We start from the raw sequence: 230686 nt of genomic DNA on the forward strand, positions 1-230686 counted from the left end.
TGGATGAGTAAGTATGATCTAGTAGCGTGGGGGACGTATCCTGAGTCAGTACATGAGATGCTAGACGGGACGGATTGGACGCTTGAAGTAACAACGAATAACCAAACCGTCTGTATCAGCAAGTCAAATGTCTATCCACCTGGATGGAGAAACATCCGTGACGCGTTGTATCATTTTTTCATATCACAAGCGAGTCAGGAGGGGCAGCGATGAAACGAACATGGTTGTATGTGATTCCCTTTGCTTGGTTTGGACCCTATTTTGATTGGAAAGAAGGTTCACTTCTAGGCTATGCCTTATTTTTGTTTGGACTCGGTGCTCTATCGTATTCACTTGCGCGGAGTGGGAAACCGAAATATATCGTCATCGGCAATCTAGTTTCGTTTGCGATTTCATACGGGATCGCGCTCAGCGCAGGGAAAGGATATGGTGAAGGGTACTTCAATCCATTGACGGTCAGTCAACTGGTGATCGGAGTAAGTATCTTGAATCTGGTTGTACAAATACCGATCGTGATGCATGCGATTCGAAACAAAGTGATGAAAAAGGAGTTAGAAGGACATGACGGATGAGAGCCAACAATTACTTGATGTAATTCAACGAATCCTAGAACGGCAATCGCCACTCGACTTAGTTGATATCTACCAGCGCGTCAGACAAACAGAACATTTGGATCTATCACGGTTTACATCAGAAGCAGGACTCGAGGCACGCGTTCGGAAATTGATCTACCTACATGCGAGTGAGTGTAAATTGTACCGGGGAGAGCAGGACCTCTTTTACAGCGAGACGGGAAAAGGAACAGGCCGCTGGGGATTGCGATAAAAAACGCTACGCAACGAGTGCGTAGCGATCAGATCACACGAGTCCTAAGATCTCGACTTCAACTAATGCACCTTTTGGTAGTTCCTTCACCGCGATACAAGACCGAGCTGGGAAGTGATTGTGCGGTGCGAAGTAATCGGAGTAAATCGTATTAAAAGCAGCGAAGTGTTCCATGTTCGTTAAGTAGCATGTCGTCTTGACGACGCGGTCAGGTGTCAGTCCTGCCTCTTTCAGGATGGCATCGACGTTTCGCATGACTTGTTCTGTCTGCTCTGTGATTCCGCCTGGTACGAGTTCACCTGTTGCCGGATCAATCGGGATTTGACCGGAAGCATAGAGTGTGCCGTTCGCGATAAAGCCTTGCGAATAAGGACCGATCGCAGCGGGAGCGTTAGAAGTTTCGATTTTCAAAAATGACATGTCGTTATTTCTCTCCATTCTTATAATAATTTTTACTCTAAAGTAAATTAAAAGATATAACTTAAAATCACTTTTATTATAATTATTAACAATACAATATGAATAAAAAACCATAAATGATATAATTTATTAGGGAAGTTGTTACAAATAATTATGTGATTAAGGAGAAATTATAATGCAAAATCAGGTCAATCCTTTTGTTTCATTTATGCATCAATATGATTTAACTACAGCAGACTACTCTAAAATCTTTGATGAACACACTAAGAAAATTGAATACAGCATCGATACAAATGTTAATAAGAAAATTATTGAGGAGCTTTCAACATCTCCTCGCTCTATCATCATAACAGGTAATGCTGGAGATGGAAAAACCAGAATTTGTAGAAACGTATATGATCAATTAGTTGAAGAAGAATTTAAGGGGTGGCCAGAATCTGGTATAGCAGAAATTTCATATAAAAATTATAAAATTCGAATAATAAAAGACTTATCGGAATTAAAAAATGAAGTTATCGTTGAAGAATTAAAAAAATTACAAGATTCACTAGAAAATGATGAGTCAAAAGTATATTTCCTCATTGCAGCTAATGAAGGGAAATTAACGCACACCCTTGTGAAATATCCTGAGTTAAATAAATTAAAAAATGCTGTCATTCCTCAATTTATATCAAGTAATAAAGAACTAGAAATGACGAAAGAAGTCAAAGTTTATAATTTGTTATACGCATCATCGTCGATTTATGCCGAAAAGATCGTAGAAGGATGGAATGAAGAACAAAACTGGAGCATTTGTACTGATTGTACTAGTAAAAATAAATGCATCATAAATAGTAATCATCTAGCTTTAAGTGATAGAACGACAAAAAATCGAATGATGCGTATGTATAAATCTTTAGATATGAATGGAAAGCATATGACAATGCGCGAGCTACTCATTCACTTAGCGTACACGCAAACAGGTGGGATGGCTTGCAAAGATATACATGAAGCTTCTAATAGTGAATCAATTCAAGCTCTAGCAAAAAAATCGTATTATGAGAACTTTTTTGGTAATAACCTTAGACCAGAAGTATTCGAGGAAATTGGTGGTATTCAAGAATTTAAATCACTAGATCCTGGATCTATTTCAGATTCTTTAATTGATGACTTTTTGCTTAATGGTGACTTAAGTAGTAATGAACAAATTAAAGACTCTCATCACACTTTGTTTGGTAAAGATATTGATGTTGAGAATGGTGCTTATTATGAAGATGTAAAAATGTATCGTTCAAATATACACGGTGATAATGTAAACGGTGTTGAATTAATGAATAAATGGTTTCCAAGATTACGAAGAAAATATTACTTTGAATCCGAAGATAATAAAAAGGTTGAAAAATTAATTCCCTATAGACATCGATATGATTTTATAAGCATTCTTCATAGAGGAAGAATTGAACATAGTATAAAAGTTAAGCTTGTAGATGGATTAAATACATTCTTCGCAAAGAGAATGGTATATTCCCCCTCTCATCAGCTATACGTATCTTCAGATAGTTTATTAGTTCATCAAATTATTGGATTGGATCAGGTAGATTTCCATATCCAAGGTAAAAACGAAACAATAGATCAAACAGGTACTACATTAACCCTGAGTGTGCAAGGTGTAGAATTAGCTATAAATTTAGTAACTTTTGAATATCTAATGCGTTTGAGCAATGGAGGCATGTTAAACGTTCTGAGAGAACATGTAGAGATATTACTTAATAGTTTTCGAAATAGATTGATTTCGTTAAAAAAACAGGATGAAAATATTTTACAAATTTTAAAGTTCGATCGTACTCAAGGAGCATTTGTATTAGAGACCATTGAAATTAATGAAAGTGAAGGTCCTGGTGTAGACACTGAACCTGAAGATGATGATTTTTAAATATAAGTAAAAGTGATTGAGAGGGTGTTAGAGATGCAAGATGAAAGTACAAAGTTTTCTAGCAAGATTGGTGCTGAAATATGGGGCCATCGTTTTAAAGATGGACAGCGAGGACCAGAGTATACTTTAGAATTTTTAAATGTATTTGCTGGAACAGGTTTCAGTTTAGAGAAGAAGTATTACGACCGAAGAAAAATGATTGAATTTCGCCAGTTTGTCTATGAAGGAGAAAAGGAGGGGGCAAAAGGTCATACCGCAATTTTCGAAGAAAATAAAAAAAATATAATTCGGGAGAAACTTGGAGTAAGTGAAAAACAATTAGAAGATTTACAAGTGTTCTTCAAAAATTTAACTATACCTCTAATGACACCGATGGGAAAACCGGTTGATCGCTCTTGGTACGCTCAAATGATGTATCCGCTCCATGAATCGTTGCTTTTTTCTGAAGTTCGTGTAAATAGAGATAAAAATAATACGAAAAATCTAACCATTAATTATGAACGTAATTTTTTTGCGCGTGGTGGAGAACTGTACTTTTTAATGTTGCATTATGGAACACTAAATAATTCTGAACTAAGGATTAATATTGAAAAAAACATGAAAACTCTACTATCTAGCTCTAGTGGAGTAATCGCTGTCATTAATCAAATAAACGAAGCATTTAGTGAGTATAGTACGGGGGATCAACCAGCACCACTAATCAAAGACGAAGAGTTATCAAACGTCATTACTAGCTGGGAAAGCAGTGAATACCCAACTTTACCAAATACAGATTTAGATTTATATAAAGAATTTGCAGAGGAACTTAATGCACTACTTATGCTAAATATTGATATTTATGAAATGTTTGATATTTTAACCTCTCTCATAACATTCCAACTTCATCGTTATATGATTTTTCAATCAGAACAAATAATTGGTGAAACGAGTAGTTATTTTATTGATTGCTTAGAAGGTCAAAATAAATCAATTAAATTTTTAGCACAAGATTCTTACCGAATTCACGAAACTATAGTAAGAGAAGCGTATAAAACTTTTGTAGAAGATCGAGTAGAAGAAGTGTTTTCTGAATCTAAAGCAGAAGAAAAAATTTATTTTTGGAGAAATAATTTTGATAGCTCTGAAAAAGATAAACTAAAAGGCTATTCTGGATTTTTTAATGAATTAAATTTTAACAGCCTTCAGGCAACAAAAAAGAAAAAACTCATAGAGGCATTAGAGACTAAAGATATCAATAATGCTAAAAAGTTACTTAGACTACGTATCGTAGAACTTTACATGGAGGATTTATCTAAAACACAAGTCCCCATTATGAAAACTTTAGCTCGTGATGGTCAGTTCATTGTTTCAGGAAAAGGATCTAAAGCTCGATACGTACTACATGATAATGTTTTAAGTGCTTTAGTATACGCAACTCTTAATGGTCAGAATAATTTACCCTATGATGATTTCTTAAATGAATTATTCCAAAAATATCGCATTATTATTGGAGAAGATGCTGCCAAAATTTCTGGTTTATATTCAAAAGAGGGAATTAATCTAACTCATTTTAGAAGTAATGAGAAAAAAATGAGACAAAAGTTAAAACAAAATGGACTACTTCAAGAATACTCAGATGCAACAGCATTAGTTACAAATCCTTATTATAATTGATGCAAAGTACTGGGAAGGAGCATTAAGCAATGATTGCAAAAATTACTCATAAAGAAAAGATAATAGGTAGTTGGATTGCACAACACCTACTTAATTATCTTAAAGATCATAAAAATAAAAATGCCGAAAAAGTACTAGTAAAGATAGAGGGAATAAACGAAGAATATTTTCCAGCTATTTTAAACGCTCTATTGGAAAATCAAACTCAACTCAAAAGTTTTTATGAACCATTAATACGGACTATAAAAAAAATTGAAGGTTACGATTCCTTTGTTCTAAATGAAAACGAAAATGGAGTATGGTTACGAAACAATGTAAAAACAAACGAAGCATTAATTTTATTAATGAATGAACGAACACCAGAAGCTCAAAGCTTAAAAGATATTGTTTCTATTGATGAAACTCAGTTGCTATCATCTGATGGATTTTTCAGTTTAGATCAATCTCTACGAGAAAAAGGGTATTTAGAACCACATCAGATAAAAGATTTACTCAAACTAATTGGAGCATATCAGCACAGAGGAGAACTTGATTTACAACTTTCAATGCTTATTGCCTATATTGAGAGTGTGTTACAGGAGAAAGAAATATCTAATGATACGTTTAAAGTGATTTTAGGAAAATCTCTACCTCATTTTCGGCTATTTAAAGACGAGCATTTAAAGTTTGAGTCGCTAGATGGTCTTCGTAGTCAGCTTAGAAAAAACTTTTTATTAAGTCACTTAAGAAAAACTTTAGTAAATTATTTAGATCCAGAGAAGTTGATGAAAAATGTAGATAATTTTATTGTCAATGAAGAAAAAAATAATTTTTCAAGTGAAGTTTGGAAAAGCTTTAATAACGATAAAGTATTGTTTTTAGAAAAAACAATGGAGTTTATTGAAAGACGAAACAACGATCTTTTAAATCTAATTTCATACAATGATGCAGAGCGCCTTTTCGGATTTAAAGTTTCTAATTCTTTAAAGGATAAATTGAATAACACAAGAGATATAATTCTAGATAATTTTGCAGAGAAGATTAGAGAAGCAAAAAGTATTGAAGAAGAGAGCCAGTTAAAGCAAGAAAAAATGGAAGCTGAAAGTCATTTTGACCGTGGTGTTGAAGCTGTAAATGCTAAAAATGATATTGAGGCGATTCGAGAATTTCGAGAAGAATATGAACAAGAACTTGAAAAAGAAAATATATTGAAAAAAATTATTAATATCGAAAATAAGCTTGAAAACCCATCTGAATATATTGATATTTTCGAAGCGATTTTATCTGAAAGTTTAGTGATGTTAGAGGAAATAGATCACGAAGAATTTAATGGTAATCTTACCTTTGAAATTTCAATAGATCAAAATATAGAAGTTTCTGAAGAACAAGCTAGATTCTTTAATTTTCATCTAAAATCTTTATCAATGTTGTCTTCGAACATAATTGTTCTTTCAGAATTGAGGAACACCAATGAATCATCTAAAGAAATTGAAATAATCCCTGTTAGATTACGACTTTTAAAAAATGAAAATTCTATAGCGAAATCTATTGTCAAAATCGATGCTAGTAGATCATTAATTGAAACGAGTTTTTCAAAATTTATCAATCAAATTCAAGATGGATTTTTACAATCTATTATTACGAAAAAGGGTACGCCAATTGAAGAAGATCTTAAGGAGTATTTGAACGAACAACAAAATTACACTCTGATGTCTGATAAAAGATTGTTAGAACCCATCGAACAATTTAAAAACTATAATGCTGAATACACTAGTATTCTTAAATCTATTATCGACGAAAATAGAGGAATTACTATTGAAGATTTAAACAGAGTAGCTGATCTTAGCGAATCATTTTTAAAGTGCTCGGATCATGATGTAGATAGTGTTAGAAAAATATACTCACTTTTAAATGAAATTGGAACAATAAAGGTTTTTGAGACTAAAAATGTTAAACAAACAGAAGTTGAACGAAAAATAGTATCTGTATTTAATCCTATTAGATTTATTGCTTATGGATTTAAACTCATTCATTTTGGAAACTTACTCTCTAATATTTCTGATACGTCTGAACAACGCAATAAAATCCAAGATGTAGAAGATTTAAAACAGTACAAAGAGTATCTAAGAGGATCATTTACTAACCTAGCACCATCTTATTACGTATCTAGAGATGGGAATCACCTATTTGCACAAGATGAGTTATATGGTCAGGGAACGTATATAGAAGGTGGAGAAATTGAGAGTGTGTCCTCCCAAGCAACTTCTTTTGCTAAAGAAATTGAAAAAGTGGCAAACGATTATGTTCGAGTTTATCCGTATGCTGCGGACTGTTTAGATGTCTTATTCTTATATGTTACAAACTTGGAGTTTGTAAAAAAGAGTGTAGAACAAATCTTGAAAAATGATAGTTTAAAAAAGCTAAATATAACTATTCATAGTCCTGCGAGAGCTGCAATGCTTTATGATGAGATCAATCAATGGATTCAATCGCAAGAAGAATATATTAATGCTGTAGATTCGTTTAGTGAATTTCCTAGACTAGAAATCAACGTATTACCATTTAGCGATCCTAAAACACTTGAGGAAAAGTTAGATACGTCTATGTTGGACTTTGATTTAGCCGTGTTTATTGATTACTTTGGTCAAAGCGAAAACTTAAAAATTCCACATCAATTTTACTCGGAAAGCTATAAAGAATGTGAGCTTACGGATAAAAGTTGGGTCTTTTACGAAAATCGTGAATTTAAAGCGGTTAAAGAAGGTACTCGATTAATAAACTATGTTTCACCTAACCAGCCGAAATTGATGCAACAATTTTATAATATGCAAGCAATATTAAAAGATGGATTAGTGATCGAATCTAACAAGATTGGTTTATTAAAAGGTAGACTATCTGTAACTCGTACAGAAACAAATACGTTATATAAACTTGCACATGAAAAGTTTAATTGGGTTGTCACTTATGATAGATTTATGGATCCTTTATTAATGAAACAAGTAGCCGAAGGTTCGAATATTATTCGTTATCATGTAAATCGATTAGGAAAAGAAGAAATTAAAGTTCTGGTTTCCTCTTCAGACTCGATTAGAAGATCGTCAAAAGCGGATATGGAAGTCAATTATTATCGTGATCGTCTCCACAGTAGATTAAAGGATCAGTTGAAAGTAAGTAGTATAGACGTACAGCAGGTCGATAACGCTCTTAAAGTTGTAAAAGAATTATCCGGTGGTTTAGTGCTAAGAGCATTAGGACCTGGAAAGTTTGTTAACGAGTTTTTGTCAGTATATTTAACTGTTCTACAAGACCAAAAGTCTGATGATACTGTAGTTTTATGGGACATGTGTGATGAATTAGAGTGGTTTAGAACTCGGCAAAAACGTCCGGATTTATTAAAAACAACTATTCAATATTCTCCTGAATCAACAGTGTATAATGTTAAATTTGATTTAATTGAATTAAAGCTTATACAAGAAGAAAGCTATGTTAGCGAAGTAACTGATGCAAAAGTTCAGTTAATATCAGGTGAAAAGACATTGAAAAAGTACTTTAGAAGGTTTGATTCAACACTTGAAAGAAATTTGTATTTAAATTCATTTTTGCTTCATTTAGAAGATAAACGTGCTTATGAAGAATTTGAATTAGCGATACTTCATGAACTAAGAAATAACGAAAATATTCAAATTAATTTTGAATTTACAAAGTCAATTTATGCATACATTCATAATAAAAATATTGAATTTGAAGGTCGTTTAGAACTTTCACCTGGACATTATTATGAAAGACAAGACGAAAATGAAATAGCAGTAAATACTTTTACTAGATCATACATTTTATCGGAAATGAATGTTCCTGATCATGAAGTAAATAATGAAATACAGGCTGAAGAAGAATCTATATTAAAACAGGTCGCTATAACTAATGATGGTGATTACTTTGATCACTATATCCATATAGATAATAGCGAACTTATTTCGGGTACAATTCCAAGTAATAAAGTTATTGATAAAGGTGACGCGTCGAATCAAGATAACCTGCGTATAAAAAATGAAGTAAAAGATATCGAATCAATTAAAGCTATCGATGAATCTCAATACCCAGAAGATCATGCATTAAAGAACGTTCAAGCTCCACAAACAGAATCATTTGATGAGGTATTGAAAAAATTAGGTGATAGTTATGCGGACACACTGCAAACTAAACTCCGAATAAATAATGTTCAGTTTACGGTGGAGCGAACTATCGTAGGTGCTAGCGTTATTCGAATTATTGGTAGAATTCCATCGGATCAAAGTATTACAGCAGTTGAAAAGAAAGCTAAAGATATGCCATTATGGCTGCATATTGATTCGCCGCCAACTATTTTTAGTGATCGAAATGGTATCAATATAGATATTAATCGTAATGATCCTGATACAATTTTCTTTTCACAATTTATGAAGTACGTTCGAAGAGATATCACACAAACAGACTTGAAGAATGGTTTTCTTGTGCCTATTGGACTTAACCCTTTAAATGAAGTAATGTCAGTTGATTTTAATGGAACAGAACCTCATATGTTAGTCGCTGGATCAACTGGAAGTGGAAAAAGTGTTAGTTTGAATTCGATTGTCATGTCTATGATGTGTCTATACACACCCGAAGAATTAAAGTTCGTATTTATAGATCCAAAACAAGTTGAATTCTCTATGTTTGAAGATGTTCAACATACTGATAAAGTATTATTGGATTTAATGGATTCTGCTGATTATTTAGATGTTATGATTATGGAAATGGAAAATCGTTATAGTAAATTTAAAGATGCTTATGCAAAAAATCTGAAAGAATACAATGAAGCTTTGATTGAAGAAAATAAATCATCAGAAGTTTTACCTCGTATTGTTATTGTTTTTGATGAATTTGCTGACTTCATGATGCAAGATAAAGAATTTGCACAACGTATCGAAACTGCTATTAAGAGAATCGGGCAAAAAGGACGAGCAGCAGGGATTCATATGATAGTTTGTACACAATCACCTAAAGCGGAGATTATTAATACTACTATTAAAAATAATTTGCTAGCACGTTTAGGATTAAAAGTAACAGACGCTGTTGCATCTAACGTTGTATTAGATACAAGCGGTGCCGAGAATTTAGCGGGTAAAGGTGACTATCTCTTAAAGAAAGATAGAGAACCAGTTAGAGGTAAGAGTCCTTATTTAGAACCACAGTCTTTACGAGCATTAATGAGGTTCTTTAAAAATAACTAAACTTACAAAGTAGCCAAGAGTAATCTGGCTACTTTGCTTTGTTAAAATTAAGGTGGGTTACAAATGGGTTTTGGACAACATCAAAGTTTTTACTTACGTCCGCAATGGTTATATAAAGGGTTAACTGAAATTAAAAGCGATGCTCGCTTTTTTTATAATGATACTCATTTTGAACAACTAGGCTTAGGGAAAAACATGGCGAAATCAGCGAAGTATTGGTTATTCTCAACTGGTCTAATGGAAGAGAAGCGGCAATCGGGAAAAACAGAACATCACCTTACTTCTTTAGGGGAATTAGTTGATAAATACGATAAATATATTCAACATCCTGTTACGAAAAGTATTTTACATTATATCCTAGCCTCTGATCCAAAAATTGCAACAAGTTGGTATTGGTTTTTTAATGTATTCAAAGAATCAATTTTTGATAAAGCGATATTGATAGACACGTTAGAAATCTGGATCGGTCACACATTAGAAAAATCAGTCTCTTCTAATTCACTAAAAAGAGACATTGATTGTCTCATTCAAATGTATGGTCCAAATAATCTTTCATCTACTCCTGAAGATGTTATTAAAAGTCCGTTTGAAGAATTAGGGTTGGTAAGTAATACAGTTAAGGGTACTTACAAAAAAACACCGCTAGATACGGTGTTTAAGTTTGAAGTACTTTTCATCACTTTTTTGATTTATATAGAAAGAAATGAACTCACTGAAGTGAGTCTTGATGAATTAATCGATGGTGAAAATCTATGGGGAAGAATTTTTAACCTGTCAAGATCTGAAATTGTTAACTGCCTAGAAGAGATGCAAAAAAGATATCCAATAATTTTTACTAGAACGAACCGTCTTGATGTAGTTAGAATTACTGATACAACTAATTATTTAGATTATATGGAACGATTTTTTGAAAATGAGGTAGTGCTATGAAAAAGTTTCAACCTAGTATTAATGTAGTTTATGACACAGGAAAGTCCGAACTGTTTGATATGTTTGTTCCAAACAATGATCAGTTGGAAATTATGGAAAATATAATTTCAAGTCTATCTAAAAAAAGCTTAGTCAATTCTCATCTTATGATTGGTCCATATGGAGCAGGAAAATCAATGGTTGGGGCAATTACGGCTTCTTTAATAACAGCAAGAAAAAATAGCAAGGATGTAAAGTCGTTTTTATACAACGTTAGTGGTTTAAATAATAGTTTATCAGATAAAATTAAAGACAATTTATATGAGAATAATATCAAGTGGATTCCTATTACTATAACTGGTAAAAATGGACGAATTGACGAAATTATTTTAGAAGCTATTCAGTTAAAATTAAAGTCAGAAGGAATCGTTTTATCTCTAAAAGGAGATAGTGAGCAAATTCTTCACACCATTGAATTGTGGAAGAACGACTATAAGGATACGTATTTTAAACTGATAAATTTGTGTACTTCTTTTGGGTGCACTATAGAAGAATTGATTGAAGGAATTACTATAAATGATGAAAGATTCATAGTGGAATTTAAAAAAATGTATGGAACTTTGACTTCTGGAGCTACATATATTTCAGAATCAAAAGCATCATTTGTTGAAAAAATTCAACACTTAACGAATCAATTATCTATAAAAAAAATGGGACTTTTTATTATTTATGATGAGTTCGGAAGATTTCTTCAAGGTGTAAACCAATCGTTGATTTTTCAAACTATGCAAGATTTACAAGATATCGCTGAATTTGCAAACAGGTCCTCTAACTTAGGCTTACTCTTCATTACTCATACAGGTCTTAGACAGTATTCAACAGAGAGTAATAATTTATCTAAAGAAGAATTAGAAAGAGTTGAAAAAAGATTTGAATCGCATCGTTTAGATAGTGATCCTTCTTTATTTTATAGAACAGCATTTAAAATACTTGAGATTGTTAAAGAAGATAATGCTCCAAACTTATTTTTGTTGAACGATATTGAAAAAATTAAAAGCGATTTAAAAAAGTATAGTCTTTTTCCAGATATGGAAGTGTCTGAAGTTGAGAATTTCATTTTAGAAAAATGCCAACCTATACACCCACTAACAATTAGATTATTACCTATTCTTTCAAATATGTTAGGACAAAATGATCGAACGTTATATACGTTTTTATCTCAATTTGATGAGAATGGTTTAGAGACTGATTGGTATTATGCAGATCAGTTGTTTAATTATTTCTATCCAGATGAATCTTCATTTTATTTAATTGATGATTTAAAGTATTATCGACTATCAATGAGTTACCAAATAACGAACGAAGCAAAAAGACTTGTAAAATTAATGACTTTATTGAATATATCTAATAGACCTTTTAAAATTTCTATAGATTTTTTATCCTTTGCACTAGGTATCAATGAGATAAAAATACGAGAAAGTATAGAAGAACTAAAAAAAATAAAGATAATAAGATATAATCCATTAGCTTCATCATATGAATTATATAGTGGATCTATACTTTCTTTAGAATCCTTAATAGAAGATTATCGCTCTAAAACAGTTATTAATGATGAATCTAGAATAAAATTTTTAAATAATTTTTTACCCAATAAATATTTTCTACCTCATGAGTATAATAATGTTAAAAGCATGACACGCTTTGTTGAATCTCAATTTACCTGGGGAAACATTTTGAACTTAGATCTTTCGGTTGGTGATGGAACACTACTGTATATGATCTATAGAAATGATCAAGAATTAAAAAATATCCGGGAGTTCGTAATAAATTCTAAAAGAAAAGATATTATAGTTTGCGTTACGAAGTTAAATACTAAAGATTTAACTATTAAATTAGATGAATTTATGATTTTAGATCTTCTACTCAATACTTCAGAACTACTTCAACAAGATGAGAATTTGGAAGCGGAAATTATAATTCATTTAGAAAATATTAGATTCGAAATTGAAAAGCTCTTACGACCAATTAGACATTTTGAGACAGATAATTTAACTTGGTATATCAAAAATGACGTCGTTAAAATCGATTCAAAGAATTCACTTGAAAAGAAACTTTCGAAATGGATGTTCGACAGATTTCCTGCTACACCGGAAATTAGAAATGAAGGATTTAACAAAAAAAACGTTACTTCTATCCAAAAGAAAGCTGCTAAAAGTATTTTGTCTCAGCTACTTGCGCCTACATTTTCAGGTGATTTTGACATCCAAGGATTTGGTCCGGATTATTTAATTTATGCAACTATGTTTAAAAATACAGGAATTGATACAAATAATTTAAGTCAAATAGCTGATGATAATCTGTTGGAGTTAAGGCACGATCTGCTTTCGCATTTCAAACAAAATAAAAGAGGGAAAATTGTCGATTTATATGATTTATTAAGACATGAACCCTATGGCATTAGAGAACCACTAATACCACTATTATTAATAGGTCTTTTAAAAGACGTTTGGCATCAGATGGCGTTTTACTCAAATGATTTTTATATTCATGAATTAAATGCAGACATGCTATATGATATTTTAGAATTAAGAGCAGATTTTTATGAATACGAATTATATGAATTATCTTCAGAAAACTTAATTTTACTCAAAGATGTAAATGCTACATTCTTTAATGGAACTTTATCAGAACAACCCGTTATAATTTTTACAGAGATGATGCGATGGTTACGGAGCTTGCCAAGATATACTCAAGTAACCGACCAACTGACTGTTACTGAAAATCATTTCAAAGAGATTATTCGCCACAGTGAAACAGACCCACTTGCTTCAATCAATAACCTTGCAAAAATCGTTAAAAGTGATTCTGATTTAAAAAAATTAAAAACTGGACTCGAAAACCATTTGAGTCTTATGATAAAACGAATTAAAGAAGAAGTTCTTCTTAAAATGGAAGTTGAATCAAACAAAGATATTCATGGGTGGGCTGATAGAAATAAAGAACTTGTGTTAAGCAGTCCAATATTAGCTGGGTTTGTTTCAGAGTACGCTCAAAATAAAGATTGGTTAGCATATTTAATTGAAAAAATTGTTGGAGTGTCATTAAAAGACTGGTCAGATGTCACATACGATTCGTTTTGGATGAATTTCAAGCAGTTATTATTGACGAATCACAATCAAAATGGATTAATCAAAATAGTAACTGATAATCAAACAGTTATGGAAATCAAAGAAGTTGAGCTTTCTGTTAAAGGGAAGACTATCTATAACAATGTAAGTAGGATAGTAAATGCTGGCAGTAGAACAATGTCAGATGATGAAATCCGCTTTGTTGTGTATAAGATTTTAAGTGAACTAGAATCTAAATAAAAATTACAGTTATTTAATGCTTAATGATTGTTTGTCGAATCCATCTATACAAAAAGGTAGCGGAATCTTATCCACTACCTTTTTGTATAGATTTTATTTATGAGAAAGAGCATACACAAGGAATTGTATCGTCTTTTTCACTTAAATATTTTTCGATTCCGTCTCTATCCATTAATTCTCGATATTCACGCAATGTAAATGGTCCACCGTTTCTCTTTAGAATAGAAACATCTTTCTCAAACTTACTACGGAAGCGTTCTTCCATAGCTTCTTGCTCGGCATATTGTTCGGGCCAGACATTATATAAAAGAGCGTAATGACCTAAGCCTCCTCGAACACATCGACCAGCGCAATTTGCATGAGAAAAGCCTAAACCATACATTCTCGGCAACGCAATTTTCCATTCGTCACGAATAATTTCTTTCGTATCAAGATCGCCTTTAAAAGTTTCAATCATAGGAAAGCGTGTTTCTATCGGTTCGATTGGATTGTGTTCGTAGAAATTTTGAAGGTTGATAGCTCGATGCTGCTCATGTGGACCAATACCGAAATAAAGGATTGGTTCAAGATTATGCTCATCACGAAGTTCTTCTAGATAAATCATTGTTTGACGAACCTTTAATTCCTCAGAACATTTAGCCATACGTGAATTACCCAAGAATTTAACATCGTGGAAAACTTCGTCAGGCGTTCTTCCATCTATTCGAGTAGTAATCTCCATACCAATATACTCTGCTACTTCATCCATGAATCGATAGTTATCGATATCTTCCCAAAGCGTGTCAGTGAAGAAAAGAACGCAATTTTCTTTGCCGTATTTCTGAACGATATGATAAGCAACATAGGCAGAAGATGCACCGCCACTAAACATTGCCACATGCACTGGTTTTCTACCAGATAATGAAGGAGTAGTACCTGCTTTTAATACACCTAGTGCTGATCGATCAGAGGTTTTTTGGGTCTTTACTTTATTCATATCCATCTTAAAACCACCTCTCTCTCGAAAACAAAATATCCATTTATTTTCTAATTATAAGTATAAGGTTCATTTCTAATTAAATACAATAATATGTTTATACATTGTGTACTTAATAGATTCTTATACGTATTCAATTAAGGCTGGTTTTATCTCCATCTCTTCAAGCGTCGTCCATAACGATTCCATCGCTCGATCAGCATCTTGATAAAAATGACGACCACGGACACGCCAGAATTGCCAACCTGCGCGTTCCAACACCTTTTGTCGGAACATATCTGCTTCATAAGCGTCTGGACCGTGCCAGCGTTCTCCATCACATTCGACAGCAAGGCGATTGTGTTCACCTTCAACGACGAGATCGATCCGGTAGCCATTCACTTGTACTTGTGGTGTGACGAGGTAACCACGAGCAACAAGGCGACGATAGACGGCCTCTTCGAATGGAGAATCAAAGCGATGTTTCACACTATCGAAGGATGCTTGGTCACCGAGGGGATTTTGACAATACCCAAGTAATTTATAGCGCATACAGTTGTTGTTTCCGATATCGTTTAACGTCACGGAATGGAACAAAATCATTTGATCACGGGCTCGACTAGCCGCGACGTTGAAGCGTTGACTATCCGTCTCTTTTGTCATCGACATGAAGCGTTTATTTGGTGCGACGACCATTGAGAGAAGCATGACATCTCGTTCGTCTCCTTGGAACGTATACGCATCTCCGAAGCGTACTTGATGCTGCATCAAGACATCGATTCCGATTTCCGATGTTGCGATCCGCTCGATTTGCGTCGCTTGCGCATTTCCAAGTAAGGAGACGACACCAAACGTCCGATTGTGATAGAGCGGATCCTGAATCATTCGTTTTAATTCAGCAACAATGGCACGAGCTTCTGGAACGTTAACCTTATCTGTCGTCGTCTCATCGACATATCCATCACTGACGAAATGATTCTTTACTGCAGGATTCAGTCGTTCAGCTCGCTGTGGTAAGCGGAGTGGAACAATCGTACCTTCGTAGACATGAGCATTACTGAAGCCGATGATTTCCGGAACGCAGCGGAAGTGTTCCCGTAATCCAACTTTTGTACTGAACTTAACAGAAGCGAGTGAATAGAGACTACTCGTTCCATCGAACAACGCCATCGTGGAATCATCTCCAAAATAGGTCTTTCGCTTTTCTTCGACGTTATCTCGATTATCAAAGCTCGTCGGACTAATTTGACGATCATCTCCGACGATGATGGCTTTACGTGCCCGTGACAAGAGGGAAATCGCGTCCATCGTGCTTTGAGAACTCTCATCAAAGATGATGACGTCAAAGAGATCACTTGCTGCCTTGAAGGATTCGAGTACACGGTTGACAGGCATGATCCAGACCGGAATCGCGTCTTGTGCTTGCATCATTTGTTTAGCCGCTTCTTTTCGATACCGTGGGGCATGTTTCCCTGTCCCTTTTCCGACTTTACGAATCAAGGTTGCCCAACTGTTCAGTTGCTCTTGCTTCGAAGGCGTCATCCGTTTGAGTTGTTCTTTCCATGCCAGTGTGGCACATAGTCGTGCGACAGTTTGACCTTCTTCTTGCTCAAGACGGTGCAAGTGCTCACGCTCGTCCGCGTCACTTAATGCTTCTAGTCGAGTTTTAACATAGGCAAGATGCCAAGCATCTCGAAGTTCGAGCGCTTGGAACGTCGGTGCACTATTCGTTCGTAACGCCGTGATCCAGTTTGGTGCTGCTTGCTCGAGTGTGTCACTAAGTGTTTGTAAGCGGCTCGCTCGGTGTTCGTTTGTTTCTAGAACGCGTAACTCTTCATAAATAACTGCATACTGATCCGGATTCCAGTCACGAATTGCCTGTTGTAAAGGTAAGGTGATGGGATGCGTCAACTCTGCTACGTCGAGTAGTGATAACCAGGTCTGTTGCTGGGCTGTTAATTCATCTAAACGATTCAACTCGAATAACGTTTCGAGTGCATGTGTTTGCGTTGTTAGCCAGTCCGCTTCATACATGAAATCATGTTGTTCATAACTTGCCTGCAATGGACGAACGACTTGTGTGAAATGCTGCATGATGTCGTCTAGAGAGCGGAAGACATCAAGTGCTTTTCTGTACGTCGTGATTTCAGGTATCGTCAACTCAATCGAGTGGTGCTCGAAGCGATGTTTAAAGGTACGTTCCAATTTTCGAAGTGAGTCAATATATGTTAAGTGCTGTAAAAGTAGTGTGACGTCAGCAGCACTCGTTAATCGTTTCTGATCAATCATCACTTCATCTAGTAGGAATGCGTATTTTTTTCGTTTTGTCCACTTGAAGAACACACCATCGACCTTATTACCTTCAAATAGCGGTAAGAGTTCTGCTGCGAGTGCAGATACATCTTGATCGGTTGTTGGAATCGCGAAGTCGTGAAGAGAGACGATTCGTTCAAGTTGCTCGATCTCATGCAACGCCTGCTCGAACGATAAGCGATCTTGTTCGAGTTCATCGAAATCAGATGAGTGTGCCAACCAATGACAATACAGATTCACTGCCCATTGCTCAAGAAGTGGATATTTTCGAGACGACTGACGCAACCAGTCTAAGAGTTGATTTTTCGTATCATCAGAGGCAGATTTCATCCAGGCGACTGATGAAGCGATTGGTTCAAGTTCGCGTAGTGTTTGTACTTCATTGACGATTTCTTTAAAAAGTAATGGTTTGGCAAAAGACGTTCGCATAGGACGACGCCCTAAGATTTTAAGTTCAGCCAATGCCTCTTGGTCTTGCATCAATTCATATAATTCTTGAATATCGATCGCACTCATAGGTGCCTCTTCTGTTAAGAGTGGCGTCGGGATGTGTGTTGAAAGTGTTGATTGACTGATCCACTTGGCCCATTCGAGTGGTGTTTTTGTTTCTTGTCCAATCGTTAAACCACCATGTTCGACGATGGCTTGATCGAGCATCGTCCGACGAGTCGATGCAATCTCTTGACGAATCGACTCTAACCGCTGGCGAATCGTCGTAGCACTGACTTCTAGTTCTTCAGCAGACGTCTTGTTCAAATAGCTTGAGATCCCATGTAAGGATGTTTCTGTCTGTTTGATCGTCTTTGAATCTGCCCCAAGAACGGAAACGGCAAGTTCACGAATTTCAGCAGGTAACTTGTCACGAAGAACAGTCAGCGCGTGCTCTTTTTCACTTGTGACAAGGACCCGCTTACCATGTGCCAACAGATGCGAAATCAAATTCGAAATCGTATGGCTTTTTCCGGTACCGGGAGGACCTTGAACGACGACACCGGCATTGTTACTGAGTTGCTGTAGGATGCGTTTTTGTTCTTCGTTATACGGAAGTGGAAATAGAATCTCTTCTCCGACTGCTTGCCACTCTGTTCGATCTTGTTGATCGAGTGCGGCGATGGCAGCATCATCAGAAGTAAAGAATTGCTCGAGTGCTGGTGAGAGCGGTAAGTCTTGTTCAATGGCTTCTGCGAGATGTTCATGTTCTTCGACCCAGCTATGGTTCGACTTAGGACGACGATAGAGACAGATGTTTGGTAAGACGTAGACATCTGCTTCCTCACCATAGGCGTGATCCGCATGCAATAAACGTAAGACTTGTTCACTCCGCTCTTGGAGTTGTTCATTGTCCCATGGATTAAAGTCAAAAGCATGATCTTCTTTAAAGGCAAGCTCATACTCAGAAAGCTCGGCTTTCATCCAAACACTATCCCAGTTCAACATGTCCAACTCGAGCTTTGGCAAGGTCGGTGTCGTTTCGATACGGAAGACGCTCTTTTCCGTATCAAAATCAATGACAGCCGGTCGAACGAACAAAGGACGTTTGATGGATTGGGTTGGCCAATGAAGGTGACCAAACGACCAGACGATTTCGTGTGTATCATTATCTGTCGTTTGGAATTGATACATGCGGTACATCAAATCATAGAGGGCTTGGGCTTTTTCATGTTGTCTTTTTTTCTCTTTCCAGTCTCGAACGGCTAATTCATAAGTCGTCCAAACGGAAGTCAATTCAGTAGGGAGAGAAGCCTTTGGTGTGACCTCATCACCATTAATGACCGTCCATTCAGTAAGTTTATTTGGAAGTACAGGACGATCCGTTGTGAAAGCAGGTTGGAACTTTACTTCGACTACGGTTTGTCGGCCTTCATCAGACGTCGAGTTGACGTTTGGGAAAGTAAGTGTCGTCTCGTCTAAAATCGCGGTATAGGTCTTCGTATCGCGTTGCGTTTTTAATCCTAGTTTTTTAACGGAAGCCATGAATTGAAACAGATTGATTGCTTTTGTTCGAGTAGTGCTCATTACTAGATTGCTCCTTGTATGTAAATTTAAAAGTTAGGAAATTAGAGGTGGTTTATTGAAAAATAAATCGATTAATTCCTATTTTTTAGGACAGTATTAGTATACAAGGAAAGGGGATAGAGAGAATAGTGCAAAGCAAAAAAGACCTTCCGAATTATTTATCGGAAGGTCTTTTACGATTATGGAAGTTCAATCGTTATGCTGTTATCAGAAGAAGAATCAATCGGATCTCCTGTAGCAGGATCTGTTGGTAATCCAATCAAGAAATCAAGAGAAGTCAGCGTGTCAGCTGATTCTTCCATAAAAACATAGAAGCTCCCCTTATCAGTCATACCGGCTTTTAGGAGAGGCAAATCTGCGTCTGGATTATAGCTTTTGTCCAGTGTGAACTTTCCAACAGGACTATACTCATTTATACCGTTATTGATAAAGGTGCCAGCAAACGAGTAGTAACAGTCTATTGATGTATTGTTTTGAACGGTTGCATCTACTTTTAATACGGAAGTAGGCTCTACATCAAACATGAATTTTTTGACGAATGGCTTATAGTCAGTGACCTCTCCAATTTCGATTTGATCGATTTCGTAAAAGAAATTAGGGGCTAGTTCAATTTTTTTATTAATTTTTTGTAGTTTCAAAGAACTGTATGACCCATAGTACTTTTCTGTTTGATCATAAATTTTTTTATCAGGCACATCTGCTGTATCGACAGAAGTATCTTGTTCTGTCTCAGAGTCACTAGTTATAGGTTCTTCAGCAGTCGTTTCTTCATCAACGGAGTCATCTGTAGTCGTGCTATCAGTATTGGTAGAAGTACTAGCAGTAGGTTCTGAATTAATCTCAGTGGGGGCTGAAGTAATCACTTCGTACGAGGTTACTAAGAATAGGACGCCAAAAGATAAGACAAACTTCCATATTCGAGGAAGCTCTTTAAAAGACTGATGCTTTAACAAAAAAAGCACACTCATAAAAATACCTACTATACCAATGCAAAGTATGATGTAAAAAATATTTTCAAAATGAAGTGCAGTGGCAAATATAGTGAGTATAAATAATGTGAATAGCAAAATAGTTGGAATAAAAATTTGTGGAGAGGGCCGACTTTTTGGGTTTTTGTAGCTGTAATAAAGCATCCAACAAAGTGAACTAAATATGATGACATATAAAATCGGTAGCATTATGATTTCATACTGACCATCTTGGTTATACAAAACGTACACATTGAGTAGAGTTAAGGTGAATAGTAGGCTACTTAACTGAAGTAGAAGGGTAGTGTTTTTTACTTTTTCTGAAGACTGACCCTTTTTTATAACTTGGGAACGATAAATAATTGTTAAGATTAAAATCGTTAACGAAAAATAATTCATGATTATTAATATAGTTTGCATATTAGACCTCCTTCTTTAAAAACTAGAACAGTGTAATATTAATAAAATTCCCTTACATCATTAAAAACAATCAATTTATTAACAAAAAAATTAAAATATTCATATGAATATATATTAAATACAACTTTTGAGAGGATATTTAGATTTTTATTTCTTCAATACTTATTTTGTTTATGATCTATCTTTGACTACTTTGTGTACTATAGAAATGAAGTATCAAACAGTGACACGAAAATAATCTGAGGAGTGTACAGTATGAGCACTAAAATTTATCTAATAGAAGGGCTCCCAGGCTCGGGCAAAACAACAACAGCTGAAGCATTAACTCGTCTATTGCAAGAGCAACAAATCAATACACGCATTCATATCGAAGGAGATCTCAACCATCCTGCAGATTATGAGAGTGTCGCTTACTTAACGATGAATGAATGGATAGACTTTCAAAGTAAATACGCTTCACTCGATGTCTTACGATTTGCTGAGGTGTTCAACGCCTACGTGCTGGTATCATATCGCCAGTGGCAGTCAGAAATGGATATTCCTGAAGCAGCACTTGCGTTTCTGCAAGCAAGAGATATCTATGAACTACCGTTCGAGTTACACCAGTCATTGATCTTTAAAAAGTGGGAAGAATTCGTCGCTCAAGCGTTAACGACGGATACAACATATGTTTTTGAGTGCTGTTTCTTACAAAATCCATTGACGATGGGACTCATCAAATACGATCTACCGGAAGCGACGTTGCGAGCGTATATTGAACGCATAGCGACGATTATCGCACCGTTACAACCCGTTCTCGTTTATGTTGATCAAAAGGACGTAGAAAAAAGCTTTCGTAAAGCATTAAACGAGCGTCCGACAGAATGGGCGGACGGATTCGTATCCTATTACACTGAGCAAGCATATGGTGTAAATCGCTCTTTATCAGGAGTGGAAGGGACGATTACGATTTTACAGGCACGACAAGTATTAGAGCGTCAGTCGTTAGAAATGCTTCCGTTCAGAGTAGAGGTATTCGGAAATGAAGATTTTTCAGTAGAAGCAAGACAAGTCTGGTTAAAGCAGTTGATTCAGTCAACTGTGCGTTCGACTTCTTTAAGCGAGAGCTAACTAAAAGGCGATTCCAAGTCACGGAATCGCCTTTTATCATTGCGACAAGCTCTCTATTTTTTCGAGTAAATCATCCTCGTATTTTTTATCAGAAATGATCTCGACGAGCTGATGAAAAGATAAAGCTGCTTGTTTAAAAGCTTGAATGAAGTCTGATGTATCATAGACTGCTTCTTCTTGATCAATGGTTAATGAGAAGCGATTTTCACTTATTTTTTTAAAGCATACTTCGATAGGTGTGTTCGGGAAATAGAATGTAGCAGATCCATCCTCTAGACAGTTTTTCAAAGCGTCTGCATAGTACTGCCACAGTGGTGCAAGTTCATCTGAGTGATCGGCTCCTTGCATGATTCCATTCTGGGTAAAAGAAATCGTACCGTCTAGATTTAAAAAGCCATCTTCTAACCAATCCTCTTTTTGCTGAATATACACTTGAATGCGATCTTGCTCTGTGATGTTCACGTGTTTCTGTTCATTTTCTAAAAAGATAAAAGTTTGGATATGCATAAATCCCACTCCTTATTTCATTAATGGATAAAGTTGACGTATATGTCCTTTTTCAACGCCCATGACATATTTTACGCCATCAACTGTTCCTGTAAATTGCTTTGAACCTGTAGAAGAAACTTTTGAAAGACCACTTCTATTTTGTTTGGCTACATTTATAGCAATAGATTCTACATCTTTAATCGATAGTTTTGAATCAAAGAAAGTTTGTTTTTTCACATTTTTTTTACTATCGGTCCAGTATCTTGGGTGATGTCTTTCAAGCATATGCTTCATATCTGTTTTAGTAATGACATATTTTTTGGAACCAGTTGAATAGGTAGTTCCTTTATAATTTTTAAGTGCATTGACGACTTTGCTTTTAGGAACCTTTTTGTATGTTTTTGATCCTATCTTTGCTAATCGTGTAGCGCTTTTTATGATTAATTTTCCGACTAATACCGCCCAAGCATCAGCAGTATGATAACCAATGCTCAAAGAGTTGATTTGTGTTGTGTATTCATTTTTACGTTCTTGATCGTATCTAGGATTTATAGTTTTATTGTTTACAAAAATGGATGGTGACAAAGTAGAAATTAGTAAACTCATGACTAAAATGAACGCAACTTTTTTCAAAATAAGCCCTCCTTTGTGGTTGATATAACAATAGCAAATTTTTACTAATATTCTTTAACAGCTAAAGAACAATTAGATTAAATCTCTGACTAAACAGTAAAAAAATTGTATTATTTAACAATTAGACATTTAGATAATGAATCATATTATTAAGTTAAAAAGGTCACTTTGAATTAATTGCATTGAAAAGGCGACTTTTGTAATAAAAGTCGCCTGAAAATATTAAGTGGTAGGCACTTCACTCACTACATGATTGACTTGCCACTGGACACCAAACGTGTCTTCGACGATTCCATACGCTTCACTCCAAAATGTCTTTTGGATCGGCATGATGATGTTGCCGTCTTTTGCGAGTTGATCGAATGTCTTCTGTAACACGTCCACGTCCGATAAGTGGAGCGCCAAGGTAACGTTCTGACCGATCGTGACCGGATCATGCGGCATTGCGTCTGAGAACATTAAGCGGGTACCATGAACGATCAGTTCAGCATGTAGAACAAGTGACTGCATCTCTTCAGGGTAGGGTTGACCGTCAGGACCGGGACCTGGTCCGAACTCCATGATGTCCGGTATTTCTTGACCAAAGACCTGTGCATAAAACGTCAGTGCCTCACGCGTGTTGCCGTTAAAGACGAGATACGGATTGATTGGCATGGGAAAGCTCCTCTCTAAAAAAGCGAAGTGTGTTTTTTTAAGTATACCAAACATTTGTTCGCATTAAAAGGGAAATCGAGTTCTTTTCGAAGTGAATCGAGTATGAATGATAACGTTTTCATATTTTCTGATATTTATAAAAAAATAGGTTGCAACTTCCAGAGAGACTTCGTATACTAAATTTATCGAAAGCGCTTTCGGTGAAATGGAGTGAGTAGCATGGGAACAATTTATGATTTAGCGAAGATGACCGGTTTTTCGATTACAACGGTCTCAAAAGCCTTAAATAATTATTCGGATGTCAGCGAAAAGACGAAAGCAAAAATCGTCCAGGCAGCAGCCGAGATGGGATACTTACCGAACGCGCACGCCCAGTCGCTCTCGACGAAACGTTCGTGGACGATCGGTGTCATGTTCTCGGAAGCACATGGCGTCGGAATGATGCATCCGTTCTTCAACGCGATCATTGAAAGTTTCCGAAAAGCAACAGAGCAACAAGGGTATGATCTCATCTTCGCATCGCGGAATTTACGCAATCGCGACATGAGCTACCTCGAGCATTTCCGACACCGAGCAGTCGACGGCATCGTCGTCATCTGTTCCGATCAGATGGATCAACACGTCCAAGAATTGATTCAAAGTACGATTCCAATCGTCGTCGTCGATATGGACAGTGCTGATTGTAGTGTCGTCTACTCGGATAACATTACCGGGGGCACACTTGCCATCAATCATTTGCACGAACTCGGTCATCGTCTGATCGCCCACATTGCAGGGGATACAACGACAGATGCCGGAAGAGCGCGGATTGAAGGCTATCAGCAAGCAATGGAACAACTTGATTTGCCGATTCCAGACGGCTATCTCGTCAATGGCGGATTCTTTTCCGGAGAAGAAGGCAAGCGGGCAATGAACGAGTTGCTAGCACTACCTGATCGACCGACAGCCGTCTTTGTTGCTGGGGATGAAATGGCAATCGGTGCGATTGAGGCGATTCATGAAGCCGGTTTACGGATTCCAGAAGACATCTCAGTCGTTGGGTACGATGATATTTACATGGCGCAGTACATCACACCGAAGTTGACGACGGTCCGACAAGATACGGAAACGATCGGTCAGCACGCAGCATCAGTCTTGATTGAACAGATCGTCAACAAAAAACGGGTTACGACACGTGATGTCATTCCGGTTAACTTGATGGTTCGTCAATCGACAGGTCCAGTACCTGAATAACACAATGGTTGTTTCGGAATCGCTCTCGCTCGTTGTCAGTGAGGAAAAGCGAGAGCGATTTCGAAATCATTTTTTATCACTTTTTCCGAAAGGGCTTTCGGGAATTTTCTTTAAAGCCTTTTCGAAAGCGCTTTCGATATTTTTGAATAACAAATTGAAACCGCTTACCTATGAGCGGAATACTTAACAAAAGGATGAGATGAGATGAAGAAACAGTTAGTTAGCGTGTTAACAGTCGGTGCGTTAACAGCAAGTGTCCTTGCTGGATGTTCAGGTAGCAGCGAAGAAAAAACGAGCGGCGGGAAAGAAGTCTTGAAAATCTGGTCGTTCACGGATGAGTTAAAAGAACCAATCAAAAAGTTCGAAGAGAAAAACGGAGTCAAAGTCGAATTGACAATCGTACCAATCGCCGACTACCCGACGAAATTGAAACCAGCTCTTGAAAGTGGCGTCGGCGCACCGGATATCTTCACAGGTGAGATTGCGTTCCTCAAGCAGTGGGTCGATGCTGGATACTGGGCGAACCTCTCTGAAAAACCATTCAACGCAGGCGAAGTCAAAGATGACTACATCCCGTACGTCTATGACATGGGGAAAGATAAGGACGGCAACGTGCGTGCGCTGTCATGGCAAACGACACCAGGTGGCGTCTACTACAAACGAAGCATCGCGAAAAAAGTTCTCGGTACAGACGATCCAAAAGAAATCGGTGGCATGATGGACTCGATGGACGGCGTCTTCGAAGTCGCTGAAAAAATGAAGAGTAAAGGCTACAAGATGTTCCCGGATGAAGGGTCAATCCGTTGGTTCGCACAAGGGAACGACCCACAACCTTGGGTCAACGATAAGCAAGAGCTCGTCTTGACACAAGACAAGAAGGATTACATGGATTACGCAAAAGAGCTTCGGACGAAACAATATACAGCCCTTGCGCCAGAATGGTCACCATCATGGTTCGCAGGCATGGATAAACCGGTCAAAGTCAAAGAAAACGGTAAAGAGACAGAAACAGAAGTCTTCTCTTACGTCCTCCCGACATGGGGTCTTCACAGTGTCCTCAAAGAAAACGCGAAAAAATCAGCGGGTGACTGGGCGGTCACAAGCGGACCGAGCCCATACTTCTGGGGTGGTACGTGGTTAGGTGTCTACAAAGATTCGAAGAAACAAAAGCTTGCGTATGATTTCGTCAAGATGATGACACAAGACGAAGCGTTCCTAACAGATTGGGCAAAAGAAACAGGTGACGTGTTAGCGTACAAACCAGTTACTGAAAAAATCAAGACCGACTTCAAAGATGAGTTCCTCGGCGGACAGAACAACTATGAGTTCTTCCTTGATCAAGCAGACAAGATCACACCAGGAATCGTCACGAAGTATGACCAGCAGCTCGATACATTGTATGGTGCATCGGTCATGGAATACGTCCAAGGTAAAAAATCAAAAGACGAAGCACTTGCTGAATTCTACAAAAAAGTCAAAAACGCGTATCCGGACGTAAAAGTACCGGAATAAGGAGAGTAGGTGGGGCGATCCTCGCCTCACCTCTTCTTGTTTAAGAAAGGGGTTTGACCTGTGAAAAAACTCGATCGCCATGGGTATCTGTTCATCGCACCGTTTTGGATCGTATTCTTGATCTTCAGCATCTATCCGGTTGCCTTGACTTTCTATTACAGCTTCACGAACTACACGGGCGCTGAAGGCGAACAACTCGTCGGACTCGCGAACTATACGCGGTTACTCGGGGATACGTACTTCATCGAAGCGTTCTTTAACACTCTGAAGATTTGGGGTCTTAACTTCATCCTTCAGATCGGCGGCGCCTTATTGCTCGCCTTATTGTTCTCGGATCTCCAGTTGAAATTAAAAGGACTTGCCTTCTTCCGGGCGACGTTCTACTTACCGAACTTGATCACGATCAGCTCGGTCGCCTTATTGTTCGGCATCTTGCTCGACTGGCAGCATGGTTCACTGAACATGATGTTGATGAAAATCGGAATCATCTCGGAGCCGATCAACTGGTTGACGCAACCGGTGACGGCACAAATTTCCGTCTCGCTCATCCTGACATGGATGTGGCTCGGGCACTCGTTCATCGTTGTCATGGCAGGCGTATCTGGGATCTCGAAGGATTACTTCGAAGCAGCCTTGATTGACGGAGCGACACGTTGGCAAATCTTCTCACGCATTACATTGCCACTCTTAAAACCGATTTTGCTCTACATCATGATCACGTCCTTGATCGGTGGTCTGCAATTGTTCGACCTGCCGATGTTGATCACGGATGGTGTCGGTGCGCCAGATGGTGCCTTGAACACGATGGTGCTCTATCTCTATAACCAAGCTTTCAAATACAACAACTATGGCTACGCCGCTGCTGTCGCATACGGACTGTTTGCCATCACGCTCGTCTTTTCAATCATCGTCTTCAAAGGGATGTTCCGAAAAGAACGTTCACCGAAAGGAGCCTGACCGATGGAACGAAATGCAGAAGCACGTCGGATCGTGCCACAAACGGAGGAACAACCGGAGCGTGTCGAACGCCCGCTCAAGTTGACGCCACCACCGAAACAAAAGAAAGCCTGGTTCGGCAAAAGTGTCATCTATATTGGTCTCGTCGTCTTGACGATCGCCTGTATCATCCCGTTTTTGATGATGATCATCAACGCGACGCGCTCGAACGAAGAAGTCTTGTCCGGATTCTCGTTGATTCCGGGGAACTCGCTCGCTGAGAACTACGCGGCACTCAGCGCTTACGTCAACATCTGGTCCGGTTTCAAGAACAGTTTGATCATCGCTGTTCTTGTCACTGTCTTATCGGGGTATTTCTCAGCGTTGACAGCGTTCGGATTCGCTTTTTATCAGTTCAAAGGGAAGAATGCGATGTTCGTCTTCATGCTCGTCATGATGATGGTTCCGGGTCAGCTCGGATTGATCGGTTTCTACGAATTAAGTAAAAATCTCGGGTTGCTCGATAGTTATATCCCCTTGATCGTTCCGGCGATTGCAAGTCCGTTCACGGTCTTCTTCGTCCGACAGTATGTCCAGACGGTCTTGCATCCGAGTCTGATCGAGGCAGCACGGATGGACGGAGCGAGTGAGTTCCGGATCTTCCATACGATCGCTTTGCCGATGATGATGCCGGCGATCGCGACGATGTCGATCTTTACATTCATTGGTTCATGGAACAACTACATCATGCCGCTCGTCTTACTCTTCTCTCCAGAGAAGTATACGTTACCGGTCTTGATGGGCTTCTTGAAAGGGTCACAAGTCGCAGAGAACTTAGGCTCGCTCTATCTCGGGATCGCGATTTCTGTCGTACCGATCATGATCGCCTTCTTGTTCCTCTCGAAATATATCGTCAGCAGTATCTCGGCAGGTGCCGTTAAAGAATAAGTAGCTTAAAGGAGATTACACATATGAAATTTGCACCGAACTTCGTATTCGGAACGGCGACGTCGTCGTATCAGATCGAAGGCGCCCACAACGAAGGCGGACGTACGCCTTCGATCTGGGATGCCTTCTGTGATGAGGATGGAAAAGTCTTCGAACAACATAACGGTGATATCGCTTGTGACCATTACCACCGTTATGAAGAGGATATCCAGCACATCAAACGTCTCGGCGTCGACACGTACCGCTTCTCGATTGCCTGGCCACGGATCTTCCCACAAAAAGGGGTCTACAATCCGGAAGGCATGGCGTTCTATAAGAAACTCGCGACACGTCTGCGGGCAGAAGGCATCAAGCCAGCCGTGACGCTGTACCACTGGGACTTACCACTTTGGGCACATGAAGAAGGCGGCTGGGTCAACCGAGCATCGGTCGACTGGTTCCTCGACTTCGCCCGTGCTTGTTTCACGGAACTCGACGGGATCGTCGACTCGTGGATCACACACAATGAACCATGGTGTGCCGGGTTCCTCAGCTACCATCTCGGACAACATGCACCAGGTCATACGGACATGAACGAAGCCGTTCGTGCCGTGCACCACTTGTTGTTATCGCACGGAAAAGCAGTCGAACTGTTGAAGGGTGAATTCAAATCGGTCACACCGATCGGTATCACGTTGAACTTGGCACCGAAGTATGCGAAGACGGATTCCGTCAACGATCAGCTGGCGATGAACAATGCAGACGGATACGCGAATCGGTGGTTCCTCGACCCAGTCTTCAAAGGTCAGTATCCGGTCGACATGATGAACCTGTTCTCGAAATACGTCCATTCGTACGCCTTCATCCAGGAAGGCGATATGGAGACGATCTCCGTCCCATGTGACTTCTTCGGAATCAACTTCTACAGCCGTAACCTCGTCGAGTTCAGTGCTGCGAACGATTTCCTGCAGAAGGATGCGTACTCGGATTATGACAAGACAGGTATGGGCTGGGATATCGCCCCGAGCGAATTCAAGGACTTGATTCGTCGCTTGCGTGCCGAGTATACGGATTTACCGATCTACATCACGGAAAACGGTGCGGCATTCGACGATGAATTGGTCGATGGTCGCGTCGCTGACCAGAACCGGATCGATTACGTCGCACAACACCTCCAAGCCGTGTCTGATTTAAACGAAGAAGGGATGAACATCCAAGGCTATTATCTTTGGTCACTGCTCGACAACTTCGAGTGGAGCTTCGGCTATGATAAGCGCTTCGGAATTCTCTACGTCGATTTCGAGACACAGGAACGGATTTGGAAAGACAGCGCCCACTGGTATGCGGGCGTCATCGAGCAACATAAGGCAACGATTCCGCAAGAAGCGTAACAAAGGAGGCAAGGTCGAACATTCGTCCTTGCCTCTTTTTGACTAAGAGGAGGAAACAGACATGAAGACATGGGTAGCACTGGCGGTCGGGACCGGTTTATTGCTGAGCGGTCAAGCGGTCGACGCGAAGGCAGACAAAAAAGAGACGAAGTGGAAGCTTGTCTGGGCGGATGAGTTTCAGGCAAAACAACTCGACCGGACGAAATGGACGTATGATACGGGGAACTGGATCAAAGATGCGAACGGACAACCCGTCTCACCGGGTTGGGGCAACAATGAAAAACAATACTACACGACGAAGCAAGATAACTCGTTTATTCGCAACGGGAAACTCGTCATCAAGGCGAAGCAGGAAAAGACGACGGATGATCTCGGTACATACGATTACACGTCAGCGAAGCTGAAGACGAAAGGATTATTCAGTAAGACGTACGGTCGTTATGAGATCAAAGCGAAGCTGCCGACCGGAAAAGGGCTTTGGCCTGCGTTCTGGATGTTACCGGAGCAAGATAAATACGGGGCCTGGGCAGCGTCCGGTGAGATTGACGTCATGGAAGCTTGGGGCAGTCAGCCGGACAAGGTCGCTGGAACGATTCACTACGGGGAGAACTGGCCGAACAATAAGTATACGGGGAAAGACTATCACTTCCCAGACGGACAACGCATCGATCAATGGCATACGTACGCGGTCGAGTGGGAGCCGGGCGAGCTCCGCTGGTACGTCGACGGCAATCTCTATCAAACACAAAACGATTGGTACAGTAAAGGCTTGAACGCAGCAACGAACTATAGTTATCCGGCACCGTTCGACCAAAACTTCTATCTCGTCATGAACCTCGCGGTCGGCGGTTGGTTTGATGGTGAAGTCGATGCGACGACGAAGTTCCCAGCCGAGATGGAAGTCGACTACGTCCGGGTCTATGATTTAAAAAACCGAGCGTACCGTGAACCGGTCGAACCGACCTACGAAAACGTGACGTTACCGGACGGAGCCAAGCAACCGATCGATGGTAACCTCGTCTACGACACAGCGTTTGAACAACCGGTCACGATGATCACCGGTAATCAATCGTTTGATCCACTGTACTGGAACTATGTCACGCTCCCGGACTTCGGTGGCAAAGGAAGTCTTGCGATCATTGAAAAAGAGGGGCAACGGATGGCGGACGTCACGATTGATCAGCCTGGTTCACAGACGTACTCCCATCAGTTGATTCAAAACGTATCCCTCGCGCAAGGTGGACGTTACCAAGTCAGCTTTGACGCGAGCAGCACAGCAGACCGGAAGATGATGGTCAAAGTCGGCGGTGGAGCAGAGCGTGGGTACACGAAATATTCGAATGAACAGTCGATTGCTCTGACACCGAGCGTCAAACGGCATACGTTCACATTCGATATGGCGGCAGAGACGGATCTCGCAGCACGTCTTGAGTTCAACCTCGGACTTGAAAAAGCGGGTGTTCAGATCGGGAACGTCCGTGTCGAACAGATTCCGCGCGGCGTCATCGATGAAGATGCAACAAAACCGGCACTACCGGACGGGAATCTCGTCTACAACGGGACGTTCGATCAAGGGGCGATGGACCGTTTGACGTACTGGCATTTCAACGGTAACAAGCGGACGACAGGGGCTGTTAATCCTGAGTCACGTGATTTCCGTTATGAAGGACATGGACAAAAAACGACGGCACGTTTAACGCAAAAGGGACTTCAACTAGAAGCTGGGCATGCGTATCAGCTTCGATTCACAGCAGGTGCGAAAAAAGCGAAATCACTTCAGGTGAAAATCACTGGGGCACAAGAGCAATTGAAGCAGACGACTGTACCGTTGACGAAACAAGCAACGACCGTCGACATTCCGTTTACGGCTTCACAAACGGCAGATGACAATCAGCTTGTGTTTGACTTCAGTGGACAAGCCGGGAAAATCTCGCTCGATGATGTGGAGTTGATTGATGTGACACCGGTGCCGGTTGATCCGTCACCACTGAAAAACGGTTCGTTTGCAAACGGATTGACGTCATGGTCGTCATACGTCCACTATGATGCGCAAGCCGCTATCGAAGCTGTCAATGAAGCAGCACGCATAAAGATTGGAGCGGAAGGACAAGAACCATGGAGTGTCTTGCTCGAGCAAGGAAACTTGTCACTCGCGAAAGGCAAAACATATGAATTGAGCTTCACGGCATCGTCGACTGTATCGCGTCCGATCGAAGTGACGATTGAAAATGCTTCGTACACGCGTTACTTCAGTCAAGTCGAGCCAATCACGACAACACCGAAGACGTATAGCTATACCTTTACGATGGGACAGGCGGAAACGGGGGCGTTGAAGTTCCTGATGGGACGCGCAGAAGGTTCGCCGTTCGCTGCCCATGATGTGATGATTGATGATGTGAATCTTAAAGTGAAGGAATGACTAAGGCAAGGCAATGGACACGTCCATTGCCTTGTTGTGGTTTAAACGACAGAGACGAATAATTTATTGAAATGGAAGAGGAACGAAACCCATCATATGGAATATTAAGTAAGAGAAAAGATAGGTACTCATGTTTTTGGGGAGGAAACATATCATGCGTCAAAGGAACATACCATATCGACTGCTCTTTCTGTTAATTTTAATGAGTATGATTGGAATCAATGGCTGGTCCGCGATACTTCATCCCGACGGAACGATAAATGGATGGCAAAGCATTGCTTCAGTCATCTGGTTCGGCTATTTAGTCGGCTCGCTGTTTTACATAAAGGAAGAGAAGATGTATCGATTAATCGCGAGGTATCTTTGGTTCGGTCTGATTTCGACACTGTATATTTATGGTGTCTGGTTGCTCGAAGGAATGTTTTCAGAGACACTTTGGTTTGATCTATTAGCGAGTCTTGAGTTTTTACTGTATTTTATTTTTGTCATTCCATTGTTTGGATTAAATGCTTGGACGAATGTCCTGTTTGGTGAATTTTCGTTATACATGAGTGTCTTATACGGTATCGCGCTCATTTTACTTCAGGTGAAAATGTGGAGTGATACATCACGACATTTGCATTATTAAGTAAAAAGGTGAGTTGTATGTTGAGTCCCGTAAATGAACGTGAAGAACGGACGGGGAAACGTGAATGCCGAAAACAGCGAAAGGTTGATATTGGATGTATCACAATCGTCGGCATTCCATTACTTTTCATCGTTCCGTTTCTGTTGATTATCCTTATCTTAATGAAGTCTGCTCCATGAAAAGGTGACTTGGTGTCACCTTTTTTTGTTGTGTCGTCAACTTTTTTCTCGACTCGCCCGTCTTAATGATGTATACACAGAACGATATCGAAAAAAGGAGCCGCGGCCTATGACCTCTCGTCAAATGAGAAAACGGGAAAAAGCATTCGTCCGTTTTTTAAAACAATACAAACCGAATCTCTACTGGTTGACCTACAGTTATATGAAAAATGAACAGGATAGTCTGGATGTGATTCAGGACAGCATCCAAAAAGCGTTGCAATCACTCGATCGACTCGAAGATGAGGAACGGATGAAAGCCTGGTTCTATCAGATTTTGACACGAACAGCGATTGATGCGATCCGGAAGCGTCAGCATAGTATCAGTTACGATACGGATCGACTGATCGAACTCGTCGCAACAAAAGAAGATACGTATCCCGATTCCGATTTGCGACAGGCGCTTGAGGAGCTCCCAGTCATGTACCGGGAAGTCGTCATCTTACACTATTTCGAGGACTTGATCTTAAAAGACGTCGCAACGATTTTGGAGCTGAATTTAAGCACGACCAAGTCCCGGCTGTATAAAGGATTGACCTTATTAAAAATGAAATTGAATGGAGATGATCTAGATGTCGAACAAACTTGACGATCTGAAACAAGCTTACCAACAACCACCGGTTCCAAAAGAACTCGATGAGATGATTGCACAAGTCGAGCGCCGGACGCGTCCCTCGCGGACAAAACGCTCCGTGTTGATCACAGCCGCCGCGATCACGTTATTCGTTGGTGGATTAAATAGTAATGCGTCGTTTGCGGACGCGATGGCGAAGGTACCGGTCTTTGGTCAACTGACTGAGATCGTGACGATTGACTGGAAAGAGACGAAGACACAGCAGTCGGCTGATATTAAAGCTCCTCAAGTGACGTTACCGGACAAGGCACTCGAGCAACAATTGAACGAAAAGTATATTGCGGAAGGACAAGCGCTCTACGAAAAGTTTGAGCAGGAGACGAACGGACAGGAAGGGGCATTTGCCGTCGATAGCCGCTATGACGTCAAGACGGATACGGAAGACTTGTTGTCGATCGGTCGAACCGTCACTGAAACACGGGCGAGTGCATCAGAAAGCGTCCAGTACGATACGATCGATAAGAAACAACAGCTCATCCTGACATTACCATCTTTGTTCAAGGATGATGGATATATCACGACGATCAGTGATTACCTAAAAGAAGAGATGCGTCGGCAAATGAAGACGGATGAAGGGAAAGTCTACTTCGTCGAAGGAACACCGGATGTACCGGAGGACGAGCAGTTCAAGCAGATTTCCGCAAAACAAAACTTTTATATTACGGCAGATCACAAATTAGTCCTGTCGTTTGACGAGTACAGTATCGCTCCAGGATATATGGGCATCGTCGAATTTAAGATTCCGACGTCAATTTTAAAAGGTGAACTCGTTAGTCCGCATTATATTCGCTGAATTCCAAAAAATGTAACCATTGATATAAATTATAAAAAAATAGCCATTTTTTTATAATAACCTCTTATAATCAAAAGACGAATCGTTGTTTTTTGAAAAAAGGAGGAATCCCTATGAAAAAATGGAGTTGGCTTGTACTCGCGGGTGTCGTCAGTCTCGCCTTGATCCATGTTCCAGCAGCTAGTGAAGCGGCAACGAAAGCAAAAGCCTTTAAAAACTGTACGGAAATGCAGCAGACGTACAAAGGCGGCGTTGCGAAAAAAGCGGGGCTAAAAAATCGGACAGGGTATGACAAGAATGGAAAACCGATCTACAAAGCAACAAAGTACAAAGCTTACGTGAGCCTTGCGACGTATAACGTAAACACGAAGAGCGACCGGGATAAAGACGGCATCGCGTGTGAACGTTAAATAAGCAAAAGTAGTCTTTCTCGAGCGGGAGAAAGACTACTTTTTTGTAGATGTTGGTTGTTCCTTTCAATTATGTAATCCTTAGAAAGCATTATGCATGGTAGTGTTGTAGCGACGAAAGACGACAAATACGTATTGAGTAGGAGGACTATGATGCGAAAACGAGATTATCTAATTTTCTTCATTCTATTTTTTATTTTGAACCTTATTAATTTCTTAGGATCACTAGGTATGCAGGATATTTTAGCGATTGTAGTCGTAGCCCTGATCGAAGCAGCTATAGCTGGAACGATTACGAATCTGTTCACCCGTATCTTTTTTAAGAAAAGTTGAGACGGATTGAAGTAGCACTCCAAATCAGATCGATACATAAAAAATAACCTGACGCCGCAGCGTCAGGTTATTTTTGCTTAGTTGAAGTTTTGCTTTAAGAATGCTGTAACTTCTTCTGGTGTTTTAGCATTTGCACTGTGCAAATGCGCTAGTTTTTCATTGTTTTTGAAGACGAGCAAGCTTGGGATTCCCATGACATCGTGGTTCGATGCGATTTCAGGGAACTCATCCTTGTCGATCGTATGGATTGGTAAGTGGTCGAATTGTGACTCGACGTCCGGCATGAAGTAATCCATCCGTTTGCAGTCCGGGCACCAGTCTGCTTCGAACTTGATGATGACCGGTGCATCACTTGAAATCAATTCCTTGAATGTTTCTTCACTCTTAATGAATTCTGCCATTGTGAGAACTCCTCCTCTTGGTGTTGTACCTTTAGTCTACCGATTCCCTTCAGAACTTGCACGAATTATGTTCGTCAAAGAGTCTGACAAGTCAAAAAAGTTGGTTGCTCTTTAAGATAATGCTACCGATTTTCTTGAAAAGAGCCACATGAACCAATCAAATTCAGTTTGGTATAGAGCAACATTATTGCGTATTTGTTAATTATCTAGTTTGAAACAAAATGATTTCTCTAGACCCACTCGATTTCCGACTGGTACGATGAGGTTTGCTAATCGCAGAGAAAGTGGGGGCGACGAGAATGGAACAACAAAAATACGATAATCTAAAACGCGGCGAACGCGGTGCGATGATCAGTATCGCAGCCTATATCTTGTTATCATCTTTAAAATTAATCATCGGGTATACAGCAGATTCTGCCGCACTCCGGGCGGACGGTTTGAACAACGCGACCGACATTATTGCGTCGATCGCCGTCTTGATCGGCTTACGGATTTCGCAACGTCCGGCAGATGACGATCACAAATACGGACACTGGAAAAGTGAGACGATCGCTTCGCTCGTAGCTTCCTTCATCATGATGGCAGTCGGTCTTCAAGTCTTGATCGATACAATCTCGACATTGTTCGAAGGCAAACAGGAGTCACCTGATATCCTCGCTGCATACGTCGGAATCGGTTCAGCCCTCGTGATGTACTTCGTCTACCGCTACAATAAGAAGTTATCCGAGGAGATTGAAAGCAAAGCCGTCATGGCAGCGGCGAAAGATAATTTATCGGATGCTTGGGTCAGTGTCGGGACGACGATCGGGATCGTCGGATCACAGTTCGGCATGCCATGGCTCGATGTCGTGACCGCGATCATCGTCGGCTTCTTGATCTGTAAGACAGCGTGGGACATCTTTACGGAAGCGTCACACGAACTGACGGATGGCTTCGATGAGAAGAAGCTGAAGATGTATGAAGATGTCATTTTCGATCTCGAAGGTGTCAAAGGGATCAAGTCAATTAAAGGACGCAACTATGGAAACAATGAAGTCGTCGATGTCGTCATCCTCGTCAACTCCACATTGAATATCCATCAGGCGCACGATATTGCGACACGTGTTGAAGATACACTGACGGAAGAATATGGTGTCTATGATATCCATGTACACGTCGAACCCGAATGAATTCAAAAACGTCTTTTCTACGCTGACTGTAGAAAAGACGTTTTTTTATGGTTCTAATGCGATCGTCAGAGCCAGTGCCCCGTACTGTTGCTCGGCTTCTGTTGAATAGATCGAGTAAGTCGACGACACGAGTTCGTCGAGCGACCAACCGACACAGTCGATAGCTTCGTTTGGGATGTGTTCATAAAGCGCTCGGAAATCAGGAAAGACTTGTCGTTTTGTTACACGAACAAGTAGTGTCTCGCTCGTTTCCGTATGGGTGAACTGAATCTGATCACCGACGTGTACCTGTTGTCGTTTTGGATCATTCAATCGAATCTCGACGATCTTGCGTTCCTGCTCGATCGAACGAAACGGTTCTTCGAATAAGCCCATTTCATGTCTCATCTATGCTCACTCCTTGTCTTCCTTGAGCATAACAAAACTATGTGATTTTTCACATTGCCTTTTCGTTGACAATCAAAAATAATCGGCGTAATTTAATTCATATAAGTAATTGTTCCTTTTGGAACGATTTGAAATGGAACAAGGAGGCGAAACAAGATGGATCAAACGGAAACGACCCGTTCGACTGCGATGATGCAGTCGTTTTGGAATGTGCAACGACACCTCGTCCGAGCAGCGCATCAGACGGCGCAGGAAAACGGACTCAGTTTACCGCAATTTCATAGTCTGATGACGATTGCACCGCGTGGACCGATCTCGCAAAAAGAGCTCGCCGCACATACGCACTTACCGAAAAGTACGCTCAGTCAGTCGATTGAAGGACTCGTCCAATCGGGTTGGGTCATTCGCGAGACAAACCCTGACAATCGACGGGAAGTCGTCTTAAAGCTTAGTGATCAAGGGCAGCAATTCGTCACTGACATCAAGGAACAAGAGAAGGGAATGCAACGTCAACTGGAGCAAGTGCTTGCGACGATTGACTCGGACGTATTTGAACAAATGCTTGAAACACACGCAGTGATTGCTGAGGGAATCGGTCAGATTTTACGTCCAGATCTGAAAGGAGGATGTTCGGATGATTAAGTTACTCAAACGGTTGACGGTCTATAAATGGGCGGTCCTTGCTGTGCTCGTCTTGGTTTTCGCGCAGTCGATGTCCGATTTGTATTTACCGACACTAATGGCGGACATCATTGATAAAGGCGTCGTTACCGGCGATACCGCGTATATTTGGAAAATTGGTGCCGTCATGCTGGGGATAACCGGTGTCGGGGCGTTAGCTGCCGTTGCCGCCAGTTATTATTCATCGAAGGCGTCGATGGGACTCGGACGGGATATTCGTCGCCAAGTCTTTAACCATGTAGAACGGTTCTCCCTGCAAGAGTTCGACCAAGTCGGAACGGCGTCATTGATTACGCGGACGACGAACGATATCACGCAAGTCCAACAAGTCGTCATCATGATGTTACGGATGGTCGTAAGTGCGCCGATCATGTTTATCGGTGGATTGATCATGGCCGTCTCAAAAGATGCCAAACTATCACTCGTCATCGTCGCGGCAATGCCGGTCCTTGTGATTTCAATCCTGTTGATTCTGTGGAAAGGGGTTCCGTTGTTTGGGAAGGTTCAAAAACGACTCGACCGTCTGAACCTCGTCTTGCGGGAGAACTTGACCGGGATCCGTGTCATCCGTGCCTTTAACCGGGAACGTGATGAGCAGGTTCGGTTAACGAAAGCGAACGCGGATTTAACAGAAGTCTCGATTAAGGTCAATAAAATCATGGCGTTCTTGATGCCGGTCATGATGCTCGTCATGAACTTAACCGTTGTTGGTGTCATTTGGTTCGGGGGAATTCGGATCGATAATGGCGGCATGCAGATCGGGGACTTGATGGCGTTCATCCAGTATGTCATGCAAATTATGTTCGCGCTCGTCATGGCATCAGTCATGTTCGTCATGATTCCGCGAGCAGCCGTCTCGGCGAAACGGATCAATGAAGTCCTCGAGATGACTCCGACGATGACAGATGAGGGAACACAAACCGCTGACCGTGAAAAAGGAACGCTCGTCTTTGATCGTGTCACGTTCCGTTACCCAGGAGCTGAGACACCCGTCTTATCCGAAATCAGCTTTGCGGCAAGACCAGGTGAAGTGACGGCTGTGATCGGCGGAACGGGTTCCGGTAAATCAACGCTCGTCAATTTGATTCCTCGTTTTTATGATGTGACGGAAGGGAGCATCCGCGTCAACGGTGTCGATAGCCAGGATGTACCGCAAGAGGAACTGCGGTCGAAAATCGGCTTCGTTCCCCAAAAGGCGTTACTGTTTACGGGTACGATCGCTGAAAACATTCGCTTCGGGAAAGAGGACGCGACAGACGAAGAAGTCGCGCATGCAGCGCAAATCGCACAAGCGACCGATTTCATCGAACGGATGCCGGACGGTTACGAAGCACGGATCGAACAAGGTGGGTCGAACGTCTCCGGTGGACAGAAACAACGGTTGTCGATTGCGCGAGCCCTCGTTCGTCGACCAGATTTATATGTTTTTGATGACAGTTTTTCAGCGCTCGACTTTAAAACTGATGCGGCACTTCGGAAAGCCTTACGGGAAGAAACACGCGAGGCAACCGTCTTGATCGTCGCTCAGCGTGTCAGCACCGTCATCGATGCCGATCAAATCATCGTCCTGGATGAAGGGAAAGTCGCTGGAATCGGAACGCACGATGAATTGTTTGCTGACAATGCCGTCTATCAAGAAATCGTTAAATCACAACTATCAGAGGAGGAAATCGCATGAGTGAGAAAAAACGACCTGCCGGCGGTCCTCCGCCTGGTGGTCCCGGTGGCGGAAATATGATGATGCTCGGAGAAAAACCAAAGGATTTCAAAGCAACGTTCCGTCGTCTGCTTCGGTATCTGCGTCCGCGTCGGACGGCACTCGTTGGTGTTTTCCTTGCAGCCATCCTCAGTACGGTCTTCATGATTGCCGGTCCGAAAATCATGGGAACGGCAATCACGGAATTGTTTGAAGGGGCATATGCGAAGTTCCAAGGTGTACCGGGAGCAGCGATCGATTTCACGAAAATCGGACAAATCCTGCTCTGGCTGGCTGGACTGTATATCATCAGTAGTCTGTTCAATTACTTGCAACAGTATTTGATGTCAGGTATCGCTCAAAAAACAGTCTACGATTTACGCGAAGACGTCAATCATAAACTCGAACGCCTGCCATTGAAATATTACGATGGTCGTCCGAACGGGGAGACACTCAGCCGCGTGACGAATGATATTGATACGATCGGGAGTACGTTACAACAAAGTGTGACATCGTTCATCACCTCAATTGTGACAATCGTCGGAATTCTGATCATGATGTTGACGATTAGTCCGATTCTGACATTGATTTCACTTGTCTCATTACCGGTCTCGATTTTTGCGATCCGTCCGATTTTGAAACGGTCCCAAAAATACTTTGCCGATCAACAACGGACGCTTGGACAATTGAACGGACACGTCGAAGAGATGTATACCGGACACTCGGTCGTCAAGGCGTTCGGACATGAACGCAAAGCGGTCGAGCAGTTTGATGCCGTCAACGAAGAGTTGTATGAAGCAGGACGTAAAGCACAGTTCATCTCCGGGATCATCATGCCAATGATGATGTTCATCGGGAATATCAGTTACGTCTTGATCAGTATCGTCGGCGGGATTCTCGTCACGCAACGGGCGATCTCGATCGGGGATATTCAAGCGTTTATCACCTATACACGCCAGTTCACGCAACCGATCACACAGACGGCGAACATCGCGAACATTGTCCAATCGACGGTCGCAGCAGCGGAACGTGTCTTCGAATTACTGGACGAAGAAGAAGAAATCAAGGAAGTGACGACACACCGTCTTACGCAGGCTGAAGGGGCGGTCGCGTTTGAACACGTTGATTTTGGTTACGGAACCGATCTCTTGATCGAGGACATGAACATCGATGTCTCACCGGGACAAACCGTCGCAATCGTTGGACCGACGGGTGCCGGTAAGACGACAATGATCAATCTATTGATGCGCTTTTATGAGTTGAACGGGGGGACGATTCGGATTGACGGCATCGATACCCGCGAGATGTCACGCGAAGACTTACGGACGACGTTCGGGATGGTCTTACAAGATACGTGGCTCTTCAACGGTACGATCCGGGATAATCTTGCTTACGGTAAGAGTGGAGCGACCGAGGAGGAAATCATCGCCGCAGCCAAAACGGCGCACGCTGATCACTTCATCCGGACGTTGCCGGACGGGTACGATACGGTCTTGAATGAGGAAGCCTCGAACATCTCGCAAGGTCAGAAACAGTTGTTGACGATCGCTCGGGCCGTTCTTGCCGATCCTCCGATCATGATTCTCGATGAAGCGACCTCTAGTGTGGATACACGGACGGAAGTCTTCATCCAGCAAGCGATGCGTCGCTTGATGGAAGGACGGACAAGCTTCGTCATTGCCCATCGTCTCTCAACGATCAAGGATGCCGATTTGATTCTCGTCATGAATCAAGGAAGTGTCATCGAACAGGGCACACATGAAGAATTGCTCGAGGCAGATGGTTTTTATGCGGATCTGTACAACAGTCAATTCTCTGAAAAAGAAGTCGTTTGATATAAGGCAGTGTCGTCATTTAGACGATACTGCTTTTTTACGAAATGATTGTTGTAGCAGTGTATCCTCACATATAGTAAACATCCAGTTTTTTGTAGGAGAAACAAGAAACGCCACATTCTGGTACGGACAAGGGTTTAATAAATCCTTTAGCTGGGGAAATTAAAGAAGTGTCAGAAATATATAATTTTATTTAGGTGAAGGAGTGTGGCAGGATGAATAACATTTGGAACGGAACGTCGTTGAACTTGAACGGCATTCTCGGATCACTCGGCAACTTGCTTGGAGCGATCATCATTTTCTTGATTGGATGGCTCATTGCCAAGCTGATCGCGAACGGAGTTCAAAAAGCGTTAGAGAAGTCTGGGGTCGTCAACAAGTTGTCACCTCAAAAAGAGGGTACGCCACCAAAGAAGAAAAAGTGGACACCTGAAAAAATCATCGGGACCGTCGTCTTCTGGGTTCTCATGGTCTTCGTTCTTATCTTGGTCTTCAACATCCTTGATCTGAACATCATTGCTGGACCACTTGCGGATACGATGAGTACATTACTCGCGGCAATCCCGAATATCTTGAAAGCAGCTCTCATCCTTCTCTTGGCATACGTCATCGCGGTCGTTCTCCGCATGATCATCGTCAAAGCAGGAACGAAGCTGATGGCGAACGACAAAGTACGTTCGAACAAGATGCTTCAAGGTCAGACGGATCTTTCAGCTTATCCAAAAGTAGCAGGGGAGATCGTCTTCTACCTCGTCTTGCTTCTGTTCCTACCGGGTGTACTCGGTGCCTTGAACATTGAGAGTGTCTCACAACCGTTCAGCCAATTGTTATCGTCATTCCTTGGATTCATTCCACGCTTGATTGCTGCGGCAGCCATCTTCTTCGTCGGCTTCCTCGTAGCGAAAATCGTCCGCGATATCGTGACGAATTTCCTTCATGCTGTTGGAACAGATAAATTCGCAGCTCGCTTCAACCTCGGGTCAACGGATCAAAAAGATGCGAAATCACTTTCGTCGATTCTCGGAACAGTCGTCTTCATCTTGATTCTGATTCCAATCACGATTTCAGCACTTGATCAATTGAACATTAAAGGAATCACAGGACCAGCGATTAACATGTTGAACGATGTCCTCGGTATGATTCCAAACATCATCGTTGGTGTCGTACTGATTCTTGTCGGTCTTTACGTCGGACGTTTCGTTAAGAAATTCGTGACGGATCTCTTATCACGTCTTGGTTTCAACAACCTGACACGTCACTTGAAAATCGGTACGTGGGATGCAAACCAAGCTTCTACATCACCAGCTTCGATCGTTGGTGCACTCGTTGAGATCGTCATCGTCGTTCTCTTCGTCGTCGAAGCCTTCAACTTGATTGGTCTTGACTTCATGGTCGACCTCGGTCGCGCCGTCCTTGCGTTCTTACCGAGCGTCCTGACAGCGATCATCATTCTCGCAATCGGGATCATCGTCAGCAACCTCGTCAAACGTACGATGGACAGCCTGTTCGGTAACTCTGAACTAAAAGTCCTCTCAAGCGTTGCGAAGTATGCGATCCTTGCACTTGCTGTCTTCATGGCACTTGATCAATTGGGTGTTGCTGATACGATCGTCAACTCAGCCTTCATCTTGATCTTGGGAGCACTTGCGCTTGCGTTCGGTCTTGCCTTTGGTCTCGGTGGACGTGATAATGCATCGCGTTACCTCGATCGTCTGCAAAAGAAAGCAGAGAACACGGAAGTTGACACATCGAACCTTCCAAGTAAGTCAGCATCGACTTCTTCATCACCGAGCTTGAAAGATGCAGCAAAAGGTGCAGCTTCACAAGCAGCAGATGATGTCACACCAGATCGTGCACCACGTTCAGCGCGCTCTTCTTCAACAGATGAGACGACACATGGTACACCAAAAGGTGCATTGCCAGAAAACGATTTAGCACAGCAAGATGATTACCCGATCGATCCAGATGATCATAAAGGTCCTAACCTCGATCATCCAAACGATCGTCCGTAATACGAGTACATCCTTTCCTCTCATTTTGAGGAAAGGGTGTTTTTGCGTTGACGCATCAAAGCGTTGTCGCATTTTCACAAAAGTGGTTTGACCACTTTGTGAAAAAATACAGAAAAAAAGACTTATCGAACCTGACATCGTTTGTTATGATAAGAAAGTCAATTACCTCAATGATTTGAATATTCAGAAAAAAGAGAAAAGTTCGGAGGATGAAACATGAGTTTGCTTCGCAAGAAAGATGTCAGTGTGATGATGGACATGAAACAACATTCCAAACTGGCACGTCACTTATCAGGGTTTGACCTTATTTTACTTGGAATCGGTGCCATCATCGGTACCGGGATTTTCGTTCTGACAGGAACGGGCGCTCTTTATGCAGGACCTGCTTTACCGATCTCATTTATTATTTCCGCTATCGTCTGTGCGCTCGCAGCCCTTTGTTATGCTGAATTCTCGTCGATGATTCCCGTCTCAGGTAGTGTATATACGTATACATACGCAACGATTGGGGAAGTCGTAGCTTGGATCATCGGCTGGTGTCTCATTTTAGAATACGGACTCGCTTCGAGTGCCGTTGCGACCGGCTGGTCAGGGTACTTCCAGTCACTGTTAGCAGGCTTTGGTCTCCATTTACCGACAGCTTTAACAGCTGCTCCAGGTGCTGTACCAGGAAGCGAAACGTTCTTTAACTTACCAGCGTTCTTGATTCTGATGGTCATCACGCTCTTGCTTTCGCTTGGGATTAAAGAAACAAAACGCGTCAACAACATCATGGTACTCGTCAAAGTTGCCGTCGTCGTCTTGTTCATCGTCGTCGGGATCTGGTATATCGAACCAGGCAACTACAAGCCGTTTGCGCCGTTCGGTATGAGCGGTGTCTTGCAAGCATCAGCGATTGCCTTCTTCGCTTATCTTGGATTTGATGCCGTCACATCGGCAGCAGAAGAAGTCAAAAACCCGGGACGTAACTTACCGATTGGGATTCTAGGATCGCTTGCGATCGTTACCGTTTTGTACGTCGTCGTCTCTGCTATCATGGTCGGAATCGTTCCATTCAAACAGTTTGAAGGTGTTGATAGCCCAGTATCCCTTGCCTTAAAAGTGGCTGGGCAAGACTGGGTCGCTGGATTCGTTGACTTAGGAGCCATCGTTGGTATGACGACGGTCATCCTCGTCATGACATTTGGTCTCGTCCGTCTCTTGTTCGCGATGAGCCGTGACGGATTATTACCGAAAGTCTTCTCAGACGTCAATGAAAAGTCACACACACCAGTTAAAGCGACTTGGATTCTCGGAACGACTGCTGGTTTAATCGCTGGATTCGTGCCGCTTGGTACACTTGCTGAATTGATCAACATCGGAACACTGGCAGCCTTCTCGCTCATCTCGATCGCGGTCATCGTCCTACGCCGGACGCGTCCCGATTTGAAGCGCGCCTTTAAGGTTCCGTTCGTCCCAGTCTTACCGATTTTGTCAGTCCTTGCTTGTATCATGCTTATGTTCAACTTACAACCATTCACGTGGATTGCCTTCTTTGTCTGGACAGCCATTGGATTACTGTTGTACTTCGGATATGGACGCAAGCGTTCGAAACTCCATCAATGAATCGACTAACACCCTTGGCGACAAGGGTGTTTTTGTATGCAGGAAATGAGGCGAACGAAAGCGAAACAGCTCAGTGGAAAAGGAGGTTTTTCGATGATTCATATTCAACGCGCACCTGGCGTAAAAACGGCGTACAAAGCGATGCAGGATGGATTCCAAGATTATTTGATTCCACTGCACTTATCGGAAGCAGAATTCCAAGAGCGCATCATCGAACGAGACGGGAACCAATTGGAGCATTCATTCGTTGCCTATCATGGAGAAATACCGGTCGGTCTCTGGCTGAACGGTTGGAAGGAGATCGAGGGTCAACGCATCATGCGGTGTGGGGGACTGGGGATTTCACCACAATATCGTCGTCTTGGGATCGCGAAAGCCTTGTATCAAGCACAACTGAGCCATGCTAAAGAAATCGGAATGGATGGTCTGATGCTTGAAGTCATTCAAGGGAACGATCCGGCAATTCGCTTGTATGAATCGCTTCACTACACGATTGTTGGAGAAATCGGTTATTTTCATTTAACGGATGAACGTCAAGAGGTCGCTCTGCCGACGATCGAAGAAGTGGAGTTTTTAAAACAATACCATGGACAAGGAGAATACATCTGGCAGCAAGATCCTCATGTCATGCAGCAATTACAAACGGATTATTACCAATTAGAAGCAAGTGTAGTGGCAGTAGCCGGATCATCTCTCTTGTCAGTCGTAGGTCCAGCAGAACAAAAAGCACGACATGCCACAGAAGTCGTCCGTCGTTTACCGGGAACGACCTACCATTATCAATCAACAGATGTGCAGGTTTGGGAGGCATTACGTTCTGAAGGGTGGACTCAGCGGGATTTGAAACAATACATCATGCGTCAGTCGCTATAAACAAAAACCGCTGCTATTCATTTAGCGGCGGTTTTTGTAGTCTTCAATCATTCGAGCGTGAGAACCGACTAAGTGATCAGGTAAGTCATCAAGCGGGACAAACTGGAGCTTGATACTCTCATCACTTTGTTTTAACATTCCGATCGGATGTTCACCGATATAGGCGAGGGTGACGCTTTGAAAGACGTCTCCGTTCGTTAACGTCGTCACGTATTGCGGACCGGAGTAGACATTGAGTAACGTTAATCGTTCCACCTCTAAGCCAGTCTCTTCTTTAAGCTCTCGACGCGCGGTCTCTTCCGGTGATTCGGCCCATTCCATCAATCCGCCTGGTAAACCAAAGCGAGCTTGTGCTTCGTTCCGTTGTTCGAGCAAAATGTGTTCATTTTGTACGACGAGGACGACGGAGCCGACTAGAATGACTGGGTCATGACCGATTTTTTGACGTAACTGTTCGACATAATTCATTTCAATGCTCCTTGGTGAAACGGACAGCCGGTCACAGGTGCCGTCTGTGTTGATTTTGGAAAGAAGTTCGGTCGTTTGATTTCTGGGTCGTAATCCTTATGGAACATATGCGTCGTTGCCCCACTCATCGGTGGCACGAGCCAGGACCATTCCCCGGTGACATCACGACCACACGCGGCTTCGTTTTTTTCAAAACGAGCGAATTGTTTCGCAGCCGTATGGTGATCGACAATCGTCACACCGGCACGTTCGAACGATTCGAGTACGGCAACGTTCAGTTCGACGAGCGCTCGGTCTTTCCAAAGCGAACGTTCACGCGAGGTATTCAGACCGAGTTGTGTCGCGACGAGCGGTAACAGATCGTAACGATCCGTATCAGCGAGGTTACGGGCACCGATCTCTGTTCCCATGTACCATCCGTTGAACGGAGCACACGGATAGACGATGCCACCGATCTCAAGCTGCATGTCGGCAATCATCGGCACAGCATACCAGCGGACTTCGCGACCACCGAACAGATCATAGTCAGGATGTGTGATGCTGACTTCGAGCACGAGCTCATCTGGAATCGGATGCAGACTGACTTGTCCATCGAGTTCAATCAGCAGAGGCAGGATATCAAAGGGGGTACGTGCTCCGGACCAGCCAAGTGCTTCACATTGGCGCGTCAGTTGGATAGAAGCCGGATCGCCGATGATTCCTGTTGCGGTCTCATAACCAGCATAGCGGATCAGTTGGTGATTATGCAGCCGGACACGTGTCGGATGGAAAATCGTGATCGTCGAGCGAATTCGTCCCTCGTTCGTCGCGAACCGGATATGCTCAAATAACGCGTCGCGAACCGCTTCAACGGTCAACGCATCCCGCGCGTCAAAGACATGGAGTTGTTCCCAAAAGAGACGTCCGACACAGCGGTTACTGTTTCGCCAAGCGAGCTTGGCGCCGAACGCGAGCTCGGAAGCCGTCTGTTCGTACGTTCCTGTTGTTTCAATCGAACGGATGACTTCTTGCTGACGTCCGGCCATTTCGGGGTATTGCTCTATATAAGAAGTAAAGAAGCGTTCTGCTTCGGTTTGAATGAGTGAGTACACGAATCGAAATCCTTTCTAAAAAACAAGCACGATACAATCTCTGTTCCTAGTGTACCCCGCGCAGAACCGAAGCGCCAAACTTGAATGATGTATAAGGTTGTTATAAGTTCAAAAGACTTCCAAAAGTTTAAAGGAGGTATGAAATGGGGGATAGTGTAGAGAATTAGTTGAAAGTGAGGAAATTTGTATGTCTTTAATCAAACCTGTATTTGCCCGTTTTTTTGGTGAAGCCTTTTTTGATAAATCGGCTCAGCTCGCCTATTATTTGATGTTGTCCTTATTCCCGTTCTTATTATTCGTAGTTGGGATCGTCTCGTTCTTACCGTTTACGTCCGATAACGTGCTGGATTTAATTCGACCGTTTGCTCCGGCAGAAACGTACGATTTGATTCAGCGGAACGTCGTTGGAATCTTTGATCAAGGCGGCTTTAAACTTGCCTCGATCAGTTTCCTTGCCGCCTTTTGGCTTGCTTCGATGTCGGTCCAGTCACTCGTCCGCTCGCTGAACGATGCGCTCGAAGTGACACGAAAAGCGCCATTTTGGCGCGGACTGTTGCAAGACTTCGCTTTTACGATCGGGATGATGATCATCTTACCGATTTCATTGATTGTTCCGATTTCAGAAAAGTTAACACGGCGTTTCATCAACCACTTTGCAATCGTCGCTGATTTCGTGACGAATTATTCGTGGATCTGGTTCTTATTCCGCTGGGGACTCGGGACGTTGTTCTTACTTGTCTTTTTCATCTTATTGTATCGGATCTTACCGAGTGTCCGACTAACGGTTCGTCAGGTACTCCCTGGAGCCATTTTTGCGACGATTGCCTGGCAAGTCGTCTCGGAATTCTTCTCTTACTACGCTGAGTTCGGTAGTTACGATCGTCTTTACGGTCAGCTTGCCGGAATCATCGTCTTGATGACATGGTTCTATTTGTCCGCTGTCGTCCTGATGTTAGGAGGATTGATGAATGCGGAACGCATGCGTCAGAAAAAAGAGGCAAAAATCATGAAACCGCAAAAAATCAAAGAAGAAAGCGTGCGTTAATCATTGAGCACGCACAAAAGCAGCTGACACATCGTCAGCTGCTTTTTCATTTAGGCTGTTTTGAGAATCCGGTAACCGAAGACGCTCAAAAGGCTGAGTATGAACAGAGCGAGTAAGACGAGTGACAGATAGGGAAGTCCGAACACTTTGACGATGACGCTTAAGGCGACAACACCATAAAAGATTCCTAACGTCTTTTGGACGAACGGTTCATTGAAGCGATGCAAGAGTGACGCGCCGAGTGGTGAGCCGATGAACGCACCGACGATTAAAGCAATCCCGAGTGATAACGGGGCACTGGTTCCGGAAGCAACATAACTCGTCACGCCTCCAAGAACGATCAATGTCGCAGAGGCAATGCTCGTTCCGATTGCTTGTTTGAGCGGGAAACGAACCCAGGCGAGCAAGAGCGGAGTCAACAAGAATCCACCGCTGACACCCATCAATGAAGAGAGAATTCCGGCAGCAAGTCCGATGACAGCGAGCTTCACGACGGAAGCATCATGGATCGGAAAAGACGGACGTTCCTTTGAACGGGGACGAAGGAATTGAATCGAAAAACCAATCAGTAAGACAATGTAGAGACTTGATAAGACGACATCAGCACCAGCATGACGCTCGAGCCAAAAGACAATTGGTGTGATCAACGCAGAACCGATGATGCCAGACAGACCAATGATCCCGGCATCACGAAAACGGAATGTTTTTAATCGAAGATGCGAGAGCGTGCCGGTCACAGTCGATCCGAGTGTCAGCAACAGACTGAGGACAATCGCGGTGCTGGCTTCATAGCCGAGAATCAATAAAAGTGGGGTCAGGATGATGCCGCCACCGATTCCGAAAAAGCCGGAGAGTATGCCGATGGTTGCTCCTAATAACATAAATGAGATATACATCATGAAACAGTCCTTCTTTCTAATACGTGATACCTTGAGTATGAAAGAGGAATACAAGATTATAAAAATGAATTAATTACATACAAATGATTATGAAATGTAATGAGGAGGGGTATTGTTGAAATTAACTGAACTCAGAACGTTCGTCACACTTGTTGAAACACGTCATTTTACGAAAACAGCGGAACAGTTATTTCTATCGCAACCGACGGTCAGTATTCACGTCAAACGACTAGAAGAAGAGATCGGACATTCATTGTTAATACGTGATTCATTCGCAATAGGGGTCGAGGTATCGGAAATGGGCTGGATTGTCTATCGCCACGCGAAAGAAATTCTTTTCCAGCTCGAACAGATGCAGTCCCAGCTGGATGAATCGGAAGGTGTCTTCCGCGGAACCTTACGGATCGGAGCAACGCATACGATTCACGAAATGTTGCTCGATAACATGATTCATCTGTTTTCAAGCGCTCATCCTAAGGTATCACTAGATATCCAATTAATGAATCACGATCAAGTGGCAGCAGCCTTAAGACATCGTGAGATCGATCTCGGGATGATCGAGGGAGAACTGACACTTGATGGGATCAAACAAATCGTCTTTGCAAAAGATCAACTGCACATCATTGGTGCGTCCCACCTTCCGTTAAACGATGCAACGTGGATCGTTCGCGAAGAAGGATCTGCCTCCCGCTATGCGCTCGATCGTTGGCTAGATGCTTCGTCGATCGTTCCCGCACGAACGATTACAGTCGATGCCAACTTTTTAGTACGCCAACTTGTTTTTAATGGGAGTGGCATTGCAGCGTTGTCAGAACGACTCGTCACGTCTTTCCCGTCCGAGTCCTTTACGCTTCATGCGAAAGGGATTTCTAAACGAACGTTTCGTTATCTGTTACCAGAGAAGATGCCGACTCGCCTTGCAGAACATTGGATCACTTTTTTACAGGCGAATTGGAAAGGTTAAATGCAAAAAGATTTCCGGACGTTCTACAATGGCGACAAAATCGGAAATCTTTTTCGTTGACTTATACCCCTGTAGGTATTATTGTATGAAATGTACCAACGAGATATGACGTATGTCACATTTAAAAAAGGAGATGAACTTCATATGGAAAACGGTTATGAAGATCGCATCATTCATCGGATGAATCGGATTGAAGGACAAATCCACGGTATCGTTCGAATGATGAAAGAAGAGGCGTCCTGTAAGGATGTCGTCACACAACTGAGTGCGACACGTAGTGCAATCGATCGTGTCATTGGTCTTGTCGTCAGTGAGAACTTGATCGACTGTGTCCGTCAGGATGATGCGACGGAAAATCATGAACAAGCCGTTGCAGAGGCTGTTCAACTCTTAATGAAAAGCAGATAAAAAATTTTTACGAATTAATATACCCATTAGGGTAAATGTTTGGAGGAATTACGTTCATGTCAGATACGAAAAAAACAACCATCGTTTTATTTAGTGGAGAGTACGACAAAGTCATGGCAGCTTATATCATTGCCAACGGTGCAGCCGCATACGATCACGAAGTCACGATTTTTCATACCTTCTGGGGTTTGAATGCGATGCGTAAGGATGAACCGATCCAGCCGGATAAAACATTCCTTGAGAAGATGTTCGGTAAGTTCATGCCACGCGGTGCTGATAAGATGCCACTCTCGAAAATGAACTTCGGTGGTGCAGGTCAAAAAATGATTAAAAACGTCATGAAGAAGCACAATGCGATGCCGCTTCCGGACTTAATCGAATTAGCGAAAGAACAGGATGTCAAACTCGTCGCCTGTACGATGACGATGGATTTACTCGGTTTGAAACAGGAAGAATTACACGACGGGATTGAGTATGCAGGTGTTGCCGCCTACCTCGCCGATGCGGAGAACGGAAACGTCAATCTATTCATCTAATGATCTGAAGGAGGAGTGACGCATGGATGTACGATCGATTATCTTGTTGCTCGTCGTCGGCTATCTCGCTTATAAGATATTCGCCCCAACAAAAGGCGTCAAACAAGTGTCGACCACGGAACTGAAGCCGTTACTAAACGACCGCAAACGATTTTATCTCGATGTTCGGACACCGGCAGAATTCAAAGGCAATCACATCAAAGGATTTAAGAACATTCCATTACAAACGCTAAACAGTCAACTGAATCAAATCCCGAAAGACAAAGAAGTGATCGTCATCTGTCAAAGCGGGATGCGAAGCAAACAAGCCGTCAAAGTACTAAAAAAAGCCGGTTATCCAAATGTCACGGAAGTCCGTGGCGGAATGAATGCCTGGCGCTAAATCGAATCAAGAGGAGGAATTGAACATGAAACGCATGACAGCAACAGAAGTACAGGAAAAAATTGAACGTGGTGAACAACTGAACGTCATTGATGTCCGGGAAGTCGATGAAGTCAAAGAAGGAATGATTCCGGGAGCGATCCATATTCCACTCGGATTGATTGAATTCAAGATGAACGAACTCGACAAGAAAAAAGAGTATGTCATGGTATGCCGTTCTGGTGCGCGCAGTGGTCGCGCAACGACATATCTCGAAGGACAAGGATATGACGTGACGAACATGGATGGCGGCATGATGTCGTACGAAGGCGAAACGAAATAATACCCCACACCGTAAATGAGCGAATTGTATGACTAGGATTAAATCAGATATCGTATTGGACGCCAAAGGTCTCGCTTGTCCGATGCCGATCGTTCGGACGAAAAAAACGATCAAGACGTTAGAACCGGGACAAGTCATCGAAGTCCAGGCGACGGATAAAGGATCGACTGCAGATCTCCGTGCCTGGGCAAATAGCACCGGCAATCATTATTTAGGCACGATCGAAGAAGGAGAAATACTCCGTCATTACGTTCGGAAATCAACAGGTGATGTCACGGAACCAGCAGCATTCGCTCAAACCGTCGACAACGCAACAGTCGAAGCAGCACGCCAAGACGACTCGATCACGGTGCTTGATGTTCGTGAACAAGCAGAATATGCCTTCGCCCATGTACCGGGAGCCATCAATATTCCGTTAGGCGAACTGGAGACACGCCATGCAGAACTGGATTCAAATCAGACGATTTATGTCATCTGCCGGACAGGTAGCCGAAGTGACATGGCATGCCGACAGCTCAGTGACAAGGGGTATACGATCCACAATGTCGTACCGGGTATGCAGGAATGGGCGTCTGAGACGACGACACTCGTTTCAGCGAAATAATACAACAGCGTAAAGTAGAGGAGGAACGAGTAGATATGGCACAAGCAATGACAGCCGCACAAGTTACAAAAAAAATCATTGGACGTGAGTCTCTGTTCATCTTAGATGTCCGGAATGAGGATGCGTTTCAAGATTGGAAAATCGAAGGAGAGAACTTCAAGTACCTCAACATTCCGTATTTTGAATTGTTGGATGGTGTCGAGGAGATTCTCGATCAGCTTCCGAAGGATCAGGATGTTCTCGTCGTTTGCGCAAAAGAAGGGTCATCGATTTTCGTCGCCGATATGCTAGAAGAAGCAGGACGAGACGTATCGTATCTGTCAGGCGGCATGAAAGCATGGAGTGAACATCTAGAACCGATTTCAATCGGAACGCTGAACGAAACAGGAACTGATCAAGGCGAAGTCGTTCAGTTCGTCCGAATCGGTAAAGGGTGTCTCTCGTATATGGTCATCTCAGAAGGAGAGGCCGTACTCATCGACGCGACACGAATGACGGATGTGTATTTGGATTATGCCGCATCACGCAACGTCACGATTAAGCATGTATTTGATACACATCTTCATGCGGATCATATTTCTGGAGGACGCGACATCGCCGAAAAAACAGGCGCGACATACTGGTTGCCGCCAAAAGATGCGTCGGATGTCACATTCGATTATGCACCACTTGAAGACGGTAGTACGGTTCAAGTGGGGGATACAGCGATTGAAGTACGCGCTCTTTATTCCCCGGGACATACGATTGGATCGACTTCATTCATCGTCGATCAGCGTTATTTATTGACAGGTGATATCTTGTTCATCGACTCGATTGGTCGTCCGGATTTAGCCGGTCTCGCGGAAGACTGGGTCGGTGACTTACGCGATTCGCTCTACAACACGTATCGTGATCTTTCACCAGAACTCATCGTCTTACCGGCACATTTCATGATCATTGAAGAATTGAACACGGATGGTAGTGTAGCGGAAAAATTAAGCATCTTGCTTGCGAACAATCATGGTCTTAACATCGACGATGAAGCAACATTCCGGAAAATGGTCACAGAGAACCTGCCGCCACAACCGAACGCGTATCAAGATATCCGTGAAACAAACATGGGGAAACAGACACCCGATCTTGAAACACAACGGGAAATGGAAGTCGGACCGAACCGCTGTGCGGTACGCTAAGCCGATGCATAACGAACATCAAATCATTCAGGAGGAATACAACATGAAATCAGAACTCGTACTCGACGCAAAAGGACTTGCTTGTCCGATGCCAATCGTAAAAACAAAAAAAGCCATCGCTGGACTCGAATCAGGTCAAATCCTTGAAGTCCATGCAACGGATAAAGGGGCAAAAAACGATCTTCAGGCGTGGGCGACATCAGGTGGTCATGCACTCGTCAAACATGAAGAAGAAGCAAGCGTCCTAAAATTCTGGATTCAAAAAGGTTAATTTTCGAAAAGAGTCGATATGAGGCTCTTTTTTTTTGTGGAGAAACACACAAGAACTCTACATAGTATTGAATGTGCTTCTTTTGAGCACATGCTACGACAAGACGGTATTAGCGCGGTACAGTTAAATAAAAGAACATCCAATCGACGTCATGCGACGTAAGCTAAATAAAGGAGGCGAAGGGAGATGAAAAAACGAATGTGGACGATTTTATCAGTCATCGGTCTCATCGTCATCATGGTCGGGGGATACTTCGTGTTCCAGCAACAGCAAGCAAAATCAAGTGGCAGTAAGGAATTGAGTTATCAACCGGAAGAGACAGCGATTTTAGCTGGAGGATGCTTCTGGTGTATGGAGCCCCCGTTCGAAGAATTAAAAGGAGTCAAGTCCGTCATTTCTGGTTATACGGGCGGTGATGTTGAAAATCCGACGTATAATCAAGTGTCAGCGGAGACGACAGGTCATCGGGAAGCGGTATTGATCACGTTTGATCCGAACGTCATCTCGTACAAGCAATTATTAGATGTCTACTGGCGCCAGATTGATCCGACGGATGCAGATGGTCAATTCGTCGATCGTGGTGAGTCTTATACAACGGCGATTTTCTATACGAATGAGAAACAAAAAGAAATCGCAGCACAATCGAAACAGGATTTAGAGAAACAACAGATCTTCGATGATAAAATCGTCACACCGTTGATTGCGGCAGGTCCTTTTTATGAAGCGGAAGCATACCATCAGGATTACTATTTGAAGAGTGAGAAGAAATATAAGTTTTACCGGGCAGCTTCTGGACGCGACGACTTCATCGATCGCTACTGGAATGATCAACCCAAACTCGATCTTCCAACCTATCCAAAATTATCAGACGCAGAAATCAAAAAGAAATTAACCGCCATCCAGTATAAAGTGACACAAGAGGATGGAACGGAGCCAGCGTTTGATAATCCGTATCACGATTTGAAAGCAGACGGGATCTATGTCGATCTGATTTCTGGAGAACCACTGTTTTCATCAAATGATAAATATGATTCGAAGACAGGATGGCCGAGTTTTACGAAACCACTTGAGCCAGGTAATATCATTGAGAAAAGTGATTTTTCAATCGGCATGAAACGGATGGAAGTCCGAAGTCGACATGGAAATGCCCATCTTGGACACGTCTTCTCGGATGGTCCAGAGCCAACAGGGCTTCGGTATTGTATGAACTCAGCCGCCTTACGTTTTATTCCGAAAGAGGACTTGAAACAAGAAGGATACGGCGAATATGTAGCAGATTTTAAATGAATGGAGTCAGACGCATCGTGTTCTTTAGAACATGATGCGTCTTTCTTTCAAAATTGTAAGATTTCACTATAAATTAATTATCCATTTTATCCATATACTGTTTATAATCAAATTAAAGTATATCCATTTTGAAGGAGGAGCATGTGTGAAGAAACTGATGATTTGGGTCATGCTGAGCTGTTTAGTTTTAACGCTCGGCGTAGGACCAACTACTGCAAAAGCGGAGACCGCTCTTGCAAGCGCAACACTTTTACAAGCAGGACAAGAAACGACACTTAAGACCGGAATGGAAGAAAAAAATACATATTGGTACCGTGTCAATCATGAAGCAGGTGTAGAAAAAACAGCGTCACACTTTGAGTTATCAATCGATACGGATCAACCTGTTCAAGTGACAGCTTACCCGAGCGAAGCGATGGCAGCTGAAGATGATACATTTGATCGTTACCGGACAGAAGCAGAACCGAATGAAAAAGCAACGACAAAATTAGCCGTTCCATATGCATGGGATGGACCGTATTATGTCAAAGTCGAATATTACCCGAACATCGAAGAGGGGAAAACGACAAAAGCAGCAAACGTTAAGCTGACATACAATAACGTCAAATTAGCTGTCGAATATGAGCCAATCAGTGATATTAGCTGTATGGCAGAAGAAGCATTAAAACAAACAAAAGAAGAAAAACCAATGCTTGCTCTTATGCACTCGATCCAAAAACAGGTATTGAGTCAATCGGACGCAGGTCGTGCCTTGACGTCGCTTTATTACAAAACATCGCCTTACGTTGTCAAAACGCTTCTTTTCAATAAAGATAAGCGTCAACAAGCGTACGAAGATTTAAAAACATTGAAACCTGCAATGGAGGCACTCGTACGTGGAACATCGTACACGCTGACAAAGACAGATCAACAAGCCGTTGACCGTCTTTATACATTATCACGCGATGCATCGCCTGCTGTGATTGCAGAAGAAATCGATGGATATGCCAAAAAAATGAAGATATCTGAGATGAGCGGCAGTACGTTAGACGATACGTTCGGAACATTAGGGATGAACATTCAGTCAAAAGAAACTACGCGATTCATCGTTAAGTTAAAGCCAGGGAAAACAGTCAGTTCGATGAAAATTGCTGGAATTCAATCAGCAGATGTTGAGCGTTTACCGCTTGGTAAAGCTGGTGATTTCATTGTAGTGACAGAAGATCCAACGGTGAAGGGACAATCAGCGTCAGCATTAAAGCAATCGATTGGTCGCTCATCAGCAGTCGAATATGTGGAAAAGATTCAAACTTACAAAGCAACAAGTGATATCAATTTTGATTACCAATGGGCCATCAATAAGAAAACAGTCTTCGAACAGTTCCCGAATGTTGGAATTGGTTTTGAGGAGTTCCAAAAACGATTTAGTGGGAAAAAATTAGCACCTGTCAAAATTGCGGTCATCGATACAGGTGTTGATTATCGCTTAAAGGATTTACAAGGGAAAGTTGATATTGCGAATGAGAAGAACTATGTTTCCGTAAACGGAGATGGCGACGCGATTGATGATAATGGTCACGGAACACACGTGGCAGGTGTCATCGCAGCGACAATCAACAATGATTACGGGATCCAAGGGATTCATCAGTCGGCACAAATCTTACCGGTTAAAGTATTGAATGCAAATGGCGAAGGAGAAACGGATGCCATTGCACTTGGAATTAAATATGCTGTTGATCATGGAGCGAAAGTCATCAATATGAGTCTTGGTGGCGGTGAAAGCCGCACGATGGCTTATATGATGAAATATGCAGCAGATCATGGTGTTACGGTCGTTGCGGCTTCAGGAAACGACTACGATATGATGGTAGGGTTCCCAGCAAACTCAGAATATGCGATTTCTGTTGGAGCGACGAATACGCTCGGTATGGTTTCAGATTACTCGAATTATGGAGTCGGCCTTGATGTCGTTGCACCGGGTTCAAAAGTAGCGAGTTTGATTCCAGACGGAAATACGGTGTATATGGATGGAACAAGTATGGCTTCACCACACGTCGCAGCTGTTGCGGGAATCTTGAAGTCACTTAATCCTAAACTAACACCTAAACAAATCGAACAAATTCTACAAAAAAGTGCAGAACCACTAGCTTTCGAAAATCCGAATGATTGGTTTGAGGAAGAAGAGGGAGAAGAGCTTGAATTCAAGTTTCCTGCCTATGTCAGTCCGGTTTCAGGATACGGTAAAGTTAGTATTCCTCGGGCAATTTCGCAATTGAATCTGAACGGAACTGTCAACAACGTATATGATAATAAACTGACTGTCACAGGAACGGTTAAAACCGGAACAAAAGTGGAAGTATGGTCCACTAAGAAGTTGGGTTCTTCTACAGCTAAATCCGGAAAATATAGTGTGACGATTCCACGTCAAAACAAAGGTACGGTCCTAACAATTCGTTACACAAATGGACTGGATATCACGTCAGAACGTACAGAAGTCCTTCCTGGAAAAGCGCCAGCAGCTCCAAAAGTTAAACCAGTACTTGCCGGTGCAACAAAAATGACAGGTACAGCTCTTGCGGGCGGTACGGTTACTGTCAAAGATGCAAAACAAAAGAAAATCGCCACAGCGAAAGTCGACGCAAAAGGTCACTTCAGTGCGAAATTACCAAAACAAGTCGGTGGTTCAAGCTTGATCGTCACAGTGACGGATATTGCTAAACGCACAAGTAAACCGACGATCGTAAAAGTCCTACCAGCCCCAGCAGCACCGAAAGTGAAATCCGTCTATGCCGGACAAACGAAAGTAACCGGGACAGCTGAAAAGAAATTAAGTGTTTATGTAAAAGATGCGAAGAAAAAAGTCATCGGAAAAGGAACGGTTTCTGCAAAAGGCAACTATTCCGTCAAAATTCCGAAGCAAAAAGCAAAAGCGAAGCTTTCCGTCTACGTTAAGAATACGCGTGGTCAAGTGAGCCCTGTGACTTCTGTGACAGTGAAGAAAGCAAAAAAATAAGCGGATAAAAAGACCTTTTTTCGGGTACATTCCGAGAAAAGGTCTTTTTTTGTATATCCTAGCTGTTGCTTCGAAAGCGTTTCTATTATATTTAAAGAAACAAATGAAAAAGCATCATTCGATGAATGATGAGGAGGATACATTCATGGTGAATTGGATTCGGCGACGAATCGGTCGGCAGTTGCTGACTGTTTTTTATGCGGTACTGATCGTAGTATCGATTACTTCGTTCTTTGTCTATGACTATATGGAAGGACGAATCGAAACATCAAAACAGAATCTCGAGACGATCAGTGAACAAAATCGCCGGGCCAATGATTTGTGGGACAATTGGCAAACCGTCCAGTTTGGATTGCGAGGATTCGTCATTTTTGGTAACCAAGAACGGTTTGATGAGATTCAGGCGCTCCGAACAGATATCAAAAGTGAGACGGATTGGTTCATGCGAAACGCAAAAACGGATGAAGAAGAAGAATTCGCAGCGCAAATGACGAATTTATATGAGTTATACTATGATGCCTTGTTCCCGTTGACCCAGTCTTACGTCAATGAGAAAAAGGCGAATCGGATCAATGAGGACTTCTTACAGGGGGATAGTCTGTTTTCTTTACCGATTGCGGAGCGTCTTGTCGATCAAGGGCGATTAAAGCCAACTGCCGATGGTTCGATTGATATTACACCAGACATTGAAAAAGCCTCTGCAGCACTTGATGAATACCGGACGAATCTCAGCCAACAACAAGAAACGGCTGTCGGGGAACTGCGGAGTGAAGTCGCAAAGTCACAATGGATTTGGATATCAAGTATCGTTGTGCTCATTGCCTTCATCCTTCTCTTCGTGCACCCGTTCCTTCGCCGGATGACACGGCAATTGTTACGTTTGATTGATGATAATCAAAAACTTGCTCGAAAAGAACCGATTAAGATTGATAAAGCTGCCGAGCAGCGACCAGACGAAATCGGATTATTGCGCGCAGCCTTTAATCGGATGGTCGTGACGACGAATGCCCATACGGATGCGATGCAAGGAAAAAATGAAGAGTTGCAGGCGCAAAGTGAAGAGTTGCTCGCGCAACAAGAAGAATTGCAGGCGCAACAAGAAGAACTCGAAGAAGCGTATCAAACGACGAAAAAGAATGAGGAAAAGCTCCGATTACGTAGCGAACTGACAGAGGCGCTTGCTGTTCGCGAAACCGTCGAATCGTATCCGGCAATCGTTCAAAAGATGATCGATATCACCTCTTCTGAGTACGGTGCACTATTGCTCTATGAAGAAGGAGCGTTCATGGGTGCGACAACGAATGGGATGACGATGGATTATTTAAAAGTTCTCCTGAAAGATGAGATGTCCGTCATCAATCGATCGGTTCGGCAGATGGAATTTATCCAATCGGAAAAACGAGTCACGCGTCAAAAAGACTATCCGTATTCATTTAGCACGTATGAAGTGACGATTCCGATCGAAGATCCGGAAACGCATGAACTAATTGCAGCGATTTATCTGGTTCGTTATAAATCTGCCTATAAAGGGCAACAGTTGACGGATATTCGCGAGTTTGCGCAACAGATGACGTTATCGCTCCTGCGTACGCGTTCGTATGAAGGAATGCGTCAAGAAAAAGAAAAGACTGAGCAAGTGTTAGACTCCATCCGAGAAGCGATCATTTATCTTGAAGATGGAAATGGAGAGTTATACGTCAACCGTCCATTGTTTGAATTGATTCCAGAACTTCAATCGGAATTCACAGTAGATCGGACGTTACCGTCGAGTGAGTATGTCATCGATGTGATGCGCCAGTTGGTGGATGATGTCGAGGCTTTTAATACGTATCTAGATTTGATTCGTTCCGGTGAGATTTCACCGGAAAAGGCCCGATTTGATATTCGAAATAACACAGCTCATCTGGAAGTCTACGCGGAACGTATTGATGTCGTTGGTGGATGGAAGGGAATCATTCTTGTTTTACGAGATATTACCCGGGAAACAGAAGCCGATCGTCTCAAAACAGAACTCGTCTCAACCGTGTCGCATGAGTTGCGGACACCGCTCTCTTCGATTTACGGCTTTACAGAATTGATGTTGAATCGAGAAATCGATGACTCGAAACAGAAGAAATATCTAGCGACGATTCATAACGAGACGGAACGGTTATCAAACCTTGTCACGGACTTTTTAGATGTTCAGCGCATGCAGTCAGGTGGGCAGTTATACCAAATGGCACATCTCGATTTATTTAGCCTGACTGAACAGGTGATGTCCTTATACGACGCTTCAAGTGAACGACACGATCTTCATTTGCAATTGCTTAGTCCGGATCGTCCGTTCATTTTAGGAGATGAGGACCGAATCAAACAATTGATGAATAACTTGATCAACAATGCGATCAAGTACTCTCCGGATGGTGGGCGTGTTGACGTCTGGATTGATACGAAAGACGATCAAGCCATCATTGAAGTGAAAGATGAAGGAATTGGAATTCCGCATCATGCCTTTGCCCACTTGTTTGATAAATTTTATCGCGTCGATAATTCCGATACACGTCGAATCGGTGGAACGGGACTCGGGTTATCAATTTGTAAGGAAATTGTCAAAGAGCATGAGGGTGTTATTCATGTGGAATCTGAAGTAGGAAAAGGCAGTCGTTTCATCATCGTATTACCCCTCAGTCTGACCGAATCGATCGAGTCGACAGAAGAAAATCGACGTTCTATTTAAAGAACTAGAATACATTCCAACTAAACCGTGTTCAATCCGCTAGGTGCGATCACGGTTTTTTCTTATGTTTAAAACGAGTAATCTTGTCAAAAAAAGATTCCAATAAAATAAAAAAAGGTGAATAAAATGCAATGATGAACCGATATACCTATAGGACAAACGGACTATGATTAAAAAAGGAGGGGGATCGTCGTGTATCAGAATTGGTTAGGAGTCGTTGTTTTTTGGCTTCTTTTACACATCGGTTGGGTGACATACGTTGGGACGGATACAGTAATCGGACAAGTCGTCAATAGTCTGTTCACGATTGGTGGTGTCTCGGTCTCTCTCTATTTAATTTGGCAGGCACGACGTCGCCAAATGCGACGTCCTTTTACCTCTCGTTTATTTCTTCTTTTATTGTTTGCCAATACGATGCTCGGTCTAGGTGAATGTGGACAACTCCTTTATTTCCTTCAAGGACGTACACGAACGGAACCGTTTGATTGGATCGACTTGATCTTTAGTCTTCAAATCTTGATCTATATCATTGCTTTCGGTTATTTCCTGCGTAATCGACGACAAGAAGTTAATTTGCGGGTCTTTTTGTTTGATGAGTTCATCATTTTAGTCGTTGCAGGATCTCTTTCGTGGCACTATTTAGTGACACCTTATTTAGAAGGAAATGCCTTGCTGACGATCGAAACGCTTTTATGGCTTCGTTATCCGATTGGTGATTTATTGTTGCTCGGTGGAATGATTGTCTTATTCTTTGGTTTGATGAAACGTGGCAATGGAAGCTCGCTATTATTGATTCTACTCGCATTTCATTTTCAATTACTTGCCGACCTCCTATACGTCGTCCTAGAACGATTTGATTATCCATTTCCTTCGAGTTGGCTCGATCCGTTATGGTTAGCGACTGTCCTGATTGTCGGGCTTGCCGCATATCGCTTTGACGCTGAAGAATCTCTCGTTCCTCTTGACGTTACACGGAGATGGATTGATGTCTTACGTTTAATTACACCTTACTTATTCTTATTGATTCTATTCGTGACGATGGCACGGCAAACGATTAGTTGGAACGGTTTGACGATTGGTTTGATGATTGCGATCCCGTTATTGATTTCCCGTCAAATCCGGATTGTCGTTGACAATCAACGGTTGCGCGAAAATCTCGAAGCGAAGGTGGAAGAGCGAACGGAAGCATTAGCAACTGCCATGGAGGAGATGCGGCACATGGCATACCACGATGCCTTAACAGGGTTACCGAATCGGTATCTGTTTGCGCGACTGTTCCAAGATGCCTTGTACCGGGCGGAAGCGAGTGAAGGACAAGTCGGATTATTCTTTATCGATATCGATCACTTCAAAGAGATTAACGATACGTACGGTCATCGCGTCGGAGATCAACTCATCGTCGATGTCACGACGCGCTTACAAAAGAAATTGCCGCCCAATACAGTCATTTCAAGACAAGGCGGAGATGAGTTCGTCGTCTTATTGTTTGACGTTGAACAAGAAGCAGAAGTGGTGCAGTGTGGAGAACATCTCGTTTCCTTGTTCCAAAAGTCGTTTCGCCATGGCATCATTCCACTTCCCGTAACGGCAAGCATTGGTGGAGCGATCTATCCGGCGCATGCAGCCTCTCGATCAGATTTGATCGAGCAAGCAGACCTAGCGATGTATGAGGCAAAACGTCGCGGGAAGAATCAATTTTGCTTACATGATCCAGCGATAACGAACACCTGAACGCCGTCACATGCAAAAACACGCTCGTATACTGAACCTCATCGGATCAGTCATACGAACGTGTTTTTTTGATGCCGATCATTTCTTTTGCGTGCGTGCTAAGAACGTTTCAATGACTTCTGGATTCGTCACAGCTTGATTACATGCATCGCTGTCGATACATATATGATGACCAATCGTCTGATGCTGTTCAGCTGAACGACGTGTCGTTGCGGTTACGAGCGTGATGTCACTATACGTATGGCAAATCGCACAGATCCCTTTTTGGATCGATGGCAGATAGGTTCCCTCGACGCCGATCCATTGACCGTCCAAAGGATAGACGAAGTATTTTTTTCGATTTCCGGTATCGTTCCAGCTTAAAAACGTCGTGTGAGCCCATTCAAAGGAGTGAAGTGGCGGAACATGTAACTTTTTCGTTTTTTTGAAGAGCTGACGGATCCGTGATTCAGAAATGCTCGGAAACGGTTGGACGAACGGTTCGACTTGTGCTAAATACGCGAGGAGATCTTGTTCGGATTCAGCGTCACGAATGTTCGTCAACAGCGCTTCCTGTTCCGGTGTAAGTACGGGCAATAGATCGAATATTTTTTCAGCAGCACTATACCGGACAGCATCACGAACATCGGGATCATGAACGGCAGCGAATTGATGTTGCAGTAGGTCGACTTGATTCCGAATGAAGTTGTATTGATAAGGCAATAAAAATGCGTCCATTCGCGTTCCTCCTTTTCTTTTTATCGTACCGGAATTTGGCAGCAGAACAAAGCGACATTTTTGTTTTTCTGCCTCTTGCAACGGGAATTGAATAACAGAATGAACGAGGAGGTGAAGAGGGGCGTGCAGTATTTAACATTTTTACGCTTCATGAATATAGGAGCATTCCTCTTTGCATTGCTAGCGCGCGTCGTTTGGTCAAATCCGGTTACCATTCCTGCGTTACCTCTTGTTCCAGCACCTTTTTTTGATGCGATTACAGGTGTCGTGTTCACAACGTTGTTAATTTGGTGTATTCGACCGATTCGTGCCTTTCCTGCAGATCGAGAACTGATTGAAGATATCGGAGGATGGCTCGCGTTATCACTTGTGACGCTTGGCGTCAGTAGTATGACCGGACCACCGTGGGAACTTGTCTGGACAACGATTTCATTCATTAGTCTGTGCTTAGTTTATATGAAAATTCAACACCATCCGCGACGATCGCCTTGGATGCGCTCTCCGATTTCAGTCCTTCTCGCTTGGATGAGTACGATGTTGTTGATTTTACCATTTCGGATCTTATCCGATTTTCAGTTCACTTCGCTATTTGGTCTTTCCGAACAGCAATGGAGTACGATTGCACTCATCGTAGCGATTATCGGAGGACTATTGTTTGTCGTCATTCATTCCGATTGGGTGTTTGGTCTCGCGCTCGTCTGGTATTTGATTGGATTGTACTTTAACGATCGCCTCTTTCTTCTGCAACAAATCGTAACAGGGGTCGGAATCGTATGTGTTTTACTCTTGTGCTATTACGTCTTCTATAAACGGCAACGTCTTTTTCGACAGCAATCGCCGAAGTCTTCTTCATCCTAGTCATGTTTTAGATGAATTTGGGGTATATCTCATATAGTTGTTATAAAAGGGGGAGACGTGTGACATGGGAAAAAAACAATGGATCGGTGTCTATCAAAATGAAACGGATTTGATTCGAAAAATTGAGGATCTACATTTTGCGGGTTATCTAGAAGAAGATTTATATGTCGTGTTACAAGATAAAACCGATATGGCGATGTTACGCGGACAATCAGCGGCGCAACTCGTCTCTGGAAAACGGACGCTGTTTGAGCGATTTACAGGCAAACAGGCTTCGGCTGAGGAAATTCAAACTGCCTTTACGGAACTCGGATTACCGGAGTCGGATATTCGTCAGCATGTCTTACGTGTTCAACAAGGTGAGTATGTCCTGTTAGCAGACGAAGCAGGGGCAACACGTCCTGCGCCGAAACCAAAAAGTATTTTGGAGACAGAGCCAGAAGGAATCGAGGCAGAACGGAAACTCGATCATGAAAACCGCGCCCTCGAAAATGAAAATGACCGGATGCTGTAAGAGAGTCGTGCAGAAAGGATGATTCTTGATGGAGAGCCAGTATCATACGATTTTAGTGGCAGTCGATGGATCAAAGACGGCAGATCTTGCCTTTGAAAAGGCAGTGAAATTCGCCAAACTCGATCATGCCAAACTCGTCATCGCCCATGTCATCGATATTCAGACATTTGCTAATGTACGTGCCAATAAGCGTTTCATTGATCAAAACGTCACGGAATATGCACAAGGACTGCTCGATCGTTACGAGAAGCGGGCACGAGAAGCAGGCGTCGAGACAGTTGAACTGGTCATCGAAAATGGCTCTCCAAAAACATTGATTCCGAAGGTCATCGCACCACGTGTCGGTGCTGGGTTGATTGTCTGTGGGGCGGTCGGGATGAATGCGATGGAACGCATCATGATCGGGAGTGTCTCTGAAAACATCTCCCGTTATGCAAAATGCGATATCTATATCGTCCGTCCGAAAACCTTGAAGTGATATAAAACAGCACACATCGGTTGATGTGTGCTGTTTTATATCATGTTAAAAAATAATAGAAGATGCCTAATAAAATCAAAATGATCGGAAGAAAAATGAAATACATCCAAGACATGTTTTTGGCCGAAGTTTTGTGGTCATACTTTTCTTCTGCTGGTTGCTTGGCAATACGTAACGTAAAGACAAGACCTACGAGACAGATGACTAACGCAATCCAAAACAAAGTCAACATAAGCATGCTCCTCTCTTCCTTTATCATACAGAAATTGGTCATGTTCTGCATCGGTAAGTTGTGACAGTTTAGAGTTGACAGACTTCTAGTTGAGGGGCTAAACTAACTTCATAAGTTTAGGGGGTAAACTAAAAATGAAAGACAATTTACGTGAAGCAGTCCTCCTGTTTGAAGAAGTCATGATCCACGGAACAGAACGCGTGTTGAAGTCGGTCGAAGCACCCGTTTGGCAAATGTATTCACCGGAACAACTTCATGTGTTGAAGCTCGTCGGAAAATATGGACCGATTTCGTCTGGGCGTCTCGCGGCAGTGCAGGGTGTTCACAAAAGTGCCATCTCGAATCGGCTGAAAAAGTTGACGGAAAAAGGTCTCGTCATCGTCGAACGTCGAGAAGATGACCACCGAACGAAGTACATCTCGTTGACGGAAGCAGGTCGGTTAGTGGCAACTGAAGCAGAGCAAGAAATCTATACGTATCTGGAGAATTTGATTGAAGGAAAGGTCGAGGAAGAAGAAATCATCCAGTTCATCGAAACCTTTAAGAAGATCAAAGAGATTTTGCAGTTGAACGACTAAAGACAGAATCGAAGGAAGAGGAGAATCGGATATGCGACAAATCGTCAAATGGCGTTGGGCAATTCTTGCATTATTGCTTATCGTCACAGTAGGTTTACTATTTACGGCACCAAACTTGGCTAAACAAGCAGAAGAAGCAGGTGCGATTCAGCTTGCAAATGATGCCGATTCACAACGGGCAGCTGACATTTTAGAAAAAGCGGGGGCAAGTGAAGAAACCATTTCTCTCGTCATTCCGCTCAAAGACAAAGTCAGCGATGCCGATCGAACATCAATCGGGCAAATCGTTCAGGATTTAGAAGCACTTGATCGTCCGGTCACGGATGTGCTCGATCCGTTTGAAAACAAAGAGACAGAAGGACAGCTCGTCTCAAAAGACAAAAAGACAGTTCTCGTGCCAATCACGGTCGACGGTTCGCAAGAAGAGATCGTCAAACTGGCAAAACAAATCCGGACGGACCTCTTACCAAAGGATCAAACGATTTATCTAACGGGTGAAGCGTTAATCAATGATGACGTCAATACGAGCTCGCAAGAGGGACTGAAGCGGACGGAACTGATTACGGTCGGATTGATTTTCGGACTGCTTCTGCTCGTCTTCCGTTCAGTCGTCACACCGTTCGTCCCACTCGTTGCAGTTGGGTTTACGTACCTGATCAGCCAATCACTTGTCGCCTTTTTCGTCGATTGGTTCGGCTTCCCAGTATCGAACTATACGCAAATCTTCCTCGTTGCCATCCTGTTCGGGATTGGGACGGACTATTGTATTTTGCTCCTGAGCCGGTATAAGGAAGAGTTGACGGCAGGACACGACGTTGAGACAGCAATCGTCAACACGTATAAGACAGCAGGGCGTACGTTACTAATCAGTGGTCTCGCTGTTCTCGTCGGCTTCTCGGCGATTGGATTTGCGGACTTCCCGATCTTTAAATCGTCGGTCGCAGTTGCAGTCGGGATTGCCGTACTCTTGCTTGTCTTGTTTACACTTGTTCCATTCTTCATGGCGACATTAAAAGAAAAGCTATTCTGGCCATCGAAGAAGGCGGCGAGTCACCAAGACAGTAAACTGTGGGCACAGTATGGTGGATTATCGATTCGTCGCCCGTTGCTTGCGATGATCATCGTTGCGATCATCACGGTCCCGACACTCTTTACGTATGATGATGACCTTTCGTTTAATACCGTCGATGAGATTGGTGCGAAGTATGAGACGGTCAAAGGACTGAATGCGATCTCGGATGGATTTGGTGCAGGTGAGTCGCTCCCGGTCAACGTCATCCTGAAGAGTGACGATGATTTGATTACTGAAAAAACAGTTCCTTATGCGGAACAACTCAGTCGCGAACTGGTGAAGATTGATGGGGTCAAATCGGTTCGTTCGATTTCTCGTCCGACAGGCGAAGTCATCAATGATTTCTACGTCGATCGTCAATTAAAACAAGTTGCTGATGGTATGAAGAAAGCTACCGCCGGCCTCACGGATGTTCAGTCTGGTCTGACGACAGTGGAAGATAATTTGAATGGGATTACAGGACAGCTACCAGCAGGAGACGCGGCTTCAGCAGGTGCGAATCAGTTGCAACAAGCAGCAGACGGACTTGGGCAAATTAACCAACAGTTGACGCTCGTCGGTCAAGGTCTACAATCGACCCAAAACATTCCGCAAACCGTCGGAACGTTGAATGCCTTGTCTGGTCAATTGAGCCAAGTTCAAGCCGGCATCAGTCAAGCAGCAAGTGGGATTGCGTCTCAAGGTGCGCAAGCGGGTCAACTTGGAAGTGGGTTGACGCAACTCGCAGCCGGTGTCGGTCAAGCGAACGCAGGATTGACGAAAATCGAAAGTGGTCTTGAAGACATTTCTGATCTTCTGACCGAGATGGGACAAGCGACATCGATTCGGGGGACAGGTGTGTTCGTTCCAAAAGATACGCTGTCGGATAAAGCCTTTAAACCAGCAATTGATCGTTACGCGATCGATCAACAGACGGGATTGAAGTTCGAAGTCATCCTCGAAGATGATCCGTATTCTCCGGAAGCGATTCAAACCGTCGCTGCAATAAAAGAGACGACAGCGAAGACAATCAAAGGTACACCGTTTGAAGATAGCACCGTTGCATATGGTGGGATTTCAAGCGTCAACAGTGATTTAAACGATACGTCGAAAGCCGATTTCAAACGAACAGTGACGGTCATGCTGATCAGTCTCTTCGTGATTCTAGCAATCATGTTCCGTTCGTTGATCATGCCGTTGTTCATGATCGGTTCGTTATTGCTGACGTATTATACGTCGATGTCGATCGCAGAGCTGATCTTCGTCAACGGACTCGGATATGACGGTATCAGTTGGGCCGTTCCGTTCTTCGGATTCGTTATGTTGATTGCCCTTGGTATCGACTACTCGATTTTCCTACTCGACCGTTTCCGGGAAGAGACCATCAAGGGACTCGATACGAAGGAAGCGATGTTCCTGTCGATGAAAAAGATGGGGTCTGTCATCATCACGGCAGCGATCATCCTCGCAGGAACCTTCGGAGCGATGATGCCGTCTGGTGTCTTGAGTCTCGTTCAAATCGCGACGATCGTCATCACAGGTCTACTCTTGTATGGTTTGATCGTCTTACCACTCTTGATTCCAGCGATCACGGTATCGTTTGGCAAAGGGGTCTGGTGGCCGTTTCGACCAAACGCTAAAAAATAATAACTAACCAGACCGGGTTCGTCTTCTAGATGAACCCGGTTTTGTCATGACGTATACTAAAAGCAGATGATAAGGAGGTAGAGCATGCAACACTTCAAACAACTAACTTCACGGATTTGGTATCAGACACCGGTCAGCGAGACGGACCGCCCGATTCTCGCCGTCGTACGTGGGGAAAATCATCAATTGATGATCGATGCGGGAAACTCGTCAGCTCATGCAGCACTATTCTTAGAAGAAATGAAGAAACACAATCTTGGATCACCTGATTTATTGGCATTGACCCACTGGCACTGGGATCATATTTTTGGGATGAAACATCTCGGTCTGCCGTCAATCGCGACCAAGCAAACGATCGAACGAATGAAGGAGATGCAACCATACGCTTGGACAGATGGAGCGTTACAAGAACGAATGGATCAAGGCATCGAGATTCCGTTTTGTGCGGACGCGATCAAGCTCGAGTTCGGTTCGACACGTGATATTGAAGTCGTTTTACCGACGATCGGCTTTGAAGGACAACTGGATCTTGATTTGGGCGGGGTACACTGTCAGTTGATTGAAGTCGAAAACGATCATTCCCCGGGAAGTCTACTCGTCTACATTCCGGAAGAACGTGTCGTGTTCTTAGGCGACGCGATGTATGCCGATATCTTTTCACCGAAGTGGAATTATACGGTCGAACGGACGACGCGTTTACTAACGACACTCGATCGTTTAGATGCCGACTATTATATCTGGTCGCATGGAGAAGCGATGCCGAAGTCGGAATTTGAAGAAGAGATCAACATGTTGCGTCGAGCCATTCGCGTAACAGAAGCGACCGGAGGACGACTGAAGGACATGCGGACCTTATATGCAGAAGAGACAGGACGACCGTTGACAGAAGATGAGACCGAAACATTGATTTATTTCGCAAATGGAACGAAATGACAGATCATAACAAGGGATTGGATACGAGACGTCGAAAAAGAGAAGTACTACGAGCTTGTTAAAGGGAGCGGTACTACATGACGAAGCAAAGATTCGAACGAGATGAAACCGTCGATCGCGTCTTTTTTGGGAAAACGGGCATCTTCTCATTTGTAATCATCGTCGGAGGCATTCTATATCTACTATATGATTTGTATTTACAATGACCGGGACGCATGCGTTCCGGTTTTTTGAATTCAGGGGAGTGCACGAAAACCAGATATTGGGTAATAACTTGCGTGAGGCTGTTCGAGAAGGTGAGAGGAGATGTCGGATGAAACGAATTCAAATTGCGGATTTTGATCGACGCATGCCATCGATTGAACTGGTCGAAAAGGATGATCACTATGAAGCGATGCTTGTTCCGAGTTATGACCATACGTATCCTTCGACACAAATCCGGACGATCCGCTTAGCGGATATCTCCGTCAATCTGATTGTGACTCCGCAAGAAACACTGCTTGTTTCTGCGCTTTTTCATAAACCGGTTCAAGTGACGGATATTGTTTCCTGGATGCAATTGTATACGATTAGTTTTGCCCAGTCGGATGAGACTGGTTATTTCGTCGAACAAGCGGATGAAATTTTAGAAGTCGTCTTGTATCAGAAACATCCGATTGTCATCGCGACACGTGGTCAGGATCGATTGTATTACGATACGACGGGGGCGATCGAGGTCCGACGGGCGATGAATGAATCGGTCGGCGAGCGTCCGTTGCTTTATTTGAATGGGGAAGCCTGGTACGGTGTTCCACGTCTGACGTTTAATCGCATGAAGGATGAGTTACACGTCAACGGCACATTTTTATATGCGGACTATATGGATGCACACCACGGAAAAATCGGTTTCTTTCGCGAGAATGATCCGTCTCAACCGATTGTTTTGCTGGTCGGTCAAGCCATCGTCGAAATTGAACTGACCGAGAATCCGGACGGTTCACGTGTCTTGATCTTGGAACAACCATACGACGAAGCATGAAAGTGCACAAAAACCGTTCAGCAGATGAACGGTTTTTGTGTGAGACCGTGAAATCCCTTACAAAATATGCGAAGATAGTAAAGAGACAGACCAAAGGGGTTGAGGGGGACATGGCGAAAGAAACACCGCGTAATTCTAAATGGATGCGTTCTTATAATCGAGCACTCGTCTTGCGACTGATCCGGATGCATCAACCGATTTCGCGGGTCGAGTTAGCACAACGGACGAACTTGACGAAGCCGACGGTATCAAACATCGTCAGTGAATTGATTGCAGAACAACTCGTGACGGAGCGAGAGCTTGGGGTATCAAATGGGGGACGAAAACCGATCATGCTCGAACTCGTCGCAACAGAGCAATACGTCATCGGCATCGATGCAACAAGTCACCAATTCATCGGTGTCGTTGCGGATTTAAGTGGGAACACGATTCATGAGTCCGAAGCCGTGGGACGCTTTGAGACGAATGAAGAACTGATTGAAGCAATCGGTCGCTTATGCGAGACCTTGATTGCACAGACAAAAGGACGGGGAACGATTCACGGAATCGGGATCTCCGTCCACGGGATGGTCAATCCGGAGACAGGTGTCATTCTTTTTGCTCCACGATTCCATCTGCATGACGTTGAGTTGAAGGTACAACTCGAAGCACGTTTTGACTATCCTGTCTTCATCGAAAATGATGTCCGGGCACTCGCTTCGTTTGAGTTATTGTTCGGTGAAGGCGTCGGGGTCGAACAATTCTTCTATCTCTATGCTGGGGAAGGGATCGGGGGTGCTTATGTGCTCGACGGACAGCTTGTCGACGGACAACATCATATTACGGGAGAGGTCGGACATATGCGCCTTGATCTCGATGGTCCGATTTGCTCGTGTGGAAACCGAGGATGTCTTGAAGCGTTGGCAGGCGAAAAAGCATTGTTACGGGATTATGCTGTCGTTGATCCACAAGTCTCGACGCTTGCTGATTTGCGCAAGCGGTTGAACGAGGGAGACGAGCAGGCGGTTCGTGCGTATGAACGGGCGGGGGAATATATCGGAATCGGGGTCTTGAATACGATTCATCTTTTGAATCCACGCCGGATTTTACTTGGGGGACCGATGTTCGAGCTCGCACCTACGATCGTTGATCAAATCAAGGAACGGGTCGAGCATACGGCGTTGACCGCTGCTTCACGTGAAACCGATGTCAAGATGGTCCCGTGGGGTGAAAAACAGGGAGCACTCAGTGCTGCGGCCCTTGCAACAAACAGTTTATTTCAAACGATTTAATGAGCCGATTCCGTGTCTTGCGAACCAGCAAGAGATGGAATCGGTTTTGTTATTCAAAAATAATTTAATGAAACCGTTTACAAATTAAAAAGTGATGTGCTATAGTCGATGTAAAGTTAGATAATAAATTTAATTTACTAAGTTCATGGTCAACTAAGTGGAGGTGGATGCAGGTTAGCAGGGGCTAATCAAGCTGAAGCAGGAAAGGGAGGCATCGCGCAATGGAACCATACGATCCATGGGTTTCGTACCGTGAAGCTTTCGGGCGTTACGGAGCAATCCGCGGTTTTTATTTTCATCGGTCGACGCAACAGATGACAGAACAGGGTCCAGGCGATGTCCCGACAGACGAGCAGGATATCGTGCTCGTCCGACCACGACGTGACGGTGTGTTTCAATTCCGGATGTCATCGGTACAAGGGGTCCTGACGATCCGTTCATCCGAGCTACACATTCGAAAAAATGAGAGCGGATACATTGAATTACGCGCACTCATGCAACACATGCGCTCTTCCGGTTGTTTGACGCTCGGTGGGGAGTTATATCTCTTCGTCCGACCGGACGTTGATACGCTGGCGTACCGTCTTCGATTGATTGCCCGCGTATTGATTCAGCTACAGGGAATGCCGATTCAGACGAAAGTGATCGAAGAATGGTGCAAACAAGCACAAATTGAAGGGGAACACGCTAGACGATACGCTTGACTACTTACACATAAAAGGGGAGCTCTTACATGAAATTCAAAAAAACGAAACTCGTTGCTGCAGCATCAGTCCTAACATTATCCGCATTCCTTGCTGCTTGTGGTGGCGAAGACGAGCAACAAACGAAAACGAAAGACGGCAAGACGATCGTCACATGGTGGGGCTGGGCGCCACAACCAGAAGCGGGGAAAGCAGTCGTTGATGCGTTCAACAAATCGCAAGACAAATACGTCGTTCAATTCAAACGCTACAGTGAAGACTATGAAAAACAATTACAAGTCGCGATGTTGTCAGGTAAGGGTCCAGACATCATCGGTCTAAAAGAACCGATGATCCAGCAGTACAAGGATCGTGTCGTACCGGTTGATTCGTACATGGATAAAGCAGCAGGCAAAGGCTGGAAAGACAAGTTCGTCGAGCTTGGAATCGAACAAACGACACTCGACGGTAAACAATATGCAGTGCCAATCGGGTTCACAGGTCAAGCGTACTTGATGTACAACAAGACGATGCTCGACAAATACGGCGTGACACCACCGAAGAACTACAAAGAAACAGTCAGTGCAGTCAAGAAGATCAAAGACTCAGGCGATAAAGTCATCCCACTCATGCTCGGAGCAAAAGATGCGTGGATCGATATCGACGTCTACAACGTCCTCAGTCACCAAGTGGCACCAGGCTACATCCAAAAAGTTCTTTCGGGTGAAGCGAAGTGGACAGACGACGAGATGGTCAAAACAGCGCAAATCTGGCAAGACCTCTTCAAGGATAAAGTCTTCCAAGAAGGTGCACTTGGTCTAGCGACGTACAATGACGGGATGAACCAATTCTTCGATAAAAAAGCAGCGATGTGGGTCATCGGTTCATGGGAAGCACACTCGATGACGACGAAAGAGAAAAAAGAAAAATGGAAAATCGATGATGAGCTCGGATTCGTTCCACTCCCGAACTTAGCAGGCGGAACAGAGCAACCTGTCATCGCATCGATCGATATGGCACTTGGTGTCAACAAAGAGTCAAAACAACAAGAGGGTGCAGCGGAGTTCATCGCTTTCATGAGCCAAGGGAAAGGACAAGAAGTCTACATGGGTGAGTTCGAGATGGCGCCTGGCATCAAGGACGTCAAAGTCGATTCGGATGCTGCCTTCACAACGGAAGGTGAAAAAGAGTCGTACAAGATGTTGAACGACACATTAGCAAAAGCGGTTGCTAGCCGTGGTATCCGGGATACGAAATTAAACGATATCCTCGGTAAGGAACTTCAAAACATCGCGACAGGACAAGATCCGAAAGAAGCATTACAACGCGTTCAAGACGCAGCGGATCAATCAGCGAAATAAGACTCGACAGTGAAGTGGTACGCCTGCGTGCCACTTCCTGATTTTTGGACTTGAGGAAAGTGGGGAATCCATATGCAGACAGAGCGACAGGAATTGCCGATTAAACCAAAAGCAGAACCGCTCCAGCCGGTAGCGACACGTACGCCTGCGCCAAAGAAGAAAAAGAACATGAAGCGGAACATGGTCGGATGGGCTTTCGTTGCCCCGATCGTCTTGTTCGTTGTCAGCTTCATCTATTATGGGATCTTCTATAACGCCTATAACTCGTTCTTCTCGTGGGACGGAATCTCGTTTGACAAAGCGTTCGTCGGACTCGACAACTATGCTGAGATGTTCCAAGATCCAGACTTCTATCTCTCGCTGAAGAATACGTTCATCTTCACGATTTTAACAGTCACGATCCAAGCCGGTATCGGTCTTGTCTTGGCGTACTTCCTGCATACACCGGGACCATTGCGGACGGCGATGAAGTCGGTCTTCTTCTTCCCGGTCGTCTTGAGCCCTGTCGTACTCGGTGCGGCATTCTCACAAATCTATGATTTCCAGTTTGGTTACATCAATGAGTTCCTCCGTGCAATTGGTCTCGGTAGCCTCGAACAGAACTGGCTCGGTGACCCGGATATCGCGCTTTATTCCGTCATTGCAATCAACATCTTCCAGTGGACGGGTTCTTCAATGGTCATGTACTACATGGCGATGTTGACGATTGAGAAGGAAATCTTCGAAGCAGCAAAAATCGATGGAGCTGGATTTTTCCGGACACTGTGGAGCATCGTCTTCCCGAACTTGAAAGGAACGACGTTCACACTTTCGATCCTCGGTGTCATCGGTGGTCTGAAGACGTTTGACTTAGTCTGGATCACGACAGCCGGCGGACCGGGATCGTCGACGGAGTTCATTTCGACTTATCTATTCCGGAAATCGATGTTGCAACAGGAAGTCGGTTACTCGAGTGCTGTTGCCATCATCCTGTTGACGATTGCCTTACTCATCACGTACTTCCAATTGCGCGTACAAAAGAAAATGGATAACTAAGGAGGAACGACCCATGGATGTAGAATCTAAAAAAAGCCGCTGGATGATCAACCTTGTATTGGTGCTGGCATCAATCGTCTGGTTATTCCCGATTTTCGTCATGTTCAAAGAGAGTCTCCGAATCAATGGATTCGACAACTATATCGCGACACTACAAAACCCGAACTTCCCAACGTTCGTCTTCAACAGTTTCTTCGTTGCCTTCTTCATGATCATCATCTCGATCACGATTCTGGCATTCGCGGCGTTTGCCTTCTCGAAACTTGAGTTTGCTGGAAAACGCCTGTTGTTCAACATGGTCTTAGCGGGTCTGATGTTACCCGTCGCTTCGATGATCGTTCCATTGTTCTTCACGCTCCGTTCGTTTGACGGACTGAACAACCACTGGGGACTGATCGGAGCGGAAGTTGCGTTCTTCTTACCATTCGGTCTAATGCTCATCAAAGGATACTTTGATGAACTACCAAACGAACTGATGGAAGCGGCGTATATCGATGGGGCGACGATTCTTGAAGTCTTCTTCAAAGTCATGCTACCACTCGCAAAACCAGCGCTCGCAACAGCTTTAATCTATGCGTTCCTTAACTCATGGAACGAATACTTGATGGTTCTTACGTTCATGACGGATCCTGCTTATCAGACAGTCACGATGGCACCAAGTTTCTTCAAGGATGCGCTCGGTGGGGACCCAGGGAAAATTTACGCATCACTTGTTTTGATCAGTTTACCGACGATGATCTTCTATATCTTCTTCCAACGTTTCTTCCAAAAAGGAATGACGGCGGGTGCAGTAAAATAATTGTTTTTGCGTAAGGGGGAGCACAATGTATTTAGGAGTCGATTATTATCCAGAACAAACACCACGAGCACTATGGGAGGAAGACTTCCGACTGATGAAGGAACTTGGCGTCAACGTCGTTCGTCTCGCGGAATTCGCTTGGTCGATGATGGAGCCGGAAGAAGGCGTCTATGACTTCAGCTTTTGGGATGACGTCATCGAACGCTTGAGTGCGGAAGGATTCGATATCGTACTCGGAACACCAACTGCGACACCACCGGCTTGGTTATGTACGAAGTATCCAGAAATCTTACCGGTCGATGAGAACGGTGTGACGATCAGCTTTGGTGCCCGTCGCCATTATACGGTCCACAGCGAAACGTACCAGCGTCTATCCGTCAAGATCACGGAAGAGATGGCGAAACGATACGGTCAACATCCTCGTGTCATCGGGTGGCAAACGGATAATGAATACGGGCATGAGAAATCGGATCGTTCTTACGGTGATGTCGACCGCGCTGCTTTTCAGCGTTGGTTAGAAAATCGTTACGGAACGCTCGATGCCTTGAACGAAGCGTGGGGAACCGTCTTCTGGAGTCAGACGTACACGGCGTGGGAGCAAATCCCGGTACCGCGTAAAGTCTATCAGGAACACAACCCATCACTGCTCGTCGACTTCGATCGCTTCTGTGCCGACGGCTATACGTACTACAACAAATTACAAGTCGATGTCTTACGTCGCTACATTCCAGAGAACGTCTTCATCACGCACAACCTGGTCTACAGTGACATGGCGGTCAATCAGCAACAAATGGCGCAAGACCTTGATTACGTGGCGTTCGATAACTACCCAGTCTGGGGTGGACTACCTGAGCCGAACCGGTTCGAGAAGATGGCGAGTGATCACGATCTTTGCCGCTCTTCGAAGCAAGGAAAAGGGTTCTGGGTCATGGAGCAATTGAGTGGCGCACAGGGCTGGAGCAAAATTGGTTACTTGCCACGACCAGGACACATTCGCCTCTGGACGTACCAAGCGGTCGCGCGGGGAGCGGAAGCGATCGTCTACTTCCGCTTCCGGGCTGCTCATTTCGGAACAGAGGAGTTCTGTCACGGTATCATCGATCATGATGGCAAACCGAAACGGAAATTCGAAGAAGTCAAGCAGATCATGACGGAACTGAATACGTATGGCGATGAGATCAACGCGAGCCGTTACGACGCGAAAGTCGGTGTCTATTTCGATCAAGAAAACGTCTGGGCGTGGACACACCAGCCACACAGTGATGCGTTTGATTTCCGGACGGAGTTCGTCCGCTTCTATGGTGGAGCGGTTCGTCAACAAGTCGCAACCGACATCGTCTTCCCAGGTGATGATCTATCTCGTTATAAACTGATCATCGTTCCGCTCTATTTCTTGACGAATCCAACGTTCGATGACGCCTTGATTGCGTACATGGAACAAGGCGGTCACGTCATCTTCACGTACCGGACAGGCGTGAAGGATGCACGGAATCATGTCGTACCGACGACGTTACCAGGTAAGTTCGCACCGTATGCGGGCATCGAGATCGACGAATACGAGTCACTCCAATCCGTTCAGCAACATCAGGTGGCAGGCATCGGCGAGATGGCAGGACAATCCTCAACAGCCCGCCTCTGGTGTGATCTCATCACACCAACGACAGCGGAGACGCTCGCTGTTTATAAAGATACGTTCTACGAGGGTGTAGCGGCTGTGACGCGCAATGCCTATAAAGGAATGATTACCTACATCGGCTCATCGATTGATGACGCGATGATCGATACGATTTACCGTCAAGCGTTCACGGAGGCCGGCATCGAGATGGTCGAGGCGCCGGATCAAGTCGAAATCGTGCGTCGTCACGGCGAAAAACGCGATTTCCTCTTCTTGATGAACCATGACACGAAAGAAGCACGGGACGTTAACTTGGACGGCACATATAAAGCATTGACAGAAGAAGAGACATATCGTGGAACGGTCCGGCTCGCACCACTCGAGACACTGATTCTGACGACGTAAGGAGGAAGAGAACCATGGCAATCTTTGAAGTAGCAGGACGTCGTTTCGTCGTCGAAGGGAAACGGGTCGCTCACGTCGTGACGGTCGGTGTGAACGGTAAGCTGATTCACACCTATTTCGGTGCCAAGTTACCATACCGGGATGATTATGAAGCGTTACCGAGTCCAGTCGTCGCGCACAGTTCGTTTGAATCACCAGACGGCGTCGCGACGTACGATTTCGTACCATTCGGCGAGATGTTGTATACGGAGCCAACTTTGAAATCGGAACGAGAGGATGGACAGCGGATTCACCAGTTCCAGTTTGAGCGCTCCGAACAGACGGAAACGAAATTGACACTCTGGCTGTTTGATCCCTTGCAGGAGATGCGTGTCGGGGTTCAGTACGAAGTGTTCGCTGATTACGACATCATCGGTCGTTCGATTGTCGTTGAAAACACAGGTCGATTACCTGTTCGTTTAACAGCAGCCCAGTCCTTTGCGATGGGACGCTGGCATCAACCGAATTTAAAACTGCATCACTTCGCTGGCATGTGGACAGGTGAGTTCAAGAAACAGATCACACCAGTGACACCAGGGCGCCAGACGATTGAAAGTCGACGTGGAGTGACAAGTCACCAAGCGAACCCTTGGTTCGCACTTGAACAGGATGCGACAGAAGATGGCGGTGAAGTCGTCTACGGACATTTTGCTTATTCCGGTAACTGGGCGATTCACGTCGAACAAGATGCGTTCGGTTTTGTCCAACTGTCAGGTGGAATGAATCCGTTTGACTTCAGTTGGAAACTATCACATCAACAACAGTTGACGACACCAACGTTCTACATCGGCTATGCGAACGGGTTTGCGGATATGAGCGCCCATGCGCATGCGTTCCAGCGTGACGTCATCATGCCGCGTGCGACGGAGCGTCCAGTTCTCTATAACTCATGGGAAGCGACGTATTTCGATGTGACGGAATCTGGTCAACGTGAACTCGTTGATCTGGCAGCAGGAATCGGTTGTGAGCTATTCGTCGTCGATGACGGTTGGTTTGGCGAACGCCATTCCGATCAAGCGGGACTCGGGGACTGGCACGTCAATCGGGAAAAATTTCCGAACGGTCTAGAGCCTTTGATCTCGTATGTGAAACAGCAAGGTTTACAATTCGGACTATGGGTCGAACCGGAGATGGTCAACCCGGATTCTGATCTATACCGGGCGCATCTGGACTGGATTTACCATGCACGGGATGCGGTTCGGACGACGTCACGGAATCAATACGTCTTGAATCTCGGATTACCAGAAGTCGAGCAGTTCATTCTCGAGATGATGGATGACTTGCTGACGCGTCACGCAATCGACTACATCAAGTGGGACATGAACCGTGCGTTTTCGGAACCGGGTGTTCCAAAAGACCAGACGGATCGCCAACAGGAATTATGGAAACGTCACGTCGATGCGTTGTACCGGATCTTTGATGAATTGCGTCGCTTACATCCGACGGTCGACTTCGAAGCCTGTGCCGGTGGTGGTGGACGGATCGACCTTGGAATCCTCTCACGGACGGAACAAGTCTGGACGAGTGATAACACCGATCCACTCGATCGCTTACAAATTCAGCATGACTTCTCGTATGCCTACAATGCGAAGATGATGAGCTGCTGGGTGACGGACGGACCGAACTGGTTAAATGGACGCAACGTACCACTTGCGACACGCTTCGTCTCCTCGATGCAAGGCACACTCGGCATCGGTGGTAACTTAAGCGAGTGGTCAACGGATGAACTTGCGGAAGCAAAAGGTTGGATCGAGACATATCAAGCGATTCGTCCGACGATTCAACGCGGCATCCAGTACCGCTTATCTGCTTTTACACAACAGACGCCAAGCGTCATGCAATATACATCAGAAGAAGAAACGGTCTTGCTCGCGATCGCGCCACTTCGACAATACGGAACACACCAGTATCACTTCAAGCTAAAAGGACTCGACCCAGCAATGCGTTATCAAGTCGAGGACCGGACGTTAAGCGGCGCTTACTTGATGCAGCAAGGCTTGACGTTCTCATACACGACAGACTATGAAGCCCGCTGCTTGCGGATTCAGCCAGTCCACCGTGCGCTCTCACTACTTGAATCAAAGGAGACGATCGTATGACAGACCAGACGTTAGAAGCACAATTTGAACAGCGGTTTGGCTCACCGTCGACGCATCGTTTCTTTGCACCAGGACGGATCAACTTAATCGGCGAACATACGGATTACAATGGCGGTCACGTCTTTCCATGTGCGTTGACGTTCGGTACGCATGCGATCGCACGAAAACGAGACGATCAACGCTTCCGCTTCTACTCACTGAATTTCGAGCAAGACGGCATCATCGAAGTCGCGCTCGACGAACTTGCGTATGACGCGACGCACGGTTGGGCGAACTATGCGAAGGGTATGATTACAGTCTTACAGGATGCAGGGTACCGAATCGATACGGGATGTGACATCCTGATTCAAGGTGACATCCCGAACGGGGCAGGTCTTTCATCATCGGCTTCGCTTGAACTCGTCATCGGTGTCTTGCTCGATCGATTATATGGATTAGAGATTCCACGTCTTGATCTCGTCCGGTTCGGTCAACAAGTCGAAAACCGTTATATTGGCGTCAACAGTGGCATCATGGATCAATTTGCGATCGGTATGGGAAAAGCAGGAGCGGGATTGTTGCTCGATTGTGAGACGCTCGATTATACGTATGCCCCACTCGATTTGACAGGATATACGATCATCATCATGAATACGAACAAACGCCGTGAACTAGCGGATTCGAAATACAATGAACGCCGAGCAGAGTGTGAAGCAGCACTCGCTTATCTCAATCAATTCACGCCACGGGAAGCACTCGGACAATGGACGACGTCAGAATTCGCAAAAGTGGCGTGGGAAGAAGAAATCTTGATGCGTCGCGCTCGCCATGCGATTTCAGAAAATGAACGAACGCTTCAGGCGCTAGCGGCACTCGAAGCGGGAGAACTGACGACGTTCGGTCAGTTGATGAATGCGTCACACGTCTCGTTACGGAAAGATTATGAAGTGACAGGGATTGAACTTGATACACTCGTCGAAGCCGCTTGGGAACAACCGGGCGTGCTCGGCGCACGGATGACAGGTGCTGGTTTTGGTGGCTGCGCGATTGCGATCGTTGAAGACGAGGCAGTCGACGCCTTCAAACAAGCTGTCGGCGAACATTATGAAGCACGGATCGGATACCCGGCGACGTTCTATACGGCGACGGTCGGTGACGGAGCACGTGAAATCGAACGGGAGGTCATCTAAATGGCAACGTTAGTCGTAGGTGGAGCTGGTTATATCGGCTCCCATGCCGTCTATCAATTGATTGATGCCGGAAAGGATGTCGTCGTCATCGACCATCTGCAATCCGGTCATCGTGAAGCGGTTCACCCGCAAGCACGTTTATATGAAGGAGATATACGCGATCGTGCTTTTCTCGATCGCGTCTTTACGGAAGAGACGATTGAACAAGTCGTTCATTTCGCTGCTTTTTCACTTGTCGGCGAGTCGATGACGGAACCATTACGCTACTTTGATAACAACGTTTACGGGACACAAGTGTTGCTCGAAGCGATGATTGCTCACGACATCAAACAAATCGTCTTCTCTTCGACGGCAGCGACATACGGTGAACAGGAACAGATGCCGATTCTCGAAACAGCGGAAACGAGTCCGACGAATGCATATGGCGAGACGAAGTTGATGATGGAGAAGATGATGCGCTGGTCTGAACAAGCGTATGGCTTACGTTACGTCGCGTTACGTTACTTCAATGTCGCCGGTGCACGGGCGACAGGTGAGATCGGGGAAGACCATACACCAGAAACACATTTGATTCCGCTCGTCCTTGAAGTCGCCAACCGACAACGGGCAGAAATTTCGATCTATGGCGATGATTATCCAACGCCGGATGGCACGTGCATTCGTGATTACATCCATGTTGAAGACTTGATCGATGCCCATGTACGAGCACTCGATTATTTAGTGGATGGCAACGACAGCACAGTCTTTAACCTCGGTTCAAGCCAAGGGTTTTCCGTGCGGGAAATCATCGAGGCAGCCCGTCGCGTGACAGGACATCCGATTCCAGAACGAATCATTGAACGTCGTGCAGGGGATCCGAGTATCTTAATCGCTGGATCCGCCAAAGCAAAAGAAGTTCTCGGCTGGATACCACAACGCACCGATATCGAAACGATCATCCGTGATGCTTGGAATTGGCATGCGCACAACCCAGAAGGATACCGGACGAGCGTTCGTTAATAGAGAGACAGAATGAGGAGAGTGACGGCGATGAATGAACTCATCCAACAGTTAGTAACACAAGCGATCCAGGAACGCTTGATTGAACCGGAAGATGCGATCTATGCCCGAAATCGAATTCTAGCGCGGGTCGATCAAGCCGATTTTGAAGAACAGACTGACGTACCATCTCGCCCAATTCCCGATATTTTGGACGACATGATTGAAGTGTTGATCACAAGCGGACAGCTACCGGCGCGCCTTGAGGATAAAGAACAGTTTGCTGCAGACGTGATGGATGTCTTCGTCGCCCGTCCGTCTGACGTGACAGCGACATTCCGGCGTCTGTACGCTGAATCACCAGTAGTGGCGACGGATTACTTTTATCAACTCAGCCAAGCGAGTAACTACATCCAAACAAAACGAATTGCTAAGAATAAACGCTATCAAGCGGATACGGCTTACGGGACGATTGATGTCACGATCAACTTATCGAAGCCGGAAAAAGATCCACGTGAAATTGCGGCAGCTCGAACGGAGGTACCAACGACATCGAACTATCCAACGTGTCTGTTGTGCGTCGAAAACGTCGGCTACGCGGGGCGTGCGAATCATCCAGCCCGTGCGAACCACCGGATTGTTCCGTTGACACTGACGGAAGAATCGTGGGCATTGCAGTATTCACCATACGTCTATTACAACGAACATAGCATCATCTTGTCGCAGGAACATCGTGACATGGTCATTAATCGGGATGCGTTTGCACGTCTGCTCGCCTTCGTCGAGCAGTTCCCACATTACTTTGCTGGTTCGAATGCGGACTTGCCGATCGTCGGTGGATCGATTCTGACGCATGATCATTATCAAGGTGGACGCTATACGTTTGCGATGGACCGGGCAAACGCTTTAACATCCTTTACGTTCCCGGATCAGCCGACAGTCACTGGTGAAACCTTACACTGGCCACTGAGTGTGTTGCGTCTGAAGAGTGAAAATGCGTCGGCATTACTTGATGCCGCGACGACCGTTTATGAGACATGGTTGACGTATACGGATGAGAGTCAAGAGATCCGTTCACATACCGGTGAGACGCGACACAATACGGTGACACCGATCGCCCGTCAACGTGATGGACAATTCGAGCTCGATCTCGTCTTACGGAACAACCGGACGTCAGCAGAACATCCGGACGGTATTTTCCATACGCATGCCGATATTCACCACATCAAGCGGGAAAATATCGGTTTGATCGAAGTGATGGGACTGGCGGTCTTACCGGCACGCCTGCTTCAAGAGTTGCAACAGGTCGAACAGTTCATTACAGGTGAAGTCGACGAAGTAGCTGTCGCGCATGCTGACTGGGCGCAAGAACTAAAACAAGCGTATGACGGTCAAGATGTCACGATGTACGTCGAGCAAGCGGTCGCTGCGAAATTCGTACGTGGTCTCGAAGACTGTGGCGTCTTTAAACAGACGGAAGAAGGTCAGACGGCGTTCGGACGATTCGTTCAACTCGTGACGCGCCAACCGGTGGAGGAACAACGATGACACAACTACTTGAGAAAGAATTGATCCGACATACGTTACGTCAGGAAGGCATCGAAGTGACGCTCTGGAACTACGGTGGCATCATCCAAGATATCCGGACGACCGATCGGGATGGTCATTTGGAAAGTGTCGTCCTCGGTCTTGAAACGGTGAAAGACTATCAACAACATTCACCGTATTTCGGAGCAATCGTCGGACGTGTCGCTGGTCGAATCGGACAGGCACGTTTTGAAGTAGCGGGAGAAGTTTATCCGCTCGTCGCAAACGACGGTGCGAATCATCTGCATGGTGGGATTCACGGATTCGATCAAGCATGGTTCGATGTCATCGAAGCGACGGATACGTTGTTCCATTTGCGCTTGAACAGTCCGGACGGAGAAGAAGGGTATCCGGGAACGGTCACACTCGATGTGTATTATCGATTAGAAGGAACAACACTAACGCTTGAGATGACAGCCGTGACGGATCAGACGACACCCCTCAATCTAACGAACCATACGTACTTCAACTTATCGGGAAATGCAAAGCGAGACGTGCTAGATCACGTCTTGACGTTACCAAGCGACTGCTACTTACCGATCCAGCCAGACGGCTTACCGACAGGGGAACAACGGGATGTCTCCGGAACCCCGTTTGATTTCCGTAACGGTCAGTCGATTCGTGATGGGATTACGCTTGATCATCCCGAGACGATTGCTGTTGGAAATGGCTATGATCATCCCTTCGTATTGCGGGATGACACACTTCGACTTGAAGATCCGGTGTCCGGTCGTTTCGTCGACGTGACAACGAATCAACCTGCAGTCGTACTCTATACCGGAACGCAACTGCTGACCGATTATACGATTCATGGTGTTCCTGCTCGACCATCACTTGGTTTATGCCTTGAAGCACAAGTGCATCCGAATGCATTCCATGAATCTGATTTTCCATCAATCTTGTTGTCACCAGGTGAGACCTATCACTGGAAAACAGCTTATCGCTTTGGTGTAGTATCTTGATTGATTCGAATAAGCCCCACTTTCCGTGTCCGGTTAGACAGGAAAGTGGGGCTTTTTGTGTATAGAAGGAAATCGGGAAGAAAAGTGCGAAAGATGATACTAAAGCATAATGAAAGGAGGGCTTTTCATGCAGTATGCCGCTACTCCTTGTCTCGTTTTTTCGGGACAAGCCAAGCAGGCGATCGTGTACTACGAAAACGTATTTGCGATGACACGTCGGCGTCTCTTACTGGATGAAGCGGGAGATACCGTCTACCACGCACATTTATCCAATGGGGCGTTTGAATTGATGCTCTGGGACGAGAGTGACGCACCGAATACCTCTTCTTCGCTCCATCTGTTGTTGACTTTTACGTCGCTTGAAGAGCTCGAGCAAGTGTATCTGCAATTAACGACAGACGGTCAAATCGTCACACCCCTTGCGGTAGCAGACGTTGGAGGTTGGTATGCGCAAGTCCGCGACTCGTTCGGGATTCTGTTCGCTCTATCTTTCAGCGAAGAGAGACGAGGATCAGAGGCGTTGCTCGAGCGCGAGTAGTGTCCGCTTCATATTCAGACCGCCATGATAGCCGATCAGATCGCCTTTTTTGCCAATGATCCGGTGACATGGGATCGCAAGCAGTAGTCGATTTTTCCCGATTGCTGTGCCAATTGCGCGAGTCGCGTTCGGCCGGAAGAGACGTTCCGCGATATCGGAGTAGGTGGCGGTTTGACCGTACGGTACCGCGCGTAAAGCATGCCAGACTTCAAGTTGAAACGGGGTACCGACTGGAGCGATTGGAAAGGACAGTGTCGTCGACTGTTGATTTAGATAAGCTAGTAGCTGCTCCGTATACAGAGCAAGCGCGGTATCAGAAGCAATCCGATCGGCTCGGGGGAAGTGTTTCCGCGACCAGTCGTCGAATAAATCCTCCGGTTCATCCCAAGCGCCAACATAACAGAGACCATCTGCTGTAGCAGCGACCGGAAACGTATGCGTATTCCAGTGCAAACGAGTGAAGTACAGTTCCATGACATGTTTTCCTTTCTACGCGAAATGAAGTGATGAATCCAAAAGAGGTGCTTCTGACGCAGAGGCACCTCTTTTGGATTACGCGCGCGAACCGACTTGTTGACGTGGTGGAAGATGGATCGATTGACCAAATAAGGCTTCCATCGATTCCGTCAAGGCTTCGCTTCGACTCGGATGGGCCATGACAGGGAAGAGGAGATCCTCCCGTTTTGCTGTCAGTTCCAGTGCTTGAGTGAATTGGCCGACGAGACGATGAGCATCGTCCCCGATCATGTGAATACCAAGGATCAGTGATGTTTGCTCATCAGCGATGACCTTGACGAACCCACTGCCACCTTCAATCGTCGTCGCTCCGTTTGCATTCAGTGGGAATTGTCCGCTCTGAACAGCATGCCCGGCTTCGACTGCTTCTTGTTCTGTCATCCCGACCGAAGCAATCGGTGGGAAGGTCCGTAGAACCGTCGGATAATACGGTATCGTTGAATCGACGTCTTGACCGGACAGATGCGCTGCCGTCCGCTTCGCTTCATGAATCGCACGGATGGCGAGCTGTGGACCCGGTGTGACATCACCGATTGCGTAAATATGCGGTTGATTCGTTCGTCCAGTTGCGTCAACTAGAATCGTCCCGTCTTCTGTAAGCGTCACACCAATCCGTTCGAGACCGAGTGTCAAACTGTTCGGGATCCGGGAAAGAGACTGGAACAGATAAGCACCCTGATAGGCGACTTCTTCTCCGTTTTTCATGACCGTGACGGTCGCGTCCGATGAAGCCTCGATACGTGTCACGACATCCGACACGAGACGGATTTTTTGTTTTTTGAATGTCCGCTTCAGTTCCTTTTCAAGGCTTGGTTCGAGTGACAATTGATCCGCGAACAACGTCACCTCTGTCCCGAGTGCATGGAAACAGGCGGCCGCTTCGAGTGCTAGCGTGTCAGATCCAATGATCAATAAGCTCTCTGGTAGTTGCTCGAGTTGATAAAGCTGTTCGGCATTCAAACGGCACGCTTCCTCGTGCTGGATGCTGTGACTACCGGTCGCAATGATGACGTCCTGGAACCGGTACGTATCGAACTGATGTCCTGATTCGACGCCGATCCGGTCCTCTGACAGGAAGGAGGCTGCACCAGAGATATGCTCAATCTGGTTCGCCTGACAGAGGGCGACCACCCCTTGACGTAATTGTTGCACGACACGATTTCGGTAAGCATTCAGTTTGCTGAAGTCATGGACAGCAGAAGTGGTGAATCCAAAGTCTTCAAGGTGCGGCAAGCGTAACATCTCTTCAGCCGCATGCGCATAGACCTTGGACGGGATACAGCCTCGGTTCAGACAAAGTCCACCGAGTTCAGCTTGTTCAATCAATGTAACGTTTCGACCGCCTTGTGCTGCGCGAATCGCTGCCGTGTAACCTGCGGGACCTCCACCGATGATCAGGAGATCCCGTTCTTGTGTAAGTTCGCCAACAACCATGTTAGATCAACTCCAGAAGTAGGGTAGTCGGATGTTCAATCAGTGACACGAATCGGTTCGTAAAGGCAACAGCCGTTGCCCCGTCTGCGACACGATGATCGAACGACATCGACAAATTCATCATCGAGCGAACGACGATTTGATCATTCTCATCGACACAGGCTCGTTTTTTCGTCTTATGGAAGGCAATCAGTGCTGTCTCCGGATAGTTGATGATCGGTGTTGCTCCCGTACTGCCGAGCGGACCCACATTACTCATCGTAAAAGTGCTTGGTTTTAAGTCCGCTGCGCGCAAGGCACCGTTTTGAGCACGTTGTTGCAACGCGACCAATTGTTCATGCAGTTCCGTCAGTGAGAGCTGATCGGCATGACGGATGACCGGAACCATCAACCCGTCCGGTGTTTCGGTTGCCATGCCAAAGTGGAAATCCTGCTCTAATCGAATACATGCATTTGCTTCATCGAGTTTGGCATGAAAGACAGGATACTCTTTTAAGGCAACAATCAAGGCTTTAATGAAGAAGGCGTTGACGTTGATGTTTCGTCCAGCTGCTTTCCATTCGGCACGTAGTGCAAGCAAACGCGTCATGTCGACTTCCTCGAAGTGAGTGACATGGGGAATCGTGTACAGCGACTGGGTCATTTTTTTCGCGATTTGCTTGCGAATGCCGCGGAACGGAATCGTTTCCGGTGAGGTCTCTTGGTACGTGACCTCTTCAATGATCGGCGCAACTGATTCTTGTGGAGCAGTAGCAGCCTGGACGAAGCGAAGCACATCGTCCTCCGAGACGCGACCTGATGGATCGGAAGCCGTGACAGTTTCGATATCAATCCCGTGATCACGAGCGATTTTTCGTGTATAGGGTGTCGCAAGGACCCGTTTTGCTGGAGAAACTTGAACAGGTGGGGCGGTGACAGCAACCGATGCTGGTTCAGGAGCGGGCGACACTTCAGGTGTTACCGCAACTGGAATGTCGGAAGCGTTGCTTGCTTCGATATGCAACAACGTCGTACCGACTTGCACCGTCTGACCGACCGGAATGATGATTTCCTTGACGATTCCGGAGACAGGAGCTGGTAGTTCAGCGACCATCTTATCGGTCGCAACCTCAACGACCGGTTGATCGGTCGTGACGTGGTCTCCGACCTGAACGAGATAATGCGCGATTTCACCTTCCGTCATACCTTCCCCGACATCATGTAACTTGACTTCGATCATGGGACTCAGCTCCTTAAAACTCGACCGTACGCTGAATCGTCGCAAGGACACGTTCTAGCGTCGGAATGTAATGGTCTTCGAGGGCGAATAGCGGTACCGGAACATCAAAACCGGTCACGCGGGCAATCGGTGCCCGTAAATAAAGAAACGCTGTATCGTTGATCAACGTAACGAGATCGTTACCAAGACCGCCCATCGCTGCGGCTTCATGAACGATGACGGCACGACCGGTCTTTTGAACGGAAGCAGCGATCGTGTCCCGGTCAAGCGGATAAAGCGTGCGTAAGTCGAGAACTTCGCAAGAGATACCGCGTTCCTTTGCAGCAGTTGCTGCTTTTTGTGCCACTTGGACCATTGCTCCCCAAGCGATCAATGTCACGTCCGTCCCTTCACTGACGCAGCGCGCTTTTCCGATCTCAACGGTATAGGATTCGCTCGGTACGACTTCCTTGAATGAGCGGTAACTGCGCATCGACTCGAGGAACAAAACAGGATCTGGATCTTCAATGGCAGCAATCAACAACCCTTTTGCATCGTACGGTGTCGCCGGACAGACGACCTTAAGACCGGGCATCGATGTAAAGAGTGCCTCTGTACTGTCGGAATGAATTTCCGGTGCCCGGATGCCGGCACCATAAGGCGCACGGATGACCATCGGGACACTATAGCGTCCCATCGTCCGCATTCGAATACGGGAGACGTGGGTCATGATTTGTTCGTAGGCAGGATAGATGAAACCAAGGAATTGAATCTCGACGATTGGTTTAAAGCCATTGATGGCAAGTCCGATCGATGTACCGACGATACCGGCTTCACTGAGCGGTGTATCAACGATCCGGTCTTCACCGAACTCTTCTTGTAAGCCGTCCGTCGCTCGGAAGACACCACCGTTTTTTCCAACATCTTCTCCAAGAACGAGTGTCGTCTCATCTTCCGACAATTTTGTCCGTAGGGCATCCGTGACAGCTTGAACGAGTGTCATCTCTGTTTGACGATTGATTGGTGTTGCCATCTCATTTCCCCCTTGCTAGCAAATACGCTTCTTTTTGTTGCTGGACATCAACTGGTAAGGTCGCGTACGTATGATCGAACAGATCATTGACATCTGGTGCCTTGAATTGCTCCATCGCAGCTACTGCCGCTTCGACTTCTGTTTGATGCCGTTCCTGCAGCTGTTGCATCCACGTTTCGTCAAAATAGCCTTGGTGTTTTAGGAATTGTTCGAGTCGATCGAGCGGATCGACCCGGTCACGCGAGCGGGCTTGATCCCGGTATTTCGTTGGATCATCTGCTGTCGTATGGGCACCAAACCGCCACGTGACAGCTTCGATCAATGTTGGTCCACCACCAGAGCGGGCACGTTCAACGGCTGCTTGCATCGTAAAATAGACGGCAAAGGCATCATTTCCATCAATCCGAACACTCGGCATCCCGTAGGCAATCGCTTTTTGCGCAATCGTCTCAGAATGCATCTGTTTTTCGATCGGAACAGAGATCGCGAACTGATTATTTTGGTTAAAGAGGATGACTGGTGCTTGGAAGACGCTTGCGAAATTCATTCCTTCATGGAAATCGCCTTCAGACGTCGCCCCGTCACCAAAGTAGGCGACAGCGACATTCTTCGTACCTTTTCGTTTTTCAGCCCACGCGGCACCGACGGCATGCGGAATTTGCGTTGCAATTGGAACGGCAGGAGGGAAGATGTGTTTCTCAGACGGAACACAACCTTCGACACGACCGTTCCAGTAGAGCAGCGTCCGAACCATGTCAGCGCCAAACGTCAATGTCGCACCATGATCCCGGTACGTCGGAAATAACCAGTCTTGATCGGACAACGCGAGTGCACTACCGACTTGAGCGGCTTCTTGTCCTTCGAACGGTGCATAAGTGCCGAGGCGCCCTTGACGTTGTAGGTTAATCGCTTTCCGGTCGAACGTCCGAATTCGGTGCATCTGTTCATACAGGGTGAGGGCGAGCTCTTTTGTCAGATCGTGTTCTTTTGATGCGTCGATGAGACGACCTTCTTCATCGATGATGCGTTGAATCGGAAAATGTTGCTCCATGTCAGTCCCTCCTTCAGTGGTTACGGATATCCCATTTTGGTTTTGTCGTGTTCGTGAAAATGTTGTTATGCTTCGCTCGGATCTGCATCCGTTTTTCACACATCCGGTTCGCCGCTTCGACCGTTGTGATGTTTTCTGCTTGCGACTCCTTGAAGACTTCGAGCACTGCGTCGTAGATGTGGCGTGTCTTTAAGAGAACCCGTTCATGATTCGCTCCATAGAGTTCGTCTGCTACTTGGATCAGACCACCACCATTGACGATATAGTCTGGGGCATATAAGATGCCGCGATCCATCAAGACGTGAGCAAGTTGTTCTTCCGCGAGTTGGTTGTTCGCCGAACCACAGATGGCTTTGCACGGTAAGAGAGCAATATTTTGGGCGTGAATGACACCACCGTATGCACACGGAACAAAAATATCAGCATCCGTCAGATGGATTTCGTGAGGCGAGACGACGCGAACCGTGCCAGGAGCCATTTCAGCTTGGGTTACGATTGCTGCGAGTGCGGCTTCATTGACGTCAGAGACATAAATCGTCGCCCCTGCGAGCAACAGTTGTTCTGCGACCTTAAAGCCGACTTTTCCGAGTCCTTGGATCGCATAGGTTGCCCGACTTAAGTCGTCTGAACCGAAGAGCGTCTCGATCGTCGCTCGAAGCCCGTAAACGACACCTTCAGCCGTCGGAATCGATGAATCACCACTACCACCAAATGCTTCCGGAATGCCGACGATCCGTGATGTTTCTCGGCTAGCATGGACGAAATCATCCATCGTCGTGCCCATGTCTGTTCCCGTGTAGAACCGACCACCAAGCGAATCGACGAAGCGACCGAAAGCACGGAAAAGCTCCGGTGATTTATCCGTCGCTGGATTACCGATGATGACAGCTTTACCACCACCGAAATCAACGTCAGCGGCAGCGCATTTATACGTCATACCGCGTGACAAACGCAGCACATCGTCGAGTGCTTCATCAACAGAAGCGTAAGGCGCCATTCGACATCCGCCGAGAGCAGGACCGAGCGTCGTATCGTGAATCGCGATGATGGCTTGTAACCCCGAGACAGGATCGTTGCAAAAGACGACTTGTTCGTGACCAGCGATTTTTTCCATGATCGAGAGCGTTGGATTTGTAGATGGATTTAACATGTTCATAGTAGAGTCCTCCTCTATCAAATATAAGTAAGCGCTTTCATTTTGTTGGAACGTTATTTTGTAATTTTTCTTGAATCCGGCTTTTTTCTAAAATGAATTGTGTGACTTCCCCTGTACCGATGATCGTTTGTCCGTCTCGGACTTCGATGCTAGCATCAACGCGACGTGATGTCATCGCAGTTACTGTAGCGGTAACGATCAATCGTGTTCCTTCAGCTGCCATACCAAGATGCTTCAGTGAAACTGCACCCCCGACACCTTCTTCACCAGCTTCTAAGTAAGGCAAAATCAGTTGACGTGCTGCCCATTCCATGTGATAAACCATCGAAACGGTGGAGTATGCAGGATGAACGAGCTGACCTTCAAATCGTGCAAACATATCTTCTGAGACGACCGCTTGAATCTCTGCTGTATCCCCGACAGCTAATCCTAGTTTCATCGTGATCCCCTTTCACAACACCGAATCTTTATTCAATCAAGTGGTCTTACCAAAAATAGTATAACACTTGTCACACGATATTTTATCAACCCGTTACAAAATGAGCAAATCATTTCAGAAATATTTTCCAAAAAAAGACTGTCTATCATGAAATATCTTGTTCTAAGCCAATTATTTTATTGATAAAGTGCGTTGAAGTGATAAAGTGAGAATCGTTTGGGAGCATTTAACAAAACAAGATTGACAACATTGTGAACGTGTCGTACGTTAAACATATAACTAAAAATAAACGACCGTTTTATTATTGTATACATGATGAGGAGGTGCAGGTATGTACGATCAACATCACGAAACGATGGATGCTCAAACGCGGGAGCAGCTACAGATGGAGCAATTGCGTCAAACGATGGAACACGTCACGCGTGTCCCGTTCTATCAAGAACGCCTCCAGGCCTTACAGATGACAGCGAATGACTTTCAAACGATTGAGGATCTACGAAAGTTTCCCTTCACACGTAAACAAGATTTACGCGATCATTATCCGTTCGGGCTATTTGCCGTCGAACGAGAACAGATCACCCGGATTCACGCGTCGTCTGGAACGAGCGGTAAACCGACCGTCGTTGGTTATACGCAAGAAGATTTAGATGACTGGGCCGGTGCCGTGGCACGCAGTTTAGTCTTAGCTGGTGGATCACCAGCCGATTTGCTACACAATGCGTATGGTTACGGACTGTTCACAGGTGGTCTCGGTCTTCATGCAGGTGCCGAAAAACTAGGCATGACGATCCTACCGATTTCCGGTGGCAACACGGATCGCCAAATCACGTTGATCGAAGATTTCCGACCGGACGGTATCTGCGGTACGCCTTCGTATATTTTGCGATTGGCAGAACGCATGATTGAACGGGGTATCGATCCACGGAAGACAAGCATGCGTTATGGCATCTTCGGAGCTGAACCATGGTCGGAAGAGATGCGGCAGACACTCGAAAAGACCTTTGATCTGCAGGCACTCGATATTTACGGACTCAGTGAAATCATGGGACCGGGGGTCGCGATGGAGTGTCAAAAGCAGGCAGGTCTGCATATCATGGATGACTTATTCATTACAGAAGTCGTCGATCCCGTTACGGGGGAACCGTTACCAGATGGCATGGTCGGGGAACTCGTTTTTACAAGCTTGAAAAAGAAAGCGCTTCCAATCATTCGTTACCGGACAGGTGACTTAGCATCGATCACGCATGAGGCATGTGCTTGTGGTCGGACGACGACACGGATGTCACGTGTCAAAGGGCGAACGGACGACATGCTGATCATTCGAGGGGTCAACGTCTTCCCGTCAGAAATCGAGCGGGTCTTGCTCCAACAGCCGGACGTGACGCCGCATTATCAAATCCATCTTGTGCGCAAAGCGGGACTCGATGCCGTTGAGCTACATATCGAATTCGAAAATATCTCGGAGCGACAAATGCGTTCGATATGTGACGCCATCAAGTCGGAATGCCTCATTTCCATTGATCTCGTCTGTCACCCGCACCAAGGGTTACCACGATCGGAAGGGAAAGCCGTTCGGATCGTTGATCGACGCTCGACATCACTCGTCTGATTCAAAGGAGGAACTAGCATGTATGATGCAACACAACTGTTCGAACCCGTCCAACTGACGGAAGAAGAAAAATTAGCTCGCTTCAAGGAACGAATCGAGCAAGGTGAAAAGATCGAAGCCGATGACTGGATGCCTGATTTTTACCGGGACACGCTGATTAAATTGATTTCGATGCACGGTATCAGTGAAATCATGGGTGCGCTTCCGGAAAAAGAATGGGTTCCAAAAGCACCATCACTTCGCCGGAAGCTCGGCATCATGGCGAAGGTCCAGGATGAGATGGGGCATGGACAACTGTTACTTCGTGTCGTCGAGGATTTGATGAAGCCGTATGGCAAGACACGCGGGGATTTGATGGATGATTTGTTCACGGGACGATTGAAGTTCCACAACGTCTTCCACATGCCGACGCGGTCATGGGCTGATGCCGGGATGATCGGTTGGCTCGTCGATGGCGCGGCGATCATCACGCAGACAAACATGCTCGGGGCTTCGTACGGTCCTTACGCACGGGCTTTGCAACGAATCTGTGCGGAAGAGGTCTTCCACGCGCAACACGGGGAATCAATCATTATGGCACTCGCAGAAGGAACACCGGAACAGCGGGCGATGATTCAGGAATCACTGGATGAGTGGTGGGAATCCTTGTTGATGTTCTTTGGACCAGCCTCGAAAGAGACGACCGGGACATCAAAACAGGACGTGACGATCGCTTATAAGATTCGGACGAAAACGAATGAAGAGCTCCGACAAAACTTCTTTACGAAGTACGTGCCACGGATTCGTTCACTCGGACTCGTCATTCCAGACCCGACGTTACGTTTTGACGAAGAGACCGGGCAATGGGAATATGCACAGCCAGACTGGACAAAATTCAAGACGATCATCCAAGGGGGAGGACCACGTTCGAAAGAGCGACTGGACCTGCGCCGGACATCTTACGAAAATAACGCCTGGGTACGGGATGCACTCGCTGAAACGAAGGCATGAGAGGGGAAAGCACGATGAACGAGACGTTCTATCACGAATTTGAAGTCTTTAGCAAACGGACGCCGAACGCGGCGTTCACCCATCAATTCAGCTTGCTCGCTCCAAACAAGGAGATGGCACTGTTGATGGCGCAAGAAAACTTCATGCGCCGGGAACCGGTCGTCGACATCTGGGTCGTCAAACGGGAGGATATCCGTGGTTTATCACCCGATGAGAAGCAGATGCTCCAACGCCTCGATAATAAGGACTACCGAACGACGAAAGGGTACGGCTACTTGAAGAAAAAATGGCGCCATTACGAGCAACAGATGCTCGATGAAAAAGAGATCATGTCTTGGCAAGGAGGCGATTCCAAATGACGGAACAAGAACGGACGGCACTCGCTTCCTTACTCTATCAACTCGCGGATGATGATTTCCTTTACGCGTATCGTGGTTCGGAATGGCTCGGACTCGCACCGCATATCGAAGAGGACGTCGCTTCGTCGTCGATTGCGCAAGATTCGATGGGACACGCGGCGATGTATTACCAACTTCTCGAAGAACTTGGCGAAGGAAATGCTGATGCATTAGCTCATGTCCGACTGGCGCATGAACGAAAGAATTCGATTCTCGTCGAACGTGTCAACGGACCTGGCTACTACATGGAGAAGCCTGAATATGACTGGGCATTCGCCGTCGTACGGAACTATTGCTACACGGTCGCGAAAAAGATTCGGATTGATGCTTTGAAGTCGAGCAGTTACGAACCACTCGCTACGGCTGCCGTCAAGATCAACATGGAATTGTACTATCATTTGCTGCACTGGCAAACGTGGTTCACCCAGCTTTATCAATCGACGGAGACGGCGCGGCAGAAGATGGATGCAGCCTTAGAAAAAGTCCTCTATGACTTCGGTGACATGTTCGATTATGGCGAACACGGTCAATTGATCGAAGAGATGCGGTTGATCGAAGGGCAAGGCATTTTACTGGATCGTTGGTATCAGACGATCACACCGTTACTCGTCGAATTGAACGTGACGCTTCCGGAAATGCAGATGACGCGTAACGGGCGGGACGGCGATCATACGGAAGATTTGAATGACGCGCTTGCGACACTCGGAGAAGTTTACTTGATTGATCAGACCGCGACGTGGTGAAAGGAGAGGGAAGCATGACGACGACACTCCAGGATGCAATCCGGGAAGCCCTGAACGGGGTGAAGGATCCGGAAATTGATAGCGTCAGTATTTTAGATCTTGGCATGGTCGAGACGATGGACGCGGAAGCGACGGAGCATGGTTACCTGGTGCGCGTCACGCTTCTCCCGACGTTCCTCGGTTGCCCGGCGCTTGAAATCATTAAAAAAAACACCGAATCTGCCTTGCAGGTGATTCCAAATGTCGAACAGGTCAACGTCCAGTTCCGGTTTGATCCACCGTGGACATCGGACCGGATCACGGAACAAGGCATGCAAGGATTGAAGGCATTCGGTATCGCTCCTCCTCGGTTTGAGCAAGGGAAGTGGGAGATTGACTGTCCGTACTGTGGGTCGACGTACGTGACGATGGAAAACTTATTCGGACCGACAGCATGTCGAAGTATTCTCTACTGTAAATCGTGTAAAAATCCATTCGAGGCGATGAAACCCGTCTCTACTCTCATGTGAAGGAAGGTAATCAAGATGGCAAAATTAATCGCACTGTACAAACACCCAGAAAACAAGGAAGCATTCGATCAGCACTACTTTGAGGTCCATGGTCCATTGACAGCAAAAATTCCAGGACTGCAAGAAATGAATGTCACGAAAATCGTCGGCTCACCAATGGGCGGAGACGGAAAGTACTACTTGATGTGCGAGATGGTCTATGAAAGTCAGGAAGCGATGCAAGCAGGCATGCGTTCGCTCGAAGGAAAAGCGTCTGGGAAAGACTTGATGAGCTTTGCGGGGGATCTCGTCACATTGATGATTGGTGAAGATGTCCATGCCGACACAACAGTACGTTAAGACGGAAATGGTCGATCGGATCGGTCGGATTCGACTCGACCGAACGGCACGATACAATGCGCTGAACCGAACGATGGTCCGGGAAATCGTCGAGGCGATGGAGACATTCGACCGAGACGAACGGGTGACGGTCATCGTCTTGACCGGAAACGGAAAATCGTTCTCAGCGGGCGCCGATATCGAGGAGATGCTCGAGGCGACACCGATCTCGATGGAACTCCTCGATCCGTTCGCGGACTGGGACCGGATCAGTCGAATCAAAAAGCCGATCATCGCGGGTGTCCACGGTTTCGTCCTTGGCGGCGGCTTTGAACTGGCACTCGCTTGTGATTTAATCTACGCCGATCCTGAGACACAGTTTGGATTCCCGGAAGTCGGACTCGGCGTCATGCCGGGAGCAGGGGGGACGCAACGTTTAACGAAATGTATCGGTCGGACACGGGCGCTCGAGTGGCTCTTCACCGGCGACCGGATGAAGGCAGAGGAAGCGGAACGACTCGGTATCATTAACCGGGTGACGGCTGATGTCGAAGCGACGGTGCTGGCAATGGCAGAGCGGTTATCGAACCAACCGAGCATGGCGTTGCGGTTGATCAAGGACGCGGCAAACAAAGCCGTCGATTTATCGTTACAAGATGGGATGGAGCACGAACGCCGTAACTTCTATCTCTTGTTCGCGACAGCCGATCAAACAGAAGGCATGCAAGCATTTCTCGAAAAACGATCACCAATTTTCAATCAACAGGAACAGGAGTGAATACAATGTCGACAGTACATGAAAAAACACTTGAAATGAAACGGTCCGTCTATCATTTGCTCATCAACGGCGAACAAGTCGAGGGTGCAACAGGCGAGACGTTCAAAACATACAATCCGGCAACGGGCGAAGTGATCGCAGAAGTCGCAAAAGCGTCGAAGGAAGACGCCGATCGTGCCGTTCAAGCGGCACGCGATGCGTTTGATCACGGGAAGTGGAAGATGTGGCCGGTCGGGCGTCGGGCACAAATCTTGAATAAGATTGCGAGCATCATGCGTTCTCGCTTCAACGAAATCGTCGAACTGGAGATTCTTGATACGGGGAAATCACTGGCAGCGGCGCAAGGGCAAGTCACGCAAGCGATTGAAGACTTTGAGTTCTATGCGGGTGCGATCGTCGGCCACCGTGGTGTCGTCAATAACGTACCGGGACAATTCCATAACTACACGGAAAAAGAAGCGGTCGGTGTCTGTGCACAAATCATTCCGTGGAACTATCCGTTGATGATGGCAGCTTGGAAAGTCGCACCAGCAATCGCAGTCGGTTGCTCGGTCGTCGTCAAACCAGCGACATTGACACCGTTGACAGCAATCATTCTCGGTGAGATTTGTCTAGAGGCTGGCGTACCAGCAGGTGTCGTCAACGTCATCCCGGGATCCGGACGCGAAATCGGCAACCATCTCGTCGAGCATCCTCACGTCGATAAAGTCGCCTTCACGGGCTCGACGCCAGTCGGTAAAGACATCATGGGACGTGCGTCCGAGACGCTAAAACGAGTCACACTCGAACTCGGTGGGAAATCACCGAACATCGTCTTTGAAGACGCGGACGTGACAGCAGCCGTTGATGGTTCGTTGTTCGGGATTTTCTATAACAGCGGTCAATCGTGTGAAGCGCGCTCGCGCCTGTATGTCCACGAAGAGATCTACGAAGCGTTCATGGAACAATTCGTCGCGAAGACAAAACAACTCGTCCTCGGTAACCCATTCGATAAAGGGACACACGTTGGAGCGATCATCGACCAACAGCAAGTCGACGTCATCGATGGATATGTCCAGTCGGCGAAAGCGGACGGCGCAACGATCGTCACAGGAGGTCATGCTTCAGCACCAGAAGGATACGAAAAAGGATTCTGGTACGCACCGACGATCATTACCGACGTCACGCACGAGATGAAAGCGGTCAACGAAGAAATCTTTGGACCGGTTGTCGTCGTCATGCCGTTCAAAGATGAAAAAGAAGCAGTTCGTCTAGCAAACGATACATCGTTTGGACTCGGATCAGCCGTTTGGACAAAAGACGGCGCGAAAGCGACACGTGTCGCAAATCAAATCAAAGCCGGCATCGTCATGGTCAACTGTCCGTTCTCTGCCTTCCCGGGTACACCGTTTGGTGGCTATAAACAATCGGGCTTCGGTCGAGAACTCTGTATCGAGACGCTTGATCTGTACACGGAAACAAAAAGTATCTTGTCGTATTACGGCAGTCGTCCACTCAATCCGTTCGGACTATAAGCAAGAGGGAAGGCTGGAGTTCCGTCGGGAAGTCCAGCCTTTTTTAACAGCACAGGGGATAAGGGGGAATTCAGATGGTAGAACAAATCGTCGTCGTCGGATCCGGCGTCATGGGACGTGGTATCGCTTATGTTGCCGCACACCGCGGATTTCAGGTGACACTCGTTGATATTAAAGAAGAATATATCGAAAGTGCCTATCGAGAACTCGAACGCATCGCAGAGAAAGGAATCACGCGAGGGAAGATGTCCGCGAATGAGGTCGAGGGACTGTTCGATCGACTGCATCTGTCGACCGACCTAGCTGAGGCGGCACAACAAGCGGATCTCGTCATTGAAGCAGTACCGGAACAACTCAGCATCAAACAGCAAGTCTTTGAAACGCTAGAAGCACATGCACGTCCGGACTGTTATTTTGCGACGAACACGTCAACGATGAGTCCAACGGAAATTGCCTCCTTTACGAACCGAGCGGACCGGGTCATGGCGATGCATTTCTTCAATCCGGTCCATCTGATGCCACTGATCGAGCTCGTTCGTGGTCTTGAGACGTCGGATGAGACGGTCGCAGCTCTTGAGCAGGTGGCGCGTCAGATGCAGAAGGAAACGGTCGTCATCCGCGAGTTTCCGGGGTTCGTGACTTCGCGGATCAGTGCGCTCGTCGGAAACGAAGCGTTCTACATGTTACAAGAAGGACTCGGGACAGCAGAAGAGATCGATAAAGCAATCAAACTCGGCTTAAACTATCCAATGGGACCATTCGAACTCGGGGACTTAGTCGGACTCGATACCCGTCTCCATAACTTAAAGTATCTGCATGAGAAGCTCGGCGAAAAATACCGTCCGGCACCACTGCTCGAACAGTATGTCAAAGCCGGACGACTCGGACGTAAAACCGGTCGTGGCGTCTATGACTATACGAATCGCGAGGTGACATCATGAAACGGGTCGCCATCATCGATGCCGTTCGGACACCGATCGGTCGCTATAACGGCGCATTGCGTCAGGTTCGTCCAGATGACTTAGGAGCACGCGTCATCGAAGCGTTGCTTGAGCGTAATCCACAAGTCGATCCGAAGACGATCGAGGAAGTCATTTTTGGCAATGCGAATCAGGCGGGAGAAGACAATCGCAACGTCGCCCGGATGTCGGGACTACTAGCTGGTCTACCGGTCGAAGTCGCCGGTACGACGATTAATCGCTTATGTGGGTCAGGGCTCGACGCTGTCATCGCGGCGGCACGAGGGATTGCCTTAGGTGAAGGCGATATCTATATCGCTGGTGGGACGGAAAGCATGACGCGTGCACCGTTCGTTCTCGCGAAGCCGGATCAGGCCAACCCACGTGGCAATCAGACGATGTACGATACGACGATCGGTTGGCGCTTCGTCAATGATCGTTTAGCAGATCAATACGGAACGGATTCGATGCCGGAGACAGCCGAGAACGTCGCCCGTCAGTACGGGATCTCACGCGAAGCGCAGGACGACTTTGCGTTCGAAAGCCAACAACGCGCGAAACGAGCAATCGAGACAGAGCGCTTCACGGACGAACTGGTTGCGGTCACACAAATGGACCGGAAAGGCAACGTCAGCGTCTTCGATCGTGATGAACATCCTCGTCCCGAGACGACACGTGAGAAACTGGCGACACTTCGTCCGTTATTCCCAAGTGGTACCGTGACGGCGGGGAATGCATCTGGTGTCAACGACGGTGCGTCGGCACTGTTATTGATGAGTGAAGAAAAAGCGAACGAACTCGGTTTGACGCCACTCGGGTATTACCGGGCGAGTGCGACAGCAGGGGTCGAACCTGCCATCATGGGAATCGGACCAATCGACGCGACGGAAAAAGTTCTCCGGCGGGCAGGGTTGACGGTCGAACAGCTCGATCAAATCGAGTTGAACGAAGCCTTTGCGGCTCAAAGTCTTGCCTGCATCGAAGCACTTGGTTTACCAAGCGAAAAAGTCAACGTCAACGGTGGTGCGATCGCTTTCGGTCATCCACTCGGTGCGAGTGGAGCGCGGATTTTGACGACATTATTGCATGAGATGCGCCGAACGAACCGGACGTATGGTCTCGCGACGATGTGTGTCGGAGTCGGACAAGGGATCGCACTCGTCGTCGATCGGGAGGGACTCGTATGATTCACTTAGAACGAGAAGGCTATATCGCAATCGTCCGGATTGATCGTCCAGAACGTTTGAACTGTCTCGATTATCCGACGCTTGTCGCTTTGCAAGAACAGGTCGATGCGTTATCGGTCGACCCGGAAGCGCGGGTCGTCCTGTTTACGGGAACGGGGAAAGCATTTAGTGCGGGTGCCGATTTAAAAGAACGCGTGCATTTAAACGAAGAAGAAGTCCGGCGCAATGTCCTTGCGATCCGCAATGTCTTCACTTCGATCGCACAATTACCGCAACCAACAATCGCAGCCGTCAACGGTCACGCGCTCGGCGGTGGGTTCGAGTGGATCCTTGCCTGTGATTTCCGTTTTCTCGTCGAGGATGCACTCGTCGGCTTGACGGAAACTAGCTTCGGGATCATTCCAGGAGCCGGTGGAACACAACGCTTGCCACGACTGATTGGGGAGACGCGGGCAAAGGAATTGATCTTCACGGCGAAAAAAATCGATGCGATGACAGCAGAACGGTACGGACTCGCGACAGCCGTTGTTGCCCGGGAAGCGTTGATGACGACGTGCCTTGAGTTTGCTAATCAGATGTTACAGAATGGTCCGATCGCCTTGCGCCAAGCGAAACGAGCGATTGATCAAGGGCGGGATGTCTCACTCGAAGAAGGACTACAGCTCGAAACGGAAGCCTATGAAGTCGTCATTCCGACGGCTGATCGTCAGGAAGCGCTACAAGCCTTCGCTGAAAAACGACCACCACGCTTTGAAGGAAGATGAGGATGGTCGACGTTTGAAATAACCCGTATACTAACGATACACACTATGAACGACTGAAGAGAGAGTGAATACCATGAGTGCGAACACCCAATCGATGATCTTTACGATTTACGGCGATTATATCCGCCATTACGGCAATCAAATCTGGGTCGGGAGTTTAATTCGACTCGTCAAAGAGTTCGGACATAACGAACAAGCCGTTCGGGTCGCGGTATCCCGGATGGTTAAACAAGGCTGGCTCGTCTCCGAGAAACAAGGAAATAAAAGCTTCTATTCATTGACACCACGTGGGGTGGAACGGATGGAGGAGGCCGCACGTCGGATCTACAGATCAACACCGCACGACTGGGACGGGAAATGGCGGACGCTGATGTACACGATTCCGGAGGATAAACGCCAGATTCGCGATGAGCTCCGCAAAGAACTGACGTGGAGTGGGTTTGGCAACTTATCGAACGGGGTTTGGATTTCACCGAACCCGCTTGAAAAAGAGGCGGAACGATTGATCGCGTCGTATGAGATTGAAGAGTATGTCGATTTCTTCGTCGGTGAATACCACGGTCCGAAGCAGGATCAATCCCTTGTCGAGCGTGCGTTTCCGCTGGAGGAATTGCAGGAGCGTTACGAGACGTTCATCACGGATTACAGCCGGCAATATATCGTCCATCAAAGTCAGCTCCAACTCGGAGAAATGACGGATGAACAGTGTTTCGTCGAACGGACGATGCTCGTACATGAATACCGGAAGTTTCTATTCACGGATCCCGGATTACCGCAAGAATTGTTACCAGATGCATGGAGCGGACATCATGCGGCACTCTTGTTCGAGCAATATTACCGATTGCTCGCACAACCAGCGAGTCGGTTCTTCGAATCGATCTTTGAAGAGACGCATGATGTATCCCAACGCAGTGCCTCGTACGACGCGGCGGAACATCCGCTGTTTGCAGAGCGGTGAGCATTTATTCGAATGAAAAGAGCGGGACGGATCAGTTGATCCGCCCCGCATTCGTGTCATTCAGATATATTCTGTTCAGCAGATTCTGCGAGAATGTTTCGGAAGGCATATCCTTTATCGACATAAGAATCAATTGACTCCTGAATCATCGCAAGATCCGCTTCTGTTAGTTCACGCACGACTTTACCGGGTGAGCCGATGATCAGCGAACGGGGTGGGAAAACTTTTCCCGATGGAATTAGCGTATTCGCCCCGATGATGCATTCTTCACCGATCTCTGCATGATCAAGAACGGTCGCACCCATTCCGACGATCGAACGACGTCCGATTTTGCAACCGTGTAAAATTGCGTTATGTCCGACCGTTACTTCATCTTCAATGACGACGGGTGCCCCTTCATAGAGATGAATCGTCGCATTGTCCTGGATACTGCATCGTTTCCCAATTGTAATCGGTCCTTCGTCACCGCGTAAGACAGCGTTGAACCAGACGGTAGACTCGGAACCGATCGTGACGTCTCCGATCAGATAAGCGCCAGGAGCGATGAACACATCGGAGGCGACGTTCGGATGAATCGATTGATACGGAATCTTCATAACAGAATGACCTCGTTTCTATAATAAGATGAACTACTATTCATTCCATGTCAGTATAGCATGTGAGTGAAGGCGAGAACGGAGGAAAGACATGTTTCCGATTTGTGAGCTCTTTAAAATTCGATATCCTTTGATCCAAGGAGGAATGGGTAACATTAGTCATGCGGCGCTGACGGCAGCGGTTTCGAATGCCGGGGGACTCGGAACGCTCGGGTGCGGGACATTGTCGGTCGACGAAGTGGCGTCGCGGATTCGCGAGACACGAATGCTGACGGATCAACCATTTGCCTTGAACATTGCGATTCGTGTGTCTCCCTATACAGAAGCACTGATTGATCTCGCGATCGCAGAAAAGATTCCGGTCGTCTCCTTGTCGGCAGGAAATCCAGCACCTTACATAGCGCGACTTCAAGCTGCTGGCATCAAAACGATCGCGGTTGTCGCTTCAGTCAAACAGGCGTTAAAGGCAGAACAGGCAGGCGCTGATGTACTCGTAGCGGAGGGAGTTGAAGCGGCAGGTATCAATTCACCGCTCGAGTTGACGACGCTGACCTTGATTCCGCAACTCGTCGATCGGATCAACATTCCGATCCTGGCAGCGGGTGGGATTGGTGACGGGCGTGGACTAGCAGCTGTTCTGTTGCTTGGTGCGGCTGGTGCCCAGCTCGGAACACGATTGATCGCGACGGAAGAGGCGAAGGTTCATTCGGCATACAAGGCGCACTTAATGGATGCGACCGATACCGATACACGCATCATCGGACGTTCCGTCGGATTCGTCCGACGTGTCCTTGATGGTCCTTACGTCGAACGACTCACAGCAGAGACACCTGCTGCTTTTCTTGATCAGACGAATGAGTCGTATCATATTACGGGCGCTCTTGAGGGCGATGAGGAGAAAGGGTATGTCAACGCTGGACTAGTTGCGGGATTGATTCATGATGTGCCGACTGTTGCGGAGTTGTTTACGCGCATGATGACGGAAGCAGAGGAACAGCTGAAGCAAACGACGACTCGTTTTACGACATGAGCATATAGTGAGGGACCCGTGATTCCACTTGTGGACAGCGGGTTTTTTCATGTTTTTTTGAAAATGGGACATTTGTCCTTTTCAAGTAGGGCACGAGTAAGGTCTACTCTAGTGTAGAGATTAAAGGAGGAGATGACGTGCAAGGAGTCATGTTTGCTTTGATGAGCGGTCTGTTCATCGCCCTGCAAGGCATATTCAATGCGCGCCTTGCGACAGGCGTCGGACCGTGGTTGTCCGTATTGATCGTCCACTTTGTTGGTCTGATGGGTTGTTTAGTCATTTATAGTTTCGTACGAGACCGGAAAATCGGTGGCTTCCGTCAGTTACCGTGGATTTATGCGAGCGGCGGTTTGATTGGTGTGCTAGTCGTCGTAACGGAACTGACAGCAATCCAAAAACTCGGGATGACATGGGCGATGTGTTTATTACTCGTCGCACAGATTTTATGTGCGTTTGTGATTGATTTAAAGGGATGGTTCGGTGTCTTAAAAAAACAAGGAAATCGTGGTCAATGGGTTGGTGTGGGTCTCATGCTTGCAGGAGTTGCGATTTTCTCACTTGCCTAAAGGGGGGAAATGAACATGGAAACCGTCATTCAACAGTATGGACTGGATACGATTTTGACGGAAGAGACGCGCGCTTGGTTGCGTCAAGAAACCTTCCAAAAAGGGGAACTCCTCTGTACGACAGGGGCAGCGATCGACCGGATGTACTTCATCGTCGCAGGCAAAGTTAAGATATCTGCTGCCTCGTCAGAAGGGAAACAACGGATTCTACGATTCAAGACACCACTGACGGTGATCGGTGACGCTGAGTTCATCAATGAACGGGAAGTGCTGAATACGGTCGAAGCAGTGACCGATGTCGAGGTGTTGAGCGTACCGTATGCGATTTTACGCGAGCACAATACAACGAACGTCTTTCTGCAATTCTTATTACGCACGATCACAGCGAAGTGGTATGCCGACTCGAAATCAGCGTCGCACCATGTGTTGTATACAGTTGAAGAGCGATTTGCAGGGTATTTGTTATCGATCGCTTCTGAAGCCAGTGACAGTTTATTTTATCAGGAGATGCGGACGTCGAACTTACATGACGTCGCCGACTGGCTTGGAACGAGTTATCGCCATCTCAATCGGATCATCACGAAATTGTGTGAAGAGGAGATTCTCGTTCGACGACGCGGGAAAATCATCATCGTTGATCTGGAGAGGATTCGCGAGAAGGCGAACGGCAATAGCTATGAGTAAGGAGGAACGAACATGGTAATAGGCATCGTGTGTGCCGTATTGGCAGGGATGTTGATCAGTTTACAGACGGTATTGAATGCTAGGATGAGTGACGCGTTTGGCGCTTGGGCGACGACGACGCTAGTCTTCTTCGTCGGTTTCGTCGGAGCAAGTGTCACGTATGTTCTGTTTCGTGGTGGAACAATCGGACAGATTCAAAACGTATCGCCACTCTATTGGTTTGGTGGACTTGTCGGTGTTGGCGTCGTTTTTTGTGTCATGCGTGGAATTCAATTGCTTGGTCCGTCCGTCGCGATCTCTGTCGTTCTGATTTCGCAGTTAAGCTTTGCTCTCGCTGTCGATACGTTCGGTTGGTTCGGTTTGCCGCAAATCGACTTATCATTCGGTCAGCTCGTCGGTCTCGCTGTCATGGTATGTGGGATCTTCGTTTTGAAGCGGTATCAAGTCGTGGCGCCGGAACAACAGGCAAAGGATCAGATAGAACGTGTTTCGTAATAACCGAATACAGAACGAGGACGGTGGTATTCCAATCCACTGTCTTTTTTTGACTAGTTTTTGACCTGGATCATGCGTTTTCTAAAGTAAAGCGAGAGAACAATAATGAGAAGACCACAGTACAACATGATTGTCGTGATCGAAACGTGAAACGACAGTAGAAACGAAAGGAGCGCGTAAGATAATGGAACGAGACCATTTGACGCGGCATTCACGACACTCATGACACGTCCCATCGTCTGTTCCGCACACTGAGACTGGATGAACGTAATGAAGCGAATATTGATGATGGAAGAAAGGACACCAAGTGATAACAGGACGATCAAGTACAACGAAATCTGTTGGACTTGACTAAGCAGGAAGAGAAGCAGACCTAATGCGCCAATCAATCGGACTGATGAAGTAAGCCCGTTTTCTTTCTTCTGCGTAAAACCACTCCAGAGCGCCCCTCCGAGCATTCCCATTTGATAAGCCCCTTGCATATAACTTAAATCCATCGCATCTCCTTGAAGCACATCATGGACGAGTAAGGGAATTCCGAGTAAGAGTGGTCCAAAGAAAAAGAAATTGACACAGATGACGAGAAAAAGTGTCTGCTTGAGTTGCTGAAAGTGAAAGACGTAATGTAGCCCTTCTTTTAGTTCAAAGAGAGCTGAATGCTGACGTGCTCGCTTGATCTTAGATTCACGAATACCATACGTGAAGAGAAGCGTCAGACAGAGTGTTCCGAAAATCACGAGAAAGACGTACGAGTAAGAAGAATGGCTGAGGATGACTCCACCAAGAATCGGACCTGAAAAGAGAGCGATTTGATTAGATGTCTGAATCAATGAATTGGCTTTAGTGAGCTGTTCTTTCGGAACGAGTGTAGGCAGTAAGGAAGCATTCGCCGGCGAAAAGAATGCATCCACACTACCGAATAGCAAGGCGAATCCTAAAATCGTCAGCAATGTAAGCTGATCGGTATGAAGTAATGCGAGAAGACAGAGAATGAAACTGATCCGTAAAGCGCTCGAGATGCGCATGATCGTCGAACGTTTATAGCGATCGGATAGGACGCCACCGAATAACATGAGAAAAATACGGGGTAACAAGGTGGCCATGAGGATGAATCCGAGATATGACGCCTGGTTTAGCGTATGGATGACATACCATTGTTCAACAAATAAATAGGTTGATAGGGAGAGGGCAGAGCACATACTGGACCCCCATAAAAATAAAAAAGATCGATTTTTAAACAGCGATTGTTGCGTATCCATTTCAACAAGCAGCATATGGCACCTCCGGTTTAGACGTCGTCATTCTCAAATAGTGGTTCATCAATTGCAAAGGCAGTCGTCATGATATAGAAGTGTTTTTTATCTTCTTCGTCTAGTGAAGGGGACCGTGTGAACTCGTCCAATAGAGCACGATATTTGGTAGAAAATTGCCGAAAATTGGCTTCAGACATCGTCAGTTCCTTTTGAAGCGATAAGCTCATCCAGTCTTCAACGTTTGAAGACACAGGAGAAAAAGCAGTAGTTGGAGCGGTGAGGACGCGTGTCTTTGCTCGGTCCAATACCTCAAGATACGACTGCCGGGTCGCTTCATTCGTCTCGACGAAGTTCAGTAGATGATCGGCAGGAATGTAGCCTCGAGCAATCGCTTGATAGTATTTCAATAGATTGCCGCCCTGTTCTTCCGTCCGGACGAGGCGAATCAAGTCATGCTTTTCAAGTTCTCGTACATGATAGAGGATCTTTGCGCGGGATAACGTCAGCAAGTGGGCTAACTGATGTACCGTATGTGGTTTTTCGACGAGAAACATGAGGATTTTTGTTCGTAACGGATCACTGATCACTTTTAACTGTTCATAGCTCTCTAATATGTGAATCGCTTTTTGTTCCATGCAATAATCTCCTTTTTAACCGGTTAATTTTTATTAACCGTAAAACAAAAGACTTCATTTGTAAACGATTACAAATTTATGTGAGGGTGTTGGTAAAGAAGACACCATTTGTTTACATACAAAAAAACTGACTCCAGTGACATCTCGATCATCCTCCACTTTCTACTGGAAAGTAGGGGAAGAACGAGATGTTTGAAATCAGTCTCAGCTACTGTATGTGGTTCGAGGTGATTAGACCGTCGTCGTATCTTTCCATTCCTGCTCGATGAAAGCATCGCGACCAGAAGCAGCACGATCTTTTTTATAGTGTTCTGGATTTTTCTTATGGAAGTCTTGATGGTACTCTTCCGCCGGATAAAATTCAGAAGCGGCATCGATCCGCGTTACGATGGGTTGTTTGAAACGATTGCTTGCAGCAAGGGCGTCACGGGAAGCGATCGCTGCTTCATGCTGTGCATCCGTATGGTAGAAGATCGCTGGTGCGTACTGCGTGCCACGATCTTGGAATTGACCTTCTGCATCCGTTGGATCCGTTTGCGGCCAGTAGAGTTCGAGCAGACGCTCGTACGGGAACAGGCTCGGATCAAACGTGATTTGGACGACTTCGAGATGTCCCGTCGTTCCTGTTTTGACTTGTTCATACGTCGGGTTATCGACGTGTCCGCCCATGTAACCTGATACGATTCCCTCGATTCCTGGTAATTCTTCAAATGGTGTCACCATGCACCAAAAACATCCACCTGCAAATGTTGCTTTTTCCATCCGTCTCTTCCTCTCCGTGGGAAATTCCCATTGTATGTCTGACAGCGAGAAAAACGAAAACGACTCCTTCGCTTGGTTGCAAAAGGAGTCGCCGCTTTTTATCAACCAAAGCTTTCGCTTTGCTGGTCGTAGCACCTTGCTATGCGCAGGTTGCTGGGACGTCATCGATCCAGATCTCTCGGTCCACTCTTGATAAGGGTATATGAAGTTGATGTCATTCGTTATCATTGCTGTGATGATACCATTCACAAAGAAATAAAGTCAATCCTTAGGTTTTAAGGCACGTAAAACGGTCGCTCCGAGTGTCTTCGCACCAACCAACAACGCTTGTTCGTTGATCTCGTACTGCGGATGATGTTGTGGATGATTGACGCGACCGTCCGTATATCCGGAGCCGGTAAAGAAGTAACTTCCCGGGACGTGTGTTAGATAATGTGCGAAGTCGTCCGCCGCCATCATCGGTGTGAGTGCCCGAACGGATGCTTCCGGTAAGAAAGAAGCGGCTTCCTGAACGAGTTTTGTCTCGTCCGGATGATTCCAGAGTGCCGGGTAACCCGTCGTGAAGTCGATCGAATAGGTGGCACCAATGCCGGCACACGTCGTTTTGGCGACAAGATCGACTTCTTGCCGGAGCTGATGCCGCAATGTCTCATTGAACGTCCGAATTTCACCGACGATGCGTGCTTCACCCGTGACGATGTTCGGCGCCGTTCCTGCATGGAAGGATCCGATTGCGAGAACTGCTGGCTCAAATGGGTCGACCCGTCGACTGACGAGATGCTGTAAGTTACAGACGAGCTGCGCTCCAGCGACGAGCGCATCTTTTGTTTTGTGCGGTGCTTGCGCATGTCCACCTTGACCATGAACGATGATTTCGAATTCGTCGATCGCACATAATGTATGTCCTTCCCGAAACCCAATCGTACCAACCGGTAAATCATTTTCGAGATGTGTCGCAAAAATCGCATCGACGCCTTCGAGGACGCCGGCTTCGATCATTTGGATGGCTCCGCCAGGAAAGACCTCTTCTCCATGCTGATGAATGATTCGAATCGTTCCTTGCAATTGATCACGTAGCGGATAGAGCGTAGCAGCAAGGGCCATCACCATCGCCGTATGTCCATCGTGTCCACAGGCATGCATGACACCGGGATGGATCGACCGGAAGGAAAGCGTCGTCTCTTCTTGAAGTGGTAAAGCATCAAAATCTGCACGGACCGCAATCGTCGAACCAGGTTGTTTGCCTTCGATCGTTGCGACGACACCACGACCTCCGACGGCTGTTTGATAAGGAATGCCCTGTTTCGCGTAAAAGGTAGCAATTCGTTCTGGTGTGCGGACTTCCTGGAAAGAGAGTTCCGGATGTCGATGAAAATCACGACGTAACGCGATCATCGTCGGTTCGAATTGTTCAAGTGCTTCAAAAAGTTGAGTTTGCATCTTCAAGCTCCTTTGACGTGTGTCTTTTCGTGAAAAGGGGTACAGATACAGGTAATCACGAAAGGGGATAATGAAACATGGGAGAAATCGTTGTCAACGCTGTACTTACAATCAAAGCAGGACTTGCGGATCAAGTCTTCCCGATTCTACAAACGGTCTATCATGCCGCACAAAAAGAAGAAGGATGCTTACGTTATTCCTTGCACCAATCGATTGAGGATGAGCATCAATTCATGCTGTATGAAGTGTATCGGGACGAAGAGGCACTTGAAGCGCATATCGCATCCGATCACTATAAAGCCTACCGTGAACAGATTGAGTTGTACTTGATGGATCGACAAGTGACGAAATACGTCGAGATGACATTCTGACGTGTTGCGATAAGAAGAGACGAATCCGTCGATTTCGACGGATTCGTCTTTTTTATTACATCGATTTGAAGCCGAGGAAATGCTCTTGCCAACGCGGTTCATAAATCGAATTAATTTGAAGCTGTGAACCACCCGCATGGATGAAGTGTTCGCTATCGAGCATGATTCCGATATGCGATGGACCATCCGTATAAGTGTTCTGGAAGAAGACGATATCTGAGCGCTTACCGCTTGAGATACTCGTCCGACGATTCGTGAAGAAAGCACCGTACCAGTAGCCGCGAACGTTCGTCCGACCACCGTATTTTCCAGCCTTATTTGTCGCGTAGTGAATCAAACCGGAACAATCGAAGCCACCATTCACGGCATTTTGCGATCCCCATGTGTAAGGTGTACCGATATGTTGGACGGCTGCTTGAATCAGCTTTTCACCGCGCGTGTTATTCTTTTTAATGACCCGTTTATCGGACGTAATCGTCACAGCTGAGACCGGAAGATAGACGGGTGTCCAGCCTGACTGGATGACATAGAAGTTTCCGACCCGGTGACGCGGATAAACACGTTTGCCTTGTTCAACGAGTCCGCTGCCTTTTGGACTGGTTGGACTCGAAAAGAAGGATGTCGTCTGTTTGACGGTATAGATTTTCGTTCGATTGATTGCTTTTTGTGTCAGTTTCATATCGGGTTTGCTCGTGCTGATATAAGGGTTGAGGACGTAACCCGTTTGACCGCTGGCTAAGCGAACTTGCCAAAAATCATCATCAATTGATTTCAGACCAATCAATTTTGTCCCTTTTTTCAAATAGGCAGCTGGCCGACTGTAAGCGACGTCAGCAGAGAAGAGTGGCGTTTGGTCCAGATGGACATAAAACGTTGCCCCTTTTTTCGCTTTTGCTTTTGGTTTATTTAGTCCGATCCGACTCGAATCGACGAAACCAAAGATATTGTTATATTTGACACGTGTAAAATAACCGCTTTTTCCATAGATGGTGATCGATTTTCCTTTTTTCAACGTACCGATTTTTTTACCCGACAGTTTTGCCTGTGACCGAATGACGACGTCGTCCTCTGTCACGTAACGTTGACCGGTAACGTCATACAGATCCGGCTTTTTCGTGACGAGATCACTCGTCTTGACGTAACCATAGACCGTCCCTTTTTTTAATCGTGTGTAACTACCGCTCGTGCCGTAAATCGTTAGTTTGTCAGCTCGTTTGACAGAATACATCATTTTACTTTTCGTTGAAGCAGACGTATAGACGGACAAGTTGCGTTTGGCGTACCGTGTTCCGGTTGCGGCGTATACTTTTTCACTACCAAGATCAGCTGTTTTAACGTAGGCATGGACTCCGCGGAAAATAATTCGACTGTAGACGCCACTTTTACCATAGATCGTTAATAAAGTATTTGTTTTTTGTTGATCGATTATGGAGCCGGAAGCATTCGGTGCACTATAGATCGGTGTAGCGCGCTGAACATAGAGGCGTGCGGTCTTTGGATAGTATTTCAACGTACCGAGATGTGCCGTCAATACATAGGCATACTCGTCGTTTCGTTTGATTCGTGTAAATGAACCCTCGACGCCGTACGTCTGAAGAGAAGTATTCACAGGAAGCGATTGTACGACTTCTCCTTTCGTAGTCGCAGTGGCATAGACCGTCGTCTGCTGTTGGACGTAACGCACTCCTGTTTCTGGATGGCTCACGACCTGCGTATCATCTAAATCAGTCGTCAATACGAAGGCGTAACCGGTCTTAGTCGCCACACGTGTAAAAGTACCCGTCGTTCCGAACGTTTCGAATGATTGATTTTGAGTGACGGCAGTCTTCGCGCTCGTCGTCTTCGGCTCAACGAAAAGAGAAGTCGCTCGTTTGGCATAACGCGTCCCAACCAATTTCGGAAGTTGCTCGAGTTGTGTCGTTGATACATAGACGTATTGCTCGTTCCATTTCAGACGCGTGAACGTGTCGAAGGTGCCGTATGTATCGATTCGCTGATAAGCGGGAAGTGTCGTCACGACGGTGGGATCAAATGGTGAAGCAACTAATGAGAGTGGACTTTTCGACATCAGCGTTGCTTGTTTTTGAAAAACAGGTGCTGTTTGCGTTAACGCGTTTGTTGCGACATAAGCAGTACCTTCTTGCCAACTGACACGAGTGAAGTCACCGTCCGTACCGAGTGTCTTGAATGTCGTTCCCGCTGGTAGTTGTTGGATGACCGTTGTGGAATCAGCCGTTTGTAGCAACGCAGCATCCTCTTTCAAATAAGCCGTCCCGGTTGTCTCGGTGACTGTTTGTGTTTCTGCTGTCGGTTGAACAGGTGGCGATTCAGCAAAAGCGGGTGCGGGTAAAACCGAGCTCAACATTAACGTTGCAGCAAGTCCAGCAACATGAGCAGTCCATTTTTTCATCAAGAGGTTCACTCCAATTCTTAAAATTTGTCATTATGAATAGTGTAGCATGCGCTTGTTTAAAAATTGATAAAAATCAAAAAAATAGGAGGTTGTTCATGAAAAAACGGTATGCCTCGGCACACCGTTTGAAGCCATATGTTAGTTATCTTCTTCGTGATCCACTTGCCATTCCCAGTCGAGCATGCCGTAAATCAAGGAATCACGCCAGTGGTCTTCGAGATAGACCGTCTCGCGAAGCTGTCCTTCCTTCGTCATGCCGACCTTTTGCAAGACACGTTCGGAAGCGACGTTTCGTGGGTCACACGTTGCCGTGATTCGGTGTAGTTCTAGTTTTTCGAAACCGAATTGGAGAAGGAAAGAGGCGATTGACGTCGCGTATCCGTTCCCCCATTCATCAGGCGAGAGGACGTATCCGATTTCGGCGATTTTATTCTCAACGTCTGTGATGACGAGTTCACCGGCACCGATGACGACGTCACTTGGAAACGTCACGGCAAAGACATAACGACGTCTTGGTGTCTCGAGTTCACTTTCAAGCGCATCGTGTAGGAATTGTTTCGTATCCGTTTCGGTATTCGGTCCCCATGACTGGAATTGACTGACGATGGGTTGTGAGGCATAGGCGTGAACCGCTTCTACATCTTCTGGTGTAAAACGACGAATCCGAAGTTGATCATTGATTTTATAACGCATGCAGCATCCTCCTCATTCAGATGAAGTCACTTTGATTCTATTTGACAGATGGGGAACAGATTCCTGTTTGACATGGGAAAAAGGGCGTGCTAGGGTGGTTGTATCGAATGGAATAGGGAGTATCCTCTAGGGTTCCGTACGGCTGGACCGAGGGAGGAACATGGACGTTTGTCCATGCAACGGAGGGATAAAAGCCCGGGAGTAAAGCGAATCGTCTCGCTTGCTCCCGGGCTTTTTCATTTGAATTTACCTATTAGGAGGCAATTATTATGGCAAAGTATTGGATTGGGATCATCGTCGCAGCGTGTTTTGAAGTGGGCTGGGTCATCGGATTAAAACATGCGGCAACACCACTTGAGTGGGCTGCAACGATCGTCTGTATCATCGTTAGCTTTACCGTGCTAATTAAAGCGAGTAACCATTTACCAGTTGGAACGGTCTATGCTGTTTTCGTCGGTCTTGGAACAGCAGGAACGGTCGTGACGGACATCGTGTTATTCGACCAAGCCGCTTCCGTGATGAAATTAGTATTGATCGCTGTCTTACTCGTCGGCGTCATCGGTCTGAAGTTAGTCAGTGGAGAGGAGAAATCAGCATGAGTTGGATTTATTTAATCATTGCCGGAATCTTTGAGATGTTTGGTGTCGTCTTGATCAATACGTTCAATCAAAATAAGAATGCGAAGAATTTACTGTTGATGGGAACAGGATTCGGACTCAGTTTCTTATTTTTGACACTTGCGATGAATGGTTTACCGATGGGAACGGCGTATGCGGTATGGACGGGAATCGGAGCAGCGGGCGGTGCGATCCTCAGCATGGTGCTCTATAACGAATCAAAAGACTGGAAGCGACTGGTTTGTATCGGTCTTGTCTTAAGTGCGACGATTGGTCTGAAACTTGTCGGCGAATGATCGTTTACATGTCAAACAGATGACGTTTTAATGGAACGCATGTTTTTTGGCATATTTTAACGCAAAAGAGGAAATACTCCTTATAGAAGTCACGCATGACAAATCGTGTCGATAAGGGGAGAACATCCATGAAAACGAAACAATATATCGGAACATTCTATTCAGAAGAAGAATTGATCTCAAAAATGGACGAATTGCACATTCAAGGGCATCGGGAGGAAGACTTCTACGTCATCGTCAAAGAGAAGTCGAACATCGCACTCGTTCGTAGCCAAATGGATGCCGAAATCGCGACGACGAAACCGTCTTGGATTGATCGAATTCGCGGGAACAAAGGACGCGATCAAGAAGTCGATGATTTGTTTGGGTCACTTGATCTATCAGACAATGAAATCGAACAACGCAAAACGGAAGTCGAAGGTGGGGGCTACGTTCTGTTACTTGAAGTCCAAGACATCCAGTTCGATCCACATTTAAATACAGATAATACGCATCCTGATGTTAAAGTTCGCTATGGTAGTGGCGAAGAGACGCATACGTCATCAGATGCGAATTCCAATGCACAGCTCGGCTCCGGTAATCCGCTTGATGTTGATAAAGATTCGAAGGAAGAGCATGCGGAAATTGATTTGCACCGTGCCGGTACGGACAAGATGCCGCAAGACGAGCAGGCAATCGATCACGCGAAAAAACTCGACGGGAACCGAGAACCGGATATTGCAATGCGTCGGGATGACGATTTCCGACGTCCGGAAACAGAACGCGAGGAAAAAGAACATGATGCAACGCAAGACGGCGAAGAACGTCGTCAATCGAAACATCAATCGGATGACATCGCCAAGCAAGATCATGGAAATAATTTAGACCGCTAAAATAATCGATTGGAATCACGCATCAGGGTCATCATCAAAGAAGGTACTTTCCGGATCAATTCCGAAAGGTACCTTCTTTTTGTATGGAGATTAAACGAGAATCGTCTTGTCTTATTTATGATCCGGATTTGATCCTGTACGCACGTTGGCGTTCAATTGATCGATGGCTTGCATATCAGCGTCTGACAAGCTGAAGTCGAAGACATCAAGATTTTCGCGAATGCGGCTTGGCGTGACGGATTTCGGAATCGCGACGATATCGTGTTGCAAGTGCCAACGGAGGACGACTTGAGCCGGCGTTTTCTGATGACGATTCGCGATATCGACGATGACCGGATGCGTCAACGCGTCGCGTCCTTTCATCAACGGACTCCAAGCTTCAACGACGATACCGTGCTTGCGGCAAAAGTCTCGGATCGCTTCTTGGCTAAGGAACGGATGGAGTTCAATCTGATTGACGGCAGGAACGATCGATCCTTCGGCTAAAATTCGTTCCAAGTGCGGAATATGGAAGTTCGAAACACCGATAGCACGCGTCTTCCCTTCGGCATAGAGATGTTCGAGCGCCCGCCATGTCTCGACATAACGATCTTCTTTTGGCATCGGCCAATGAATCAGATACAAGTCAACATAATCGACACCAAGCTTTTGTAGACTCGTCTCGAAAGCGGCAAGTGTCTCTTCGTAGCCGTGATCGGAATTCCAGACTTTCGTCGTCAGAAAGATCTCTTCTCGGGGAATGCCGGAGTCACGCAGTGCGCGACCGACACCTTCTTCATTCTCGTAAATCATCGCCGTATCGATCGAACGATACCCGGCGCGGAGTGCTTCGCTGACCGCTTCATATACTTCTTCTTCCGGTACTTTAAAGACACCATATCCGAGTTGGGGCATGCTGATACCGTTGTTTAACGTAATCTGTTGCATCGATTCATCGACTCCTTTTTAGTAAATTCTTCTCTTTTCTAGTGTACGCGCTCCTCTTATAAAAATCGAATGATTGCCGAAGCGGGTTCTTTTGCGTATACTGAGCGATAACAAATATTAGGAGGCGATTCTGTGATTCGACAAGCTGTTTTGCAATACATACATGAGGAAAACGCGCTCGATCAACTCAAAGAAGTGATAGGTAATCGTTCAGCAGTCCTGATTCATGGACGTCTAGCCTATGAAGCAGCCGCTTTTGCTTTACCAGCATTACCACGTCTTTCATTTGAAGGGCATTGTACGGATCAACAAGTGGAAGCTTTCAAACAGGTATGTGCTCCATACGATGTGATTCTCGCGCTCGGAGGTGGGAGTGTCATCGATACGGCAAAACAGGTCGCGTTTCAATTACAACGCCCGGTCATCGTCATTCCGACGATCGTCTCGAACTGTGCTCCGTGGACTCCGCTCAGTGTCATGTATAACGAAGAGGGACAGTACATCCGATTTGATACGTTCCCCGTCGTGATTGAAGCCCTTTTACTCGATCATCGGATCATCGCAGCAAGTCCGTATGCTTATTTTGTAGCGGGACTCGTCGATACGCTAGCGAAGTGGTATGAAGCACGTGCCTTAAGCGGATCATCGGCTGAAGATCCCATCATTGAGATGGCGCTTCGGACAGCTGAACGTTGTAAGGATCTTATCTTGTCGACGAATATAACGGAAACGCGTTTTCGTGAGTATCCCGTTGAAATCCAACATCTCGTCGAAACCGTCATTCCGTTAGCCGGAAGCATTGGTGGTTTTGGTGACGCGGCGACGCGTGGTGCAATCGGACACGCAGTGCATAACGCGTTATCGCCTCATCCAGAAACGCATGCGTTTTTACACGGGAGTAAGGTCGGTTACGGACTACTCGTTCAGGAGAAGTTACTCGGACATGATGACGATTATGCAGAGTTGCGTGACTATCTTCTTGTACAAGAACAGCCGACGACACTCGCAGACTTCGCATTATCGCTCGATGTCGTCGAAGCACTTGCTTTACGGACATCAAAAGAGGAACTGTGTCGTCTGTTGCGTCCGATTGTATCAACAGAACAATTAGTCGATGCTATCACACGGAACGAGACGGTTTCCGTTTCGACGACTTAACATAAAGATACGCACATGGACCGAATCATCAGACGGTCCATGTGCGCATTTTTATTGTGCTTTCGCAAAACGAGCGTAAGGAGCAGGGCGACCGAGTAGGTATCCTTGACCAAGATCAAAGCCGAGTTCGCGGCAAAGATCGAGTTCTTCTTGCCGTTCGATACCTTCCGCTAAGATTTGAATCCCCATTTCTCGTGTCAGATGGCGGGCTTTTCGTAAAAAGGCTTCGTTTTCTGAGTTTGTATCGCAGTGATCGATGAAGGAACGATCGATTTTAATATAATCCGGTTGAAGCAAGGACAACATATCGAGTGTCGAGAAACCAGCGCCAACATCGTCCAGTGCTACTTGAATGCCTTGCTTTTTATACTGTTCGAAGACGTGTTTCAAATGGTTGACGTCTTCAATTTTTTCCGTTTCGACGACTTCGAAGACGAGCCGACTCGGATCGACTTGATAACGTTCGACGATCTCAAACGTATGGCGCAGGCAATACTCCGGATTATAGATCGTCGAAGGAAGGAAGTTGATGAACGTTTTTGCTGTGCCACCAATATGGTGCGTCGCACGGATGGCTTCTTCACGCGCTCGTTGATCGAGACGGGAATGAAGTCCCATCTTCGAGGCCGTTGAAAACAGGACACCTGGTGAAATCGGCGTATTGTCATCAGCTGCTCGTAGCAAGGCTTCGTTCGCGACGAGCACGTTACGCTGGATATCATAAATCGGTTGTAGGTGGCTCGTCATGACCCCATGCTGGATGAAATCAATCGCAGATCGATGCTTCAGTTGTTCTAGAAGCGCTGAAGCTAGGATAGGTGCTGTCACGTAACGCGATTGTGTGGCGCGACACGACACTGGATAATCCGCTACACGTAAGAGCGATGTCAATAACTGTTCGAGCTGTTCGAACGATTGATAGGAATAGATTTCTGGCGTTGGTGATTGAATATGGAGTGCTCCCGCTTCAACGAAACGGATTGATGTCGTACATTCGGCGCAAGGATGCCACATAAAGGGATGTCCACCTCTCAGTACATCAAAAAAAGATGTATTTATTAAATTGGTTAAATTCTTTACCCTGAACAAAAAAGAAATTAAACCTGTTATTCATAATCATTGACCTCATACAAAAAAAGAAGGAACGACGGACACATTTCCGTACGTTCTCTTCTCTATCGGTCACATTCTTTCATTGTGAAGTGTAAACAAACCAGAAAGCGAGATGCAAGATAGCGGCTATTGGAACGAGCCATTGGAACTTCGCTTTCCGTGTCTTGTGCCGGACTGTGTACATACCAATCCAAGAACCGAGCGCACCACCGAGGAAAGCAATCGTCAATAGTGTTGCTTCGGGTGTCCGGTAAGCATGTTGTTGCGCTCGACGTTTATCCTGCCACATCGAGACAAATCCGATGAGTGTCAGGAGGAGGTAATACCCTAAGATGATCCTCATGAAAAAACGACTCCTTTTCTACCGTTCGGCACCACCACCGCCAGAACTTCCGCCACCACCACGACTGCCACCATTTCCACCGCCACCACGCATGATCGCGGAGAAGATGTTCAAAATCGCGAAGAAGAACATACCACCGGTGAACTTCATATCGAGGAACAATAAGATCAGTAATCCAGCACCGATCAGAATCTTCGTCCAAAGCGGAAGTCCGTCGTCATTTTGTGTTTTCGGAGGATCCTGTGACTCAAGCGACTGATCCTTTGAAATGACACTGACGACCGCTTTATATGTTTCAGACGCTGCTTTCCCATACTCACCGTTCTCTTTATAGGGAACAGCATATTGATCGAGAATACGTCCGGCTGTGATGTCTGTCAAAATCCCTTCGAGTTTATACCCAACCTCGATCCGAAATTGGCGATCCTTTTCGTTTGGAGCGACGACGACAAGAACACCATTGTCTTTTCCTTCTTGACCAATGCCTTGGCGCCGGAACGTTTCATTGGCGTAAGAGCTTAAATCCTGTCCCTTTAGATCGGGAACCGTCTTGAGGACGACTTGTGCCGTCGTATATTGTTCGAGTTCCTGACCGAGTTGCGCGAGTTCGGCTTCTTCCGAAGGGGTGAGCAGCTGAGCATCATCCTGAATGAAGAAGGCTGCTCCCGTCCGTTCTGAAACGGCACTAGCTGTTGGAACGAAGAGGAAGAAGACGAGGAACGCGCTCAATAGAAGTCGCGTCCACCGCCGAATCATTTCGAATCACTGTTAAAGTCGACGGTCGGATTTTCCCGGTCGCTGTCTGAAATCTCGTAATATGGTTTTTTCTCGAATCCGAAGGCGGATGCGTAGAGTGTCGTTGGGAAGCTCCGACGTTTTTTGTTATAGAGGGTTACAGCATCGTTGTAATCTTTGCGGGCGATCCCGAGACGATTTTCTGTTCCTTCCAGCGTATCCATCAAAGATTGGAACCGTTCGCTTGATTTTAGTTCAGGATAAGTCGTCTGCAAGGCAATCAATCCGCGAAGCGAAGACGTGACTTGTTGGTCGGCTTCGATCCGTTGTTCGGTTGACGCAGCACGCGCAAGACCAGCTTGGGCTTCTGCGACTTTTCCATATACTTTTTCTTCTTGACCCGCGACACCTTTGACAGTTTCAACGAGATTCGGAATCAAATCCGCACGACGCTTGATTTGGTTGTCGACTTGCGACCATTTATTCGATACATCTTCTTCTACATTGACGAGGCTATTGTATTGTCCGATTGCTAAAAAGGCAATCACGGCAACAATAACGACTCCGATGATGATTGGGAGTTTTGATGTACTCCGACTTCTGCGTGCCATGTGGCATTCACTCCTTTAATTATGTCTCATCCCTATATACCCTTAAGCGACTGAATTAGTTTCAAAAAAATGAAAAACCGTCAGCTAAAATAGCTAACGGTTTGAACTTACATGTAGACGATGACAGCTAAGACAGCCGCTAAGACAAGACGGTAGATGGCGAACGGAACGAGTTTGATCTTGTTGATCAGCTTCAAGAAGAAGCGAATCGATAAGAGGGCAAACACGAACGACGCAACGAAACCGACAGCATAGAATGCGAAGTGGTTCGGTTGAATGTTCTCCCAGTTCTTAACGAGCGAAAGGAAACTAGCACCGAACATGATCGGTACAGCCATGATGAACGTAAAGTCAGCTGCCGTCCGGTGATTCATCCCAAGGAAGACCCCTCCGGAAATCGTTGAACCAGAACGAGAGAAGCCAGGCCAAAGGGAAATACATTGGAACAGACCGACGAGTGCTGCTTGGCGATATGTAATCTGATCAAGCGATGTCGTTTTTGGTTCCTTTGGTCCGAATTTATCGGCTGCAATCATCAAGAGGGCACCGACTGCAAGACCGATGATGACCGTCTCAATCGAGAAGAGGTTCTCATCGATGAAATCTTCGAATAACAATCCGAGAACAGCTGCTGGTAGAAGACCGATCAAGACGTGCCGTAGTTTTAACTTGTGTGTCCCTGCTGCGTCATGTTCGCCTTCAATCTTATACAAACCGATCAAGCTGAAGAGGCGTTTCCAAAAGACGACGACGACCGCAAGAATCGATCCGAGCTGAATGACGATTTTAAAGGTGTTCGCCGAATATTTACCGAGAAAATCGGTAGTTTGCAACCACATGTCATCGACGATGATCATGTGACCCGTGGAAGAGACCGGTGCAAATTCCGTCATCCCTTCGACGAAACCGAGTAAGAGCGCTTTTAAAAGTTCAATGATTGTCATGGTAATCTCCTTCTATACGATGTGCTAGTTAAAAACATATCATGTTTTATTCTTGTGAGATAGAACTAATCGGAATATCGGGCGCAGGTCTGAGAAAGTATGGTGCGCTTCAGACGAAACCCGATGCCTAGATTCGTTTGAATAAGAGTGAGCAGTTATCTAGATTCCATAGGATATGACTAAGACACTCCGTCGTGTCCATTCACATTGAGATAGTTATGAGAGATAGGGAAATTTTTCTGTTAGGACACAAGGTCAGAAAAACTTCAAATCGATTGGTTTTGCTAGAATGCGCCTGAATCTACAAACAGAAAAACGAGCAGAAGACGGTATCATCCACTGCTCGTTTTGCAACGGCTTCATCCTAAAGCGACGTCAAGAATCATCATGACCGTGAAACCGACCATCAAACCAAGCGTTGCTAAATCGGATCCGTTTTCTGCTTGTGATTCCGGAATCAATTCTTCGACGACGACGAAAATCATCGCTCCGGCAGCAAACGATAACGCATACGGAAGAAGCGGTTGAACAAAGAAGACCGCAGCTGCTCCGACCATCGCGGCAATCGGTTCAACGATTGCTGACAATTGACCGTAATGGAAGGCGCGCCGACGCGACATCCCTTCGCCACGTAATGGAATCGACAGGGCAGCCCCCTCCGGCATGTTTTGAATCCCGATCCCGAGTGCGAGCGTCAAGGCACCGGCGACGGTCGCCCCGTCCATGTTCAAGGCGGCGGCACCAAAAGCGACACCAATCGCAAGACCTTCGGGAATGTTGTGCAACGTGATCGCAAGAAATAATAACGTCGTTTTCTTGAGTCCTGTCGAAGGACCTTCCGCTGTTTCGAGTGGTGCAGATAAGTGCAAATGCGGTGTGACGAAGTCGAGGAGACGAACGAAAAATCCACCAGCGAGAAAACCGATGGCGGCAGGAATCCAAGCGATTCCACCATCTTGCTCTGTGAACTCGATCGCAGGAGCAAGCAACGACCAAAATGACGCAGCAATCATGACGCCGGCAGCAAAACCGAGCATCATGTTCATGACGCGTTTTTCAATCGTCGTAAAGACAAAGACGAGTGCCGCACCAAGTGCGGTTAACCCCCACGTCATCATTCCGGCAAGCAGTGCTTGCACGACGACGGGGAGAGAAGTAAACCAATCCAACATGACTATTCCTTCTTTCCGGGCACGATTTAAAGCATCCATCTGTATGAGAGCTTACCCGTTTTCGATCCGGACGATTCGTGTGAAGGGAATTTCAATGACTTCACGTCCGCGCAGAAAGAGAACGGAACGTTCGGGTTCTAATCGTTCGACGAAACCGACGACCGTCACGTAGCTACTTTCCTTATAATACGTGATTTCAAGTTCGTTTCCTTCTATTAAAGCTTCTTGAAGCAGAAAGTGCCATGATTCTTGCAACTGTTCATCAATTTCAGGCAAGTCGAGCTGATGCATCTGGACATAGTATTCCCGCAGCAATTGCAAATGTTCCGGCATGAGAAAAGGAATCCATTTTAAATTTCCCCGATCACGATACGCTGTCATGAAGATCACCTCCCGGATGACCGCCGACAAAACGAAGGCGACGTTTGGCGACACTCGTATCAAGAAACGAGACAGCGAGGCGAATCGTTCCTTTTCCGTAGCGGAGGTTAACGACATCCATTGCTTTTAATAACCGTCGCCGTTTCCAGAGCCGCGCATTATCCTCGAACAAAGACAACTGTAAGGTGCCTTGATCGGCAGTCAAATGCCCCACTGCAACGGATAAAAATCGAACAGGTTCCCCATCGAGCCAATTCGGTTCGAACAATTGTAAGACGTGACGCAAAATGATGCGTTCATCGGATGTCGGGTAAGGCAACCGCACTTGACGGGAGAAGCCACTTCGGACGACGTTTCGAGAATAACGGACACCGATGTGAACGGTCCAGCCGACTTGATTCGAAAAGCGGCAACGTGCGGCGACATCCTGCACCAGTTCATTGAGCACATTCTGGATGCGTTCGAACTGATAATAGTCCTGCATTAAGGTCACACCGTGTCCAATCGTCCGTTGAGGAGCTTTCTCGAACAGATGACGCGGGGGGAGCAGTGTCGGTGATGCGTCGAGTCCCCAAGCGTGATGCCACAGTTCGGCACCGATGACACCGAAGCGTGCGTGTAACTCTTCGACAGGGCGCATGGCAAGATCACCGATTGTTTCAATCCCCATCATCTGCAGATGTTGTTCCATGCGGTGTCCGACTCCCCACATCTTCCGAATCGGAAAGTCATGAAGACGTCGTGCGACATCAGCATATCCACATCGCGCGATGCCTTCTTTTTTCCCGATTAAATCAAGCGTCAGTTTTGCGATGACGTTATTTGGACCAATCCCGATGCGGACGTGGATGCCGGTCTGTTTCAGGATCGCTTCTTTAATTTTGAGAGCAGCTTGCAGGTCGGAACCAAATAGGCGATCGGTTCCGGTCATGTCAATGAAGCTTTCGTCAATCGAATAGACGCGGATGGCTTCAGGTGGTGCGAATTGGTGCAGAACATCCAGGACACGAATCGACGTCTTCATATAAGCAAGCATACGTGGTTCGACAAGTCGAATCGTACGACGAACAGCGTATGGCAATTGCTCGATTTCATACAGTCGACCGGCTGTCTTGATTCCAAGTGCTTTTAAAGCAGGGGTGGCAGCGAGAATGACGGATCCGCTTCTTTTTAAATCGGAGACGACCGCCAGGCGTGTCGTCAAGGGAGGGAGATTGCGATACTGGCATTCACAGCTGGCGTAGAAGGACACACTGTCGACGCAAAAAATACGTTTATCTTGTGGTAAAACGACGGAAGGAAACATCTGAATCACTCCTTTACATAAAAGAACGTATGTTCTTATTTTGATTTTCCTTGACTATAGCATGGTCTCAAAGTGTCTCAAAATAAAAACTGTTGGAAAAAGGGGGAATTGAACGATTTTCCCTCATATAAAAGGAGTTTGGTACACTAAGGGAGAGAAAAAAGGGGGAACCTTCATTGAAAGAGACCGTTATCCGATTACCAGAATTACCGAAGACGCTTCAGCCAGAGACGTTCGATCAAGTCGAAATCGATGACCCGTATCTAAAAGGAGCGCGTTATGAGAAAGAGTCGATGCCGAGTGAACTGACAGAACGCATCGATGCCTATCAAGTGTGTTTTCAAAATGTCTCGTTCGCGAATCTGACCTTTGACCGTGGTTCGTTCGAAGATATTCGTTTTGAGCAATGCGACTTAACGGGATGTCACTTCCAAGAAACTCGTTTTCACCGTGTGTCCTTCGTCGGATGCCGGATGACGGGCATCCAGTTTGAAGATTGTACGCTTGACCATTTAACGATTCAGGAAGGGCTTGCGGATTACGCACAGTTCATTCGCAGTACGGTCCGTCATCAACACTGGAGCGAAACGACGATGAAAGAAGCACAGTTCTTCGAAGTGAAGCCGACCCATTGGAAACTCGAAGCGGTCCGGCTTACAGATAGCCAATGGATTGAAACACCGTTAAAAGGTCTCGACCTCCGGCAGACGGAACTCTCTGGTATTACGATCGATCCGCGATTTTTACCAGGCGCTGTCATTACGGAAGAGCAAGCAGTCGCCTTTGCTCGCTTGTTAGGTCTTGTCATCCCATAACAAAAAGAAGTCCTGCTTTCGATTGTTACTCGAAAAGCAGGACTTCTTTTTAATGAAGGTTACTGTTCTTAAAATGACATCGTTTCGCCATCCTCTGGAATCAGGAAATGGGCAGAAAGGTGGAAGGCGGCTAAAAAGTCAGCAATCATATCACGTCGCAAGAGACAGTGGTTGACGGACTCGAGGTGCGAGACGATGATCGTCGCTTCCGCCGCCGCTTCGTGTACGGCAAGGAGATCACGCTGTGACATCGTGATCGGCTCTCCGGTCAAGAACTGGGCGGCGCCACTGTTGACGACGATGATATCGGGCGTATGTTGTTCGATTGCATGCGCGACCTCGTCACACCAGATCGTATCACCTGCGATATAAAGTGTCGGTTCGTCCGGATGGGTGAGGACGAGCCCAGACACACGTCCCATCCGTTCGCCGATTTCACCGACACCATGCTGTCCACCTGTTCGATGGACCTGGATATCACCGATCGTTACACCGGAATCGAAGGAAGAGACGTTCGTGAAGCCGGCTTCTCGGATTTGCTGCGCGTCTTCTTCTTGCTGCGCATAGAGTGGCAAATGCTTGGGTAGAAGTTGTTTTGCAGCATCGTCGAAATGATCGGCATGCAGATGCGTGACGAAGATCGCGTCAGGATCGAGCAGTGTCTTGACATCGACCGGTAAGTCGACGAGTGGATTGGCGACGGCATTCGGTGTTTGACCGAAGGGAGGCAAGCTGCCTTTTTCGCCGAGGAACGGATCAATTAGTAAGACTTGATTGGCATACGTGACAACGAGTGTTGCATTGCGAATTTGTTGAATATCCATTAGGTTCATCCTCTCTCAATGACTCGGATTGACTATTCCCCGTCTGGCATTCAATGAATCCTATCGCAAGCGTTTCTCCATCGCCATGACGTCGACATATTCGCCGTTCAACTGTCCTTGCTCCTTAAACGTTCCGACGATCCGGAACCCGGAGCGGATATAGAGTTTTTGTCCGATTTTATTGAATGGGAAGGTGAAGAGAATGAGTTTATGCATCTGATGATCACGGGCGTGTTGCTCAGCCGTTTCAAGCAAACGTGTGCCAATCCCTTGTCCACGATGAGTCCGGGTGATATAAACCGAAATCTCACCGACGGATGCGTAGACAGGACGCGGATTATACGGATCGAGGGAAATGAAGCCGAGGACACCTGTGTCATCTTCAGCGACATATCCGGCATATCGATCGGTGCGTTCTACATACCACTGGGTCATGAAGGATAAGTCCTTTTGGTCGGTCTCAAGCGTTGCGATTCGATCTTCGATGCCTTCGTTATAGATGGCGAGAATCGCTGGTAAGTCGTGTTCCGTTACGGGACGAATATGCATGACGCTCACTTCCTCATCGCTTTTCCTTCATTATATCGGTTACGTATCAATGTAGTGATATGTTTGTGCGATAAGAAAAGCGCTGATTTCCTTCACATAAAGGAAATCAGCGCTTATATCGTTCTTAAGAGACCGTTGACGTCTCGTTTTCATAAATCGGAACCCAGCCGTCTGTCGTGACGAAGATCCGAACAGCAACGACTTTACGATCGTCTTGAAGCGTAAAGTAGTGGCGTGTGTTAACAGGAACGGAAATCAAATCACCAGGATTGAGTTCGATGTTATAGTAGCCGACTTCTTCGTCTTTGATCGCGAAGACGCCATGACCGCTAACGATGAAACGAACTTCATCATCCGTGTGATGATGTTCTTTCTGGAAGTTGACGAGTAACTCATCCAGGTTCGGTGTCGTATCCGAAAGTGAGATGATATCAGCTGTCTGATACCCACGACGTTCTGATACGTCTTTGATTTCGGGAGCGAACGTATCGAGAATCGTTTGTTTGTCTGCATCCGTCAGTGTGAAGTTCTCAACGAGAGGCGCTGGAAGTTTCGAAACGTCCCATTGTTCGTAAAGAACGCCGCGTGACGCAAGGAAGTCAGCGACTTCCGTTTGATCCGTATACCGTGTGTTTGTTTCTTGGAATAAGACTGTTGCCATGAGATGATTCCTCCTTTTAATGAATGGATTGACGGCATGATTGCAACGTCAACGTGTAATTGAATAAAAACTCGAAGGCTTCGAGGTGTTTCTTTGCTTCAAAGGCGGTCGGTGCCCAGACCGTGATTCCGTGATTGCGGATCAGGACGGCACCACTGTCTGCTGTGACATGAGGTGCAAAAGCAGCGGCAAGCGTCGGAATGTCCGCATGATTCGGAATGATCGGTACCGTGACCGTCGCATCCTCTTCCCAGTGTCCGAGTGCCTTGATGATTTCTTGACCGGAAAAGGTGATGCTGCCTTGATCGCCATAGAGTTCCGAAATCACATTGTTCGCAATCGTATGGACATGCAGGGAACAACCGGCGTCCGTTCGATTGAACACTTCGACATGGAGCAATGTCTCAGCAGAAGGACGCCCGGATTGCTCACCGATCAATTGACCGGTCGCATCGACATGAACGAAGTCGTCAGGAGTCGTCTGCCGTTTATCTTTTCCGCTTGCCGTCACAAGGAATTCAACCGGGACACCGGATGTCCGAATGGCGAGATTGCCACTCGTACCAGGGAACCAATCGCGAGCCGCAAGCTCTTGTTTGATGGCGCGTAGCTCTTCATAGCGTCGCATGAATGTCATGTTGTCACCTCCGCTCGTGTTAAATCATGAACGATATCATGGAACGTCTCAAACGGTGTATAGGCGATATCGTTCTCTTCACACAACGTGATCAGATAATCACGGGCATAGACACGATCCGCTTGTTTTGCGAGTTCGAAGTCCGTCACCGAGTCGCCGATGACGATGATGACGTCACCGTCTTTACGTAGTGTCCGAGCAACGGACGTTTTACAACAGCCGCACCCGTTCGTGCAATGGGTATCGCAGGCGTTTGGCCAATCGATATGAACGAATGGACCGTCAAAATTTGCGACATTGCAATAGATGCGCTCCTGCTCAAGGAATGGCGCTAAGATCGGTTCGACGAAAAAGTCCATTCCGCCGCTGACGATCGAGAAATCGATGTCTTGACGACGACTGTACTGAAGCAACTCCGAAAATCCGTCGCGAATGACGGCGCGCTCCAGTAAAAAGTCAAGATAGGACGCTTTCCCATCAGATGGCAGAAGTGCGAACATTTGCCCGACACCACTTTGAATCGATAACGTCCGGTCGAGTACACCGTGTTTCAACGGTTCGAAGTCGCTCGCTGGCGCAAATGCCTGCATGAGTGCGATGATATTATCCTGTGTCGTCACTGTCCCGTCGAAGTCACAAAGAATCCGTACGGTCATGACTTGATCCCCCAAGCGTCGAGGGCGATCCGTAATTCTTCATGACGCGATGCTGCCGTCGATAGGGATTCATTTGCGAGTGCCGCATCGAGTGCCTGACGGAAAGCGGTGACACCAGCCGCAGCACCTTGCGGATGACCATGTACGCCGCCACCGGCGTTGATGACGGAATCGATACCGAAGTCCCGTACGAGTTGAGCGACGAGTCCAGGATGAATACCGGCTGAAGGAACCGGGAAGATCGATTTCGTCTGACCGAGACGGGTCGCTTCGACCGCGATACCACGGGCGACATCCTTTGGCAAAGCGACATTGCCGTAAGGCGACGGGAATAGCGTCAAGTCTGCTCCAGCAGCACGCGGTAATGTGCCAAGTAAGACAGGAGCTGCGACTCCGTGATTCGGGCTAGCGATCAACGCACCGCTATAGGCCGGATGATTGAAGATTGGAACGTTGATTTCCGGATCACTTGCCAGTTCGCGTAAGACGTCGAGTCCGTATGTGAAGGTATTCAGCAAGAAAGCGGTCGCTCCAGCGTCAATCAATCGCTTGGCTTTATCCTTGAGCGTAAAGACGGGACCGCTGAGTGTGATTGCATATAACGCGCGTTTACCGGTCCGGTGGAAGTGAGCGTCGATGACCTCACGTCCAATTCGTGCCCGGTCAATCGTTGGCGTCAATGGATTGTCGTATAGGATCTCATCGTCCTTGACGAGATCAATCCCACCAGCGAGTTGTCCTTCGAGTTGATCACGAAGAAACGATAAATCGCGTCCGATGACTCCTTTGAAGATGCTCATTAATAATGGGCGATCTTCGACACCGATCAAGGAACGGACCCCTTCAATCCCGAATTTCGCACCTGGAAAGTCCGACGTAAATGTATCGGGTAGTAGCAATTCCGTTAATTTGATTTCACCGTCGAGTGAGAGTTTCCCGAAGACGGTCGTCAGAATCGCAGAAAAGTCGCGCGACACGTTATGTTCCGGATAACGAATCGTGATATATCCTTTGCCATCGCGCTCTTCGGTATGTACGACTTCCCCTTTGAACGAGGCGAGTTGTTGTTGTTCGAGATGATTCAGTTCCGTCCAAGAACCGACTGTCAGACCAAGCGCGAGTTGTTCAGCGCGCTGCTCGAGTCGATCACGGGCAGTCAATTGATAAGTAGCAGTGATATAAGCCATGTCTTTCCTCCTTCAACAAAAAAATGGTCTCTCGTCAGCGACAAGAGACCATGAATGATTCGAACGTGGACTCTTATCTGTCAGCTTAGTAGCTGCAAGAATTAGCACCGTGCCAAAAGGTCGGTTGCTGCGACATCGTAGGGCTTGTCCCTCCGTCTGCTCTTGATAAGAATTGGATGAAATTGTGAAATCTAATTGCAATTTTTACATGAGAATCGTGACTTGTCAAACTATTTTTAGAAAATTTATTTTTTTGGAAATACTCTTTCTATAGATGACTTAAAAATGATGTCCGTTTCTGCTTGATTTCGATTTGACAGCGAGGAAGTCGATTGCGTAAGATTCAAATCAATATCACACACGACAACTACATACGACTCTTATCGCGAGTTGGCAGAGGGAATTGGCCCGATGACGCCGCAGCAACCGACCACTAGGCACGGTGCTACATCCAACAGACGTTTCGTCTGAGAGATAAGAGGACGCAGTGACTTTTCTGCGCCTCTTTTCGATGACGAAAAGAGGCGCTTTTTCGTGTATCACATAGGGGGAAACTGAGATGACATATAAAGCATTCACAGAACAGGACGCGATTGATCGTGTTCGGACATTAGGACTGATCGGCGATGGAGCCGTCGAAGCAGAAGAGATTGGCGACGGGAACCTCAACCTCGTCTTTCGGATTCGAGAAGGCGAACATCGCTTGATTTTAAAACAAGCATTACCATATGCGAAGGTCGTCGGGGAGAGCTGGCCGTTATCGCTCGAACGAGCGTGGATCGAGCAATCCGCACTCCGTGAATTCGCGCGACATGCCGTACCGTTCGTACCACGTGTTTTTCATGCTAGTCACGAAGAGGCGTATACGGTCATGGAAGATCTTTCACATTTGACGATCGTTCGAAGCGGTTTACTCGCAGGTGAACAGTATCCGTTGCTTGCGGAACATATCGGTTCTTATCTCGCTCGGACGTTATTCCATACATCGGACTTTGCGCTTGGTCCGGTTGAAAAGAAACGTGTCGCCCGAACGTACTACAATCCAGACTTGTGCGACATCACGGAAAAATTAATCTTCACGGATCCGTTTCATGACGCGGAGACGAACGAGATTGAAGCCGGACTCGAAGAAGAGGTGGCACGTCTATGGGCAGACGATGAGTTAAAACGCGAAGTCGCAAAACTCGAAGCGCTCTTCATCACGAAAGGAGATGCATTGCTGCACGGCGATCTACATACAGGAAGCATCTTCGCCTCGGCGACGGAAACGAAAGTCATCGATCCTGAATTCGCCTTTTATGGTCCATTTGGATTCGATGTCGGACAGTTCATCGCCCACTTATTCTTCGCGGCATATCCGGATTACCCTACACGACGTGACGCCCGAATCAAGGATATCGATACGTTCTGGCTGACGTTCGCTTCAACGTTCCGTGCCTTATGGGAACGGGAAGCCGTCGAACCGTTCCAGGCACCAGGACTCGTCGATGATGTATTGAGCACGATCTTGCAGGATGCCCTTGGCTTCGCCGGTTGCGAATTGATTCGGCGGACGATCGGTCTAGCACCGGTCGCTGATTTAGAATCAATCAATTCAACGACGGAACGCTTAGAGCGGAAACGCCACGCTCTCCGTCTAGGAACAGCGTTAATCAAACGCCGTACAGAATGCCGGACATTCGATGATTTACGAAACTTTGACGTAACGGAGGAACTTAGCCGATGACTACATTCGTTCAAAGTATCCGTTACGAAGACCGTGTCTTGACGATTCTCGATCAGACACGTCTACCGCAGGAAGAGCACTATGAAGTCATTGCTGATCTCGCGCAAGCCGTTGAGGCGATTAAACAACTGCGCGTTCGGGGCGCACCTGCGATCAGTTTATTTGGGGGATTCGTGCTCGTTCAAGAAGCATACCGGTTTGAAGCGGCGCTTCCGGTCTACAAGCAAGCCTTGCTTGAGACATCGGCGACGTTACTCGCGACACGACCGACGGCCGTCAACTTGCGAAATGTCCTCGATCAATTGAATCCAATCATTCAAGACGGGACGTCGGTAGAAGAGATTCGCGAACGGTTGGAAAAACGGACGGTCGCTTTATACGACCAGGATGCGCAGACGTCACGTCAAATCGGGATTCATGCACTGGAATTATTCCAGTCAGGCGACCGGATTCTAACAATTTGTAATGCTGGATCGATTGCGACCGCTGCTTATGGAACAGCACTTGCGCCGTTCTACATCGCAAAAGAACGCGGCATTGAATTATCCGTTTTTGCGAGTGAGACGCGACCGTTACTGCAGGGAGCACGATTGACGACATGGGAGCTTCAACGTGCCGGGATCGATGTCACGTTAATTACGGACAACATGGTCGCCCATACGCTGAAAGAAAAACAGATCGATGCGATCATCGTCGGTGCCGACCGCATTACACGAAACGGAGATACCGCGAATAAAATCGGGACGTTCCAATTAGCATTGCTCGCGCAAGCTTTTGGTATTCCGTTTTACGTCGCAGCACCGCTCTCGACGTTCGACTTCTCGCTCGTTTCCGGAGACGCGATCGAAATCGAAGAACGTGATCCGCAAGAAGTGACGACTGTCCAAGGTGTCGCGACAGCACCGGAAGGCGTCGCTGTCTTCAATCCGGCGTTTGATGTCACACCACACACATTCATCACGGGCATCATCACCGAACTTGGTGTCATCACGCAACCGAATGAAGAAACGATTGAACAATTAACAGGGCTTCAACCCCTCGGATAAGGAGATATGTCATGAAAAAACTAGCTTACGCCGTCCTAGCACCGGCACTGTTACTAGCGGCTTGTGCGAATGGAGAAGCCACGACGACGAAGGTCGTTAAGGATGTACCAAAAGGGGTTCAATCAGACGTCAAGATCGCCGTGATCCGCAACCTAGCATCGGACGACCATACGAAACAATTCCTTGATGGCGCACGAAGTGAAGGCGAAGCGCTCGGCTTTAAAGTCAGCACGTTCATTTCGGAAGGCAACGACGTCAAGTTCAAGGAACTGGTCGCACAAGCGATTCAACAAGATTATGACGGGCTCATCATCTCGCACGGTAAGGAAGACTACGCCTATGACATGATCAAACCAGCGGTCGATAAAGGACTGAAGGTCGTAACGTTCGATACGATCACGAAGAAAAAAGGAATGACGTTAAAAGGTGTGACGGAAACATTCCAAAACGATCATCAACTCGCGAAGCTATCGCTCGATGAAGTGACGAAGGTGACGGACAAAAAGCCGGTCCGTGTCATCAAACTCTGGTTCGGACCAGGTTTTGCCCCACTCGATCGTCGTCAGGAAATCTACAAGACGTACGAAGCAGACGGTAAAATCAAAACGCTTGAGACGGTTGGACCGACAAACTTCCAAGATGTCCAAGGGGATATCGCAACGAAGATGAATGCGATTCTCGCGAAATATCCGAAAGGAAGCATTGATGCGGTTTGGGGGGCATGGGACGAAGTTGCAAAAGGGGCTTACAAATCGCTCAAGGATAATAAACGTCAAGAAATCCCGCTAATCTCGATCGATGTCTCGAATCAGGATATCAACCTGATGCGTGAAAAAGGCAGTAACTGGGTCTCGACGAGTGCGGTGGATCCATTCTTGATTGGACAAACGGACATGCGATTACTGGCTAAGAAAATCGCTGGTGAGAAGACACCGGATAGCTTTGATCTCGACGCGAAACTCGTGGAGCAGAAGGCGTTGAAGCAGGACACGACGATGTACAATCTCGATACGATAATCAAAGGATGGAGTACATCGGACAAATTCAATGAACCGTGGATGGACCGGTTGCGTGACGTCCATAAGAAACAATGACGTCTACCAATCATCACTTGAAGATGACCGGGATTTCACTGGCGTTTCCGGGAGTGCAAGCCTTAAAACAAGTCTCGTTTGAAGTGAAATCCGGTGAAATCCACGCGCTTGTCGGTGCGAATGGTGCCGGTAAGTCGACGTTGATGAAAGTCTTATCCGGAGCGGAAACAGCGGACGAAGGAACGATCCGTCTCGACGGGAAGGAGTTGACCATCACGTCACCGCGTGATGCGAAACAGATTGGAATCGACCTCGTCCAACAAGAGGTCGATGTGGCGCTTGTCCCGTATTTGACGGTCGCTGAGAATATCTGTCTCGATCTGTTGACGGACAGAACGATGACTGGCTTCGTATCCCAACGCCGTTACATACAGCGTGCCAAAGAAGCGTTAGCAACATTACAGGCGGATATTTCCGTCAAGACACGTGTCGAGGAGTTGCGGCTTGCTGAAAAGCAACTCGTACTGATTGCTCGCGCCCTCGTCCAAGAACGCCGTTTTTTGATTTTAGATGAACCAACGGCACCTCTCAGTCAGGCGGAAACAAGCCATCTCTTTTCAGTCGTGCGTCGTTTAGCCGAACGAGGGCTTGGGATCATCTTCATCTCGCATCGTTTACAGGAACTATATGAGATTTGCGACTCCATCTCGGTCATGCGCGACGGTCAACTCATCTCACGACATCTTTTGACAGACATCACGAAGGAAGCTGTCGTTGAGCAAATGCTCGGGCGTCAGCTTACGTCTGTTGCGAAAACGTCACGGGTAAATGCAACGAACGTATTGACGGTCGAGAGTGCTACGAATGCGGACGTCCACGATATCTCCTTGATGGTTCAAGCAGGTGAAGTCGTTGGTATCGCGGGTCTTGTCGGTGCCGGTAAAACGGAATTATGCAAAGCATTGTTCGGTGATCGCCCGTTTCAGGAAGGGGAGGTTCGGATAGGTGGAAAAGCCCATCGCCTTTGCAATCCACAAGCTGCGATTCAAGCGGGAATCGGTCTCGTTCCAGAAGAACGACGAAAAGAAGGAATTCTTGTTGCCGATTCTGTCGCAGAAAATCTAACAGCAGCGGCAGCTCATGATTTCGTCAACCGCTGGGGGCTGATGGATCGTCGCAAAGAAGCAAATCAGGCATCGCAATGGGTCAAGGAGCTGGGCATTAAAGTGGCAGACGTGAAACAGGAAGTAGGTCAACTATCCGGTGGGAATCAACAAAAAGTCGCCATCGGAAAATGGTTACTGACCGATGTTTCTGTACTCGTCTTGGACGAACCGACAAAAGGTGTCGACGTCGGAGCCAAACAAGATATCTATCGTCTGATTGACGGACTCGCGCAACAACAAAAAGGGATCCTTTACGCGACGAGTGAATGGGATGAACTTTTGACCGTCACGGACCGAATCTACGTCATGTTCGATGGACGGATCGTCCATGAAACGAAGACGGCGGACACATCAGAAGAAACCTTGTTGTGGTATGCGACAGGAGGAGGGCAACGATGAATGAGGTAGTATCAAAACAAACGAACCGAGGGAAGGGTTTACGTCCTGTCCTCGGATTCTTGAACGACTGGGGGATCGTCCTCGCGATCCTTGCCCTCGTCCTGTTTTTTGCGACGACGGCTCCAACATTCCTACAAGGGACGAATTTAATTAATATTTTACGAAGTATTTCCATCGTGACGATTATCGCGATCGGCTTGACCGTTTCTTTGACGGTCAATGGATTTGATTTATCGGTCGGGTCGACCGCGACGCTTGCGAGTTCTTTCGTCGTCTCGTTCTTCGTCTGGTACAGTCTACCGATCGGTGTCTCGATTGGTTTAGCACTTCTCTTATCTCTTAGCGTTGCTCTGGTGAACATCTTACTCATCGTCTGGTTTAAGATTCCGGATTTGTTTGCGACGCTTGCGACGATGTTCATCGTCGAAGGTGTCGCGATGACGTATACCGGTGGTGGTTCAATCAGTGCCGGAATGCCGCGCCTGGACGGTACACCAACAGTCGGCACGATTCCGGAGGCATTCGCGAAAATCAGCCAGGCGCCTTGGATCATCGTCATCATGCTCGTCGTCGTCGCTGTGACACACGTCTTCTTAAGCCATACGCGACACGGTCGTTTTCTCTATATCATCGGTGGGAATCCGGAAGCCGCACGACTGACAGGAATTCGTGTCAACCGCTACCGGGCACTCGCGTATCTGATTGCTGGGTTACTTGCGGCAATCGGTGGGATTTTACTTGCGTCACAAGTCGGATCGTCACAAATCAATGCCGGTTCCGGTTATCTGATGCCAGCGGTCGCAGCCGCATTCATCGGCTCGTCGTTCGCAGGACAAGGGAAGCCGAATGCGCTTGGCACACTCGTTGGCGCTTGTCTTGTCGGGATTCTTGAAAATGGTCTCGTTATGCTGTCTGTTCCATACTATTCGTTGAATATCATCAAAGGGCTGGTCCTTGCGGTCGCACTCGCGACGACCTATGCGCGGTATCGAAAAAAATAATTAAAATTCGACGTTTCGTTTATAACATATTCGGTAATATTCAATATATGAAAGGATGGTGATGCACATGAATGATTACCAATGTAGAGGGAACGATCGCATGTCGCTTCTGAAAGAAGAGGATCACCGGACTTGACGAACGTTGTCCATTGACACGGATGTATTCGTGTTTTACGTGCAACTGCACGGTTCAAGAACGGATCACGGCATGTGTTCGTTCCTGAAACAAATAAGGGGGAAACGCTACGGCGTTCCCCCTTTTTCATGTGCTAGAAACTGCTCGTATTTCTTTAAAAGCGTAGCGGAATATGAGATGATATAAAAAGTCAGAAAATTCAACTACTACGAGAGCAAGGGGCCTGACAATGCGAACATACACTAAGGAGATTCAAGCGATTATCGACAACGTAGAGAAAGTCATCATTGGTAAGGAAGATGTCATCACACAATCATTGGCAGCATTACTAGCGGGCGGTCACGTCCTATTAGAAGACGTACCGGGAGTCGGGAAGACGATGCTCGTTCGTGCGTTCAGCCGATCGATCGGGTTGACCTTCAAACGTGTTCAGTTCACGCCAGACCTACTTCCGTCAGATTTGACGGGTGTATCGATGTATAATCAGAAAACTAGCCAATTCGAATATAGACCGGGTCCTTTAATGGGAAACATCGTCTTAGCCGATGAGATTAACCGAACATCACCAAAAACTCAATCTGCCTTACTCGAGGGAATGGCGGAAGCGAACGTCACCGTCGATGGTGAGATTCATACGCTTCCGAATCCCTTTTTCGTCATGGCGACACAAAACCCGATCGAACACGAAGGAACGTATCCGTTACCAGAAGCACAACTCGACCGTTTTCTCGTCAAAGTCAAAATGGGTTATCCTGATTTCCACCAGGAAATGAAGCTACTGACACGTTTCGAACGGGATGAACCAATTGAAACGCTCGAAGCGGTGATTGGTCGCGAGCAATTGCTCCAGATGAAAGAAGAAGTCAAGAACGTCCATGTCTCACAACCCGTCAAAAAATATATCGTCCATCTCGTCCAAGCGACCCGGACGAACGGTTCACTTTATCTCGGCGCGAGTCCCCGTTCTTCGATTGCTTTGATGAAAGTCGCGCAAGCGTGGGCATACATGGAAGGACGCAGTTTCGTCTTACCGGATGATGTCAAACATCTCTTGATTCCGGTCCTGTCACACCGCTTGATTTTGACAGCGGACGCGCGTTATCACGGTCAATCGTCTGAACGGATTTTAGAACAAATCAAAAAAGAGGTTGCTGTACCAATCCAACAAGACGTGGAGTCCCTATGACGAAGTGGCAAATTGGTTGGCGTTACGCTGTACTCCTTTTGACGACGGTTGCCTTATGGACATATGCGCGCGTCGATGGTGGAAATGTCGCTTCCTTGCTGTTTTATGTCATGGCGGGTTTGACCGTCTACTGGACGCTCTTCCTCGTTTGGCCCGTCACGCAGGCACTGGCGACGCGTGAAGTATCGAATAAGATGCTCGTTGCCGGAACAGATATCCCGGTTTCCTTACGGGTTCGCCGGCGTTTCCCGTTCCTTGTCGGAGCCGTCGAGGTGACGGAGGCGATTCCAAACGAACTCAGCGAAGAAAAACTCGATATTAGCCGTCCGCTCCGTGCCCACTACCGGAAGACAGAGCATATCGACTACACGATTCCATCGATTCGTCGAGGCGTGTATCAGATTCCTGGCTGTATCGTTGAAATTACGGATCCGTTCGGGCTGTTCAAGCGGAAACGGATGTTTCCGGTCGAAACGTATCTTGCGATTGAACCGGCACGCCTTGCCGTTCAACTTCCGCATGAGGAGGATCGCGGCGATGGGGGAATCTCCCCTGTGTCGCTTGATCTTCGTCAGTCGTCCTTTACTGTCGTTGGTGTCCGAGAATACGTCAGTGGTGACCGGATGAATCAGATTGACTGGAAAGCGACGGCAAAACGCCAAGGTTTAATGACGAAAACGTTTGAACGAGAGCAGGAACGGGAGACGACGATCGTCTTTGATGAGGGGACGGAAGCGGGTGAAGCTTTCGAACGCGTCATCTCGATGCTGGCAGAAGCGACGGATCAGCTAAATAAAAGACGGCTGAGCTACCGCATTCACCTCGTCGGACATGCTGTTCAATCGTTATCGTTACCACTCGAGGGTGCGAAACTGACGCATTACCTGATGACGGCGCAGCCGAGTCGGACACGGACGTTCATCGAGTCATGGGAGTACTCGTCAAAAGCGCTTCGATTGAGTGGCAACGTCCTCTTCATCACACCGGATCTTGAATCGAACAATGAACTATGGATTTCGAAGATTAATCAAGAAGCCACCGTTCATGTCTATACACCAGAACGGAGGGGAGTGCGATGATGCGACGCTTGATTTGGAACGCCATCGCGGCATCCGTCCTGACGTGTTTCATGCCACCACTTCTCGAACTGACGACGTTCGAACATCTTTGGTCCTTCTTACCGATGCTGTTTCTGCCGTTGCTGTTGTCACATCTATCGCGGCGTTACTTTTTACTCGGAAGTCTCGGTGGACTACTCCTATCGTTTTATTTGATTTTGACGCCGGGAGCAGCACCATGGGGCATCTTTACGGAGATCAGCTCAGATGTTCAAAGTGTCATCAATGGTGAGTTACCGGGACGACCAGCCTTTGCACTCTCGATCGGACTGATCAGTTTCTTGATCGCTTATTTAGCACGGCGGACATTCCCGAATCGCGGATTTGTGTTTGGTCTTGCCTTCGGTGTCATTGGATTTATCGCGTATTGCGATACGTGGACGGATTATTCGGGAGAGACGTTCATTCTCTATCCGATCATTCTATCTTTATTATTACTCTATGCGACGGAAGTTAACGAACGACCGCGCGCTTCTTACGTTCGTCCGCTGAGTGCTTTATTCATCATGGGTGCTGTCATCGTCGCTGCTGTCCAAAGTCCTGTCATCAATGCGACATGGCAAGACAGTTGGTACGATTTGACGTCCGGTCTTGAAGGTGAAGGAGAGCCGTCAAATGCGATTCAAAAGGTCGGCTACGGTAACAATGATGAGCAACTCGGTGGACCGTTTCAGATGGACGATCGAGAAGTTTTCCAAGTCGAAAGTGAAGGGAACCGCTACTGGCGAGTCGAGACGAAAGATATCTATACCGGCAAGGGGTGGGTGCTGTCGGAATCGAATCCGGAAATCGATGCGCGTGGTTTCTTCTCGCATTTCGGAAAAGAGGTCAAGACAAGAAATGAGACGGCAACGTTTGAGATGGCACGTGAACTGCCGTTCGTTCCGTACAATGGTGATAATGTTCGGTTGACGGTCGACCAGCAACGACAAAATGTACTGGTTGATCCTGAGAATCAAAAAATCTCGTATCTCGACGATACGAATCAGCAGCGCAACTATCAAATCGAATATGCCTATCCACTCTTCACAGAAGAGCAGTTACAGACAGATGAGCCGCTCGATTTATCAGCGGATGACACACGTCGGTACCTGCAGCTACCAGATGGATTACCACAACGTGTCCGTGATTTAGCGAATCAAATCGTTGAGGGTGAAGAAACACCGTGGGACAAGGCGCGAGCGATTGAAAACTATTTCGAAGAAGAAAACTTCGAATATAATACGGAGGAAGTCGCCGTACCAGGAGAAAATCAAGATTACGTCGATCAATTCCTGTTCGAAACGAAGCTCGGATACTGTGATAACTTCTCGACGTCCGCCGCTGTGTTGCTTCGGGCAGCTGGATTACCCGCTCGCTGGGTAAAAGGGTTCACGGGAGGCGAGTCCGATGTCATCGGCTCCGCCGTGACCAGTTATACGGTACGAAATAAAAATGCCCACTCGTGGGTCGAAGTCTACATTGAAGGACCAGGCTGGGTACCGCTTGAGCCGACTGTTAGCTTCGACGGAGCAGGTCAATATACGATTGACCGAGAAACGAACAACGAGACGGAGCAAACAAATCCACAACGCGAAACAGAAAATAATACAGAGACGACGACACCAAATCGTCCGCAGGAAAATCTTCTCGACGAAGAACAGACGACTAGCGCCGGACAGGCGGAGCAGAAGTCAATTCCGTTTTGGCCAATCCTTATGACGGCACTCGCTCTCTTGTTCCTTTACCTGTTCCGAAAACCAATCATTCGAACACTCGCGATTCTCTTCTTCCGGAGACAAATCGAGCGACCAGAAGGATTCCGACGGATGTACCGGTACCTCTTGCGACGTCTTGATAAAAAAGGATTCCATTATCAAGATGGTCGGACGCTTGCGGAACTCGCTCACGAAGTCGATGGGTACTACGAGACGTACGCGATGCGACCGTTGACGGATGCTTACGAACGGATGGTCTATGGTGGAGAATCATTATCTGCCGATAAAAAACGTGAATATTTCGAAAATATCATTCGTCATGTAGAGGGTTGATATTTACGAAACGATACAGTTACAATGGGAACAACGTAAATCACACACATGCAATCTCCTTTGTATATACTCGCGAATATGGCGCGAGAGTCTCTACCGGGTCACCTTAAACGACCTGACTATGAAGGAGCAGACCCTTCGTATACATTTTTTTGTGAAGCGGCCTGCTCTTTTTCCATTTTATCCATGGGCGAAGAGTGGGCTTTTTTCATAGGGTGCGCATGAAATCAGAAAGGCGGGAACAGATTTGGAAGCACATTTGGACCAGGAAATGATTCTCGTCCTCGATTTTGGAGGACAGTACAATCAATTGATCACACGTCGTATTCGGGACCTTGGTGTCTATAGTGAATTGCATTCGCATAAAATCACTGCAGCAGAAGTAAAGGAAATCGCACCTGCTGGTATCATCTTCTCAGGTGGTCCACGTAGCGTCTACGCAGAGGATGCGTACCGGTGTGACCCAGAAATCTTCGACCTCGGTATTCCAATCTTCGGGATCTGTTACGGCATGCAGCTCATGTCACAACATTTCGGCGGAACAGTAGAACGTGCGGGACATCGTGAATATGGAAAAGCCACATTGACGTTACAAGACCCGTCACCGATGTATGCGAACCTACCGCTTGAACAAACGGTCTGGATGAGCCACAGCGACCTCGTCACATCTGTGCCAAACGGATTCGTCGTCGATGGAACGAACGTGTCATGTCCGATCGCTTCGATCAAGAACGAAGAATTGAAAATGTACGGTGTGCAGTATCACCCGGAAGTGAACCATACGGTCTTCGGAAAAGAATTGCTCAAGAACTTCCTCTTTGAAGTCTGTAAATGTGCAGGCGATTGGTCGATGGAGAACTTCATCGAAATCGAAGTAGCGAAGATTCAAGAACAAGTCGGCGACAAAAAAGTCCTCTGTGCACTTTCTGGTGGTGTCGACTCGTCTGTCGTCGCAGCCTTGATTCACAAAGCAATCGGTGATCAATTGACATGTATGTTCGTCGATCACGGTTTACTGCGTAAGGGTGAAGCGGAGAGCGTCATGAAGACATTCGCGGATCACTTCCACATGAACGTCATCAAGATTGATGCCCAGGACCGTTTCCTCGACAAACTCCGTGGTATCTCAGATCCAGAGCAGAAACGTAAAATCATCGGCAACGAGTTCGTCTACGTCTTTGATGAAGAAGCTTCAAAACTAACGGACATGGACTTCCTTGCCCAAGGTACGCTCTACACAGATATCATCGAGAGTGGTACGGATACGGCACAAACGATCAAGTCACACCACAACGTCGGTGGATTGCCGGAAGACATGCAGTTTGAATTGATCGAGCCGATCAACACGTTGTTCAAGGATGAAGTCCGTGAACTCGGGAAAGAACTCGGTCTTTCCGATGAAATCGTGTGGCGTCAGCCGTTCCCAGGACCAGGTCTCGGAATTCGTGTCCTCGGTGAAATCACAGATGAGAAACTCGAAATCGTCCGCGAATCTGATTTCATTCTTCGTGATGAAATTAAAAAAGCTGGACTCGAGCGCGAAATCTGGCAATACTTCACAGTCCTTCCTCCAATCCGTTCGGTTGGTGTCATGGGCGATGAGCGGACATACGACTATGCCGTCGGAATCCGCGCTGTCACGTCTATTGACGGAATGACATCAGACTGGGCACGTATCCCATGGGACGTGCTCGAGAAGATCTCGGTTCGAATCGTCAATGAAGTTCAGAACGTTAACCGCGTCCTGTACGATGTGACGTCGAAACCACCTTCAACGATTGAGTGGGAGTAATAAGTGATCAGCACCACGTTTCTGTAAAAGAACGTGGTGGCTCGTAAAGCCCGTCATATCAGCGTTTTAAGAGGTATTTAAAAGGAGAAAGGTGAAGATAAGTCTATTTCACCTTCAACAACTCTATTTCAAAATGAAGCTCTCTTTTGTTCACATTATTTGTGAATGGAAGGGGGCTTTTTTGTGACCAAAATTACGGAACTGTTAGACGATTTTAAACTGAATCAACAAGTTCAAGGAAGGAGGGCAAAGTATATCGAGATGTGTATTTGGCGTCTGTCGAGGTGGAAAGATTTTATGCAAGAGGAGTTAAGCGTAGAAGAAGTAGAAGAGGTACGACCCATACACATCAAACAGTATATTCAATATCGTCAGCAACTCGGACAAGAAAAAGAGATTACGATCAATAACAACATCGCCACATTAAAAGTGTTCTTTAACTACTTGGTAGAAGAGGAGTTCATTGAAGAGCTCTCTAATCCAATGCGAAGAATCAAGAGTTTGAAGGAAGAAAAACGGGTGATTGTAACGTTTAATGATGACGAGGTAAAACGAATCATCACAGACGTCGAGGAAGAAACCTATTCCAATGTTCGAGATAAGCTTATTCTCATCATGCTATTTGATACAGGAGTTCGAGTTTCAGAGTTGATTGGTATCAAAGACAAGGATATCTCATCCAAGACGATACTCATCCATGGCAAGGGATCAAAGCAACGTCTCGTGTACATTAGCAAAACGATGCGTAAGTATATGCGTCGCTATGAAAGTTTGAAGAGAAAGCGATTTCGATGTAAGGAACCGGATGAGATAGAAGAGTACTACTTGTTAGATCAATCCGCCACACAGCTGCATCGCTCGAGTATAAACAAGATCTTAAAGACTCATTGCAAGAATGCTGGAGTACGTAAAGAAGTTCGTTGTTCCCCACATGATTGCCGTCATTACTTTGCTCAAAAGCAATTACGTAATGGAATAGATATCTACAGCTTAAGTCGTTTGATGGGGCACTTTGATACGCAGATGACTTCTAAATACTTGAGAGGTCTAGAACAAGAAAGCATTTTAGAAATTGGTAGAATGTACAGTCCGCTTAATGATTTCAAAATCAAATAAAGATAGAGGGAAGGAAGGTTTCAATATGGGAAAGAAACAAACACATACCTTTGGCTTTGAGTTGAGCTCAATGAAGGGGCTCTCTGGAGTATATGTTTTCCGTAATGTTAATGGCGAAATCGAGTACGTGGGAACATGTAAGGACACAGACGAGACAAAAGAGAACTGGCGATCAAGAATACGATCACATAATTCCTATAACGGAAAAAAGTTAACAAATGAAGTCACATTTATGGATGTATTCATACCAGATCAATCTATTAATAACCGTGGCTTGTTAATCTTAGAGTATCTGTTGATTTGGTATCTAAGACCGCCTAAAAACCTTCCTGAAGGGCTCAGAACGCATTGGAGGTACTTTTACTGGTCTTGGTCAGAGGAAACTGTTAAAGCGGTAGCAGAGGACAAATATAACTTAATAATTACTACTAGTATTGAAAAGTATTTACGTTCTTTTCGAATCAAGCGAATCCATAGAGAGTATGAATTGGACGGAAGCTTTAGAAAATACGGTTCTATCAGAGAAGTCGGATTCATCGATGAGCCGTGTCTTAATAACTCGGTTTGTACTTGTCTTCATTGCATAGCGAGAGAACGACATAATGCTATCTTTAATAATGATTGATTCAAATCAAACAAAACATCTATGAAAACGGTAAAAAGGCACTGAAGCAAAGAAGCTTTAGTGTCTTTTCACAGAAATGCAATGTGTTTTATAAAAGTACTAAATGAATTTAGATAGCACCTAGAAATACATGAAATAAATATTGAAAAATTTCGAGACGAGACGTTTAAACTAATGATTTTGATAAAGGGAATCATAACATGAGTCAGTGATGGTCTTCGTTTCCACGAAAAGCCTCCAATACATGCCTTGTATAAGAAGTGACTAATCACTTCAAACTATCCGTTAATTAGTCGAAGTCTTAGGCAGAGTGCTTATGATAGTTTTTTGCTCTCGTCTTGCGAGGGCAAAAACGGCGAGGAGGAACAGAGCGGAGCGAGTGACGGGCTGCCTGCCCATCTTTTCAAAACTGTACCGAATCGACTTACTATATTAATTAAATTATATAGTGTAGCAATTCGGTACAGTTTTTGATTGTGAAATTTAAATCGAAATAATTTATATTAAAAAGGTAACACATCAATTTACTAAATCATGTGAGGGGGGACTATAAAATGACTGCTTACACAAGCGAAACTTAGTCACTAGAAAAGGTTAGATAAATGGAACAAGTATTCACTTTAATTGAAATTGTAGAAAAATACGGGAGCGAGGCGATAAAAAGATCACTTGATAAAAACAATAACATCTCGGGTAAAGAAAAAATCACTCTTCTTAAAACCGTTAATCAGTATTGGGAGTCGTGTGAGGTAGAAGGCAGAGGTTCTAAACGACTATTCAAGTGCAGTGGGAAACGAGAAAAGAAAATTGATCGTGTTGACAATAGAGTAAACAATGGTCAAGGTCAACTAGTAGGAGAATTTGAATTAAAAACATTAGTTATGAATTACTTAATTCACAATAATCAAGCCATTCATAAAATGAGCGCTACTAAATGGATTAAAGCACTCGGTACTGCTAATGAAAGCACTTTTGATGCATTGTACGATCAGAGAAAATATCATTTAAATAATATTGAGAAGTTGTTTGTAGATAATATTCCTAATTACAAAATTGATGATTCAGCCAGTGATATGTTAAATGAGTTTCTGAATCTATTTACACGAAGCATGAAAAACAGTTTAGTATCAGTATTCAAGAAATTAGAAAAAGAAAACCTAGTTTTCTATGATGTAGAAAAATGGGGTTTTACACTTGATCATGAATCCAAGGAACTTAATATAAATGACCTTGAGCAAATCGAGAAAATTCGTGGATATCTTTTTGAGCTATATAAAATTTCTCCAAAGGATTTACGGATGGAATACAAAAAAGAAAGTATAGCGTTTAAAAAGGATCTTAAACAAGAGTTAAAAGATAAGTTGAACTTAAAGAACTATTACGACGTTCACTATTGTGAGCTTACTAGTGATTTAGATAATTCAAAAATTGATGCGGATGCTTTAGGTTTAATACGTGAGAAATTTATAAAACTGTTCAAAGCAAACTCTTTAGAACTTGCGACAAAAAGAGAACTATCTACTACAGAATATCGTTATGAGTTTAATAAGATCAGCTCTTTAAAGCGTGCTAAACAGTACTCCTTGATGTGGAAACTCTTACTGGAGTATTTTTGAGTTGTAAAAATGTCCTATATGTTTTTCGTAAGTAAGAAAGACTAACTAATGAAACAAAAGTTTTATTAGTTAGTCTTTTTAATTATCATCTTTCTATCCCATTGTTTATGGCAATCTGGACACTGCCATTTACGTATACTATCAACATCAATACTAGTGATTCCGATTTTTCTTGTAAAGTGAGTGGCTCCATAAAATTGTTGAGACTCTTTAGGGATAGGCTCCCCTTGAAGATTAGCATTGCAATAAGGACAGTATTCTTTGCTGTTATCCATAAAATCATCACTCCGTATCTTTGGTATTTTTTTTGTAATTCTAATATGAATGAATAAACGTTCTTAAAATATAATAATAATTAGAAATACAAAAGGTAGAAACAATATCTTTTAATAAAAATAAAGAAATAGAGGGATGTTAATTGAATAGACGTAGGGTCAGCGGTTCTAGAAATAGAAGAACAATTGAATTTCACGATGAAGAGTTAGAAGAAAAAAGCTCACTAAGCGATAGTGCTCTCTTAATAGCTTTTATTACAGTATTAGGATACTACTTGGCTTACTCCTATAAAAAAGGATATCTTTCGTATTATGGAGTATCAAAAAATATGATAAGCCAAGTTGATGTAATCAACATAATTATAGCTTCTTCGGCTTTATTCTCAATTATTTTTGTACCATATTTACTTTACGTAAATACGAATACAGTACTGTATGGAGTAAATAATCCTATTGCTGTTATTTTTAAAAATAAAATAATTCCCTTGATAATTTTAGGGTCTGTATTATTGTTTGCGGTGAGCAGTTTAGTTTGGATATGGTGGGGGGCAATCGGATTATTAGTATCGTGTGCATGGGTATACATAAGCCCACTTTTCATACATTCTAAAATAAGTGGTTACAAAAATAAATTAGAAGAAGTAATTAGAAGAGATACACTGAATGAACCTTTTATAAAAAAAGTAATGCGAACTTTAAAATCGAAATCACTAGCTAAATATGTGCTCATACTTTTTGGGACTTTTTATTTAGGAAATATAGTGTATTTAATAGGGATAGAAAATGCAAAAAAAGAGAGGGAGTATATTAAACTTGAGGTTGATAATACTATATATCTTGTAGTAGATGTAATTGGAGAAAACTATATAATAACTCCTTATGATAAAAAAACAAATAGCATTGAATCTAAATTTTCGATAATTGAAATTAAAACTAATTTTGATGACTTATTAGAGTTTGAAAATATAGTATTAAAAGATAGTCTAAAGGTGAAAATAAAAAAGTGATTGTTAGATATAAAGTAATAAAGAGTCTCTAAAATCGTCGTTTTATAGACGAAATACCGAGAGAGTATAAATTAACATTTATACTCTCTCTTTTTTGTTGTTTTTGTCTATAAACTCGTCTAATGTAGTTTGTATATAAAACATATGAGAAAAAAGAATAGAGGTTAAATGAATGCATCGAATCATCGGATATTGTCGTGTGAGTACGGAAGATCAGAACTTAGATATGCAAGAAAGAGCTATTGAGAAGTATGCGGAGGAAAAAGGACTGCGGTTGGTGATGTATGTTGAGAAAGTATCAAGTCGAAAGAGTGAGAGGGTCGAGCTATTGAATGCAATGAAAGCTGCTACTCAAGGAGATCTTTTCGTTGTCTATAAACTAGATCGGCTAGCCAGAAGCACTAAAGAGTTATACGAATTAACTGAGCAACTAAAAGAGAAACAAGTTGATTTTGTATCAATCAGTGATGCATTTGATACATCCACTCCAACTGGGAAAGCTATGTTTGGTATGTTGGCTGTCTTTGCTGAGTTTGAGCGTGATATTATTCAGCAACGTACAAAAGCTGGACTAGCTGCAGCTCGTAAGCGAGGGAGAATTGGCGGTAGACCTACTATAGATGAAAAAGTGAAAAAGCGTGTACGCACCCTCTTTGAAGCTGGAGAAAGTGCAAGCGATATTGCCAAAGAATATGGAATCGGAAGAGCGACTGTCTATAAAATTATTAAAGAAAGTTCAGATTGACTCAGTGATTTCAATCTGAGAGCAGAGTCTCTAGTTAATTACTCGATTAGTTTAATTTGTTTAAACAACTTAAGTGTGAAAGATCTTTACTCTAAAGACATTGATTGAATGTAGCTATTTAAAAGAATCATTGCTTATTTTATACAGACTTAAAATTCTAATGGAAGGGGGGGGTTATTGTCACTTACAAAAGTCGAAATAACTCTTATAATCGCATAGGTAGGTACATCCACACGATACAAATATTATGGTGTTGCTTTATTGCTTAGAAATCATCTTCTTCGTAATTATAAATTGTATAAGTTACTATGAACGGCTTGTTGTTAAATATGGAATCGAGAGGGGATGCTACGATGAATGACGGGCTATATATTAAAGTAGAAAAATTAAAATATTTACTCGTTTCTCATGCAACTGGAGAAGATGCTGATGATGCTGAATACAAAGATTTACGTCAGGAGTTAATAAGAAATACCTATATAAATAGTTATTTACCAAAATTCTTGAGGGATTGTCGCTCGTTAACAGAGTTTTGGGGTCATATTAAAAATCAATCACCTACATATCAAGGAAGACGTGATTATTTACGTGATGAGTTTAATCATGCTCTGACTATAATAGAAGAAAGTATAATTACTACTTCTCCAGTAGATAGTGTTGTTTCTGACACTATAGATGGGCATATCGATTACGAATATGTTCAACAAGTTTGGCAAAAAGCTTTAGTAAGGCGGACGACAGATCCTGATGGAGCAATCACTATTGCGAGGACTTTGCTAGAGGCAACATGTAAACATATTATGGATGAGGCTGAATATGAATATAATGATAAAGCCGAATTACCACAACTCTATAAAGGAGTTCAAGAACTACTTAACCTAGCGCCTAGTGAACATACGGAACAAATATTTAAAGAAATTCTATCGGGGTGTGTATCTGTAGTAAAAGGTCTCGGATCATTAAGAAATAAACTGAGTGACGCACATGGCAGAAGTCGTAAAGTCCCATCTCCTTCATCTAGGCATGCTCAGTTTGCAGTTAATATAGCTGGATCTACAGCTGAGTTTTTAATCTCTTCATGGGAAGAAAAAAAGGAGCAAGAAAATAGGTAGTTATTAACCTGTAAAGTTGTAAGAGGCTTTTGCATATTATTATTAAAGAATAAGCCTTTTAACTCTTGCAATTATGCGATCAACTAATGTAATAAAATAATTGAATTAATAATTTGAATAGGTTGATAAATTTTCTAATACCAACGTTTTGAGAGCGTACTGTACAACATGACATCGCAACCTACAAATTCATAGACCTGTATTCCATAAAGAGAACACTGTGCTTCTTACTTTAATAACATCTAACATTAATACTTTGTTTTTTTGAATTAGTCAGTGCTTTGAGGTGTGATGAGTATAGTTTAATTGTTTATATGATACAATTATTTTTATAGAATTTTACGGATGTGAGAGGTTAAAAATTATGAATGGAATATATAAAAAATTTGATTTGATAGAGATAGATAACGAGGAGATTAGTCAGGCTGAATTAAATATTGATAATAAAGAACGTTCAAATTTATTTAATTGGAATGGACAGTTTTCCCCACAATTTATTGAAGTTTTATTAGAAAGATATGCTATGAAAAAAGATATAATTTATGATCCTTTTGCAGGATCAGGTACAGTTTTATACGAAGCTGGAAGAAAAGGTTTACAGGCTGTTGGTATAGAATTAAATCCTTCAGCATACTACATGTCTAAATTTTATGAACTTATGTGTGTAAGCATAGAAGAGAGAGAAGAAATAATTAGATATATAGATGATATAGTTGCTAACATGTTTTTTGACCATGACTATGAAATATTATTAGTTGATGAACACATTAATAACAATAATGCTTTCATCAACAATACAGTAAGGTTGTTAATCATACTGTTAGATATTGAAAATAAAAAGGTGAATGTAGATATAATAATCAAAAAATGGAATAATTTGAAAAATAATTTACTTAATTTACCTTTTAGCAGTGAGGATATCAAATGTTATATGGGTGATTCTAGGAAAAATCACATTTTAAATAATACTGTTTCTTTAGTAATTACTTCTCCTCCCTATATTAATGTTTTTAATTACCATCAAAATTATAGGAAATCCGTTGAAAACTTAGGTTATGATGTTTTAAATATTGCCAAAAAAGAGTTGGGTGCAAACAGAAAGCATAGAGGAAATCGTTTTTACACTGTAATTCAGTACTGTATTGATATGGCACTATCAATTAATGAAACTATTCGAATTTGCAAAGATAAGGCTACTTTAATTTATGTTGTAGGCAGGGAATCCAGAGTTCTTGGACTTGATTTTTATAATAGTAGATTAATATATAATATTTTTGTGAAAATTTTTAATATAAATTTAAGGATTAGACAAAGTAGAACTTTTAAAAATAGATTTGGAAAATTGATCATAGAAGATGTGTTGCATTTTTGTATAGAAAAAGAAAATATTACTATGTTAAGTGAAGAAGAAATTATTAGGCTGGCGCAAGAAATTGGTAGAGAAGAATTGTTATTGAATATTGATAAGGATTTTGAAGAAAAAAATTTATTGCTTTTAAACATAGCTATCAACAATTATAAAAAAATATGGAGGTCTGAGTATAGTGTCGAAAACTAGAGGTATTCATGGAGAAAAGTTAGTGGCGGTTCTACGTAATGATAGACTTCCTGAATCAGACAAAGTTAGAATAAATGAGGCTATTGAAAAATATGATTTATGGATTGACCAATTAGATCAAGTAAGTTTAGAGGGAATAGGTATTGAAGGAATCATTAGTGAAATGGTTGATTTGCTTAATGATTATAAATTATATTTGGATTTAAATATAATTTTCGATAGTGAAAACGACTTTTTATATAGACAAAAAGGTCAATTAAAAATTGATAATACAGTAGTAGAGGAATTTTTACCTATAATAGTTAAAAAATGCATAAGTGGAAAAAGAGGATTGGATAATGTTGATATAAGTTCTCAGGTTAAAACTTATTCTTCGATACACTTCAACTCTAGTATAAATAAGATAAATATTGGTGGAGGAATTTCAATAAGATCTAAAGACCAAGATTTTTCTATGAGTCGGAAATTGTATTTAAGGTCTTCGTACGATCCACAGTTCACAGAACAATCTTCAGTGGATATTTCCACGAATTTAGGTTATGTGTTAGCAGAAACTAAAACAAACTTAGATAAAACTATGTTTCAAGAAGCCTCGGCAACTGCACGTGATGTAAAGATGGCAGTGTCAGGATGTAAATACTTCCTTATGTGTGATTATCTAGATATGACACCAATAAGTTCTTCAGCTACCTATATTGATGAAATTTTGATTTTGAGAAAATCTAAAAGATTAAATTCGAACGTTCGTTCTAATTTTTCAACATACAAAGGAAGGTCAGAAAACAGAGCGCAGTATGAAAAGTACCTAAAAGAGTATCCATATTCAAAAGAAATTTTTGAAAGATTCATTAATTATATAATCGCACAATTAGATGATGAAGACCCTATTGAAAAGAGCGTTTTAGAAACTGGTTATTTTTGAACATTATATAGGTGAAAGTACAAATAGTTATTCTTAAATTGATAAATTGTGAATTTTATTACTCTATCATTTAAATTTAACTAAACAGTGAATCAGTTTAATGCACTTAAAAGTATAAAGTTTATTGTTAAGGTTACTTTAGCCTGCTACAATTATATAATCAAATAATGAGATGAATTGAGTGTGTTCATAATTAAATAGATTGATAAACCCTTTAATACCAACGTTTTTGAGGCGTCCTGTACGATGTGACGTCGAAACCACCGTCAACGATCGAGTGGGAATAAGTACTGGGCTTACTGAGACGATTCGTCTCATGAATCCTGTCGTAACACCCTTTTAAAGGAGAAAGGTGAAGATGAATCTGTTTCACCTTCAACCACTTTATTTCAAAATAAAGCTCTCTTTTGTTCGCATGATTTGTGAATGGAAGGGGGCTTTTTGTGAACGAAATTATGAAACCGTTGGACGTTTTTAAACTAAACCGACGAATTTAGGTACTTTAGTTCTAGTTTGCTGAGATGTGTGGACTCTTCCTGTATTATGGAATACATCATCTAATGGAAAAAAGGGATACTGCCTCATGATAGACTGGACATGGACTGAAGTTGATCAATTAGAAAAACTAGAAAAATGGAATGAAGCTAAACGATATCTTTTGAATTCTTGGAGACAACATCCCGAAGATCTCAAAACAGTCATTCGACTGGGCTTTTTTTGTTGGTACGTCTCCTTTGAACATGGACCATTGGGAATTACAGAGAACAATATAGATATTGAGGAATTAGAATCTTTACTAAAGGAAGTTACACATGATGGTTTACGTCATTTTATGAACCATGAGGACTTTCTATGGTGTTTTGGTTATATGGTTTCGATGACCCCTTATTATTTTGGAGAGTACAACGAGTGGGAAGAAAAAGGCGCATCCATGTTACGACGTGCTCATGAATTATGTCCGAATGAAGCAATTTATGCTTATTCTTATCTTGGATCGTTCTCAAATGCTTACGGAACACGTGAAAATGAATTGCAACAGGTACAGAATGTTTTAGAGGATCGTTTTAAAGGAGAGGGACTATTATCCGACTACTTTAAGAGTATATACGCTCAGTGATAGGGCTGATTTCTAACAATCATGAAATAGCCTTCAAAAAACCGTTTTCAAAACCGAACGTTCGGATAAAATAAGTAGTTAAATTTCGCTTTTATGGTTGACCCATGAATTTGACCGTGCTACGATGTGTCTGTTCTTATTTTTCATACCACTAAAAAAACATAAATAATGCCGTATAATTCTGGGGATAGGGCCCGGAAGTCTCTACAGGAACACCGTAAAGGTTCCTACTACGGCGCACACGCAGCATCGTGCGCTTATTGAAACGGCTTTTACCGCTTAGGTAAGGGCCGTTTTTTGTTTTCAAGGAGACGGCTTATTTGGAAGGAAGGCAATCATGAGCACACAATTGAAACAGCCACACCAACCGAAAGCAAAAGAAAATGCGATTGCGCGTTTCTTTGATTTCAATGGGCTTGGTACGAACATGCGTACAGAGTTCATCGCCGGCATGACAACATTCTTCGCGATGGCGTATATCTTATTCGTTAATCCGAATACATTAGCCGAAGCAGGAATGGACGCAGGAGCAGTCTTCGGTGCCACAGCACTCGTTGCGATCATCGGTTCCGTTACGATGGGATTACTGGCGAACTATCCAATCGCGCTCGCACCAGGAATGGGACTAAATGCTTTCTTCGCCTACAGCGTCGTCATCGGAATGGGTATTCCATGGCAAACCGCACTTTCAGGCGTTCTCGTCTCAGGTCTCGTCTTCATGGTATTAACAGCTTCAGGTATTCGTGAGATGATAATCAATGCGATTCCAGAACCATTGAAAATGGCAGTTGCAGCAGGTATCGGATTGTTCATCGCGTTCATCGGATTAAAAACAGGTGGTCTCGTCGTGGCGAATGAAGCAACACTCGTCTCGCTTGGTGATTTAAGTAAAGGAACAACGCTTCTCGCGGTATTTGGTCTTGTCGTATCTGCGGTCCTAATGACGCGTGGTGTCAAAGGGGCGATCTTCTTCGGAATGATCCTAACGGCAGTCGCTGGAATGATCTTCGGTTTGATTCCGATTCCAACAAGTCTTGGTGAAGTCATTTCAGCACCACCAAGCATCGCACCTACATTTGGACAAGCATTCCTTCACTTCGATGAAATCTTCACGGTTCAAATGATGATCGTCATCTTAACTTTCTTCTTCGTTGATTTCTTTGATACAGCAGGTACACTGGTTGCGGTAGCAAACCAAGCCGGTCTGATCAAAGAAAATAAAGTACCACGCGCTGGTCGCGCATTGATCGCTGATTCAACAGCAACAGTAGCAGGTTCGATCCTTGGAACGTCGACGACGGTTTCTTACATCGAATCAAGTGCAGGGGTTGCAGCAGGTGGTCGTTCAGGAATGACGGCGATCGTCACAGCTTTATTCTTCGGTCTCGCTTTATTCTTCTCACCATTGCTCGCAATCATCACCGCACCGGTCACAGCACCCGCATTGATCATCGTTGGTGTGTTGATGGCAGCTTCACTGCTCCAAATCGATTGGAAAAAATTCGAGTATGCGGTTCCCGCTTTCTTGACCGTCATCATGATGCCGTTGACGTATTCAATCGCAACAGGGATTGCATTCGGTTTCCTCTTCTATCCGGTCACGATGATCGCGAAAGGACGAGCAAAAGAAGTGCACCCAATCATGTACGTGTTGTCACTCGGATTCCTCGGTTACTTTATCTGGTTGCATTAATCCAAACTGCGTCTTTCTTCTATATAGAAGAAAGACGTTTTTTTATTGGGAGAGGGTAAGGGAGAAGAGAGAGGGTGATTCAGATGTTACAGCAGATTACTGGAGCTGTATTCGAATACTTGGCTGAGAATAGACTGTTGATTCAATTAGCGAAAAAAGTCGGATTGCCGCTTGGTGGAACATTATTCGTCGGAGGACAGGGCGCAGAAGAGACCCTCGATACCGTGAAACAATTTAATCAAGATGGACGAGCCGCTACAGTGGATTGTCTAGGAGAGTTCATTGAGACAGAGCAGGACGCGGTAGACATCGCAAATGAATGTATTAAAGTCATCGGGCAAATCAAAGAACATGGTCTAGACGCACAAGTATCTCTAAAGCTAACATCGATCGGATTAAGAATCGATCCGGATATCGCCTATCAACAGTTGAGTCGTATTGCAGAGATTGCCTATCAGAGAAACATGCGCGTGACAGTCAACATGGAAGAAGCGATGATGGTCGAGTCGATCGTTCGAGTATTCGAACGCGTACATGAACATTATCCAAACGTCGGAATTGCGCTACAGGCAAATGTATTCCGTAGTCGTTTTGATCTAGAACGTCTTCAGGCAACAGTACGTATCGTCAAAGGGGCATACGATGGAGACGATGAAATCTATATTCAACCGAAGAAGACAGTAGATGAGACATACCTTCAATTAGTAAAAGTTAATTTGTTAAATGGGAACTACACGCAAATCGCGACACATGATGAACAGATCATCCAGCAAATCATTGACTTTGCTCAAATGAAACAGATTGATCCATCACGGTTTGAATTTCAAATGCTTCAAGGCATGCGACCGAAACGACAACAAGAGTTAGTTCGACAAGGGTATCGTGTCGTTATCTACGTTCCGCATGGTGTGGACTGGTATACGTATTTGATGAGACGGTTAGCAGAACGCCCAGCGAATATCGCGTTTACAGTAGGAGCCATGTTAAGAAGGTAAAGACTTTGCGAAGAGGATTTAAACTCTTTGCAAAGTTTTTTTAAAATAATGCTTGTGTTTGTCGAATTTTGTTGTTATATTAATAAATGTTCCAGCGAGACGCCTTTTATAAACGGTTCGTTGGGGCTGAAAAGTTTTTTAAAAAGCATGGTTGACATAATCAAAACAACCTGTTAATCTATTGAAGTCGCTAAGGCGGCAGACGAACTTTGAAAACTGAACGATGAGGCAAAAATCGTATTCTACGGAATACAAAAACGAATGAAGCGCAAGCTTCGTCAATCGTGACTTCGGTCACACAACGAGCAAGTCAAACACTTTATGGAGAGTTTGATCCTGGCTCAGGACGAACGCTGGCGGCGTGCCTAATACATGCAAGTCGAGCGCAGGAAACTGACGGAACTCTTCGGAGGGAAGGCAGCGGAATGAGCGGCGGACGGGTGAGTAACACGTAAGGAACCTGCCTCAAGGATTGGGATAACTCCGAGAAATCGGAGCTAATACCGGATAGTTCATCGGACCGCATGGTCCGTTGATGAAAGGCGCTCCGGCGTCACCTTGAGATGGCCTTGCGGTGCATTAGCTAGTTGGTGGGGTAACGGCCCACCAAGGCGACGATGCATAGCCGACCTGAGAGGGTGATCGGCCACACTGGGACTGAGACACGGCCCAGACTCCTACGGGAGGCAGCAGTAGGGAATCTTCCACAATGGACGAAAGTCTGATGGAGCAACGCCGCGTGAGTGATGAAGGTTTTCGGATCGTAAAACTCTGTTGTAAGGGAAGAACACGTACGAGAGGAAATGCTCGTACCTTGACGGTACCTTACGAGAAAGCCACGGCTAACTACGTGCCAGCAGCCGCGGTAATACGTAGGTGGCAAGCGTTGTCCGGAATTATTGGGCGTAAAGCGCGCGCAGGCGGCCTTTTAAGTCTGATGTGAAAGCCCCCGGCTCAACCGGGGAGGGCCATTGGAAACTGGAAGGCTTGAGTACAGAAGAGAAGAGTGGAATTCCACGTGTAGCGGTGAAATGCGTAGAGATGTGGAGGAACACCAGTGGCGAAGGCGACTCTTTGGTCTGTAACTGACGCTGAGGCGCGAAAGCGTGGGGAGCAAACAGGATTAGATACCCTGGTAGTCCACGCCGTAAACGATGAGTGCTAGGTGTTGGGGGGTTTCCGCCCCTCAGTGCTGAAGCTAACGCATTAAGCACTCCGCCTGGGGAGTACGGCCGCAAGGCTGAAACTCAAAGGAATTGACGGGGACCCGCACAAGCGGTGGAGCATGTGGTTTAATTCGAAGCAACGCGAAGAACCTTACCAACTCTTGACATCCCATTGACCGCTTGAGAGATCAAGTTTTCCCTTCGGGGACAATGGTGACAGGTGGTGCATGGTTGTCGTCAGCTCGTGTCGTGAGATGTTGGGTTAAGTCCCGCAACGAGCGCAACCCCTATCCTTAGTTGCCAGCATTCAGTTGGGCACTCTAGGGAGACTGCCGGTGACAAACCGGAGGAAGGTGGGGATGACGTCAAATCATCATGCCCCTTATGAGTTGGGCTACACACGTGCTACAATGGACGGTACAAAGGGCAGCGAGACCGCGAGGTGGAGCCAATCCCATAAAGCCGTTCCCAGTTCGGATTGCAGGCTGCAACTCGCCTGCATGAAGTCGGAATCGCTAGTAATCGCAGGTCAGCATACTGCGGTGAATACGTTCCCGGGTCTTGTACACACCGCCCGTCACACCACGAGAGTTTGCAACACCCGAAGCCGGTGAGGTAACCGCAAGGAGCCAGCCGTCGAAGGTGGGGTAGATGATTGGGGTGAAGTCGTAACAAGGTAGCCGTATCGGAAGGTGCGGCTGGATCACCTCCTTTCTAAGGAAAACGTCCCTTACGGGACATGCCCATCGTTCAGTTTTGAGAGCTCGTCTCTCAGTCTCGAAAGAGACACTCGCACCTTGAAAACTGAAGACATCAACAAGACATCAAACTTTTAATTAACCATGTCATTAGACGTGTGTTCTTAGAATACCAACGCTAGATCAAGGTATGAAGGGCGTACGGTGGATGCCTTGGCACTAGGAGCCGATGAAGGACGCGACGAACAGCGATATGCTTCGGGGAGCAGTAAGTATGCTTTGATCCGAAGATTTCCGAATGGGGGAACCCACCATCCGTAATGGGATGGGACATGTTACATGAATACATAGTGTAGCGTGAGGCAGACCCGGGGAACTGAAACATCTAAGTACCCGGAGGAAGAGAAAGCAAATGCGATTCCCTGAGTAGCGGCGAGCGAAACGGGAACAGCCCAAACCGAAGAGCATGCTCTTCGGGGTTGTAGGACACTCTACACGGAGTCAAAAAGGAAGACAGTAGGTGAAGGACCTGGAAAGGTCGGCCGAAGAAGGTGACAGCCCTGTAGCTGAAACTGTTTTCCCTCCAGAGTGGATCCTGAGTACGGCGGGACACGTGAAACCCCGTCGGAATCCGGGAGGACCATCTCCCAAGGCTAAATACTCCCTAGTGACCGATAGTGAACCAGTACCGTGAGGGAAAGGTGAAAAGCACCCCGGAAGGGGAGTGAAATAGATCCTGAAACCGTATGCCTACAAGTAGTCAGAGCCCGTTAACGGGTGATGGCGTGCCTTTTGTAGAATGAACCGGCGAGTTACGATAACGCGCGAGGTTAAGCCGATGAGGCGGAGCCGTAGCGAAAGCGAGTCTGAACAGGGCGTTCAGTGCGTTGTCGTAGACCCGAAACCAGGTGATCTACCCATGTCCAGGATGAAGGTCAGGTAACACTGACTGGAGGTCCGAACCCACGCACGTTGAAAAGTGCGGGGATGAGGTGTGGGTAGCGGTGAAATGCCAATCGAACCTGGAGATAGCTGGTTCTCCCCGAAATAGCTTTAGGGCTAGCCTCGAGGTTGAGAGTTCTGGAGGTAGAGCACTGATTGGACTAGGGGCCCCCACAGGGTTACCGAATTCAGTTAAACTCCGAATGCCAGCAACTTATACTCGGGAGTCAGACTGCGAGTGATAAGATCCGTAGTCAAGAGGGAAACAGCCCAGACCGCCAGCTAAGGTCCCAAAGTGTATGTTAAGTGGAAAAGGATGTGGCGCTGCCTAGACAGCTAGGATGTTGGCTTAGAAGCAGCCACCATTCAAAGAGTGCGTAATAGCTCACTAGTCGAGTGGCGCCGCGCCGAAAATGTAACGGGGCTAAACATACCACCGAAGCTGCGGATTCCGTAAGGAATGGTAGGGGAGCGTTCCAAACCGCTGTGAAGCTGTACCGGAAGGAGCAGTGGAGCGTTTGGAAGTGAGAATGCCGGTGTGAGTAGCGAAAAGAGGGGTGAGAATCCCCTCCGTCGAAAGCCCAAGGTTTCCTGAGGAAGGCTCGTCCGCTCAGGGTTAGTCTGGACCTAAGCCGAGGCCGAAAGGCGTAGGCGATGGATAACAGGTTGATATTCCTGTACCGCCGATCCACCGTTTGAACAATGGGGGGACGCAGGAGGATAGTGACGCATGCGGATGGAAGTGCATGTGCAAGTTTCAAGACCGTCTGATTGGCAAATCCGTCAGGCATCAAAGTCAAGGAACGATGCGGAGTCCCGTAGGGACGTAGGTCACGATTTCACACTGCCAAGAAAAGCCTCTAGTGAGGGGGAAGGCGCCAGTACCGTAAACCGACACAGGTAGGCGAGATGAGAATTCTAAGACGCGCGGGATAACTCTCGTTAAGGAACTCGGCAAAATGGTCCCGTAACTTCGGGAGAAGGGACGCTCTACATGAGTAGAGCCGCAGTGAATAGGCCCAAACGACTGTTTAGCAAAAACACAGGTCTCTGCTAAATCGCAAGATGACGTATAGGGGCTGACGCCTGCCCGGTGCTGGAAGGTTAAGGGGATGGGTTAGCGCAAGCGAAGCTTTGAACCGAAGCCCCAGTAAACGGCGGCCGTAACTATAACGGTCCTAAGGTAGCGAAATTCCTTGTCGGGTAAGTTCCGACCCGCACGAAAGGCGTAACGATTTGGGCACTGTCTCAACGAGAGACCCGGTGAAATCATAGTACCTGTGAAGATGCAGGTTACCCGCGACAGGACGGAAAGACCCCATGGAGCTTTACTACAGCCTGATATTGAGGCTTTGTGCATGATGTACAGGATAGGCGGGAGACGTCGAGCCCGGAGCGCCAGCTTCGGAGGAGTCACCCTTGGGATACCGCCCTTCATGCATAGAGTCTCTAACTCGCAGCCGTGATCCGGCTGGAGGACCGTGTCAGGCGGGTAGTTTGACTGGGGCGGTCGCCTCCTAAACAGTAACGGAGGCGCCCAAAGGTTCCCTCAGAATGGTTGGAAATCATTCGTAGAGCGCAAAGGCAGAAGGGAGCTTGACTGCGAGACCTACAAGTCGAGCAGGGACGAAAGTCGGGCTTAGTGATCCGGTGGTTCCGCATGGAAGGGCCATCGCTCAACGGATAAAAGCTACCCTGGGGATAACAGGCTGATCTCCCCCAAGAGTCCACATCGACGGGGAGGTTTGGCACCTCGATGTCGGCTCATCGCATCCTGGGGCTGGAGTAGGTCCCAAGGGTTGGGCTGTTCGCCCATTAAAGCGGTACGCGAGCTGGGTTCAGAACGTCGTGAGACAGTTCGGTCCCTATCCGTCGTGGGCGCAGGAAATTTGAGGAGAGCTGTCCTTAGTACGAGAGGACCGGGATGGACGCACCGCTGGTGTACCAGTTGTTCCGCCAGGAGCATCGCTGGGTAGCTACGTGCGGACGGGATAAATGCTGAAAGCATCTAAGCATGAAGCCCCCTCCAAGATGAGATTTCCCTTTGAGTAATCAAGAAAGACCCCTCAGAGACGATGAGGTAGATAGGTCACGGGTGGAAGCATGGCGACATGTGGAGCTGAGTGATACTAATCGGTCGAGGCCTTGTTCTAGCAGATGCTTGTTGATGACTTCAGTTTTGAGGGCGCGAGCCCGTCGTCTGGTGACGATAGCCAAGTGGTCACACCCGTTCCCATGCCGAACACGGAAGTTAAGCACTTGAACGCCGAAAGTAGTTGGGGGCTTCCCCCTGTGAGGATAGGACGTTGCCAGGCAAACGGTGGTTCTGGAGCATACGCTCAAGGGCCGCCGCTTTTTTGTGTCTTTTTGTAGAAAGACATGTATTCATTTTAATGAAGGGACTGAACAGGGATATGGCGAAAAAAACGAAACTACGCGTAGCCGTCGAAGAGAACGAGACGATTGGTGCCTGTTTGGATCGTATCGATGCCATGGGATACCGCCCGACGGTCCGACGAGAAGAACCGATCTTTGGATTAGACGCTAATGGCGAACCGTATCCAATTCGTCAGCAAATCGTCTTCGATTGCAAAGTGAAAGAGAACGAATAACTGCCTAGAGCATCCTCCGAATCATGTGGAGGGTGCTTTTTTTAGTGCTTGATTCCATGTGATGCCTTTCAAGAAAATAAACTCCGAATGGACACTAGATGAAATCAGAAAAACTACTTTTAAAACCGAACGATAAATTTTCAGACAATTAAATTGTTCGCCTTTGGTTGACGCCTTGGGATGGACTTGTTAAGATGAAGTCGTGACAGGATGATTGAATATAAACACCTCGTATAATAGCAGGGATATGGCTTGCAAGTTTCTACCCAACGACCCTAAATCGTTGGACTATGGGGTATATGGATGTTCGTCGATATTTCTTTGGCGTACCTTTTTATACCCTAAGCCACCCTTTTAGCCGTGGTTTGGGCTTTTTTTATGCACAAAGGAGGAAACAGCGATGGGAAATGTAGAAGTCGGCGTCATCATGGGAAGTCAATCGGATTGGGAAACGATGAAACATACATGTGATGTGTTGGAGCAACTTGAGATTCCATACGAAAAGAAAGTCGTTTCCGCACACCGGACACCGGATCTAATGTTTCGTTATGCTGAATCAGCACGTGAACGAGGACTGAAGGTCATCATTGCCGGTGCAGGCGGTGCTGCTCATCTACCGGGCATGGTCGCTGCTAAAACGACATTACCCGTCATCGGTGTTCCTGTGAAGAGTAGAGCGCTCCAAGGAATTGATTCCTTGCTCTCGATCGTTCAAATGCCAGGTGGCGTACCGGTCGCAACGGTTGCCATCGGAGAAGCAGGCGCAAAAAACGGCGGATTGCTAGCTGCTCAAATTCTCTCGATTCAAGATGAACGACTTGCCCGCAAGCTCGATCATATGCGAGTCGAACTAGAAGGAGACGTCATTGCATCTGGAGGGAACCTGCTATGAAACGAATCGGGATATTAGGCGGCGGTCAACTTGGTCGAATGATGGCTCTGTCGGCGCGTGAGATGGGCTTTGAGATTTTGACACTCGACCCAACAGACAACGCACCATGTGCGCAAGTGGCGGATCAACATATCCAAGCTCCCTTCACGGATGTCGAGGCAGCCAAACAGCTCGCAGCTGAATCAGATGTCGTCACCTACGAATTTGAGAACATCTCAACGGAAGTCGCTGAAGCAATCGGGACGAAACTGATTCATGGAACGGATCTCCTTTTTCAAACGCAACATCGGGTACGGGAAAAAGAGATGATTGAACGCATTGGACACTCTGTCGCTCCGTACTATCCGGTGACGCATCCTTCTGACTTAGAGGAAGCAAAACAGCGACTCGAGTTACCGTTCGTCTTGAAGACAGCACGATTCGGCTATGACGGAAAAGGACAGACCGTCATCCGGACGGAAGAACAGTTCCAAGCGGCAATCGAACGATTCGAACCGACAGAGTATGTTGCGGAGCAGTGGTTACCGTTTGATCAGGAAATTTCCGTCATCGTCACTCGAAGCGCAACAGAAACACGTGTCTTCCCAGTCAGTGAGAACATTCACCAAGAGAACATTTTGCATCTATCGATTGTACCGGCACGCATTTCTGAATCGCTCGAACAAGAAGCAATTGCGCTCGCTGAATCGATCGCGGATGCCGTCGGGCTGATCGGTACACTGGCCATCGAGTTGTTTGTCGTTGGTTCTCGACTAATCGTCAATGAACTAGCACCCCGACCACACAATTCGGGTCACTATTCGATTGATGCTTGCGAAACATCCCAGTTCGAGCAACATATCCGTGCCATCAGTGGTCTCCCACTCGGTGATACCCGTCTGACGACACCGGTCGTCATGGCGAACATCCTGGGTCAGCATGTCACAGCATTATACGAGGAACTACCGAGACTAAACGCTCGGACGAAAGTTCACTTATATGGAAAAGCAGAAGCCAAGACAGGACGCAAGATGGGCCATTTGAACATTCTTGCGGATACCGTCGACGATGCTTTGGCAGAAGTCGAACGCCTGTCGATATGGAAGGAGACAGTTCAATGATCGAACGGTATACACGTCCTGAGATGAAAGCGATCTGGACCGAACAAAACAAATTCGAGGCTTGGTTAAAAGTCGAGATCCTTGCGTGTGAAGCATGGAGTGAACTAGGGGTCATCCCGAAAGAGGACGTCCAGTTGCTTTGGGACAATGCCTCATTTGATGTCAACCGCATCCTTGAAATCGAGCAAGAGACACGTCATGATGTCATCGCTTTTACGCGCGCTGTCTCTGAAACACTTGGAGAAGAACGCAAGTGGGTCCATTACGGACTCACGTCAACGGACGTCGTCGATACAGCACTCTCGTATCTGTTGAAGCAAGCAAACGACATTCTTGCTGCGGATCTTGATCGGTTCATCGAAATCTTAAAAGTCAAAGCGAACGAACATAAATATACGGTCATGATGGGACGCACACATGGCGTACATGCAGAACCGACGACGTTCGGTCTGAAACTAGCGCTTTGGTATGAAGAGATGAAGCGGAATAAAGTTCGTTTCGAAGCAGCGCGTGAGACGGTCGAATACGGCAAGATGTCGGGTGCCGTCGGAACATTCGCGAACATCGATCCGTTCATTGAAAAGTATGTCTGCGAAAAGTTAGGAACAAAACCAGCTCCGGTCTCCACGCAAACGTTACAACGTGATCGTCATGCACACTATATGTCGACGCTTGCTTTGATCGCGACATCGATCGAAAAGATGGCAACGGAAATCCGGGGTCTGCAAAAGACGGAAACACGTGAAGTCGAAGAATTCTTCGCTAAAGGTCAAAAAGGATCATCGGCGATGCCGCACAAGCGGAATCCAATCGGTTCAGAGAACATGACAGGTCTTGCCCGAGTCATCCGTGGACACATGGTGACGGCGTACGAGAACGTCTCACTCTGGCACGAACGGGATATCTCGCATTCTTCGGCCGAACGCATCATTCTTCCGGATGCGACAGGACTACTCAACTATATGTTGAACCGTTTCGGAAACATCGTGAAGAACTTGACAGTCTTCCCGGACAACATGAAGCGGAACATGGACCGGACGTTTGGTGTCATCTTCTCTGGACATGTCTTACTCGCTTTAATCGAAAAAGGCTGGTCGCGTGAAGCAGCGTATGATTTCGTTCAACCGCGTGCGATGCAGGCGTGGGAAGAACAAATCATGTTCCGTGACTTATTGTGGCAAGAACAGGACATTCAACAGCTTTTCACAGAAGAAGAGCTCGATGCGTGTTTCGATCCGACGTATCATACGAGTCGTGTCGATGAAATCTTTGAACGGTGTGGCTTGAACTAATCAACCTGAGACGGGGCACTTGCCCCGTCTACATCTTAGGATCATGGGGGACGAAAGCGATGCAACCACTTTATGAAGGAAAAGCAAAACGATTGTACACGACGCAGGAGCAGGATGTGCTCCGGATCGTCTATAAAGACGAGGCCACGGCATTCAACGGCGAGAAAAAAGAAGTCTTTGCTGGAAAAGGCGAATTGAACAACCGGTTGACGAGTCATTTCTTTGAAATCCTCGAACAAGCGGGCATTCCGACACATTTCATTGAACGTGTCTCGGAGCGCGAACAGCTCGTACGTCGTGTCACCATCATTCCACTCGAAGTCGTCGTCAGAAACGTCGTCGCGGGAAGCTTGAGTAAACGGCTCGGTATCGAAGAAGGTACGGTACTCGAAACACCAATCGTTGAGTTCTACTATAAAGATGATACGTTAGGCGATCCACTCGTCACCTCATCACACATCAATTTACTGAAGATTGCGACTTCTGAAGAGTTGAAACAGTTGTCGGACAAGGCACTTCGCGTGAATGAAGTCTTGCAACCTTACTTCCGTCAAAACGGAATCACGTTGATTGATTTTAAACTGGAATACGGAAAGATGGCAGACGGAACGATTCTACTAGCTGATGAGATTTCACCAGATACATGCCGTTTGTGGGATCAAGCAACTGGAGAACATCTCGATAAAGATGTCTTCCGCCGCAACATCGGTTCACTGACAGAGACCTACCAAACACTATTCAATCGCCTAGGAGGAAACACACAATGAAAAAAGTCATCGTATCGATCGCATTACGGGAAAGCATTTTAGATCCACAAGGAGTTGCTGTAAAAGGCGGATTGCAACAGCTTGGTTTTACGGGTGTCGAGAGTGTCCGAATCGGAAAACAGATTGAACTGCTCGTTGAAACGGAAACGACAGAAGCGATGATTCATGAGATGTGTCAAAAACTACTCGTCAACACGGTGATGGAAGATTACCAGATTACGATCGAAGAGGTGACGCCAGCATGAAGTTCGCGGTCATCGTCTTTCCGGGATCGAACTGTGATTTAGATATGTACCATGCGGTCAAGGATGCTCTCGGAGAAGAAGCTGAATACGTCTTCCATACCGAAACATCACTTGAAGGCTACGACGGCGTCCTGTTACCGGGCGGATTCTCCTACGGAGATTACCTTCGTTGCGGCGCGATCGCGCGCTTCTCACCGATCATGGAAGAAGTCAAACGTTTTGCGGCAGAAGGGAAAACGGTCCTCGGGGTATGTAACGGATTCCAGATCCTTGTCGAAGCGGGACTCTTACCAGGTGTCTTGCACCGAAACAACGGCTTGAAGTTCATGTGCCGGACGGTTGAACTAAAGGTTGAGAATACAAAGACACGTTTTACATCGGATTACCTGCCAGGCGAGACGATCTCGATTCCGATCGCGCATGGTGAAGGAAACTACCACTGCGACGATGCGACTTACGCGATGCTGCAAACGAACGGACAAATCGCCTTCACATATGTCGACAATCCGAACGGCTCGCGCGGCGATATCGCCGGAATCACGAACAAAGCCGGCAACGTTCTTGGGATGATGCCACACCCGGAACGAGCGGTCGAACTCTTGACCGGCGGAACAGATGGACTAAAACTCTTTACTTCACTCGTCAAACAGGGGGCACACCATGCTAAAACAACAGTCTGAACCAACACCAGAATTGATTCAAGAGCAACGCGTCTATGCCACGATGGGCTTGAGTGATACAGAATACCAGATGGTCGTCGATTTACTCGGACGCCAACCGAACTATACGGAAACAGGATTGTTCTCAGTCATGTGGTCCGAGCATTGTTCATACAAGACATCTAAACCTGTCCTCCGTCAATTCCCGACGACTGGACCACGTGTCTTACAAGGACCAGGGGAAGGTGCAGGTGTCGTTGATATCGGCGATGAGCAGGCAGTCGTCTTTAAGATCGAAAGCCACAACCATCCATCCGCTGTTGAACCGTATCAAGGGGCTGCGACAGGCGTCGGCGGAATCATTCGTGACATCTTCTCGATGGGCGCACGACCGGTCGCACTCATGAACTCGCTCCGTTTCGGTCATCTCGGTACACCACGTGTCAATCAATTGTTCGAACAAGTCGTCGCCGGAATCGCCGGTTACGGCAACTGTGTCGGTATTCCAACGATCGGTGGCGAAATCGGATTTGATCGCTCGTATGAAGGCAATCCACTCGTCAACGCGATGTGTATCGGTTTAATCAACCATGCCGATATTCAAAAAGGTCAGGCAAAAGGTGTCGGGAACTCGGTCATGTACGTCGGTGCAGCTACTGGACGCGACGGGATCCATGGTGCGACGTTTGCCTCTGAGGATCTCGGAGAGGATACGGAAGCAAAACGTCCGGCTGTTCAAGTCGGTGATCCATTCATGGAGAAGTTATTGATTGAAGCTTGTCTTGAAATCGTCGGGCATCCGGCACTCGTCGGAATGCAGGACATGGGTGCTGCCGGACTGACATCGTCTTCAGCAGAGATGGCTTCAAAAGCAGGCATGGGCATCGAGATGCACCTCGATGACGTCCCGCAACGAGAAACAGGGATGACTGCCTACGAAATGATGCTCTCGGAATCACAGGAGCGGATGTTACTCGTCGTCAAGCGTGGTCGCGAAGCAGAGATCGAAGCAATCGTCAGCAAATGGGGACTCCATGCCGTTCACGTTGGAGAAGTCATTGAAGAGAAAGTCTTACGTTTGATCCATCATGGGGATATCGTCGCAGAAGTTCCGGTTGATGCGTTAGCAGAAGAAGCACCAGTCTACGAAAAACCATCCCGCGTTCCTGCGTATTATGAAGAATTCCAAGCGATGGAAGAGACGCTTCCAGTCGTCGAAGATGTCGTTGAGACATGGCGGGCGTTACTCCGTCAGCCGACGATCGCTTCAAAACGCTGGGTCTACGATCAGTACGATCATATGGTCCAGACATCGACCGTCGTCGCACCAGGATCAGACGCAGCCGTCATTCGTGTCCGCGGCACGAACAAAGCGCTCGCGATGACGACCGACTGTAACAGCCGTTTCGTCTACTTGGATCCATACGTCGGTGGACAGATTGCGGTAGCAGAAGCAGCACGTAATATCGTCGCGAGTGGGGCGACACCACTCGCCATCACGGATTGTCTGAACTTCGGAAATCCGGATAAACCAGAAGGCTTCTGGCAGTTGCAACAAGCAACAGCCGGTATGGCAGAAGCATGTCGTGTCCTTGAGACACCTGTCATCGGTGGAAACGTCTCACTCTACAACGAGTCAGCCGGTCAAGCGGTTCACCCGACACCGGTCGTCGGAATGGTTGGATTACACGAGCAAACCGAATGGATCACGACACAACACGTCAAACAAGCTGGTGACCAGATTTATCTATTAGGAGAAACAACAGCCGAGTTTGGCGGCAGTGAACTTCAATATATGCAATTCGGTAAATCATTCGGTCGCGCACCACAGATCGATTTAGCCGTCGAACACGCACGCTTACAATTGTTACAGCAGGCAGTACAAGCAGGTGAAGTCAATGCGATGCATGATGTATCAGAAGGTGGTCTTGCCATCGCTCTCGCTGAGATGACGTTTGGGACGAACCTCGGGTTGACGGTTCAGTTCGACGGACCGACCTTACACCTGTTCAGCGAATCGCAATCACGCTTCATCGTTACGGTGCCACAAGCGCACGTCACAGCATTCGAACAACGGACTGGTGCTCAAGCGATCGGTGTCGTTACGAACGATGAGCTTCTCGTCATCGAAACGGCAGAGACACGGATCGAAGCAGACCGTTCGACCTTACAGGGAGACTGGGAAGGAGCAATCGCGTGTTATATGACATCAAAGGACTAAATGAGGAGTGTGGCGTCTTCGGGATCTTCGGACAACCGAATGCGGCGCAACTTGCTTATTACGGCTTGCATAGCTTGCAACACCGGGGACAAGAAGGGGCAGGCATCGTCACGAGTGACGGTGACGACCTCTTCCCACATCGCGGGCAAGGACTCGTAACGGAAGTCTTTTCGGAAGAGACACTGACGAATCTGAAAGGACATCATGCAATCGGACATGTCCGGTATTCGACAGCAGGAGGAAACACGCTTGAGAACACTCAACCGCTGCATTTCAAATCGCGGACGGGAGATCTTGCTCTCGCACATAACGGAAACCTCGTCAACGCGGATTCACTGAAGCACCTGTTAGAAGCAGAGGGTGCCATCTTTCAGACGACGAGTGATACGGAAGTCGTCGCCCATCTCGTCAAACGCAGTAAGCTCGACACACTCGAAGACCGGATTGCCGACAGTCTCGCGCGTCTCGTTGGGGCGTTCGCCTTCCTTTTCTTAACGGAAGAAACGTTATTCGTAGCAGTTGATCCACACGGACTGCGTCCACTGTCACTTGGGAAGACACCAGACGGCGGCATCGTATTCGCGTCAGAAACATGTGCCTTTGATATCGTCGGCGCGGAGTTCATTCGTGATATCGAGCCAGGGGAGCTCGTAACGATCACAGAACACGGCATGTCGTCTCGTCAATACATGGAACCACGTGAACGAGCAATGTGTTCGATGGAATACATCTACTTCTCGCGCCCAGATTCAATCATTGATGGCGTCAACGTCCATACGGCTCGCAAAGCACTCGGGAAAAAGATGTATGAAGAAGCACCGGTCGAAGCAGATGTCGTTACCGGGGTGCCGGATTCAAGTATCTCGGCAGCGATTGGCTACGCGGAAGCGAGCGGTATTCCATATGAAATGGGATTGATCAAGAACCGGTATGTCGGACGGACGTTCATCCAGCCGTCACAGGAGTTACGGGAACGTGGGGTCAAAATGAAGTTGTCCGCGCTACGCGGCGTCGTACAAGGAAAGCGTGTCATCATGGTCGATGATTCAATCGTCCGGGGAACGACGAGTCGTCGCATCGTCGGTTTGTTACGTGAAGCGGGTGCGACGGAAGTGCACGTCCGCATCACGGCACCACCGATTACGAATCCATGTTATTACGGGATTGATACTTCATCGAAGGAAGAACTGATCTCTGCTCGGTTGATGCCGGAAGAAATCCGTCAGGAAATCGGTGCGGATTCCCTTGAATTCTTAACTGTACCGGGCATGGTCGATGCGATCGATCGCCCGTTCGATGGACCGTTAAAAGGACAATGTACCGCTTGCTTCACAGGAGAGTATCCGACACCGCTCGGTTCGCTCGAGTTAGAAGCTAAACTTTGATAGATGGGGGAAGAACATGAGCAAACATTACGAAGCAGCAGGTGTGAGTCTGACAGCAGGATATGAGTCAGTCACCCGAATGAAAAAACACGTCGCCCGTTCGATGCGCAAAGAAGTATTGACGGGACTCGGTAGCTTTGGTGCGATGTTCGACCTCAGCCAATTGCAGTTGAAAGAACCGATCCTTGTCAGTGGGACAGATGGTGTCGGTACGAAACTCAAGCTCGCTTTCGCACTGGAACAACACGATACGATCGGGATCGACTGTGTCGCGATGTGTGTGAACGATATCATCGTCCAAGGCGCGGAACCACTTTATTTCCTTGATTATATCGCGCTCGGTCAGGCGATTCCGGCGAAGATCGAACGGATCGTCGCAGGTGTCGCAGAAGGTTGCGTCCAGGCGGGATGTACGTTAATCGGCGGCGAAACAGCGGAAATGCCAGGGATGTATGCGGACGGCGAATATGATATCGCCGGGTTCGCCGTCGGTGCCGTCGAGAAACAAAAATTAATCACAGGTGATAACGTCGCAGCAGGAGATGTCATTCTCGGTCTCGCTTCGTCTGGCGTCCATTCGAACGGGTTCTCACTCGTCCGTAAAATCGTCGCCGACAGTGGACTCCGCTACGAAGATGAAGTCATGATGCTCGGTCATACGCTCGGAAATGCGCTCCTCATGCCAACACGTATCTACGTCGAAGCAGTCAAAGCAGCCCTTGAGACGGAAAAGATCCAAGCGATGGTCCATATTACGGGTGGTGGATTCTACGAGAACGTACCACGCGTCTTACCGGAAGGGCTCGGCGCATCGTTCGATCCGAAAAAGTGGCCGACGTTACCAGTCTTCGACTGGCTCGAGCAAGCGGGTGATTTGCCACGACATGATATGTATAATGTCTTCAACATGGGGATCGGTTTCATGTTGATCGTCAAACCGGAAGATGTCGCGGAAGTGACAGCACGCCTCGCTCGTGAAAATGAGACAGCGTACGTGATTGGTCAGGTGACCGATCAAGAAGGTGTCCGGATTCAAGGAGTCGACGCATGAAGATCGCCTGTTTTGCATCAGGAAGCGGTAGTAATGTCGAAGCACTTTTTGAAGCAATCGAGGCAGGAACGTTACATGCCTCGATCGAACTGATCGTCTGCGATCAACCGGACGCAGCAGTCATCGAACGGGCGAAACGACGCGGATGTGACGTCTTCGTCTTTCGGGCGAAGGACTATCCGGATAAACCGAGTTTTGAGCGGGAGATCATTGCCCGTCTTGAAGCGAAAGGCGTCGAACGGATCATTCTCGCCGGCTACATGCGATTGATCGGGGAAGAGTTGCTCGGACGATACGCAGGGCGGATCGTCAACATCCACCCGTCGCTACTTCCGGCCTTCCCGGGAAAAGATGCGATCGGACAAGCATTTCGTGGCGGAGTTAAAATCACAGGTGTTACAATTCATATAGTCGATGAAGGCATGGACACAGGACCGATCATGGCCCAAGAAGCCGTCCGGATTACAGAAGAGATGACGCGTGAAACATTGCAACAAGCGATTCAGCGTGTCGAACATAGACTGTATCCGCAAGTCATCGAAGAGTGGATGAAAGAGGAGGCAAACGTATGAGAGCGTTAATTAGTGTGTCGGATAAAACAGGAATCGTCGAATTAGGACGAGCGTTCCATGAAGCAGGGATCGAGCTCGTCTCGACAGGCGGAACACATCAAGCATTAGAGGAAGCTGGGCTTCCGGTCATTGGTATCAGTGAAGTCACACAATTCCCAGAAATGCTCGATGGGCGTGTCAAGACGCTCCATCCAATGGTTCATGGTGGATTACTCGGTCGTCGTGACCTTGAATCCCATCGTGAGCAGATGGCTGCGCAACAGATTCAACCGATTGATTTCGTCGTCGTCAATCTGTATCCGTTCAAGCAGACGGTCTTACAAGAAGACGTCGCCTATGCCGATGCGATCGAGAACATCGATATCGGTGGACCAAGCATGTTGCGTTCAGCAGCGAAAAACCACGCAGCTGTCACGGTCGTCGTCGACCCAGCTGATTACGAAACGGTCGTTGCTGAGATTCGTGAAGGCGGTACGATGTTTGAGACACGTCAACGTCTTGCGGCGAAAGCCTTTCGGCATACAGCGGCGTACGATGCGTTGATCGCGGATTATTTCTTGACGCAAACAGGTGAAAAGTTCCCCGATCAGTTGACGATCACGCTTGAGAAAGTCCAAGATCTCCGTTACGGAGAAAATCCACACCAAGAAGCAGCCTTCTATAAAACACCGATTTACCGTGGAGCTTCCCTCGCTTCAGCGAAACAATTGCACGGTAAAGAGTTGTCGTATAACAACATTCAAGATGCGAACGCCGCACTTGAAATTCTCGATGAGTTCCGCGAAGCAGCAGCCGTCGTCGTTAAACACATGAACCCATGTGGTGTGGCCGTCGGTCCAACGATCGGAGAGGCATTCCGCCGCGCTCATGCAGCCGATCCAGTGTCGATCTTCGGTGGCATCGTCGCCTTGAACCGTGAAGTCGATTTAGAGACAGCAGAACAATTAAGCGGCATCTTCCTTGAGATCATCATCGCTCCATCCTTCACGGAAGAAGCATTCGCCTTGTTGTCAGCAAAAAAGAACATCCGTCTGCTTGAACTCGACGTCAAGCGTGTCCAAGCGATCCGTTATACGGCAGTCGCTGGCGGCATGCTCGTCCAAGACAGTGACGATGAGACGCTCGATGATGCAGCAGCACGCGTCGTGACAGACCGCAAACCGACAGCGGCGGAATGGGAGGACTTGAAACTCGCATGGCGCGCCGTCAAACACGTCAAGTCGAATGCGATCGTTCTCGCGAAAGACGAAGTAACGGTCGGCGTTGGTGCAGGACAGATGAACCGTGTTGGTTCAGCGAACATCGCGATTACGCAAGCCGGAGAAAAAGCAGTTGGCGCGTCCCTTGCTTCCGATGCCTTCTTCCCAATGGGTGATACGGTCGAAGCGGCAGCAGCAGCTGGCATTACAGCAATTATCCAACCAGGCGGCTCGATTCGCGACCAAGAGTCAATCGATGCGTGTAACAAACATGGCATTACGATGGTCTTTACGAACGTTCGACATTTCAAACACTAAGCGGAGGCGATTTGAATGAAGGTATTGGTGATTGGTAAAGGAGGGCGTGAACACGCGCTCGTCTGGAAGCTGGCACAGGATGAACGGATCGAGACCGTGTATGCTGCGCCTGGGAATGCCGGGATGACACAAGCCACATGTGTTCCGATCGCCGAAGATGCTATCGATGAACTCGTGACGTTCGCACAAGACGAACAGATCGATTGGACGATCGTCGGACCAGAAGGACCACTTGTTCTCGGAGTCGTTAACGCCTTTCAGGCAGCGGGACTGCAAATCTTCGGACCAACACGGGAAGCGGCGGCGATCGAAGGAAGTAAGCAGTTCGCGAAAGAATTGATGGAGCGTGCCGGTATTCCGACCGCTGCTCACGCCGTCTTTACTTCAGCAGCAGATGCAGAGGCGTATGTTCGCAAAGCGGGTGCACCGATCGTCATCAAAGCCGATGGACTTGCTGCCGGAAAAGGAGTCACGGTCGCAGAAACCGTGGACCAGGCGCTTGTTGCAATCCACGATACGTTTGCCGGAGAATACGGTCAACAAAGCCGCGTCGTCATCGAAGAATGCCTGATCGGAGAAGAGTGTTCGTTGATGGCATTCGTTCACGAAGAGACGGTCATTCCAATGGTATTGTCGCAAGATCATAAACGGGCGTTTGACGGTGACTTAGGTCCGAACACAGGAGGAATGGGCGCGTATTCTCCGCTACCTCAGTGGGACGAAGCGGCGTTGACGACAGAAGCTGTTGATCGCATCATTCAGCCGCTTGTCGATCAGATGGCAAGCGAAGGGATTCCGTTCACCGGCTTCCTCTATGCCGGTCTGATGCTGACGAAACAAGGACCGTTCGTCATCGAGTTCAATGCTCGGTTCGGTGATCCGGAGACAGAAGTCATTCTCCCGCGCTTAGAGACGCCGTTGCTTGATGTCATCATGCCGCTGATGGACGGACAGACACCAGAAGTCGTTTGGACGGATCAAGCAGCTGTCGGTGTCGTCGTCGCAGCAGAAGGATATCCGGAAGCGCCAAAAACGGAACAAGTGATTCCACTTGACCAGATCGGGGATGATCTTCTCGTTTTTCATGCCGGAACGGCAGGACGAAACGATCAACTTGTCTCAGCTGGTGGACGTGTCCTCGTGTGTGTCAGCCGTGCCGAGACAATCGAGCAGGCTGTCGAACAGGTCTATGCAAACTTACCAGACGTGACGGATCAGCCATTCTTTTACCGAACTGATATTGCTCAAAAAGCCTTTCGTGCCTCGCATGAATCATGATATCTGAACCAGACGTGCTCGAAGGAGCCTCGTCTGGTTTTTTGTTTCTTGGCGAAGTGCACGAAAAGATTTGTCTTCCATGGCGAATTTGTGTTATTTTGACCAAATGAATCCGGAACGGGGCAAAACTTCTTGAAACTTACTTAGCAACATTTTAGTATAAGAACTATAAGAAAGCGTTTTCAATAAAACAAAGGAGGTCGAGCTTTCGTGAAAAAAAATTGTGGAAGATCCCCTTGGACGAAATCTGAAGTACGAACACACCAAGCGGTCATCAGCGGAAAGCTTGCACCGACACTTGTCATACAGAATGCCACTTACCTGAATCATGGTGTCAAAGCATGGCGGACGGCGAACATCTGGATTAGTGGCGACCGGATCGTCTATGTCGGTCCAGAGATGCCGGAACAAGCCGATGCGTACCATGATGCGACAGGTCAATATATCGTACCCGGTTACATTGAACCCCATGCCCATCCGTTCCAACTTTACAATCCAGCGAGTCTTGCAAAATTCGCAGCAGAGCGGGGAACATCGACGCTCGTCAACGACAATATGTTGTTATTATTAGAGCCGACGGAGCAAGCGTTTGCTCAAGTTGAGGCGCTAGCAGACTTACCGACCTCGATGTACTGGTGGGCACGACTCGACGCACAAACCGAGCTTGATGCCGACAGTATCTCGATCGATAATCGCCGGATTCAAGCGTGGCTCAAGCATCCACAAGTCATCCAAGCAGGTGAGTTGACGGGATGGCCACGTCTCTCGCAAGGGGACGATGAATTGCTCCATTGGATGCAGGATGCGATCAAACTCGGAAAACCGATCGAAGGTCATTTCCCTGGTGCTTCAGCGAAGACGCTGACGAAGATGGCGCTGTATGGCGTGACGAGCGATCACGAAGCGATGACGGTCGAAGAAGCGATGACACGTCTTGAACTTGGCTATACGACGACAATTCGTTATTCATCGATTCGTCCAGATCTACCGGATATCTTTAAAGGTCTCGTCGAAGCAGGGTTGACGCAGTTCGATAAGGTGCTCGTGACGACAGATGGTTCAACGCCGTCCTTTTATAAGGCAGGCATGATGGATGAGACGATCCGATTGATGCTCGAGGCAGGCATCCCGGTCGAAGAAGCGTACCGGATCGCGTCGTACAATGCAGCGCGTCATTTTAATCTCGATCATCTACTCGGGAGTATCGCACCAGGACGAATCGCGCATCTCAATTTCCTTGAGGCAAAAGATGCACCGACACCTGTCGCCGTACTTGCGCGCGGCACATGGGTCCGTCAAGCCGACATCCCCTGTTACCCGGCAGAAGCGCTTGATGCTGTCTATGCGCTCATGCCACGCTCGGAAGTCCAGGTTTCCTTAACGGAACAGGATTTTTCGTTTAGCATGCCGGTTGGTCTTGAGATGGTCAATTCCGTCATCATGAAGCTCTATCAAGTCGAACACGATACAAGTGTGCCTGTGCTACCGACAGGATGTGATGAATCCTTCCTGATGTTACTCGACCGGGAAGGGAAGTGGCGACTGAATACCGTTCTGAAAAACTTTGCGACACAAGTCGGTGGTCTCGTCAGTTCGTACTCGATTAGCGGTGATATCTTGATGATCGGTAAATCGAAACGAGACATGCAAGTCGCGTTTGATCGAATGAAAGCGTTCGGCGGCGGAATCGTTCTCGTCGAGGACGGAGAAGTCATCGCTGAAGTTCCGTTGACCTTGATGGGGCAGACGTCCGACTTGCCACTCGAAGATTTGATTGTTCAGGAAACCGCTCTACGGGAAGCCTTGTTCGAACGCGGTTATGCGTTTGAAGATCCTGTCTATACGTTGCTATTCCTAGCGTCAACTCACTTGCCATATGTGCGGATCACGCCGCAGGGAATATACGAAGTCCTTCGGAAAAAAGTCCTTTTCCCAGCGATTTTGCGATGATGCTTGAATTTTAAAACGTCGCGCTTTAAACTATTAAAGAGCAATTGAATGGGAAAGGGAGTCACAAGATGCAACTCGATAAATTGCGTGGAAAAGAATTGGATCAGTTATTTACAGCCATCATGAAGATGGATTCATTAGAAGATTGTTATACGTTGTTCGAAGACTTAGCGACCGTCAACGAAATCCAGGCGCTCGCCCAACGTCTTGAAGTCGCACGTCAATTACGTGAAGGCAATACGTATCACAAAATCGAAAAGGCGACCGGTGCTTCAACAGCAACGATCTCGCGTGTCAAACGTTGCTTGAACTACGGTTCGGGCGGTTATGATCTGGCGCTTGCCCGCCTAGGTCTTATCGAGCAAGAAGTAGCGGATAACTAATGTTATCCGCTACTTCTATGAAGGGGGGCGTGTCATATTGGATTTTGCGTTACAACAAAGAATTCAACATTTCATTCGAAGGCTGACGCCCATCCAGTCGCTCGTCATCATCTACTTCGTTGCGGTCATCATCGGGATCATCCTACTCGGTCTGCCGTGGTCGACCAAGGGAGACTACAACTGGGATTTCACGGACCTCGTCTTCATGGCGGTCAGTTGTGTCAGTGTCACGGGTTTGACGACGGTCTCGGTCTCAGAAACCTTCACGACGTTCGGCTACTTCATGATCATGATTTTAGTGCAAGTCAGCGGAATTGGTTTGATGTCGCTTCATATCGCGATGTGGGTCATTCTCGGAAAACGAATCGGCTTTCGGGAACGCCAACTCGTCGTCCGAGATCAGAACCAGACGACGATGCAAGGGGTCGTCAAATACATTCGCGAAGTCATCTTGATCATCGTCTCGATTGAATTGATTGGGGCATTGATTCTCGGGCTGTACTATACGAAATATTTTCCGACACTCGGTGAAGCGATGCTCCAAGGACTGTTCGGATCGGTCAGTGCGACGACGAATGCCGGTTTTGATATCACGGGTGAATCGTTACTACCGTTTCGCGGTGATTTGTTCGTCGTCTTCATGCAAATTTTGTTGCTGACGCTTGGTGCGATCGGCTTTCCGGTACTCGTCGAAGTCCGGCGCTACATCTCGTACCGGGCGACACGCCAAGCGACACGTCAACCGTATCATTTTTCACTGTTTACAAAATTGACGGCGTCAACGTTCTTCATTCTCGTCCTATTCGGAACGGTAGCATTGCTGCTATTTGAATGGAACCAATCCTTTAAAGGTTTACCGATCGATGAGAAGCTCGTCGACGCCTTGTTCCAATCCGTCACGACCCGAAATGGGGGATTGACGACGGTCGACATCACCTCCTTCTCACAAGCGTCGATTTTCGTCCTGTCGCTCTTGATGTTCATCGGGGCGTCACCGTCTTCCGTTGGTGGGGGGATTCGAACGACGACGTTCGCGGTCGCCGTCTTGAGTGTCATCGCCTTCATCCGAGGCGAATACGGCATCAAAATCTTTGGTCGTGAGATTGGTCAGTCGGACATCTGGAAAGCCTTCGTCGTCATCGTCGTCTCGACTGGTGTGACGATGGTCGGATTGATCGTCTTGTTGCTTGTCGAGGATGCCCCGTTCCTCGTGCTGTTTTTTGAAGCCTGTTCGGCGTTCGGAACGACCGGTCTATCGCTCGGCATCACGGATCAACTATCGGATATCGGAAAATGGACGTTGTCCGTGCTGATGTTCATCGGTCGAATCGGTGTCATCTCGTTCGTTCTTCTCTTGAAGGCGAACCAACCGAAACGTAACTATAACTATCCGAAGGAATCCGTCATCATCGGATAAGGAGGCTCTTTTATGAAACGTGCCTTTTGGATCAACTTCGCCTATATCTTTGCTGTTCCTGTCTTACCGTTTTTGGCGCTCGTCAACGGTCGAGCACTCTGTTCACCGGATTCACCGTTACTGGACGTCCCGGTACTCGGCTTCTTTTTGGCAGAGCCGTGGGCGTTCGTGCCGGTATATGCGGTCTTTGCGTTGTTACTGGCGTCAATCTTGACGAAACGACGGACACACGTCTGACCATCTCGCCCTGCGCGAGATGGTTTTTTGTTTTATACTGAATGTGGAATGAGAAAGAGAGGATGGGACGAACCGTGTTATTACCTTTTAATGAATGGCGACATGTCTTTAAACTAGATCCAGCAAAACCAATCGATGATGCTAGCCTGCAGGCGATTGCGACGTCCGGAACGGATGCGATCCTTGTCGGTGGAACGGATGACATCACACTCGATGCGACGCTTGATCTCTTGATGCGTTTGCGACGGTATCCAGTCGCAGTGGCACTCGAGATTTCTGAACTCGAAGCCGCAACGATGGGATTTGATACGTATCTGACACCGACGGTCCTGAATGCCGGTACATTAGAGTACGTCGTCGAAAAACAAGTCGAGGCGTTAGAACAAGTCGGTCATATGCTGGCGCACGCTGATCTTGTCGGGGAAGGGTATATCGTCCTGAATCCTGATGCGAAGGTCGCGCGTGTGACACAAGCAAAACCGCTAACATTAGATGAGACCGTCGCTTATGCGCAGTTAGCGGATAGCGTCTTCCGTCTACCGGTCGTGTATCTCGAATACAGCGGCGTTTACGGAGAACCGGAACGAGTCGCAGCCGTTCGCGATGTCTTGAAACAGGCACGCCTGTTTTACGGTGGAGGAATCGACTCCGAGGAGCGAGCGCGTGAGATGCTGCAGTATGCGGATACGATCGTCGTCGGGAACGTCATTTATGAGGATTTAAAAGCAGCGCTTGCGACCGTCGCAGCGACACGATAAAATATAGGAACAAAAGTTCGGAATATAAGAAATGAGGCTATTGATATGTTTAATTTGAGTGAACAGCTCGTCAGTGGACTAAACCCTGAGCAAGCAAGAGCAGTCAAGCATACGGAAGGTCCACTGCTGATCATGGCAGGAGCCGGTTCCGGGAAGACACGCGTCCTGACACATCGGGTCGCTTATTTGATGGCGGCTAAACAAGTCGCACCGTGGAACATCCTCGCGATTACGTTCACGAACAAGGCGGCGCTAGAAATGCGAGACCGGATCGGTCGTTTGGTCGGTGGTGTCGCGAACGATATTTGGGTCTCGACCTTCCACTCGATGTGCGTCCGGATGTTACGTCGCGACATCGATCAGCTTGGATACGATCGTAACTTCACGATTCTTGATTCAAGTGATCAGCAGTCGGCGATCAAGCTCGTCTTAAAGGAACAAAACTTGGACCCGAAAAAATGGGATCCACGTTCGATGCTGACGATCATCTCGTCACAGAAAAATGAATTACGCAGTGCTGAATTCTACGCCTCGATCGTGACGAGCCCGTATGAAAAGACAGTTGCTGAAATCTATAAAGGATATGAAGCGGTCTTACGCCGGAACAACGCGCTCGACTTTGATGATTTGATCGGAAAAACGACGGAATTGTTCAAGAAGAGTCCGGATGTCCTTGCTTACTATCAGAAGAAATTCCGCTACATTCATGTCGATGAGTATCAAGATACGAACAAAGCCCAGTATGATCTCGTCAACCTGTTAGCATCGGGACATCAGAATCTCTGTGTCGTTGGAGACTCGGATCAGTCGATCTATCGCTGGCGTGGTGCTGACATCGCGAACATCCTCTCGTTCGAAGAGGACTATCCGAATGCAGCTGTCATCTTACTCGAGCAAAACTACCGTTCTTCCAAACGAATCTTGGAAGCAGCCAACCATGTCATCCAAAACAACTCGACACGTAAAGATAAGAAACTTTGGACGGATAATGATGAAGGCGAGAAGCTCGTCGTTCATACGGCAGAGAATGAGCGGGAAGAAGCCTTTTATATCGTCCAGGAGATTCGGAACTCGCTTCGTTACGGGATGAAACTGAGCGATATCGCGATTCTGTACCGGACGAATGCGCAATCGCGTGCGATCGAGGAAACGCTTCTTAAGTCGAACGTTCCGTACAAAATGATCGGCGGCACGAAGTTCTACGATCGTAAAGAGATCAAGGACGTGTTTGCTTATCTCCGATTGATTTCGAATCCAGATGAAGACCTGTCATTCGCGCGGATCGTCAACGAACCAAAACGCGGGATTGGTGCGACGACGATTGATAAGCTGCGTGATTTCGCCGACTTACAAGGTGTGTCATTGATGGAAGCGATTCGCGATATCGAATTGTCGAGTATCGCACCAAAGACGGCAGCGAAGCTGACGGATTTCCGGACGATGATTCTCGGACTCAGCCAAATGCAAGAATTCATCAGCCTTTCGGAACTAGTCGAAGAAGTACTCGAGAAATCAGGCTATCGTCAAGTGCTGAAGGAAGATAAGACGCTTGAAGCACAAAGTCGTCTCGAGAACATCAACGAGTTCATCACCGTTGCACAAAACTTCGAGAAGGAGACGGCGAAAGCCGATCCAGAAGACCGGACGATCATCGCCTTCTTGACTGATTTGACACTCGTCGCCGATGTCGATTCACTCGACGAGACGGATCCAGAAGAACAAGTCACGTTGATGACGCTCCACTCGGCAAAAGGACTCGAGTTCCCGGTCGTCTTCTTGATTGGGATGGAGGAAGGGTTGTTCCCACATAGCCGCTCGCTTCAAGATGAAGACGAGATGGAAGAAGAACGTCGCCTCGCGTACGTCGGGATCACACGTGCTGAGAAACGCCTTTACTTGTCACACGCGCGGATGCGCTCCCTGTACGGACGAACGAATGCGAACCAAGAATCACGGTTCCTAGCAGAGCTGCCGGAAGTCGTCATCGAGCGGACTGGTAAAAAAGCGAAGCCACTCCCATGGGAAGACCGTCCTGTCCCGCAAGGCAAGGCCGTCATCGGTCGCTCGATCAGTAAACCGACAGCAATGAAGACGTCAGGTGCGGAAACGCTCGGTTGGTCGGTCGGAGATAAGGCAGAGCACGGGAAATGGGGACTCGGTACAGTCGTCCAGACTCGTGGTGAAGGGGATAATCTTGAAATCGATATCGCATTCCCAGCAGTCGGAATCAAACGATTGCTCGCGAAATTCGCACCGATTAAAAAGGTATGACGGGAGGTCCACAGATGGACGCAAGCCAGCGTATAAATGAGATTCGTCAAACATTGAACCGATACAGCTACGAATACTACGTGCTGGATCAACCAACGGTACCGGATGCGACGTACGATCAATTACTTCGTGAACTGACGGAGTTAGAAACAGAGCATCCAGAACTGATCACACCGGATTCGCCAACGCAACGCGTCGGCGCGGCACCGCTCGAAGCGTTCGAGAAGGTGACGCATGATTTACCGATGCTGTCGCTCGGAAACGTCTTTGATGAGACAGAAATTCGCGAATGGGTTGCTCGGATTGAGCGGTCGCTCGGACGTTCGACGACGTATGTCGCCGAACTGAAATTCGATGGACTTGCCATCTCGCTGAAATACGAAGACGGGCGATTCGTCCGTGGGGCGACGCGTGGCGATGGAACAGTTGGCGAAAACATCACGCAGAATCTACGGACGATCAAAGCGTTACCGCTTCGTCTGCAGGCAGAAGAGACGGTCGAAGTCCGCGGTGAGGCTTACATGCCGAAACAATCGTTCGAACGCTTGAATGAAGACCGGGCTAGCCGAGAAGAGACATTGTTCGCGAATCCGCGTAATGCGGCCGCAGGTAGTCTGCGTCAGCTGGATTCGTCGATTACAGCGTCGCGCAATCTGTCGTTGTTCGTGTATGGCGTCGGCGTCAATACGTTGACGGCCCGTTCACATAGCGAAGCGATGGCACAACTTGCCTCACTTGGGTTACCGACCAATCAACATATGCAGACGTGTGAGACGGTGGAAGAGATTCTTGCCTACATCGCACATTGGACGGAAGCACGCGCGAGCCTGCCATATGAGATCGACGGAATCGTCTTGAAAGTCGATCGATACGATGATCAGGAGGAGCTCGGCTTCACAGCAAAAAGTCCCCGCTTCGCAACAGCCTATAAGTTTGCAGCGGAAGAAGTCATGACGACGGTAGAAGACGTTGATTTCAGTGTCGGTCGGACCGGGAAAGTCACACCTCGCGCCCGTTTTGCACCAGTCGTCGTCGCAGGATCGACGGTGACGTATGCGACACTACACAACGCTGACTTCATCGCTGAAAAAGATATCCGCCTTCAGGACTCGGTCATCATTAAAAAAGCAGGCGATGTCATCCCGGCAGTCGTACAAGTCGTCACGGCAGAACGGACAGGAGAAGAGACACCGATCGTCTTCCCAACGCATTGTCCGGCCTGTCAATCGGAACTTGTCCGTCTCGAAGGTGAAGTCGACATCCGCTGTGTCAGTCCGGAATGTCCAGCGCAATTGATGGAAGGTATCATTCACTTCGTTTCGCGTCAGGCGATGAACATCGATGGTCTCGGTGAAAAAGTCGTCCGTCAATTGTATGATCATGAAGCAATCCGGACGATTGCCGATTTATATCGACTCGATCGTGAGGAATTATTGACGTTTGATCGAATGGGTGAGACGTCCGTTGATAAATTACTTGCGGCGATCGAAGCTTCGAAACAGAACTCGGTCGAGCGTCTCTTGTTTGGTCTCGGAATCCGTCTCGTCGGTCAAAAAGCAGCATATCTTTTAGCGGAACGTTTTGATTCGTTAGCAGGAATTGCAGCTGCAAGCTACGATGAGATTGTCGCAATCGATGGCATCGGTGGGAAAATCGCAGATTCAATCGTGAAGTACTTCGAACATCCGGAAGCACAGGCATTGATTCGTGATTTGGAACAACTCGGCGTTAATCAACGTTTCCTTGGTGAACGGGTCGATCAGACGAATGCACCGCTCGGCGGCAAAACGATCGTCTTGACGGGGACGCTCGAGAGCTTAAAACGGTCAGAGGCCGGTAAACGACTCGAAGCACTCGGAGCCGATGTGACAGGAAGTGTCAGTAAAAAGACGGACGTACTCGTCGCAGGGGAAAAGGCAGGCTCTAAACTGACGAAAGCGGAATCGCTTGGTATCGAAATTTGGGATGAAGCACGTCTGTTAGAAGAATTAGCTAAACACGAAGCGTGAGAAGAATGAATGAGAACAATCAAATAAAAAGGAAGGCGGAATTCCGCCTTCCTTTTTTCGTGTTCATCCTTGTCACGAAGCAATCGTCTCGCTCCGAATCAAAGTACCTTGTTTGATGAGACGATTCGTTGCCGTTTCTGGTGGATCACAGGTGATTAATGTGATGGTTGGGGAAGCGACAGATTGATCGAGGACGGACAATGTCGTCGGTGTGACAAGACGACTGGATGTGATGCGGTACGTATACCGATGTGTTTTTGTCGTGACGACGACGGTATCGCCTTTTTTGACGTCAGGCAGGCGATTGAAATGAAGCCCTTCCGTGAAACTTCGGTGTCCGGCGAGCGCATAATTGCCTTTTCCGGGTGATCCGGTTTCTGGAATATGACCGATACTACGGTCTAAGACCGCTGTCGTCGAGCCTTCTAAGATGACTTGCTCGAAATCTATGCTTGGAATCGATAGCAGTCCAACACCTGATTTTGCGAGCGGTTGTTTCGTCTCTTTTGCATCGACGGTCTTTAGACTTTTTGTCCATTGTTCTTTTAAATTGGCTGCCTCTTGTTCACGCTGATAGTCACTGATGAAGGGCCAAGCGATCAGAGCGATGCCTGCGAGTAAAAAAAGCAGACCGATGAATTTACGACGTGTCATGAGAAAAAGTCCTTTCGGATACGCTAAGGCGCATCATCTTTTTTAAAAATCAGGGAAAAACTTGTCCTTCCCCGATGGAAAACGATTCTGTTATGATAAAGAGAACGATTTAAAAACATGGGGTGCAAATAGAGATGAACTATAAAACAGCAGTAGCGTTGACGTTATCGAGCACGTTATTTTTAGGTGCTTGTTCGTTCGACCTTTCGCCAACGAGCGATACGAAAGAAGTCATTACTGAAAGTGAACAAGGTAAGGAAGTCCAAGCCGTTGTCAGTCCAGCCATTGATACGACGGATTCGTACTACCGGACGGTCTTGCCGTTTCGTCCAAGTGTTGCACGTGGAATGACACAAAAACGTGTCAGTTCACGTCTTGAGCTTGATGAAATCGAAACGGGTTTAATGCGTCACTCGACACAGTTTTTTGATCCGGAAAAATACTATTACCAAGAAGGTCAGTTACTCGAAGCCGACCAAATCGCGAAATGGTTGTTGCGAAAAGGAAAAGCAGGCGATGGCGTCAGCGATCCTGAAGGTCTGAACCCAGCTTATACGTCTGGTAAGTCGTATAAAGAAAAAAATCAAAAGTCACCTATGATTCTATCGCATATCTTAGAGCAAGACTACATGCTTGAAGAAGATAAGAAACTCGAACTCGGTGGCACGTCGATTGCGCTTGTCTTAAATAGTGAGTATGTGTTCCAAGATGAAAACTATGGACCAACCTATACCGTTAAACTTGATGAAAAGAAAGTCGTTGCTGAAGGAAAGCGGATGGCGAATGATTTAGTCAAGAAGATGCGTAAGACACAAGGGATGAAGACGACACCGATTCACGTCGCTCTCTACCTCCAGGAAAAAGAAGGGTCACCGGTTTCCGGTCACTATCTCTCGTCTGCCTTCATCGGTCGCGGGAATCAAATCAGTGCGAACGACTGGAAAAACTACAATGAGCGCTATTATTACTACCCGTCGGCACGTGCGACGAATGATGTGCGGGATGATGCGGCGAAATTCGATTTATTCAAAGACCGTCTAGAAGACTACTTCCCGAACTACACTGGTATGATGGGGGAAGGCTTCTATCAAGAAGATGAACTGAAAAAGCTTGAGATGAAGATTCCCGTTCAATTTTACGGAAAAGCAGAACTCGTCGCATTCGTTCAGTACGTGACGTATCTGCTTGAGAATCGTTGGGAGTATAATCGAAACATTCCAACGACGATTACTGTGACGAACTTGAACGGGGATACGGAAGCGATGCTATTCCTCGATCCGGATACAAAGAAACCGATCGTCAAGATTCGCTGATTTCTCGATTTACTTTATGAAGCGACATTCCTCCAATGGACGGAATGTCGCTTTTTTTATATAACGGACGCTGAAAGAGAGAAGTATATGAATCAGAAAGGAAGGGTATGGAAGAAGAATGGCATTTTGTTTCACTTTCCCATTTTTTAGATTTACGAAAGCTAGTAGGAGAGAGCATAATGAAAGAAGAACAGTTCTACAAACAGGAACGACGCGGTAAGTGATGAATCGTTAGTTCTTTTAAAAAGAAGAGGATAAAGGGGAGATTTAGATGAAAGGCGGTATCTATTCACAAATCGGTGCAGTTCGAGAGGAACTACCATCATCCTCACGAAAAGTCGCAGACTATGTCTTGACGCATATGAACCAAATTGCGCGCATGACGATCCACCAACTTGCAGAGGAATCAGATACAAGTGCCGCTGCAGTCGTCCGCTTCTGCCGCGCGCTCGGATTAAAGGGATACCCGGAGTTGCGGATGCGCATTTCTGCCGATACAGCACGGACGGATTTAAAAGGGTATCACGATATCGAAAAGGATGAACGTCCTGTCGACTTGATTGAAAAAACGCTTAGTAACAGCATTCAAGCGTTACAGGATACTGCGAAGCAGTTGAATGATGAACGGATTGCGGATGCGATTGATGTGATTGATCAGGCACGCGCGATTTATTTTTACGGGATTGGGGCATCGCATGTCGTAGCTGAAGACGCTGCTCAAAAATGGACGCGTGTCGGGAAACTGGCGATTCAAGAAACGGACCAGCATCTACTTGCAACGATTTTAGCGAATGCACGTAAAGAAGATGTCTTCTTTGCGATTTCCTACAGCGGAGAAACGGAAGAGGTCGTCGAGTTGATCCGTTTGGCGAAAATCCAAGGGCTGAGGGTCATCAGTCTGACACGTTTCGGGGACAATCGGATCAGCCAACTCGCGGATATCGCGCTTTGGACATCCCGCGCACCGGAAGCGCCGCTTCGTAGTGCAGCGCTCAGTTCGCGTCTCGCCCAACTATTTGCAATCGATGTCTTGTTCTTATCGTATGCTGCGGGACATTATGAAGACACGCTCGAACGTCTTCAATACACGCGAGAAAGCGTTAAGACACTGCATCAAAAGAAATAAGGGGGATACATATATGTCAGAACGAACTGCCGGACTAGACGCGTTGTATCCAGAAATGGTCGAGCGCCGTCGTTATTTACATCAGCACCCAGAGTTGTCGTTTCACGAAGTCGAGACCCCGCGTTATATCGCGCGACATTTAAAAGCGCTCGGAATCGAAGTCAGGACGGAGGTCGGCGGACGTGGTGTCGTCGGGTATATTCGTGGAGGAAAACCGGGGAAGACCGTCGCGTTACGTGCTGACTTTGATGCCTTACCGATTGCTGACGCTAAAGAGGTCGCGTATCGGTCAACGGTTCCGGGTGTGATGCATGCATGCGGTCACGATGGTCATACGGCGACGTTGCTGGCCGTCGCAGAGACGCTCATGCAACAGCGGGAATCATTACCGGGGAACGTCGTCTTGATTCATCAACATGCGGAAGAAGTCGTTCCGGGCGGTGCACGCGATATGATTGCGGACGGTTGTCTCGAAGGGGTCGATGTCATCTTCGGAACGCATCTTTGGTCAACAATCGATTTAGGACATGTCGGTGTTCGGACCGGTCCGATCATGGCAGCGGCTGATAAGTTCGAGCTGACCTTATATGGAAAAGGCGGACACGGTGCGAAACCACATGAGACGATTGATGCTGTCTTACTCGGGGCAACGATCGTTAAGGAATTACAATCAATCGTCAGTCGTCAACTCAATCCACTGGAACCGGCAGTCGTGACCGTCGGAACATTACATGCGGGGAATACGTTTAATGTCATCGCGGATCAAGCGACGTTGACAGGAACGGTCCGGACGTTTGATGAAGCGACAGCGGACGAGATCATCGAGCGGATGGAGCGGACGATCAAAGGAATCTGTGAGGCAGTCGGAGCAACGTATCACTTTACATACGAAAAAGGCTATCCAGCTGTCATCAACCATGCTGCACCCACCGCATTGATTGAATCTGTCGCACGAGAAGTTCTAGGAGACGAGCGTGTATTTGAGATCGAACCAACGATGGGTGGCGAGGATTTTGCTTATTATCTGCAACACGTACCGGGCGCGTTCTTCTTTACAGGAGCGGGAGATGCTTCGTATCCACCGCATCATCATCCGCAGTTTGATTTTAAGGAGCCGGCGATGCTCGATGCAGCGCGTATTCTCGTCGAAGCGACGTGGCGGTATTTAGAACAAGCGACTGAAGCATGAAAAAAATCGCTCGTCTTGACTCCGAAAAGGAATCAGGGCGAGCGATTGCTGTCTTTTTATCCTAAAATTTCTTGAACACGACCGACTTGACCGTCTTCTAAGCGCACTTTAATCCCGTGCGGATGCTGCGGTGATTTCGTGAGAAGGTCTTTGACGATTCCTTCTGTTCGTTTACCTGTTCGTTGATCTTGCTTCAACACGATGCTGACTTTAAGACCAGGCGTGATATTTTTACGTGTTTTACCGTCCATCTGTAAATCCTCCCATCGTTCATTTCCTGTTTGGCTATCAGTATAACATGGTTCAGTCGGTGAAACTTGTTTGTCGCAAGGACGTAAAGTGAAAAGAGAACAGAATGTCAGAAAAAAGTTTGACTATATTTGACCAATTAAGATACGACTTTTATAATTAAGGTAATGAAGTATAGGAAAAGGAAGTGAATTCGAATGGCAAAAGACTACTACCAAACACTCGGTGTCGCAAAGGATGCATCGAATCAAGATATTAAGCGCGCGTACCGCAAATTGGCGAAGCAGTATCACCCGGACGTCAATAAAGAGGCGAGTGCGGACCAGCGTTTCAAGGATATCCAAGAAGCCTTCGATGTGCTTGGAGATGAGGAAAAACGAGCGCAGTATGATCGATACGGCAGTAACTTCGACCAGATGGAAGGCGCTGGAGCTGGTGGCGCTGGAGATTACGAAGATCTGTTCCGACAGTTTGGAGGTGGTGGACGGACACGACCTGGACAATCGTTCGGATTTGAAGACATGTTTGGTTCGTTCTTTAGTCAGGAAGAAGTGTCGACCGATGAAGAGCTTGAATTGACGGTCCCACTCAGTCATCTTAGTACGAACGAAAAAGTCACGGTGCGTCTTGCGACGGGTTCGATCCAGCTGACGCTTCCGAAAGATGTCTATGACGGTAAAAAAGTCCGCTTACGTGGAAAAAGTTCAATGCGTAACCGACAAGGTGTCGCGGGAGATGTTTACGTGACGATTCACTTGAAGGATGACGATCAATTCCGACGGGTCGATCAAGACGTCATTTCAACCGTCCGTGTTCATCCGACGACGCTTGTGCTTGGAGGCGAAGTCGTCGCAGATACGCTTGAAGGGAAACGAATCAAACTGAAAGTCAAACCGGGCACGAAACCAGGAGCACGACTCCGGATTCCGAATCGTGGTCTCAGTCAAGCGAATGGTCATCGTGGGGCGTTACTCGTTCAACTCGAAGTCAAGTTACCTGAGATGGACCGTGCCTTTTATGAAGAGTGGGAACGTCAACTTGCAGTGAAGGAGTGATCAAGGATGGATTTTGAACGTTTAACGGATCGGGCACACGAGGGAATCGTCTCTGCCCAAGCGATCGCGAAACAACGTCGTCATAGTGAAATCACAGAATGGCATTTGTTACTTGCCTTACTTGCTCAAGAAGAAGGAATTGCACGAGTTGTCTTTGAAAAGTTGAATCAACGGATTGAGACATTGAATGCTGCGATTGACGAGGCGATTGGTAAACTTCCTGCCTTGTCCCAGGCGACGACGCCTCGGATCGGGGGCTCGTTGCTGAACGTGTTGACGGAAGCAGAGACGGAAGCGCGCCTCATGCAGGATGACTATGTCTCCGTCGAACACTTATTGCTAGCATTGATCAAACAATCAAGTCCAGCAGCTCAGTACCTACGTCGTCAAGGCATCACAGAAGAGACACTCCGGGAAGCGATCGTCAGTATGCGAGGCAATCGGAAGGTCACGACGAAAAATCCTGAAGAGACGTTTGATGTGCTGAAAAAATATGGACGTGATCTCGTAGCGGATTTCCGGTCTGGGAAAACAGACCCGGTCATCGGTCGTGATGATGAGATTCGACGTGTCATCCGGATTTTGAGTCGGAAGACAAAAAACAATCCCGTCTTGATTGGAGAACCCGGCGTCGGGAAAACGGCAATCGTTGAAGGACTCGCGCAACGGATCGTCCGAGGAGATGTACCGGAGAGTCTGAAGAACAAGCAGTTGTTCAGTTTAGACATGAGTGCGCTCGTCGCTGGTGCGAAATACCGTGGTGAGTTCGAAGAGCGACTGCAAGCAGTCTTGAATGAAGTCAAGGAAGCCGAAGGACAGATTCTCTTGTTCATCGATGAGCTGCATACGATTGTCGGTGCTGGGAAGACGGACGGCGCAATGGATGCCGGAAACATGCTCAAGCCGATGCTTGCGCGAGGAGAATTGCACTGTATCGGTGCGACGACGCTGGATGAGTACCGGAAGTATATCGAAAAGGACCCGGCGCTCGAACGTCGCTTCCAACAAGTCCTCGTCGCGGAACCAGATGTCGAGGATACGATCTCCATTCTGCGTGGACTAAAAGAACGATTCGAGATTCACCACGGTGTACGGATTCATGACAATGCGCTCGTCGCGGCGGCGATGTTATCCGATCGGTATATTACGGATCGGTTCATGCCGGATAAGGCGATTGATCTCGTTGATGAAGCATGTGCGATGATTCGGACCGATATGGAGTCGATGCCAGCTGAACTCGATTCGCTCGTCCGTCGAGTCATGCAGCTCGAAATCGAGGAAGCAGCGTTAAAGAAAGAGACGGATGAAGCATCCCGGAAACGACTCGCCGTCTTACAGCAAGAACTCAGTTCTGTCCGAGAAGACGAGAGTGCGCTACGGACACGATGGGAACGGGAGAAAGAGAGTTCGCAAAGTGTTCAGCAGTTACGTGCGGATCTTGAGAAAGCGAAACTGGCGTTACAAGAAGCGGAAGGGCGCTATGACTTGAACCGAGCATCGGAAATCAAGTACGGGCAAATTCCGGATCTTGAGGCACGTCTGAAAGTCGCGGAAGAGTCATCTGAACACGTCTCACACGAACTCGTTCGAGAAGCGGTGACGGAAGAAGAGATATCCGACATCGTTTCGAAATGGACCGGTATTCCGGTGACGCGGCTTGCTCAGGGCGAACGCGAAAAATTACTTTATCTTGAAGATACGCTTCATGATCGCGTCTTCGGTCAAGACGAAGCAGTCCGTCTCGTCGCGGACGCTGTCATTCGAGCGCGAGCAGGCATCAAGGATCCGAACCGTCCGATTGGCTCGTTCTTGTTCCTCGGTCCGACAGGGGTCGGGAAGACAGAACTCGCAAAAGCCTTGGCAGCGGCGATGTTCGATAGTGAAGATCACATCGTCCGTATCGATATGTCGGAGTATATGGAAAAACACAATGTCTCCCGTCTCGTCGGTGCGCCTCCGGGATACGTTGGTTATGAAGAAGGCGGTCAATTGACGGAAGCCGTCCGACGGAGCCCGTATTCGGTGCTGTTGTTCGATGAGATTGAAAAAGCGCACGGGGACGTCTTTAATATCTTGCTTCAGTTGCTAGACGATGGTCGATTGACGGATGCGCAAGGACGTGTCGTCGACTTCAAGAACACGATCGTCATCATGACGTCAAACATCGGGGCACCGATCCTGCTTGAAGCAGCCAAAGATGGTGTCATCGATGCAGCGGAAGAGGAAGCCGTTCGCCAAGAACTGAAGCGCCACTTCCGACCGGAGTTCTTGAACCGGATCGATGATACGATTTTATTCCATCCACTCCACCGGACGGAAATCGAACGAATCGTCGACAAAGCGGTCGAGAAAATGAGTTCACGTTTATCTGGACGTGGTATTACGATTGATGTCACGGATGCTGCGAAGACGTTGATTTTCGAAGAAGCATTTGAACCACAATACGGCGCGCGTCCAATCAATCGTTATATGCAACGAACGATTGAGACGAAACTTGCCCGTGCCTTGATTAGTGGGGCGATTCAAGATGGTGCCCGGATTGCGATTGATGTAGAAGACGGTGAACTTGTCGTCCACGGATGAAGCAGATGCTAGAAAAAGGAGTCGACTCGGCTGAAACGAGTCGACTCCTTTTAGCGTTTACGGAAGAACCATATCCGTATCCGTCAGATGCGTGATAAGCTAGAAAAAAAGAGAAAGAGGGAACGCCATGAATGTTACACAAGCCCAACTCGAGGAGTTGATTGAAGAATGCCGTCCGTATACGGTGCTTGGACAAGTCGCCAGTTACATCCCAGAGCTTGCGAAGGTTGATCCGACACAGCTCGGAATCGCCGTCTGTAATGCCGACGGAACGTTCGTTTCGGCAGGTGATGCGGATACGATGTTTACGCTACAGAGTGTATCGAAGATCATCACGCTCGCATTCGTCCTCGAGACATTCGGAGAAGATTATGTCTTTTCAAAAGTCGGGATGGAACCGACGGGCGATGCGTTCAATTCGATCGCAAAACTCGAAGAGACGATTCCAACAAAACCGCTTAATCCAATGATCAATGCAGGAGCACTAGCCGTGACGAGCATGTTACCGGGAACGGATGCTGCCGATAAATTACTTCAATTGCGTCAATTCATCGCAAAGCTATTGGATATTGAAGTAGAAATGGTAAAATATGACGCAGATGTTGCTGAATCGGAATTCGAAACGACGGATTTAAATCGCGCATTATTGTACTTCATGCGCTATCACGGTGTCATCGAAGGCAATGTCGAAGAAATCATCGACGTCTATACGAAACAATGTGCGATTTTGACGAACTGTAAAGGACTTGCCATGATGGGGAAAATTTTGAGTACATCTGGAAAAACACCATCAGGACGCCAAGTCATTTCACGTCGGAACGCACGAATCATTCGAGCGATCATGACGACGTGTGGCATGTACGATGCATCTGGAGAATTTTCCGTCCAAGTCGGGCTTCCAGGAAAAAGTGGTGTTTCCGGTGCAGTCGTTGCTTGCGGTCGAAGTGATTTCGATATGGCTGATCTCGGAATCGGTGTCTTTGGACCATCGCTTGACGCAAAAGGAAACTCCATTGCCGGAACAAAAATGCTGGAATTACTCGTTCAACGTCATCCATGAGCGATTTCAATCTGATCAAGCGCAGAACGTAGCTCGTCCTCTAACCGCTTGATCTGACGCAAACGCTCTTCTTGATAAGCAGATGGAACCTCGAAAGAGCGCCATCTTTCTAATCGCTGATACGTATCATTGATGTGTCCGAGTCGTGTCTGGGTTGTCTTTAGACGATCAACAGCAGACTTCGGTTGATGCGTGTAGGGACGAAGGTACTCGACCGTATAACGGTATGCTTTTGTAGCAAGCCGTAATTCATGCATCCGTTCGACACGCTTCGTTCCATCCTTTCGTTGCACTTTTTCAAATTGTTCACGTTTTTTCTCATAGCGTTTCTCAGCGGCCTGAATCAGCTCTTTTTCTGACATCCGCTTGAGGCGCTTTGTCATCGGACCAGCTAAAAAGCGACGAACGGATCGATCCAGTTCATTGGAGATCAAGAGATGCATCGTCTCGATTAAAGTCGAACGTTTTCCTTGAAGTTGCAGAGCGACATGGTTCGCGAACAACTGATCGATTTCTGTTTTGTTTGAGGTCGCTTCGAGTTGTACGTCGAGGTCACGGACTTCGCCGAAAGCATGCATCAGCCGCTTCCAAATCAAATAAACGGGTTCCTCCGTCAAATCGACCAATCGGGCGAATGTGATCAGTTTCCGTAACCGAATCCGCGCTTGATGGACATCTTCCGGATTCTCAAACGTTTGAGCCTCTTTGGCATAATGATTGAAGGTCGACCATGTCTCAAGCAGTTCGAAAGTCAGCTTTTCAGTATCTCGATGGTTCATGAGATGAATCCCTCCTCGGATTATTTTCGTAAGAGTTCAAGAGTGCTAGGTTTTAAAATTAAGGAGGACTCCTCCTGAAATGTGGTGGAAACATGTTAGAAACAGTTACGTTCTCAGGAAAGATGAAGCAATTCATGAAAATTTTCTTTCCCATCCTCGTAACGCAAGTCGCGTTTTACTTAATTAGTTTTTTCGATACGGTCATGGCCGGTCGATATGGTTCTGCTGATTTAGCAGGCGTCGGGGTCGGAGCAAGTCTCTGGGCACCCGTCTACACAGGACTGACCGGTATTCTACTTGCCGTCGCACCGCTCGTTTCCCAAGCGATGGGAGCGAAACGCGAGCGGGAAGTCAAACGGATCGTCATGCAGGCGTTGTACGTTGCTGTTGTGATCATTGGTTTGACCGTAGTCATCGGACTTATTGCTGTCAATCCGATTCTCGAACGGATGGAGTTATCAGCAGAGGCGCGTGAAGTCGCGCGAAATTATCTCGTGATGTTAGCACTCGGGATCGTACCGATGTTCGTTTTCTTCGTTTTACGAACACTCGTCGATTCATTAGGTAAATCAAATATCACGATGGTCTTACTACTAATCTCTTTACCCATTAACGTCCTTTTCAATTATCTATTCATCTTCGGAAACTTCGGTTTTCCGGAACTTGGTGGAGTGGGCGCGGGAGTTGCGACTGCCATCACGTACTGGATTCTCTGTCTAGCGATCATCGCTGTCGTCTTCAAAGGAGAATTATTTCAACGCCTTGGGATTCTGCGGCGCTTTTACCGTCCAGATATGAAGCGAATCAAGGAATTGATTCTACTCGGTGCTCCGATTGGTCTAGCGATTTTTTCTGAAGTCAGTATTTTCTCGGCGGTCACGTTGCTGCTCGGAGCGTACGGCGATGTCATCATCGGTGCCTATCAAGCGGCCATCAACTTCGCTTCGTTCGTCTATATGATCCCATTATCTGCTGCGTCCGCTTTGACGATCACAGTCGGTTTTGAGGTCGGTGCCAAACGAATCAAGGACGCTGTCCAGTACGTCGTCATTGGATTGACGATGTGTGTTGCCGTCTCCTTGTTCTCCGGGATCTTGTTGTACTTAAAGAATGAAGAACTTGCCGCTTTATATAGTCGTGATCCTCAAGTCATCGAAGCAGCCGCACACTTCATGATTTTAGCGATTTTCTTTCAACTGTCGGATGCCGTTGCTGCACCGACGCAAGGTGCATTACGTGGATTCAAGGATGTCAACGTCACCTTCTTGTTGACGATTGCTGCCTACTGGGTCATTGGACTACCATTAGGTTTTTATCTCGAACGCTATACGACGCTCGGGCCAGATGGTTACTGGTGGGGATTGATCATCGGTCTTGCGGTCGGAGCAACGCTACTACTTGTTCGTCTTATGCATTTAATCCGTAAATCAAGGAGGCTGGCAGCTTGAAATTCTCAAAACAACGCATCATGACGATTGCGAAGATCATCTTGCCGATCGTCTTGATTGGATTCATTTTTTATCAAGGACAAAACGAATTGCGTAGTTTGTCGCTACAGGAATCGATTCAAGCGATTCGTCAAGTCCCATCTTGGCAATTCATCCTGTTGATTCTCGCAGGTCTTGCGGCAGTCTCGACGATGTTCTTTTATGACTTCTTCTTATTACGTTCATTGGAGGCGAAAGCACCGATCGGACTAATCTTCCGAGCATCCTGGATTGCGAACTCCTTTAACGGCATCATCGGATTCGGCGGTCTCGCTGGGATGGCGATCCGCTCCGCTCTTTATCGACCATTCGTTGAAGGTGGTCGTTTGTTGAAGGCGATCGGCTGGATGGCACCGACGTTGATCAGTGGATTGTCCATCTTATCTGCCTTATCGCTTCTGCACGTTTTTCCGGCGTTTGAAGTGCTCGATTTAAAAAAATGGCTGTGGCCCGTCATCATTGGTGTCGCATTCTTCTTTCCACTCTATCTGCTGTTCTCGTTTCGACGAGGCAATAGTAGCATCCATCCGAAATCGATTGCGTTATATTCACTCGTCTCACTCGCAGAATGGTTCAGTGCTGGCGTTGTCGTCTATCTGATTTTGGCAGCGCTCGGAACGGATGTCAGTTTCTCAAAAGTCATCGGTGTTTTCATCATCGCTGCGACAGCCGGTTTGATCTCGATGGTACCGGGTGGGTTTGGTTCGTTTGACTTAGTGTTTTTGATCGGCATGCAGCGTGCGGGTGTCGAGGAAGGCATCGTCTTGACAGGATTATTGATCTACCGTCTTGTCTACTACTTGATTCCGTTCCTGATCGGTGTCATTTTCTCAGCTCGGGAGTTCAGCGGTCCGGTCGTCAAGATGATCGAAGACAAACCGATCGTTGGTCCATCGATGGAGGTCGGGGGCGTCATTTGGCGCTTACAACTGCGATTCCTCAGTAAAATTCGTCATTTCACACTCGCATTGATCACACTCGTTGCCGGGATCACGATCTGGGGATTGGCGATTTTACCACCTGTCTCGACGCAATATGAATATTTGGAATCGAAATTACCGCATGAAGCGCTATTACTCGCGAATAGTTTCTTCTTGATGGGCGGCTTATTGTTCGTCCTCTTATCGACAGCACTGTATCGTCGAACAAAACGGTCGTTATATATGATGTACGGGGCATCTTTTTTCGCATTGATTGGAATGGCACTTCGTGGTTTTAACTTGATTTCTTTCCTTGCCGTCATCCTCGTTCTCGTCTTGCTACTGATGTCGCGAAAAGCATTTCACCGAGAACGAACGCTCATTACGACGACACGCTTCATCCGGGTTGCCTTCGCTGGTCTATTGTACATTGGAGGATTCGTCTTTTTTGGATACGCCTTCTATACACTCGGATCAGCAGATGGAACAAAAGTGTATCCGGCACACGAAATTTTCATGTTTGCAGCGAGTGCCTCTATCTTTGCGCTCGTGTATGTTCTCGTCTTCATCCGCTTATTCAACACATTCAATCAACCGGTTCTCGGTGAGCGATTCGATGCTGAAAAGATCGAATCGGTATTGCGTGAGCAGGGTGGGAATTATTTGAGCCATCTCGCGTTTCTAGGTGATAAACGTTTCTTCTTCTCCGAAACAGGACGTTCATTCATCCAGTTCAGTCAGACTGGTAATCGGATCATGGTCCTTGGCGACCCCAGTGGAGATCCGAAGGAACATTCACAAGTCATCGCGTCTTTCTTACGTCGCGTCGAAGATCTTGGATATATTCCGAACATCTATCAAATTCAAGCGCAAAATATGTCTCTCTATCATGATTTTGGCTTCAACTTCTTCAAACTTGGTGAAGAAGCGATCGTTGATATTCCATCTTTCACTGTATCAGGAAAAAAACGAGCTGGACTTCGGTCGATTAAAAATCGCTTTGAACGAGAGGGCATGACGTTCGAAGTAGTCGAGCCACCTATTTCAGGAACTCTATTAGCAGAACTACAAGAGGTCTCCGACGAATGGTTAGGCGGTAAGTCCGAGAAAGGCTTTTCGCTCGGTTACTTCCACGAACCTTATTTAAACCGGGCACCGATCGGCATCATGCGTGAAGCGGAAGGACGATTGATCGGGTTCATGACATTCATGCCTGCTTACCAAGAAGGGGTCCTATCGATTGACTTGATGCGTTTTCGACCAGATGGACCGAATGGAATCATGGATGCGATGTTCATCCGACTATTCGAGTATGCGAAAGATGAAGGCTACCACACGTTCAACATGGGAATGGCTCCGCTTTCGTCTGTCGGAGAAGACGAGACGTCCTTCTGGCAAGAACGTGTGGCAGCGGATGTCTTCAATAATATTCGCTACATGTATAGCTTCACCGGTCTACGACGATACAAAGAAAAGTATGATCCAAAATGGGAAGGACGATATCTGGCTTACCGAAAGCGTCAATCGTTACCGATGGCAATCTTAAAAGCAACGCGTCTGATTTCTCGAAAGAAAGACCGGATTTTATTACCATGATCGACTGACGCATGAAGTCGGCAATCGACGGGTATACAAAGGGCGACCCTATATCTACGGATATGCGGGATCGTCCTTTTATAATTTTGTTTAAATGTACAAAGGTCTATACAACTAGAATTAATCGCGTTATACTAGATACGGAAGCAAGTCATGGAACGGATAGAGAAAGGAAGATGCCAGATGACAGTGATCATCAATGCTCGGATTTACACGGGAGAGCAGACGATTGAAGACGGCTTCATTCGTTTTGACCGAACAATCGAGGCGATTGGACCCATGTCGAAATTCGAGGAAATCGCAGGAGAAGAGATGATCGATGCGCAGCATCAATCACTCATTCCGGGAATGATCGATGTGCATATTCATGGGGGATATGATGTCGATGTCATGGATGGAGATGTCGAGAGGTTGCGTCATTTCAGCCGACAGATGTTACAAGAAGGTGTGACATCATTTTTAGCGACGACGATTACTCAGGACTGGGGAAATATCACACGCGCGCTTGAGACGGTCCGAGAAGTCGTAGCGCAAGACGATACAACGATCGTCGGCGTTCATCTTGAAGGACCATTCATCAATCCGGATTATGCGGGTGCACAGCCTCACGAACATATCGTCGAACCGGATGTCGAGCAGTTCTTGAAATGGCAAAAAGCAGCAGGGAACACGATCAAGCTCGTCACATACGCTCCGGAACGCCCGGGAGCACGGGCGTTCGAAGAAGCGGTGCGCTTGACGGGTGCGATTCCGTCAGCCGGACATACAGACGCGACGTATGCCCAAAACCAAGCCGGTCACGTCACGCATGGTACCCACCTCTACAATCAAATGCGGGCACTTCATCACCGGGAACCAGGCACGGTCGGATATTGCCTCCTGACACCAGACGTCTATGCGGAGATCATTCCGGATGGGATTCACAGTGCGCCAGAAATGGTCGACTTCGCCTACCGAATGAAAGGCGCAGATCGACTGATCGTCATCACGGATGCGATGCGTGCAAAAGGATTAGCTGATGGTGAATATGAGTTAGGTGGTCAGGCTGTATTCGTTCGAGACGGTGCGGCACGTCTTGAAAACGGTAGCTTAGCTGGAAGTGTCTTAACGATGGACGCCGCCTTACGGAATATCATCGCCTATACAGGCTGTTCGCTCGAAGAAGCGGTCCGCATGACATCGGTCAATGCGGCAAAAGAACTTCAATTGACTCAAAAGGGAAGCCTCTCGGTCGGCAAGGATGCGGACATCGTCCTGCTCGACGAAGCGCTACACATTCAAGAAACGATTCATCGTGGTACGCGACACCGGATCACGAACGGAAAGGAGTCTACCTCATGAAATGGATGATCGTAGAAAAAGGAGAAGAATTAGCACAGGTGGCCTATCAATTTTTGAAACAGGAAATTGAGCGTCACCCGGAAGGTTTGACGGTAGGACTGGCAACGGGAAGTTCACCGGTCGGCGTCTATGAAGAATGGCGGAAGGATTCGCTCGATTGTCGACATGTGACGACGGTTAATCTAGACGAATATGTCGGTCTCAGCCCAGAGCATCCACAAAGTTATCATAAGTTCATGCAAGAGCATCTATTCAAAGATGTCGCGTTTAAGGAATCATTCGTTCCAATCGGGGACACAGAAGATCCCGTGCGCGAAAGTGAACGATATGAAGCGCTCGTCCGCAATCGAGGAATCGACATTCAATTACTTGGAATCGGAGCGAATGGACACATCGCCTTCAATGAACCAGGTACACCGTTCGATGCTAAGACACACGTAACGGAATTGACAGAGTCGACACGAGAAGCGAACCAACGATTCTTTGATCGATTAGAAGAAGTACCGACGAAGGCGATCACGATGGGAATCGGTACGATCATGGAAGCGAAGAAAATCCTTCTCGTTGCTTCTAGTGAACGAAAGGCAGAAGCGGTTCGCGACATGATGGAAGGTGTCGCAACAACGGATTGTCCAGCGACTGTACTCAAGCGTCATGCTGATGTCATGGTGATTTTGGACGAAGAAGCTGCATCTTTATTGTCAGATGACGCTAAACGTACAGGACGAGCGGCTTATCTGAATTTCATGAAAGTATGACGATGGAAGAGCGATGAATCAAAAGGGATAGAGACAATCATTGGATTGACTCTATTCCTTTTTTTGATTCTGTTGAGCCTAGTCTCAAGCGATTTTTTATTTTGATAGAAAGGCATCAACAGGACATATACCAAGATCATTCAATCTCATGATACAGCGCACTAAGGGTCCATGATTTTTTCAGTGCAACGATTCCATACGATTTCTTTAATCGAAACGTAAATTGACATTTCATTAAATGTACGGATAATGGAGATTAGCGAACTTTACGGAAAATTTACATGAAAATGAGGGTTTACATGATGGAAACGCGATCCGCACGAAAGAGACAACCAAGTGCTGGCAAGATGTTCTTAAAGGTCATCGCTGCACTCGTCCTGCTTGTCACAATCATCGGTTCTGGATATGCTGGAGCTGTTTTTATTAAAACGCAAGAAACATTGGCAAAGACGCAGATTAAGATTCCTGGCTCAAAGGTGAGCTCTAAATATGATGATGTTCCGTCTGAATCGTTCTTGATTCTTGGAACGGATGAAACGAAAAAAAGTAAAGAACGAAATGAACCGGCGCGATCAGATGTCATGATCGTCGGAATCTTAAATAAAAAAACGGAACAATTAGTGTTGACGAGTATTCCACGTGATTCACTCGTGAACATCGATTATTCGAAATACGATGTACCTTATGGTAAGACAGGTGTTGAGCAAGATAAAATCACCCATGCCCATTACTTCGGTTCGATGGATCAATCGAATTCCTATAATGGGATTAAATTAGCACGTGAAACGACAGAAAACCTACTCGGTATTCAAATCGATCACGTTGTTAAAGTTAATTTCCAAGGATTTGTTCAATTGATCGATGCATTGGACGGCGTAGACATCGATGTACGATATGCGTTCAAAGAGCAAGATTCAAAACGTAAAGCCGGTACTGTCACTGTTGATAAAGGGATGCAACATTTAACAGGAGAGCAAGCACTTGCTTACGTCCGGAACCGTCATGATGATCCGCTCGGTGATATCGGACGCGGTCAAAAACAGATGCAAGTCATTCAGGCGGTCGCCAAAGAAGCGGCAAGTTTCCGTTCCCTCAGTGCATACCGTGATATTTTGGATGCTGTCGGTGATAACGTCGAAACGAACTTAGGTCCGAACGATTATACACGCTTAGCAGATTTCACAGCAGCGCTACGTAATACGACGGAGTACCAACTCGCTGGAGAAGGCTACATCGGTATTAGCGGGAAATGGGAATACCATCTCGATCCGAATCAATTGGAGCAAGTGAAAAGTAATTTAGCGAAAGCGATGCAAGGTCAAGAAGTCGAACCGATCAAGGAAGAGACAGACCCGGCACAAAGTACGACAGAAGAGTCAATTCCCAATACAGAAACTCAACAATAAGCGTTGGAAAATCCCCTTGTATCGTCACTGTACGACGATACAAGGGGATTTTTAGCGTTGGCGTTCCATTTCGACGGTGAAGGTATAGCGGTCGCCGCGGTAAGCGGAGATGACGTATTCAAACGGTTGCTCCGTCGCGAGATACGTCAGTTGCTCGACGGATAAGACAGGCGAAGCGGTCGATAGACCAAGATGACCCGCCTCTTCCTTTGTTGCAAGACGTGATTCGAACGTTTGACTCGCACGTCCAAGATTTAATCCGCTCGCTTCTGCAAATGCATAGAGCGATGCGGTCGCGACGTCTTGATCGAGTCCAGGTAAGAGCTGTTCCGGGATATAGACGGTCTCAAGGGCAAGCGCTTGCTCATCTGCGATTCGTAAACGTTTCAATTCATACACGGATGCCCCTTCGCGAATCCGGAGCTTGTTTGCGATCGTCATCGACGCGTCGATGATTTGATAGGAGAGAAGCGCACTCGTCGGTTCTAGTCCAAGATGTTCCATCTCTTCCGAGAAACTCGTCAAGCCAGACAGTTGCATGACGATTTTTTTATTCGCGACGAATGTTCCTCGTCCTTTTTGACGAATCAAGTAACCGGCGTTGACCAAGTTTGAAATGGCTTGCCGGACCGTCATTCGGCTAATTTGATGCGCTTCCGCAAATTCGCGCTCGGACGGAATTAGATCGCCAGGTTGAAGAACACCGCTTTCGATTTGTTGTTTTAAGGCAGCTTCGATTTGATAGTAGATGGGGAGTGGTGAATTTTTATTGATATGCTGAATCACGGCATTTCGTCCCTTCGCGATCGGTAGTCTTTCGTCTAGTGTACTAGGAAAAAGGCAAGCCGACAAACGATTCTGGATGAAATATGGCATAATACAGAGTGAAACTGACAGAGAAAGGTGGTCGAGGCATGCGCCCCGAACAAATAGAATCCGATGTCCGAACCTTTCAGACATCCATTCGCGCAACAAAACAAGTAGACAGCTATTGGGTTGCTTTAGAGAAAAGTTACTTCTATCCGGAGAGCGGTGGACAGCCGGCGGACCGTGGAACATTGAACGACCAACCGGTCCTTGACGTCCAAATCGAAGACGGTGTCGTCTGGCACCAACTGGCGACGCCGCTCACAGGTGACGTCACCGGGATCGTAGATGACGCAGTCCGGATCGATCATGCGGCGCAGCATACGGCACAACATGTCATCTCTGCAATCCTACAAGATGAATCAAATATCAAGACACTTAGTTTTCGGACGGGAAGTGAGGTCTCGACGCTTGATATCGAGACACCTGAATGGACAACTCTGCAACAAGAACAGCTGGATCGACGATTACGCCAGGTGATTGAACAAGGATTACCGATCACAGCGACCGAGTATGACGAGGCGGAAGCGCTACGTTTACCATTACGAAAAACACCACAAGTCGAAGGACGAATTCGCGTCGTTCAAATCGGTACACTCGATTATAGTGCCTGTGGTGGAACGCATCTCGATTCGACGGCACAGCTCGAGTCGATTCTCTTTACTGGAGTCGAACGAATTCGTGGAAATATTCGTCTTTCTTATGTCGCAAAGGAACGGGCATATCAACTCCTACAGGCAGAACGACGAGCTTTACGGGAAGCAGCGCAAGCTTTATCAGTCAAACCGGTTCAAATGCTAGAAGCCGTCCAAGCGTTACAAGAAGAGCAGAAACGCTTAACGAAACAGGTCGAACACGCCCAGGAACAACTTGCGACGTTCACACTCGCTCATGCTTTAGAACAACAAGAAGGCATTCTTGTGTTCGAACATCTGGATGAAGAAATCAAAATATCCGAGCAACTTGCTAAAGCGATTCAAGAAGCGGGACGCGTCGGCGTCGTCTGGAATGCGACGACGAACAAGTTACTGATGAGTAGTCCAGGTGAACCCCATCTCGGGAAGTTCGCTAAAGCACATGTCAAAACATTTAATGGGCGAGGCGGAGGAAATGCGGTTCAGGCACAGGCACAATTTACGAATCGGGATGATGCGATGGCATATGTCGATCGATTACGGGAGGAATATCAGTCATGACAGTCATTCAAGTACGTACAGCAGAACAACATCAAGCCGTCCGGATGATCCGGGAGCGTGTCTTCGTCGAGGAACAAGGCGTACCACGCCATCTTGAATATGATACACATGATGAAACAGCAATTCATCTGCTTGTCCTCGATGAGCAGAGTCGACCGGTCGCAACGGGGCGTACCCGTCCATATGACGACCAACGGATGAAGGTAGAGCGTGTCGCGACGCTAGCGACAGCGCGAGGAAAAGGATACGGTGGCGAGTTGATGCAGGCGATGGAACGAGTCGCACGTCGCGAAGGGAAGCAATTGCTAACACTCGGCGCACAAGTCCAAGCGATCCCGTTTTATCAAGGACTCGGTTATACGATCGTCTCCGATGAATTCGATGATGCGGGCATCCCACACCGGACGATGGAGAAAAAAATGTAAGTTATTTTGAAAGAAATCCTGCAAAAAGGGTTTCTTTTTTTTGTTTTCTATGTATATATATAATTCATAATGAATTTTTATACAGACAGATGAATTTAAAACCAGGAGGGAATTATACATGTCGAAACAAAAATTGATCTTAGCGTACTCTGGGGGACTTGATACATCGGTAGCCATCAAGTGGTTGAGCAAGGACTATGACGTCATTGCCTTATGCATGGATGTCGGAGAAGGAAAAGATTTATCCATCATTAAAGAAAAAGCACTCCTCGTCGGTGCGATCGAATCGATCGTCCTCGATGTTAAAGAAGAATTCGCACAAGACTTCGTTTTACCGGCACTTCAATATGGCGCGCATTACGAAAATGCCTATCCGTTGATTTCAGCGCTTTCGCGTCCGTTGATCGCAGAAAAGCTTGTCGAAGTCGCGCATCAGCACGGTGCGACGGCAGTCGCTCACGGATGTACCGGAAAAGGGAACGACCAAGTCCGGTTCGAAGTTTCAGTCGCAGCACTTGATCCATCACTCGAAGTCATCGCACCGGTCCGGGAATGGAAATGGTCACGGGAAGAAGAAATCGCCTATGCGAAAGAAAACAATGTGCCGATTCCGATCAACCTCGACAGCCCATACTCAATCGACATGAACCTTTGGGGACGGAGTAACGAATGTGGTGTCCTAGAAAACCCTTGGACAGAGCCACCGCAAGACGCTTATGCGTTGACAGTAGCGCCAGAAGACGCTCCGGATCAGGCAGAAGAAGTCATCATTGGCTTTGAAGCAGGTGTTCCGGTCTCGATCAACGGAACGACGTATCCACTGGCGAAACTGATCACGGAACTGAACATCATCGCTGGTGCACATGGGGTCGGACGGATCGACCACGTCGAGAACCGTCTCGTCGGTATCAAATCGCGGGAAGTCTATGAGTGCCCAGGCGCAACTGTGTTACTCAAAGCGCACGCTGCACTCGAGACGATTACATTGACGAAGGACGTCGCGCATTTCAAACCACTACTCAGCAAACAATATGCAGAAACAATCTACAACGGTCTCTTCCATGCACCGTTGACGAAAGGCTTGAAAGCATTCTTGACAGCGACACAACAGGACGTCACAGGAGAAGTTCGCGTTAAACTGTTCAAAGGAAACGCAACTGTGACAGGTCGTCAGTCCGCTGTCTCGCTCTACGATGAGAAACTTGCGACGTACACGAAAGAAGACGCATTCGATCATGAAGCAGCAAAAGGCTTCATCAAATTACACGGACTTGCCGTTTCGACGCATGCGAGCGTACATCGTCAGGCGGGTGTCACGAAATGACCAAACTCTGGGGTGGACGTTTTACGGAAAGTGCTTCCGCTCAAGCGGAAGCCTTCGGAGCATCGATCACGTTCGATCAAAAATTAGCGAGCGTCGATTTAAAAGGCAGTCTCGCACACGCGCAGATGCTATTTGAACAAGGGATCCTCGCTCAAGACGAGTGGACACAAATCGAGCAAGGACTGAAGCAACTGGAAACGACGTTAGCGGATCATGTGTATACGCTAGCAGATGAAGACATTCACATGAATCTCGAGCGTCTATTGACGGAACAGATTGGTCCGGTTGCAGGAAAACTGCATACGGCACGGAGCCGAAATGACCAGGTCGCAACGGATTTACATCTATGGATGGAACAACATGTTGAAGCGTTGACGACGGCATTACGCGAGCTCCAGTCGGTCATCACGGAACAAGCGGAGCAACATATCGAGACGGTCATGCCAGGGTATACGCATTTGCAACGGGCACAACCGATCTCGCTTGCGCATCACTTGCTCGCTTATTTCTGGATGTTCGAACGTGATGTCGAACGGTTGACGGATAATCAAAAACGAATTCGGAAATCACCGCTCGGGGCAGGTGCGCTCGCGGGGACGACATTCCCGATCAATCGTTTCCGGTCTGCTGAGTTGCTCGGTTTTGAGTCGGTCTATCCAAACAGTCTTGATGCTGTCTCGGACCGTGATTTCGTCATCGAATACCTCGGGATCGCTTCGACCGTCATGATGCATCTCTCGCGCTTTTGTGAAGAAATCATCATCTGGGCGTCGCAAGAATTTAGCTTTATCGAGTTATCCGATGCCTTCTCAACAGGATCGAGCATGATGCCACAAAAGAAAAATCCTGATTTCGCTGAGTTGATTCGTGGAAAAACGGGGCGCGTCTACGGTAACCTGATGGGCTTCTTGACGACGATGAAGGCATTACCACTCGCTTACAATAAAGACATGCAAGAGGATAAGGAAGGGGTCTTCGATACAGCAGATACCGTTCTCCAATCCGTTCAAATCTTCACTGGAATGATTGAATCTGCGACGTTTAAGACCGAAGCGCTCAAGAAGGCGACAATGCAAGACTTCTCGAATGCAACGGAACTCGCTGACTACCTTGTAACGAAAGGCATACCGTTCCGGGAAGCGCATGAAATCGTCGGCAAAGCCGTCCTTTACTGTGTGCAGAACGGTTGTTTCCTGAAGGATTTGAACCTCGAGACGTATCAAACGTTCCATCCGGATATCACGGAAGACGTCTATCCGCTCCTCGATCCGGTTCAAGCAGTAGCACGCCGGACTAGCTACGGCGGGACAGGGTTTGCTGCCGTGTCGGAGCAACTCGAACTCGCGAAACAGCATCTTGCGAATTGACGAATTTTGAAAAAAAACAGTCAAATGACTGGATTTAACAAAAGATGTCTGCTATAACTGTAACTAACAACCGACAGATAGAGGCGCGGATGACATGAGTAGCATCATTCTTGAAGGCAAGCATGCCGAATGATGTGAAAGGGGAAGTCCGCCGAAGTGAACGAGAAGATGCTTCTTCTTGTTTGCTGGTACAACGGTTAAGATCCGTTGTACTGCCGAAACCGATGTTTCGGAGCGCTATCTTACGTAAAAGAACGAATGACTTTGTCTTCGTTTGTCCGATCGTGATAACGACGGGCCGTAGGAACGCTCCTACCGGCCCGTCGTTTTTTTCTGTATCGGGACAAAGGAGATAGGATTGTGACAACTGTACTTAAATTTGGTGGAAGCTCGGTTGCGACTGTCGAACAGATTCAGTCTATTGCGAATTATTTGAAGAGTCGCGCAGCCGAAGGTGAAAAACTTGTCGTCGTCGTTTCAGCGATGGGCAAGATGACAGATTCTTTGATTGCTCAGGCGCAAGCCATCACAGATCGCCCCGAGCGCCGAGAACTCGATCGTCTGCTTGCCATCGGAGAAGAACAGACGATTTCATTACTCAGCATCGCCCTCAACTCACTCGGCGTCAAAGCGTTATCGCAAACAGGCGCTCAAGCGGGAATCAGTACGATGGGATTGCATACGAAAAGTAAGATCAAACAGATTGATGGAAATCTGTTACGACAAAAACTCGAAACATACGATGTCGTCATCGTCGCTGGATTCCAAGGTGTCAACGAACTCGGTGATGTCACGACGCTCGGACGTGGTGGATCGGATACAACGGCTGTTGCCCTTGCGGCAGTCCTTGATAAACGGTGTGAAATCTACACGGATGTCGACGGTGTCTATACGGCTGATCCACGAATCCATGCTGCTGCTCAACCGATTCCGCACATCTCATATGATGAGATGATGGAGATGAGCGCCCTCGGGTCGAAGGTCATGGAAATGCGGAGTGTCGAACTAGGAAAAAAATACGGCGTACACATCTTCGTCGGGAAAACACTTGAATCGAAAAGGGGAACATGGATCATGGAAGCGACGGAAACAATGGAACAAAAAGCGGTGACGAGTGTCAGTGTGACGAAGAACGTCTTGACGGTATCAATCAAACACGTACCGCAAACGAATGCAGCAGTAGCCGATATCTTCGAACTGTTATCCAATCGCCACGTCAACATCGACATGATCAGTCAAACGACGTTCGACAGTGACATTTTCTTATCGTTCTCATGTCCACTCGATGAGGAAGAGTTCCTCGATGAAGCATTGAAAGACATCATGGATCGCTTCACGACAGTCAAGGTCGATCGCCATAATCAACACGCAAAATTATCTGTCGTCGGAATCGGGATGCGGGATGCAACAGGTGTCGCTTCGAAGTTGTTCGCAATCTTCCGAGCAGAGAACATCCCGTTCTATCAAGTCACGACATCAGAAATCAGCATCTCGTACACGATTGCACAAGCAGACATTGAACGGACGGTTGCAGCGATTGCAAACGCGTTCGAGTTATAAGGAGGAAAACAGGATGTATCATGTAGCCGTCATTGGAGCAACCGGCGCCGTCGGTCAAAAAATGTTACAAGTACTAGCAGAACTGGACTTCCCGGTCAGCCGCCTGTCCGCTTACGCTTCTGCTCGTTCAGCAGGGAACACGGTACAGTTCAAGGGAGAAGATATTACGATCCAAGCGCTGACGCCAAATATCACAGAAGACGGGATCGATGTCGCGTTGTTCGCAGCAGGCGGAACGATCAGTGAGCAATATGCCCCGTTACTAGCTGAAAACGGAACACTCGTCGTTGATAATTCAAGTGCTTTCCGGATGCAGGAGACGATTCCGCTCGTCGTGCCAGAAGTCAATCCGCAAGCGATTCAAGCGACGGACCGCTTGATCGCAAATCCGAACTGTTCGACGATTCAATCCGTCGTCGCTTTAGCACCGCTCCAGTCACTGGGATTCGAACGGATCAACTATACGACGTATCAGGCCGTATCTGGTTCTGGTCAAAAAGGAATCGAGGATCTGGCACGTGGAGCACGCGGAGAAGAGCCCGTCAATTATCCGCATCCGATTCACGATAACATCTTGCCGCATATCGATGTATTCCTTGAGAACGGCTATACGAAAGAAGAGCAGAAGATGATTGATGAAACACGGAAAATCTTCAATCTTCCAGCATTACCTGTCAGTGCGACATGTGTGCGGGTTCCAGTCACGAATTCTCACTCGGTTGCAATCAACGTCACGTTTACACAACCGACGACGGTTGCAGCGATCCGTGAAGCACTTGAAAACGCACCGGGCGTCGTCCTCATCGATGATGTCGCGAATACGCGTTATCCGATGCCACTTGACGCGAGTGGGACGGACGATGTCTATGTCGGACGAATTCGACAAGATGATAGTCTCGCGAACACGTTCCATCTCTGGTGTGTAGCCGACAACATTCGAAAAGGTGCCGCCTCGAATGCCGTACAAGTCGCACGCCAAGCCATCGAACAGTCGATTCATTCATAAAAAAGGAGGAGTTCTTCATGTTCAAAGGAGCAGGTACAGCGCTCGTCACACCATTTAATGAAGCAGGCGAGTTGGATCTACACGTATTCGAACGCTTGATCGAGCAACAACTCGCAGCAGGAATTCAGGCGCTTGTCGTCGGAGGAACGACAGGAGAAGGATCGACACTGACGAACACGGAATTCGAACAACTACTGACGACTGCCGTTCAAATCACGGCAGGACGAGTACCAGTCATTGCCGGAACGGGTTCGAACAACACGGCAGCAACAATCGAGAAGACGTTACTCGCAGAGCGCCTCGGTGCGGACGCAGCGATGCTCGTCACACCGTACTACAATAAAACATCGCAAGCGGGTCTCGTCGCACATTTCACGGCGGTCGCTGATGCAACCGAATTACCAATCATGCTGTACAACGTTCCGTCGCGGACAGGAGTTGCGATCGCAGTCGAAACAGCAGTGACGTTAGCACGTCATCCACGAATCCAAGCCTTTAAGGAAGCGAGTGGAGATGTCAGCTTCATGGGTGAACTGATGGCGGCGATTCCGGAAGACTTCGCGGTCTTCTGTGGAAATGATGATCAAATCCTGCCGTACATGGCATGGGGCGCACAGGGTGTTATTTCAGTTCTCTCTAACCCGTACCCAGCAGAGACACAAGCACTTGCTGAGGCGTTACTCGCGCAAGATCTCGTCACGGCACGCCGGATTCAGGCAGACCTATTACCGGTCATCGGTGCCTTGTTCAGTGATGTCAATCCGATTCCAGTTAAAGCATCGCTTGAAGAACTCGGCTTTGCTGTCGGTGCGCCGCGCTTGCCGCTCGTCCGTCAATCGGAAGCGGGACATGCCCACTTACTCGAAACGATGCGGGCTTACAAAGGAGTGGTTCGATGAAACTCGCGTTACACGGTTATGGGGCGACAGGACAATACGTCGTCGAACTCGCACCACAAAGTGTCGTGGCGATCGTTGACCGGACGAAGTCATCCGATACGATCGCTTCATATGCCGAGCTAACAGAGATGTCAGAAACGGTCGATGCGATCATCGACTTCTCGCATCCGAGTTTGCTACCGGATCTGCTCGCATACGGGCTAGCGACAAAAACACCACTCGTCATCGCGACGACTGGTTTTTCAGAGGCGGAACTGGCATCGATCAAGGACGCTGCGAAAGAAATTCCAATTTTCCAGTCGTACAATATGTCGTACGGTATCGCGATGGTGCAGCAACTGCTGAAGACACTCGTACCACTAGCAGGAGCGTATGACATCGAATTGCTCGAGAAACATCACAACCAAAAAGTTGATGCGCCAAGCGGAACGGCTGAGTTGTTATTGCAAACGATTCAGACGGCACGTGACGTCACACCGGTATATGACCGGTCACAGACGCGGCAAAAGCGGGAGACGAACGAGATCGGAATGCACGCGATGCGCGGTGGAACGATCTTCGGAGAACACGAAGTCTTATTCGCAGGTGTTGACGAATTGATTGAAATCAAACATACAGCGCTATCGAAAAAAGTATTTGCTTCTGGTGCGATCAAAGCAGCTGAGGCACTCATTCAAAAAACAGCGGGACTCTATACATTAGAGACGCTCTACACACAGGAGGATTCACATGTTACTCACTGATGCTTACGAAATTGCTAAATTCATTAAAGATGCTAAAAAACAAACACCGGTAAAACTTTACGTCAACGGCGATTTGGCGGGCTTGTCGATCGAAGGCGCTACAGCATTCGGATCAGATGAATCAAAGATTTTCTTCGCGGATGCAGGACTTGCGGCTACTTTCTTAGAAAAGTATTCAGATCGCATCACGGATGTTCACGTGGAGTATGACCGTCGCAACAGTGCGGTACCAATGCTTGATACACGTCACTTGAATGCGCGCATCGAACCAGGTTCATGGATTCGTGATCATGTCGTCATCGGTGACAACGCAGTCGTCATGATGGGTGCGATCATCAATATCGGTGCATCAATCGGAGATGGTACAATGATTGATATGAACGCTGTCGTCGGTGCACGTGGGATGATCGGAAAAAACGTTCATGTCGGCGCAGGTGCCGTGGTCGCGGGTGTCCTCGAACCACCTTCAAAAACACCTGTCATCATTGAAGACGGTGTCTTGATTGGTGCAAATGCAGTCATTCTTGAAGGCGTCAAAGTCGGCAAAGATGCCGTCGTCGCTGCTGGTAGTGTCGTCACAGAAGACGTACCTGCTGGAAGCGTCGTTGCCGGAACACCTGCACGTGTCATCAAACAGAAAGATGCGAAAACAGAAGAGAAGACGCAATTGGTGGATGATTTACGTTCACTCTGATTGACGTCGAAGAGGAGGAAAACACATGGCAGTGGATACACAGTATGGAGAAGCAATTTGGTTAGATGGAGTCTTTCATGATCCGAAAGATGCGAACACAAGCGTCATGTCACATGCGATTCACTACGGTAGTGGATTCTTTGAAGGAATTCGTGCATACGCGACACCGGACGGACCGGCGATTTTCCAATTGAAGGAACATATCGAGCGTCTCTTCCGCAGTTGTGCGTATTACCACGTCACGATTCCGTATACGGTGGATGAACTCGTCCAGGCGACGATTGATCTAGTTGCGAAAAACGGATTCGAATCTTGTTATATCCGTCCATTCGTGTTCCTCGGTACGCCATGGCAAGCATTGATGGCGAAAGATACGACGGTTCATGTCGGCATCTCTTGCTGGGAGCTTGGGGAATACTTCGATAAAGGCGCTGGCATTCGTGCCAAAGTCGCATCATACCGCCGCGTCTCATCAACGATGATGCCGATGCAAGCGAAAGCGGCTGCGAACTATATGAACTCACAACTCTTAAAAGGTGAAGCGATCCGTGATGGATTTGATGAAGCCATCGCGCTCGACATGAACGGAAACGTCAGTGAAGCGAGTGTTGCGAATCTTTTCCTTCTTAAAAACGGAACGATTCATACACCGTCACTGGATTGTTCAGTACTCGACGGTATCACACGCCAAGTCATCATCCGTTTAGCACAAGATCAAGGCTATCCTGTCGTCGAACGTCACATCGGACGCGATGAGCTGTATGTCGCAGATGAGATCTTCTTAACAGGAACAGCTGCTGAAATCACGAGTGTCGGTGAAATCGATCATATCTCGATCAACGGCGGAACACGGAACGTCGCAGATGAGTTGCTCGATCTTTACCGTCAAGCCGTCACAGGTCAATTGCCGCAATATGCGGATTGGTTGACGTATGTGACACCCGCTGTCGCAGAATGACGACGCGTACACTCGTCACGATCGATCGGAAGGCGGTGCGACAGAACGTCGCATCGGTCTTCGCTCGGTCACGTAAACGTATTTTTGCCGTGGTCAAGAACAATGCGTATAACTTAGGTATGCTCGAGATGGTCGAGACGCTGATGGCATCTGATGTGCATCACTTTGCTGTCGCCGAGTTGTATGAAGCCATTGAAATCAAAACGAATTTTCCAGACAGTTATGTACTGGTGATGAATCCGACGGAGGATTTTGAAACAGCACGACGTTTCGGAATCGCACTCGGGGTCTCATCGCTAGAATGGCTCGCCCTAAACAGTAAACAGCTGCAGGGAATCGAGTTACATTTGAAGATCAACGTCGGGATGAATCGTTTTGGTGTCAGTTCGCTTCAAGAGGCGGAAGCTGTCCTTGCGCTTGCGCAAGCAGATTCGCTCGCTTTAACAGGTTTATATACACACTTTCCGCTTGCCGATGAACCGGATGCGGATCACGATGGACAAGTCGAACGTTTCGTCGCCATTGCCGATGTGTTACGAAAGCGCCATACGTTTACGTATATCCATTCGGAAAACAGTGCGACGATCGTCAAACACGATCCGCGTCTCGCATTTTGTAACTATGTCCGCCCGGGCATTTTCTTATTCGGCTATTCACCGATTGAAAAGATGGACTGGCTCGTTCCTTCGCTACGGATGACAACGGAGGTCGTTGAAATTCGCGAAATTGGACCAGGTGAGCATGTGGGATACGGGACGAACTTTACGAGTGCAGAACCGATGCGGATTGCTATTTTACCCGTCGGCTATGGAGACGGTGTCGTCCGTGGGCGTGCCGCGTTGCCTGTTCACATCAAAGAAAAACCTTATCCGGTCATCAATAAATTATTCATGAGTCATACATTCGTCGCTGTCGATGGAACGGTTGAGGTTGGAGACGAGGTCGTGCTATACGGGGATGGCGTTGAAATTGACGATATCACCCGGACAGGAGCAGCGAACAATTCAGAGCAGATGTGCGCCCGGTCGTGGCGTTTGACGCATCAGTATCTATAAGGAGGAACTTATTATGTATGGAAGTCAATACCTGACAGAAGAAAACAACACGTTGCACATCGATGGTGTCGCAGCGACCGATCTTGCAGCACAGTACGGAACACCATTGTACGTGATGGCAGAGCGGGAGCTGACGGATCGATTAGCGACCGTCCGGGAACACTTCCTTGATAAGTATCCGAACACGTATGCTTCCTTCGCTTCTAAAGCACTGACGGTTAGTGCGGTGTACGAACAAGTCGTGCGTCATGGTCTCGGAATCGATGTCGTTACGGGGGGAGAACTCTTCATCGCCCGTCAATCCGGGGTTCCGGCAGAACGGATCTATTTCCATGGTTCGAATAAATCAACGGCTGATCTTCAGTATGCCGTTGAGCAAGGTGTCGGACGGATCGTCATCGATCACTTTGCCGAAATTGCACAACTGGAAGCCATCGCAGCGCAAGCCGGTCAAACGGTCCATGTCCTGATCCGGATCGTGCCACAAGTCATCGGGGGAGCGCATGCAAAAATCCAGACAGGTGGCGTCGATACGAAATTCGGTTTCTCAACACATGCGTCAGATTATTTGGACGCAATCGAGGCAATTTTAGCATCGGAACATCTGTCGTTACTCGGCATCCATTGTCATGTCGGTTCGCAAATCCAAGATCCGTCACTGTTCGAACAGACAGCTCGGACGATGATGGGCTTCGTCGAAACGATTCGTGCGCATCATGGTTTCACAGTCAGCGAAGTCAATGTTGGTGGCGGCTTCGGTATTGCCTATACACAGGACGATCAGCCGCTTGATTTTGAAGCGACGATCGCACGCGTCATGGATGTGATCGAGACGGAAACGGAGCGACTCGGCATCGAACGTCCACGAATCGGGATCGAGCCAGGCCGCTGGGTCGTTGCGAATGCAGGAACGACACTGTATACGGTCGGGGCAATCAAAGCGATCGAAGGCGTCCGAACATATCTTTCGGTCGATGGCGGAATGACGGATAACATTCGCCCAGCACTTTACGGTGCCGTGTATGAAACCGTCATCGCAAACCGGATGAGTGGTGAAACGACTGAAGTGACGGTCGTCGGAGCAGCTTGTGAATCAGGGGATCTCGTCGCTGAAAAAGCACAGTTGGTCACACCGAACGGTGGCGATACACTTGCTGTCTTTGGGACAGGAGCGTATAACTTCTCGATGGCAAGCAACTATAACCAGTTCTTACGTCCGGCACTCGTTTTCGTTCGGGACGGGGAATCCCGTGAAGTCGTCCGTCGACAAACGTATGCGGATTTGATTCAGTGTGATCTTGGGATCAACGGGGTCCGATCAGAGTCATAAGAGGTGCGGGGTCAAACGAGAGGACAAAAAAACCGACGCTATCGCGCCGATTTCATGCATACGATCTAAAGCGATTCTTCTCTTGAATAGAGAGGGATCGTTTTTTTGTGTGTTGCGATCAGCAGATTCAGTTTGGAATTTTTAAGACTTGTCCAATGAGCAAGAGGTTCGGATTCGTAATGTTGTTTGCCTGCATCAATGCTGTGACGGTGACACCATATCGTGTCGCAATCGAGTAAAGTGTATCACCGGCTTTGACCGTATACATCGTTGTTGGAATTTTCAAGACTTGACCGACATTCAACAGATTCCAATTCGTGATGTTATTCGCACTCGCGAGGGCAGAGACCGAGACGTTGTATTTACGGGCGATCGAATAGAGTGTATCGCCAGCTTTGACGGTATACGTCGTACCGGTTGGAGTTGGTGAGCGGAGGAGTTCTGAAATCGTGACGAACGAATAGCCTTTGGCTTTGAGTTTTGAAATCATCGTTGGCAAAGCGGTTGGTGTTCCTTTCGCACCAGCACCGGTATGCATCAGAATAATCGATCCGGGAACGACTTTTGGTAATACACGATCCAAGATGGCTGTTGAAGAGATGCCTTTCCAATCCGTCGTATCAATATTCCATTGAATCGTTTTCGTGTAACCTGCCGCCCCAACGGCACTCAACACGTTACTATTACTTGCACCGAACGGCGCTCGGAAAATTGGTTTCGTCGTTTTTCCGGTCAAGGACCGGATGAGAGATTCTGTTCGGGATAATTCACTCGTCATCTGGCTCGCTGTTAGTGTCGTAAAATCCGGATGCGAATATGAGTGATTGCCGATTTGATGTGTCGGAGAAGCGGTTGTGATGTTCTTGATCGATTGAGGATGGTTGGTTGCACCACTGCCTGTCAAAAAGAAAGTCGCTTTCACTTGGTTACTTTTCAAGATACTTAAGATTTTTGCAATGTTCGTCCCATCTGAACCGTCATCAAACGTCAATGCGACGACTTTTTGTGTCGTCGTTCCTTTCGTCACGAACGTAGAGCTCGCTGCATCGACCTGTGAAGGAATCGAAAGTGGACTAAGGAGAAGTAATCCGATCATCATGATGGTAGGTTTCTTGATGTTCATCGTCTAGTACCTCCTTCATCAAAAACATGCTTTACAAGTACTCTTTATTAAGGTATTCCCTTTATTTTAAAAAAAGAACTAAGAAATTCCCGTTTTGCAAAGAAATAAAACTAAATTACAGAAAATTTGTTTAAACCGTAATCTTTTTGGGAAACCATAATATATGGAAATAGTAAAAAGGAGTGAGAAGGAATGATCGAATTCAAAAACGTCGGTAAGCAGTTTAAGGACAATGTCGTCTTGAAAGGCTTATCGCTCGAGATTCAAAAGGGTGAACTCGTTGTTTTCATCGGACCAAGTGGTTGTGGGAAGACGACATCACTTAAGATGATCAATCGATTGATTGAACCTTCTTCAGGTACGATTTTAGTCAACGGGAAGGACATCATGAAGACAGATACGATTGAATTAAGACGTCATATGGGATATGTCATCCAGCAAACCGGCTTGTTCCCTCACATGACGGTCCGGGAAAACATTCAATTGATTGCGGGGCTTGAGGGGAAAGATCACGATGAAATGGATCAACGGACAGAACAATTGTTGACGATGGTCGGGCTTGATCCAAAGCAATTCATCGATCGTTATCCGAGCGAACTCAGTGGTGGGCAGCAACAGCGTGTTGGTTTCGCACGAGCTTTAATGAATGATCCTGAAGTCATTTTGATGGATGAGCCGTTCAGTGCACTCGATCCCGTTACCCGTAACGATCTACAGGAAGAACTTTTTAACTTGCAAGAAGAAGTGAAGAAGACGATCGTTTTCGTCACCCATGATATGGATGAAGCGATCAAGTTAGCGGATCGGATATGTATCATGCGTGATGGGGAAATCGTCCAGTTCGATACTCCAGAAGAAATCTTGCGTCATCCAAAAGATGAATATGTCGAATCGTTCATCGGAAAAAATAAAATCTGGAGTAGTCCAGAATTCATCAAGGCAGAAGATATCATGATCGAGGACCCAGTTTCAATCAGTGGCAAACGGACGTTGTTGCAGGGAATTGAAATCATGCGTGGACGCAAAGTCGACAGCCTGTTGATCACCGATCGTGACCGTGTCTTACAAGGGCTGATTAAGTTGAAGAACATCCAGACGATTCCGGATAAGAGCCAACGGATCGAAGAAGTGATGGAGGGCGAAATCATCGCCGTCAATGAACACGATTCATTACTCGATGTTCTTGAAGTCATGAATCAGGAAGAGACTGGTTATCTACCAGTAACGGATGCAACAGGAAAACTCAGAGGGTTGATCACACGTAGTAGCTTACTTTCCGTCTTGAGTGAGCAATTCATTCATGAGGAGGAAGTCCAATGAGCGGATTCTTTGATTATGTAAAAAATAATACCGATCAGATCGGTGATTTATTGCTAGAGCACTTACAGCTGACGGTCTTTGCCGTCGTCATCGCGGTCGTTCTCGGGATTCCGATCGGGATTCTGATCACCCGTTACCAAAAGTTCGCGAAGCCTGTCCTTGCGCTGACGAGCGTCGTGCAAGCTGTTCCGAGTCTTGCTTTACTCGGTTTCTTGATTCCGTTCATTGGTATCGGATCGACACCAGCGATTATCATGGTCGTGCTTTATTCACTCTTGCCAATCGTTAAAAATACGTACACGGGTCTGTCGAGCATTCCAGGGGACACGCTCGAAGCAGCTAAAGGAATTGGTTTAACGGATCGGCAAATCCTCAGTAAGGTTCAGATTCCACTTGCTTTGCCGATCATGATGGCAGGGATTCGAATTTCAGCCGTTACAGCTGTTGGTTTAATGACGATCTCAGCATTCATCGGTGCCGGTGGTCTTGGTTACCTCGTATTCTCAGGTATTCAAACAGTTGATAATAACCAGATTCTTGCCGGAGCAATCCCAGCCGGTATTTTAGCACTCGTCATCGACTTCGTCGTCAGTCGGATTGAATACTCCGTGGCGCCAAATGGGATTCCACTTGCAGATGGTCGAATCAAGAATAAGGCACGGAAGCGTCGCAAGGCGATGCCAGCTGGACGCAAGATCGCGATCGCAAGTATCGTTTTCATATTAATTGGTGGATCGGTCGCTTACTCTTTCCTTAAGGACGATAAGATCGTCATCGGATCGAAGAACTTTACAGAACAATTGATTCTCGGAAATATGTTAGCGGATTTAATCGAAGATAAAACGGATTTAGAAGTCGAACGTCAATTAAACCTCGGCGGGACGAAAGTCGCTTACGGGGCGCTTGAAAAAGGGGAAATCGACGCGTATGTCGAGTACACAGGTACTTTGTTGATCGACGTGCTCAAGCAAGACGTCGAGACGGATCCGGAAACGGTCTATGCAAAAGTCGGGAAGATGATTCCGGAAAAAAGTCAGGTCGACGTCCTTGACCCAATCGGTTTCAACAATACGTATGCCCTTGCCATGACGAAAGAAGATATCGAAAAATATGACTTGAAGACGGTATCAGATATGTCAAAAGTCAGTGATCGTTTGATTCTCGGATCAACAATCGAATTCGCGAACCGTGAAGATGGTTATCTTGGTTTGAAGAAAAAGTATCCAGATATGAAATTCCAAGATGTACAACCAGTCGATGGAGGACTCCGTTATACAGCACTGACAAATGGTCGAACGAACGTCATCGATAGCTTCTCAACAGATGGTTTGTTACAAAAATTCGATTTAACAGTGCTAGAAGACGATAAAAAGTTCTTCCCACCATACTATGCGGTACCGCTTGTTCGTCAAGAAACACTTGAAGAACATCCGGAGCTGAAAAAAGTCCTCAACACGTTAAAAGATAAAATTACGGATGAGAAGATGCAAGAATTGAATTACAAAGCAGATGTCGAGAAACAGCGCCCTGAAAAAGTCGCGCGTGATTTCTTGATCGAAGAAGGATTAATTTCAAAATAAACAGGTAGAGCCGAGGCGGGAATCCGCTTCGGCTCTTTTGGTATGCGCGCTGACGCGCTATATCGTTTTGGAAAATACGTAATCAAGTGATTAAATTATTTTTTGATGCGACTAGCGAGCCAAGCGCGAACAGTGCGTTGCTGAATCATACACGTTCTTCCTCTCGGTTTAATGTTCCAAGGCGGTGCTCGGCATCTTTAACGATACGTGTTTGAATCTCGACTGTCAACCAATCCGTTTCCGATTCGGGTAACGTCGGCAAACCGTAACTTGGGTTATTCGTAGATGAAAACAAATCAGACATGATGCGTTCTTCGTATACTGGAATCATATAAAATCCCCTCTCTGTGTCTTGATTCATCTCTTACACCTCTAGTGTACGAAAGAATTGTAAAGACGGAAGAGGGGAGGTATTAAGAACCTGTGAACTTTGTAAACGTTCTCACAAACTTGTCATATCCTCTGTGATAGCTTCAAAACTGTCAGCATACTGCTGACCTCGTTTCACGTATTTTCGGACTGTTCGTTCCATGATGAATCGATCATGGTCACTGATATCCCGGACGATTTTTGCAGGAACACCCATGACCATCGCGCCGGCAGGTACCTTCATTTTTGGCGGAACAAGGCTTCCGGCAGCAACGAATGCTCCTTCTCCGATTTCGGCTTCATCGAGGATCGTCGCCGACATTCCGATTAACGCTCCTTTTCGAATGATTCCGCCGTGAATCATCGCCATATGACCAATCGTCACTTCATCTTCAATGATAGTCGGATACCCTTCATACTGATGAATCATCGAACCGTCTTGGATGTTGACGCGTTCCCCGATGTGAATCGGACCTTCATCTCCGCGTATGACCGTATTGAACCAGACAGATGAGTCTTTTCCGATCGTGACCTCTCCGATGACTTTAGATCCGTCCGCTAAATAAACGGATGGATCGATGTTTGGAACAAGTGAACCGACACGATATTTCATGCGTTTTTCCCCCTCAGACATTAAATCGATACTCTTTCATCTTGACGTTACAAAAAATAAATTGCAACAGCTTCCAAACTAATTGTAAGATGGTAAAAATACGCTTACAACAGGAGGAGACAGGATGGAACAAACAGTGCGTGAACGATTGATCGCGATTGCTGCCAAAAAAGAGAAAGCAGCCGTCGTCTATCAGAATATTTCAGTCATTGATGTCATGACACGTGAGACATATACAGCAGATGTAGCGATTGATTCAGGTTATATTGCTGCTGTCGGAGAGGGGTATGACGGAATCGAGAATCGTTCGGGAGAAAGACTTTTCATCGCACCAAGTTTCGTCGATGCCCATGTCCATATTGAATCATCGATGGTGCCGCCAAGTGAGTATGAGCAAGCGATTCTACCGTTAGGTGTCACGACGATTATCGCCGATCCGCATGAGATCGCGAATGTCAAAGGAGCAGAAGGATTATCCTTTATGCTAGACGATGCTGAAGGTCTCGCGCTTGATGTCCGTATGATGTTACCGAGCTGCGTACCGGCGACTTCGTTTGAACACGCGGGAGCATCACTTGATGCGGCGGCACTTGCACCATTCGTCAATCATCCTGGTGTCCATGGTTTGGGAGAAGTCATGGATTATCCAGCGGTCGAACGAGCCGATCGCGATATGCTCCAAAAAATTAAACAGATCGAAGACGCAGGAAAACTGGTCGATGGTCATGCTGCGGGACTTGGACCACGCGAAATTAACATTTATGGTGTCGCCGGAATTCGAACGGATCATGAATCTGTCAGTAAAGAAGATGCGATTGCCCGAGCGCGTCGTGGTCTGTATGTCGAAGTGCGGGAAGGATCAGCTGCCCGAAACTTGAAGGAAGTACTCGATGCTGTGACGGAAAGCAACGCGAGCCGTTTCCTCTTCTGTACGGACGATAAACATTTGGATGATACATTACGCGAAGGTACGATCGACTATAATATCCGCTATGCGATTCGTCATGGAATTAAACGCGAAACAGCGTATGCGATGGCATCGTTGCATGCGACGAATGCCTATCGTCTGGACGATCGTGGAGCTATCGTGCCGGGACGCCGGGCGGACTTCGTCTTGTTATCCGATGCTGATAACGTCGTGATTGACGAGGTTTATATTAAAGGTGAGTGTGTCGCACGAGCAGGAAAAACGACCCGAACAGTACGACGCGCGCATGTTCCAGAATCGTTACGAGGTGCATTGAATACAAAACCGATTACACCAGAAGTATTTGCCCTTCCACTTGAATCATCACGGGCGCATGTGATCGGAGTCATTCCGAAAAGCATCGTCACGGAACATCTGGTTCTCGACGTTCCGCTTCAAGACGGACATTTCGTGCCTGTACCGGAGCAGGATCTCTTAAAGATTGCTGTCATTGAACGGCATCACGGCACATCCTTCTCGGCAGTCGGGATCGTCAAAGGTTTCAAGATGAAACGCGGAGCGATTGCGGCGACTGTTGCCCATGATTCGCACAACCTCGTCATCGTTGGCGCATCAGACGAAGAGATGCAACTCGCTGCGGAACGTCTCGTCCAAGCGGGTGGGGGAGTCATTGCCGTCAATGGGCAAGAGGTACTTGCTGAGTTACCGCTTGAAATCGCTGGACTGATGACGAATCGTCCCTTCCAAGAAGTTGGAGATACACTCGAAGCATTGAATGATGCCCTCGATGTATTAGAGGCGGATCGTTCCTTTAATCCCTATTTGACGATGTCATTCCTTTGCTTACCGGTCATTCCGGAATTAAAGCTGACCGACAGTGGATTATTCGATGTGAAACACTTCCAGCATATTTCAGTACAAGCAGACTGATGTCCGTCGCGAGTCTGAGTCTCTTTCCGGGACTCAGACCGTTTTGTGTTAGGAATAGATGATCTAAAATCAAAGAAAGGAACTTTACAAAACGGCTAAAATTCCTTGATGAAACTTAATAGTTTGGATGTTGAATCATTTTGGAAAGCTTGTTATAGTAAGGTCTATATCATTTGTGAGAAATCTCACTTTCTATGAAACTTTTATCTAAAAGGTTCGTAGAAAACAGTAGGACAACAAGGTTAGAAAGGAGATCATCATTATGGATAAGACATATTTTGAAGGGCACGAAGCTTTGATTGCGGATGTCTATCGTTCATTTACGCGTCAGTTCCATGCGTTACCAACACATCGACGAACAAAACGTCAGTTGCGAAATCTTGCATTCTCCGTCATTCGTCAAGCTCGACCAACGTATGAGGAACGCACCGTTCTTTATGCTTACTTCGCTGAATTCTTCCGAGCAGTTGAGGAAGGACAGGATGAAGAGATTGCTTTTTATAAACAAATCGCACAGTAAAGACCCCCGATGGCTCCGTCAGAAGGGGTCTTTGTTGTTTTCTGAGAACCGCGTTGGAAAATAAAAAAACAAGTAGGGAACGAGATCCGCTACTTGTTCATCAATATTCTAAAGGGTTATTTTAATTCCATCCATTTAAAGCTCATATCGGCACCGAATGGGTGACGGTATAATTTATCAATGTTTGTCCGTTGCAAGTAAGCTTCACCTTTTTGGTAGATCGGCGCAATCGCGTAGTCATCTGTTAGCAAGATTTTTTCAGCTTCTTGCATATCAGACCAACGCTTCGCTTCATCGGCTTGTTGTTTCGCTCCTTTGATGAGATCATCGAACTTTTTGTTCGAGTATTCCATCCGGTTGAAGCTTCCGCCTGTCAACCACATGTCGAGGAACGTCATTGGATCCTGATAGTCAGGTCCCCATCCAGCTGCAGAGATGTCATAATCACCCTTCGATTCGAGATCGAGGAAGTTTTTGAATGGTTGTTGTTTGATATTGATCGTCAAACCAGGAAGATGTTTCTCTAGGTCACCTTTTAAGTACTCAGAGACTTTCTTGAAAGCATCTTCATCCCGTGAGAGCATGCTGAGTTCAACTGTTTTGACACCAAGTTCCTTCAAACCAGCATCCCAAGCTTTTTTCGCTGCATCTGCATCGTAGCTTTGAAGATCCGGATACTTCGTACGGAAGTCTTCGCCATCTGGTGTAAATGTGAAATCCTTCGCAACGATAAAGTTCGCTGGTTTTGATCCATCGTTTAGGATGACATCGGTAATCCCTTGCTTCTCAAAACCGAGTGCAAGTGCTTTACGAATGTTTTTGTTTTTCAATGCTTTATTCTTTTGGTTAAAGCGAAGGAAGTTGATCCGAGCATCTGGACGAGTCTTGTAATCCTCTGATTTTTCGTACTGTGAGACGAACTCCGATGTAATCGGTGCAAAATCGACTTCTTTTGATTCAAAGAGGTTGACGCCAGTCGAAATCTCTTTGACGACTTTAACGTTAATTTGATCCATCTTGACGCTTGCTTTATCCCAGTAATCCGGATTTTTCTTATATGTCCACCCAGCGTTCGCTTGCCACTTATCGAGTACGAAAGGTCCGTTGAAGACCATTGTATCAACACTTGTTGCAAACTTATCGCCTTTATCTTCGACGAATGATTGCTTTAATGGTAAGTACGTTGGGAAACTCGTTAAGCCAAGGAAGTAAGGAGCAGGAGCTTCGAGTTGTACTTCAAGTGTTTGGTCATCGACTTTCTTGACACCGAGTTCATCGAGTTCAGCGTCTCCAGCCATGATTTTATTGGCGTTTTTCAAATCTTGTAAAATGTACGCGTATTCTGCTGCTGTCTTTGGATCAAGTGCACGTTTCCAAGCATAAATGAAATCATCTGCTGTGACAGCTGATCCATCTGACCATTTCGCATCTTTACGCAATTTGAACGTGTATGTTTTTTTATCGTCTGATACTTCGACACTTTCTGCGATTCCAGGTGTTGGCTTATTATCGCCGTCAAGACGATAAAGTCCTTCAAAGACGTTGTTCGTAACAATGATGGAAGTCGAGTCCGTCGTTTTCGTCGGATCGAGCTGAGGTACATCTGTCGTCGAAACGAGCGTGACTTCCTTTTTCTTATTTTTCGAATCCGAGCCGCTTGCATTCTCATCATTTCCTTGCCCGCATGCAGCGACAGCAAGTAGTGCAATGCTGGATAGTCCAGCAAAAGCAATTTTCGATGGTTTATTCATGGAACGATGACCCCCCGAGAGTTAGTTTTAAATATTTCAGAAAAATGTGAACATATTGTTAATTTAAGTGAAAGTGATTAAAAATGCAACATAAATTTTCAGATAATTCTTACTGATCAAGGTCTATATCCTTAATTCCAAGTGATTTTAAATAGTCATAAAGTAGGAATAGGGTCAGCGAATGAGGGGAATACATCCGTAATGTTAATCGAATTGGATTTCCTCGCATGCGTATATTCGTAATCCGAACACCTTTTTGTTCAAGGGCGAAGATGATGTCGGATGGATCAAGATCGGCGGGAAGAAGTAAATGTGCGACGAGGACGTTCGCTTCAAATCGACTATTGTTGATGTGACGCATCACCCAAGTCAGACCTTCTAATAGGAAAAAGAGAAAGAGAACGAGAAAAATCGATTCCCAAATGAATCCGGCACCGACAGCAATCCCAATCCCACTTGCACTCCATATAATGGCGGCAGTTGTTAGTCCGCTGACGATATCATGTGGTCGTCGTAAGATGACACCAGCTCCGATGAATCCGATTCCGGTAATGATTTGCGCGACAAGGCGCATCGGATCCATCTGGACATGAGTCGCCATATCGTGATAGAGCAGGACGGATTTTATAGAGACAATGGTTAAAAGACAGCTGATGAGGGTAATTACGAGGCTAGTGCGTATACCGACCGGTTTATTTTTAATTTCACGCTCGAATCCGATGAAAATTCCAAGTGTAGCAGCCAATAGGAGTTTTAGAAGGTCTTCGAGCTGAAATACATGAATCCAGTTCATTCGTCTCAAATCCTTTCTTTACTTTAGAAGGTGATTTGTTATAATGACTTTTGTGTCTTTCGAATGAATATACGTAAGATGTAATAGATATACGGAAAAAGGAAGTGTCTCATCATGAATCAGCAAAAAATCGGCTTCTTTGCGCTCGCGGCAATGGTCATCGGGTCCATGGTCGGTGGAGGAGCTTTTAACCTCCCTGGTGCAATGGCCCAAAGTGCAAGTGCAGGACCTATCCTCATCGGATGGAGTATAACGGGGATCGGAATGATCATGCTCGCGTTAGTATTCCAGCATCTCGCCAATAGTAAACCAGAGCTCGAAGGCGGCATTTATGCCTATGCGCGTGAAGGATTTGGACGTTTTGTCGGCTTTAACAGTGCGTGGGGATACTGGGTATCGGCGTGGATTGGAACGGTTGCGAATATCACGCTCGTGTTTAATGCGATTAGTTATTTCTTCCCGATTTTCGCAGCAGAAAATCGAATATTCCTCCTTTTGATGAGTGTGGTCGTCATTTGGGGATTGTTCTGGCTCGTCTCAAGCGGAATCAAGGAAGCGACACTCGTCAATTTGATTACGACGATTGCAAAGCTCGTTCCGATTTTGATTTTCATCCTTTTAGTAGGAATTGCCTTTAATATCAAAACGTTTAATTTAGATATTTGGGGAAAGGGAACAGAACTCGGTTCGATCTTCGATCAGGTAAAAGGAACGATGCTCGTCACGCTTTGGGCGTTCGTTGGTATTGAAGGGGCAGTCGTCTTGTCGAGTCGTGCTAAAAATCGAAGTGATGTCGGAAAAGCGACGGTAACAGGACTCGTTGGAGTGTTAGTCATCTATATCTTGATTTCTGTTCTATCACTCGGAGTGCTTAGTCAAGAACAACTAGCTGGATTAAAAGAACCGACGATGGCGTATGTATTAGAAGCAGCGATTGGACCAATCGGTGCGACGATCATCATGATCGGTTTGATTATTTCACTATCTGGCGCACTTCTCGGATGGACGATTCTCGCATCAGAAATATCGTATCTTGTGGCGAAAGACGGTGCGTTTCCGAAAGCATTCGCAAAAACGAATCGAAAAGGAGCTCCAGTCGGTGCGCTGTTGATTACACAGATCGCGACACAAGTCGTCGCAGGAATCGCGCTTTTCTCAGCGCAAACCTATCTTGTCTTATCGAGTATCGCCGGGATTTGTGCGTTATTACCGTACCTATTATCAGCGTTGTATAGCATTCGGACATCGCGCGAAGAACGCAATCAGAAAATGTTACTTTTCTCTGTCATCGCATCAGCGTATTCGATTTGGCTCGTCTATGCGTCGGGTATCTGGTACATCGTCATCGCGGCATTAGTCTATGCTCCAGGGATTCTCGCGTACGCGTTAGCAGAGCGAGAACAGCAACGGACGGGCATGTCACGTTATGAGTGGATTGCTAGTATGATCCTCGTTGTCTTAGCAGGAGTAGCCGTTTACGGAATGGTTGTAGGAGAAATTCAGTTGTAAGAAATGATATGCAAAAGAAGTCACGGTGATTGTTATCCACCGTGACTTCTTTTTTGATTAAGGTGCTAAGAATCGTTTTTCGATATCCTGTACAGATAGAGGTTCAGAGAAAATAAACCCTTGCATATGCTGACACGATGTTGTTTTTAGATAATCTAACGCGTGTTCTGTCTCAACACCTTCAGCGACAAGATTCAACTCTAAGTTGTGACCAAGTTGAATGATGGAATCCAGCAAGGCATGGTCATTTTTCGCCAGACCATCAATGAATACTTTATCAATTTTTAATTCGTCGATTGGAAAAGCACTGAGATACTGTAAAGAAGAATAACCGGTACCGAAATCATCGATCGATAAACGGAAGCCGAACGACTTGATGAGGTGCATACGTTCGACCGTTCGTTGCGTCTGTAAAATCGCAATATTCTCTGTCATCTCCAGCGTAACGGAAGATGGTGAAACGAGTCGCTCCGTTACGATATGTTGCAACGTTCGAATAAAAGAGTCACTTTGGAACTGATGCGGTGAAATATTGATTGCCATCGTCAGTTCAGGATTAATCGTCTGTTGCCACTTCGCGAGCTGTTCACATGCTTCAATGATGACCCAGTTGTTGATTGGTGTGATCAGTGAAGCTTCTTCAGCGAGTGGGATGAATTCATCTGGTGGAATACTCCCGAGTGCCGTGTGATTCCAGCGTAATAACGCTTCGAAGCCTTTAACGGCTTGTGTCTGAAGTTCAATGATTGGTTGATAAGCAAGATATAGGGATTGATCTTCGAGTGCCGTGAAGAGGGAACGTTCGAGTTGGATTTTCCGTGTGAACTGTGTGTCCATCTCGTGTGTTAAGTACTGAATCGTTCCGGTACCAATTGATTTTCCTGCATATAGAGCAGTTTCAGAGCGGCGGTATAAATCTTCCAGTGTTTTTGCTTCCGACGGATAGACGGTGATCCCGAATGTACAAGAAACGATGAGTGAATGACCGTTAATGTAATAAGGACGCTGCAGTGCTTGTTGTAACTTTCGAGCATACTGAAAAAGTAGATTGCTCGACGGTGCAGGTAACAAGACACCAAACAGATCACTCGTCGGATGAAAAGCAAGTATATCTGTCGTATGTTGCAAAAGACGCGTTGCCATTGCTTGAAGAAGTTGATCGCCGACATGTGTTCCAAACGAATCATTGATGACTTTGAAACGATCGATATCGAACAAAATGAGTGCAACGGGATCATGTGATCCAGCAGAGCGGAATAAGGCTTCTCCTTCGCGTAAAAATCCACGTTTATTCAATAAATGCGTCATCTCATGATGATGCACTAAAAAATCAAGTTCTTCTTCAAGCGCAGTTGTTTCCGTGATGTCGTTGCCGATGAACAGGTGCTGAAAACGAACGCCGTTCGCATCATAAATTGGAATCAATGTCGCTTGGAGATGTTTTCGTTCGCCCGTTTGCGAAGTGAGGCTAAGGCGACCAGACCAGGCTTTTCGTTCACGAAGTTGTGCACGAATCTCCGAAACGACGGGACTGGATGGGTCTAAGATGAGCGACCATGGTTGGTTGAGAAGCATCTCAGAACAATATCCTGTCACATCGATGAGTTGATCATTTGCGTACGTGATCGTTCCTCGTGCATCGAAGACAGCGACAGAAGCAATCTGATCGAATGCATAGCGCAAATCCATCAATCCTTGGAAGAGTGGTTTCATGTTCGTTTGTTGCTCAGCTGAAGGGATACAGCAAGCAAAAGCGGCAATAACGGTTCCTGTATCATCAAGTAAAGGAGACAGAAGGAGAGTTGATGTTACAGAAGTGCCCGTCTTATGCAATAAGGAGGCATTCGGTAATTGGACCGATTGACGGCGTTCCAAGAAGGCACGCCAAATCTGATGACTGAATGCCATGTCTTCCTGTTCAAGAAGTGGAACAGTCTGATCCACGACTTCTTGTTGTGTCCAGCCCCACTGGCTTTCGGCTAGTTCATTCCAAGAACGGATGGTCAAATCAGTATTCAGGATGAAAGCGGGTAAAGGGAATTCTTGAATGACGACTTCATAGGAATCAATGGTCGAACGATCCATTACGTGCGCACGCTCCTTTATGATGAAAAGAGATGACGGTTCACTTGTCTTGTCTTTTCCCAATATATTCAATTCTTACGCATCGTAATCCTCTAGGTTATACATTTTTTAGATGAAGATTATACAAGAAAATCTGCTATAATGATTTTGAAAGCGTTTTCTAAAGAGCTATAAGGGGGAATCTCGATGAATCAAACAGAGAAAATCATTCAACAGACAGAACAGTTCGGAGCACATAACTACCATCCACTCCCGATCGTCATTTCAGAAGCAGAGGGTGTCTTCGTAACGGATCCGGAAGGACGTCGTTATATGGATATGTTGAGCGCTTACTCAGCTGTCAACCAAGGGCATCGTCATCCGAAAATCATCGAGGCTCTAAAACGACAGGCGGATAAGATCACGTTGACGTCACGCGCCTTCCACAATGATCAACTGGGCTTTTTCTATGAAAAAGTAGCACAACTGACGGGTAAAGACATGGTATTACCGATGAATACAGGTGCGGAAGCTGTTGAGACAGCAGTAAAAGCAGCACGACGCTGGGCATATGAAGTCAAACAAATCCCAGGTGATGCTGAAATCATCGTTTGTGAAGGAAACTTCCATGGTCGGACGATGACAGCCGTCTCAATGTCAACGGAAGCAGAATACCAACGGGGATTTGGACCGCTTCTTCCTGGAATCAAGACGATTCCATACGGCGATCTTGAGGCATTAAAACAGGCGATCACTGAGAATACAGCGGCATTCATCTTGGAACCAATTCAAGGCGAAGCAGGCATCTTAATTCCTTACGATGGTTTCTTAAAAGATGCGCAAGAAGTTTGTCGTGCGCAGAATGTTCTGCTCGTATCGGATGAGATTCAATCTGGACTCGGCCGTTCTGGCAAATGGTTCGCCTCTGATTGGGACGAAGTGACGCCAGATATGTATATCCTCGGTAAAGCACTGGGTGGTGGTGTATTCCCGATCTCATGTGTGGCTGCGAATAAAGATGTCCTTTCCGTCTTCAATCCAGGATCACACGGCTCGACGTTCGGTGGAAATCCACTCGCTTGTGCCGTCTCGATTGCTTCACTTGAAGTATTAGAAGACGAAAAGTTACCGGAACGTTCACTCGAACTCGGTACGTACTTCATGGAGAAATTAAAACAAATCAACAACCCGATGATTAAAGAAGTACGTGGACGTGGATTATTCATTGGTGTTGAATTAACAGAAGCAGCGCGACCATATTGCGAAGCGTTGAAGGAAAAAGGCTTGCTCTGTAAAGAAACACATGAGACAGTCATTCGTTTTGCACCACCGCTCGTCATCACAAAAGAAGAGTTGGATTGGGCGTTCGAACGGATTGAACAAGTATTAGGTGTTTCCGTCGCCCAGTAAAAAGAATAGCTTTAGATTAAACAACAGTGGACAGGACGTTCACTGTTGTTTTTGTTTAGGTAAGTGTCGGTTTTGATACAGGAAACGTTTGAAAATCAGTGACAAGGGAACAGACAACTATCGCAAAAAAAACTTTTAAATGGGGGTAATGGTTATGTCAAACAACAGTGGTCTCAATAAAAAAGTAGATGGTCTCGTCGATAAAGTAGCGGGTAAAGCAAAAGAAGCGCTTGGGAAAGCAACAGGCGATAAATCGACAGAGCGCGAAGGTAAAAAAGATCAAGTAAAAGGCGAGGCGAAGAAAACAGTCGGTAACGTCCAACAAAATTTTGAAGATACAAATCGCCGCTAAGACCGTTGAAATCAAATAGAAAAACCGGACTGGAGAATGACTCTAGTCCGGTTTTTAGCGTCTGCTATAATGAATTTTTATATCAATAAAAAAAGATAATGAATAATTTGTATAAAGGTCTAGTCATTTAGATGTTTATGTGGAATAATAAAAAACGTAAAAGCGTTTACATTGTTCTGTCATTATCGTTTATTCAAGAAAGGGTGAAAGGTATGTTGCAGTTTCTACAACGCATTGGTAAAGCCTTGATGTTACCAATCGCAGTATTACCGGCTGCCGGAATCGTACTCCGATTAGGTTCAGCGGATATGTTAGATATTCCGTTGATGGTAGCAGCAGGAGGGGCTATTTTTGATAACCTGCCATTGATCTTTGCCATTGGTGTCGCGATTGGTCTATCGATCGATGCGAGCGGGGCAGCGGGTCTTGCCGGGGCCATCGGGTATCTCGTCTTAAAGAATGGCGTCGACTCGATGAACAAGGATTATTCCAGCGCACAGATTCAGGCGAAGTATGATGCGATCGCGGCGATCGTCAATGATTCCTCGACTAAGGTCGACGGAGCGACACTTGGTTCGATCGCGAATCAGGCGACACTCGGTTCGACCGTTAATATGGCGGTATTCGGTGGAATCATCGCGGGTATCGTCGCAGGACTTCTATACAATCGGTTCTATAACATTAAGTTACCGGATTGGTTGGCGTTCTTCGGAGGTCGTCGTTTCGTTCCAATCATTACATCAGCGGTCATGCTCGTACTTGCTTTCATCTTTGGTTATGTCTGGCCGTTCATTGAGCAAGGCATCAACGGTGCTGGTGAATGGATGGTTGGTCTTGGTGCAGGAGGCGCTGCTCTGTTTGGATTCTTTAACCGTCTCTTGATTCCTGTCGGCTTACACCACGTCTTAAATAATATTTTCTGGTTCGTCTTCGGTTCATATGAAAAAGCAGATGGTACGGTCGCGAACGGTGACATCGCGCGCTTCTTCGCTGGAGATCCGACAGCTGGGATTTATCAAGCGGGCTTCTTCCCAATCATGATGTTCGCCTTACCGGCTGCAGCTTTTGCGATCGTCATGGCTGCGCGTAAAGAAAATCGAAAAGCAGTTGCTGGAGCGATGATTGGTCTTGGATTGACGTCCTTCTTGACAGGTATCACGGAACCAATCGAGTTCTCGTTCATGTTCTTATCACCTGTTTTATATGTCATTCATGCGGTTTTAACAGGTCTATCGATGGCCATCGTTAACTTACTCGGTATTTTACATGGCTTCTCCTTCTCGGCTGGTTTCATTGATTATGCCTTGAACTTCGGGATTGCCACAAAACCATTGCTTCTCATCCCGGTTGGTCTCGCGTTCGCGGTCGTCTACTACTTCCTGTTCTACTTCATGATCACGAAATTTGATCTGAAGACACCAGGTCGTGAAGATGAATCGCTCGTCACAGACACGGGAGTCGTTTTGACAGATTCAGACGATAAATATGAGCAACAAGCAGCACGCATCTTTGCGGGACTAAAAGGAACAGAAAATGTCACGTCGATTGACAATTGTGCGACACGTTTACGTCTTCAAGTCAAAGATCCAAGCATCATTGACGAAGCAGCGATTAAAGCGGCTGGAGCAAAAGGTGTCATGAAGATGGGGGCAACTAGCGTTCAAATCATCATTGGTACGGACGTCGAATTCGTTGCGGATGCGATGAAACGACAGAAGTAAAGAAAACGACCTTTCCTGAGCTCAGGAAAGGTCGTTTTGCTGTACGTTCGCAACAGATGCTGTTTTGTTTGAGCGATAAATTGGATAAAAGATTCCGATCAAGATGATGACGATCCCGATCCATTGGGAACTCATCAGATGTTCTCCTAAAATTAAGACGGAACAGATGACTGCTGTCGGTAGTTCAGCCGCTCCAAGTAAAGAAACGC

General features: G+C 46.4%; 207 protein-coding genes, 3 rRNA genes and 7 riboswitches (2 of these 217 running past the window's edge). Of the genes, 156 read left to right on the forward strand and 54 right to left on the reverse strand.

The genetic code is table 11. The features are described 5' to 3' along the window. The 3 genes in view from U719_RS01560 to U719_RS01570 are tightly spaced (each overlapping or abutting the next) and all read left to right on the forward strand, a layout consistent with a single transcriptional unit that may run on beyond the window. Positions 1-213, forward strand: the 3' portion of a protein-coding gene (locus U719_RS01560; protein WP_023466881.1) for a hypothetical protein. It extends 168 nt beyond the left edge of the window; only the last 213 of its 381 coding nucleotides appear in the window; the start codon falls outside the window, past its left edge; its stop codon occupies positions 211-213. Further along, a complete protein-coding gene (locus U719_RS16395) occupies positions 210-572 on the forward strand; it encodes a hypothetical protein (protein WP_023466882.1) in 363 nt (120 codons plus the stop codon). Before U719_RS01560 ends, U719_RS16395 begins: the two co-directional genes overlap by 4 nt. Beyond that, a complete protein-coding gene (locus U719_RS01570) occupies positions 562-825 on the forward strand; it encodes a hypothetical protein (RefSeq protein ID WP_023466884.1) in 264 nt (87 codons plus the stop codon). Before U719_RS16395 ends, U719_RS01570 begins: the two co-directional genes overlap by 11 nt. A gap of 33 nt (positions 826-858) precedes the next feature. Here the strand turns inward: U719_RS01570 and U719_RS01575 are convergent, their stop codons facing one another. Beyond that, on the reverse strand, positions 859-1245 hold the full coding sequence (locus U719_RS01575) for a RidA family protein (protein WP_023466886.1): 387 nt from the start codon (positions 1243-1245) through the stop codon (positions 859-861). A 175-nt stretch (positions 1246-1420) separates the two neighbouring features. On the opposite strand from U719_RS01575, the gene U719_RS01580 reads away from it, so the two are divergent. From U719_RS01580 to U719_RS01600, 5 genes are all read left to right on the forward strand, one after another. Next, positions 1421-3157, forward strand: coding sequence for a hypothetical protein (locus U719_RS01580; RefSeq protein WP_023466888.1), 1737 nt, complete (start codon positions 1421-1423; stop codon positions 3155-3157). Positions 3158-3190: 33 nt separating this feature from the next. Next, positions 3191-4810, forward strand: coding sequence for a hypothetical protein (locus tag U719_RS01585; protein ID WP_023466889.1), 1620 nt, complete (start codon positions 3191-3193; stop codon positions 4808-4810). A gap of 29 nt (positions 4811-4839) precedes the next feature. Continuing rightward, positions 4840-10038, forward strand: coding sequence for an FtsK/SpoIIIE domain-containing protein (locus U719_RS01590; protein WP_023466891.1), 5199 nt, complete (start codon positions 4840-4842; stop codon positions 10036-10038). Positions 10039-10101: 63 nt separating this feature from the next. Continuing rightward, positions 10102-10968, forward strand: a complete 867-nt coding sequence (locus tag U719_RS01595) for a DUF4007 family protein (RefSeq protein WP_023466893.1) — start codon at positions 10102-10104, stop codon at positions 10966-10968. Beyond that, on the forward strand, positions 10965-14315 hold the full coding sequence (locus U719_RS01600; RefSeq protein ID WP_023466895.1) for a hypothetical protein: 3351 nt from the start codon (positions 10965-10967) through the stop codon (positions 14313-14315). Before U719_RS01595 ends, U719_RS01600 begins: the two co-directional genes overlap by 4 nt. A gap of 97 nt (positions 14316-14412) precedes the next feature. Here the strand turns inward: U719_RS01600 and U719_RS01605 are convergent, their stop codons facing one another. The 3 genes from U719_RS01605 to U719_RS01615 form a co-directional block, all read right to left on the reverse strand. Beyond that, positions 14413-15297, reverse strand: a complete 885-nt coding sequence (locus tag U719_RS01605) for a phosphoadenosine phosphosulfate reductase family protein (protein WP_023466896.1) — start codon at positions 15295-15297, stop codon at positions 14413-14415. 117 nt (positions 15298-15414) lie between these two features. Beyond that, positions 15415-19599, reverse strand: coding sequence for an AAA domain-containing protein (locus U719_RS01610; protein ID WP_023466898.1), 4185 nt, complete (start codon positions 19597-19599; stop codon positions 15415-15417). 179 nt (positions 19600-19778) lie between these two features. Beyond that, positions 19779-20987, reverse strand: coding sequence for a hypothetical protein (locus U719_RS01615; protein WP_023466900.1), 1209 nt, complete (start codon positions 20985-20987; stop codon positions 19779-19781). Positions 20988-21242: 255 nt separating this feature from the next. Between U719_RS01615 and U719_RS01620 the strand changes: the two genes are divergently transcribed. Beyond that, positions 21243-22097, forward strand: a complete 855-nt coding sequence (locus U719_RS01620) for a hypothetical protein (RefSeq protein WP_023466901.1) — start codon at positions 21243-21245, stop codon at positions 22095-22097. Between the two features lie 36 nt (positions 22098-22133). Here U719_RS01620 and U719_RS01625 read toward each other — a convergent pair whose 3' ends face one another. The 3 genes from U719_RS01625 to U719_RS01635 form a co-directional block, all read right to left on the reverse strand. Continuing rightward, positions 22134-22604: a hypothetical protein gene (locus tag U719_RS01625; RefSeq protein WP_023466903.1), complete on the reverse strand. Its 471-nt coding sequence runs from the start codon at positions 22602-22604 to the stop codon at positions 22134-22136. A 12-nt stretch (positions 22605-22616) separates the two neighbouring features. Beyond that, on the reverse strand, positions 22617-23219 hold the full coding sequence (locus tag U719_RS01630) for a hypothetical protein (protein WP_023466905.1): 603 nt from the start codon (positions 23217-23219) through the stop codon (positions 22617-22619). A 222-nt stretch (positions 23220-23441) separates the two neighbouring features. Then, on the reverse strand, positions 23442-23873 hold the full coding sequence (locus tag U719_RS01635; protein WP_023466907.1) for a VOC family protein: 432 nt from the start codon (positions 23871-23873) through the stop codon (positions 23442-23444). Positions 23874-24092: 219 nt separating this feature from the next. Between U719_RS01635 and U719_RS01640 the strand changes: the two genes are divergently transcribed. From U719_RS01640 to U719_RS01690, 11 genes are all read left to right on the forward strand, one after another. Continuing rightward, complete coding sequence (locus U719_RS01640; protein WP_023466908.1) at positions 24093-25106, forward strand: LacI family DNA-binding transcriptional regulator; 1014 nt, start codon at positions 24093-24095, stop codon at positions 25104-25106. A gap of 204 nt (positions 25107-25310) precedes the next feature. Continuing rightward, complete coding sequence (locus tag U719_RS01645; protein WP_023466910.1) at positions 25311-26618, forward strand: ABC transporter substrate-binding protein; 1308 nt, start codon at positions 25311-25313, stop codon at positions 26616-26618. Between the two features lie 60 nt (positions 26619-26678). Further along, positions 26679-27575, forward strand: a complete 897-nt coding sequence (locus U719_RS01650) for a carbohydrate ABC transporter permease (RefSeq protein WP_023466912.1) — start codon at positions 26679-26681, stop codon at positions 27573-27575. Between the two features lie 3 nt (positions 27576-27578). Further along, the gene (locus U719_RS01655; protein ID WP_023466914.1) at positions 27579-28502 is read left to right on the forward strand and encodes a carbohydrate ABC transporter permease; all 924 of its coding nucleotides are present in this window, start codon (positions 27579-27581) and stop codon (positions 28500-28502) included. A gap of 23 nt (positions 28503-28525) precedes the next feature. Then, positions 28526-29872: a GH1 family beta-glucosidase gene (locus U719_RS01660; protein ID WP_023466915.1), complete on the forward strand. Its 1347-nt coding sequence runs from the start codon at positions 28526-28528 to the stop codon at positions 29870-29872. 61 nt (positions 29873-29933) lie between these two features. Continuing rightward, positions 29934-32291, forward strand: coding sequence for a carbohydrate binding domain-containing protein (locus U719_RS01665; protein WP_023466916.1), 2358 nt, complete (start codon positions 29934-29936; stop codon positions 32289-32291). Positions 32292-32445: 154 nt separating this feature from the next. Continuing rightward, on the forward strand, positions 32446-32919 hold the full coding sequence (locus U719_RS01670) for a hypothetical protein (RefSeq protein ID WP_023466917.1): 474 nt from the start codon (positions 32446-32448) through the stop codon (positions 32917-32919). Between the two features lie 303 nt (positions 32920-33222). Further along, the gene (locus U719_RS01675; protein ID WP_041255271.1) at positions 33223-33726 is read left to right on the forward strand and encodes an RNA polymerase sigma factor; all 504 of its coding nucleotides are present in this window, start codon (positions 33223-33225) and stop codon (positions 33724-33726) included. Then, entirely contained in the window at positions 33710-34564 is an 855-nt protein-coding gene (locus U719_RS01680) for an RsiV family protein (protein ID WP_023466920.1), read from the forward strand. The genes U719_RS01675 and U719_RS01680 overlap by 17 nt, the downstream gene beginning before the upstream one ends. A 113-nt stretch (positions 34565-34677) precedes the next feature. Beyond that, positions 34678-34974 carry an excalibur calcium-binding domain-containing protein gene (locus tag U719_RS01685; RefSeq protein ID WP_023466921.1) on the forward strand — a complete coding sequence of 99 codons (297 nt, stop codon included), beginning with the start codon at positions 34678-34680 and terminating at the stop codon, positions 34972-34974. A gap of 153 nt (positions 34975-35127) precedes the next feature. After that, entirely contained in the window at positions 35128-35307 is a 180-nt protein-coding gene (locus tag U719_RS01690; RefSeq protein ID WP_023466922.1) for a hypothetical protein, read from the forward strand. 77 nt (positions 35308-35384) lie between these two features. On the opposite strand, the gene U719_RS01695 is transcribed toward U719_RS01690, so the two are convergent. Beyond that, positions 35385-35708 (reverse strand): thioredoxin family protein, encoded by a 324-nt coding sequence (locus U719_RS01695; RefSeq protein ID WP_023466923.1) that lies wholly within the window; start codon positions 35706-35708, stop codon positions 35385-35387. Positions 35709-36007: 299 nt separating this feature from the next. On the opposite strand from U719_RS01695, the gene U719_RS01700 reads away from it, so the two are divergent. Then, positions 36008-36877: a cation diffusion facilitator family transporter gene (locus U719_RS01700; protein ID WP_023466924.1), complete on the forward strand. Its 870-nt coding sequence runs from the start codon at positions 36008-36010 to the stop codon at positions 36875-36877. Positions 36878-36922: 45 nt separating this feature from the next. Here U719_RS01700 and U719_RS01705 read toward each other — a convergent pair whose 3' ends face one another. Continuing rightward, positions 36923-37264, reverse strand: a complete 342-nt coding sequence (locus U719_RS01705) for an ASCH domain-containing protein (protein WP_023466925.1) — start codon at positions 37262-37264, stop codon at positions 36923-36925. Positions 37265-37420: 156 nt separating this feature from the next. Between U719_RS01705 and U719_RS01710 the strand changes: the two genes are divergently transcribed. The 6 genes from U719_RS01710 to U719_RS16400 all read left to right on the forward strand — a co-directional run bounded on the left by U719_RS01710 (position 37421) and on the right by U719_RS16400 (position 45966). Continuing rightward, positions 37421-37906: a MarR family winged helix-turn-helix transcriptional regulator gene (locus U719_RS01710; RefSeq protein WP_023466926.1), complete on the forward strand. Its 486-nt coding sequence runs from the start codon at positions 37421-37423 to the stop codon at positions 37904-37906. Further along, the gene (locus U719_RS01715; protein ID WP_023466927.1) at positions 37899-39623 is read left to right on the forward strand and encodes an ABC transporter ATP-binding protein; all 1725 of its coding nucleotides are present in this window, start codon (positions 37899-37901) and stop codon (positions 39621-39623) included. The genes U719_RS01710 and U719_RS01715 overlap by 8 nt, the downstream gene beginning before the upstream one ends. Next, positions 39620-41476: an ABC transporter ATP-binding protein gene (locus U719_RS01720; RefSeq protein WP_023466928.1), complete on the forward strand. Its 1857-nt coding sequence runs from the start codon at positions 39620-39622 to the stop codon at positions 41474-41476. Before U719_RS01715 ends, U719_RS01720 begins: the two co-directional genes overlap by 4 nt. Positions 41477-41691: 215 nt before the next feature. Then, positions 41692-43488 (forward strand): mechanosensitive ion channel, encoded by a 1797-nt coding sequence (locus tag U719_RS01725; protein WP_023466929.1) that lies wholly within the window; start codon positions 41692-41694, stop codon positions 43486-43488. A 216-nt stretch (positions 43489-43704) separates the two neighbouring features. Next, positions 43705-45093, forward strand: a complete 1389-nt coding sequence (locus U719_RS01730; RefSeq protein ID WP_023466930.1) for an amino acid permease — start codon at positions 43705-43707, stop codon at positions 45091-45093. A gap of 93 nt (positions 45094-45186) precedes the next feature. Next, positions 45187-45966, forward strand: coding sequence for a GNAT family N-acetyltransferase (locus tag U719_RS16400; RefSeq protein ID WP_158408683.1), 780 nt, complete (start codon positions 45187-45189; stop codon positions 45964-45966). Between the two features lie 21 nt (positions 45967-45987). On the opposite strand, the gene U719_RS01740 is transcribed toward U719_RS16400, so the two are convergent. Together U719_RS01740 and U719_RS01745 are read right to left on the reverse strand one after the other, a co-directional pair. After that, the gene (locus U719_RS01740) at positions 45988-46434 is read right to left on the reverse strand and encodes an NUDIX hydrolase (RefSeq protein ID WP_023466932.1); all 447 of its coding nucleotides are present in this window, start codon (positions 46432-46434) and stop codon (positions 45988-45990) included. Beyond that, the gene (locus U719_RS01745) at positions 46431-47525 is read right to left on the reverse strand and encodes a nitric oxide synthase oxygenase (protein ID WP_023466933.1); all 1095 of its coding nucleotides are present in this window, start codon (positions 47523-47525) and stop codon (positions 46431-46433) included. Before U719_RS01745 ends, U719_RS01740 begins: the two co-directional genes overlap by 4 nt. Before the next feature lie 187 nt (positions 47526-47712). On the opposite strand from U719_RS01745, the gene U719_RS01750 reads away from it, so the two are divergent. Continuing rightward, a complete protein-coding gene (locus tag U719_RS01750) occupies positions 47713-48570 on the forward strand; it encodes a YihY/virulence factor BrkB family protein (RefSeq protein WP_023466934.1) in 858 nt (285 codons plus the stop codon). Positions 48571-48620: 50 nt separating this feature from the next. Here the strand turns inward: U719_RS01750 and U719_RS01755 are convergent, their stop codons facing one another. Further along, complete coding sequence (locus U719_RS01755; protein ID WP_235147616.1) at positions 48621-49451, reverse strand: sulfite exporter TauE/SafE family protein; 831 nt, start codon at positions 49449-49451, stop codon at positions 48621-48623. 133 nt (positions 49452-49584) lie between these two features. Between U719_RS01755 and U719_RS01760 the strand changes: the two genes are divergently transcribed. The 12 genes from U719_RS01760 (at position 49585) to U719_RS01815 (ending at position 62854) form a co-directional block, all read left to right on the forward strand. Continuing rightward, positions 49585-50433, forward strand: a complete 849-nt coding sequence (locus U719_RS01760) for a LysR family transcriptional regulator (RefSeq protein WP_023466935.1) — start codon at positions 49585-49587, stop codon at positions 50431-50433. Positions 50434-50577: 144 nt separating this feature from the next. Further along, the gene (locus U719_RS01765; RefSeq protein ID WP_023466936.1) at positions 50578-50841 is read left to right on the forward strand and encodes a metal-sensitive transcriptional regulator; all 264 of its coding nucleotides are present in this window, start codon (positions 50578-50580) and stop codon (positions 50839-50841) included. 56 nt (positions 50842-50897) lie between these two features. Further along, on the forward strand, positions 50898-51377 hold the full coding sequence (locus tag U719_RS01770; protein WP_023466937.1) for a DsrE/DsrF/DrsH-like family protein: 480 nt from the start codon (positions 50898-50900) through the stop codon (positions 51375-51377). Positions 51378-51399: 22 nt separating this feature from the next. Then, positions 51400-51759, forward strand: a complete 360-nt coding sequence (locus tag U719_RS01775) for a rhodanese-like domain-containing protein (protein ID WP_023466939.1) — start codon at positions 51400-51402, stop codon at positions 51757-51759. A gap of 25 nt (positions 51760-51784) precedes the next feature. Next, positions 51785-52081 carry a rhodanese-like domain-containing protein gene (locus U719_RS01780; RefSeq protein WP_023466941.1) on the forward strand — a complete coding sequence of 99 codons (297 nt, stop codon included), beginning with the start codon at positions 51785-51787 and terminating at the stop codon, positions 52079-52081. Positions 52082-52109: 28 nt separating this feature from the next. Then, the gene (locus tag U719_RS01785; protein WP_023466942.1) at positions 52110-52685 is read left to right on the forward strand and encodes a sulfurtransferase TusA family protein; all 576 of its coding nucleotides are present in this window, start codon (positions 52110-52112) and stop codon (positions 52683-52685) included. A 35-nt stretch (positions 52686-52720) separates the two neighbouring features. Beyond that, positions 52721-53857 carry an MBL fold metallo-hydrolase gene (locus U719_RS01790; RefSeq protein WP_023466943.1) on the forward strand — a complete coding sequence of 379 codons (1137 nt, stop codon included), beginning with the start codon at positions 52721-52723 and terminating at the stop codon, positions 53855-53857. 43 nt (positions 53858-53900) lie between these two features. Then, the gene (locus U719_RS01795; RefSeq protein WP_023466945.1) at positions 53901-54128 is read left to right on the forward strand and encodes a sulfurtransferase TusA family protein; all 228 of its coding nucleotides are present in this window, start codon (positions 53901-53903) and stop codon (positions 54126-54128) included. 186 nt (positions 54129-54314) lie between these two features. Beyond that, positions 54315-55415: a peptide-methionine (R)-S-oxide reductase MsrB gene (msrB, locus tag U719_RS01800; protein ID WP_023466947.1), complete on the forward strand. Its 1101-nt coding sequence runs from the start codon at positions 54315-54317 to the stop codon at positions 55413-55415. 145 nt (positions 55416-55560) lie between these two features. After that, positions 55561-58407, forward strand: coding sequence for a S8 family serine peptidase (locus U719_RS01805; protein ID WP_023466948.1), 2847 nt, complete (start codon positions 55561-55563; stop codon positions 58405-58407). A gap of 145 nt (positions 58408-58552) precedes the next feature. Further along, on the forward strand, positions 58553-61123 hold the full coding sequence (locus U719_RS01810) for an ATP-binding protein (RefSeq protein WP_023466949.1): 2571 nt from the start codon (positions 58553-58555) through the stop codon (positions 61121-61123). Between the two features lie 192 nt (positions 61124-61315). Next, complete coding sequence (locus tag U719_RS01815; RefSeq protein ID WP_023466950.1) at positions 61316-62854, forward strand: GGDEF domain-containing protein; 1539 nt, start codon at positions 61316-61318, stop codon at positions 62852-62854. Positions 62855-62932: 78 nt separating this feature from the next. Here the strand turns inward: U719_RS01815 and U719_RS01820 are convergent, their stop codons facing one another. Continuing rightward, complete coding sequence (locus tag U719_RS01820; protein ID WP_023466951.1) at positions 62933-63571, reverse strand: FusB/FusC family EF-G-binding protein; 639 nt, start codon at positions 63569-63571, stop codon at positions 62933-62935. Between the two features lie 150 nt (positions 63572-63721). On the opposite strand from U719_RS01820, the gene U719_RS01825 reads away from it, so the two are divergent. The 3 genes from U719_RS01825 (at position 63722) to U719_RS01835 (ending at position 65421) form a co-directional block, all read left to right on the forward strand. Continuing rightward, positions 63722-64429, forward strand: a complete 708-nt coding sequence (locus U719_RS01825; protein WP_156357229.1) for a hypothetical protein — start codon at positions 63722-63724, stop codon at positions 64427-64429. Between the two features lie 64 nt (positions 64430-64493). After that, positions 64494-64943, forward strand: a complete 450-nt coding sequence (locus tag U719_RS01830; protein ID WP_023466953.1) for a general stress protein — start codon at positions 64494-64496, stop codon at positions 64941-64943. Between the two features lie 28 nt (positions 64944-64971). Beyond that, entirely contained in the window at positions 64972-65421 is a 450-nt protein-coding gene (locus U719_RS01835) for a universal stress protein (protein WP_023466954.1), read from the forward strand. Between the two features lie 40 nt (positions 65422-65461). Here U719_RS01835 and U719_RS01840 read toward each other — a convergent pair whose 3' ends face one another. Then, on the reverse strand, positions 65462-65659 hold the full coding sequence (locus U719_RS01840; protein WP_023466956.1) for a hypothetical protein: 198 nt from the start codon (positions 65657-65659) through the stop codon (positions 65462-65464). A gap of 128 nt (positions 65660-65787) precedes the next feature. On the opposite strand from U719_RS01840, the gene U719_RS01845 reads away from it, so the two are divergent. From U719_RS01845 to U719_RS01920, 17 genes are all read left to right on the forward strand, one after another. Beyond that, entirely contained in the window at positions 65788-66231 is a 444-nt protein-coding gene (locus U719_RS01845; protein WP_023466958.1) for a MarR family winged helix-turn-helix transcriptional regulator, read from the forward strand. Positions 66232-66262: 31 nt separating this feature from the next. Continuing rightward, positions 66263-68929, forward strand: coding sequence for an MMPL family transporter (locus U719_RS01850; protein WP_023466960.1), 2667 nt, complete (start codon positions 66263-66265; stop codon positions 68927-68929). 84 nt (positions 68930-69013) lie between these two features. Further along, entirely contained in the window at positions 69014-69862 is an 849-nt protein-coding gene (locus U719_RS01855; protein ID WP_023466961.1) for an MBL fold metallo-hydrolase, read from the forward strand. Positions 69863-69939: 77 nt separating this feature from the next. Next, positions 69940-70068: a hypothetical protein gene (locus tag U719_RS17065; protein ID WP_023466963.1), complete on the forward strand. Its 129-nt coding sequence runs from the start codon at positions 69940-69942 to the stop codon at positions 70066-70068. A 107-nt stretch (positions 70069-70175) separates the two neighbouring features. Beyond that, positions 70176-70880, forward strand: a complete 705-nt coding sequence (locus tag U719_RS01860) for a hypothetical protein (RefSeq protein WP_023466965.1) — start codon at positions 70176-70178, stop codon at positions 70878-70880. A gap of 110 nt (positions 70881-70990) precedes the next feature. Next, positions 70991-72151: an ROK family transcriptional regulator gene (locus U719_RS01865; RefSeq protein ID WP_023466966.1), complete on the forward strand. Its 1161-nt coding sequence runs from the start codon at positions 70991-70993 to the stop codon at positions 72149-72151. A gap of 221 nt (positions 72152-72372) precedes the next feature. Beyond that, positions 72373-72855, forward strand: coding sequence for a hypothetical protein (locus U719_RS01870; protein ID WP_023466967.1), 483 nt, complete (start codon positions 72373-72375; stop codon positions 72853-72855). Between the two features lie 29 nt (positions 72856-72884). Continuing rightward, on the forward strand, positions 72885-74195 hold the full coding sequence (locus tag U719_RS01875) for an ABC transporter substrate-binding protein (protein WP_023466968.1): 1311 nt from the start codon (positions 72885-72887) through the stop codon (positions 74193-74195). A gap of 72 nt (positions 74196-74267) precedes the next feature. After that, entirely contained in the window at positions 74268-75230 is a 963-nt protein-coding gene (locus U719_RS01880) for a carbohydrate ABC transporter permease (protein ID WP_023466969.1), read from the forward strand. Positions 75231-75243: 13 nt separating this feature from the next. Continuing rightward, a complete protein-coding gene (locus U719_RS01885; RefSeq protein WP_023466970.1) occupies positions 75244-76029 on the forward strand; it encodes a carbohydrate ABC transporter permease in 786 nt (261 codons plus the stop codon). Positions 76030-76054: 25 nt separating this feature from the next. Continuing rightward, positions 76055-78049 carry a beta-galactosidase gene (locus U719_RS01890; RefSeq protein WP_023466971.1) on the forward strand — a complete coding sequence of 665 codons (1995 nt, stop codon included), beginning with the start codon at positions 76055-76057 and terminating at the stop codon, positions 78047-78049. A gap of 14 nt (positions 78050-78063) precedes the next feature. After that, complete coding sequence (locus U719_RS01895) at positions 78064-80187, forward strand: alpha-galactosidase (RefSeq protein ID WP_023466972.1); 2124 nt, start codon at positions 78064-78066, stop codon at positions 80185-80187. After that, positions 80184-81356: a galactokinase gene (locus tag U719_RS01900; protein WP_023466973.1), complete on the forward strand. Its 1173-nt coding sequence runs from the start codon at positions 80184-80186 to the stop codon at positions 81354-81356. Before U719_RS01895 ends, U719_RS01900 begins: the two co-directional genes overlap by 4 nt. After that, entirely contained in the window at positions 81357-82355 is a 999-nt protein-coding gene (galE, locus tag U719_RS01905; protein ID WP_023466974.1) for a UDP-glucose 4-epimerase GalE, read from the forward strand. Between the two features lie 30 nt (positions 82356-82385). Beyond that, positions 82386-83882 (forward strand): UDP-glucose--hexose-1-phosphate uridylyltransferase, encoded by a 1497-nt coding sequence (locus U719_RS01910; protein WP_023466976.1) that lies wholly within the window; start codon positions 82386-82388, stop codon positions 83880-83882. Then, complete coding sequence (locus tag U719_RS01915) at positions 83879-84883, forward strand: aldose epimerase family protein (RefSeq protein WP_023466978.1); 1005 nt, start codon at positions 83879-83881, stop codon at positions 84881-84883. The genes U719_RS01910 and U719_RS01915 overlap by 4 nt, the downstream gene beginning before the upstream one ends. Positions 84884-85010: 127 nt before the next feature. Further along, the gene (locus tag U719_RS01920; RefSeq protein ID WP_023466979.1) at positions 85011-85421 is read left to right on the forward strand and encodes a VOC family protein; all 411 of its coding nucleotides are present in this window, start codon (positions 85011-85013) and stop codon (positions 85419-85421) included. On the opposite strand, the gene U719_RS01925 is transcribed toward U719_RS01920, so the two are convergent. The 7 genes from U719_RS01925 to U719_RS01955 form a co-directional block, all read right to left on the reverse strand. Beyond that, positions 85395-85895 carry a methylated-DNA--[protein]-cysteine S-methyltransferase gene (locus tag U719_RS01925; protein WP_023466980.1) on the reverse strand — a complete coding sequence of 167 codons (501 nt, stop codon included), beginning with the start codon at positions 85893-85895 and terminating at the stop codon, positions 85395-85397. The genes U719_RS01920 and U719_RS01925 overlap by 27 nt on opposite strands. 78 nt (positions 85896-85973) lie before the next feature. Then, positions 85974-87371 (reverse strand): NAD(P)/FAD-dependent oxidoreductase, encoded by a 1398-nt coding sequence (locus tag U719_RS01930; RefSeq protein WP_023466981.1) that lies wholly within the window; start codon positions 87369-87371, stop codon positions 85974-85976. Position 87372: 1 nt separating this feature from the next. Continuing rightward, positions 87373-88590 carry a dihydrolipoamide acetyltransferase family protein gene (locus U719_RS01935; RefSeq protein WP_023466982.1) on the reverse strand — a complete coding sequence of 406 codons (1218 nt, stop codon included), beginning with the start codon at positions 88588-88590 and terminating at the stop codon, positions 87373-87375. A 13-nt stretch (positions 88591-88603) separates the two neighbouring features. Further along, positions 88604-89602, reverse strand: a complete 999-nt coding sequence (locus tag U719_RS01940; protein ID WP_023466983.1) for an alpha-ketoacid dehydrogenase subunit beta — start codon at positions 89600-89602, stop codon at positions 88604-88606. Between the two features lies 1 nt (position 89603). Then, positions 89604-90653, reverse strand: coding sequence for a pyruvate dehydrogenase (acetyl-transferring) E1 component subunit alpha (pdhA, locus tag U719_RS01945; RefSeq protein WP_023466984.1), 1050 nt, complete (start codon positions 90651-90653; stop codon positions 89604-89606). 13 nt (positions 90654-90666) lie between these two features. Continuing rightward, entirely contained in the window at positions 90667-91809 is a 1143-nt protein-coding gene (locus U719_RS01950) for a Glu/Leu/Phe/Val dehydrogenase (protein WP_023466985.1), read from the reverse strand. Between the two features lie 37 nt (positions 91810-91846). Then, positions 91847-92248 (reverse strand): thioesterase family protein, encoded by a 402-nt coding sequence (locus tag U719_RS01955; RefSeq protein WP_023466986.1) that lies wholly within the window; start codon positions 92246-92248, stop codon positions 91847-91849. A gap of 331 nt (positions 92249-92579) precedes the next feature. Here U719_RS01955 and U719_RS01960 point away from each other — a divergent pair, with 331 nt between their 5' ends. The 12 genes from U719_RS01960 (at position 92580) to paaX (ending at position 102975) form a co-directional block, all read left to right on the forward strand. Further along, positions 92580-93857, forward strand: a complete 1278-nt coding sequence (locus tag U719_RS01960) for a phenylacetate--CoA ligase family protein (protein ID WP_023466988.1) — start codon at positions 92580-92582, stop codon at positions 93855-93857. A gap of 18 nt (positions 93858-93875) precedes the next feature. Beyond that, positions 93876-94847, forward strand: coding sequence for a 1,2-phenylacetyl-CoA epoxidase subunit PaaA (gene paaA, locus U719_RS01965; protein ID WP_023466990.1), 972 nt, complete (start codon positions 93876-93878; stop codon positions 94845-94847). A 14-nt stretch (positions 94848-94861) separates the two neighbouring features. Then, positions 94862-95206: a 1,2-phenylacetyl-CoA epoxidase subunit PaaB gene (gene paaB / locus U719_RS01970; RefSeq protein WP_023466991.1), complete on the forward strand. Its 345-nt coding sequence runs from the start codon at positions 94862-94864 to the stop codon at positions 95204-95206. Then, entirely contained in the window at positions 95203-95988 is a 786-nt protein-coding gene (gene paaC / locus U719_RS01975; protein WP_023466993.1) for a 1,2-phenylacetyl-CoA epoxidase subunit PaaC, read from the forward strand. Before paaB ends, paaC begins: the two co-directional genes overlap by 4 nt. Positions 95989-96002: 14 nt before the next feature. Next, positions 96003-96497, forward strand: coding sequence for a 1,2-phenylacetyl-CoA epoxidase subunit PaaD (gene paaD / locus U719_RS01980; RefSeq protein WP_023466995.1), 495 nt, complete (start codon positions 96003-96005; stop codon positions 96495-96497). Between the two features lie 15 nt (positions 96498-96512). Then, entirely contained in the window at positions 96513-96836 is a 324-nt protein-coding gene (locus tag U719_RS01985) for an EthD family reductase (protein ID WP_023466996.1), read from the forward strand. Beyond that, positions 96814-97593: an enoyl-CoA hydratase/isomerase family protein gene (locus tag U719_RS01990; protein ID WP_023466997.1), complete on the forward strand. Its 780-nt coding sequence runs from the start codon at positions 96814-96816 to the stop codon at positions 97591-97593. The genes U719_RS01985 and U719_RS01990 overlap by 23 nt, the downstream gene beginning before the upstream one ends. Positions 97594-97598: 5 nt before the next feature. Then, positions 97599-99107, forward strand: coding sequence for an aldehyde dehydrogenase (locus U719_RS01995; protein WP_023466998.1), 1509 nt, complete (start codon positions 97599-97601; stop codon positions 99105-99107). Positions 99108-99181: 74 nt separating this feature from the next. Beyond that, positions 99182-100048: a 3-hydroxyacyl-CoA dehydrogenase gene (locus U719_RS02000; protein ID WP_023466999.1), complete on the forward strand. Its 867-nt coding sequence runs from the start codon at positions 99182-99184 to the stop codon at positions 100046-100048. Further along, complete coding sequence (locus U719_RS02005; protein ID WP_023467000.1) at positions 100045-101253, forward strand: acetyl-CoA C-acyltransferase; 1209 nt, start codon at positions 100045-100047, stop codon at positions 101251-101253. Before U719_RS02000 ends, U719_RS02005 begins: the two co-directional genes overlap by 4 nt. Next, entirely contained in the window at positions 101250-102017 is a 768-nt protein-coding gene (locus U719_RS02010; RefSeq protein WP_023467001.1) for an enoyl-CoA hydratase-related protein, read from the forward strand. The genes U719_RS02005 and U719_RS02010 overlap by 4 nt, the downstream gene beginning before the upstream one ends. Positions 102018-102090: 73 nt before the next feature. Then, positions 102091-102975 (forward strand): phenylacetic acid degradation operon negative regulatory protein PaaX, encoded by an 885-nt coding sequence (gene paaX, locus U719_RS02015; protein WP_023467002.1) that lies wholly within the window; start codon positions 102091-102093, stop codon positions 102973-102975. A 56-nt stretch (positions 102976-103031) separates the two neighbouring features. Here the strand turns inward: paaX and U719_RS02020 are convergent, their stop codons facing one another. Then, positions 103032-103571: a gamma carbonic anhydrase family protein gene (locus U719_RS02020; protein ID WP_023467003.1), complete on the reverse strand. Its 540-nt coding sequence runs from the start codon at positions 103569-103571 to the stop codon at positions 103032-103034. Positions 103572-103662: 91 nt separating this feature from the next. Here U719_RS02020 and U719_RS02025 point away from each other — a divergent pair, with 91 nt between their 5' ends. From U719_RS02025 to U719_RS02040, 4 genes are all read left to right on the forward strand, one after another. Then, complete coding sequence (locus U719_RS02025) at positions 103663-104601, forward strand: nitronate monooxygenase family protein (protein WP_023467004.1); 939 nt, start codon at positions 103663-103665, stop codon at positions 104599-104601. Between the two features lie 137 nt (positions 104602-104738). After that, on the forward strand, positions 104739-105167 hold the full coding sequence (locus U719_RS02030; RefSeq protein WP_023467005.1) for a DMT family transporter: 429 nt from the start codon (positions 104739-104741) through the stop codon (positions 105165-105167). 15 nt (positions 105168-105182) lie between these two features. Further along, positions 105183-105851 (forward strand): Crp/Fnr family transcriptional regulator, encoded by a 669-nt coding sequence (locus tag U719_RS02035; protein ID WP_023467006.1) that lies wholly within the window; start codon positions 105183-105185, stop codon positions 105849-105851. A gap of 12 nt (positions 105852-105863) precedes the next feature. Next, positions 105864-106346, forward strand: a complete 483-nt coding sequence (locus tag U719_RS02040) for a DMT family transporter (protein ID WP_023467007.1) — start codon at positions 105864-105866, stop codon at positions 106344-106346. A gap of 53 nt (positions 106347-106399) precedes the next feature. Here the strand turns inward: U719_RS02040 and U719_RS02045 are convergent, their stop codons facing one another. The 4 genes from U719_RS02045 to U719_RS02060 form a co-directional block, all read right to left on the reverse strand. Continuing rightward, entirely contained in the window at positions 106400-107620 is a 1221-nt protein-coding gene (locus U719_RS02045; protein ID WP_023467008.1) for an MFS transporter, read from the reverse strand. 14 nt (positions 107621-107634) lie between these two features. After that, positions 107635-108234, reverse strand: a complete 600-nt coding sequence (locus U719_RS02050; protein WP_023467009.1) for a winged helix-turn-helix domain-containing protein — start codon at positions 108232-108234, stop codon at positions 107635-107637. Between the two features lie 231 nt (positions 108235-108465). Then, positions 108466-108996 carry a peptide-methionine (S)-S-oxide reductase MsrA gene (msrA, locus tag U719_RS02055; RefSeq protein ID WP_023467010.1) on the reverse strand — a complete coding sequence of 177 codons (531 nt, stop codon included), beginning with the start codon at positions 108994-108996 and terminating at the stop codon, positions 108466-108468. 95 nt (positions 108997-109091) lie between these two features. Continuing rightward, positions 109092-109195: riboswitch (SAM riboswitch) on the reverse strand. Positions 109196-109257: 62 nt separating this feature from the next. Beyond that, complete coding sequence (locus tag U719_RS02060) at positions 109258-110436, reverse strand: M20 family metallopeptidase (RefSeq protein WP_023467011.1); 1179 nt, start codon at positions 110434-110436, stop codon at positions 109258-109260. 77 nt (positions 110437-110513) lie between these two features. Here U719_RS02060 and U719_RS02065 point away from each other — a divergent pair, with 77 nt between their 5' ends. Then, positions 110514-110807, forward strand: coding sequence for a putative quinol monooxygenase (locus tag U719_RS02065; RefSeq protein ID WP_023467012.1), 294 nt, complete (start codon positions 110514-110516; stop codon positions 110805-110807). A 55-nt stretch (positions 110808-110862) separates the two neighbouring features. On the opposite strand, the gene U719_RS02070 is transcribed toward U719_RS02065, so the two are convergent. Then, positions 110863-113217: an SH3 domain-containing C40 family peptidase gene (locus tag U719_RS02070; RefSeq protein ID WP_023467013.1), complete on the reverse strand. Its 2355-nt coding sequence runs from the start codon at positions 113215-113217 to the stop codon at positions 110863-110865. A gap of 141 nt (positions 113218-113358) precedes the next feature. After that, the gene (locus U719_RS02075; protein ID WP_023467014.1) at positions 113359-113913 is read right to left on the reverse strand and encodes a GNAT family N-acetyltransferase; all 555 of its coding nucleotides are present in this window, start codon (positions 113911-113913) and stop codon (positions 113359-113361) included. Positions 113914-114182: 269 nt separating this feature from the next. On the opposite strand from U719_RS02075, the gene U719_RS02080 reads away from it, so the two are divergent. The 3 genes from U719_RS02080 (at position 114183) to U719_RS02090 (ending at position 115698) form a co-directional block, all read left to right on the forward strand. Further along, positions 114183-114512, forward strand: coding sequence for a multidrug efflux SMR transporter (locus tag U719_RS02080; protein ID WP_023467015.1), 330 nt, complete (start codon positions 114183-114185; stop codon positions 114510-114512). After that, on the forward strand, positions 114509-114826 hold the full coding sequence (locus tag U719_RS02085; RefSeq protein WP_023467016.1) for a multidrug efflux SMR transporter: 318 nt from the start codon (positions 114509-114511) through the stop codon (positions 114824-114826). Before U719_RS02080 ends, U719_RS02085 begins: the two co-directional genes overlap by 4 nt. A gap of 128 nt (positions 114827-114954) precedes the next feature. Beyond that, positions 114955-115698: a general stress protein gene (locus U719_RS02090; protein WP_023467017.1), complete on the forward strand. Its 744-nt coding sequence runs from the start codon at positions 114955-114957 to the stop codon at positions 115696-115698. 111 nt (positions 115699-115809) lie between these two features. Here the strand turns inward: U719_RS02090 and U719_RS02095 are convergent, their stop codons facing one another. Then, positions 115810-116625, reverse strand: a complete 816-nt coding sequence (locus U719_RS02095) for an aldo/keto reductase (protein ID WP_023467018.1) — start codon at positions 116623-116625, stop codon at positions 115810-115812. Between the two features lie 132 nt (positions 116626-116757). Here U719_RS02095 and U719_RS02100 point away from each other — a divergent pair, with 132 nt between their 5' ends. Beyond that, complete coding sequence (locus tag U719_RS02100) at positions 116758-117783, forward strand: iron-containing alcohol dehydrogenase family protein (protein ID WP_023467019.1); 1026 nt, start codon at positions 116758-116760, stop codon at positions 117781-117783. Between the two features lie 51 nt (positions 117784-117834). Here the strand turns inward: U719_RS02100 and U719_RS02105 are convergent, their stop codons facing one another. The 8 genes from U719_RS02105 to U719_RS02140 form a co-directional block, all read right to left on the reverse strand. Further along, positions 117835-118797, reverse strand: a complete 963-nt coding sequence (locus U719_RS02105; protein ID WP_023467020.1) for an EAL domain-containing protein — start codon at positions 118795-118797, stop codon at positions 117835-117837. 178 nt (positions 118798-118975) lie between these two features. Further along, positions 118976-119239 (reverse strand): DUF1294 domain-containing protein, encoded by a 264-nt coding sequence (locus U719_RS02110; RefSeq protein ID WP_023467021.1) that lies wholly within the window; start codon positions 119237-119239, stop codon positions 118976-118978. Positions 119240-119257: 18 nt separating this feature from the next. Continuing rightward, entirely contained in the window at positions 119258-119995 is a 738-nt protein-coding gene (locus U719_RS02115) for a YgcG family protein (protein ID WP_023467022.1), read from the reverse strand. Further along, a complete protein-coding gene (locus tag U719_RS02120) occupies positions 119992-120585 on the reverse strand; it encodes a LemA family protein (protein ID WP_023467023.1) in 594 nt (197 codons plus the stop codon). Before U719_RS02120 ends, U719_RS02115 begins: the two co-directional genes overlap by 4 nt. Before the next feature lie 107 nt (positions 120586-120692). Beyond that, positions 120693-121529: an undecaprenyl-diphosphate phosphatase gene (locus U719_RS02125; RefSeq protein WP_023467024.1), complete on the reverse strand. Its 837-nt coding sequence runs from the start codon at positions 121527-121529 to the stop codon at positions 120693-120695. A gap of 359 nt (positions 121530-121888) precedes the next feature. Then, positions 121889-122701, reverse strand: coding sequence for a ZIP family metal transporter (locus tag U719_RS02130; RefSeq protein WP_023467025.1), 813 nt, complete (start codon positions 122699-122701; stop codon positions 121889-121891). Positions 122702-122752: 51 nt separating this feature from the next. Continuing rightward, entirely contained in the window at positions 122753-123082 is a 330-nt protein-coding gene (locus tag U719_RS02135) for a YolD-like family protein (protein ID WP_023467027.1), read from the reverse strand. Next, positions 123066-124388 carry a UV-damage repair protein uvrX gene (locus U719_RS02140; RefSeq protein ID WP_023467028.1) on the reverse strand — a complete coding sequence of 441 codons (1323 nt, stop codon included), beginning with the start codon at positions 124386-124388 and terminating at the stop codon, positions 123066-123068. The genes U719_RS02135 and U719_RS02140 overlap by 17 nt, the downstream gene beginning before the upstream one ends. Positions 124389-124564: 176 nt before the next feature. Here U719_RS02140 and U719_RS02145 point away from each other — a divergent pair, with 176 nt between their 5' ends. Beyond that, the gene (locus U719_RS02145) at positions 124565-125203 is read left to right on the forward strand and encodes a pentapeptide repeat-containing protein (RefSeq protein ID WP_023467029.1); all 639 of its coding nucleotides are present in this window, start codon (positions 124565-124567) and stop codon (positions 125201-125203) included. Positions 125204-125271: 68 nt separating this feature from the next. Here the strand turns inward: U719_RS02145 and U719_RS02150 are convergent, their stop codons facing one another. From U719_RS02150 to U719_RS02175, 6 genes are all read right to left on the reverse strand, one after another. After that, the gene (locus tag U719_RS02150; RefSeq protein WP_023467030.1) at positions 125272-126027 is read right to left on the reverse strand and encodes an MBL fold metallo-hydrolase; all 756 of its coding nucleotides are present in this window, start codon (positions 126025-126027) and stop codon (positions 125272-125274) included. A gap of 60 nt (positions 126028-126087) precedes the next feature. After that, positions 126088-126576 carry an arsinothricin resistance N-acetyltransferase ArsN1 family A gene (locus U719_RS02155; RefSeq protein ID WP_023467031.1) on the reverse strand — a complete coding sequence of 163 codons (489 nt, stop codon included), beginning with the start codon at positions 126574-126576 and terminating at the stop codon, positions 126088-126090. Between the two features lie 124 nt (positions 126577-126700). Further along, on the reverse strand, positions 126701-127237 hold the full coding sequence (locus U719_RS02160; RefSeq protein WP_023467032.1) for an acireductone dioxygenase: 537 nt from the start codon (positions 127235-127237) through the stop codon (positions 126701-126703). 16 nt (positions 127238-127253) lie between these two features. After that, positions 127254-127874: a methylthioribulose 1-phosphate dehydratase gene (locus U719_RS02165; RefSeq protein WP_023467033.1), complete on the reverse strand. Its 621-nt coding sequence runs from the start codon at positions 127872-127874 to the stop codon at positions 127254-127256. Continuing rightward, entirely contained in the window at positions 127871-128530 is a 660-nt protein-coding gene (locus tag U719_RS02170) for a 2-hydroxy-3-keto-5-methylthiopentenyl-1-phosphate phosphatase (protein WP_023467035.1), read from the reverse strand. The genes U719_RS02165 and U719_RS02170 overlap by 4 nt, the downstream gene beginning before the upstream one ends. Next, positions 128527-129717, reverse strand: a complete 1191-nt coding sequence (locus tag U719_RS02175; RefSeq protein ID WP_023467037.1) for a 2,3-diketo-5-methylthiopentyl-1-phosphate enolase — start codon at positions 129715-129717, stop codon at positions 128527-128529. Before U719_RS02175 ends, U719_RS02170 begins: the two co-directional genes overlap by 4 nt. A gap of 70 nt (positions 129718-129787) precedes the next feature. Then, a riboswitch (SAM riboswitch) is annotated at positions 129788-129889 on the reverse strand. A 205-nt stretch (positions 129890-130094) separates the two neighbouring features. Next, a riboswitch (SAM riboswitch) is annotated at positions 130095-130198 on the forward strand. Between the two features lie 78 nt (positions 130199-130276). Between U719_RS02175 and mtnK the strand changes: the two genes are divergently transcribed. The 43 genes from mtnK to ligA all read left to right on the forward strand — a co-directional run bounded on the left by mtnK (position 130277) and on the right by ligA (position 182554). Beyond that, positions 130277-131443, forward strand: a complete 1167-nt coding sequence (gene mtnK / locus U719_RS02180) for an S-methyl-5-thioribose kinase (protein ID WP_023467039.1) — start codon at positions 130277-130279, stop codon at positions 131441-131443. Next, positions 131440-132489 (forward strand): S-methyl-5-thioribose-1-phosphate isomerase, encoded by a 1050-nt coding sequence (gene mtnA / locus U719_RS02185; RefSeq protein ID WP_023467041.1) that lies wholly within the window; start codon positions 131440-131442, stop codon positions 132487-132489. Before mtnK ends, mtnA begins: the two co-directional genes overlap by 4 nt. 11 nt (positions 132490-132500) lie before the next feature. Next, the gene (locus U719_RS02190) at positions 132501-133583 is read left to right on the forward strand and encodes a sugar ABC transporter substrate-binding protein (RefSeq protein ID WP_023467042.1); all 1083 of its coding nucleotides are present in this window, start codon (positions 132501-132503) and stop codon (positions 133581-133583) included. Beyond that, entirely contained in the window at positions 133580-135088 is a 1509-nt protein-coding gene (locus U719_RS02195) for a sugar ABC transporter ATP-binding protein (protein ID WP_023467043.1), read from the forward strand. Before U719_RS02190 ends, U719_RS02195 begins: the two co-directional genes overlap by 4 nt. Then, positions 135085-136089: an ABC transporter permease gene (locus U719_RS02200; protein WP_023467044.1), complete on the forward strand. Its 1005-nt coding sequence runs from the start codon at positions 135085-135087 to the stop codon at positions 136087-136089. The genes U719_RS02195 and U719_RS02200 overlap by 4 nt, the downstream gene beginning before the upstream one ends. Before the next feature lie 365 nt (positions 136090-136454). Next, the gene (locus U719_RS02205) at positions 136455-137411 is read left to right on the forward strand and encodes a MoxR family ATPase (protein ID WP_023467045.1); all 957 of its coding nucleotides are present in this window, start codon (positions 136455-136457) and stop codon (positions 137409-137411) included. Then, a complete protein-coding gene (locus U719_RS02210; RefSeq protein WP_023467046.1) occupies positions 137408-138490 on the forward strand; it encodes a DUF58 domain-containing protein in 1083 nt (360 codons plus the stop codon). The genes U719_RS02205 and U719_RS02210 overlap by 4 nt, the downstream gene beginning before the upstream one ends. Beyond that, entirely contained in the window at positions 138487-140559 is a 2073-nt protein-coding gene (locus U719_RS02215; protein ID WP_023467047.1) for a transglutaminase domain-containing protein, read from the forward strand. Before U719_RS02210 ends, U719_RS02215 begins: the two co-directional genes overlap by 4 nt. A gap of 40 nt (positions 140560-140599) precedes the next feature. Beyond that, positions 140600-140701: riboswitch (purine riboswitch) on the forward strand. Positions 140702-140830: 129 nt separating this feature from the next. Then, a complete protein-coding gene (gene guaA, locus U719_RS02220) occupies positions 140831-142351 on the forward strand; it encodes a glutamine-hydrolyzing GMP synthase (RefSeq protein ID WP_051353615.1) in 1521 nt (506 codons plus the stop codon). A 183-nt stretch (positions 142352-142534) separates the two neighbouring features. Continuing rightward, on the forward strand, positions 142535-143467 hold the full coding sequence (locus U719_RS02225; protein ID WP_023467050.1) for a tyrosine-type recombinase/integrase: 933 nt from the start codon (positions 142535-142537) through the stop codon (positions 143465-143467). Positions 143468-143492: 25 nt separating this feature from the next. Next, entirely contained in the window at positions 143493-144092 is a 600-nt protein-coding gene (locus U719_RS02230; RefSeq protein WP_023467051.1) for a hypothetical protein, read from the forward strand. 602 nt (positions 144093-144694) lie between these two features. Continuing rightward, a complete protein-coding gene (locus U719_RS02235; RefSeq protein ID WP_023467052.1) occupies positions 144695-145708 on the forward strand; it encodes a hypothetical protein in 1014 nt (337 codons plus the stop codon). A gap of 418 nt (positions 145709-146126) precedes the next feature. Further along, positions 146127-146990 (forward strand): hypothetical protein, encoded by an 864-nt coding sequence (locus U719_RS02245; protein WP_144080691.1) that lies wholly within the window; start codon positions 146127-146129, stop codon positions 146988-146990. Between the two features lie 172 nt (positions 146991-147162). Further along, positions 147163-147735 carry a recombinase family protein gene (locus U719_RS02250; RefSeq protein ID WP_041254987.1) on the forward strand — a complete coding sequence of 191 codons (573 nt, stop codon included), beginning with the start codon at positions 147163-147165 and terminating at the stop codon, positions 147733-147735. A gap of 353 nt (positions 147736-148088) precedes the next feature. Then, the gene (locus tag U719_RS02255; protein WP_023467055.1) at positions 148089-148847 is read left to right on the forward strand and encodes an abortive infection family protein; all 759 of its coding nucleotides are present in this window, start codon (positions 148089-148091) and stop codon (positions 148845-148847) included. Between the two features lie 364 nt (positions 148848-149211). Beyond that, on the forward strand, positions 149212-150405 hold the full coding sequence (locus U719_RS02260) for a DNA methyltransferase (protein WP_023467056.1): 1194 nt from the start codon (positions 149212-149214) through the stop codon (positions 150403-150405). Beyond that, positions 150392-151327: a Bpu10I family restriction endonuclease gene (locus U719_RS02265; RefSeq protein ID WP_023467058.1), complete on the forward strand. Its 936-nt coding sequence runs from the start codon at positions 150392-150394 to the stop codon at positions 151325-151327. The genes U719_RS02260 and U719_RS02265 overlap by 14 nt, the downstream gene beginning before the upstream one ends. A 583-nt stretch (positions 151328-151910) precedes the next feature. Further along, positions 151911-152444 (forward strand): hypothetical protein, encoded by a 534-nt coding sequence (locus U719_RS02270; protein ID WP_023467061.1) that lies wholly within the window; start codon positions 151911-151913, stop codon positions 152442-152444. A 151-nt stretch (positions 152445-152595) separates the two neighbouring features. Continuing rightward, positions 152596-152697, forward strand: a riboswitch (purine riboswitch). A gap of 84 nt (positions 152698-152781) precedes the next feature. Beyond that, complete coding sequence (locus U719_RS02275; RefSeq protein WP_023467062.1) at positions 152782-154137, forward strand: NCS2 family permease; 1356 nt, start codon at positions 152782-152784, stop codon at positions 154135-154137. Between the two features lie 83 nt (positions 154138-154220). Further along, entirely contained in the window at positions 154221-155132 is a 912-nt protein-coding gene (locus U719_RS02280; RefSeq protein ID WP_023467063.1) for a proline dehydrogenase family protein, read from the forward strand. A gap of 318 nt (positions 155133-155450) precedes the next feature. Continuing rightward, positions 155451-157012, forward strand: a 16S ribosomal RNA gene (locus tag U719_RS02285). Between the two features lie 165 nt (positions 157013-157177). Then, positions 157178-160091: ribosomal RNA gene (locus U719_RS02290) — 23S ribosomal RNA — on the forward strand. Between the two features lie 46 nt (positions 160092-160137). Continuing rightward, a 5S ribosomal RNA gene (gene rrf / locus U719_RS02295) occupies positions 160138-160253 on the forward strand. Together the 16S, 23S and 5S rRNA genes form the textbook arrangement of a ribosomal RNA operon. Positions 160254-160352: 99 nt before the next feature. Further along, the gene (locus U719_RS02300; protein ID WP_023467064.1) at positions 160353-160550 is read left to right on the forward strand and encodes an NETI motif-containing protein; all 198 of its coding nucleotides are present in this window, start codon (positions 160353-160355) and stop codon (positions 160548-160550) included. Between the two features lie 209 nt (positions 160551-160759). Next, positions 160760-160861, forward strand: a riboswitch (purine riboswitch). 89 nt (positions 160862-160950) lie between these two features. Beyond that, positions 160951-161442 carry a 5-(carboxyamino)imidazole ribonucleotide mutase gene (gene purE, locus U719_RS02305; RefSeq protein ID WP_023467065.1) on the forward strand — a complete coding sequence of 164 codons (492 nt, stop codon included), beginning with the start codon at positions 160951-160953 and terminating at the stop codon, positions 161440-161442. Then, positions 161439-162542, forward strand: coding sequence for a 5-(carboxyamino)imidazole ribonucleotide synthase (purK, locus tag U719_RS02310; protein WP_023467066.1), 1104 nt, complete (start codon positions 161439-161441; stop codon positions 162540-162542). The genes purE and purK overlap by 4 nt, the downstream gene beginning before the upstream one ends. Continuing rightward, entirely contained in the window at positions 162539-163834 is a 1296-nt protein-coding gene (gene purB / locus U719_RS02315; RefSeq protein WP_023467067.1) for an adenylosuccinate lyase, read from the forward strand. The genes purK and purB overlap by 4 nt, the downstream gene beginning before the upstream one ends. Positions 163835-163893: 59 nt before the next feature. Continuing rightward, complete coding sequence (gene purC, locus U719_RS02320; protein WP_023467068.1) at positions 163894-164601, forward strand: phosphoribosylaminoimidazolesuccinocarboxamide synthase; 708 nt, start codon at positions 163894-163896, stop codon at positions 164599-164601. Beyond that, positions 164598-164846, forward strand: a complete 249-nt coding sequence (purS, locus tag U719_RS02325; RefSeq protein ID WP_023467069.1) for a phosphoribosylformylglycinamidine synthase subunit PurS — start codon at positions 164598-164600, stop codon at positions 164844-164846. The genes purC and purS overlap by 4 nt, the downstream gene beginning before the upstream one ends. Beyond that, positions 164843-165526 carry a phosphoribosylformylglycinamidine synthase subunit PurQ gene (gene purQ / locus U719_RS02330; RefSeq protein ID WP_023467070.1) on the forward strand — a complete coding sequence of 228 codons (684 nt, stop codon included), beginning with the start codon at positions 164843-164845 and terminating at the stop codon, positions 165524-165526. The genes purS and purQ overlap by 4 nt, the downstream gene beginning before the upstream one ends. Beyond that, positions 165507-167726, forward strand: a complete 2220-nt coding sequence (gene purL / locus U719_RS02335) for a phosphoribosylformylglycinamidine synthase subunit PurL (RefSeq protein WP_023467071.1) — start codon at positions 165507-165509, stop codon at positions 167724-167726. Before purQ ends, purL begins: the two co-directional genes overlap by 20 nt. Continuing rightward, complete coding sequence (gene purF, locus U719_RS02340) at positions 167702-169111, forward strand: amidophosphoribosyltransferase (RefSeq protein WP_023469885.1); 1410 nt, start codon at positions 167702-167704, stop codon at positions 169109-169111. The genes purL and purF overlap by 25 nt, the downstream gene beginning before the upstream one ends. 16 nt (positions 169112-169127) lie before the next feature. Then, on the forward strand, positions 169128-170162 hold the full coding sequence (gene purM, locus U719_RS02345; RefSeq protein ID WP_023467072.1) for a phosphoribosylformylglycinamidine cyclo-ligase: 1035 nt from the start codon (positions 169128-169130) through the stop codon (positions 170160-170162). Beyond that, positions 170159-170734 (forward strand): phosphoribosylglycinamide formyltransferase, encoded by a 576-nt coding sequence (purN, locus tag U719_RS02350; protein ID WP_023467073.1) that lies wholly within the window; start codon positions 170159-170161, stop codon positions 170732-170734. Before purM ends, purN begins: the two co-directional genes overlap by 4 nt. Then, positions 170731-172251 (forward strand): bifunctional phosphoribosylaminoimidazolecarboxamide formyltransferase/IMP cyclohydrolase, encoded by a 1521-nt coding sequence (purH, locus tag U719_RS02355; RefSeq protein ID WP_023467074.1) that lies wholly within the window; start codon positions 170731-170733, stop codon positions 172249-172251. Before purN ends, purH begins: the two co-directional genes overlap by 4 nt. A 15-nt stretch (positions 172252-172266) precedes the next feature. Next, positions 172267-173529, forward strand: coding sequence for a phosphoribosylamine--glycine ligase (gene purD, locus U719_RS02360; protein ID WP_023467075.1), 1263 nt, complete (start codon positions 172267-172269; stop codon positions 173527-173529). A 210-nt stretch (positions 173530-173739) separates the two neighbouring features. Then, positions 173740-175479 (forward strand): adenine deaminase C-terminal domain-containing protein, encoded by a 1740-nt coding sequence (locus tag U719_RS02365; protein WP_023467077.1) that lies wholly within the window; start codon positions 173740-173742, stop codon positions 175477-175479. Positions 175480-175547: 68 nt separating this feature from the next. Further along, a complete protein-coding gene (locus U719_RS02370; protein WP_023467078.1) occupies positions 175548-175862 on the forward strand; it encodes a YerC/YecD family TrpR-related protein in 315 nt (104 codons plus the stop codon). Between the two features lie 37 nt (positions 175863-175899). Further along, positions 175900-177279 carry a TrkH family potassium uptake protein gene (locus U719_RS02375; RefSeq protein WP_023467079.1) on the forward strand — a complete coding sequence of 460 codons (1380 nt, stop codon included), beginning with the start codon at positions 175900-175902 and terminating at the stop codon, positions 177277-177279. Positions 177280-177291: 12 nt separating this feature from the next. Continuing rightward, complete coding sequence (locus U719_RS02380) at positions 177292-177516, forward strand: hypothetical protein (RefSeq protein WP_023467080.1); 225 nt, start codon at positions 177292-177294, stop codon at positions 177514-177516. 62 nt (positions 177517-177578) lie between these two features. Next, positions 177579-178274, forward strand: a complete 696-nt coding sequence (locus tag U719_RS02385; RefSeq protein ID WP_023467081.1) for a heptaprenylglyceryl phosphate synthase — start codon at positions 177579-177581, stop codon at positions 178272-178274. Positions 178275-178319: 45 nt separating this feature from the next. Beyond that, on the forward strand, positions 178320-180545 hold the full coding sequence (gene pcrA / locus U719_RS02390) for a DNA helicase PcrA (RefSeq protein WP_023467082.1): 2226 nt from the start codon (positions 178320-178322) through the stop codon (positions 180543-180545). 14 nt (positions 180546-180559) lie between these two features. Next, positions 180560-182554, forward strand: coding sequence for an NAD-dependent DNA ligase LigA (gene ligA / locus U719_RS02395; RefSeq protein WP_023467083.1), 1995 nt, complete (start codon positions 180560-180562; stop codon positions 182552-182554). Positions 182555-182626: 72 nt separating this feature from the next. Here ligA and U719_RS02400 read toward each other — a convergent pair whose 3' ends face one another. After that, a complete protein-coding gene (locus U719_RS02400; protein ID WP_023467085.1) occupies positions 182627-183208 on the reverse strand; it encodes a class D sortase in 582 nt (193 codons plus the stop codon). 134 nt (positions 183209-183342) lie between these two features. Here U719_RS02400 and U719_RS02405 point away from each other — a divergent pair, with 134 nt between their 5' ends. From U719_RS02405 to U719_RS02415, 3 genes are all read left to right on the forward strand, one after another. Next, positions 183343-184521, forward strand: coding sequence for a CamS family sex pheromone protein (locus U719_RS02405; protein WP_023467087.1), 1179 nt, complete (start codon positions 183343-183345; stop codon positions 184519-184521). A gap of 271 nt (positions 184522-184792) precedes the next feature. Further along, the gene (locus U719_RS02410; RefSeq protein ID WP_023467090.1) at positions 184793-185647 is read left to right on the forward strand and encodes a MurR/RpiR family transcriptional regulator; all 855 of its coding nucleotides are present in this window, start codon (positions 184793-184795) and stop codon (positions 185645-185647) included. A 13-nt stretch (positions 185648-185660) separates the two neighbouring features. Beyond that, a complete protein-coding gene (locus U719_RS02415; protein WP_023467092.1) occupies positions 185661-186836 on the forward strand; it encodes a M20 family metallopeptidase in 1176 nt (391 codons plus the stop codon). Between the two features lie 56 nt (positions 186837-186892). On the opposite strand, the gene U719_RS02420 is transcribed toward U719_RS02415, so the two are convergent. Continuing rightward, positions 186893-187087, reverse strand: a complete 195-nt coding sequence (locus U719_RS02420; protein WP_023467094.1) for a YwbE family protein — start codon at positions 187085-187087, stop codon at positions 186893-186895. Positions 187088-187282: 195 nt separating this feature from the next. Here U719_RS02420 and U719_RS02425 point away from each other — a divergent pair, with 195 nt between their 5' ends. From U719_RS02425 to glsA, 3 genes are all read left to right on the forward strand, one after another. Further along, positions 187283-188140, forward strand: coding sequence for a DnaJ C-terminal domain-containing protein (locus U719_RS02425; protein WP_023467096.1), 858 nt, complete (start codon positions 187283-187285; stop codon positions 188138-188140). Positions 188141-188146: 6 nt separating this feature from the next. Beyond that, positions 188147-190723 (forward strand): ATP-dependent chaperone ClpB, encoded by a 2577-nt coding sequence (clpB, locus tag U719_RS02430; protein ID WP_023467097.1) that lies wholly within the window; start codon positions 188147-188149, stop codon positions 190721-190723. A 127-nt stretch (positions 190724-190850) separates the two neighbouring features. Beyond that, positions 190851-191783 carry a glutaminase A gene (gene glsA / locus U719_RS02435; RefSeq protein WP_023467099.1) on the forward strand — a complete coding sequence of 311 codons (933 nt, stop codon included), beginning with the start codon at positions 190851-190853 and terminating at the stop codon, positions 191781-191783. Here glsA and U719_RS02440 read toward each other — a convergent pair. Further along, positions 191774-192562, reverse strand: coding sequence for a CHAD domain-containing protein (locus tag U719_RS02440; RefSeq protein ID WP_023467100.1), 789 nt, complete (start codon positions 192560-192562; stop codon positions 191774-191776). The genes glsA and U719_RS02440 overlap by 10 nt on opposite strands. A 92-nt stretch (positions 192563-192654) precedes the next feature. On the opposite strand from U719_RS02440, the gene U719_RS02445 reads away from it, so the two are divergent. From U719_RS02445 to U719_RS02465, 5 genes are all read left to right on the forward strand, one after another. Continuing rightward, a complete protein-coding gene (locus tag U719_RS02445; protein ID WP_023467101.1) occupies positions 192655-194010 on the forward strand; it encodes an MATE family efflux transporter in 1356 nt (451 codons plus the stop codon). Further along, positions 194007-196565 (forward strand): bifunctional lysylphosphatidylglycerol flippase/synthetase MprF, encoded by a 2559-nt coding sequence (mprF, locus tag U719_RS02450; RefSeq protein ID WP_023467102.1) that lies wholly within the window; start codon positions 194007-194009, stop codon positions 196563-196565. The genes U719_RS02445 and mprF overlap by 4 nt, the downstream gene beginning before the upstream one ends. Before the next feature lie 183 nt (positions 196566-196748). After that, the gene (nagA, locus tag U719_RS02455; RefSeq protein WP_023467103.1) at positions 196749-197906 is read left to right on the forward strand and encodes an N-acetylglucosamine-6-phosphate deacetylase; all 1158 of its coding nucleotides are present in this window, start codon (positions 196749-196751) and stop codon (positions 197904-197906) included. Further along, complete coding sequence (nagB, locus tag U719_RS02460; RefSeq protein ID WP_023467104.1) at positions 197903-198664, forward strand: glucosamine-6-phosphate deaminase; 762 nt, start codon at positions 197903-197905, stop codon at positions 198662-198664. Before nagA ends, nagB begins: the two co-directional genes overlap by 4 nt. 299 nt (positions 198665-198963) lie before the next feature. After that, complete coding sequence (locus U719_RS02465) at positions 198964-200070, forward strand: LCP family protein (RefSeq protein WP_235147617.1); 1107 nt, start codon at positions 198964-198966, stop codon at positions 200068-200070. A 51-nt stretch (positions 200071-200121) separates the two neighbouring features. On the opposite strand, the gene phnF is transcribed toward U719_RS02465, so the two are convergent. Beyond that, entirely contained in the window at positions 200122-200856 is a 735-nt protein-coding gene (gene phnF / locus U719_RS02470; protein WP_023467107.1) for a phosphonate metabolism transcriptional regulator PhnF, read from the reverse strand. Between the two features lie 128 nt (positions 200857-200984). On the opposite strand from phnF, the gene U719_RS02475 reads away from it, so the two are divergent. The 12 genes from U719_RS02475 to lysA all read left to right on the forward strand — a co-directional run bounded on the left by U719_RS02475 (position 200985) and on the right by lysA (position 213494). After that, positions 200985-202133: a DHHA1 domain-containing protein gene (locus U719_RS02475; protein ID WP_023467109.1), complete on the forward strand. Its 1149-nt coding sequence runs from the start codon at positions 200985-200987 to the stop codon at positions 202131-202133. Then, positions 202130-202558, forward strand: a complete 429-nt coding sequence (locus U719_RS02480; protein ID WP_023467111.1) for a GNAT family N-acetyltransferase — start codon at positions 202130-202132, stop codon at positions 202556-202558. Before U719_RS02475 ends, U719_RS02480 begins: the two co-directional genes overlap by 4 nt. A gap of 118 nt (positions 202559-202676) precedes the next feature. Continuing rightward, a complete protein-coding gene (locus tag U719_RS02485; protein ID WP_023467113.1) occupies positions 202677-203882 on the forward strand; it encodes an argininosuccinate synthase in 1206 nt (401 codons plus the stop codon). Continuing rightward, positions 203879-205249: an argininosuccinate lyase gene (gene argH / locus U719_RS02490; RefSeq protein WP_023467114.1), complete on the forward strand. Its 1371-nt coding sequence runs from the start codon at positions 203879-203881 to the stop codon at positions 205247-205249. Before U719_RS02485 ends, argH begins: the two co-directional genes overlap by 4 nt. Before the next feature lie 70 nt (positions 205250-205319). Next, positions 205320-205497: riboswitch (Lysine riboswitch) on the forward strand. Between the two features lie 112 nt (positions 205498-205609). Continuing rightward, positions 205610-206809: an aspartate kinase gene (locus tag U719_RS02495; RefSeq protein WP_023467116.1), complete on the forward strand. Its 1200-nt coding sequence runs from the start codon at positions 205610-205612 to the stop codon at positions 206807-206809. A gap of 13 nt (positions 206810-206822) precedes the next feature. Further along, positions 206823-207815: an aspartate-semialdehyde dehydrogenase gene (locus tag U719_RS02500; protein ID WP_023467117.1), complete on the forward strand. Its 993-nt coding sequence runs from the start codon at positions 206823-206825 to the stop codon at positions 207813-207815. A gap of 17 nt (positions 207816-207832) precedes the next feature. After that, the gene (dapA, locus tag U719_RS02505) at positions 207833-208714 is read left to right on the forward strand and encodes a 4-hydroxy-tetrahydrodipicolinate synthase (RefSeq protein WP_023467119.1); all 882 of its coding nucleotides are present in this window, start codon (positions 207833-207835) and stop codon (positions 208712-208714) included. Continuing rightward, positions 208711-209457 (forward strand): 4-hydroxy-tetrahydrodipicolinate reductase, encoded by a 747-nt coding sequence (dapB, locus tag U719_RS02510; RefSeq protein WP_023467121.1) that lies wholly within the window; start codon positions 208711-208713, stop codon positions 209455-209457. Before dapA ends, dapB begins: the two co-directional genes overlap by 4 nt. After that, positions 209444-210151, forward strand: coding sequence for a 2,3,4,5-tetrahydropyridine-2,6-dicarboxylate N-acetyltransferase (dapD, locus tag U719_RS02515; RefSeq protein ID WP_023467123.1), 708 nt, complete (start codon positions 209444-209446; stop codon positions 210149-210151). The genes dapB and dapD overlap by 14 nt, the downstream gene beginning before the upstream one ends. 25 nt (positions 210152-210176) lie before the next feature. Continuing rightward, positions 210177-211109 carry a branched-chain amino acid transaminase gene (locus U719_RS02520; RefSeq protein WP_023467124.1) on the forward strand — a complete coding sequence of 311 codons (933 nt, stop codon included), beginning with the start codon at positions 210177-210179 and terminating at the stop codon, positions 211107-211109. Further along, positions 211106-212164 carry an alanine racemase gene (gene alr, locus U719_RS02525; RefSeq protein WP_023467125.1) on the forward strand — a complete coding sequence of 353 codons (1059 nt, stop codon included), beginning with the start codon at positions 211106-211108 and terminating at the stop codon, positions 212162-212164. The genes U719_RS02520 and alr overlap by 4 nt, the downstream gene beginning before the upstream one ends. Before the next feature lie 13 nt (positions 212165-212177). Continuing rightward, on the forward strand, positions 212178-213494 hold the full coding sequence (gene lysA / locus U719_RS02530) for a diaminopimelate decarboxylase (RefSeq protein ID WP_023467126.1): 1317 nt from the start codon (positions 212178-212180) through the stop codon (positions 213492-213494). Between the two features lie 127 nt (positions 213495-213621). On the opposite strand, the gene U719_RS02535 is transcribed toward lysA, so the two are convergent. After that, positions 213622-214617, reverse strand: coding sequence for a LysM peptidoglycan-binding domain-containing protein (locus tag U719_RS02535; protein ID WP_023467127.1), 996 nt, complete (start codon positions 214615-214617; stop codon positions 213622-213624). 192 nt (positions 214618-214809) lie between these two features. Here U719_RS02535 and U719_RS02540 point away from each other — a divergent pair, with 192 nt between their 5' ends. Together U719_RS02540 and U719_RS02545 are read left to right on the forward strand one after the other, a co-directional pair. Continuing rightward, positions 214810-215937: an ABC transporter ATP-binding protein gene (locus U719_RS02540; protein ID WP_023467128.1), complete on the forward strand. Its 1128-nt coding sequence runs from the start codon at positions 214810-214812 to the stop codon at positions 215935-215937. After that, the gene (locus U719_RS02545) at positions 215934-217517 is read left to right on the forward strand and encodes a glycine betaine ABC transporter substrate-binding protein (protein ID WP_023467129.1); all 1584 of its coding nucleotides are present in this window, start codon (positions 215934-215936) and stop codon (positions 217515-217517) included. Before U719_RS02540 ends, U719_RS02545 begins: the two co-directional genes overlap by 4 nt. A 145-nt stretch (positions 217518-217662) precedes the next feature. On the opposite strand, the gene U719_RS02550 is transcribed toward U719_RS02545, so the two are convergent. Then, positions 217663-217848 carry a hypothetical protein gene (locus tag U719_RS02550; protein ID WP_023467130.1) on the reverse strand — a complete coding sequence of 62 codons (186 nt, stop codon included), beginning with the start codon at positions 217846-217848 and terminating at the stop codon, positions 217663-217665. A gap of 111 nt (positions 217849-217959) precedes the next feature. After that, positions 217960-218499 (reverse strand): gamma carbonic anhydrase family protein, encoded by a 540-nt coding sequence (locus tag U719_RS02555; protein ID WP_023467131.1) that lies wholly within the window; start codon positions 218497-218499, stop codon positions 217960-217962. Between the two features lie 124 nt (positions 218500-218623). Here U719_RS02555 and ade point away from each other — a divergent pair, with 124 nt between their 5' ends. Together ade and U719_RS02565 are read left to right on the forward strand one after the other, a co-directional pair. Continuing rightward, positions 218624-220357, forward strand: a complete 1734-nt coding sequence (gene ade, locus U719_RS02560) for an adenine deaminase (RefSeq protein ID WP_023467132.1) — start codon at positions 218624-218626, stop codon at positions 220355-220357. Between the two features lie 262 nt (positions 220358-220619). Beyond that, entirely contained in the window at positions 220620-220877 is a 258-nt protein-coding gene (locus U719_RS02565; RefSeq protein ID WP_023467133.1) for a hypothetical protein, read from the forward strand. Positions 220878-220993: 116 nt separating this feature from the next. Here the strand turns inward: U719_RS02565 and U719_RS02570 are convergent, their stop codons facing one another. Further along, complete coding sequence (locus tag U719_RS02570; protein WP_023467134.1) at positions 220994-222628, reverse strand: peptide ABC transporter substrate-binding protein; 1635 nt, start codon at positions 222626-222628, stop codon at positions 220994-220996. A gap of 109 nt (positions 222629-222737) precedes the next feature. Further along, positions 222738-223421, reverse strand: coding sequence for an MgtC/SapB family protein (locus tag U719_RS02575; RefSeq protein WP_023467135.1), 684 nt, complete (start codon positions 223419-223421; stop codon positions 222738-222740). Between the two features lie 111 nt (positions 223422-223532). Here U719_RS02575 and U719_RS02580 point away from each other — a divergent pair, with 111 nt between their 5' ends. After that, entirely contained in the window at positions 223533-224930 is a 1398-nt protein-coding gene (locus U719_RS02580; RefSeq protein WP_200864055.1) for a basic amino acid/polyamine antiporter, read from the forward strand. A gap of 57 nt (positions 224931-224987) precedes the next feature. On the opposite strand, the gene U719_RS02585 is transcribed toward U719_RS02580, so the two are convergent. Next, complete coding sequence (locus U719_RS02585) at positions 224988-227015, reverse strand: EAL domain-containing protein (RefSeq protein WP_023467137.1); 2028 nt, start codon at positions 227013-227015, stop codon at positions 224988-224990. 186 nt (positions 227016-227201) lie between these two features. On the opposite strand from U719_RS02585, the gene U719_RS02590 reads away from it, so the two are divergent. The 3 genes from U719_RS02590 (at position 227202) to nagE (ending at position 230477) form a co-directional block, all read left to right on the forward strand. Next, on the forward strand, positions 227202-228404 hold the full coding sequence (locus U719_RS02590; protein ID WP_023467138.1) for an ornithine--oxo-acid transaminase: 1203 nt from the start codon (positions 227202-227204) through the stop codon (positions 228402-228404). A gap of 154 nt (positions 228405-228558) precedes the next feature. Next, on the forward strand, positions 228559-228756 hold the full coding sequence (locus U719_RS02595; protein WP_023467139.1) for a CsbD family protein: 198 nt from the start codon (positions 228559-228561) through the stop codon (positions 228754-228756). A 212-nt stretch (positions 228757-228968) separates the two neighbouring features. Beyond that, a complete protein-coding gene (nagE, locus tag U719_RS02600) occupies positions 228969-230477 on the forward strand; it encodes an N-acetylglucosamine-specific PTS transporter subunit IIBC (RefSeq protein WP_023467140.1) in 1509 nt (502 codons plus the stop codon). Between the two features lie 21 nt (positions 230478-230498). Here the strand turns inward: nagE and U719_RS02605 are convergent, their stop codons facing one another. Further along, positions 230499-230686, reverse strand: the 3' end of a protein-coding gene (locus U719_RS02605) for a DMT family transporter (RefSeq protein WP_023467141.1). 715 nt of this gene lie beyond the right edge of the window; only the last 188 of its 903 coding nucleotides appear in the window; the start codon falls outside the window, past its right edge; it ends in the stop codon at positions 230499-230501.

Origin of the sequence: Exiguobacterium sp. MH3 (genome assembly GCF_000496635.1) — a bacterium.
GTDB lineage: Bacteria > Bacillota > Bacilli > Exiguobacteriales > Exiguobacteriaceae > Exiguobacterium_A > Exiguobacterium_A indicum.

What these genes read in the sequence shown, in the direction of transcription:
- U719_RS16395 (WP_023466882.1), top strand. Translation starts at nt 210, where the DNA reads ATGAAACGAACATGGTTGTATGTGATTCCCTTTGCTTGGTTTGGACCC.
- U719_RS01570 (WP_023466884.1), top strand. Translation starts at nt 562, where the DNA reads ATGACGGATGAGAGCCAACAATTACTTGATGTAATTCAACGAATCCTA.
- U719_RS01575 (WP_023466886.1), bottom strand. Translation starts at nt 1,245, where the DNA reads ATGTCATTTTTGAAAATCGAAACTTCTAACGCTCCCGCTGCGATCGGT.
- U719_RS01580 (WP_023466888.1), top strand. Translation starts at nt 1,421, where the DNA reads ATGCAAAATCAGGTCAATCCTTTTGTTTCATTTATGCATCAATATGAT.
- U719_RS01585 (WP_023466889.1), top strand. Translation starts at nt 3,191, where the DNA reads ATGCAAGATGAAAGTACAAAGTTTTCTAGCAAGATTGGTGCTGAAATA.
- U719_RS01590 (WP_023466891.1), top strand. Translation starts at nt 4,840, where the DNA reads ATGATTGCAAAAATTACTCATAAAGAAAAGATAATAGGTAGTTGGATT.
- U719_RS01595 (WP_023466893.1), top strand. Translation starts at nt 10,102, where the DNA reads ATGGGTTTTGGACAACATCAAAGTTTTTACTTACGTCCGCAATGGTTA.
- U719_RS01600 (WP_023466895.1), top strand. Translation starts at nt 10,965, where the DNA reads ATGAAAAAGTTTCAACCTAGTATTAATGTAGTTTATGACACAGGAAAG.
- U719_RS01605 (WP_023466896.1), bottom strand. Translation starts at nt 15,297, where the DNA reads ATGGATATGAATAAAGTAAAGACCCAAAAAACCTCTGATCGATCAGCA.
- U719_RS01610 (WP_023466898.1), bottom strand. Translation starts at nt 19,599, where the DNA reads ATGAGCACTACTCGAACAAAAGCAATCAATCTGTTTCAATTCATGGCT.
- U719_RS01615 (WP_023466900.1), bottom strand. Translation starts at nt 20,987, where the DNA reads ATGCAAACTATATTAATAATCATGAATTATTTTTCGTTAACGATTTTA.
- U719_RS01620 (WP_023466901.1), top strand. Translation starts at nt 21,243, where the DNA reads ATGAGCACTAAAATTTATCTAATAGAAGGGCTCCCAGGCTCGGGCAAA.
- U719_RS01625 (WP_023466903.1), bottom strand. Translation starts at nt 22,604, where the DNA reads ATGCATATCCAAACTTTTATCTTTTTAGAAAATGAACAGAAACACGTG.
- U719_RS01635 (WP_023466907.1), bottom strand. Translation starts at nt 23,873, where the DNA reads ATGCCAATCAATCCGTATCTCGTCTTTAACGGCAACACGCGTGAGGCA.
- U719_RS01640 (WP_023466908.1), top strand. Translation starts at nt 24,093, where the DNA reads ATGGGAACAATTTATGATTTAGCGAAGATGACCGGTTTTTCGATTACA.
- U719_RS01645 (WP_023466910.1), top strand. Translation starts at nt 25,311, where the DNA reads ATGAAGAAACAGTTAGTTAGCGTGTTAACAGTCGGTGCGTTAACAGCA.
- U719_RS01655 (WP_023466914.1), top strand. Translation starts at nt 27,579, where the DNA reads ATGGAACGAAATGCAGAAGCACGTCGGATCGTGCCACAAACGGAGGAA.
- U719_RS01660 (WP_023466915.1), top strand. Translation starts at nt 28,526, where the DNA reads ATGAAATTTGCACCGAACTTCGTATTCGGAACGGCGACGTCGTCGTAT.
- U719_RS01665 (WP_023466916.1), top strand. Translation starts at nt 29,934, where the DNA reads ATGAAGACATGGGTAGCACTGGCGGTCGGGACCGGTTTATTGCTGAGC.
- U719_RS01670 (WP_023466917.1), top strand. Translation starts at nt 32,446, where the DNA reads ATGCGTCAAAGGAACATACCATATCGACTGCTCTTTCTGTTAATTTTA.
- U719_RS01675 (WP_041255271.1), top strand. Translation starts at nt 33,223, where the DNA reads ATGAGAAAACGGGAAAAAGCATTCGTCCGTTTTTTAAAACAATACAAA.
- U719_RS01680 (WP_023466920.1), top strand. Translation starts at nt 33,710, where the DNA reads ATGTCGAACAAACTTGACGATCTGAAACAAGCTTACCAACAACCACCG.
- U719_RS01685 (WP_023466921.1), top strand. Translation starts at nt 34,678, where the DNA reads ATGAAAAAATGGAGTTGGCTTGTACTCGCGGGTGTCGTCAGTCTCGCC.
- U719_RS01690 (WP_023466922.1), top strand. Translation starts at nt 35,128, where the DNA reads ATGCGAAAACGAGATTATCTAATTTTCTTCATTCTATTTTTTATTTTG.
- U719_RS01695 (WP_023466923.1), bottom strand. Translation starts at nt 35,708, where the DNA reads ATGGCAGAATTCATTAAGAGTGAAGAAACATTCAAGGAATTGATTTCA.
- U719_RS01700 (WP_023466924.1), top strand. Translation starts at nt 36,008, where the DNA reads ATGGAACAACAAAAATACGATAATCTAAAACGCGGCGAACGCGGTGCG.
- U719_RS01705 (WP_023466925.1), bottom strand. Translation starts at nt 37,264, where the DNA reads ATGAGACATGAAATGGGCTTATTCGAAGAACCGTTTCGTTCGATCGAG.
- U719_RS01710 (WP_023466926.1), top strand. Translation starts at nt 37,421, where the DNA reads ATGGATCAAACGGAAACGACCCGTTCGACTGCGATGATGCAGTCGTTT.
- U719_RS01715 (WP_023466927.1), top strand. Translation starts at nt 37,899, where the DNA reads ATGATTAAGTTACTCAAACGGTTGACGGTCTATAAATGGGCGGTCCTT.
- U719_RS01720 (WP_023466928.1), top strand. Translation starts at nt 39,620, where the DNA reads ATGAGTGAGAAAAAACGACCTGCCGGCGGTCCTCCGCCTGGTGGTCCC.
- U719_RS01725 (WP_023466929.1), top strand. Translation starts at nt 41,692, where the DNA reads ATGAATAACATTTGGAACGGAACGTCGTTGAACTTGAACGGCATTCTC.
- U719_RS01730 (WP_023466930.1), top strand. Translation starts at nt 43,705, where the DNA reads ATGAGTTTGCTTCGCAAGAAAGATGTCAGTGTGATGATGGACATGAAA.
- U719_RS16400 (WP_158408683.1), top strand. Translation starts at nt 45,187, where the DNA reads ATGATTCATATTCAACGCGCACCTGGCGTAAAAACGGCGTACAAAGCG.
- U719_RS01740 (WP_023466932.1), bottom strand. Translation starts at nt 46,434, where the DNA reads ATGAATTATGTCGAACAGTTACGTCAAAAAATCGGTCATGACCCAGTC.
- U719_RS01750 (WP_023466934.1), top strand. Translation starts at nt 47,713, where the DNA reads ATGTCTTTAATCAAACCTGTATTTGCCCGTTTTTTTGGTGAAGCCTTT.
- U719_RS01755 (WP_235147616.1), bottom strand. Translation starts at nt 49,451, where the DNA reads ATGTTATTAGGAGCAACCATCGGCATACTCTCCGGCTTTTTCGGAATC.
- U719_RS01765 (WP_023466936.1), top strand. Translation starts at nt 50,578, where the DNA reads ATGGAAAACGGTTATGAAGATCGCATCATTCATCGGATGAATCGGATT.
- U719_RS01770 (WP_023466937.1), top strand. Translation starts at nt 50,898, where the DNA reads ATGTCAGATACGAAAAAAACAACCATCGTTTTATTTAGTGGAGAGTAC.
- U719_RS01775 (WP_023466939.1), top strand. Translation starts at nt 51,400, where the DNA reads ATGGATGTACGATCGATTATCTTGTTGCTCGTCGTCGGCTATCTCGCT.
- U719_RS01780 (WP_023466941.1), top strand. Translation starts at nt 51,785, where the DNA reads ATGAAACGCATGACAGCAACAGAAGTACAGGAAAAAATTGAACGTGGT.
- U719_RS01785 (WP_023466942.1), top strand. Translation starts at nt 52,110, where the DNA reads ATGACTAGGATTAAATCAGATATCGTATTGGACGCCAAAGGTCTCGCT.
- U719_RS01790 (WP_023466943.1), top strand. Translation starts at nt 52,721, where the DNA reads ATGGCACAAGCAATGACAGCCGCACAAGTTACAAAAAAAATCATTGGA.
- U719_RS01795 (WP_023466945.1), top strand. Translation starts at nt 53,901, where the DNA reads ATGAAATCAGAACTCGTACTCGACGCAAAAGGACTTGCTTGTCCGATG.
- msrB (WP_023466947.1), top strand. Translation starts at nt 54,315, where the DNA reads ATGAAAAAACGAATGTGGACGATTTTATCAGTCATCGGTCTCATCGTC.
- U719_RS01810 (WP_023466949.1), top strand. Translation starts at nt 58,553, where the DNA reads ATGGTGAATTGGATTCGGCGACGAATCGGTCGGCAGTTGCTGACTGTT.
- U719_RS01820 (WP_023466951.1), bottom strand. Translation starts at nt 63,571, where the DNA reads ATGGACGCATTTTTATTGCCTTATCAATACAACTTCATTCGGAATCAA.
- U719_RS01825 (WP_156357229.1), top strand. Translation starts at nt 63,722, where the DNA reads ATGAATATAGGAGCATTCCTCTTTGCATTGCTAGCGCGCGTCGTTTGG.
- U719_RS01830 (WP_023466953.1), top strand. Translation starts at nt 64,494, where the DNA reads ATGGGAAAAAAACAATGGATCGGTGTCTATCAAAATGAAACGGATTTG.
- U719_RS01835 (WP_023466954.1), top strand. Translation starts at nt 64,972, where the DNA reads ATGGAGAGCCAGTATCATACGATTTTAGTGGCAGTCGATGGATCAAAG.
- U719_RS01840 (WP_023466956.1), bottom strand. Translation starts at nt 65,659, where the DNA reads ATGCTTATGTTGACTTTGTTTTGGATTGCGTTAGTCATCTGTCTCGTA.
- U719_RS01845 (WP_023466958.1), top strand. Translation starts at nt 65,788, where the DNA reads ATGAAAGACAATTTACGTGAAGCAGTCCTCCTGTTTGAAGAAGTCATG.
- U719_RS01850 (WP_023466960.1), top strand. Translation starts at nt 66,263, where the DNA reads ATGCGACAAATCGTCAAATGGCGTTGGGCAATTCTTGCATTATTGCTT.
- U719_RS01855 (WP_023466961.1), top strand. Translation starts at nt 69,014, where the DNA reads ATGCAACACTTCAAACAACTAACTTCACGGATTTGGTATCAGACACCG.
- U719_RS17065 (WP_023466963.1), top strand. Translation starts at nt 69,940, where the DNA reads ATGACGAAGCAAAGATTCGAACGAGATGAAACCGTCGATCGCGTCTTT.
- U719_RS01860 (WP_023466965.1), top strand. Translation starts at nt 70,176, where the DNA reads ATGAAACGAATTCAAATTGCGGATTTTGATCGACGCATGCCATCGATT.
- U719_RS01865 (WP_023466966.1), top strand. Translation starts at nt 70,991, where the DNA reads ATGGCGAAAGAAACACCGCGTAATTCTAAATGGATGCGTTCTTATAAT.
- U719_RS01870 (WP_023466967.1), top strand. Translation starts at nt 72,373, where the DNA reads ATGGAACCATACGATCCATGGGTTTCGTACCGTGAAGCTTTCGGGCGT.
- U719_RS01875 (WP_023466968.1), top strand. Translation starts at nt 72,885, where the DNA reads ATGAAATTCAAAAAAACGAAACTCGTTGCTGCAGCATCAGTCCTAACA.
- U719_RS01880 (WP_023466969.1), top strand. Translation starts at nt 74,268, where the DNA reads ATGCAGACAGAGCGACAGGAATTGCCGATTAAACCAAAAGCAGAACCG.
- U719_RS01885 (WP_023466970.1), top strand. Translation starts at nt 75,244, where the DNA reads ATGGATGTAGAATCTAAAAAAAGCCGCTGGATGATCAACCTTGTATTG.
- U719_RS01890 (WP_023466971.1), top strand. Translation starts at nt 76,055, where the DNA reads ATGTATTTAGGAGTCGATTATTATCCAGAACAAACACCACGAGCACTA.
- U719_RS01895 (WP_023466972.1), top strand. Translation starts at nt 78,064, where the DNA reads ATGGCAATCTTTGAAGTAGCAGGACGTCGTTTCGTCGTCGAAGGGAAA.
- U719_RS01900 (WP_023466973.1), top strand. Translation starts at nt 80,184, where the DNA reads ATGACAGACCAGACGTTAGAAGCACAATTTGAACAGCGGTTTGGCTCA.
- galE (WP_023466974.1), top strand. Translation starts at nt 81,357, where the DNA reads ATGGCAACGTTAGTCGTAGGTGGAGCTGGTTATATCGGCTCCCATGCC.
- U719_RS01910 (WP_023466976.1), top strand. Translation starts at nt 82,386, where the DNA reads ATGAATGAACTCATCCAACAGTTAGTAACACAAGCGATCCAGGAACGC.
- U719_RS01915 (WP_023466978.1), top strand. Translation starts at nt 83,879, where the DNA reads ATGACACAACTACTTGAGAAAGAATTGATCCGACATACGTTACGTCAG.
- U719_RS01920 (WP_023466979.1), top strand. Translation starts at nt 85,011, where the DNA reads ATGCAGTATGCCGCTACTCCTTGTCTCGTTTTTTCGGGACAAGCCAAG.
- U719_RS01925 (WP_023466980.1), bottom strand. Translation starts at nt 85,895, where the DNA reads ATGGAACTGTACTTCACTCGTTTGCACTGGAATACGCATACGTTTCCG.
- U719_RS01930 (WP_023466981.1), bottom strand. Translation starts at nt 87,371, where the DNA reads ATGGTTGTTGGCGAACTTACACAAGAACGGGATCTCCTGATCATCGGT.
- U719_RS01935 (WP_023466982.1), bottom strand. Translation starts at nt 88,590, where the DNA reads ATGATCGAAGTCAAGTTACATGATGTCGGGGAAGGTATGACGGAAGGT.
- U719_RS01940 (WP_023466983.1), bottom strand. Translation starts at nt 89,602, where the DNA reads ATGGCAACACCAATCAATCGTCAAACAGAGATGACACTCGTTCAAGCT.
- pdhA (WP_023466984.1), bottom strand. Translation starts at nt 90,653, where the DNA reads ATGGAGCAACATTTTCCGATTCAACGCATCATCGATGAAGAAGGTCGT.
- U719_RS01950 (WP_023466985.1), bottom strand. Translation starts at nt 91,809, where the DNA reads ATGAACATGTTAAATCCATCTACAAATCCAACGCTCTCGATCATGGAA.
- U719_RS01955 (WP_023466986.1), bottom strand. Translation starts at nt 92,248, where the DNA reads ATGAAACTAGGATTAGCTGTCGGGGATACAGCAGAGATTCAAGCGGTC.
- U719_RS01960 (WP_023466988.1), top strand. Translation starts at nt 92,580, where the DNA reads ATGTACGATCAACATCACGAAACGATGGATGCTCAAACGCGGGAGCAG.
- paaA (WP_023466990.1), top strand. Translation starts at nt 93,876, where the DNA reads ATGTATGATGCAACACAACTGTTCGAACCCGTCCAACTGACGGAAGAA.
- paaB (WP_023466991.1), top strand. Translation starts at nt 94,862, where the DNA reads ATGAACGAGACGTTCTATCACGAATTTGAAGTCTTTAGCAAACGGACG.
- paaC (WP_023466993.1), top strand. Translation starts at nt 95,203, where the DNA reads ATGACGGAACAAGAACGGACGGCACTCGCTTCCTTACTCTATCAACTC.
- paaD (WP_023466995.1), top strand. Translation starts at nt 96,003, where the DNA reads ATGACGACGACACTCCAGGATGCAATCCGGGAAGCCCTGAACGGGGTG.
- U719_RS01985 (WP_023466996.1), top strand. Translation starts at nt 96,513, where the DNA reads ATGGCAAAATTAATCGCACTGTACAAACACCCAGAAAACAAGGAAGCA.
- U719_RS01990 (WP_023466997.1), top strand. Translation starts at nt 96,814, where the DNA reads ATGCCGACACAACAGTACGTTAAGACGGAAATGGTCGATCGGATCGGT.
- U719_RS01995 (WP_023466998.1), top strand. Translation starts at nt 97,599, where the DNA reads ATGTCGACAGTACATGAAAAAACACTTGAAATGAAACGGTCCGTCTAT.
- U719_RS02000 (WP_023466999.1), top strand. Translation starts at nt 99,182, where the DNA reads ATGGTAGAACAAATCGTCGTCGTCGGATCCGGCGTCATGGGACGTGGT.
- U719_RS02005 (WP_023467000.1), top strand. Translation starts at nt 100,045, where the DNA reads ATGAAACGGGTCGCCATCATCGATGCCGTTCGGACACCGATCGGTCGC.
- U719_RS02010 (WP_023467001.1), top strand. Translation starts at nt 101,250, where the DNA reads ATGATTCACTTAGAACGAGAAGGCTATATCGCAATCGTCCGGATTGAT.
- paaX (WP_023467002.1), top strand. Translation starts at nt 102,091, where the DNA reads ATGAGTGCGAACACCCAATCGATGATCTTTACGATTTACGGCGATTAT.
- U719_RS02020 (WP_023467003.1), bottom strand. Translation starts at nt 103,571, where the DNA reads ATGAAGATTCCGTATCAATCGATTCATCCGAACGTCGCCTCCGATGTG.
- U719_RS02025 (WP_023467004.1), top strand. Translation starts at nt 103,663, where the DNA reads ATGTTTCCGATTTGTGAGCTCTTTAAAATTCGATATCCTTTGATCCAA.
- U719_RS02035 (WP_023467006.1), top strand. Translation starts at nt 105,183, where the DNA reads ATGGAAACCGTCATTCAACAGTATGGACTGGATACGATTTTGACGGAA.
- U719_RS02040 (WP_023467007.1), top strand. Translation starts at nt 105,864, where the DNA reads ATGGTAATAGGCATCGTGTGTGCCGTATTGGCAGGGATGTTGATCAGT.
- U719_RS02045 (WP_023467008.1), bottom strand. Translation starts at nt 107,620, where the DNA reads ATGCTGCTTGTTGAAATGGATACGCAACAATCGCTGTTTAAAAATCGA.
- U719_RS02050 (WP_023467009.1), bottom strand. Translation starts at nt 108,234, where the DNA reads ATGGAACAAAAAGCGATTCACATATTAGAGAGCTATGAACAGTTAAAA.
- msrA (WP_023467010.1), bottom strand. Translation starts at nt 108,996, where the DNA reads ATGGAAAAAGCAACATTTGCAGGTGGATGTTTTTGGTGCATGGTGACA.
- U719_RS02060 (WP_023467011.1), bottom strand. Translation starts at nt 110,436, where the DNA reads ATGCAAACTCAACTTTTTGAAGCACTTGAACAATTCGAACCGACGATG.
- U719_RS02065 (WP_023467012.1), top strand. Translation starts at nt 110,514, where the DNA reads ATGGGAGAAATCGTTGTCAACGCTGTACTTACAATCAAAGCAGGACTT.
- U719_RS02070 (WP_023467013.1), bottom strand. Translation starts at nt 113,217, where the DNA reads ATGAAAAAATGGACTGCTCATGTTGCTGGACTTGCTGCAACGTTAATG.
- U719_RS02075 (WP_023467014.1), bottom strand. Translation starts at nt 113,913, where the DNA reads ATGCGTTATAAAATCAATGATCAACTTCGGATTCGTCGTTTTACACCA.
- U719_RS02080 (WP_023467015.1), top strand. Translation starts at nt 114,183, where the DNA reads ATGGCAAAGTATTGGATTGGGATCATCGTCGCAGCGTGTTTTGAAGTG.
- U719_RS02085 (WP_023467016.1), top strand. Translation starts at nt 114,509, where the DNA reads ATGAGTTGGATTTATTTAATCATTGCCGGAATCTTTGAGATGTTTGGT.
- U719_RS02090 (WP_023467017.1), top strand. Translation starts at nt 114,955, where the DNA reads ATGAAAACGAAACAATATATCGGAACATTCTATTCAGAAGAAGAATTG.
- U719_RS02095 (WP_023467018.1), bottom strand. Translation starts at nt 116,625, where the DNA reads ATGCAACAGATTACGTTAAACAACGGTATCAGCATGCCCCAACTCGGA.
- U719_RS02105 (WP_023467020.1), bottom strand. Translation starts at nt 118,797, where the DNA reads ATGTGGCATCCTTGCGCCGAATGTACGACATCAATCCGTTTCGTTGAA.
- U719_RS02110 (WP_023467021.1), bottom strand. Translation starts at nt 119,239, where the DNA reads ATGAGGATCATCTTAGGGTATTACCTCCTCCTGACACTCATCGGATTT.
- U719_RS02115 (WP_023467022.1), bottom strand. Translation starts at nt 119,995, where the DNA reads ATGATTCGGCGGTGGACGCGACTTCTATTGAGCGCGTTCCTCGTCTTC.
- U719_RS02120 (WP_023467023.1), bottom strand. Translation starts at nt 120,585, where the DNA reads ATGGCACGCAGAAGTCGGAGTACATCAAAACTCCCAATCATCATCGGA.
- U719_RS02125 (WP_023467024.1), bottom strand. Translation starts at nt 121,529, where the DNA reads ATGACAATCATTGAACTTTTAAAAGCGCTCTTACTCGGTTTCGTCGAA.
- U719_RS02130 (WP_023467025.1), bottom strand. Translation starts at nt 122,701, where the DNA reads ATGTTGGATTGGTTTACTTCTCTCCCCGTCGTCGTGCAAGCACTGCTT.
- U719_RS02135 (WP_023467027.1), bottom strand. Translation starts at nt 123,082, where the DNA reads ATGACAGCGTATCGTGATCGGGGAAATTTAAAATGGATTCCTTTTCTC.
- U719_RS02140 (WP_023467028.1), bottom strand. Translation starts at nt 124,388, where the DNA reads ATGTTTCCTTCCGTCGTTTTACCACAAGATAAACGTATTTTTTGCGTC.
- U719_RS02150 (WP_023467030.1), bottom strand. Translation starts at nt 126,027, where the DNA reads ATGGATATTCAACAAATTCGCAATGCAACACTCGTTGTCACGTATGCC.
- U719_RS02155 (WP_023467031.1), bottom strand. Translation starts at nt 126,576, where the DNA reads ATGCATATTCGTCCCGTAACGGAACACGACTTACCAGCGATTCTCGCC.
- U719_RS02160 (WP_023467032.1), bottom strand. Translation starts at nt 127,237, where the DNA reads ATGGCAACAGTCTTATTCCAAGAAACAAACACACGGTATACGGATCAA.
- U719_RS02165 (WP_023467033.1), bottom strand. Translation starts at nt 127,874, where the DNA reads ATGACATTCATGCGACGCTATGAAGAGCTACGCGCCATCAAACAAGAG.
- U719_RS02170 (WP_023467035.1), bottom strand. Translation starts at nt 128,530, where the DNA reads ATGACCGTACGGATTCTTTGTGACTTCGACGGGACAGTGACGACACAG.
- U719_RS02175 (WP_023467037.1), bottom strand. Translation starts at nt 129,717, where the DNA reads ATGGCTTATATCACTGCTACTTATCAATTGACTGCCCGTGATCGACTC.
- mtnK (WP_023467039.1), top strand. Translation starts at nt 130,277, where the DNA reads ATGACATATAAAGCATTCACAGAACAGGACGCGATTGATCGTGTTCGG.
- mtnA (WP_023467041.1), top strand. Translation starts at nt 131,440, where the DNA reads ATGACTACATTCGTTCAAAGTATCCGTTACGAAGACCGTGTCTTGACG.
- U719_RS02190 (WP_023467042.1), top strand. Translation starts at nt 132,501, where the DNA reads ATGAAAAAACTAGCTTACGCCGTCCTAGCACCGGCACTGTTACTAGCG.
- U719_RS02195 (WP_023467043.1), top strand. Translation starts at nt 133,580, where the DNA reads ATGACGTCTACCAATCATCACTTGAAGATGACCGGGATTTCACTGGCG.
- U719_RS02200 (WP_023467044.1), top strand. Translation starts at nt 135,085, where the DNA reads ATGAATGAGGTAGTATCAAAACAAACGAACCGAGGGAAGGGTTTACGT.
- U719_RS02205 (WP_023467045.1), top strand. Translation starts at nt 136,455, where the DNA reads ATGCGAACATACACTAAGGAGATTCAAGCGATTATCGACAACGTAGAG.
- U719_RS02210 (WP_023467046.1), top strand. Translation starts at nt 137,408, where the DNA reads ATGACGAAGTGGCAAATTGGTTGGCGTTACGCTGTACTCCTTTTGACG.
- U719_RS02215 (WP_023467047.1), top strand. Translation starts at nt 138,487, where the DNA reads ATGATGCGACGCTTGATTTGGAACGCCATCGCGGCATCCGTCCTGACG.
- guaA (WP_051353615.1), top strand. Translation starts at nt 140,831, where the DNA reads ATGATTCTCGTCCTCGATTTTGGAGGACAGTACAATCAATTGATCACA.
- U719_RS02230 (WP_023467051.1), top strand. Translation starts at nt 143,493, where the DNA reads ATGGGAAAGAAACAAACACATACCTTTGGCTTTGAGTTGAGCTCAATG.
- U719_RS02235 (WP_023467052.1), top strand. Translation starts at nt 144,695, where the DNA reads ATGGAACAAGTATTCACTTTAATTGAAATTGTAGAAAAATACGGGAGC.
- U719_RS02250 (WP_041254987.1), top strand. Translation starts at nt 147,163, where the DNA reads ATGCATCGAATCATCGGATATTGTCGTGTGAGTACGGAAGATCAGAAC.
- U719_RS02255 (WP_023467055.1), top strand. Translation starts at nt 148,089, where the DNA reads ATGAATGACGGGCTATATATTAAAGTAGAAAAATTAAAATATTTACTC.
- U719_RS02260 (WP_023467056.1), top strand. Translation starts at nt 149,212, where the DNA reads ATGAATGGAATATATAAAAAATTTGATTTGATAGAGATAGATAACGAG.
- U719_RS02270 (WP_023467061.1), top strand. Translation starts at nt 151,911, where the DNA reads ATGATAGACTGGACATGGACTGAAGTTGATCAATTAGAAAAACTAGAA.
- U719_RS02275 (WP_023467062.1), top strand. Translation starts at nt 152,782, where the DNA reads ATGAGCACACAATTGAAACAGCCACACCAACCGAAAGCAAAAGAAAAT.
- U719_RS02280 (WP_023467063.1), top strand. Translation starts at nt 154,221, where the DNA reads ATGTTACAGCAGATTACTGGAGCTGTATTCGAATACTTGGCTGAGAAT.
- U719_RS02300 (WP_023467064.1), top strand. Translation starts at nt 160,353, where the DNA reads ATGGCGAAAAAAACGAAACTACGCGTAGCCGTCGAAGAGAACGAGACG.
- purE (WP_023467065.1), top strand. Translation starts at nt 160,951, where the DNA reads ATGGGAAATGTAGAAGTCGGCGTCATCATGGGAAGTCAATCGGATTGG.
- purK (WP_023467066.1), top strand. Translation starts at nt 161,439, where the DNA reads ATGAAACGAATCGGGATATTAGGCGGCGGTCAACTTGGTCGAATGATG.
- purB (WP_023467067.1), top strand. Translation starts at nt 162,539, where the DNA reads ATGATCGAACGGTATACACGTCCTGAGATGAAAGCGATCTGGACCGAA.
- purC (WP_023467068.1), top strand. Translation starts at nt 163,894, where the DNA reads ATGCAACCACTTTATGAAGGAAAAGCAAAACGATTGTACACGACGCAG.
- purS (WP_023467069.1), top strand. Translation starts at nt 164,598, where the DNA reads ATGAAAAAAGTCATCGTATCGATCGCATTACGGGAAAGCATTTTAGAT.
- purQ (WP_023467070.1), top strand. Translation starts at nt 164,843, where the DNA reads ATGAAGTTCGCGGTCATCGTCTTTCCGGGATCGAACTGTGATTTAGAT.
- purL (WP_023467071.1), top strand. Translation starts at nt 165,507, where the DNA reads ATGCTAAAACAACAGTCTGAACCAACACCAGAATTGATTCAAGAGCAA.
- purM (WP_023467072.1), top strand. Translation starts at nt 169,128, where the DNA reads ATGAGCAAACATTACGAAGCAGCAGGTGTGAGTCTGACAGCAGGATAT.
- purN (WP_023467073.1), top strand. Translation starts at nt 170,159, where the DNA reads ATGAAGATCGCCTGTTTTGCATCAGGAAGCGGTAGTAATGTCGAAGCA.
- purH (WP_023467074.1), top strand. Translation starts at nt 170,731, where the DNA reads ATGAGAGCGTTAATTAGTGTGTCGGATAAAACAGGAATCGTCGAATTA.
- purD (WP_023467075.1), top strand. Translation starts at nt 172,267, where the DNA reads ATGAAGGTATTGGTGATTGGTAAAGGAGGGCGTGAACACGCGCTCGTC.
- U719_RS02370 (WP_023467078.1), top strand. Translation starts at nt 175,548, where the DNA reads ATGCAACTCGATAAATTGCGTGGAAAAGAATTGGATCAGTTATTTACA.
- U719_RS02380 (WP_023467080.1), top strand. Translation starts at nt 177,292, where the DNA reads ATGAAACGTGCCTTTTGGATCAACTTCGCCTATATCTTTGCTGTTCCT.
- U719_RS02385 (WP_023467081.1), top strand. Translation starts at nt 177,579, where the DNA reads ATGGGACGAACCGTGTTATTACCTTTTAATGAATGGCGACATGTCTTT.
- pcrA (WP_023467082.1), top strand. Translation starts at nt 178,320, where the DNA reads ATGTTTAATTTGAGTGAACAGCTCGTCAGTGGACTAAACCCTGAGCAA.
- ligA (WP_023467083.1), top strand. Translation starts at nt 180,560, where the DNA reads ATGGACGCAAGCCAGCGTATAAATGAGATTCGTCAAACATTGAACCGA.
- U719_RS02400 (WP_023467085.1), bottom strand. Translation starts at nt 183,208, where the DNA reads ATGACACGTCGTAAATTCATCGGTCTGCTTTTTTTACTCGCAGGCATC.
- U719_RS02405 (WP_023467087.1), top strand. Translation starts at nt 183,343, where the DNA reads ATGAACTATAAAACAGCAGTAGCGTTGACGTTATCGAGCACGTTATTT.
- U719_RS02410 (WP_023467090.1), top strand. Translation starts at nt 184,793, where the DNA reads ATGAAAGGCGGTATCTATTCACAAATCGGTGCAGTTCGAGAGGAACTA.
- U719_RS02415 (WP_023467092.1), top strand. Translation starts at nt 185,661, where the DNA reads ATGTCAGAACGAACTGCCGGACTAGACGCGTTGTATCCAGAAATGGTC.
- U719_RS02420 (WP_023467094.1), bottom strand. Translation starts at nt 187,087, where the DNA reads ATGGACGGTAAAACACGTAAAAATATCACGCCTGGTCTTAAAGTCAGC.
- U719_RS02425 (WP_023467096.1), top strand. Translation starts at nt 187,283, where the DNA reads ATGGCAAAAGACTACTACCAAACACTCGGTGTCGCAAAGGATGCATCG.
- clpB (WP_023467097.1), top strand. Translation starts at nt 188,147, where the DNA reads ATGGATTTTGAACGTTTAACGGATCGGGCACACGAGGGAATCGTCTCT.
- glsA (WP_023467099.1), top strand. Translation starts at nt 190,851, where the DNA reads ATGAATGTTACACAAGCCCAACTCGAGGAGTTGATTGAAGAATGCCGT.
- U719_RS02440 (WP_023467100.1), bottom strand. Translation starts at nt 192,562, where the DNA reads ATGAACCATCGAGATACTGAAAAGCTGACTTTCGAACTGCTTGAGACA.
- U719_RS02445 (WP_023467101.1), top strand. Translation starts at nt 192,655, where the DNA reads ATGTTAGAAACAGTTACGTTCTCAGGAAAGATGAAGCAATTCATGAAA.
- nagA (WP_023467103.1), top strand. Translation starts at nt 196,749, where the DNA reads ATGACAGTGATCATCAATGCTCGGATTTACACGGGAGAGCAGACGATT.
- nagB (WP_023467104.1), top strand. Translation starts at nt 197,903, where the DNA reads ATGAAATGGATGATCGTAGAAAAAGGAGAAGAATTAGCACAGGTGGCC.
- U719_RS02465 (WP_235147617.1), top strand. Translation starts at nt 198,964, where the DNA reads ATGATGGAAACGCGATCCGCACGAAAGAGACAACCAAGTGCTGGCAAG.
- U719_RS02475 (WP_023467109.1), top strand. Translation starts at nt 200,985, where the DNA reads ATGCGCCCCGAACAAATAGAATCCGATGTCCGAACCTTTCAGACATCC.
- U719_RS02480 (WP_023467111.1), top strand. Translation starts at nt 202,130, where the DNA reads ATGACAGTCATTCAAGTACGTACAGCAGAACAACATCAAGCCGTCCGG.
- U719_RS02485 (WP_023467113.1), top strand. Translation starts at nt 202,677, where the DNA reads ATGTCGAAACAAAAATTGATCTTAGCGTACTCTGGGGGACTTGATACA.
- argH (WP_023467114.1), top strand. Translation starts at nt 203,879, where the DNA reads ATGACCAAACTCTGGGGTGGACGTTTTACGGAAAGTGCTTCCGCTCAA.
- U719_RS02500 (WP_023467117.1), top strand. Translation starts at nt 206,823, where the DNA reads ATGTATCATGTAGCCGTCATTGGAGCAACCGGCGCCGTCGGTCAAAAA.
- dapA (WP_023467119.1), top strand. Translation starts at nt 207,833, where the DNA reads ATGTTCAAAGGAGCAGGTACAGCGCTCGTCACACCATTTAATGAAGCA.
- dapB (WP_023467121.1), top strand. Translation starts at nt 208,711, where the DNA reads ATGAAACTCGCGTTACACGGTTATGGGGCGACAGGACAATACGTCGTC.
- dapD (WP_023467123.1), top strand. Translation starts at nt 209,444, where the DNA reads ATGTTACTCACTGATGCTTACGAAATTGCTAAATTCATTAAAGATGCT.
- U719_RS02520 (WP_023467124.1), top strand. Translation starts at nt 210,177, where the DNA reads ATGGCAGTGGATACACAGTATGGAGAAGCAATTTGGTTAGATGGAGTC.
- alr (WP_023467125.1), top strand. Translation starts at nt 211,106, where the DNA reads ATGACGACGCGTACACTCGTCACGATCGATCGGAAGGCGGTGCGACAG.
- lysA (WP_023467126.1), top strand. Translation starts at nt 212,178, where the DNA reads ATGTATGGAAGTCAATACCTGACAGAAGAAAACAACACGTTGCACATC.
- U719_RS02535 (WP_023467127.1), bottom strand. Translation starts at nt 214,617, where the DNA reads ATGAACATCAAGAAACCTACCATCATGATGATCGGATTACTTCTCCTT.
- U719_RS02540 (WP_023467128.1), top strand. Translation starts at nt 214,810, where the DNA reads ATGATCGAATTCAAAAACGTCGGTAAGCAGTTTAAGGACAATGTCGTC.
- U719_RS02545 (WP_023467129.1), top strand. Translation starts at nt 215,934, where the DNA reads ATGAGCGGATTCTTTGATTATGTAAAAAATAATACCGATCAGATCGGT.
- U719_RS02550 (WP_023467130.1), bottom strand. Translation starts at nt 217,848, where the DNA reads ATGATTCCAGTATACGAAGAACGCATCATGTCTGATTTGTTTTCATCT.
- U719_RS02555 (WP_023467131.1), bottom strand. Translation starts at nt 218,499, where the DNA reads ATGAAATATCGTGTCGGTTCACTTGTTCCAAACATCGATCCATCCGTT.
- ade (WP_023467132.1), top strand. Translation starts at nt 218,624, where the DNA reads ATGGAACAAACAGTGCGTGAACGATTGATCGCGATTGCTGCCAAAAAA.
- U719_RS02565 (WP_023467133.1), top strand. Translation starts at nt 220,620, where the DNA reads ATGGATAAGACATATTTTGAAGGGCACGAAGCTTTGATTGCGGATGTC.
- U719_RS02570 (WP_023467134.1), bottom strand. Translation starts at nt 222,628, where the DNA reads ATGAATAAACCATCGAAAATTGCTTTTGCTGGACTATCCAGCATTGCA.
- U719_RS02575 (WP_023467135.1), bottom strand. Translation starts at nt 223,421, where the DNA reads ATGAACTGGATTCATGTATTTCAGCTCGAAGACCTTCTAAAACTCCTA.
- U719_RS02585 (WP_023467137.1), bottom strand. Translation starts at nt 227,015, where the DNA reads ATGGATCGTTCGACCATTGATTCCTATGAAGTCGTCATTCAAGAATTC.
- U719_RS02590 (WP_023467138.1), top strand. Translation starts at nt 227,202, where the DNA reads ATGAATCAAACAGAGAAAATCATTCAACAGACAGAACAGTTCGGAGCA.
- U719_RS02595 (WP_023467139.1), top strand. Translation starts at nt 228,559, where the DNA reads ATGTCAAACAACAGTGGTCTCAATAAAAAAGTAGATGGTCTCGTCGAT.
- nagE (WP_023467140.1), top strand. Translation starts at nt 228,969, where the DNA reads ATGTTGCAGTTTCTACAACGCATTGGTAAAGCCTTGATGTTACCAATC.